The sequence below is a fragment of the Variovorax sp. DAIF25 genome, assembly GCF_050711835.1.
In the GTDB taxonomy this organism is placed as follows: Bacteria; Pseudomonadota; Gammaproteobacteria; order Burkholderiales; family Burkholderiaceae_C; genus Variovorax.
Window position 1 is genome coordinate 1746415 of the sequence record NZ_CP136637.1, and the last position, 222862, is coordinate 1969276.

The following is a 222862-nucleotide window of genomic DNA, read 5'->3' on the forward strand; positions in this document are numbered from 1 at the left end:
GTGTTTGTTGGTCATCTTAGCGAGACGCCGAGCGTCGGAGACGCCCACAACCTCGAGTCGCAAATGGCTGCCTTCCCAGGCAACCCGCAACGCACCTTCAAGCTGGCGCAGCCGGAAGTGAGGGCAGAACTCGATCGCATCCGCCAGTTCTACGTGGCGTATTCGCGCGCGCAGTACGCACTCATTCTGGTGGGTACAAAGGCGCATGTCGCCAACGCCAAGGGCAACGCTGTTCCTTGTGGTCCAAAGAAGGGCTGGCTCTCGCAGCGCTTGATCAATCTCTAGGAGCTTCTGTGTTTGCGAAGATCTATCAGAACGTCAACGTCCCAGTGCTGTCGCACTCGGGTGCTCGACCTCGCCTAAGCCTGACTAGCGACATTCTCTCGTTTCGTCACTGCAGCTATCAGTATGGGCACTTCGCACATGACGGATTTGTGCCAGCTCAATCAGCACAAGCGTTCTTTGGCACGATGGTGCACCAAGTGCTTGACCGATGCCATCGTCATTTCGCCGGCCTGAGCCCTCGCGTGAAGAAGGGCACACTACCGACGGACGCCGACATCGAGGGGTTCTTCAACGAAGTCAGGACGGCTTTGAAATCTCACGGTATCCGTGCAGTGAGCGAGAACATTGCCGTACGCGCGCTGGAGATCATCAGGTTCTTCAACGCGGTGGAAGGCCCGACACTCTATCCCCTCATCCATGACACTGAGTTCAGATTGGAGCAGGATCGCGCCGACTATGTTCTGCGTGGCGTGGTTGACGTCCTTGTTGACCGGCCTGGTGTTACCGGCACCGCGTCGACGCGTGAAATTTGGGACTACAAGGGCTCCCGGCGGCCGGCGGCTACTGACAAGGAAATGCAGGAGTACGAATGGCAAATGTGTGTGTATGCTGAGCTTTACAAGGCTCGCTCCGGTGCGTATCCCTCCAAGGCGGTCTTGTATTTCCTGAATGAACTCTCTGAAGACAATGTCAAGACTGGTAAGCGGCCAGCGCGTGCCGTGCACGAGGTCGTTTTCACGCCACAACGGGTGCAGGACGCGCTGAATCGCTTCCATCAGACCGCGATGGAGATCATCCAGTGCGCGTCGACGTCGACTTGGCCATTGCCGGGTACCAAACCGAAGGAGGAGACTTGCAATATCTGCGACTTACGCTGGAGATGTCCGAAGGCAAGCGTCCCCCGTCGTCTGCCGTTCGCCTGATTTTCCCCCCGGGAGTGCAACCTGAGCGATGCCTTAGCCGCAGCGCTGGGTCTTAGAACCTGCGCGGCACTACGGTCAGAGCTTGCGGGTCATGCGACGGTGGAGGGCCGATCGAGTGGGGCTGGCTTGCCGTTCCCTTCATCCTTGCACACCGTTCTCGCCGTCAAGGTCTGCACGCACTGTGTGCGCTGGCGTCTTTCGAACTCTGACTGCTGCGCTGCGGCGTGCCGGTTCCGGTCTCGGGCAATCCCGCCCGATCACTGGAGTTCGCCATGTCGCACGATCTGTTCTCTTCCCTCGATTCCTTCGTTTGTAAGCACGCAGTGAAGTCATCTTGATAGCCTGAGAGTCGGCAGGCATCGTGTCCGCGATGAATGATGTGGACGCAATAGATGGGGTGGTTAAGCGGGCCACCCGTCGCAAGCACAGCGCGAGATTCAAGGCGGAGGTTCTGGAGGCATGCCGCCAACCGGATGCGTCTGCTGCGGCGATCGCGAGGCTGTACAACCTGAACGCGAACGTGGTGCACAGGTGGCGCGCCGACGATCGCAAGGCAGCGGCGCCGAAGGCGCTTGAGGTTCCCAAGTTGCCGGCGCCAGCCTTTGTCGCGCTCGATGTGCAGCCCGAAGCCGAGAGGCCGATTCGCGACATCCGCATCGAGCTTAAGAGAGGCAGCGCCACTGCGGTGGTGCACTGGCCAGTGGAGTCGGCCTCGTCGTGCGCAGCCTGGCTGCGCGAGTGGCTGCGTTGATCCGCATCGATGCGGTGTGGCTGGCCACCGAGCCGATCGACATGCGTGCTGGCACCGAGACGGCGCTGGCGCGTGTCGTGAAGGTGTTCGGTGCCGCACATCCGAACCATGCGTACCTGTTCGCCAATCGGCGGGCCAACCGCATGAAGGTCCTCGTCCACGACGGCATCGGCATCTGGCTGTGTGCCCGTCGGCTGCACCACGGCCGCTTCCTCTGGGCTAACGCAAGTCTGGGCACGCAGATGGCTATGACGCGTGAGCAGCTTGACGCACTCGTGCTTGGACTGCCCTGGCAGCGTGTCGGTGCAGCGGGCGTCATCACCGTGGTGTGATCGCAGGCGGCGGTGCAATTGCTGCAAACGCCGATGACATTCGTGCGCTCGGTCAGCACCATACGTGCTCATGGTGGATGCCGAACAACTGAAGGGCCTCAACGCAGAGCAACTGCGCGAGGTGACCCTCCGGCTCATCAAGGACCGCACAAAGCAGCAAAGCCAGCTTGAGGCCAAGGACCGCTCGATCGAGACGCTCACGCGCGAGGTCACGTTCAAGACCGCCAAGGTCGATCAGCTGACCCACGAACTCGCGCAGTACAAGCGCCTGCGCTTCGGCAAGAGCAGCGAGAAGCTCGACGCGGCGCAGGCCAGCCTTCTGGATGAGACGCTCGATGCCGACCTGGCCGCCATTGAAGAGGAGCTGAAGCAGCTCCGCCCGCCACCCAAGACTGAGGACAAGCAGCAGCCGCGTCGCACGGCGCTGCCGGCAGACCTGCCGCGCGTCGACATTCACCACGAACCCGAGTCGACTACTTGTGCATGCGGCTGCGCCCTCAAGCGCTTCGGTGAGGACGTGGCCGAGAAGCTCGACTACGTTCCCGGCGTGTTCACCGTCGAGCGGCATGTTCGAGGTAAGTGGGCCTGCGCGAAGTGCCAGACGCTGATCCAGGCGCCGGTGCCCGCACAGGTGATCGACAAGGGCATCCCGACAGCCGGCCTCCTGGCACAGGTGATGGTCGCCAAGTACGCTGACCATCTGCCGCTGTACAGGCAGGAAGCGATCTTCGGGCGCGCTGGCCTGGCCATCCCTCGCTCAACGCTCGGAGCCTGGGTCGGCGCCTGTGGTGTGCGCCTGCAACCGCTGGTGGACGCACTCAAGGAAGCGATCCTCGCTCACCGCGTTCTGCATTCCGACGAGACACCGGTAGCGATGCTCAAGCCCGGCACCGGCAAGACTCACCGTGCGTATCTGTGGGCCTACACGCCCGGCGCCTTCGAAGACATGAAGGCGGTGGTTTACGACTTCGCCGACAGCCGGGCTGGCCAGCATGCGCAGAACTTCCTGGGCGGCTGGCGCGGCGCGCTGGTCTGTGATGACTACTCCGGCTACAAGGCCCTGCTGGCCAAGGGCGTTGTCGAAGCTGGCTGCCTGGCCCATGCGCGGCGCAAGTTCGTCGAGCTGCACACAGCCAACAAGAGCCAGATCGCCGAGGCCGGAATCCAGTACTTCACTCGGCTCTACGAGATCGAGCGTGAGGTGAAACACTTGGACCCCGATGAGCGGCGTCGGATACGCCAAGCGCGGGGTCGACCGATCGCCGAGGCGCTGCATGCCTGGATGATCGCGCAGCGGCTCAAGGTTCCAGAAGGTTCAGGGACAGCCAAAGCACTGAACTACAGCCTGAAGCGCTGGGCCGCGCTGACGCGCTACCTGGACGACGGCAACTTGCCTGCAGACAACAACTGGGTGGAGAACCAGATCCGGCCGATCGCCGTAGGCCGCAACAACTGGCTGTTCGCCGGAAGCCTTCGTGCCGGGCAGCGGTCCGCCGCCATCATGAGCCTCATCCAGACCGCCAAACTCAACGGCCACGACCCCTACGCCTACCTCAAGGACGTCATGACGCGATTGCCAACGCATCGGGCGCGCGACATAGCGGAACTCCTGCCACATCGCTGGGACGCGGCTTAGTCACGGCAAGGCGTAGTTGTGGTGACGGAGGCAACTCTCCGTCATGTTTGGGTTCGGAAGATCGTCCAGTCGTGAACGCAGTAACCGACGACCGGTGTAGAGGCGTGCTGTGACACGTCGGCCTCCACAGCGACTATCGCGATTCCTGGGATGTACTCGCCCTCGCCATCGAGGCGGTAATACATCTCGTCTCCGCCGTCGAAGTCGAGCTCCATAGTCGGTGACAGCAGCGACAGCATGTCACCGACCCGCACTCCTTCGTAGGCGCCAAGATAGCCCTCGAAGACGTAAATGCACCTGAGCACCCCACCGGGAGAGAACACTAGCCGGACGACGTCTGAACCAAAGAATATGGCGGTTTCCCCAGGGTCGCCAAAGTTCCGAAGAACAAGAGCTCCCTTGTTCTCTGCCAGCGCGGCCACGAGGTGAAAGCCCGGTACATGGTCCTTCCTGCTTGCACCATGCAGCAAGGATTCAACACTTGACAGCGATTGCCCAATCTCGAATCCCGCGGCAGATGTTCCGGGTACAAGTGGGGCGTGGAGATCAAGCATTTGCACGTATCAGACCGTTTGAGAGCGACCATTGTGCGACCGCTACCCACCCACGGCAGAAGACGTCAACATGACTTCTCGGGACGCTTACCTTCGTTTCGGCTTCTTCGTCTTCGCTGCTGATTCGCGATGTTGCGGGCGAGTACAGGCCCGCCGGTGCCGATGAGGTGTTGGCGGTTGCGCAGCGGTTCCTGGCGAGCCGGGTGCGCGGCGTCAACGTGCTGACGTCGCCGGCGATGGTCAAGGACTTTCTGCGGACAAGGCTCGGAGCCTTGCCCCATGAGGTCTTCGTGGTCCATCTGGATGCACACCATGCGGTCCTGGACTACGTCGAGATGTTCCGGGGCACGGTGACGCAGACTTCGGTCTATCCGCGCGAGGTGGTCAAGGATGCGCTGGCGCTCAACAGTTCCGCGCTGTTGCTGGTGCATTGCCATCCCAGCGGCTGTGCCGAACCCTCGCGGGCCGACGAGCAACTGACGCAGACGCTCAAGCAGGCGGCGGCGCTGTTGGACGTGCGGGGGCTGGATCACCGATCGTCGCGGGCGGCACGATCCTGTCGATGGCTGAGCGAGGCCTTCTGTGATGCGGGGCCTTCGGGCCTTCTCTCCATTTGCCGATGCGAGCCCTATGCGCGCGGCGCGTCGGCTTCTGCCGCGCCCTCGGGCTTGGGCAGCAGGCTCACCGACCAGTGGCCGCCTTGCTCCTGCAGGGGCGCCAGCAGGTCGTAGGTCTTGACCATGTTCAGCAGCCCTGAGTGGCCGTACGTCTGGGGCGAGAAGGCGGGGTCGGTGCGCTTGAGGTATTGGCCGAGGACGCCCAGGCCGACCTTGCCTTCGGACGTGTCGCTGGCCAGCAGCGCCACGGCCTCTACGAGGAAGCGTGGCCGGCGCTTCGGGGCTGGCTTGGGAGGCTCCTGCTTCGGCGGCTCGGCCTTGGCCGGGTCCGCTTTCGCGGAGATCTTCGGTGCGGCCTCGACGGTCGCTTCGGCTGGAGGCTCGGGACGCACCCATTCGAAGAACTGGTCGCTGGCGTTGCGCAGCGCGTCGGGCGTCTTGGGCTCGCCGACGATGCACACGGTGGCGCCGCGCTCGCGCAGTTTGCGGCACAGATAGGCGAAGTCGGAATCGCTGGTGACCAGGCAGAAGGTGTCGGCGCGCTTGTCAAAGAGCGCTTCCAGCGCATCCAGCGCCAGGGCGATGTCGGCGGTGTTCTTGCCGGCGGCGTACTGGTACTGCAGACAGGCCGTGAAGGCCAGGCGAACCAGGGCCTCCTGCCATTTGTTCGCCAGCGTGCCCTGGTTGCCGTAGCCGCGCCGCAGCACGACGCGGCCGAACTGCGCCACCATGCGCAGCGCGTGCTCGAGGATGTCGGGCGGCACGTTGTCGCAGTCGACCAGGACGGCCACGCGTGTCTCTGTTGTCGTTGGGATGGTGCTCATCCGGGGTTCCGTGCTGCTGGGTTGGACTGGTAACGGTAACCGATTCAGGGCGTCTCCGGCCAAGGGGGTGATAACCGGCCGCGCTGTCGTGCTTGCGCATCGAGCCACCCTTGGCGCCTCGCCCCATCCGGGCTTCCATCGGTCCCTCGCGCCGCTCGGCTGACGCCTTCGGCCCGGCTCGTTGCGCAAGGCCTGCGCGCTGCACTTGCCTCCAGGGGGGCGGCTGTGCAGCCCATCCCCGCCGCACTGCGCTTGGCGCCCCTTCATTCCGCCGAACCGGCTGCGCCGGATCGGCCTTCGCGCCTGCGGCGCTGCGCGCTTCGCTTGCGTGGTGTCGGCGCAGAAGGTGGGCGTTGCCTGTCCAGCCATCTTTCCTTACCTCATCACCTTGTCCGCGACCGTAGCCCGCGCCGGGGCGCCGTCAAGGCGCGCCAGGCCGTGTCCTCGCCTCCAATTGCGGGCTGCACCTACCTGGCGCTTGCTTCCTTGACGGTGCCCCGACGCGCGTCCTGTTAGCCGCGGGCGATGAAGTCAGTAAAGACGGTGGCAACGAGGCCAACCGGGTTCTTCGTGCCGACCCCGCCGGAAGCCCGAAGAGGGCTCTGAATCTAGGAATTTGGTGAGGCTTTTTCAACAGCCAACTTCATCAGGAGAAAGACCATGCAACTTGCATCTCGCTTCGCCAACCATTCGCCGGTGCGGCGCTCGGAGCATCCCTTGTCGGATGATCAGATCAGGAGCGTGCTCCGTCCATCTTCGTGCAGGCCCCGCACGGCAGTCGCTCGGAGCGCTACAGCTACATGTTGGCGCCGACCGGAAACTGAGCCAGTTTGTCGGTGGCTCAACTCTCTTCGGCGCCGACACTTTGCTCCACCTAATACCGGGTGAGCCTTGGACTTGCGGCATACGCCAGTCCAAGTCCTTGATCGCAGCCCAACTTAACAACCTGTCCGGTGTAGAAATCGTCAACGCAGCTGCGAACGCCTATTGCCAGTGGCAGGTTTGGGCTCGTGCGACGCCTGATTAACTCGACGCTTTCTGCTGTGCTCACCCATGGATGGCTGAACGACGTGCGTGTTGCCTAAAAGCAAATCCGAAACTGTTGTTTTCAACGCAAATGCCACTGTGCCAAGAGTCCACAGCGATGGATTGGCTAATCCTCGCTCGATTAGAGATATGTAAGTGCGATCGAGTTCACAGTCGAAAGCGAGCTCGGCTTGGGATCTATCAGCCTCTATTCGAAGCTCTTTGAGCCGCTTCCCCAGTGCAATTGAGATGGGCTCTCTGTGCGCGAGCGCCTGCACGTTCGATCTCTTGACGGGTATTGGCATACCCGATGACCTTCCCTCTTTGAAGCATTAGAATCGACGGCATATACACTGCATGGAAGAGTTGCCGTGAGCCCGACTCGAGCGTCACCTTTGCCAACTGCGGAGCCAGTACGAGTTCCCGACACTGCTTTGCCGGCGCAAGGATGCCGACCAGCACATGAAGCACGTAGCCTGTCAGCAACGCGCATAGGAGCGCAAGTAAGAGCGCTTCGCGTGGCGACTGACGTATCCGGCGGAGCGTTGGCGCAGGCCTCAGGAATTTCTGCCTCGCTGCTCTCGCGCATTGAACGGGGCTTGGTGTCCCCGTCAGTAGACACCTTAGATCGTCTTGCCGAAAGCCTGCGGGTGCCGGTGTCTCGTCTTTTCGCAGAGAGAGAGATTCGGGCTGATTTTTGCCATGTGCCCGCTGGGTGTGGGCTAGTGGTCGACCCAAGCGGCGCGGCGTTGGACTATCGCCATGAACTGCTGGGTCACCTACTTTCGGGCCACATCCTAGTGGAACCGCATCTGGTCACACTTTTGCCTAGTGCCGAGCCCTTCGTGACTTCCCTGTACCCCGGTGTGAAATTTCTGTACTTCCTCTCTGGCGAGGTCACATATCGCTATGGCAGCAAGGCGGTTTCGGTAAGGGCTGGAGACTCGCTCCTGTTCGATGCCAACGTGCAGCACGGGATCGAGGCGTTCCAGCATCAACCGGTCTCGTACCTGTCTGTGGTGCTGGCGCAGCGCGACTGAATTCAAGCTCACTTGCCGCCTTGCGCCAAAACCTCTGAGGAGAAGAGGCGGGTCGACACTGTTGAGACGCGTCAAGGCAGCAGATCGTTAATTTAACTGGCGAATGTGCGGGGAGATAAGCCACGGCGCTCGCCTGGATCAAGGCCGACTGCGAATGAAACTAAGCGCAGTCGCCCCGGATCGGCGCAGTTCACCTGTAGGAGGAGGTAACCGGGGCTCGGCATGCTGCCAATGAAACAGTCACGTCACAGCTCTGTTCGCCGCCACATGTCACCGTGTTTGTTCGCCAGTCTTGACGTCGTCTGACTGCCGAGCATCATCCGAAAAATCCGAAATCCCGCAGGGGCCGCGGGTGTTTTAATGTCGTAGCAGTTCGGCATGCCGAACGGCCGGGGTTTGGAGTGTTAGTGAGCACGCGGCGTTCAGCTGCGCTTAATAGGCGGTGAGGGATGTGGCGTTTTCGGTTCGCCTGGAAGTCCTGCTCAAGCTTGGGATCTAAATGATCGAGGGACCTGGCGTCGTGGAGAACGCCCTTCTAGCGATCGACCCGCTTGTCCTCTCACATGTGACGCTCAGGTGCTCCTGCGCGCGCTCAGCGCCCTCTCGATCTTCCGATCCGTTTTGTATTGACTCAGCGCATACACAGCCCAAATCGCGGCCGGGAGCCAGCCAATCAAGGTGACCTGCAAGATCAAACAGATGATGCCTGCGATCGGGCGGCCGATCGTGAAGAAGGCGACGAAGGGAAGAAGTATGGCCAGGATGAGACGCAAGATGTTTTCTCCGTGGTTGGTCTAGCCACGATCCTGCCAAAGGACGGGCCGGCGGACCATAGCTTTTCCGCACGATCCATCCGCCCACTAAGTTGCCAGCGGTCGGCATCTTTGGCGTGGATGGTGAGAGGGCCTTAGCACGGCTGGGACGCGGGCCCGTAGGTTCCAGGCATTCGCAAGCCGAAAGCTGCATGAGGCAGGCCATAGCATCACACCAAGTCCGACGCCAGCGTGGCTTGACTGCTCAGCGCTCACGTTCCCCGATGACCGCCTAGATCGTCGATCCGACGATCCCACCTGCTTAAGCCTCTCGGACGAACGAGCCTCGTGCCGATTTCCGTCGCCGTTCACTTCAGCTCTGCGCGCTCCTGTGATCAGCCCGCAGACAGCCAAGCCTGCTCCAAAAGCTTGAACCGGCCGGTACTGGAAAGGTTCCGGTGGTTTGACTCACCCGAGCCGCGCATCGCGTCTTTCTCGCCCTCACCTGATGATCAGACCCGCGAGGGTGCCGCGGGCATCCCTCATCGATGTCCGTGAACCCGTACTCTTGCGCCAGTTCTGCAACCAGATGCAGTCGACCGCTCTTTTCCATGATCGCCGGATCGGCCGCCAAGCCGACCACAGCCCGCCCCGCGAACTCGGACGACTCGCCGCTTTCCATGATCCGCTTGGCCAGTGGTGCAGGACCCGGTCCGGCTGAGCGAGGAACTTCTCGCTCTTGATAAAGCTTGGCCAGATCACGACCGCGGCTACGCTGAAGGGCTTGAGGTCGTGAGCCATGTCCTTGGCTATCTTGTCGACGCCGGCCTTCTGGACACCAAATGGCACGTTGAAGGTGTAGCGCACAGCGCCGCCCGAGGAGGTATTGACGATCAGTCCCTTGCGGCGGGCAACCATCTTCGGCGCCGTGCAGCGGCTGGCGGTGTAGTCCGAGCGCAGCCCCACGCGCAGCAGGTCTTCCCAAAGGCCGTCTTCGAGCTCCCAGAAGGGCACGTTGACCGGCATGTGAGACGGGGCCGCAAACACGTTGTTCACCAGGATGTCGATCGCTGCGTTCCGTTCATCGTGCACACGCTCGAAGACGCGCTTCACGCTGGCGTCGTCGCCATGGTCGCAGACGATCGGGATGCATTGGCCGCCGCGCTGGGCGAATTCATCGGCGGTTTCCTGAAGGGACCCCGGCCAGCTCGACGCGCCGGCCTCGAGCGTGCGCCCGGTCGCATAGACCAACGCCCCGGCTTCACCGAGCGCCAGCGCGACGCCCTTGCCAACGCCTCGCGTTGCGCCCGTCACCACGGCCACCTGACCCTCAAGCGGCCTGTTGCGCCCAGCGAGATTTGGCTGGGTAAGAGAACTCCGGGAGTTTGGAGACGAGTCCTGTTCCGCAACTCATATCCGACTCCATCCAGTTCGCGCGGTATGGTGGATCGCCGCAAGGTGAGCCAGACCCGATATCCAACTTGTCTATCATCGCGCCCGGTGGCGTAAGTCCTACGTCGCCACCGCCGCGGATTGCTATCTTGCGCCACTTCGCTCATGGCACGGCTCGCGGCTCGCGGCCCTCGACGCGCCGCGGCCGAACTGGTGCCGCTAGCCCGAAGAACCGCATGCGCCCGAGAAGATGCGCAAGAGCCATCTGAGCCACGTCCGGTTGCGGCCGCAACCCGTCGTCGCTTCGGGCTCCGCGTACGAGCGAATCTAGCGCTGTCCCCCGACGTTCGAAGCCGCGAGCGCTCCGTTCGAGGCAGGCATCCGGCTCAGCAGTCGAGACTCGCCACGACGCCGCCGACTTTTTCCAAAGCCCGCTTCAGGTCGGCATGCGACACCGAGCCCAGCGCCAGCCGGATGGCGTGCGGCGGCTGAGAGCCCACGGCATACGGCGCGGCGGTGGAGACCAGCACGTTGTCCTCTTTCAGCCGCATGGCGACCGCGTCCGACCGCACCCCGGCAGGCAAGGGCAGCCAGACGAAGTACGACGCCGGGTGGCGAACCATCTCGAACCGCGCCAGCACCGTGGACACGATGCGCTGGCGCGCGAGGGCATCGCGCCGCTTCTCCTGCTCCAGCCGCGCGACCGTGCCGTCCTGCAGCCAGCCGCAGCACAGGGAGGTCACCAGGGTCGGCGTGTTCCAGACCGTGGCGCGGATCGCACGATGGATCTTGGGAATGAGAGCGGCAGGCGCGCATGCAAAGCCGAAGCGCAGGCCTGCCGCCACGCTTTTCGAGAGGCTGGAGACATAGACGGTGATGTCGGGCGCGAGCGCCGCCAGCGGCGCGGGCGCCTTTTTCTCGAGAAAGGCGTAGGTGCCATCCTCCAGCAGCAGCAGGCCGCGGCGGCGCGCCACCGCGATCAGGGCCTCGCGCTGGGCCAGCGGCATCACCCAGCCGAGCGGGTTGTGCAGCGTGGGCATGCAATAGACGGCGCGGATCTTTCGCCGGCGGCACAGGGCGTCGAGCGCGTCCGGATCGAGCCCCGGGCCGGCCGCGGGCAGCGCCACCAGCTCCAGGCCGCACAGCTCGGCCACCACCTGGATGCCCGGATAGCTCAGGGCATCCACCGCCACCGCGTCGCCCGGCCGCAGCGAGGACATGGCGGCACAAGCGAGCCCATGGATCGCGCCGCTGGTGATCAGCACCTCGTCGGTGGCGACCGACAGGCCCCGGCTCTTCAGGTGCGCCGCCACGATGGCTTTCTCGTGCGGACGGCCGCCATGCGGCTGGTAGCGCAGCACGGATTCGAGCTCGCCCGCCGAGGCCAGTTGCCGGAGCGCAGTGCGCAGCAGGTCCGTCTGCATCGGCAGCGCCGGATAGTTGAAGCTCAGGTCCAGCAGATCGCCGCTGGCCACGTGCATCTCCACGCCATCGCCGAAGGGGATGGGCTCGCGCACGAAGGTGCCGCGGCCGACCTCGCCGGAGACCAGCCCCATGGCCTGCAGCTCCGCGTAGGTGCGCGTGGCCGTGGCCAGCGAGATGCCCTCGCGCGTGGCCAGCCGGCGATGCGTGGGCAGCGCCGTTCCGGGTTTCAGGCGGCCCTGGCGGATGTCCTCCGAGAGCCGGTCGACCAACTGTTTGTAGCGAGCCTGGGGCATTGCGCGATTGTATTCATGACAATGATTTGATTGTCTTGCATCGGGGAACTACGATCCGGGCCTTCCACCGATCCACCCGCTTCCGCCGCATGGACCTGACGCTCACGACCATCCTCGTCACCTTCGCCGGTGTGTTCCTGATCTGCTTCATGAAGGGCGCCTTCGGCGGCGGCTTCGCGATCATCGGCATTCCGCTGCTGTCGCTGGTGATGGATCCGGTGACGGCCGGCGGCCTGCTCGCGCCGCTGTTCATCGCGATGGACCTGTTCAGCCTGCGCTACTGGAAGCCCTCCACATGGTCCAGGCCCGACCTGCTGCTGCTGGTGCCCGGGCTCGTGGTCGGCATCGGAGCGGGCTATGTGCTGTTCCGCGTGCTCGACCACCGTGCGATCGCCATCGTGATGGCGGCGATCACGCTGGTCTTCGTCGGGCTGTGGTTCGTGCGCGGTGGCGAGGTGGTGGTGCGGCCACGCTCGTCGCCCAAGGCGATCGCCGCCGGCCTGACATCGGGCATCACCACGATGGTGGCGCACTCGGGCGGGCCGCCGCTGGCCATGTACCTGCTGCCGCTCGGCCTCAGCAAGCAGGTCTATGCCGGAACCACGAGCATGTTCTTCACGGTCGGCAACATCCTCAAGGCCGTACCGTGGCTGGCCCTGGCTAGGCCTGCGGGCAGCGTGTGGACGCTGATGGCCATCTGTCTTTTCGCCATTCCCTCGGGCGTCTGGCTGGGCTGGCGCCTGCATGCCCGGCTCGACCAGCGGCAGATGTACCGGGTCTGCTATGGCCTGCTCGTGATCACGGCCATCAAGCTGCTATGGGACGGCGTGTCGGGCTACATGCACTGAATCACCGAAGCGCCGGCGCACGAAAGCCCGCGGCGGCGAACTGCACCAACTGCTCGATCAGCTTGTTGGAGTCCTGCGGCGTGGCGTTGCCATGGAATATTCACTTGAAGCTGCGTCCGTGCGGCCGCGTGGCGGTCAGGATCGCCCCCATTGGGAAGAAGAGCCGCCAAACCAGCTGCGGGATGCCAGTGAACCTTAGTGCCAAATACGCGGTGGCCATTCTCACCCCGGATGACAGGTTATGGCCGACGTATCCGGGCGCACAGCGGTCGCCAAAGCGTCCCAAGCAGTCACTCGTCGGCCGAGTACCCCACGACACGACCGTCCCGCAAGAGCGCCCAACCGTAAAAGCCGGAGGCCTCCACCTTGGCCTCTTCTCTGTAGTCAAATTCCCAGAGTTCATCTCCTGGCAGCATACGGGTTCGCATGCCGTGAAGCAGATTTCGCGTACGCTTTCCAGAGCCAAGGAACGTCTTAGCCCCACTTTTCCATCGAACGCTGACCCGCTTCTGCGCACCGATGCGCAGAACCACAGGCGTGCGCGTTGGAATACAGGCGGTTCAAGCGTCAGCGAAAATGTGGGTCCACGCGTCGATGGCCGCACCGATGCCGCTAGATGCGCCGGTCACCAGTGCGCGCTTGCCGATGCGGGCGGTTGTGTATGAACTCAAGGTCGATCTCCTGGTCATGCAGAGCGGGGACAGAGCGCCAAGGCCACCGGAGGCGTGCGCGTCGGCCGTGCGATGGCCTGAGTCGGCGGGGCAAGGGCCTGATCAAAGACGCTAGCGCAGGCAGGCGGCAGCTACACCACTTGCACCACGACCTTGCCCTTGGCGCGCCCACTGTCGACGTATGCCAGTGCTTTGTGTGTGTCCTGAAATGGGAACACTTTGTCGACGACCGGGCGGATGGCGCCTGACTCGATGAGGGCGGTGATCTCTCGCAACTGCGCCCCATCGGCCCGCATGAAGACGAAGGTGTAGTGGCCCCCGTTCTTCTTTGCCTTGTTCCTGATGCCGAAACTCAACAGGCGCAGCACTTGCCTGAGCGGCCAGGCCAGTCCTCGCGCGATGGCGAACGCCGGGGTGGGCGGCCCCGAGATGGAGATGAGATGCCCGCCCGGCTTGAGAACCTGGAGGGATTTGTTCAGCTCGCCGTTGCCGAGGCTGTTCAACACCACGTCGTAGTCGCGGAGCACCGTGGCGAAATCCTGCTGCTTGTAATCGATGACGACGTCCGCGCCCAAGGCCTTCACCCAGGCGATGTTGGCCGTGCTAGTGGTCGTGGCCACGAATGCCCCGAGATGCTTGGCAAGCTGGATGGCAATGGTGCCGACGCCGCCGGAGCCGGCATGGATCAGAACCTTCTGTCCTTTTTTCAGCTTGGCGGTTTCGACCAGCACCTGCCAGGCGGTCAGGGCCACCAGAGGAACGGATGCGGCCTCGACCATGCTGAGATGGTTGGGCTTCAGCGCCAACGACGATTCCTTGACGGCGATGAACTCGGCGAAGGTGCCGATGCGATTGTCGTCGGGGCGCGCATAGACCTCGTCGCCAGGTTTGAAGCTGCGAACGCGAGCGCCGACCCGCTTAACCGTTCCGGCCAGGTCGTTGCCCAGGATCAGGGGAAAGTGGTACGGAAGAATCAATTTGAATTCGCCGTTCTTGATCTTCGAGTCCAGGGCATTGATGCTCGCCGCGTGGATCTGGATCAGGACGTCATCGTCCCGCACCTCGGGTTCGGGCGTTTCGCCGATGCGGCCAACCTCATTCTTTCCGTAACGATCGATGATGAACGCTTTCATGGGCGACTTTTTTCCAGAGTGTTTGGTTGAATTCGCTTCGGGCAGCCCCGCCCCACAGGGGGCGGTCGGGAAAGTCGGCCTGAAGCCGGTTGCAAAAGATGCCGTCGTTCAGTCATTGAGAAAGGCCAGCGCCTTGGGCACGAATTCGCCGTGGTACTGGAAAATCCCGCCATGCCCAGCGTCTTTGTAGATGACCAGTTGCGAGCCTGGGATGCGACGCGCCATGTCATGGCTGTTCACAGTGGGCACCATGATGTCGTTGTCGCCATTCGCAATCAGCACAGGGATGCGGATGCCGCCCAGATCCTGGGGCACCTGCCGGCCCCAGGCCTTGATGGCCTTCAGCTGTCGCAGGAAGGTAGGGGGCGTCGGCCCCTTGTCCCGATCCGCCTTGCGCTCCTTCAGTCGCTCCAGGAAGGCTTTCGCGGCTCGACGACCGTTGCCCGTGGAGGTGAAGAACAGAAAGGTCTTCGGATCCCGCAGCGTCAGCAGGCCTTTGACTATCAGCGGCCAGGAGACCGCTCCGACCCGTTCGATGCCTGTGCCGCCTGCCGGCCCTGTGCCGGTCAGGATGAGTCGGCGCACCAGGCCGGGGGCTTTCAGCACGATGTCCTGCGCCACGAATCCTCCGAGGGAGAAGCCAAGCAGATCAATCTTCTCGAAGCCCAGTGCGTGGACCAGCGCGATCGCATCCCGCGCCATCGCATCGATGGTCACAGGCGCTGTTCCGCCTGAAGCGCCGATCCCTCGGTAGTCGAGGGCGATGATGCGATGCCTGCGGGCAAGTCCATCGACGATCCGCGGGTCGAAATTGTCGAGGACCGCGCCCCAGTGGTTGAGCAGGACCAGAGGCACGCCATCGCGCGGCCCCAGGTCGCGGTACGCGAATGCAGTCCCGTCGACATCGATCGAGAGGTTGGGAGCATCGATGTAGGGCATGCGCGATCCGGTCAGGCGTTCACATCCACGATGGTGCGCCCCTGGACCTTCCCTGCGAGTACCTGGCTGGCAACGTCAGGAACCTCTGCCAATCCGATCACCTTGGTGGTCCGTGCCAGCTTGTCCAGGTCCAGGTCGCTGGCCAGACGCGACCACGCCTGCAGCCGCGCAGGCTGCGGCGCATTGACCGAGTCGATACCGGCGAGGGTGATGTTGCGCAGGATGAAGGGCAGGACGGATGCCGGCAGGTCCGCGCCCTGTGCGAGCCCGAAGGCCGCGACCACGCCGCGATACCGGGTCTGCGCCAGGACGTTTGCCAAGGTATGGCTGCCGACCGAATCGATGGCCCCGGCCCATCGCTCCTTGGCGATCGGTGCGCCCGCTTCGGACAGGGTGTGACGGTCGATGATGTCCGCCGCGCCCAGCGCACGCAGGTATTCGGATTCCTCGAGACGCCCGGTCGACGCGATCACGCGATAGCCTAGGCTCGACAGCAGCGCGATCGCCACGGAGCCGGCGCCGCCATTGGCGCCCGTCACCAGGATGTCGCCGTGCTCGGGCGTCAGGCCACCATGCTCGAGCGCGAGCACCGACAGCATGGCGGTGTACCCGGCGGTGCCGATGGCCATGGCATCCCGGGTCGAAAACACCTCGGGAACCTTGACCAGCCAATCACCACTCACCCGCGCCTTCTGCGCAAAGCCGCCGTGGTGCGTCTGGCTCAGTCCCCAGCCGTTGGCCAGCACACGGTCGCCGGCTGCGATGCCGGGATAAGTCGATGCCTCGACGACGCCGGCAAAGTCGATGCCCGGAATCAGCGGAAACTGGCGAATGACCGGTGACCGGCCACTGAGCGCCATCGCGTCCTTGTAGTTCACCGTCGAGTACTCGACCGCGACGGTGACGTCGCCCGGCATCAGGTCCTCTTCCTTGAAGTCGACCAGGCTGCTTGATATGGTGTCGCCGGTCTTGCTGGCGAGCAGTGCCTTGAATGTCATGTGATGTTCCTTCCGTTCTGGCGCTTCTTTCCGTATCAGGCGGCGTTTCGATAGCGCTCTGCCACATGCGCCTGCCGGATGTCCGCGACCAGGGCCTGACGTGCCGTGTTCAGCGTTTCCCAGCGCGCGGCATCGTGCAACGGCGGGATGGTCACGAGTTCACGGCGGTCGAATCCGGCCAGCGCGGCATCCACCAGCTCTTCTACTCCCATCAGGTCAGGCATCGCACGGCTATCGATGCCCGCGCGCTCCCAGATCTCGGTACGGGTTCCGGCCGGCAACACCGCCTGCACGTAGATACCCTGGGGCGCGAGCTCCAGGTTCAGCCCCTGGGACAGGAACAGAACGAAGGCCTTGGTCGCGCCGTAGACCGACATGCCGAACTCGGGCGCTAGGCCGACCACCGAGCCGATGTTGACGATCGCACCTTTGCCGGCCTGCACCAGGCGCGGGGCGATGGCACTGGCCAGCCTGACCAGCGCGGTGGTGTTGAGGCTGACCAGGCGAGCGATGTCGTCTGTCGGTTGATCGATGAATTGGCCGGACAGCGCGGCCCCGGCGTTGTTGATCAGGGTTTCGATCCTGGCGTCCTCGCGCAGGCGCGCCTCGATTGCGGCCAGATCGCCGGGTTGGGTCAGGTCGGCCGCAAGGATATCGACGGCAGCGCCGGTTTCCTCACGCAAGCGCGCCGCGAGCTCTTCCAGCCGCGCCTTGTCGCGCGCCACCAGCACGAGGTCGTGGCCGCGGCGTGCGAAGCGGTCGGCATAGATGGCGCCAATGCCGGTCGAGGCGCCCGTGATGAGAACAGTGGAATGAGAGGTCATGTGTTTTGCTGGTGATCGAAAGGGTGAGTCCATGCCGCGATATGCAGCGTGGAAAAACGACTACCGGACGCTGGAATCAGCGAGGGTCGGATAGTCGATGTAGCCTTTGGCGCCACCGCCATACAGCGTGGTGGGGTCCAGCGCGGCGAGGGGTGCGCCGATCTCCAGCCTTTCGACCAGATCGGGGTTGCTGATGAAGGGGCGGCCGAAGACGAACAGGTCGGCCTTGTCCTCGATCAGGCGGGCGTTGGCCAGTTCGAGGTCATACCCGTTGTTGGCCAGGTAGGTGTTCTTGAAGCGAGTGCGCAAGGCGTCGAAATCGAACGGTGCGGCATCGCGCGGCCCCCCGGTGGCGCCTTCGACCACATGCAGGTAGACGATGCCCATCGCATTGAGTTGCTCGGCGATGTAGTCGTACTGCGGCTGCGGATCGCTGGACGAAATGGCGCCGGCCGACGACACCGGCGAGAGGCGCACACCGGTGCGTTCGGCACCGATTTCCTTCGCCACGGCGGCCGTGACTTCGAGCAACAGCCGCGCGCGGTTCTCGATGGAGCCGCCGTACGCGTCCGTCCGGGTGTTGGCACCGTCCTTGATGAACTGCTCCAGCAGGTAGCCGTTGGCACCGTGGACCTCGACGCCGTCGAACCCCGCAGTGATCGCATGGGCCGCAGCCTGGCGGAAATCCTCGACGATGCCTGGAATCTCATCCAGGGTCAGGGCACGTGGCTCGGAGACGTCATGAAAACCGTTGTTGACGAAGGTCTTGGTCGCGGCGCGAATAGGGGAGGGGGCCACCGGCGCGGTGCCACCAGGGCGCAGGTCCACGTGGGAGATACGGCCCACGTGCCACAACTGCACGAAGATCCGCCCGCCCTTGGCGTGAACGGCGTCGGTCACCTTGCGCCAGCCGTCGATCTGCTGCGGCGTGTACAGGCCCGGGGTGTCCTGGTAGCCCTGGGCATCGGCCGAGATCTGGGTGGCCTCGGTGATGATCAGGCCCGCCGAGGCGCGCTGACCGTAGTAAGTGGCGGCGTACTCGCTGGGCACCAGACCAGCGCCTGCCCGATTGCGCGTCAGCGGCGCCATCACGATGCGGTTGGACAGTTGGAGTGAGCCAAGTGTGTAGGGCTCGAAGAGCGTCTTGTCAGTCATGCTTGTTTGCTGTGTCGTCGTTGATCGGGCGGGGACGGGATGCGCTACGGCATCACTCCTCGAGGAACTGGATCGCGTGTTGCAGGAAGCGCTCGGGATACTGGAACTGCGCGCCGTGTCCGGCGTCGGGATAGATCAACAGCTGCGCGTTGGGAATGTTCTGCGACAGATGCCAGGAGTTGATCGTGGGAATCATGATGTCGTCGACGCCGTTGAGCACCAGGGTCGGCTGCGTGACGGCGTTCAGGAAGGCATAGGGGTTCGCACCCGGCAACGGCTGCAGGTAGGCGGCGTGCGCCTCGGCTTGGGCTTGAGCGACGGCCATCGAGCTGGGCGGGTCCTGGTCGACGCGCTGGTGGCGGCGCTCCCAGAAGGCCAGACCCGCCTGCTTGGCAGCTTCCGAGCGGCCGAAGAACAGGTAGAGAAAGTCATCCGCGGTCGGCACGGGGTTCGGCGCGACCTCCAGCACCCTGGGCTCCATCTTCGGATCGCCGCCGCGCAGTCCGGTGCCGAGCAGGAAGAGCTTTCGAACCAGTTGCGGGTGACGCAGCACGACCTCCTGCACCTGGAAGCCCCCGATCGAGAAACCAAGTAGATCGACCTGGGACAGACCCAGCGCCCGGATCACCAGGGCGATGTCGTCCGCCATGTCTTCGATCCGGTTGCGGGGCGTGCCGGTCGAGGAGGCAATGCCGCGACCGTTGTAAAGGATGACCTCGCGGCCTGCGGCCAGACCATCGGTCAACAGGGGATCCCAGTGGTCCAGGCCGCCGCGGAAATGTTGGACGAAGAACAGAGTGGGCTGTCCGCTGGAGGTGTTGCCCCAGCGGCGATAGGCGAATTTGTCGCCATCCACTTCGACGAAGCGGGTGGGTGCGGTCAGGTGGGTATCGCTCATTTTCGGGAGCCTTCCAAGGTAAGTTGGCTTAATGATGTCGATCATCATCTTTGATGTCAATGACTTTGATGATGATCGACATCAATGTATATTCATGGCTTCACCGATGGCACATCTAGAGAGGTCCTGGACATGAAGGTCACCAAGGCGCAGGCACAGGCGAACCGGGCGCACATCGTCGAGACGGCCTCCACGCTGTTTCGCGAGCGTGGTTACGACGGGGTGGGGATTGCGGACTTGATGGCGTTCGCAGGCTTTACCCACGGCGGGTTCTATAAGCACTTCGAATCCAAAGCCGACCTGATGGCGCAAGCCGCGACTTGTGGTTTTGCGCAGACGGCCGCCAAGGCCGAAGGCGTCGATGCGATGGCATTTGTCCATCACTATCTGTCCCGTGAACACCGAGATGCACCGGGTGACGGTTGCACGATGGCCGCCCTGTGCGCAGATGCTGCGCGCCAACCGGAGTCGATCAAGACGGCGTTTGCGACCGGCATTGAAAACCTGCTGGTGACCCTGGGAAACCAGTTCGACGCGCCAGAGGAGGACGATCAGGGCGGCGACGCACGCGCCAGGCGGATCGACCTCATTGCGCAGGCAGTCGGTGCCATCGTGCTGTCGCGGGCGTGTCCTGACGACTCGCCACTGGCCGATGAAATTCTGGATGTCTGCCGCAGCGCCGTCCTGTCGAGGCTTTCGTCGACGGCACCTGGCGCTTCCGATTCCCAGATCAGCTAGTCGCACAACTTCCGCGACAGCCCACGACAGAGGTCGGCGGCATCTCATTGATGCAGACGCTGCGGGTCCCCTGAGGTCGCATCCTGCACAGCGCGAAACGCGCTTATAAAGAGCTCGCCCCACCACTGATTCTTGAGCGAGTGCGTATGAAGTCTGCAGGCTTGAAGGGAACCGTGTCCATTGAACTGGTGCACGAGGCGATCCACGCCGCGGCGCTGAGGAACATGGACATCAGCAGCGTCCTCGAAAGCGCCAAGATTGATCGCGAGTTGTTGAACGCGCCGCGTGCGCGCATCTCGGCGGCGGCGTATTCGCAGATGTGGGTGGCGCTGGCCGACCTGATGGACGACGAGTTCTTCGGCCTCGACAGCCACGGGCTTCGCCGCGGCAGCTATGCGCTGATGACGCGCGCCGCCGTCAACGCCGACAACCTGGCGCATGCGCTGCGCCGCATCTTGCGGTTCCTCCACGCCACGTTGGACGACTTCCGCGGCGAGCTGGTCTGCGACGGCGACGAGGCGCGCGTGATCCTGCATGACGGCGGCGTGCTGCGCCGGTTGTTTGGCTACGGCACCTGGTTCATCTTGGTCCATGGCCTGGCCTGCTGGCTCGTGCACCGGCGCATTCCCCTGCGCGAGATGCAGTTCCGGTGCCCGCCGCCCGGTGACGACAGCCACTACCGCACGCGCTTTTGCGAGAGCGTGAAATTCAATGGCGAGACCACGCACATCAGTTTCGCCAGCGATCTGCTGGACCTGAAGATTGCGGAGTCGCCCGCAACGGTCGACAACTTCCTGAGGGAAGCGCCGGCCAACCTGCTGGTCAAGTACCGCAACGACGCCAGCACCAGCGCCCAGGTGCGCAACAGGTTGCGAAGCCAGATGCCCGAGGCGTGGCCCGAACTCGAAAAGCTCGCACAGGAACTCTGCGTTTCTGGCACCACGCTGCAACGCCGCTTGCAGCAGGAGGGCGTGAGCTACCAGCGCGTGAAGGACGACCTGCGGCGGGACATCGCCATCGACCTCTTGTCGAGCGCGTCGCTGACGGTGGCCGAAGTCGCCGCGCGCACCGGCTTCCAGGAAACCAGCGCCTTCCATCGCGCCTTCAAGAAATGGACAGGCGTCAGCCCGGGCGCCTATCGCTCGTCCGCGCCCGCGCCGGAATAAGCCGAACCTTCGGCGCTCGCCGGGGACGCCGACATGTCCGAACGCCCCATCCAGATCGAGACGCGCGGGCATGGAAGCGCGCCGCCTGCAGAACTAACCTCCCGTCGACATCGCATCCCGCGACAGATCAAACGACAGGAGACAAAAACATGCAGCAGGCCGGCAAGCAGGTCGATATTCACGCGTTGGCGGGGCACTCCCGGTTCAACGGCTTTCACGGGCTCGTGCTCTGGTGGTGCGTGTTGATCCTGGTCATCGATGGCTATGACCTGGCGGTCGTGGGCGCCGCGCTGCCATCGATCATGAAAGACATGGGCGTCGACGCCACGAGCGCCGGCGTCATGGCCGGGTCGGCGTTGTTCGGAACCATGCTGGGCGCGATCTTTCTGGGCACCCTGGCCGACCGCATCGGCCGCCCTCGCATGATCGCGGTGTGCGTGGCGCTCTTCAGTGTCTTCACGGCGCTGACTGGGCTGGCCACCGAACCCATCGGCTTTAGCGTCGCCCGCTTCATCGCGGGCCTCGGCATCGGCGGGGTGTTGCCCATCGTGACCGCGCAGATGGGCGAGTTCGCACCGGCGAAGCTGCGTACGCGCCTGGTGACGATGGTTTTCGCGGGCTACTCCGTTGGCGGCATTCTGGTCGCGCTCACCGCCAAGCAGCTCATCGAGAGCCATGGATGGCAATGGGTGTTCTATGTGGCCGGCTTGCCCGTGCTGCTGATTCCACTCATTCTGAAAACGATGCCCGAATCGCTGTCGTTTCTCCTCAAGAAGGGTGACCAGCGGCAGCTCGGCGAGATCGCGGCCAAGCTCGCGCCGGAGCAGCCGAACGCAGCCGGCACCGTGTATGTCGGCGCGTCCAGCGACCGCCTGCACGACGCGCCGGTGCGCACCCTGTTCGACGCCGGGCGCGCGTTCAGCACCGTGATGATCTGGGTGGCCTTCATGACGGGGCTGTTCATGGTCTACGCGCTGAACTCCTGGCTGACCAAGCTCATGGCCATGGCGGGATACAGCCTGGGCTCGGCCCTGAACTTCGTGATCGTCTTCAACGTCGGTGCGATCGTGGGCGCAATCGGCGGCGGCCTGCTGAGCGACAAGTTCAACATCAAACATGTACTGGTGGCGTTCTACGTGGTCGGGGCTGCGTCGCTGGCCGCGCTCGCATACACGAAATCGACCGAGCTGCTGTTCGTTGCCGTGTTCGTGGTGGGTGCGTCCACGCTCGGAACGCAACTGCTGGCCTATGCCTACGCCGGCGATTTCTATCCACCGGCCGTGCGTTCGACGGGTGTCGGCTTTGCCTCAGGTGTCGGCCGCATCGGCGCCATTGCCGCGCCGATCCTGATCGGCTGGCTCGTGTCGCTGAGCCTGCCCATCGAGCAGAACTTCATGGCGATCGCCCTGGCCGGCGTCATCGGCGCGGCAGCGGTGTCGTTCGTGAACCAGTCGCGCGCCGCGTCGACCCAGGCCAAGGCCGCGCGCGCGGCCCCCGGCGAAGTGGGCCGTGTGGGCGGGGCGATTCGCCCGGCTTCGAAATAGCAAGGAAACCTTAATGAACCGAATGATGGCGCCACCGCTGGAGGCACACGCGCTGCAAGGAGCGGTCGACTGGGCCATTGCCACCCGGCGCAGCGTCAGGGCGTTCTTGCCCCGGCCGGTGCCCCGGGAAGAGGTTGAGGCGATCCTCTCGACGGCGCGCTACAGCGCCTCCGGCATGAACATGCAGCCCTGGCATGTGCATGTGCTGACGGGGCCTGCCAAGGCCCGTCTGTCGGCGGCGATTGCCGCGCTCGACGACGATCCCGGCCGGTCGGGCGAGCTGCTCGAGCCCTACGACTACTACCCGCGCGAATGGTGTTCTCCCTACCTGGAACGGCGCCGCAAGGTCGGCTGGGACCTCTACGGATTGCTCGGCATCGCCAAGGGCGACAAGCAGCGCATGCACCTGCAGCACGGTCGCAACTACCGCTTCTTCGATGCGCCCGTGGGCCTGTTCTTCACGGTGGACCGCGAACTCGAGGAGGGCAGCCTGCTGGACTACGGCATGTTCCTGCAGAGCGTGATGGTGGCCGCGCGCGGCCGCAACCTCCACACCTGCCCGCAGGCCGCGTTCCTGAAATTCCATCGCCAGATCGCGGACCTGCTGGACATTCCCTCCGGCCAGATGCTGGTCTGCGGCATGAGCCTGGGCTACGCCGACACCTCGTCGGTCGAGAACTCGCTCGTTACCGAGCGCGAGCCAGTCTCCGCGTTTACGACCTTCCACGACACCTCCAAGGAGACCTCCGCATGAGCGCGCCATCCTATGCACGGGGCCTCGAACGCTGCGCGGCAAATCATGTGCCGCTCACGCCGCTGGGCTTTCTCGACCGCGCGGCGCTCGCGCATCCGAACCGCGTGGCGGTGGTGCACGGCGAGTTGAGGCGGACCTGGGCGCAGACGCGCGAGCGCTGCCATCGCCTGGCGTCCGCGCTGGCGATGCGAGGCATCGAACCGGGCGACACCGTCTCGGTGCTCGCGCCCAACACGCCGGCCATGCTGGAGGCCCACTTCGGCATTCCGCTGGCCGGCGCGGTGCTCAACGCAATCAACCATCGCCTGGATGCCGAAGGCATCGCGTTCATCCTGCGCCACGGCGAGTGCAAATTGCTGATGGTCGATCGCGAGTTCGCCGCCACGGTGGCCGCAGCGCTAGAGCTGCTCGACCGTGCGCCTGCGGTCATCGACATCAACGACCACCTCGCACCACCCGGCGAACCCATCGGCGAGACCGACTACGAATCGCTGCTGGCGAACGGAGACCCGGACTTTGCCGGTCGTTGGCCCAGCGACGAGTGGCAACCCATCGCCCTGAACTACACCTCCGGCACGACCGGAGACCCCAAGGGCGTGGTCGCCAGCCATCGCGGCACCTACCTCATGAGCCTGCTGCAGATCACGAACTGGGCAATGCCACGGGCGCCGAAGTACCTGTGGACCTTGCCCATGTTCCACGCGAACGGATGGTGCTTCACTTGGGCCGTGACTGCGGCGGCGGGCACCCATGTCTGCCTGCGCCGGGTGTCTGCCGACGTCGTGCTGGAGGCCATCGAGCGCCATCAGATCGATCACCTCTGCGCAGCGCCAGTCGTGATGGCGATGCTCGCGGACGCGGCGAAAGACACCCGGCTGCCGCGCCCCGTGCGCGTGCTCACGGCCGGCTCGCCACCGCCGCTCGCCGTGCTGAATGCGGTGCTGGCGATGGGCTTCGACGTGGAGCACGTCTTCGGCATCACGGAGGTTTCGGGTACGCCGGTGAGTTGCGTGTGGCAGGACGGCTGGGACGATCTGGCGCCCGCCGAGCAGGGTGCGCTGCGCGTGCGCCAGGGCGTGCGCGCCGCCATGTTCGAAGGCCTCATGGTCGGCGACGCCGACACCCTCGAGCCCGTCGTGCCCGACGGCATGTCGGCTGGGGAACTCATGCTGCGCGGCAACACCGTGATGATGGGCTACTTCAAGAACGAGGCGGCAACGCGCAAGGCGCTCGCCGATGGCTGGTTCCGCACCGGCGACGTCGCGGTCCTGCATGCCAACGGGTATGCGCAGATCACCGATCGGTCGAAGGACGTGATCATCTCGGGCGGCGAGAACATCTCGTCGGTCGAAATCGAAGACGTCATCCATGGACACCCGGCGGTGCTGCATGCCGCCGTGGTGGCGCAGCCCGACCCCAAGTGGGGCGAGGTGCCGTGCGTGTTCATGGAGCTGAAGGCCGGTGTCGCCGCGCCCACCGAGCAGGAGATCATTGCGTTCTGCCGCGAGCGGCTGGCGCACTTCAAGTGTCCGCGCCGCGTGATCTTCATCCCCTTGCCGAAGACGGCCACGGGAAAGATCCAGAAGTTCCGCTTGCGCCAGCAGGCCGGAAGCCAGGACGCCATCACCCGGCTCGCGAGCCATGGTTGAGTGCGAAGCGGCCGCGGCCCTGGGGCCTGTCGGGCCCGGCTATCGCTTCTCGCGACCCCACACCTTCGACGAAGCGCAAGTGCGTGCCTTCGCGCTGGCCGCGGGAGACGAGAACCCGCTGCACCACGATGCCGCGTTTGCACAGGGCACGCGCTTCGGCGGCTTGATCGCTAGTGCGACCCACACCACCTCGCTGCTGATGGGGCTGACCGCCAGTCACTTCGCCACGAGGGGCAAGGTGCTGGGCATGAACTTCTCGGTCGACCTGCTGCGTCCCGTACGGGCGAACGAGACGGTACTCATCGAGTGGCGCGTGACGTCGATGGCCGCGCATTCGAAGGGCGGCTGCGTTCTCGAATTGCAAGGTGCGATCAAGAGCGCAGACGACAGGACCAGCGTGCTCGCGCAGGGCACGGTGCTTTTCACGCCCGCCGCATGAGTGCCTTCCGCGCCAGCGTGCGCGTTCACGGGGGCATTGCCCCAACAAGGAGACAAAGAATGAAGATGGCCCCTCTCACATGCCGACGCGACACCCACCGGCGCATCACCTCGTGGTCCGTGGTGGCTGCTGCGGCGCTGCTTGCTTCCTGCGGCGGCAGCGGCAGCGGTGGTGGCAACTCGCCACCCGCGCTGTTCCCGTCCGGTGCCGGAAGCGCGCAGGCTGTGTGCAACAGCTTCCTGAGCCGGGCCTTCGAAGGCGCCACGATCACGCAGGCGACGCTGACGCCCCAGACAGACACCACGCCGGAGACCTGCACCGTGCGCGGCGAGATGCCGCCGGAACTCGCTTTCGAAGTCAAGCTGCCCAGCAGCTGGAACCAGCGTGTCCTGTTTATCGGCGGCGGCGGCTTCGACGGCGCCATCTACCCCAGCGCCTACAGCCCTGGCGTCGCGGAAAGCGGCTACGCGACCATCGCGACGAACCATGGACACGATGCGGCCAAGCATCCCAATGGCTCCTTCGCTATGGACCCCCAGTTGCTTCAGGACTACGCAGACGGTGCCGTGCCCAAGGTGCTTGCATCGGCGAAGGCCGTGCTCCGCTCGCGCTATGGCGAATCGGTCGGCCGCTCGAAGTTTGTCTACGAGGGCTGTTCGGGCGGTGGGCGTCAGGCGTTGATCCAGGCGCAACGGCATCCCGATCTGTTCGACGGCGTGATCGCGCGCGCCCCGGCCAATGCCTACACGGGCCAGTTCCTCTGGTATCAAAAAATACTCAAGCAGCTGGCCCAGCCCGAGGCGGGCCTGAGCATCCCGAAGGTCAAGACCCTCGCGAACTTCATGCAGTCCCAATGCGATGCACTCGACGGCCTGAAGGACGGCATCATCAGCCACCCCGAGGCCTGCAAGCCCGATCTGGCCAAGCTCCGATGCACGGGCGCCGACGCAGACTCTTGCCTGACCGATGCGCAGCTGGCGTCCGCCAAGGTCCTGTACGAGCCCACCGACGTGGCGGGTGGTCGCTACACATGGCCGGCCTTTCCCTATGTCGGCGGCGAGACCGCCGACGACGCATCGTGGCAGGCCATCGGAGGCACCACGCTTCAGATTCTCGGCGGCGACTACATGAAGTACTTCGTGGCGCAAGACCCGTCCGCAGACCCGCTGAACGTCGACCCGCTGCAGTACACGAACCGACTCGACCACCTCGCCCGATTGATCGATGCAGTCAACCCCGACCTGAGCGGGTTCCGGGCCCGCAACGGCAAGATGCTGCTCATGCACGGCACCACCGACTGGCTGATCACGCACAACAACACCACGGACTACTACCGCAAGGTCGTCGCCGCAGCGGGCGGGCAGGCCGCGGCCGACCGGTTCGTCGAGTACTACGTGCTGGCAGGCAACGACCACTGCGCCGCCACGCCGGCAGGCGGCAAGGGCCCGGACAGCGTCGACCTCATCACCCCGATGTTCGACTGGATCGAAACTGGCACCCATCCCAGCGCCCACGAGATCGTGGCCACGCGCAGCGTCGAGCCGGGCAAGGGCATGCAGCGGCCGATGTGCAGGCACCCGCAGTTTCCAAAATACAACGGCACCGGCGATCCCGACGCGGCGTCCAGCTTCACCTGCACGTCACCTAGCTAGGCTTAGTGGCGCTGTGTACGCAGCAGTGTTGGCATAGGCTGATCTGTGAAGGCATTCGCGAAGAGAACGCGCGTCGCCCGTTCTGGGTGGCGCGGGAAGGATTCGACACGCGCTGTGCATTCAATGGATACGGTGTCCTCCTGCTGATTTCTCGCACCCTCTGGCCGCCGAAGTGCGCAACTTCGGCGGAAGGCATCACCTGCAGCATGAGCCGCGCGGGGCGAGGTCTGGGACAACTCGGCCATGGAGAGCTTCTTCAGTTCATTGAAGACCGAGCGCACAGCCAGAAAGGTGTCTCGGTCCAGGGAACAGGCCTGCGCCGATGTGTTCGACTACATCGAGCGGCTCTACAACCCGACGCGTCGTCATTCGACGCTCGGCTACGTCAGCCCGATACAGTTCGAGAAAGCTCAAAAAGCTTAGGTCGGTGTCTATGAGACCGGCAGCAGCCCATTCCATGTTCTATCGAGAAGCCATCCTGCGCCGCATCGTCCGGGCCCTTTGCATGGACTGCCACAGGTGACTCGATCCTTAAGGAACCGCATCGACTTTGCTGGCCTACCAGAGGGAGAGCACACTAGCCGTGGTTGGACGTTCGCAAGGTGGCTACATCCTCAGCATCTTCCCCGGGTTCATGATGCCGAGCGGATCGAGTGCGCGCTTGATGTCGCGCATGAGATCGATGGCTTCGCCATGCTCGATCTCGATTTGCCCGATGCGGTGCAGGCCGACGCCGTGCTCGCCGGTGCAGGTGCCGCCGAGGCGGATCGCGCGCAGCGCCACGTCCTCGGCCAGGGCCTCCGCCTTGCCCCGTGCCGCAGGATCGTTGTCGTCGTAGATGATGCCCAGATGGAAGTTGCCATCGCCCACGTGGCCGACGATGGGCGCGTACAGGCCGCTTTCACGGATGGCGGCCTCGGTTTCGGTGATGCATTCCACCAGCGCAGAGATGGGTACGCATGCGTCCGTACCCATGGAGCTCCAGCCGGGGTGCATCGCGAGGTTGGCATGGTAACAGGAGTGCCGCGCCTTCCACAGCCTGGAGCGGTCTTCGGGTCGGTGGGCGTAACGAAACCCGCTGCCGCCATTGTCGAGCGCAAGTGATTCCACTGTCGCGACCTGTTCCGCCACGGCGCTTTCGCTGCCGTGGAACTCGATAAACAGGGTGGGGCGGGGCTCGAATTCGTCGAGCTTCGAGTAGCGGATGCAGGCGTCCATCTGTACTTCGTTGAGAAGCTCGATGCGCGCGACCGGCACGCCCAGCTGCAGCGTGGCGATCACGGTGTCCATGGCGGCGCGCAGGCTGTCGAACTGGCACACGGCCGCTGTGACGTGCTCCGGCAGGCCGAAAAGGCGCAGCTGCACCTCGGTGATGATTCCCAGCAAGCCTTCGCTTCCGACGTACAGCCGTGTCAGGTCGAGGCCCGATGCCGACTTGCGCGCGCGCGTGCCGGTACGCACGATGCGTCCGTCGGGTGTGACTACCGTCAGGCCCATGACGGTTTCACGCATGGTGCCGTAGCGCACCGCGGCAGTGCCGGAGGCCCGCGTCGAGGCCATGCCGCCCAGCGATGCGTTGGCGCCGGGGTCCACCGCGAAGAAAAGTCCGCTGGCGCGCAGGTGCTCGTTGAGCTGCTCGCGCGTTACGCCCGCCTGCACGCGGCAGTCCATCGATTCGGTGGAGACTTCGAGCACGCGGTCCATGCGCGAGACGTCGATGCAGACGCCGCCGTGGATCGCCGCGACATGGCCTTCCATCGATGTGCCGCTGCCGAAGGCGATGACCGGGACCGCCTCACGGTGGCACAGCTTCAGGGCGGCCGCCACTTCCTCGTTGTTCAGGGGGAACAGGACCACGTCGGGCTGGCCGGGGTCCGGTAGGCCCTCACCATGGCTGTGGTGTGCGCGTACCGCCGCGGACGTGACGGCGCGATTTTCAAAGATCGCCCGGAACTCGGGCATGAGGGATTCGACCGCGGCAGCGGTCTGGGCAAGTGTCTGGTGGAAGGACATGGTCTGTTGTGGGGGGCGCATCAGGCCCCGAGGTAAGCGTCCCGCACATGGTCGTCGTGCAGCAGCTGCGCGGCGGAGCCTTCGAGTGCGATTCGCCCGCCTTCGAGCACATAGCCGTGGTCGGCAACGCTCAGCGCAGCGAATGCGTTCTGCTCGACGATCACGACAGTGCGCCCGGCGCGCGCGATGCGGCGGATGTCGAGGAACATCTCGGTCGTGAGCTTGGGCGACAGGCCCATCGACGGTTCGTCCAGCAGCAGGATGCGGGGACCGGCCATCAGGCCGCGTGCGATCGCCAGCATCTGCTGTTCGCCGCCGGACAGCACGCCGCCCATTTCCCCAGCCTTGTGCTTGAGCACCGGGAAAAGCTCGTAGATCTCGTCCAGCGTGGCGCTGACCGCGCCCTTGTCGCGCCGACGCACATAAGCGCCGACCTCCAAGTTCTCCTTGACGCTCAGTGTCGAGAAGATCCGCCGCCGCTGGGGCACGCAGGCAATGCCCGATGCGACGATCTGCTCCACGGAAAGCGCGCCGATGTCACGGCCTCCAAACTCCACGCGCCCCGCGCCGGCCTTCAGCCGGCCCACGATCAGGTTCAGGGTGGTCGACTTGCCCGCGCCGTTCGCGCCGATGACCGCGACGATCTGGCCCGCATAGGCGCTGATCGACAGGTCGAACAGGATCTGCACCTTGCCGTAGAACACGTCGACGTGCGAGAGCTCGAGTTCGGGCCGCTCGGTGACCATGGCACGCGGCAGGTCTGCTTGCATCATGGGGTTCCTCGCTGCGCCGGGGCTCAGAACTTCACCGCCGAGCGAACGACCGGCTGACCGCCTTTGATCTCCACGATGTTGACCTGTCGGTTGCAGTCGCCGGCCTTGTCGCACTTGTAGTCCGCGAGCAGGCCGCTGTAGCTCACCCTGGAGAACGCCTCGCGGATCTTCTCCACGTCGGGGGACCGTGCTTCGTTGATGGCCCTGGCGGCGAGGATGGTCGCGTCGAAGTAGGTGGCGGACCACACGTCGGGCGCCATCCTGTACTTCGCCTCGTACTTCTTCACGAAGGCCTGTACGGCGGGGTTGGGATCCGTCGGCACGAAGTAGGAGGCGCTCATCGAGCCTTCCGCGGCACTGCCGGCCAGTTTGAGGAACGCTTCCTCGGACAGCACGGCGCCCGCGAACTTGAAGGGCAGGCCGAACTGCTTGGCCTGGCGCAGGATCAGCGCCGCATCCGTGTCGTGCGCCCACAGGATGACCAGCTCCGCACCGGCCTTCTGCAGCTTGGCGAGCTGCGCCGAGTAGTCCTTGTCGCTGGGGTTGTGGCTTTCCACGGCGACGGGCTTCAGCCCCAGCGAAGCCATCTGGGCGACCACGCGCGCCTGCCCCGACTTTCCGAAGTCGTCGTTGGCATAGAAGATGGCCGTCTTCTCCCCGGCCTTGAGTTCCTTCTGGGCATAGGCGATCAGCGCCTTGGCCTGCACGTCGTCGTCGGAGCGCGTGCGGATCACGTAGTTGCAGCCGCTGTGCGTGATGGCCACCGAGGTACCGCCGGTGAGCGACACCACCTTGCCGTTGCAGTAGGTCTTCTGCGTGGCCATCTGGGTGACCGAGTAGTGCGGGCCGATCATCACCGGCACCTTGCTGACCTGCATCAGCTTGTTCACCGCGTTGATCGCGCCGTTCGGGTTGTCGCCCTGGTCATCCTCGAACACGACCTCCAGCGGCTTGCCCAGCACGCCGCCCGCGGCGTTGATCTCCGTGACCGCGAGCTCCACGCCCTGCTTGAAGTTGCGTCCGACGAGCGCTTTGGGGCCCGTCTGCGGCAGCGAGACGCCGATGAGCGCATCGGCCATCGCGGGCAGTGAGAGCGCGAGCGACGCTGCGGCGATCCATGCGCGGCGTGACGAGGGAACGGTAGTCTTCTTCATGCTTTTATCTCCAGTGGATGGCGCGGTGCGCATTGATCTAAGAGGGAACGAAAACGGGGAGGGCGCATAGCCGGCGGCTCAGCCCGCCACCGGCTGGGCGGTGAGGGGGGGCGCGGCCTCTTCGGGCACGCGTTCGCCCAGGTAGGCCTCGATCACCGCCGGCGTGTTCATGACCTCGGCCGGCGCGCCATCCGCGATCTTGTGGCCCAGGTTGAGCACCACGACGCGATCGCACATGTTCATGACCAGCTTGATGCGGTGCTCCACCACGAGGATCGACATGCCCTGCGCGCGCAGGTGCTGCAGGATCTGCGCGAGTTCCAGGATCAGCCCGCCGCGCAGTCCCGCCGCAGGCTCGTCGAGCAGCAGCAGGCGGGGCCTGTTGACGATCGCGCGCGCCATCTCCACCAGCCGGCTCTGGCCGAAGGACAGGTCGCCGCCGCGCCGGTATGCGAGGTGCGCGACGCCCATGCTGTTCAGGGCCTCGAGCGCCGCCGTGCGGCAGAGCGCTTCGCGTTGGCCGGACGCGCCCTCGGGCGGCCGCCACGCGACCATGACGTTCTCCAGCACCGTCATCGATTCCCAGAGCCGCACGTTCTGAAAGATGCGGGCCACGCCCTTCGCGTGGATCGACCATGGCGCATGGTTGTCGATGCGCTCGCCTGCCAGTTCGATGCCACCTTCCACGCTCACGGTGCCCGAGCAGGCGTTGATCATGGTCGACTTGCCCGACCCGTTCGGGCCGATCAGCCCGAGGATCTCTCCGCGGCGCACGTCGAACGCGACGTCGTCGAGGGCTTTGACGCCGCCGAAGCTGCGCGACACGCGGCGCACTTGGAGCAGGGGCTCGCCGCTCACGGGAACCGGCGTGCGGCCGGCCAAGGCTGCGCTCGCGGCGCAGGCGGCCGCACCGAGGTTCAGCGGCGCGGCGGGTGCTTCGCCCACCGGATCGCGCCGGCCCGTCAGGAACGCGCCGAGCAACCAGTCGCCGACCACGCCGAGGCCGCGCGGCGCAAGCAGCAGGATCGCCACCACGCCGATGCCGAACGCGGCCAGGTAATAGGTCTGGAGGCCGCGCAGTGCCTCGGGCAGCACGGTGATCACCACCGCGCCAAGGAAGGTGCCGGCGATCGAGCCCAGGCCGCCGAGCACCACCATCAACATCATCTTGATGCTCTCGAAGACCGTGAAGTTGTTTGGTGCCGCGAACCCGACCAGCAGGACGTAGAGGCCGCCAGCCAGCGAGGCCCAGACGCTGCACACCGCGAAGGCGATGGTCTTCACGCGGCGCGAATCGACGCCCATGGCCTCGGCGGCGATCTCGTCGTCGCGCACCGCACGCATGTCGCGTCCGATGCGCGAGCGCTGGAGCCAGACCATCGCGGCGTAGGCCGCCAGGCTCAGCAAGAGCAGCGGAAAGTAGAGCTGCTTGTCGATGTGATCGCCCAGCGCGGGGATGTTCAACGTCGGGATGTCGCGCATGCCCATCGGCCCGCCGGTGAGGGCTTCTTCGTTGAGCGCGACCATGCGGAAGATCTCGTTGAGCGCGAGCGTCACGATGGCGAGGTAATGGCCCTTGATGCGCGTGCTCACCGCGCCCAGCAACACGCCCACGGCGGCGCTCAGCAGCATGGCGGCGGGAAGCGCCACGAACCAGGGCAGCGACACGCTCATCATGAGCAGCGCCGTGGCATACGCGCCGAAGCCCACGAGCGCGGCCTGCCCGAGCACGATCTGCCCGGTGATGCCGGTTGCCACTTGCAGGCCCAGCGCGGCGATCGCGAAGATCCACGCCAGGTTGAGCACGTGCAGGTAGTAGATGTTGAGATCGAGTGCGATCGGCAGCGCCAGCGCGGCGAGCACGGCGACCCACGCCAGGGAGCGCATCCAGGTGTTGTTGTGCATGATGGACTCCTCAGGCGCGGTCGGCGTTGCGTTCCGGAAGGATCCCCTGCGGGCGCAGCAGCAGGAAGATCAGCAGCACGCCGAACGCGATCGCGTCCTTGTAGGTGGAGGAGATGGTGAACGCGCCGACGTTCTCGATCACCCCGAGCAGGACGCCGCCGAGGATGGCACCCGGCACGCTGCCGAAGCCGCCGATGATCATCGCGACGAATCCCTTCAGCCCCACGAGCGTGCCCATCTCGGTCGTCACGTAGAACAGCGGCGCAAGCAGGATGCCCGCGAGCGCGGCCAGCACCGAGGAGAACGCGAACGTGCCGGCCAGCACGCGGTTGACTGGAATGCCCATGAGCTGGGCGGTCTCGCGATCCAGCGCGGTGGCGCGCATGACCTTGCCGATGGTGGTGTAGCGCAGGGCCAGGTATTGCAGCACCATCACCAGCACCACGACGACCATGATCACGAGCTGCTGCACCGGAATGCGCAGGCCGCCCACGTCGATCACGCCGTCGCCGAACGGGCTGGCGTACAGCAGCGGCTCGGGCCCGTAGATGATGCGGGCCATCTCCTTGAGAAAGATGCCGAAGCCCACGGTCGCGATGATGGCCACCAGCGCCTTTTGGCGCTGCAGCCGGGCGAACACGAGCCGCGAGAACAGTGCCCCCAGCAACGCCATCACCGCGGCAGTCAGCAGTGCGGCGAGCCAGAAGGGCAGGTGCATGCTCGTCGTGAAGGTGGCGACGAAGACGAACGCGGAAAAGGTCAGGAACTCGCCGGCCGCGAAGTTCACGATCGCCATCGTGTTCCAGACGTAGGCGTAGCCGAGCGCGATCAGCGCGTAGATGCAACCCATGGCGAGGCCGCTGACGATCACTTGTCCGAGCATTTCGTTCTGTCTCCGTGTTCGTTTTTCTTTGGTGAGGGGCGCGGGTGGGTGCCGTCAGAGCGTGTCGACCATGCGCTGCAGCGCGACCATGCCGGGGTCGTCCAGGCCGATGGTCTTGTCCGCGAACATGCGGGCACGGCCCATGCGGTTGGGCTTGTCGCGGAATGCATCGAGCGATTCGCGCACCGCCGCGCCGGCGAGCGCGAGGGCGGGAGCGTCGGCCGCGGCACCGGACAGGGCGCGCTGGATCGCATCCAGCCCGTCGAGCACGGTCTTGTCGCCGAGGGCGGCGCCGCCGCGCGCGGACAGCATCGCGATCACTTCGGACAGCAGCGCCGCGACGTCCTGCGTCGAGAGCGACTCTCTGCCGGCACAGTGCTTGCCGGCCGTCATGAGCGCGACGGTCAGCAGCGTGCCGAAGCTCGAGCCGGAGGCCTTCGCCGAGGCCTGCGCGCAGCGCTTGAAGATGCCTTCGAGCGAGTCGGGCAGCCCGGGCAGCGCCTGCTCCATCAGCGTGGCGCACTTGTCGAGCGTGGCGCCCAGGTCGGCGTCGCCGAGGCGGCCGTCGAGGGCGTTGAGTTCCGGGGCGGCGGCATGCATGGCGGCGCACCAGCGCGGCACCGCGCGGGCCAGGACGATGGCATCGAGCATCAGCGCACGCTCCAGAACGGGCAGGTTGCGGGCGCCGCCAGCAGCGCCTCGAGGTCGGCGTCCAGCTTCATCACGCTGAGGGAGGCACCGGCCATTTCCATCGACGTGGCGTAGCGGCCGACAAGCGAGAAGGCGATGTCGACGCCGCGCCCGGCGAGCACGGTCGCGATGCGGCGATAGAGGATGTAGAGCTCCTCGGACGGCGTGGCGCCCAGGCTGTTGACCAGCAGTGCCAGATGGTCGCCGCGCGAGACCGCCAGTTCGGGCAGCACCCGCGCGAGCATCTCGTCGGCCAGGGCGTCGGCGGTCTTGAGCGGACCGCGCCAGATGCCCGGCTCGCCGTGGATGCCCATGCCGAACTCCACTTCGTCGTCGGCGATCTCGAACGAGGGCTTGCCGGACTCCGGCACCACGCAAGGCGTGAGCGCGACGCCGATCGTGCGGCAGGCGGCGTCGGCCTTGCGCGCCGTGGCGGCCACCTCATCGAGCGTCGCGCCCGCGGCCGCCCTGGCGCCGGCGGCTTTGTAGACCAGCACGAGGCCTGCCACCCCGCGGCGCTTCTCGCGCAGCTCGGGCGGTGCGCTCGCGACGTCGTCTGACACGCGTACCGATGCCGTCTTCATGCCCTCAAGTTCGAGCATCTCGGCGGCCATCTCGAAGTTCATGCGGTCGCCGCCATAGTTCCCGTACAGCTGCAGCACGCCGGCACCGCCGTCGGCCGCGCGCATCGCCTCGATGCAGTCGTCCATGCGTGGTCCGGCGAACACATTGCCGACGGCGCAGCTGTCCAGCAGGCCTTCGCCCACGTAGCCGAGGAAGACGGGCAGGTGGCCCGAACCGCCGCCGGTGACAATGCCGACCTTGCCAGCGACGGCGCCGCCGCGCCTGACCACCACGCGGCCGCCTTCGCCGCGTCGCGCCAGCTCCGGATGCGCCAGACAAAGTCCGTCGAGCATTTCGTCGACGTAGGCCTGAGGGTCGTTGAGGATCTTCTTCACGTTGCTGTCTGCCTTGCTCTGTGGAGCGCCCCTGCGTGCGGGCGCGTCCGTGCGCCGGTGGCGGCCAGGCCGCACCGTGCGAATGGATGAATCTGCGAGGGCTTCCGGCGCATTGGCGGGCACCCGGCCCGCGATGCGCAGGAAGCGCGGTCTTCAGTCGACCTTGAGGCGGCCGTCCCGCGTGGCCTGCGTGGCCAGCGCGTATTCGGCATCGAGGATCCGCGCGAACTCCTGCGGCGTGCTCGAGAGCGCGACGCTGCCGAGTTCGCGTGCGCTCGCCACGGTCTGCGGGTCCTTCACGGCCTGCGCGAGCGCCGCGGCCAGCTTGTCCTGGATGTCCTTCGGTGTTCCCGCCGGTGCGAGCACGGCCACGTAGGTGGTGCCGTCGATGTCGCCGAACCCGAGCTCCGCGACCGTCTGAACCCCGGGCAGGGAAGGGTCCTGCACCGGTCCCAGCACCGCCAGCGCCTGCAGCGCGCCGCCCTTGATGTGCTGCAGCGAGCTGGTGACCTGGTCGAAATGCACGTCGACCTGGCCACCGATGACGTCCACCAGCGCGGGTCCGGAGCCCTTGTAGCTGACCGTCGTGAACTTCGCCTTCAGCAGGCTCTCGAGTTGGAGCAGCGCCAGGTGGTTGGGCGTGCCGGGCCCGGAGTGCGCCGCCGTGACCTTGCCGTCGCCGGAGCGCGCATAGGCGGCGAACTCCTTGAAGTTCTTGAAGCGGGTCTCGTTTTTGCGCGCGAGCAGCACCATGGAACTCTTGTTGACCAGCCCCAGCGGCGCGAAGCTTGCACGGCTGTAGCTGGTCTTGACCATCTCCGGCACCGTGACGATGACGCCGGCCCCGCACAGCAGCAGCGTGTAGCCGTCGGCCGGCGAGCGCGAGACCTGCATCGCGCCGATCGAGCCGCCTGCGCCTGCGCGGTTGTCCACGATCACCGATTGGCCCAGCACCTTGCCAAGGGCGACGGCGACCGTGCGCGCCACGATGTCCGTGTTGCCGCCCGGCGCGAAGGGCACCACGAGCGTGATCGGCTTGGCCGGAAAGCCCTGTGCCCACGCGGCCGGCAGCAGCGTGGTTCCCAAGGCTGCAGCGGCGCCCATGCCGAGGATCTGCCGACGCTGGATTCTCATGTTCATGTCTCCTGTCTTTCTTGTTTGCGGGGCCCGCTTCAGGCGTCGAAGCGCAGGACGTCTTCCATCGCGGCCTCGATCTTCCTGCGCTGCTCCTCGCCGGTGGCCGGCATCGGCGCGCGCGGCAGGCCGGCTTCGCAGCCCTGCAGCGTGATCGAGGTCTTGATGTTGGCAGGCAGGTTGTCGCCGACCAGCGCGTTCCAGAATGCCAGCATCGACTTGTGCATTTCCAGCGCCTTGACGTGGTCGCCGGCCTGGACCGTGTTCCACAGGTTCACGCAGACGCCGGGCAGGGCCGCGGGTGTGGCGGCGATGGTGCCGTGGGCGCCGAGCGCGAACGACGAGTACAGCAGGGCATCGACGGCGGAGAACACCTTGCAGCCTTCGGGAACGCCGAGCAGCAGGTCGGCCATGAGCTTGAGGTCGCCCTGGCTTTGCTTGATGCCCTGCACGCCGGGCAGCTCCTTCATCAGGCGGATCATCTGGGCCGGGTTCAGGTAGTTCCAAGGCACCACGTTGTAGATCACCACCGGCGTGTCGACCGCCTCAGTCAGGGCCTTGAAGTGGTTGTGGGTGGCCTGCTCGTCCGGCTTGAAGAGATAGTGCACGGGCGTGACCTGCAGGGCGGCGACCGGCAGATGCGCGATCGCCTTGGCGCGGTTGATCGCGTCGCGGGTGCTGTTGGAGATGATGCCGGCCACGATCGGCACCTGGCCTGCCACTTCGGCGGCGGTGATTTCCATGACGCGCTTGAACTCGTCGACGGTGAAGGTGTGGCCTTCGCCGGTGCTGCCGCCGGGGCATACGCCGTGGACCTTCTTGTCGAGATTGAAGCGGATGACCTTGCGGTAGGCCGCCTCGTCGATGCTGCCGTCGGCGGTGAAAGGAGTGACGAGAGGAGGGATGACGCCGGTGAGATCGAGACCCATGGAACTGCTCCGTTCGGAATGCTGTGATTGAAGACGCGACTGCTGTCGCGCTGGTATCTAACTATACGCTGACTAACATGTTAGAAGAATGTTAGTGTTAACCCTAGATCGTTGACAATGTGCTCGACGGCATGCAAGCCGCTTACGATGACCCCATGAACATTCCCGCCGCAGCCTCGTCCGAGCCCACCACGAAGCCCTCGCCCCCAGGTGGCGAGGGCGAGCCGGTGAATCAGCGCAGCCGCGCCTACGAGGGGTTCCGCCAGCAGATCATTGATGCGCGGATCCGGCCCGGGCAGTTCGTTTCCCAGCGCGAGCTGATGGAGCTGTTGGAGATGCCGCTGGCGGCCGTTCGCGAGCTGGTACCGCGGCTGGAGGCTGCCGGTCTGATCAAGACGGTGCCCAAGCGCGGATTGCAGATCGCCTCAGTCGACATGAAGCTGATCCGCAACGCATGGCAGGTGCGCGCCATGGTCGAGCGCGAGGCGGTGATCAACTTCGCCCGCGTGGCCAGCCCCGAAACGCTGGCCAAGCTGATCGAGAGCCATGAAGCCATCCTCGAGCGCGCCTTGCAGCCCCAGCCCGACGCGACGCTGGAGCGCGACGCGCAGGCCGTCGACTGGGGCCTGCACGATCTCATGGTCGACACGATCGGCAACGAGATCCTCTCGGAGATCTACCGCGTCAACAGCCTGCACGTCCGGCTGATCCGTTACGACGCTGATTCGATGAGGCCCGTTCAGGTCGTGCCCGCGATGCGCGAGCACCTGGAGTTCCTGCATGCGCTTGCGTCGCGGGACCTCGACGCAGCGCTCGCCCAAATGATTTCGCACATCGAACAGTCCAAGCACAGGGTGCTTGCGGGCATGCTGCTCGCAGGGCAGGAGCCGTCGTACCGTTTCCAGACCTTGGGGGCAAACGGCCTGCGTCCTTAAGTCGCCGGTACCCATGCATCGGCACGCAAGGCAGTTTGGACAAATACCGACGGCGCCAGGGGGCGGATGAAAACTTGGACTGGTTTATGCCGCAAATCCAAGACTCACCCGGAATTCGATGGGGCTGAGAGAGCCAAGAGAGATCTTGATCCGCTTCTCGTTGTACCAGCGGACGTACAAGTCGCGCGCCTCAATGAATTGCTCAATGGTGGCGTTCTTCCGGTCTTGAGGATAGAACAACTCGTTCTTGAGCCTACCGTAGAAGCCCTCGCAACCTGCGTTGTCAGGTGAGCATGCTTTGCGAGACATCGAGCGGGAGAACTTCGCGTCGCTCATTCTTGATAGCCAGCCCGGCTAGCGGTAGTGGCCTCCTCGGCTGGAATGGATTACGGGCCGATCGGCTGTGTCCGCCATTGTCTCGATGGCTGCATCCAGCATTGTGTCGACCAACTCGGCGTCCGGACTGGTCCCAATGGTCCAGCTGACGACCATTCCATCGAAGCAGTCGATGATGGGCGCGAGGTACACCTTCCCATCCGGGATCTGGAACTCCGTGATGTCCGTCAGCCGTTTCTCATTGGGGCCCCCGGCCTGGAAGTCGCGGTCGATGAGGTTCTCAGGCACTAGACCGATCTCGCCAAGCTAAGACGCATGCCTTCGCTTCCTCGGGTTTGCAACAATCAGGCTTTCCTGCTTCATCAACCGCTGCACGGACCTTCTCGGAGATCGCGACGGCCTGCCTGGTCAGCGATGCCTTCAGCCTGCGGTAGCCATAGCAGCGGAGGTTCGACATCAAAGATGTCGGTGATTGATTGCCGCACCTCCAGTACTTGTCCCCACCGCTGCACGGGCCCGATGGTAGAAGGACAAGCTGCGCGCAAGACCCAACTGCACAAGGAGCTCTGGCAAGCCGCAGCCCCCAGAGCAACCGCATTGCCGAGAGCTTCGTGAACACGCTCAAGCGCGGCTACATCAGCCGCATGGACCTTGCCGATTCGAGAACGGTGATGGCGCAGATGGCCACCGCCTTCGAGCACTACAACGAGGTGCACCCGCACTCGGCATTGAAGATGAAATCACACAGGGAGTTCAGGCAGCATCGCGCTGCCGCTCAGCGCCTTGCTCAGATCGAGCAGGCGCCACATTGCGAATAGCCCGGGTCCTGAAATACGGGGGCAAGATCATGGCGTCGGCGACATCCACCTCTGGTGGAACGCTTCTTGACCGACGCGCTGGGCTGGGACTACCAACCTGTGGAGCAAGAGGCCACCCCGAGTGCCATGGCCGCGATACTGTTTGAGTACCCGCGCTCCCGTGCGCAGCCGTCCGGGTAGTTCTGTTGCAAGTCGATCGAGCGAATCCACGCGCACCACGTCGCTGCCAAGGGGCAAGTCGCGCACGTCCAGCAGCACGTCCTTGGTGCCCAGTCGCAGGATGGCATCCTGGTACGTGCTCACCAAGACGCCTTGCTGTGCGACCTCCCTGAGCATCGCATCGAGTTGGTCACGTCTGCGCCCATTCTCGACGGGGTTGTGCCAGACAAGCAGCCCGTCGACGCGGTGTCGGTACAAGCTCAGTGCGGCAGCAGCGTGACCGCCAGCCCCACCACCGCGCAGGCGGCCAGCAGCGGCATGACGCCGACCTTGAACCGGAACAGGGCGACGGCTGCTGCTACGGCGATGGCGGCGGCCACCGCGTCTAAGCGCTCCGTGAAGCCCTGCGGCCACACGACGTGGTAGACGAAGAAAAGCGCTAGGTTCAGGATCACGCCCACCACTGCGGCCGTGATCGCCGCCAGCGGCGCGGTGAAGCCCAGCCGGCCGTGCGTGGCCTCGATCAGAGGGCCGCCGGCAAGGATGAACACGAAGGACGGCAGAAACGTGAAGAAGGTTACGACCGTGGCCGCGGCCACCCCGCCCGCGAACGGTCCCCAAGTCCCCAGCGCCTGCTGCAGCCAGCCGCCTACGAAGCCGACGAAGGCCACCACCATGATGAGCGGTCCGGGCGTCGTCTCGCCCAGAGCAAGGCCGTCTATCATCTGCGGCCCGGTAAGCCAGTGGTACTGCTCCACGGCGCCCTGGTACACGTAAGGCAGCACGGCATAGGCGCCGCCGAAGGTCAGCAGCGCGGCCTTGGTGAAGAACAGACCCATCTGCGTCAAGGTCTGATCCCATCCCAGGAACATTACCAGCCCGGCAACAGCGGCCCCCCAAAGGCCCACACCGCCCGCGAGCACCTTTGCCATGAAAGCTGAAGACCAGCGCGCATGGGCTGGCGTGGGCGTGTCGTCATCTATCAGCGCCGCGCCATAGCGCTTCTCGGCGGCCCCATGTCCTCCTCCCAGGGTAAATACACCCGGTACCCAGCGAGAACCGAGCCAGCCGATCAGCGCCGCCACTGCCACGATGGCGGGGAATGGGGTATCGAAAGCGAAGATGGCGATGAATGCAGCAGCGGCGATGCCCCACATCCAACGGTTCTTCAGCGCTCGGCTGCCGATGCGATGGGCCGCGTGCAGCACCAGTGCCGCCACCGCGGGCTTGATGCCATAGAAGATGCCCGCCACCGCCGGCACATGGCCAAAGCGCATGTACACCCACGACAGCGCGATGAGGATGAAAAGCGATGGCAGCACGAACAAGACGCCGGCAATGATGCCGCCCGCAGTTCGGTGCATGAGCCAGCCTATATAAGTCGCTAGTTGCTGCGCCTCAGGGCCTGGAAGCAGCATGCAGTAGTTGAGGGCGTGGAGGAAGCGCTTCTCGCTGATCCAGCGACGCTGCTCGACGAGCTCGGTGTGCATGATGGCGATCTGCCCGGCTGGGCCGCCGAAGCTGATGAAGCCCAGCTTGAGCCAGAAGCGAAAGGCTTCGGCGAAGGTAACAGGCGCAGGGGCCTGGGAAGACGGTTCGGGCAAGGCGGTGTCCACGGACGAAGCTCCGGCAAGGTCGCCAGCGCTTGGACGGACACCGTCTACCCCGAGAGGCCGGGAGGCTGTGTTCCCGATGCGGCGATCGTAACAGCCTCGACGACTCTGGCAGCTTTAGCCATGCGCCCCCTTGCAATCAAGCGGACAAATCCTGCCGAGTGTCAAGGTGAGTTCGCCAGACGCTACGAAGCACGTTCCATAGCTGCGAAGTTCCCTCATCCAAAGCGAATGCTGGTTGCCAGAGCAACCGGCGCTTGTAAGCGATGTCGTTTACTTTGGGTTGCGCTGTAAACGAGTTCGTTTACTTTTTCAGCGGAGTCTGCTATAACGACCGCATGAAAAATTCAGCGAGCGATGTGAAAGACCAAGACATCGAGGTCTCGGGCAAAAAGCTTGAGATCGTGAAGTTTGCTTTCCAGCGTTTCTACGAAGACGGCTTCCACGCGACGGGAATGGAAGCTGCGCTGGCCGGGAGCGGCATATCCAAGCGCACCCTCTACAAGTACTTTCCTTGCAAGGAAGTCCTGATCGAAGCCGTGCTTCACCTCTACAGCGAAGTGGTGATCCAAGAGCTGTTCGATCCCGTCGCGGACATCAGCGATCCGCGCGAGCAGATCGTCGAGTTCTTCGACGTGCGCAAGGTCACAGGTCGAATGCTCACTCGCGGTTGCCTCGGGATGAAGGCAGCACAGGAATTTGCCGGCAAGCATGACGGCATCGTGAAGCTCGGCATACTCGCCAGCTCGCGTGGCGAGACTCGCTTCCTTGAGCTATGCAAGCGCGCGGGCTTCGCTAAGCCGCAGATCCTTGCGAAGCAGCTCAACCTGATTCTCCAGGGTGCACTGGCGCTTTCACATGCCGTGGACGACCCCTCCCCTTTCATGCTGGCAAAGGAAACCGCAGCAGCGGTGCTCAAGAGTGCCGCACTGGCTCCACGTACGGACAGCAAAGGGAAGCACTAGAACCGGGCAACGCTCGCTCACGAGAGAAGCCTCGCCTGTCCAAACTTGACGGCTGACTTTTTAAGACCAGCTCACTTGAAAAATGCGTCAGGGTTGATCAGCTGCCCCCTTTCGCTGTGAAAAGGGGATGCAGCAATCGCGTCTCGCGTTAGAGGACGCGCCCCAAGAAGGTATGCGCCTTGCTGGCAATCTCTTCGCTCTTGTCAGCCAGCGCGCAGTGGCCGCTGTCGAGCAAATGGAGTTCGGCCTTGGGCAGCAAGGTCAGATACTTCTGCTGGTTTTCTCCGCTGAACAGAATGTCGTTTTTCCCGGTCACGATGAGGGTCGGCGGCTGCTGTGCCTTCAGATAGCTTTGAGCATTCTGGAGGACAGGTCCGTTTGTGCGGACATCGTAGAGCAGGTCCAGCGAGGCGTCTGCGGCACCGGGGCGGAGCAGCATCGCGTATTCCGATTGGTATTGCTCGGGGTCGATGGCGGACGGATCGCTGACGCCATTGACGTAGAGCCCGCGAACCACGTCGAGGGTGTGGTAGTGCTCGGCGGCCTTCTGGCGGCTGTCGGCAGAACCAGTCTGCCAGTACGGAACTATTGGGCCAAACCAGGGGCTTTCGGCGAAGAACAGCGGATTGTTCTGGGCAATCAGTGCCTTCATGCGATTCGGCGACTTCATCGCCACGCGGTATCCGACCAGCCCTCCGAAGTCAGTCGCATAAAGGGCGTACTCTTTGATGCCGACCTTGTCGATGAACTTTCCAATCACGTCGCCAAGGCTGTCGAATGTGTACTTGAAATTCGCGTGATCGGGAATGGCGCTGTTTCCAAAACCAGGATAGTCAGGCGCAAAGACGTGATACTTGGCGGAGAGTTCGTCAATGAGACCACGGAACATCGCCGATGACGATGGCCAGCCATGCAGCATGAGAACAACAGGAGCACCCGGCTTTCCGGCTTCGCGATAGAAGACAGAAACACCGTCAATATCTACCGTCCGATAGCGCGTCGAGAACGCCGAGGTTTTGTTCGCGGTGACGGCCCTGGCCTTGGCCGACGTTGTGTTGTTGACAAGCATGGCCGCGGAACCAGCGAGGAGGGTCGCTGCGAAGGAACGACGCGTTGGCATAAATTTTTTCCTATGAAAAGTTGATGGAGTTCGCGTTCTGGTGCATCGAAGTGCGCGTCGTGTCGCTGAGTTCGCAAATCCTCGACGCGAAACAGGGATGGCACCGCAAGCCCTCCGTAAAAGGCCTGCGAGCAAGGTAAACGTATTCGTTTACCCATGACGTTGTAAACGATGTCGTTTACACGGTCAACGGAAACGTGCGAATCTGCCCGTTTTGGAGGGCAGTGCATTGCAGATGTTGCGCCTCTTGCTCCAAAACCTTCGCCAAGGGCGCGCCCTCCTTCGGTCTCGCCTGTCCAATACCATGCCCGTGCGTCCGACCGATCGTCCACGTCGCGCCGCCACCCCAGAACGTTACAGAAAGGCGCTGACCCAAGCGCTGTTCGAACACCGGTTTCCACGGCACCAGCGAGAATCCAGCTCCATCATCAAGCATCGCGTAGCGCCCACTGGCGAGCATGACGCTGCGCCGGAAGATGCCGGCCACACGCTGCCCCTCCGCCACGGGCCGATGCTCCAGGCCGGTTTCTGCGGCAATGTCCTTCGCGGCCTGCGCCAGCTCGCGCCCGCGCAGCGTCGCCAGCAGATTGCGCGCGAGGACAACGCGCTGCCTGCAATGCTCGCCCAGTCTTTGCTCGGCCAGGAAGTCGGCGCGCTGTCGCAGCCCGTCCTTGATCTCAGCCCCAATGCCCAGTCGCCTAACCCCTTACCGCGTCCGACCAACTGCTGGTCGAGCCAAGTAGCACCGATCACGCGGGTCTGTCGTTCGATCGGAAATTGCGATTTCAGCTTTACCGCCACATCGCCACCAAACCGCTGCGCGTCGTACTGGCGGCCTCGCTCGGCCAGGTCAGCAGGCACGCGCCAGACGCCTTCGACCTCACGCCCCACGATGCGCGAACGGCGCCGCGTGAGCGACCGACTGCTCTATCTTCGGCCGGTGCCTCGCTTCCGAGCGCGGAGGTCATTTGCTCGTTTCGTAAACACCTTGTCGTTCACGATGGTCTTGATTGGAACGATGTCCTTGATCTGCTCATCCGCCACGCTGAGGTAGTCGGCAGACTTCACCACCATGTCCGCAAAGCGTCCGACCTCGTTCGAGCCCTTCTTGCTCTCAGCGAAGGTGTAGTAGGGCCCCGAGTTGGTGTACAGGCGCAGGGCCTGCTCACGCGTGATGGCCTGGTCCGCACCATAGACACGCCCGCGCTGTCCTTGCGGGTGACCGGCATGTACATCCCCACGAAGGGATTGAGCATGTTGACCGGGTTGTCTGTGCCCGCGGCCGTGGCTTCGAAGCCGAGCGTGTCCAGCAGCACCTTGGTGGGCACAGCGCGATTGGTCAGCGCGGGCCCCATAAAGCGCTCGACCGTGGCCGCCTTGTCCCACATGAAGATGTTCTGCGCGTCGATGCGCGTGCCCAGCTTCTTGGCGCGCCGCACCTGTTCCGATGTGATCAGGCTCGCATGGATCAGTATGAAGCGCTTGTCCTTGAGGCTCTTGTCCTTGTCCGCCGCTTCGTAGGCGTCGAGCGCCAGGTCGACGGCCGCGTCGCCCACCACGTGCGTTCCCACACGCCAGCCATAGCGGTTGGCCAAGCGGACGTTCTCCTTGTAGACCGCAGGATCGGTGGCGAGCATGCCGTAGTTGTGCGGATCGTCGGCGTAGACCTCCCTGATGCAGGCCGACTTGAGCGTCATTTCACCGTCAGCAAACATCTTGATGCCGGCAGTGCTGCTGGTGGTCTCCGGCGCGCTTGCCGCCGGCGGGAGTATCTTCGAAGCCTCGACCTGGGGGCGGCTACCGGCAGGAGCGGTGCTGCGAGGGATGGTGAGCGCGCAGGGTTTGCGGCTCTGGTAGAGAGAGGGTGTTCCATGCCTCGCCCACGAGACAGCGGACCGACATCTCTGAAGGCCCGAAACCTCTTCGAGCAGCCAGTCACGAAATGCGGCGATCTGCGGCATCGCCTCGGCTTCCGGCCGGTAGACCGCGTAGTAGGCCAGCGCGGGTACGCTGCCTTTCTCGCCGAAGAGGCGTAGTAGGCGCCCGGCCGCGAGCTCGTCCCGCACCATCACGCTTCGGCCCAGCGCCACGCCCATTCCATCAATCGCCGCTTGCAGCACCGCGGCCGAGTTGTTGATGCGCAGGCCATGCGTTGTCTTTACCCCATCGAGCGACATGCCGTCGAGCCAGCTTCGCCAAGTGGGAAAGCCGGATCGCGCGGACATCGATATCGTGAATCAGGGTGCATTTCGCCCGGTCCGCGGCCCAAGACGGGCACTTCCGGCATATCGGCCATGCGAATGAAAAAGCCCTCCGTAGAGGGTCAACTCTTTGACGGACAGGGGGAAGTAAGGAGCGCATCGGTCGATCAGGCGCGCTGTTTCGCCGTATTGGCGGCCTGGAGAGCCCTGTGAATCGCCTCGCGGCCAGGACCAAAGAGCCAACCAATCGGCTCCACCTCTTCAATGTGGCCAGCTTGGAAGCCAATGATGGTGGTGTACGGAAAAATGAAAATCTGGTGGAGGGCAAAGGTGCCCACCGAGCCCGTGTAAACGAAGTTCGAAAGTCCGTGGCCTACGGTGATTTTGCCCAGGCGAAACACTTCCGTGTCGGTCCTGAAGCGCACCCATTCGTAGACGATCGTACCGTCGCTCAGTGCGCGCATGGCGCCAAGCGAATCAATGCTCCCGCGAACGACGTACATACTGTCTCCTTGTCTTTCACCTGGCCGTCAGGTCGTAGGCTTGGACTTCTTCGTCCTGCCAAGCTTGATTTGGCTTCTTGCCCATGAGCTGCTGTTGAACCCCGCCAGTCCCATCCTTCTTCACCACGAGTCGAATGCGCTCACAGTTGCCGAAGAGGGGTTCGGGGGTGATCGTGAGGGCAGAATCCGTCTCCTCCACTTGGGCCGTCTTGAAGCTCTTGTAGCAGGCAGGCGCCGTGTTGCCGCGAATACGGAACTCGTAGCTGCCATCCTTCTGCTGCGCCAGCTCTGCCACATTCTTGCCGCTGGTGGGGCGCTGGGTGCCACTCGCAGGACTGGTGCCGCCGCGGCCCATCTCGTAATTCCATTCCCAATCTTTTGCAAACGAATTGTTTGCAGCAGCGACGAGGATCAGGGAGAGCGCAAGGATTCGAAGTTTCATTTTCCTTCTTTCTAGTGGATCGGACTTCTTGGTTCGGGGTTTCGATCAATTCATTCAAATGACGGCAGCTTCTAACGCCGACAATACGTGCTCAACACACCTGTCCTGTGAAGTATGAATAAGAAACGAAAGATCGGACTTATTTCGTATCTCCAGCTTCTTGTAGACGGCTTCTATGTGGCGTCGTACCGTAGAGCCAGAGATCCTTAACTCGTCTGCTATTTCTGCATGTGTAAGTCCGGTTCCGAAGAATTTTGCTATCTCTTTCTCTCGAATAGAGAGCTTGTGGAGGCTAGACGTCAAGGTTGCAGTGATGAATCGGAGATTTGCGACGCTCTTGCAGGTAAAGAGCATTCGGCCATCTTCTAGGATTTGCTTTTTTTCGTGCAAGAGAGATTTCGCAAGAATCTCGGGTAGTCGATAGGTGCTTGAGTCTCGAAACATGATTTGTCTCAAGCGCTCAAAGGAGTTGTCCTGAAAAACTATCGTCCCCTTGTCGTCAGATACGCAAAGTCCTCGAACGGGCTCCGAACCAAGGCCTTGAACCTTGCCGGCCATGATCGTTCGATTGATCCTGATGGCTTCCCAAATGTGGGGGGAGAGCAACTGCACGAGCGAGTTTTCCCCGTCGGAGAACTTCCAGGTGGTATCGGCGCGACGGATGGAAAACGCTCCGCAAAGCCCGTTAGCGCCATAGCTGTTCGCCACGGCGGCAAGATTGATGTGACGGGTTCTGAGGGCGAAATCCAGAATCTTGGCATCTTCCCTTTTGCTGAAAACTGTGGGAACGTGATAAGAGCGAACACGGCCGAGTTCCTTCTTCATGTTCTGAAGAACGTGGTCTTCGGAGCAGAGGGTCAGCCACTCTTCCACCATGTTGGTTGGCTCGCGGTGGATGTGCGTCCATGAGCAATGCACGCCGGCAGGGATTGCGGGCGCTGGGCGAATGAGGCCGAAGAGCGCCATGTCAAAATCTACAAAGCGCTTGAGCTCCTCGATGGCGAACTCGGGGAAGAGGGCAACGCTTTTCCCTTGCGCTGAGCTATAAAGCTTCAGAAGGAATTCCGCGATTGAGGCAGCGTTGTCTTGACTCATGGCTCTCCCGATTTTTTAATGCGTGCCCTGCGCCGCTGTTTGTCTGTTACGCCAGGTCTTCGCAACTATGCGTCATGGCGTTGCTGATCGATATAGGGCAGATGCCCTATGCCCGAAAAACTTGTTAATTGAGTTGAAGATATTTAATTTCTCTTTCGCTCTCTTTGATTGTTGAGCAGTTTTGTTTTGAATTTCCTAGGTTGAATGTTCTGGAGATTCAGAGCGCAAGCAGCCAGGATCTCCACCCAGACTCGGAAGCGAACTCACAAGCCGATCGCGGTACTGGGTGCCATCGACCATCGACCATCGACCATCGACCATCGACCATCGACCATCGACCATCGACCATCGACCATCGACCATCGGTGCCGAGAAGCGGGCATGCCGATGGTCGAGCTGGCCTTCATGTCGGACATCTAGGCTGGTCAATCAGCTCTCGCCGGGATTGTTCTGAGAGAGGTTTATCGGCACAAGCGAGTTGGCGGATTTGCAGTATTGAAAAACGAGATAGTGGAGGGTGGTCTGCTCTGAGCGAGGAGCTTCGTGGTGGCGTGATTGGCCGTCGTCGCCCGCCATTAGGAGGTTGCGTGCCGCGAGCCAATGTGGCAGATCACCTTGAAAGCACTTGCGCGCTGAATCTGAAACGCGATGGACTGCCCAACACAGGAACTGGCTGGGCACTCGTTCGTATGGCCGAGCTAACGACGTTCGCGCACAAGAGCGACGTGCCTCTCCAGGTATCGCAGATGCTGATCACCCAGAGCGGGTTGTAGAGATGACTCTCGGGTCTAGGGGGCGCCTAGCCGTCCCTCGGAGACCGAAACCGTCATCTCCGCGGTCTCAGGGAAGCTTGAATTGAAGCGGCGTCAAGCGCAACGATCGAGGACAGATAGCCAATGAGATAGTTGGGTCGCAGGTTCGGGCTGAACATGGAAAGCTCGAAGTCCCCACGAGGCGTTTTTTTGGACTGAATGACGGAGCCCAGGACGAAGTCGCGCGCGCCACTGGAGCCGTTTAGCGGCGCCTTCAGAATGTAGAGTTCAACCTCGGCGGCGGAAATGCTGCCACTCACCCTCAAAAGCTGTGGCGTGTAGTCGAAGACGAGGCTGACAAGGAACGGCTTCCAGCCTTCTTGTTGCCAACCGTACGTACGATCAATCCTGCTTGCATCGGGGTGGCAGTAGTCGCAAAAAAAGTGTTGCGCACGCCATGCGTTGTCTGTGCCCCATCGAGCGACGTGCCGTCAAGCCAGCTGCGCCAGGTGGGAAATCTCGAGCGTGCGGGCATCAAGAGATCGTGGATCAACGGCATTTCGCCAGATCCGCGGGCTTGCGCGAGCCCTTCAATGCCGGCGAGCAGACGGGGTAGACGCGCTCGTCCATGAGCTTGATGGCCGCAAGTCCCCCCCAGCGTCCCCCTCCCTAGCGCACGCCGATGTCGATGCGCTCGGCGAGGAAATCGATGGTCCGCGTGTTGGCGTCCAGCAGTCGATCCGTCTCCGGATACCGGCCCTGGAACCGATCGACGCGGCAGCAGCCACTTCGCTGCGAATGCCGGACTGACCGTCACGGTGAGCGTGGGATTCGGCGACGCGTCTTTCAGCTGCGCACTGCCCAGGCCCAGGCCCAGGCGGTCGAAGCCCTTGCGAATGTCGGGCAGCGCGCGGCGGACTGCATCGGTGAGCACCAGGCGGGCGGTGCCGCTGGTCGCCCGGATGAAGAGCGGCCTCCCAGCCACGACTCGAGGCTGCGCACCAGCTGGCCGACCGCCGCCGGCGTGATGCTGAGTTCTTCGGCTGCCGCCGAAAAGCTCTGGTGGCGCGCCGCGGCCTCGAAGGCCTTGAGTGCGTTCAGATAGCCAGCCGTGAACCTAGGGCGCGGGCTGCCGCCCCTTCGCACGGGAGCACCATCCATCCTTCGGCGCCGGCGCGAGCGTGTGGCAGCAATCGATCTTCAGGGAGAAAGCCGGGTGGCAGCGGCCAACTTCTTCCACGGAAGATCGGCCGGATCGATGGGGAACATGCCCGGTGCGATCGCGAAAAGAATGTCTTCTTCGGGACTCTCCACGACACACTCGAAATCCGCGCGGAAGTGATGCGAGCTCTTGACGACGATGATCTTCATGGTCTCCGGGTCGATACCAACCATTCGGAACAGCTCGCGATCCTGAGCGCCGATCCTGGCACTGGAGACGACGACCAGGACGCCATCGACCTCGAGGCATGCGGTGGGACCGAGACGGGTCCGGAAGCCCGTCATCTTCGGGCCCTTGAAGGTGGTGATGCCGTCGGACAGGGCAACAACCTTGAAGTCGCCAACCACGGGTGGCTCGCTGGGACCCGTGGGCGTGTGCACCGACTCGCCGAGGGTGGATCGGATGGTTGCCCCGATGCCGGCGCGGTGCGCGGATGCCGCGGCCTCCGGGTCATAGAGCACGCCCAACGCCACCCGTCCGGGAAACGCGCGCCCCGCGCCGGCCTTGAGCAAGGCGTGCAGCACGCCGGTCGTGGAACTCGTTCCACCGACGCCGGGGTTGTCTTGCGTGTCCGCGATGACGATGGCCCGTTGGCTCGACGTCGCCCGGGTCAATGCCGTGTCCACCGTCTCGCGCGCCGATCTGGCGGACAGCCGCCACTGCGAAGGTTCGGCGATCGAATCGACGAGGAGCGAGACGGCCTCCCGCGCGCGCGCTCCATGAGACCACACGACCGGTCCGCATTCCTCGAAGTCCGAGGCCGGAAATCCCATGCAGAAGCTGGAGACCGTGCCAAGACGCGCATCGATTTCTTCGATCAGCCGGTAGCAGCCCCTGGCCGGCTCGCTTGCCGTGCCCTGAACATTGATCGAGATGAGGAACGGCAGGCGGTTCGAAGCCTGTGACTCCCTTCCTCCACCCAGCAGCAATCGCTCGAGCAGGACCGCGGCGCGTTCGCCGGTCTTGACGTAGTCGATGTGCGGATAGGTCCTAAAGGCGACCAATGCATCCGCATGGGCCAGCATGGCGCGCGTGACGTTGGCATGGAGATCGAGGCTCGCGACGATCGGCATCGACGGTCCGACGATCGTGCGCAGCCGCGCGAGCAGTTCGCCTTCCGCGTCGTCGCAGCTCTCGGACATGGCCGCCCCGTGCAGTTCGAGATAGATCGCGTCGAAATCGAGCTTGCGCGCATCGGCGGTGATGGCTTCGCAGATCTTCTCGAAGGCGTCGTCCGTCACGTACGACGACGGAACCGCCCCGCACCACAGGCTTGGAACGAGTTCCCACCCCTTCTTTCTGGCGTAGCTCGCGAAACCGGTGGCGGACACGTCCACCGAGGAAATCATGTCCAGCATCGCCTTGCCACGAACGGCCTTCGGGAACGCGTCACCGCGCTCGAACGCCGGCCAGTCGGCGCGGTGAGAGGCGAAGCTGTTGGTTTCGTGCTTGAACCCTGCTGACAGTACGCGCATGGCTTTCTTTCAAGTTCCCGATGAGGACGGATGGACCGGGTGGTCCGAAGAGAGGATGAATCCGAGGCCCATGAGGGTCCTTATCGCTGGCCCAGATGGCGATAGAGCTCGGTGTGGTCCGCGGTCGGCCCCAGGCTCCGGGCCGCGGCCCGGGTGATCTCGTCGACCTGTTCCGCCAGGCGCATTGGCATCTCCAGCCGGCGCCCGAGCGATGCCGCGATGGCCACGTCCTTGGCCTGCAAGGCCAGCGAGAACCCCGAGTCGAAGGCACCGTTCAGCATGAACTGGCGCGCCTTGTTCTGCGTGGTGTTGTTCCTGCCTGTCGATGCGTCGAGGACTTCGACCAGGACTTCGCGATCGATGCCGAATGCGGCGGCGACATGGATGGCCTCCGCGGTGGCAATGAGCGCGGCGGCCGACACGTAGTTGTTCAGCGCCTTGGCGGCATGTCCGGCGCCGATCGGGCCCACGTGCGTGATGGCTTCGCCCATCGCCTTCAGCAAGGGCTTCACGCGCGCCAGCACATCGGCTGCTCCTCCGACCATGATCGCGAGCTTGCCGACCGCGGCCTTCTTCACGCCTCCGGAGACCGGTGCGTCGAGCAGATCGATGTGCGCGTTTTTCAGCCTTTCGCCGAGAAGCCGTGTTCGGGCTGGATCGGCGGAACTCATGTCGACCACCGTCGACCCCGGTGCGAGGTGCGGCAGCAACGCCAGGACGACCCGATCGACGATCTCCGAATCGGGGAGCATCGTGAAGATGCAGGAGCATCCGGAGAAATCGCCAGGACCGGCCGCGCGTCGAACGGCGGGCTGCAGCGCGAGCAAGGCCTCTTCTCGTGCCGGGTTCGCATCCTGGATCGTCAACGAGCAGCCGGCGGCGAGCAGGCGCTGGGCCATCGGTGTGCCCATCATGCCGAGGCCGATGAATCCGACGCGCGTCATGGCTGCTGCCCCGAGCTTTCCATCTCCTTGAAGACATCGGCGGCGACGCGGAAGGAATCGATCGCAGCCGGAACGCCGCAATAGATGGCCGCTTGCAGGAAGACCTCCTTGATCTCGCTCCTGCTCAAGCCGTTGTGGATCGCGCCTCGCACATGGAGCCGCAACTCGTGCGGCCTGTTGAGCGCCGTGATCATCGCGAGGTTGAGAAGCGAACGCGTACGGCGGTCCAGCCCGGGCCGGTTCCAGACATCGCCCCAGCAGTACTGGGTGACCAGCTCCTGCATGTCGATGTTGAAGTCGGTGGCGTTCTGCAGGGCCGTGTCGACATAGTCGGCCCCGAGGACGGCGCGGCGCGTGGCGAGCCCTTGGTCGAAGAGTTCGGGATTTCTGGGTGCGTAGGGACGGGTCATGGTTGGGTTCGAGTCGAGGTGGAGATGTGGGGCGACAGCGTCGGCCTGTCAGCGCATGCCGATTCGAGCGCCCCGAAAGAGGGCCTTGTAGCGCGATGGCTGGGAGCGCCAGTACTGGGGCGGCGCGTCGACCTGGGCACCGAGGACGGCGGCCGCATGCCACGGCCAGTGGGGGTTGTAGAGCACGCCGCGGCCCAGTGCCACCGCATCGGCCTGTCCCTGGGCCACGATGGTCTCGGCCTGTTCCGGTTCGGTGATCAGGCCGACGGCAATGGTCGGCAAGCCAGACTCGGCCCGGATCCTCTCGGCGAACCCGACCTGGTAGCCCGGGGCGGGCGCGATCTTCTGCAAGGGCGACACGCCTCCCGTGGAAACATGAATGGCGGCGCAACCGCGTGCCTTCAGGGCCTGGGCAAATCGAATCGTGGATTCGATGTTCCAGCCGCCATCGACCCAGTCCGTTGCAGAAACGCGGACCCAGACCGGCCGCTCCTCGGGGAACGCGGCACGCACGGCATCGAAGACTTCGAGCGGAAAGCGCATTCGATTCTCCAGGCTGGCCCCGTACGCATCGGTGCGGTGGTTCGAGAGCGGGGACAGGTACTCATGCAGCAGGTAGCCATGCGCCGCGTGAATCTCGATGCCATCGATGCCGAGGCGAGCCGCGCGCCGGGCCGCCGCGATGAAGCCGTCGATCACACGGGCCATGCCCTGGCTGTCCAGCTCGATCGGGGCTTCTTCTTCAGGCCCGTGCGGCAAGGGCGATGGCGCCACGCCGCGCCAGCCCTCGGGCTCGTTCGACCGAATCTGTTGGCCGCCCTGCCAGGGCACCTGGCTCGATGCCTTGCGCCCGCCATGTCCCAGCTGGATCGCAACCTTGACCGGCGAATAGGCGCGCGCCATCTTGAGCACGCGGCCCAGCGACTCTTCGTTGTCGTCGCAGTAGAGGCCAAGGTCCGCCGGGGTGACGCGGCCCTCCGGCAGCACCGCGGTGGCTTCCAGTATCAGCAGGCCCGCGCCCGCCAGCGCGAGCTGGCCCAGATGAAGGGCATGCCAGTCGCCGGCGCTGCCATCCTTGGCCGCGTACTGGGCCATGGGCGCGATGACGACCCGGTTGTCCAGATCGAGCTGTCCGATCTGCCAAGGAGAAAAAAGATGACTCACGAGAGGGTTCCGTAGGGAAGGGGGAAAAGGGAAAGAAGGCGAAGCACCCGCCCGTCGCCGCGAGAGGACGCTAGAGAGCGGCGATCCAGTCGGTGATTGCGGCGTTCAAGGCGTCCGGGCGGTCCTGCATGACCCAGTGCCCGACTTCCGGCCAGGTCTCGACCCTGGACTTGGTGTTCGAGAACCACGAGCTCATGCGCGATCCTTGCTCGGGGTCCCGGCAGATGTGAAAGAAAGGCTGTCGGATACCGCGCAGAAAGATCTCGCTCGCATCGCCCGCGCCGACCTGGCCCGCGCCGAAGAAGAGCAGCGCGAACGACTCGCGGATGACGTGCGCGGCCATGCCTTGCACCCGCCTGGCGTGCCATCGCCTGAACGCGGGCGCGGTCGACGGTTGGTAGGCTGCTTCGAAGAGAGCAGGCACGACAGTCGCGGGATCTCCAGACTCCAGTGCTTCGGCGGTCTTCAGGAAGAAAGCAGCCGCTTCCGGGGAGAAGCCGAGCGCGCCATCGACCGACACCACGGCGGTGACCAGGTCGGGCCTCTTCGCGGCAAGCCGCGCCGCGATCTGCGCGCCCATCGAGTGGCCGATCACCACGAAGGTCTCGCCGGCATGGCGCGTGGCGAGCAAGGATTCCAGGTCGCTCAGGTAGTGGTCGGGGCTGTAGCCGCCGGAGGCCGGTACCTCGGACCGTCCATGTCCCCGCAGGTCCACGGCGATGACCCGATGCCGGGCTTCGAGCGCGGGCAACTGCCAGCTCCAGTCGTGGGAGTCGCAAGTCCATCCATGCAGGAGCAGGACATTCGAGCCTTTGCCGGACTCGGTGCAGAAGAGTCGGGCCACGCCGCGCCGTTCAGGATCGGATTCAGTCGTTGTCATTCGACCTCCGTGCTGGTGTGTTCCAAAGCGAAGCGCGCGATCTCGTCATGCCGGGCGAACCACACGCCGCCGGGAAGCGTCCTGGCATGCTTGATGATCTCTTCCACGATCCATAGCCGGGAACGATTGGTGATCACGTGCGGGTGCATGGTGAGTTCGAAGAGGCCGCCTTCGGCGTGCGCTCCCTCGAGTTCACGCCTGAAGATGTCGAAGACATCCGAGGGCGGGGTGTACGGGCGCAGGCCCTGGAAGCGATGCATCAGAAAGTAGACGGCGTCGTCGCGCACCCAATCGAACGGCAGCTCGACCAGGCCGGTCGGTTCGCCGTCCATCATGAGTTCGTAGCAATCGTCGTCCGCGGCCATCGACGAGTCGTAGGCGAACCCGAGCTCGCGCAGCAACTGCAGCGTGTTCGGGGAGAAGTCTCCCGACGGCGAGCGGTAGCCCGTGGGCCGAACGCCCGTGATGCGCTCGAGGGCATCGAGCGAGCGCTGAATCAGATCGCGCTCGTCCGGCAAGGCAAGGCCGGAATTGAGCTCGTGGATCCAGCCGTGCACGCCGATCTCGTGTCCCGCTTTCACGATGGTTCGCTGCTCGTCCGGATAGAGGAGCGCGCTGACGGCCGGCACATAGAAGCTCGCGGGGACGCCATGCCGCTCGAGCATCGAGAGTATGCGCGGCACGCCGATACGATTGCCATACTGGCCCCACGCCAAGCGGTTGACCGACTTGGCGCCGTCGCGCAGTTCGTTGGTCTCGTGATCGGAATCGAATGCCAGCGCCACGGCGAACCTGGCACCGTCCTTCCATGAGCGGGGGCGAAGGCGCCGACCGGCGCGCACGCGATAAACGCGGCGGCGCCATTCCTCTTCCGGCCATTGCCATGGCTGCATCTTTTCTTGATCGATCGGCATGTCTGCTTCCTTTGTGTGTGACGCTGCTGGGGGTACACGGAAGGTAGCCAGTCGCACCGGCGATGCTTGGCCATTTGAGGCGGCGAATGTGCGCTTTGGGGCATGGCGCTCCTTCTTCGCCAACAACGAGCCGATCTCGCTGGGGATGGCGGTGGATGCGGCATCCGATCGCACGGCGCCGCGGATCGAAGGTTCCCCGAACATGCCCCATTCAGCAAAATCGACGCCCCAAAAGGTCAATCGAAAGCTGGCAAAGCGAGCAATCTCGCTGCTGTCGATCGGCCGATCGGCCGCTTCGATGTCGAGACAAGAGACGGCGACCGCCTTGCAAGAGGCGCTCGTCCCGACCCACCACAAGCATGACCAGATTCAATCTGGCGGAAAGACAAAATGTCCACGCCCCCCTTCATTGCAGTTGCCGCGCCAGGGCATTCGCTTCCCGCAAAAGGGCCCCGCTCCAGGCTGGCGAGGTTCAGAGCAGTGGCCGCGCCGCTGATGGGAAACGTTCTGGAGTGGTATGACTTCGCCGTCTACGCTTTCATCGCGGCATACATCGCCAAGAACTTCTTTCCGACCTCGGCGCCCGCAACGGCGCTGTTGAGTTCGTTCGCGGTGTTTGGCGTCGGCTTTCTGGCACGTCCCCTCGGCAGCCTCGTGATCGGCCGCATCGGCGATGTGCGTGGCCGAAGGAGCGCATTGCTGCTCACGATGTACCTGATGACGGCAGGCACGCTGCTGCTCGCGATCCTGCCGACCTACGCGACGGCGGGGGTCATTGCCCCGGCCCTGCTCGTGGTCGCGCGCCTGCTGCAAGGCTTCTCGGCCGGCGGAGAGTGGGGTGGATCGGTCAGCTACATCGTCGAATGGTCGCCGGAGCGCCGGCGGGGGCTGTTCGGCAGCCTGCATGTGTTCGGCGTGATCGGCGGGTTCCTGCTGGGGTCGGGCGTGGCTGCGCTCGTCAACTCGGTACTGAGCGCGCAGGAGATGGCGGATTGGGGCTGGAGAGTGCCCTTCGTCATCGGTTGCCTGATCGGGCCCGTCGCTCTGTGGATGCGGCGCGCGGTGGCCGAAACACCGGCGTTCGAGAAGGCCGTGGCTGAACGCGTGGCGCCCATTCCCATGCTCGAGGACAAGGAAGGTTGCAAGCTGGCGATCAAGGCCGGTGGTGTCTCCGTGCTCTCCAACATCAGCTTCTATGTGATGTTGCTGTACATGCCGACATGGGTCACGACGAACCTGAAGCTGTCCATGGCCGATGCGCTGTGGGCCAACACCGTCGGCCTTGTCTGCGTTTTCGTGCTCACCCCCTGCTTCGGTCTTCTCTCCGACCTGATTGGCAGGAAGAAGGTGCTGCTGTTCTCGTGCGCGGCCGTTCTTCTGGTGGCCTACCCGGCCTTTGGTCATCTTCTCGCACTCGAATCGGCGACCTTGAAAGACGTCGTCCTGGTCCAGTGCATCTTTGCGATCATCCTCGCTTCGATCTACGGGGTGCAGCCCACGACCATCGTGGAGATGTTTCCCACGCGCAACCGGACGACCTGGATGAGCATAGGCTACGGGTTGACCGCTTCGGTGTTCGGCGGCTTCGCGCCATTCATCGCGGTGTGGTTGATCCAGACGTTCCAGAACCCGATCGCACCGGTCTACTACCTCATCTTCGGCGCGATCCTTTCGGCCTTCTTCACGTTTGCGATCAAGGAAACCGCATTCGAGACGCTGAAGTAGGCACACACCAGCCTTCAGGCCATGTCCATTGGAGATCGCAGCCCATGAGAGGGAAGCCAGCACCCAGATCGATCCGGAGCGCGACACTCATCGGGTACTTCGAGGCGGCTCGCGCGGCGGGGCTCGATCCCGAACGGATGCTGTGCCGTGTGGGATTGGACCCTTCCTGCATGGACGATCTCGAGACGCAGATCTCGCTGGACGCCTTCTGGCGCCTGCTGTCCGAGTCGGCTCGACTGGGGAATTGTCCCGACTTCGGCATGCGGGCCGCCATCGAGCGTGGCGTGCCCAACCTGGGGGCGGTCAGCCTGCTGATGCGCGAGGCGGAAACGGTGGAGGAGGCCATCAACTTCTACACCACGCATCTTGCCTTGCATGCCGATGGAACTCTGATCCAGTTGGACCAGCGATTCCAGTCGCCGCTGATCGTCACGGAGCTCCAGGCCCGGACCAGGGAGGAGTCCTTTCAGGCGACCCAGTTCTGCCTGGTGGGAATCACCATGCAGGTTCGATGGCTGATCGGGGAGGCCTTTCAGCCGGACGTGGTCTCCTTTTCGTTCGCCAAGCCTCCAAGGATGCCGACGGTCGAGCGCTTCTTCAAATGCCCGGTCCAGTTCAAGCAGCTGATATCCGGATTGGTACTCAACCGAAGCGTGTTGCAACGGCGGCCCGTCACATCGGCGCCTTTCCTGCGAAAGCTCGCGCGGCAGCAGCTCGAGCCTCTGATCAAGCGCTCGCCGGGCGGATTCTCGACGAGGGTCGAGCGCCTGCTGCGAACCCTGCTCGACGATGGGAACTGCGATTCGCAGTCCGTGGCCGACTACTTCCAGATCGATCGCCGGACCTTGAGCCGCAGGCTGGCGAACGATGGGGAGACGTTCTCCGGCATCCTGCAACGCATCCGGGTGGAGGTCGCCTGCCGCGCCCTGGCCGGCTCCGACTCACCGATGTCGATGATCGCGGACGAGACCGGCTTCGAGAGCCTCAGCACTTTCAGCCGCTGGTTCCAGCAGTCCTTCGGCTGTACCGCATCCCGGTGGCGGGCGTGCAACGCCGCGGGCGATGCCTAGGAGTCTGCGGGGCAGGAGCCGCATCGGCTGCAACGCGCGAGAAAACGGTCCATCGCGGCGCTCGGCCGTCGGCAGCAGGGCGCGGTCGGCGCTGCCCATGAATTCGAAGAGCGAGAAACTGCGCAGGTTCACCAGCAGCACGCCGAACAGCGCAAAGCCACGCAGGGCATCGATGAGTTCGAGCCGATGAGTGGCGGCGGGGATCAACATTGCCCTCGGCGCGATCGACCATGTTTGCGACGGTGAGAGAGGTGGCATGACAAGTCCAGGGGGTATCGATGGGTGGCGGAGTCTGCGAAGCGACGGAGAGGACACGGCGTGGCGCGACAACCCGTGAGGTGCAGAACTCCAAGGCCTGCAGAGATACGCGTCGGCCTCATGCTAGGCAGGCGCATTGACTCAACATTACGCAGGCTGCCGGAGCCCGTTGCGTCGGCAGCCGCTGCAGAACATCGCACAGGTAGACCCAAGGCTCGCGGCTGTACATGCTTGCTGACTGCACCAAGCTGATTTTCACAACCGTGCGTTGCTCGGCCAATTCGCCAACCACGAACATCCCGGCTCTGCGTACTAGTGCCAAGCCTCGATCATCGTGCTCATCGATGGTGAGCCAATCGGATGTTGCTGTCTTAGGCAACCGACCGGCAGTGGAGGTCAGCTGTTGATTTGCCATTCATCAGGCACACACTGAGCGGGGACTGAGATCGCCCGTCATGGACTGGCTGATCAAGCGCACCATGAAGGGCATCCGGCGCACCTTCGATGTGGTACCGCGTCGCGTGAAGGCGCTAGTGAAGGCAGACCTTCTGGAGATGTTGGTTCTGGTCAACCGACAGAAGCCCCTTGAACGCGGCGCGCGACCGGGCGTTGTTGTTGATCGGTGTTGCAGGGGCCTTGCGATGACATCCAGCCGCCGCATCTTCATCCTGACCCTCGCCGCGACGGGCGCTGCCGCCTGCGCCTCCGATGCGTTCGCGCAAGCCCAGCTCGACGAGAGAGAGCTGCAAGCCGTGGCGCTCGGCTATGTCGCAGATTCGGCCAGGGCCGATACGAAGAAATCCCCGAAGCAAGACAACGCCCAGCTGTGCAACGGCTGCGCACTGTGGCAATCGAAGCCGACCGACCCGCAGGGCAACTGCGCGCTGTTCTTCGGCAAGCAGGTTAACGCCAGGGGGTGGTGCAGCGCCTGGGCGAAGAAGGCCTGAGTGCCGGGCTGCCGGCAGCCCGGCACTCAAAGACCCAGTGCGACCCCATCACCGCGAGGGTCGTGCGCGCCCGCCAGGCTGCCGTCGGCTTCGAAGCGGATCACGCCGGGCAGCCCTGCCAGTGGGCTGTGCGCGGCGATGGGCGCGACCTCGTGGCCGCGCGCGGTCAACGATGCAATCACCTCGGGCCCCACGTCCTGCTCCAGCTTCAGGCTGTCGCGGCTGTCGGAGAAGGTCCGTCCGAGCAGGAAGCGCGGCCTTGCCAGTGCCTGCGCGGGGTCCAGGCCGAAGTCGATCAGGCGGGTGAGCAGCGCCACCAGGGTCTGCGGCTGCCCGTCCGCGCCCTGCGTGCCCAGCAGCAGCTCGGGCCGACCGTCGCGCATGAAGGCGACGGGGTTCAGCGTATGGAAGGGCCGCTTGCCGCCGCGCAGCCCGTTGGGATGGCTCGCATCGTGGTGGAAGGCCGCGCCGCGGTTGTGCCACAGCACACCGGTGTCGCCAGCCACGACACCGCTGCCCCAGTCGTAGTAGATGCTCTGGAGCACGCCCGCACCACGGCCCGAGGCGTCCGCGGCCGCGAAGAACACGGTGTCGCCGTGGCGGAATCGTTGGGGCCAGGGCATCGCCCGTGCGCCGGCTTGCGCCCGCGCCGCCTGCTGGTGGATGTAGGCGGCGTCGAGCAGCCGCTGCACGGGCACCTCGGTGAAATCGGGGTCGGCCAGGAAGCGGTCGCGGTCGACGAAGGCCAGCTTGATCGCCTCGACCATCCGGTGGAAGTGCTCGGCGCTGCCTTCGGCGATACCGGAGAAATCCTGCTCGCCGAGGATGCCCATGGCTTCCAGCGTGGCGAAGCCCTGCGTCGGCGGCGGCAGGCTCAGCAGCGTGCCGCCGCGGTAGGGCACGGCCAGCGGCGTCACTTCCCGAGCGCGGGTGCTGCGCATGTCGTCCAGCGTGAGCGGCGAACCCGCGGCCTGCAGGCCGGCCGCGAGGCGGTGCGCGACTTCGCCTTCGTAGAACTCGCGCGGGCCCTGCGCCGCGAGCCGCGACAGCGTGTGCGCCAGCCCGGGCTGGTGCTGGTGCGAAGGCCCGACGGGAAACGCCGCGTCGAAGCCGTGCCAGTGCTGCGCCTCCGCGGCCCGCATCTCGTGCCAGAAGCGCTGCGAGGCCGACACAGCGAAGCCCTCCTGCGCATGCTCGATCGCGCGAGACAGCAGCGACGCCCAGCGCTGGCGGCCCTGCCAGTCGCGCGCCGAGATGTCGAAGGCCCGGGCCCAACTGTCCACCGCCGCGGCCGTGGTCAATGCCGACGCGCCGCCGCGCAGCGGGACTGGCCCCGACAGCGGCGGGAGCGCTGCGGCGGCCTGCCCGACGCCGGAGATGCCGCGCACCGGCGCACCGGGCTGCGCGATGAGCCAGAAACCGTCGCCTCCGAGCCCGGTGAAGTGCGGGCACACGACGCACAGCACGGCCGCCATGGCGATGGCGGCCTCGATGGCATTGCCGCCATCGGCCAGCACCTCCAGGCCCGCCGCACTGGCCAGCGGATGGGGGCTCGTCACCATGCCTCGCCGGGAGGTGGCCGAAGCAGGTGCGGCGGGCTGGTGTGTGGGCTCAGCGGACATGGAAGCAGTCATGCGGACGTTCGTTCATGGCGCCTGCGTCAGGAAGGCCGCCACCATCTGGCGGGTCATCTTCTGGTGCGCCTTCTGCCAGGCCGCGGCCTGCAGGTCCTTGTTGAAGATGCGTGACAGCGTGAACGCATGGGCGCGGCCGTAGTACGACAGGCTCACCATCGCCACGTACAGGTGCAGCGCATCGATGCCACTGCGCACGACGCCTGCCGCCACCCCGCGCACCAGCAGGCGGCGGATCAGCGCGATCACCGGCGATGACATCTCTGGGATCCGGTTCGAGCGCGCGAGATGCCGCGCCTCGTTGAGGTTCTCGAAGGCCAGCAGCTTGCGCAGCCGCGGGTGCGTCGCGAAGTGGTGGTCCACGAAATCGGCGATGTGCAGCAGGCCGGTCAGCGGCTCCTCGGCCTCCGGGTCCAGCCGGAGTTCTTCGTGCCGCAGGTCGGCCATCACCGCCTCGAGCACGGCGACGTACAGGTCGTCCTTGCTCCCGAAGTAGTGGTACAGCATGCGGATGTTCGTGCCGGCGAGCCGTGCGATGCGTTCGGTGCGCGCGCCGCTGTAGCCCTCGTTCGAGAACTCGTCGATCGCCGCTTCCAGGAGCTTCGCGCGCGTGAGTGCGGCGTCGCGCCGCGCGATCGTCTCCTGGGCCGGCGCCTGCCGTGGGGAAAGTTTGCTCATCGTGTGGATGGGAATGCAGGCGCTAGTGTCGCGGCAAGTTCGAGCAGCCGTTCGTCATTGCCCCTGGCCGAGATGAAGGATGCGTAAGGCGGCAGGCCCTCGGCAGCCGGCAGCGGAAACACCACCTGCGGCAGCCCCGCATGGCCGGCCACCGCGCCGAGCGCCAGTGCGCGCTCGTAGAAGGCGCCGCGCTGAGCCGCATCGGCGCGGCGCGACAGCGCGAAGCAGGGTGCGACGGGAATCAGCCACGCCTCGTCGGGGCCCATCCTCTGCGTCAGCCGCGCGGCGGCCTGCGCGCGCCATTCGCTCCAGCGCGTTCCCTGTGCGGCATCGAGCGCCAGCGCCGCCTCGAAGCGCGGCGCGATGGCGGCACCGAAGCGCGGCCGCTGTCGCCGGATCCACGGGCCGACGTGAGCCTGGATCTCCAGGCCCTGGAGCACGGCATAGGCTTCGAACCAGTCGCGCCAGTCGCTGCCGCCATAGGCGCTGCGCTCGCTGTCGATGCGCATCAGGCGGGCCCACGCGGCCAGCGGCTCGCGCACCGCGGGCTCCGCCAGCGCCAGCGCGTCCGTGGCCACGCACAGGCGCAGGGGCGGCGCGGGCCGGTCGCTGCCGATGCGGGCTTCGGTGCCGAGCAGCGCATGCCCGGCGCGGCGCAGCAGGTCGGCATCGCGCGCGAACCACCCCACCGTGTCGTAGCTCGGTGCGAAGGGCAGGACCCCGTCGAGCGGGATCCGGCCGTGCGTGGGCCGCATCGCGGCTACCCCGCAGAACGCCGCCGGTACGCGCACCGAGCCGCCCGTGTCGGTGCCCAGCGCCAGGTCGACCTCCGCCCATGCGACCGCGGCGGCGCTGCCGCTGGACGACCCACCGGGCAGCCGATCGGGGTCGCGCGGATGGCGCGGCGCGCCGTAGTGGGCGTTCTCGCCCTCCAGGCTGAAGGCGAGTTCGTCGCTGATCGTCTTGCCGACGACCCGCGCGCCTGCGTCACGCAGCGCGGCCACGCAGGGCGCGTCGTGCACGGCCGGCGCGTGGCTGGCGGCCCAGTCCGGGTTACCGCCGCCGGTAACGGCGCCTGCGATGTCGATGAGGTCCTTCACGCCCAGGCGCACCCCGTTCAGCGCGCCGACGCCGGTGGCGGGCCGCTCGCAGCGGGGGCCGGGCATCCAGCCGCCCGATCCGTGCGCTGTCTCCGTGTGCATCAGGCGGGCAGCGCCGCGAGCACGGCGGCCGAGTCGGTCACGAAGCCGAAGCACTTCTTGACGTTCCAGATCGTCGCCTCGGTGCAGAAGTCCGGCGAGCTCGTGGCGCAGCAGTCGCTTAGCATCACGCAGCCGTAGCCCAGGAAGTTGGCGTCGGTGAGCGTGTGCAGCACGCACTGGTCGGTGTTGCAGCCCGCGAAGAGGATGCTGCGCACCCCGAGGTTGCGCAGGATGCTGTCCAGCGGCGTGTCCCAGAAGCCGCTGATGCGGTGCTTGTCGACCAGAAAGTCGCCTTCGTGCGGTGCGAGCTCGTCCACGATGGCCGCGGCCCACGAGTCCTTCTGCAGCACGTGGCCCTTGCCGCCGGGCAGCGGGTCGCCCAGGCCGACGCCCGTGCCGCTGTTCTTGTACAGATGGATCTGGTTGGGTGGCATGTTGGCCAGGTCCGGGCGGTTGCCCCAGTTGACCCAGACGACCGGCACGCCGGCGCGGCGCAGCCCGGGCAGCAGCTTCTGCAGCGGGGCGATCGGCGTGCGGTCCGCCGCATAGTTGCCGCCGATGTGGTCGACCCATCCGCCCTCGGTGCAGAAGTCGTTCTGCAGGTCGATGATGACGATGGCCGTGCGGCGCAGGTCGAGCACCACGTTCTGCGGCTGCGCCTGCACCCGAGCGCGCAGCGGCGCGGGCGGCTCCACGGACATATCGACCTCGCGCTCGCTGGCGACCCAGTAGTACTGCTGGCCCAGGCCCAGGGCGCCGTCGGGCCGGGCATCGGGAAGATAGGGGTGGCGTTTCATCAAAGGCTCCGGTGGTGTGCGGGCGAAGGGCGCATCGCCGCAGGCTGGTGCATTCGTTGCGGTAGCCGCACCGATATGCGGCAAAAAGTCGGCGAATTCACTGGCACTGTTATTGCGATGCGTTGTCGGTAAGTAATTGATTAGTTACTTAACCCTCCAACTAGCGAAAGGCATGCCATGCAGATTCCGTCTCCCTCCCGCCGCGCCGCCGTCCTCGCAGGCGTCAGCGCCTTCACCGCCCTCGTGCTGAGCCTGCCGGCCTCGGCCGCGGATCCGCTCGCGGTCGGCATCCTCATTCCCGGGTCCAAGTCGGACAAGGGATGGATGGAGTCCGGCTACGACGGACTCGTGGCCGCACAGAAGGAGTACGGCGCCAGGATCAAGGTGCAGATGATCGAGAACATCAACTACGCCGACATGGAGCAGGCGCTGACCAACCTGGCCAGCAAGAACGCGCTCGTGATCGGCGTCGGCGGCCAGACCCAGGCCGCCGTGCTCAAGGTGGCCAAGCGCTTCCCCAAGACGCACTTCTCGATCGTCGGCGGCAACAAGGCCGAGGAGACGGCCAACGTGGCCGGCTACGACGTGAAGCAGGCCGAGATCGCCTTCGTCGCGGGCGCCGCCGCCGCGATGCTCTCGAAGAACGGGGCCGTGAGCTACGTGGGCGGCATGGAGATCCCTTCCATCGTCAACGCCGGCAAGGAGTTCGGCAACGGCGCCAAGTACATCAAGCCCGGCATCAAGTACTTCGAGAACTACACCGGCGACTTCGACAACGTGGCCAAGGCCAAGGAAGCCACGCTGGCGGCCATCGCGCAGGGCGCCGACGTGCACTATCACATCCTGAACCTCGGCCTGCGCGGCATGGAGCAGGCGGCCAAGGAGAAGGGCACGAAGATCATCGGCAGCTACACCAACCGCTGCGGCACCGATCCGCTCTATCCCGCCTACAGCATCACCGGCGTCGGCTATCAGGTGCAGTACGCCATCAAGGAGGCCGTCGGCGGTACCTGGAAGGCCGGCTACAAGCCCTTCGGACTGGCCATGGGGCCGAACGCATCGGACATGGTCATCTGCGGGGCGACCGACGAACAGAAGGCCAAGCTCGAGCAGATCAAGAAGGACATCCTGTCCGGCAAGATCAAGGTGCTGGAGGGCTGATGCGCGAGCGCCACGCCATCGGCCTCGGTGAGGGCATCGGCGACGGCGGCCCGGGGTTCGCCGCAACGCCGGCCGCCGCGCCGCTGCTGAAGCTGGAGGGGCTGTCCAAGCGCTTCGGCGCGCTGCAGGCGCTGCAGGACGTCTCGCTGGCGCTCCATCCCGGCGAGGTCCACTGCCTGCTGGGCGAGAACGGCGCCGGCAAGTCCACGCTGTGCAATCTCGTCTTCGGCGTGCACGTCGCGGACGCGGGCCAGATGACGCTGGCCGGCGAGGCGTTTCGCCCGCGCTCGCCGGCGGATGCCCTTTCTCACGGCATCGCGATGGTCCACCAGCATTTCAGCCTCGTGCCCGACATGACGGTGCTCGACAACCTGCTGCTCGGCCAGATGCGCGGCGTGCTAGACCGCAAGGCCGGCGCGGCGCGTATCGCCGCGATGCGGGAGCGCTACGGGCTCGCGCTCGATCCGCATGCGAAGGTGCAGGACCTGTCGGTGGGCGAGCGCCAGCGCGTGGAAATCGTGAAGTGCCTGGTGCGCGAGCCGCGCCTGCTGGTGCTCGACGAACCCACCGCCGTGTTGCTGCCGCAGGAGATCGAGGCATTGCTCTCGGTGTGTACGCGCGTGGCGCAGCAGGGCTGCGGCGTGGTGCTGGTCACCCACAAGCTGGCCGAGATCCAGCGCGTTGCGCGGCGTGCGACCGTCCTGCGCGGCGGCCGAGTGGTGGCGCGCTCGGACGCGCCCGCACAGGATATCGACGCGCTGGTGCGCGCGATGATCCAGCGCGACCTGCAGGCGCCTGCCGCTGCGCCGGTACGGGCGTCTCGTGCGTCCCGGCCGGCACCGGGCAGCCCGACGCGCGAGGCAGCGCTGCTGGCCGACGGCCTCACCGTGCGCGACGTCGATGGCGTGGTGCGCCTGGACAACTTCACCCTGGTGGTGGAGCCGGGCGAGATCGTGGCCATCGCCGGCGTCGAGGGCAATGGCCAGAGCGAGCTGGGCGCGGTGCTTTCGGGAATGCTGCGTCCCACCGAGGGGCGCTATTTCGTCTGCGGCGAGGACATGACGCGCGCCACGCCGCGCCAGCTCAGCGCCGCGGGCTGCGGCGTGGTGCCCGAAGACCGGCATGCGCTGGCCTGCGTGACAGGCATGAACGTCGCAGAGAACATCATGCTCGACCGCCTGGACCGGTTCCGGCGCTTCGGCCTCCTCGACCGCGCGGCCATGCGCCGCGAGGCACTCGACCTCATGCAGCGCTATGACGTGCGCGCCGCCAGCCCCGACGTGCCGTTCGGAGGCCTTTCGGGCGGCAACCAGCAGAAGGCGGTGCTCGCGCGCGAGCTCACGCTCGAGGGTCTGCGCTTCCTGCTGGCGGCGCAGCCCACGCGCGGCCTGGATGTCGGCGCGGTCGAGGCCGTCTACGGCCACATCCGGGCCGCCGCGGACCGCGGGGTCGGCGTGCTGCTCATCTCGTCGGAGCTCGACGAACTGCTGAGCGTCGCCGACCGCGTGCTGGTGCTCTACCGGGGCCGGGTGATGGGCACATGCCCCACGGCGGGCGCGGACCGCGCGCGCATCGGTGCCTGGATGGCCGGGCACCGTGACAAGGAAGATGTTGCAAAGGAGGTCGCCCCATGAGCGGTCCTGTACTTGCCTGGTCGCGGCTTAGGCCGACCCCTGCGCTGCAGGTCTCGGCAGCCGCGGTGCTGCTGGCCTTTGGCGTCGGTGCCTTGCTGATCGCCGCGCTCGGCGTGCCCGTGGGCGATGCGGTCGCCGCGTTCGCGGACGGCGCCTGGGGCTCGTCCTATGCGCTGGCTGCCTCGATCAACCGTGCGCTGGTGCTCATGCTGGTCGGCCTGGGTTTCATCCTGGCCGAGCGCGCGAACCTCACGAACGTGGGCGGAGAAGGGCAGATTGCCGTCGGCGGCATCACGGCTACGGCGCTCGCGCTGTGGCCACCAGTGGCGCAACTGCCTTGGGGGCTGGCCTTCATCGTTCCGATGCTGGGCGCCTGCGCGGCGGGCGCTTTCTGGGGCGGCATCGCCGGCGTCCTTCGCGTCAAAATGGGCACCAACGAGGTCATCGCGACATTGCTGCTTTCCTTCATCGCCATTTGGATGGTGTATGGCAGCGTGCAGTCCGAGCACCTGCTGCGCCGGCCGATGACGAGCAGCGCGACGCTGCCCGAGTCGCTGGAGATTCCGGTGGCGACCCAGCTGCCGCTACTCACCGGCGATGCGGGTACGCCGCTGCACGTCGGTCTCCTGATCGGGGTGGTGCTGGCCGTGGCGGTGGCGCTGCTGCTCAACCGCACGGTGACGGGACTGCAGCTGCGCGCAACCGGCCTGAACCCGCGCGCGGCTCGCCGCGCCGGCATGCCCATCGACCGCCTCGCCATCGGCGCGCTCTGCGCAGCCGGCGCCTTCGGCGGACTTGCAGGCGCCTTCATGCTGCAGGGCGAGCAGTACACGCTCAAGGCCGGTTTCTCGTCGGGCTACGGCTTCGACGGCCTGGTGGTGGGCCTGCTCGCACGCGGCAGCGCGACCGGCGTGGTTGCGGGCTCGCTGCTCTTCGGCTTCCTGCGTTCGGGCGGGATCAACATGGAAATGGTGGCGCAAGTGCCTACCGCCCTGGTCGTGGTGATCCAGGGGCTCATCATCGTGACGCTCGCCGGGGCAGCCATCGGCATCCAGCGCATGGAGGCGCGACGCAAATGATCGATCCCGAACTGGCCGCCGTCTTCGTCGGCTCGAGCATCCGGCTCGCTGCACCGTTGCTGCTCGCCGCCACCGGCGAGCTCGTGAGCGAACGGGCCGGCGTGCTCAACATGAGCGTGGAGGGCCTCATGCTGGCCGGCGCCTTTGCAGGCGCCACCGCATCATGGGCCACCGGCTCGCCGTTGCTCGGCCTGCTCTGCGGCGTGCTGTGCGTGCTGCCCATCGCGTGGCTGCAAGCCTTTCTAAGCATCACGCTGCGCGCCAACCAGATCGTCACCGGCATCGGCATCAACATCCTGGTGCTCGGCGCGACCACCCTGGGTTACCGGGCGATCTTCGGCAGCCGCTCGCGCGCCGAGATCCCGGGCCTGGACAAGTGGGCGCCACCCGGCCTGTCGGAGATTCCGCACCTGGGCGAGCAGGTCTTCCGGCAGGCATGGCTGCTCTATGCCGCCATCGTGCTGATCGTGTTGGTGGGCTGGGTGATGCGCGCCACTGCGCTCGGCCTGGCGATCCATGCCGCGGGCACGTCGCCGCAGGCGGCGAGCCATTCGGGGTTGAAGGTGAGCCGCATCCGGTACGGCGCTGTGCTGTTCACCGGCTTCATGTCCGCGCTGGCGGGCTGCTTCCTGTCGATCGGTGACATCCACACCTTCACGGAAGGCATGACCGGCGGCGCCGGCTACCTGGCGATCGCGGCGGTGATCTTCGGCAACTGGCGCCTCGGCCGGACCGTGATGGCCTGCTGTCTCTTCGGAGCCGCCACTGCGCTGCAGTTCCAGCTTCCTGCGATGGGCATCGAGGTGCCCAGCGCCCTGCTGATCGCCTTGCCCTACGTGCTCGCGCTGCTGGCGGTGGGCGGGCTGGTCGGTCGACAGGTCGCGCCCGCAGCGCTCACGAAGCCATTGCCCGCGCAGGGCTGAAGCGCAGGTGCGGAGGAGGCGGCCCTGCACGCGAGGCCGCCGACCTCAGTCGCGATTCTCGTAGTAGCGGTGGTACTGCTCGCGCTCCCACTGGCGGCGGCGCCATTCGCGACGCTCGGCACGGCGCTCTTCCCAGCGTTCGGCGCGACGTTCCTCCCAGCGCGCGGCCGGCTCGTAGTAGACGGGCGGCGGAACGGAGTAGACCGGGCGCGGAGCCTGGTAGTAGGTCGGCGCCGGATAGGTGTAGACGGGGGCCGGCTCGTTCACGACCACGCCGGGGACGTTGATGCCGACGGACCAGCTGGTGTCGGCGTTGGCCGTTGCGGCGACGGTCAGGGCGCCAGCGGCAACGAGGCCTGCGGCGGCAAGCTTGAAGACGGTTCGCGAGAGAATCATTTGTTTCAACTCCAGAGGGCGGGAATCGCCGTGATGCGCTTCCAACGGACGGCGATCCGATACTGCGCACATCGCGACGGTGAAGAACGTTCCCAAATGTCACTGCGCCGCGAGGCCCTGCTGCGGTGTTTGCGATCCTTCGCGCATTTCTGGGCAACCATTGCCGTTCACCTCCCACTCACTTGTGAGCAAACGAAAAGGACTTACGGATGAAAGAACATGCAGTTCAAAGGTGCTGTAGGGCAGCGCGCAGCCCTGCACCTCGCCGGCCTTCAGCGCGGTGAGGGCTTGTGCCGCGCCGTTGGTAGGGAAAGTGAATCACGTTGAGCGCGGTCCCGGTCTTCATCTTGACCACCAGGCTCTTGAACATCTCGAGCTGGAGGTGGTTCAGCCCGCTGACGCCCGTCGTGCAGAAGCTCAGGCTGTAGGGCCTTTCGTGCGACAGCTTCGCCAGTTCGGGCAGGTCTTGGCCTGAGCGACGTAGCGCGCTCCCACGGCGCTGCTGGCGCCGGGGCGGTTCACCACGACCGCTTTTGGCGTATGCGCGAGTCCTGAGGGAATCTAAGGCTCGCGCTTCGGTTTACGTGTGCCTCCGAGTACAGCACAAGGGGTCTCCTGTTCAAGATCCGGGCTGCGCCTGTCGGCATCCTTTCCGACATCCGTGGCGAAGGCCGCCGACTAAGCTTGTCCATCGGGTTGGAAAGCTTGACTTGGAATTTTGATCCTGTGAAGTATCAAGAGGTTCTTTCAAGACATCGAGAGACGTGAGACGGGCACGGCGAGGTTGATGCCGTGGTGCGGCCGGTGCCAGTTATAGAAGTGGTTCCACACAGGCAGAGCCTCACAGCGCTGGTCTGAGTTCGCGTAGGCGTGCCCGTAGGCCCACTCGCGCAGGGCCGACTGGATGAAGCGCTCGGCCTTGCCGTTGGTCTGCGGGCGATACGCCCCGGTGAACTTCTGCCCGATGCCCAACTCGAGGCACGCTTCGGCGAACAGCCCAGAGCGAAACGACATGCCGTTGTCGTCAACACCCGCTGGATCTGCACACCCATGCTTGCGAAGTAGCCTACCGCGGCCCGCAGGAACGCTTCGGCGCTGAACTTGGTCTCGTCGGGATGCACCTGCGTAAAGGCCAAGCGGCTGTGGTCGTCCACGGCAACGAAGACGAAGTCCCAGCCAACGCTGCGCGCACGCTGAGTGCGGTTACCGGTGATGCGGTGGCCGACCTTGTCGAAGCGCCCCAGCTTCTTGATGTCGATGTGCAGCAGCTCACAAGGGTTGTCTCGCTCGTAGCGTTGCACAGGCTCGTCCGGGCGCAGGTCACTCAATCTCGACAGTCCGGCACGACGCAGCACGCGACTGACGGTGGCTCGGGATACGCCCATTTAGGAAGCGATGCGTGCCTGCAAGAAGAACTTGCGCCGCAACTCGACAATGGCCAGAGCGACATGAGGTTCGATGGAGCGGGGCGAATTCTCGGGGCGCGAAGACTTGTCCAGCAGGCCTGCCGCACCATCGACCAGGTAGCGCGCCAGCCATTTACGGGCCGTGACGGCGCTGACGCCGTGCGAGGCGGCAGCATCTGATGCGCTGACGCCACGTTCAGTGATGTCTTGAACCATCTCCAGGCGCCGCAGGTACGTCAATCGGGCATTCTTATGGGTGTTCATCCGGGTCGGGGTCTTGAGTGGATTGGGGGTTTGGCGATTTCCAGTCTCTCAAAACTTCTCCGGGTGAACACCCGAAACACCTATGGGGCCTTCGCAACTAGAGCACGAGAGATCTCTTCTCGCTCCGCCAGGGTCAGCGCCTTCGCGCTGCGCCGCCGGTCCAGTGGTCGAATGCCACCGGTCTTCGACAGGATGGTGTGGATCGAGGTGTGAGGTCGGTCGAACAGATGGCCGATCTGATGCAGAGTCCAGCCTTCCTTCCAGCGCTCCCACATCAATGCCTTCTGGGCGTCCGTGTAGTGGGTTCGCGTCCAATACTTCATCTGCAACACTCCTTCTGCCTCAGCCGTGGTTATTGTGTTGCGTTGACCGGTTGAATCCGCCGCCGCCTGCAGACGGTCAAGGCGTCTTGGGCAAGTTTCCCCGCATGGTCGCGTTGAAGACGGCGCTTGCTGCTTGTCGGTCGGGTTTGGTCACCATCAAGGCGCTCTGAATCTTTCGCGGCGTGACGTGGCCGACGTACAGGAACATGGCTCACCTTGGACCTCGACGAAGTAAGAAGTCACCAGTGAGTTACCTGCCGAGTGTATTTTGGACCGTCCAACGCAGCGTCTCGACGCGACTAAGGTGGTCGTTAGTGCATGCGCAGGGTGTCAGGACGGTCATGCTGTGTGGCTCGGAAGCTAGTGGTTAACCCCACTGATGCTGGTGGGTTTTTGACTTTCGTCTCCACACTGTTAAATCCTGGTCGTACAGTCTGTTTCGAAACTTTGAAGTCACATTCTGGACTTCGAGACTTCGCGCTGTGCAACTCGGGAGTAACAAAGAATGCCGATAGATTTGCTTCGTCGTATCGAGCGTGCCTCCCTCCCGCTTGTCATCCAAGACGAGAAAGACGTTCGGAATGCGATCGTGTTGGAGGCAGCAGCCATGATCAAGGCGCACCTGCCGACGGTAGATGCTATGGGTACGCGACCCGTAGTGATCTTCCGAATCACCGACGCAGGAAGACGAGCGTTAAGTGAATCTGGCTCGTCGGAGAACCAACGAGAGACGGTGTGAAAAATCTTTCGTCGCCCTTCGGGCGGCCGCAGCTCTTGGGGAACATATCCCGTCAGTTCGACCTGGCGGTTCAAACCGGAGATACCGGCCGCGTGAAGCGCCCCGTCCAAGCGGCATTTCGCCCAGCGTATCGCCGCGAGGTGGAGAACTGGCTGCTTGCCCCAGGTGAGAGCGTCAAGACAGACAAAGAATTGGTCCTGCACTACTTGGTCGAACTCCGCGACCTCTCATATGACGACCAGCCGCAAATGTGCGTCGCCGATGTGCTGAAAGACAGGCGAGCGGCCGCGATGATCGCCGCAGTTTTTTTGCAAAATTTGGTGGAATAGTTCTCAGTCACCTCCCGTCGGCGTTGCGGAAGGTTCAGCCTAAATGCTTGCGTGTCGGCCAAGGTGTCGAGGTGGCTGCGTAGATAATGGTTCCAGCCACAACGTGTTTGCTATGGCTGGCACATGTTGAGGTTTGGCCGATGCGCGTGCCACCACACCGCCGGCCGCCTAGATTTCTGGGGCCTGCCATGCGGTCCCAGCGCTCCCCGGGCCACGGCCGCGAGAGGGGCTTCCTCGTGCCAGCGCCGGGATTCTGTTAGTCGTCCTCCGCGTTTCTCTTCGTTATGTTTCCAGGGGCTCCCCCAAAAGGGCGGGAGGGTATGCCCGCTCGCACAAGTCTTTCGCTCCATGCAGGATATGTCGGCGCATTCCAGCGCGGAGGGCATCACGTGGACGCAGAAGAATTTGAGCGACGCTACGAAGCGTGGGCAGTTGCAGAAGCCGCCGTTCACGCCGCGATGACGCGCACTGGACTCCCTCAAGTCCGAGACATCGAGGCACTGCGCAAACGAGCGGACGGACTGCTGTTCGAATTGTGGGGCGACGGCGACCCAGTGCGAGGGTTTATCAAGCTCGACCAGCCGCCCGCACGTTAGTCGAGCGGTGACTTCATCGCTACGTCGGGGGGAAGCGCTAACTCGGCAACGGCGTGATGCGAAGGACATTACCGGGCCGTTCCACACCTCCATCCTCTGGCGGCGTCAGGTCGGCCCCAATCAACTCTGCCGCTACCGGCACTGCAGCACTCCGAAGATCAGCAGGTCGCGAACCTCCATCGGGAATGGACTGCTTCGATGCGCCTGAGGGAATCCACCGGCTTACAGGAGCCCATTGAGGACGTCGGCGCTGAGCCATGCGCAGAGCCAACATCGCGCTTTGTCAAATTTTGACTACAAAAGCTGTCGTCTCAGGGCGGTAAAACAATGTGCATGCCCACCCCGCAAGCGAAGATCGCAAGGGTCCAGCGTTTATCCGCTGAGGAGCGGTTGCGTCAGCCAACGCCCGAGGAGTGGCTCAGGCGTGTCGATGAGACACAGATGGGACAGATCGAGATGGTTCGGCCGAGTGATTTCGACCTTCCGTCAGGAGGAGGGGATTGCCGAACCGGGTTGGGCGATGTCGAGCTCTGTCCTGCAGGGCCCCCTCCCGCTCAGGATCCGCGCGCGAGTTCGGCGGGGTTGCTCTACCGTGAAGGTCTATCCCGGCGGTTGGGGCACGGCGGCGAGCCTCCATCAAGCGCCGGCGTCTGACGGACCCAGCCACAGCCGCCTTCGATTTGCTCGTCGACCTGTTCAGTGGGAGTGAAGCGGCTCTTGTCGAGTTGGGCGCTTCGCTGACGCCGCATACACGGCGGGCATCGCCGCGAGCGAGCCGGCTGCGCCGTAGACAGGGATTAGGTGGGCCGTGGGCGCGCGCGTCGGCACAGCACGGATCTGCGTGCGGCATATTCTGCCTTCGCCTTGTTGACTGCCTCCTCAGGCAGAAGTTGGAGCTTCTGGCAGTTCACGCATTGGTACAGCCGACGATCAGGAAACAAGCGCATCCACCCACGCCCCTCGACACGACCGAGATAGTCTATGGTGTAATTTAAGTCTGAAGAATGGTCATTTCCGCGGCAGTAGCGCGAACGTTACATCAATTGTTTCGCGACAAACATGACGAAGATCAATTTTATCAAGTTGTGACCTATCTGCCATAACAGGCCTCGTCCGTCCGCGAGGCCCCTCTACGTCTAGCCCCGGCTGCGCGTAGAAGCTCTATCGCCTGTTCTCACGGTTCAGGGCGTTCAAGCGCGCTAGGGCCGCATGCGCTTCGTCAAGGTCGCGTCTCAGCGTCTGCACTTCGGACCAACCGTTTAGGCTGTCTAACAGGCGAACGTAGCCCTCGTCTTCAAGGGAGCGGCCGGTCTCCCGGGCTGCGGCTTTAAGCATCTCGAGGATCTCGGGGGGGAGGGGAAGACCGTAAGTGCCGTCAAGCGTAGCCTGAAGGCGATGTATCAGTTCGGCGTTGAGGGTTCGCCCAGACAGGGTCGCGGAACGCTTGAACCGCTCACGCATGCCGTCCGGCAACTTGAGGTCATGCCTGTCGCCCGTCCGGACGGGGCGTCTTTCGCTCATTGGCCGAAATCTTCTGTGAGCGCGCCGCGCGGGCTACTTGTCGGCCGGCTTCGGTCGCACCCAGGCCGGGATCTCGAACAAGTCCAGCCCGCTCCCTGGGTCGTTAGCAACCCTCTCGATGAAGGCCTTGCGGAGGGCGGTGTTCGCGAGCGCCTGCCAGCCCGGACCGGTGGCCTCCAGCGCGGCCAGCACGTCGGGATCGAGGCGCAGGGTAGGGCTCTGATCGTCTTCCGTCATATCGTCTTTCTGTTGCGTGTCAGTCTTTAAGGTCGTACTGCCCCTGCAGCCTGCGGATGATTTGCGCGATATCGCCGCGATGGTTGCCGCGGTCGGTGATAACTCGAACCGTCCAGTTTGGGCCGCCATCCTCCGACGGGACGCTGATCACTCCGTCGCGGTAGACGTCGGTTTGCCGGCCGCGAAGGCCAGGCTGAGCCTCGATTCGTTGAATCAGCATCTGTTGCAGTTGCTTGGCGGTGCGCGTGGCCTTGGGCATGTACAAGGCATGTTACTGCCGCCGCGGCTGACAACAGTAAAGGAGGCCAAGGGCGAGATCGCCAGGCGCTCAAGTCCGCGGGCGGTATCCGGGACGCGCGCGACGAGCGCTGATGTTCGGCAGTTGACCCACTCTCGAGGCGGGGCTGCCCCCGATCGTAGAGCGCCAGGAGCAGGCGGCTCGTTCTAGGGTTGGCGCGGACGAAGCGCGGCGCGCACGTCAATCGGGCACTTCCGCTCCGTAGCGAGCGGCCACGACGGCGCGGCCAACGGCAGCCCGCGGCGTCACGCCCTCAAGCCAGGGGCCTCGGCCCTCGGGCAGCCGCCCACCAGGCTTTCCGACCACGATCGCGCACCACTGCCAGTTCCTTCCAGGCATGGGTGCGACGTGGATGGCCTCGCGTTCGAGCAAGCGCTCGAAGGCCGGCCACTCGTTGACGTAGTCGGTGCCGGCTATCTCGCCCAGGGCTTCGGCGATCCAAGCATTGAGGGCTACGCCGGCGAGCTCATCAGTCTTCATGTGTCGGAGGTGCCGAGTAGCGAAACCTCGTCGCCGTCGGCTGCCACCATTACGCCGGGCGTGCCCTCGGCAAGCTCGATTGGCACACCCATGTGCACCATGCTGTCGGTCGGCGGAAAGCTGCCGATGACGCGCAGCCGCTCGTACTCCTTGTGCTGTGCCGGCGTGAGGATGAATTTCTTCGGGTAGGTGTTGCTCTTAGCCCTCCAGTGCGCCACGAGTTTCTCGGTCATCGAGAGGTACAGGGACGCCATGCCGCTCACCTCGCGCTGCGGCGGATCTCCACCGGGCCGATGCCTTCGTAGACGATGGCGGCGTCCTTGAGCGAAGTCACAGTCCAGCGCGGGCCGGGCGTCACCTTGTAGTCGCCGGGCGCCAGCGGCAGCTCGGTTTCGTCGTGGGCTTCGGTGCTGTACCAGATCGGCGTGCGGAGGATGGTGGTCTCGGAGGAAAAGAATTCAGCTTGCATGGTTCGATTCTCGAGGGTCGCACTATCCGAGCTTTTCGCTCTTCATGCCGATGCGGGAGACGAGCCATGCTTGCAACTTCCCTTCTTCAGGTGTCTTTGTCCTGCCCTTGTGCCTTAGCTGGTTGCGCTCCATCTCTTCCGCAGTCTCGGGTAGGCGGCGCACCTCGCGGGTTTCGAGCATGGGCGTAGCGCCAGGGTAGTACCGCGGGCCTTCTTCCAAGGTCATCTTTCGATCCGACGGCCGCGACTTTCTCCGCCAGATGTCCGGCGGCAGCATGAAGGTGAAGTATTCGACGTCTTTCATGGTTAGAACGGCACATCTTCTTCGAAGGCTAGCCAAGTCTGCGGTGCCGGCGTGTGAGGCAGCTCAGGCTTCGGGCTGCTCGTAGTGCTCCCGCGCGACTTCTTGGGGAGATCGTGCCTTGAGGACCGGGTAGAGGGCTTCTGGCCAGGTGGGCGTTGACCTGCTTGAAGATGTCTTCGGCCAGATCGCTGGCTTCCAGCCGGTGGCAGAAGCTCAGGATGGTCGTCTCATCGGGGATCGCCTCCAGGCCGAGTCCGGCGAGCGTGCGCAGCGAGGCGATCTCATATAGCGCTTCTTCCATCGCCGGGTCGCTCAGGGGCGAACCAGTTCTGCATCAGGTGCACGCGCAGCATGGCTTGCAACGGGTAGGGCCGACGGCCTCGGCCTGCCACTGGAAAGTGGGCACGATGACTTTGAGCAGCGCTTTCCATGGCACCACCAGTTCCATTTCGGCAAGGAAGACTTCGCGCCTTGTCTTCTTCCTCTTGCCCGCATGCTCCGCATCCGCAAAACTGATCTGGCTCATCGCTCGTGCTCCTTTGCAGGGTTCAGTCCCTCATGCAAGAAACGTGCTCTTGTTCAGACCTTCCCTAGGTGAATCTGCAGCTCAGCTGGCGAGAAATCTGTCCAAAGTATCCCCGGGCTTAACTCCGCAGACGGAGCACCAGCGCGAAAACAACAATACATCCACAAAATTTTCGCCACGCTCAATCTTCGAAATATATGACTGTCCAGTGCGCAAAGAAGCTGCCAATTGCTCTTGCGTAAGGCCAGCATCTACGCGCAAGGCGCGCATGAGAACTCGAAGCTTTTCATATTTGGCATCGTAGAGAGAAACCGACATTCATCAATCGTTAAGTCCTTTTCGGAATAGTCGTAAACAGACTAGACTGACGGCTTGATGCAATGAAGTTTTCCAAGACGAATACGTAACATGAAAAGCCGGGCGATGAACTCTCCTTTTCCTAGCGAACGAGCCGTGCGGCTTCCTGCTTCGGTGACGAGCGTCACCAAGCGAGAGTCCGTACCCGCTGAGCGCAGCCTGTCCGCATCGCGTATAGGGGCCCACGTGAAGACGCTGCGCATGGCATCAGGCACGCCCGCGAGCAGTCTGGCGAAGCTGGCGGGAATCTCAGCTTCGTTGCTCTCGCGCGTGGAACGTGGTTTGGTTTCGCCTTCGGTAGAGACCTTAGATCGGATTGCCGAGGGCTTGCGCGTGCCGGTGTCACGCTTGCTGAGTGACCAAGGTCGCCGCATGGACTTCTGCCACGTGCCAGCTGGGCGCGGCCTTGCGGTTGAACGGATTGGTGCCGATTCAAACTATAGGTATGAGCTGCTTGGTCACCTCTTGTCGGGTAATCTGTTCGCCGAGCCCTACCTTGTCACTCTCTTACCCGATGCCGAGCCCTGCATTACGCTTCAGCATCCAGGTGTGAAGTTCCTGTTTTTCCTCTCTGGTCGGATTGCGTATCGTTGTGGCAATAAAACGGTGTCGGTGGGAGCTGGAGACTCCCTGCTGTTCGACGCAACTTCGCCGCATGGTATCGAAGCAGTCGACAGCGGCCCGGTGTCATACCTGTCTGTGCTGCTAGCTCTGCGCGACTGAAATTAAGTCATTGATCGCGCAGTCCGACGCTCAAGGTACGTCTCGTCAGAAAATCGCTGCGGCTTCTGAGGCGTCCGTGGTCAAGAGCTCCTGCACTCCGCTCGACAACCGCCTGCCCGCGGCTCTTTGCTCGCTGACGATCGCTAGTGCAGGCGCAGCGGAACTCTTTCAAGCCTGTGGGCGTGGTCCTTATCCAGTCTTCGCATCGCTTGTGACAGTTCGGCATGCCGAACTGTAGGTCCCGTGCCGGCGACAGCGTTACTGAAGTCATGCGAAGCGCAAAACAAAAAGTCCGCCGCCTGTAGACCAGCGCGCGAAGTCGGGTTGTTGTAGCTCAGGCGTCTGGTGGGCAAGAGCGGCCTCGCTTTGAGGCGCGCCTAGCAGTCGCTTCTCAGAAGTTCCGGCGCGTGCTCAGAGCCTTCTCAATCTTGCGATCCGTTTTGTACTGACTCAGCGCATACACCGCCCAGATCGCAGCCGGAAGCCAGCCGATCAGGGTGATCTGCAAGATCAAACAGATGATGCCGGCGATCGGACGGCCGATCGTGAAGAAGGCGACGAAGGGAAGAAGGATGGCCAGGATGAGACGCAAGATGTTTCTCCGTGGTTGGTCTAGACATGATCCTGCCAAAGGACTGGCCGGCCGACCATAGCTTCTCCTCACGATCTATCCACCCACCGGGGTGCCAGTGGTCGGCATCTCCGGCGTAGATCGCGAGAGGGCCTTAGCACGGCTTGAATGCGGCCCACAGGTTCCAGGCAGTCGCGCGCTGAAAGCCGCATGAGGCGGGCCATAGCATCACACCAAAATCGCGACGCCAGCGTGGCTTGACTGCGCATCGCTCACGCTCCCATGACCGGCTGATCGTCGATCCGATGGAACCCACCCGCTTGAGCCTCTCGGACGAGCGAGCCTCGTGCCGATTTCCGCCGCCGTCCACCTCAGCTCTGCGCGATCCAGCGATCAGCTGATAGACAGCCAAGCCTGCCCTAAAATCTGGCCTGACTGGCTCTCGAAGGCGTTCTGCGGTTTGGCCCAGCCCGAGCCGTCCATCACGCCTCCCCCGATGATCAGACCCGCGAGGGCGCGGAGGGCATCCTGCCGTCGGTGTCCGTGAACCCGTACTCCTGCGCCAGTTCTGCAACCAATTGCAGTCGACCGCTCTTTTCCATGATCGCTGGATCGGCCGCCAGGCCGACCACTGCCCGCCTCGCGAACTCGGACGACTTGACGCTTTCCATGATCCGCTTGGCCAGTGGTGCTGGGACCCGATCCGGCTGAGCGAGGAACTTCTCGCTATTGACAAAGCCGGGCCAGATCACGACCGCGGCGACGTTGAAGGGCTTGAGGTCGTGAGCCATGTCCTTGGCCATCTTGTCGACGCCGGCCTTCTGGACACCAAAGGGCACGCCGAACGTGTAGCGCACAGCGCCGCCCGAAGAGGTATTGACGATCAGTCCCTTGCGGCTGGCAATGTAGTGCGAGCGCTGTCCCACGCGCAGCAGGTCTTCCCAAAGGCCGTCTTCGAGTTCGCAGAAGGGGACGTTGGCATATGAGACGGGGCCGCAAACACGTTGTTCACCAGGATGCCGATCGCTGCGTTTTGCTCATCGTGCACACGCTCGAAGACGCGCTTCACACTGCCGTCGTCGCCATGGTCGCAGACGATCGGGGCTGTCACGGCTTTGAAGCAGCCACTGGCACTGTCGGCGGCGCAGGTGTTGCCGTCGCACCGGCCATGGGAGCCGGATGCGTTGATACCTCGTGGCGCACCAAGCGATGCTGGGCGATCTCGCGCGCCGATTCGGCGATCGCGTCCGCATTGTTCCGCTATCCGGCGATGCAATCTCGGGACTTATGAGTTGCCCGTGGCGTTCTCTTGCGTCAAGAGCTTCTCGGCCCTTGATAGGCAGAAAGTGGCCGTCGGATCGGCGCTGCGCAGCCGCACGCGCCTGCGACGCTGGCGAGCCTGCGCGAAAGAACATGCTCTTGTTGGTTACCAATCGTCGCGCTTCTTCCCAGACGTCGGCGGCACACGGCGCATCGAATTCGCTGCGCCGTGGCTTACCCTGAACGGACTTAGAGGTCCATGCCACCGGGAGGCGCAGCGGACGCCTTTTGCGGCTTGGGCATTTCCGCGACCGTTGCGTCGGTCGTGAGAATCAACCCAGCGATCGACGCCGCGTTCTGCAGCGCTGTTCGCGTGACTTTGGTCGGATCGACCACGCCGAGTTCAACCAAGTCGCCGTATTCGCCGGTCGCGGCGTCGTACCCGTGATTTCCCTTGCCTTCGAGCACCTTGGCCACCACCACCGAGGGTTCCACACCTGCATTCGCGACGATGGCACGCAGCGGTGCTTCAAGCGCGCGCAGCGCGATGCGGATACCGGCGTCCTGGTCGCTGTTGGCGCCCTTGAGCCCGGAGATCGCGGCGCGCGCGCGCAGCAGCGCGACGCCGCCCCCAGGCACGATCCCCTCGGCCACCGCCGCTCGCGTGGCGTGCAGCGCGTCGTCGACGCGGTCTTTCTTCTCCTTCATCTCGACCTCGGTGGCCGCGCCCACGCGAATTACCGCCACGCCGCCCGCGAGCTTGGCAACACGCTCCTGCAGTTTCTCGCGGTCGTAGTCGCTCGTGGCCTGCTCGATCTGGGCCTGAATCGACTTCACGCGCGCATCGATGCGCTGCTGATCGCCGCCGCCGTCGATGATGATGGTGTTCTCCTTTTGCACCTCGATGCGCTTGGCACGACCGAGGTCTTCTAGCGTAGCTTTGTCGAGTTGCTTGCCGGTTTCCTCGGATATCACCGTGGCACCGGTGAGCACCGCGATATCCTCGAGCATTGCCTTGCGGCGATCGCCAAAACCTGGCGCCTTCACGGCCGCCACCTTCAGCACGCCGCGCATCGAGTTGACCACCAGCGTCGCGAGCGCCTCTCCCTCAACCTCCTCGGCGATGATCATCAGCGGCTTGCTAGCCTTGGCGGCGGCTTCGAGCACCGGCAACAGCTCGCGGATGTTGGAGATTTTCTTGTCGTGCAGCAGCACGAACGGATCTTCGAGGTGCGCGACCTGCTTCTCGGGATCGTTGATGAAGTAAGGGCTCAGGTATCCGCGGTCGAACTGCATGCCCTCGACCACGTCGAGTTCGTTGTCGAGCGACTTGCCGTCTTCCACGGTGATCACGCCTTCCTTGCCGACCTTCTCCATCGCGTCGGCAATGATCTTGCCGATGGCTTCGTCCGAATTGGCGGACAGTGCTGCCACTTGCGCGATTTCCTTGCCGGTAGAGATGGGCTTGGAGAGGTTGTGCAGCTCGTCGAGCACTGCGGCCGTGGCCTTGTCGATGCCGCGCTTCAGGTCCATCGGGTTCATGCCCGAGGCCACGTGCTTCATGCCCTCCTGGACGATGGCTTGCGCTAGCACCGTAGCAGTAGTGGTGCCGTCGCCCGCCACGTCGGCGGTCTTGGAGGCGACCTGCTTGACGATCTGCGCGCCCATGTTCTCGAACTTGTCGGCAAGCTCGATTTCCTTGGCGACCGACACCCCGTCTTTCGTGATGACCGGCGCGCCGTAGCTGCGCTCGAGCAGCACGTTGCGGCCCTTCGGCCCCAACGTGACTTTCACGGCGTCGGCAAGGATGTTCACGCCCGCGACGATGCGCTGGCGGGCATTGTCGTGAAACTGAACGTCTTTGGCAGTCATTTTTCGATTGCTCCTTCTTGACTCAACTGTTCATGAAATAGACTCGCACTCGCGGCTTTTTCAGGCCACGCGTTTGAGGCTGCTGCGTTCCGGCGCCTCAACGACGGCAAGGACATCGTCCTCCCGCAGCACCAGCAGTTCCTCGTCGTCGATCTTGACGGTCTGGCCTGAGTACTTGCCAAAAAGCACTCGATCGCCGGCCTTCAGATGCAACGGACGAAGCGTGCCGTCAGCAAGCAGCCTCCCCTGGCCCACGCCGACCACTTCGCCTTGCTCGGGCTTCTCGGCGGCCGAATCCGGGATCACGATGCCGGAGGCTGTCTGCCGCTGCTGCTCGATTCGTTTGACGATCACTCGGTCGTAAAGAGGATGAAGTTTCATGTTCGATCTCCTAAGCGATAAAGGTCATCAATGGAACACACGCCACCCGGGGGCGGCGCGATGATTCCGCTTCTCTCGCCGGCGTGCAGGCGCCGGCGTGCGAGAGCTATGGGCTTCGGCGCGCGTGTTCAAGAGGTCGCGGCCGCGGTTTTTTTGTGACTATTGTTTTCAGCCGGACCCCAGGACCGGTCCGTTCGCGTGCCCGAGGCGGTACACGATTCGCTGCGGCCCCGGGCCGCTTGCGAGGCCGGGGACCACAGGGCACGGCAGCGTGCGCCCGCCCGAGCTGTCGAGCGTGTCGTCGGCGTCTTCCGGAATGGCGGACCAGATGCCGCCCTTACGCGGTCTGAACAGCCAGCGCACATAGCCGCGGCGGCTGGCCTCGCGCAGCATCTGGTCGCGGTCGGACGCCTGCGCCACCGCGTGCTCGCCCGCGCCACCGTTGCCCGCTGCGGCATCCTCCTCGTCGGCATAGCCGAAGGCACGCAGGGCCTCGCTGACTTCGGTTGCCGGCGCGCCCAGCCGCCACCAGGGCGGCCGTACTATGCGCTCCAGGTCCCATGCGCCGAGTTGCCAGGCGGCTTCGAGCAGCGCCTGCTCAAGCGTGTCGGGGCGCTCGCCGGATATATCGAGCCTGGCGATCGACAGGGGCACCGGCCGCCGCGGCAGTTCCACACCTGGCATCTTCAGCGGCGTTTGCCGCAGGAAGCCATGCCAGTGCAGCGACAGCAAGGCTGCGTCAGGGTGCCGCGCGACGCTCGTGACCGTCACCGCATAAAGCGGCAGGCGCATTGCAGCCGAATGCGCTGTGACGGTTTCGAAAAGGTTCATCCGTACCTCCACAAAAACAACAACGAATCCAACAACCGGACCGCTTTTGAATGTCCGGCAGCGCCGAGGTTTCCACAACACGGGGCTCTTGAAAAGTGCGGCTCCTGCGGCCATATTCCGCTCCGGAAGCGTGCCTTCCATCTTCGCCCTCATCCTTGTTTATTCATTCCCTTTCGAGGAGATTGTCTTGACGATGAAGATCGCGCAGATCGCGCCTCTCTACGAAGCCGTGCCTCCGCGGCTCTATGGCGGGACCGAACGTGTCGTCTGCCACCTGGTCAACGCCTTGGTGGACCTCGGCCACGAGGTCACCCTCTTTGCTTCCGCCGACACTTGCACACGCGCCGAACTCGCGCCGATGCGTGCGCAGGCACTGCGCCTCGATCCGGCCCCGCTGAAGTCGGATCTCGCAAGCCATCTGCACATGCTGGGCGAACTGCGGCAGCGCGCACGCGAGTTCGATGTGTTGCACTTCCATGTCGACCTGCTGCACTTTCCCTTCTTCGAGGACATGGCACAGCGCACGATCACTACGTTGCACGGGCGCCTCGACATCGTCGACCTGCCGGTGGTCTATCGTCGCTGGAACCGCTATCCGCTGGTATCAATCTCGCGACACCAGCGCAAGCCGCTGCCGTTCGCCAACTGGCTGGCCACCGTGCCCCACGGACTTGATGCGTCGACCTACCGCTTCGAGCCCCGAAGCGGTGACTACCTGGCGTTCCTTGGCCGCATCTCGCCGGAAAAGCGGCCCGACCGCGCCATCGAGATTGCCCGCAGGGCAGGGCTGCCGTTGAAGATTGCGGCCAAGGTGGATGCGGCCGATGCGACCTATTTCGAGCAAGTCATCCTGCCGCTGCTGCGCGACAACCCCTGGGTCGAGTTCGTGGGCGAGATTGGCGATGCCGAGAAGTCGGCGTTTCTCGGCGGCGCCCGCGCGCTGCTGTTCCCCATCGACTGGCCTGAACCCTTCGGGCTGGTGATGATCGAGGCCATGGCCTGCGGCACCCCGGTGATCGGCTGGCGCTGCGGGTCGGTGCCCGAGGTCATCGATGACGGCACCAGCGGCCTCATTGTGGAGGACCTGGACCAGGCCGTGGCCGCGGTGCATGCGGTCGACCGGCTCGACCGGCGCCTCGTGCGCGAAGCCTTCGACGTTCGCTTCTCGGCCCGCGCGATGGCCAGCGCCTATGTGGCGCAGTACCGCCGCCTCACGGACCAGAAACACAGCAGCGGCGGCGCCATCGCGCAAGAGACCGCGCTTTGCAGCGAGTTCGCATGATCCATGAGCAGTGAGACATTCGCCAACGATCAGGTCGAGGCCGCGCCCGAGCGCGCGGTGCAGCATGCCTTTGTCCTGAAGGAAGCTGACACCTACCTCGTGATGGACGCCCATGGCGATATAGGTGGCGGCGTCGACGGCCTGTTCCATCACGACACCCGGATGCTATCGGCTTTCGCGCTAAGGCTGGACGGAACTCGCCCGTCGCTGCTGTCCAGTGGCGTGAGCAGCGACAACGTTTACTTCACCGCCAACCTCACCAATCGGCCGCTGCCCGTGCTCGGGTCCACCTCGACGCCGCAAGGTGTGATCCACTTGGAGCGCAAGCGCTTTCTGTGGGGAGCGAGGATGTTCGAGCGCCTGCGCCTCGTCAACTACAGCGACCAGCCCGCGCGCGTGCCGCTGGCCTTGCGCATTGCGGCAGATTTCCGGGACATGTTCGAGGTGCGCGGGCAGGTGCGTGCACAGCGCGGCGAATTCGGCCCGCCTGAGATCGGCGCCCGGGGCATCATGCTTGAGTACCGCGGCCTGGACGCGGTGCTGCGCCGCGCGTGCATCGATTTCTCAGAACCGGCGCAGCATCTGGACGCACAGTCTGCGATGTTCGAGGCCAACCTGTCTGCGCGCGGCGCGTGGACGCTGTATATCGAAGTGGGTACCGAACCGGCGCTGGTGAGCGCCGACCGTTTCCGGAAGGCCGGGGTGCAGGCTCGCTGGCGGATGCGTGCGCGCCAGCGCCGTGGATCACGCCTGCACGCGTCCGGGCGTCTTTTCCAGAGTTGGCTCGACAGGTCGCGTGCAGACCTCGCTCTGCTCACGACCGACATGGCGACGGGGCCCTATCCCTATGCAGGCATCCCATGGTTCTCCACGCCGTTTGGGCGCGACGCCATCGTCACAGCCTTTCAGACACTATGGATCGATCCTGCACTGGCGCTAGGAGTACTAAGGTTTCTTGCCGCGCGTCAGGCACAACAGACCTCCAGTTTTCGCGACGCTGAGCCAGGAAAAATAATGCACGAGACGCGCAGGGGCGAAATGGCGGCGGTCGAAGAGCTGCCTTTCGGCCAATACTACGGCGGCGTCGATACCACCCCGCTCTTTGTTGCATTGGCGGGTGCTTACATGCAGCGCACCGGCGACGCACAAGCCATTGATGGGATATGGCCTGCGTTGATAGCGGCCAGCGAATGGATGGAGCGCAGCATGGCGCGGCACCCCGCAGGATTGCTCGCCTACCAGCGCGGCGAAAGCAGCGGCTTGTCGAATCAAGGCTGGAAGGACAGCCATGATTCGATCTTCCATGCGGATGGCAGCTCGCCAGAAGGCCCCATCGCTCTGGTGGAGGTGCAGGGCTACGCCTATGCCGCTTTCCTCGCGATGGCTACCCTGGCGGAACTGCGCGCAGATCCGCGCGCCAGCCATTGGCGTCAACGATCGGTCCAGATCGCGTCGGCCATCGAGCGCGAATTCTGGCTGCCGACTCAGCAGTTCTACGCGCTGGCGATCGACAGTGGCAATCGGCCATGCGCAGTGCGATCGTCGAACGTTGGGCACCTGCTGTTTGCCGGCGTGCCGACGCCCGATCGGGCTGCTGCAATCACGCGAGGCTTGCTGTCGCCGGCGTTCGAGTGCGGTTGGGGCATTCGAACCCTGCCGCTGGAAGCCGTGCGCTTCAATCCGATGTCGTATCACAACGGCTCGGTGTGGCCACACGACCTGGCTCTATGCGCGGCGGGCATGGCGCGCTACGGCGAGCGCGTGGGTGTGGCTCGCATTGTGGACAACCTGTTCGAAGCGGCCTCGCATTTCGGAATGCGGCTGCCTGAGTTGTTCTGCGGGTTCGAGAGGCAACCGGGGCAAGCGCCCGTGGCTTATCCGGTTGCCTGTTTGCCGCAGGCCTGGGCTGCGGGCGCGGTCTTCATGTTGCTGCAAGCTTGCCTCGGTTTGAGAGTGGACGCAATCCGCAACACGTTGGAAATCGTTCATCCACGCCTTCCGACCGACATCGATCAGTTGCACCTGCTGGAGCTGAAAGTCGGCGAGAGCTGCATAGACCTGCACTTCGAGCGCATTGGAAAAGAGGGTGTCGTTGTCAATGCGGAGAACCGCTCAGAGGCTTCGAAACTTGAAATAAACCTGCGAATCTAAGACAAGTACCGGCGCTCACGAGCGCAGCTCAAGGGCGCCCGTGATGCGCTGGGATCTGAACGTACCGCAGCGCTGGACGATCGAGACGAGTGGTCGACGGGTGGGCCCGCTATGATCGGCGCAAGGAAGCCATGGATACCTTAAATCGGGGTGCCAGCGATGCGCAAACTCTTGACGATTAAAGATTCTTTTCAGATTTCTGGCGCGGGTTGGTTGTCGTTCCTTGTCCGAGAATCGACGAGTACGCAGGGCCGGAGGCGCCTCAGGTCGAGCTGCGTTTGCCCAACGGGGAAGTCTCGATCGCAACGCTCAGAATCGAACGTGCCTTTTTCTCTCCAGCGCCTTTGGAGCCTCGGTGGACCTGCGTCCTTCCAAGCGCATCAAGTGCGGAGGTTCCGATCGGAACCGAGATCTGGGTTCCGAAGAGATGTCTCCCGGACACCGACCGCTTCTAGGTACACATTGATCTATGAGCCGCATCGTGCACGCTGAGAACGGCCTGCAACGCTGCGGCGACTTCGACGCGCTCCAAAGCACCGCAAGGGCCCTTGTCGCAACGTCTGGAGCCTCTTTCGAGGCTGTTGTCGCTTTCAAGACACACCTCGGGTATGCAAGGCCAGCAATCGTCTCTTTGCGATGACCGGGTTGGTCAGCCCGAACAGGCTGATGAGATGCGCCTCGTTCTTTGCCAGACCCTTGTATCGCACCTTCTGTGCCGGAACAAGTTCTTCACGACATGGAACGGAGGCTCGGCCTTCGCACGCCCGCTGGCCTTCAACTGCTCGGCCTGCTCCGGCATCCGTGCCACTTGCGCGTGAGGTCCAACCTTCGCCGCTTGCCCGGCTGCATCGCCACATGCCAGCGCGGGCCTCGGGCTTCTTCGCGCCCGTCCTCGCCGCGGTAGCCCGCATCGCCGAGAGCATGCTGCTCGTCGTCGCGCAGCAGCGCGCCGGCCTGGCTAGCGTCGGCCGCGTTGGCAGCCGTGCCGATCACCGAACGCACCAGCCCCGAGTCGGCGTCCACGCCGATATCGCTCTTCATGCCAAACTGCCAGGCGTTTGGCCTTCTTGGCCTGCTGCATCTCCGGGTCGCGCGTCTTGCCCTCATTCTTCGTCGAGCTGGGCGCAGTGAAGATGGTCGCGGCCACGATCGTGCGGGCGCGCATCAGCACCCTTGCTCGGCGAGGTGCGCATTGATTTCCTCGAACTAGGCTGCTGCCGTTTCAAAGACACCTTGTTAAGGTGGAAGATGAAACCGGAGGTGGCTCATGGGAATGAGAAGGCAATCAGCCGAGAGTTCAAGCTTGAGGCAGTCAAGCTGGTGAAGGAGCGAGGCGAGTCGGTGGCGCAGGCTGCACCCGACCTCGATGTGCATGAGAACGTGCTGCGCAAATGGGTACGTGAGGCGACAGCGGACCCGCAGCAGGCGTTTCCTGGTCAGGGCGCGATGAAACCCGAACAGGCTGAGCTGGAGCATTTGAGGAAGGAGAACGTCAAGCTGCGCATGGAGCGTGACCTGTCGAAAAAAGCGGTGGCCTACTTCGCCAAGGAGTCGATGTGAAGTTCGGCTTCGTTGCGAAACACCGAGGGACGTGGCCGTTGGCAATGATGTGTGAGGCGCTCGGTGTCTCGCGAAGCGGCTTCTATGCGTGGCTCAGCAGGCCCCGAGGCCAACGCAGTCTGGAAGACGAGGTGCTCGGCAGCCTGGTGCGTCAGAGCTTCCTGAGCAGCGACCGCACCTATGGTCTCGGCGCGTGTGGCATGACGTGCTGGCACTGGGTCAGCGATGCGGATTGCACCGCATTGAGCGGCTCATGCGTGAGCAGGCCCTGCGCGCGAGGCCGCGACGTCGAGGCTTGCCGCAGGACCGAGGCCAGCGCAGCGCTATCGCCGACAACGTGTTGGACCGCCAGTCCAGGCTGGTGCGCCCAACCAGAAGTGGGTGGCCGACTTCACGTACATCCGGACGGCCGAGGGCTGGCTATATGCCGCTGCGGTACTCGACCTGTACTCGCGTCGCATCGTCGACTGGTCGATGCAGGACAGCATGACCACGCAGCTCGTTGCCGATGCGCTGATGATGGCAGTGTGGCGCCGGGGCAAGCCGGTCGCGTTGCTGCATCACTCTGACCAGGGAAGCCAATGCACCAGCGAGCACTTCCATGAGCTGCTCAAGGAACAAGGTATCACTTGCAGCATGAGCCGAGCGGGTGAGGGCTAGGACAACTCGGCCATGGAGAGCTTCTTCAGTTCATTGAAGACCGAGCGCACAGCCAGAAAGGTGTACCGGTCCAGGGAACAGGCCCGCGCCGATGTGTTCGACTACATCGAGCGGTTCTACAACCCGACGCGCCGTCACTCGACGCTCGGCTATGTCAGCCCTATACAGTTCGAGAAAGCTCAAAATGGACTGCCCCTGGTCCGGTAGACAAACCCCGCCTATCCTTTGAGCATAGGAGGGAGTGCCATGAGCACCCAGAGGTTTACGCCGGAATTCAAGGAAGAGGCGGTCAAGCAGGTCATCGAGCGCGGGTACTCAGTGCCAGATGTCGCAGCGCGCTTGGGTGTGTCGGCCCATAGCCTGTACAAGTGGGTCAAGGCGGTTGCGCCGGATAAATCCGAACAACAGTCCAAGGAACTGCTGGAAGCCAAGAGCGAGATCCTTCGGCTACGCGCGCAAATGCGTCGAGTCGAAGAGGAGCGTGACCTGTTAAAAAAAGCCGCGCGGTACTTTGCCAGGGAGCCCGAGTGAAGTGCCGCTTCATGAACGAGCACCGTCATGAATACCCGCTGGCCATGATGTGCCGGGTTCTGCAGGTGGCACGGGCTGGTTTTTATGCGTGGTTGCAATGCCCCGTGTCTGACCGGGCCAAGGACGATACGCGGCTGCTGGAACTCATCCGCCACTCATACGCCGCCAGCCATGGTGTCTATGGTGCTCGTCGCGTCTTTGGCGACCTCCGCGAAGCCGGCGAGAGCTGTGGCCTGCATCGTGTGGAGCGGCTCATGCAGAGCCACAAAATCAAAGCCATACGAGGCTACAAAAAGCCCCGTGCCATTGCCGGTCGCCCGTCCATCATCGCGCCCAACCATCTGCAGCGCGAGTTCACGGTCGATGTGCCCAACAAGGTGTGGGTCACCGACATCACCTACATCCGGACCTGGCAAGGCTGGCTGTATCTGGCGGTGGTGCTGGACCTCTACGCCCGAAAGGTCGTGGGATGGTCCATGAAGCCGACGCTGGGCAGGGAGCTGGCACTGGACGCATTGCTGATGGCTGTGTGGCGCCGCAAACCGCAGCAACGGGTCCTGGTGCATAGCGACCAGGGCAGCCAATATGGAAGCGACGACTTCAAGCGCTTCTGCGCAGCCCACAACCTCGAGCCGAGCATGAGCCGACGGGGCAACTGCTGGGACAATGCCGTCGCCGAGTCCTTCTTCAGCAGCCTGAAAAAGGAGCACATCCAGAAGCGCATCTACAAGACCCGGGATCAAGCGCGCGCCGATGTCTTCGATTACATCGAGGCGTTCTACAACCGAACCCGCCGCCACAGCCATCTGGGCGGCATCAGCCCCGGGGCGTTCGAACGCGCCTCGGCTTGAGGCAGGGGTTTGTCTACCGGATCGGGAGCAGTCGAAACCTCAGCGCGGCCGCGCGCCGGGCTCTTTTTTAGGTCAGCGCTCGATTGAGACGCGCTGTGCAGGTGGGTCTTGAAAGTTTCCGCAGCCGCTCCTGGATTGATCACCGTCAAAGTTCTGGACAGCCGAAAAGGAGGCTTCTATGACCATGAACTTGCTGCGGCAGAGCGCGAGTTCCCGTCTGCCGGTCCCGTCCTATCGAACCGTAGACATCGATCAAGTACGGATCCTCAGGGCGGCCGGACTCGTCGTGGCGCTGATCCCTTCGCCCTCCAATCTGCTCACGCTTTCGGGTGACGGTCTGGCTGCCCAGGTACTGGCGGTCACGCAAAAGGGGCGGGAAGAACTGGCTAGGTTCGACTACCCGGAAGCTTGGCCACCCCTGTGGCAGAAACGCATGCCGCGGATTTTCACGAAGCATCGTTGGCCCCCGCGGCTACCCAGTAAGCCGGCCGTGCCACCTGGATGCACTAGGCCAGCGGTCGTCAACAAGCCGCGGCGCGCGCGGTTAGACACGCTGGTGTTCAAAAGCTTGTCAGGGATCGCACTGGTCGCCAGAACCTAAGCGCCAAGGGCGCGCTGGCGGGCGTCGCTTGCCCGCCAGTGTCTGTCGATCGGCAGTCGAGCGCATGGAGGAGCCGCCACTACGTGGCCGGCCTCCTCCGCCTGCGAGCCCATGACTCGCCCATGTGGGGTCGCCACCACCTCTCACCCGGGTTTCGCTTGACGAGAGGAGTTATTCTGGAGCGACCGTGACGCGAACTCAACCTGGGCACGAGTGACCTCATCCTCGGATCGGAGCTGCAGCTTTTTGCAGTTTGCGCATTGGTACAGTCGCCGCCAAGGGAGCAGACGCATCCAGGGACGACGTTCGACACGGTAGAGGTGGTTGGGAGTACAGCTGCACGATTGAAAAACGGACATGTCTACCACTAGTTCGAAAGTTGCACTCATTATTCCGAGGCAACCGTGACAAAGGTCACCGTTTTCCGTGGGAAGTTGTGATCGAGCTAACAGGTTGGACCGCAAGTTGACGAAGAGCCGCTCTTACAGGCCCTAGCGAGCTGGTCGGGCGAAGTTGACCGGGTGGTCCGACGTCTGCGAAGGTGCGGATGAACGCTGCCCGCTCCGCTGCCCTCACGGGGCAGTAGTCGACCGAGGCTGGTGGAGAAACATGATCTTCGTCTCCACATTGTTAGTACCTAGTCCTACAGTCTGTTTCGAGACTTCCAAGTCACATCGCAGCTTGTGTGTGCAACTTGGTGGAACAGCATGCCGACGGATTTGGGTAGTCGAATTGAGCGCGCCGCGCTGCCGCTCGTCGGGATGAGAGAGACGTGCGGAGCGCGGTCGTGCTCCAGGCAGCGGCGATGATCAAAGCCCACCTCCCGGCGAATGAGCGCATGAGCACGCGCCCGGTAGTGGGGTTTCGGATCACCGATACAGGGCGGCAGGCTTTGAGTGAACTTCGCCCCTCGGACGCTGGTGAGCCAAAGCGTGGGCGGTCTCAAACTCCAAGTGCAACACCCTCCGGAAACTGCGCATTGTGGTCGAGGCAGTCCTGGAAGAAGGCCTCCGCAGGCGTCTTCCAATCGAGCGTGTTGCGCGGGCGGGTGTTGAGCTCCCAGGCGATCGCATCGAGCTGGCGTTGGCTGTAGACGCTCAGATCGGTGCCTTTAGGCAGGTACTGCCTGATCAGCCCATTGATGTTCTCGTTTCGCCCTCGTTGCCAGGGACTGTGAGGATCAGCGAAGTAGATCGTCAACCCCGTGCTCTCGGCCAGCCGCTTGTGCAGCGCCATCTCCTTGCCTTGGTCATACGTCAGGCTCTTGCGAAGCGCTTCGTCCAGCGGGCCAAATGCGGCCTCGAAGCCTCTGAAGACATCCAGCGCCGTCGCACCATCGACCTTCACGATCATCACGAAACAGGTTCTGCGACACACCAAGGTGCCCACGCACGACTGATTGCGTGCCCCTTTGATCAGGTCGCCTTCCCAATGTCCTGGTACCAGTCGGTCGTTCACTTCGGGCGGACGTACGTGGATGCTGAGCATGTCCGCCAACTTGCCGCGTTGCTCCGCATTGCGGCCGTGAGGCCGGCGCGCACCACGGGCTTGGCGCAGCAATGACGTCAACTCTTTGCGCAGCTCCCCCTTGGGGCGAGCGTAAATGGCGGTGTAGATCGTTTCGTGCGAGGCTTGCATATCGGCGCGTGCGGGCTGTTCGCGCTTGAGGATAGTGGCGATCTGTTGGGGCGACCAGCGCCTTCCCAGCAGTTCCATCGTGCGTGACCACAACGCCGTGTGCGGGCGAAGCTTGCGCACTCGGCGGGCACGCCGCCTCATCCGCAGCGCACGCTTGCCAGCAGACACCGCGTCGTAACCAGGCGCAAGACGCGGACGTCCCCACACCACTTCACCCTCTGCATGGTGGCCGTTGCGTCGCAACTCTCGGGTGATAGTGCTTGGTGCTCGGTTCAGCATCCGCCCAATCGATCTGGCACTACTGCCTTGCAGGCTCCTAGCCATGATCACCCCTCGCTCTTCTGCTCTCAACTGCTTGTAACCGCTCGACATACATCACTCTCCTGAGGGCTGAAGAGTGTTGCACTTGATATTTGAGACCGCCGTGGATAACTTCCCTCTCCCGTCAGCCAATGAACCCTCCAGCAGACCCGAGCTCCTGGGAAACTTATCCTGCAGGTTTGAACTTGCCATCCAAGCCGGAGATACCGGCCGCGTGAAGCGGCCCGTGCGGGCGGTCTTCCGGGCGGCGTATCGCAGTGAGGTGGAGGATTGGTTGCTTACTCCAGGTGAGCGGTCCAGAACAGACAAGGATCTGGCGCGGCAGTATTTGCTCGAGCTGCGCGACCTGTCTTATGAGGACGAGCCGCTGATGTGCATCGCCGATATGGTGGAGGACAGACGAGCGGCCGCGATGATCGCCGCAGTTTTCCTGAAGGACTTGGTTGAGTAGCGGGAGGGTGCGATGGGGCCGTAGGCACGACGTCCGAGCGCTACGTGGACTTGCTAACGTCCACAGGGCTCGAATCGCAGCGATGCGCTTCCGCCGCGCTCGGCGATGTAGGCGAGGACCTCTGCCTCCAACCGCGTGCGCACTTCCGCCTCGCTTTCATACATGAACGAAGCAAACACGCTGACCAATCGACGCCCACACCACACTTCTGCGCGCCCGCCCCAAGCGCTCCCGGAAAGCGGGTGAGCGTGAAGTGCCACAGTGGTGGAGTATCGAGAGGCATGGGTCGTGAGTAAATTTCCTCTCGCGGTGCCATGCGTTGCGACGTGTCTGATCCAAACGTCGGACGAAAACTCAGGACGGGTGCTGCTCACCCCTGCGCGACAGCAACGCCGGCCGAAAGATGAGTGCGATCGGGCGCTGCCGCTCGGCAGTTGCCTACGTAAAGTGACTTTGGTGAGGCTCACCGAGCATTAATAGATTTCCTGCCCTTCGGAGGGGCCGGCATGCCAATGGATTTTGCGTCGTATCAAGGACGCTGGGTTTCCGCTTGCGCTTCACGACGAAGCCGATATTCGAAATGCGGGCGTTCTCGAGGCTGCCGAAGAATCTCTGCTCGTCCGGAAAGGTTGCCGTTAGGAGCGGCGCGAGTCACAGCGCAACGCACTTCCCAGCCGTCGCGAAAAAACTGGGCGAGAAAGTCTGGTGTGCTGATGATCATCTCGTGGCTGTGGTGAGGGGGAACAGGCTAGGGCTCGAAAAGCGTCGTCGGCGTCTGCGTGCGGAGGGAGGATGCGTAATCCAACCTTCACGCATCGCTGTGCCAGTCCGCACCGGGGGCTGTTGTCGCGATACCGGAGAGCTTCGGTATCAGAGCGCCGTCGATGAGGGTCCACAGCGTCAAATCGCTGCTCCGTTGGACAGCTATGCGCGCAAGGCGCACCAGACGGTGTCAACACACACAGGCACTCTGGCCTGTCCTACGTGAAACTCACCGCAAGCCTGACGTGCTCTGTGGCGAGGTGGCTTGACCTTCCCTTCCATCACAAGCGCGAGGCCGTCATGCCAAATTCCCCGCATCCTTCGTTCGACTTTGCACCGTCCGCTGATATGAGCCTGGGCGTCGAACTTGAACTGCAGCTCATCGATGCAGATTCGGGCGATCTCGCTCAGCGGAGTCCGCAGATCCTTGAGGCTGCGCGTCTTCTCGGGCCTTTGGCACGAGGGGCAATCGTTCCCGAGGTGAGCGCCGGCATGATCGAGATCTCCACCGGTGTCTGTGCGAATGCCTGCGAGGCGGCTGCTGACCTCGAAACCCTACGCAGCAGGGTCTCGTGCGCGGCCGCCGAACACGGCGCCCGCATATCCGGCGGCGGGCTGCATCCTTCCAAGCACTGGTGGGAACAGCAGATCTTCGACAGCCCACGCTATCGCGCCTTGACTTCGCTGTATGGGGAGGTACTCAAGCAGACAACTGTATTCGGGCAGCATATTCATCTTGGGTGCGCTGACGTTGAGCGCGTCCCGCTATTGATGCACCAGCTCGCCAGATACGTGCCGCACTTTATTGCACTCTCTGCGTCCAGTCCCTTCATGGAAGGGAGAGACACCGGATTCGACTCCACCCGGACGTACTGCCCGAACCCGTTTCCCACAGGACCCCGTGCGCCATTTACGAACTCCTGGCATGAACTCACCGAATGTCTGTCCAAATGGCTTGCGTGCGGGGTCATCAAGTCAATCAAGGACTTGCATTGGGACATCCGACCGAAGCCTGAGTATGGAACGGTCGAGATTCGCGTCCTCGATAGCCCGTTGTCTATCGAGCGAGCCGCCGAACTCGCCAGCTTCGCGCAACTTCTCGGAACGTGGCTGCTGGAGTCACAACCGTTTATCCCCCGGGACGAAGACTACCTCGTGTACGAGTACAACAAGTATCAAGCCGCGAAGTTCGGCCTGAAAGCAATCTACGTCGATCCGATGACACGGAAACAATTGCTTCTGAGAGACCACCTCGGGAACCTGCTGTCGACTTTGGCGCGCCACGCGTCGGCGCCGAGAGATGAAGAACGACTCGCAACCCTGCGCAAGGTGGTGAGCACCATCCAGAACGACGCAACCGTGCTGCGCAGCTTGAGAGGCCGCTGCCGCAGCGTCAAAGAAATGGCGCTCCTTGCAGCGGGGATGATGGAAACATCTCAAAATCCGGACGATACTGTGCGCGCCTCGATGCCTCTCTTGCCTGCCAAACCCCGCGAGCCTCTTAGCGTATCTCGTAGTCAATGGGCTTGAAAGAGCCATTGTTCGAATTTTCGGCCGAACACGCTGTCAATCCGCAGATGAGGTCCATCTCAGCGCGTAGTTCAATAAAGTCGCCGGCGCGAGACGTGGGTGGCTTGACTTGAACCTCGCCGGTCTCGGTGACGCCGACATTCATGAAAACATTGAACGTTGTTCCAATCTGGTCCGGACGAATTCCGTACGGTTCAAAAGCTCGGTACAGATTCTCAAAGCAGCTGGGGTGATGCCCGTGGTGCTGATAGAGAATTTCGAACATCTCCTGGCTGCACGGGGTTAACAGGAAGTCGTGTCGACCGACCGTGTCATCGACAATGCGAAACATTGGACGGCTGTTGTTTGCGTAGAGTAGATCGCCCTTGGTCAGGTAGATCTTTGAAGCATAGTCGATGGACCGCCCGGAGGACAGGCTACAACTGTGGTCGTCCTGTGCGAAGGCGTACAGGTCGGCAACTTGTTCGCCGAATGGATCGTTGATGCGCAGGATCTGGCCGCTTCGCAAAGTGAAGGCGACGCCCGACTGCGGCGGGATACGGCAGCAGCCGGCCGCGTGGGTCAGCGTTTTCTCCTCAATCATTCGATTCCTTTCAAGAGTGATGATGAAACGGACACTTCCAGTTAGATTCCACGGCCCGTCCGGAGTACTGGCGCGCTTCAGAAGCTTCACCAAAGCGGGCGAGCACAGGATTGATTGATCCCTGCAGGTCAATGTCGCGCTGCCGGATAGCCTCCTGCATCGACTGGTACTTCCCAGACGCTTTCATTGCTTCGAACTGATCGTGGAAGTTGAAGACCAAGCAAGGCACGGCCGACCGGCGCGCATGGCGTGAAGCCTGTGGATGCATGCCCACGACGAAGAAGGCGCGACCTCCCACGCTAAATGAGAAGTCGCAGCGCTCTGAATCGTGGCTGACTTCACAGTTCCACTGATAGCCGCGTTCTCGATCGAGGTCATGCAACGATTGAAGTTGGGTCCATAGGGCTTTTTCGAACTCGATCTCGTTGGTGGGAGATCCGTCGAACAGGGCCACAAAGCTCACCGGCACGACGCCAGGGTCAGGAAAGGCCGCAGAGTAGGCTATAAGGGCGTCGAAAAGCTCTGGAGTCTGAGATGGATCTCCAAGCGTCCGCAGCTCGATGAACTGTATGCGTTTCTTGTTGAGCGCGGATTTCGCGCCTACGCACGGAAATCCCTCGGACGAGATAAACGCGCGCATTCCCTCGATGCGAGATCTGTTGGACGAAGGCTCCGTTTCGGCGGGGGAGAGGAGTTGATCTGTCATGCATCAACGGTCGGCAAGCGTCCCGGCCCTCGTCGAAGGCAAATCCGCCATTCGTGTGTGCGAAAAAAAATCTTGCGTGTAGGCCGCGCGGAGCGAGAGGCAGGACAGCTCCGACGAGCTTCTGCCGCGGTCGCGCTTTCTGCGGCTCTCGCCGCCACGGCTGTTGCAATCAGAAGGGTCTCTGTGAGAACCTACAGCTGCGAGAACCCCACGTGTGCAAACAGCGCCAATGACGAGGAAGATCGCATCACGAGCCAGAGGCCCAACGCCATCGTGCTGACTAGCACTCCCACTGCCGTTGGCCTTCTAGCCGCTCGTGTCAGGAACGCAGGCGGGTCCAGAGAAAGGCCAGGGTCGCCAGCGCCATGACCGCGGTCGCGGCCCAGCCCAGCACCCGCCAGTGCAGCGGCAGCACCAGCTCGCCCATGAGGCGGCGGCTGCCGGCGGCCCACATGACGCCGACCATGATCGGCACCGACATCAGCGAATTGAGCACCGCCGCCCACACCAGCGCTTTCATCGGATCGACGCCGCACAGGCTGATGCCGATGCCGCAGGCCATGGCGGCCGCGAGGATGCCGTAGAAGGCCGGCGCCGCGCCCACCGGCTGCTCGAGCCCGCGGCGCACGCGCAGGAACTCGGCGCAGGCATAGGCGGCGGAACCGCCGAGCACCGGCAGCGCCAGCAGGCCCGTGCCGATGATCCCCAACGCGAACAGCGCGAACGCCGCGCTGCCGGCCACCGGGCGCAGGGCCTCGGCCGCCTGCGCGGTCGAGCCCACGTCGGTCTGGCCATGGGCATGCAGGGTGGCGGCCGAGGCCACGATCATCGAGAAGGCGATCGCGTTGGAGAAGCCCATGCCGACCCAGGTGTCGAAGCGCAGCCGGCGCAGTTGCGTGCGCGCCTGCGCGGGATGCGTCCTGAGCGCATGGTCCTGCGGAACGCGCTCGATCTCCTCCACCTCCTGCGCCGCCTGCCAGAAGAACAGGTAGGGGCTGATCGTGGTGCCGAGGATCGCCACCACCATCTGGATGCTCTCCGCATCCCAGTGCAGGCGCGGCAGCAGCGCGCCCGCGAGCGCGGCCTTCCAGTCGACATGCGCCACCAGCGCCACGCCCACGTAGGCCAGCAGCGAGAGCGTGAGCCACTTGAGCACGCGCACGTAGCGGTGGTACGGCAGCCAGGCCTGCAGCGCCAGCGACAGCAGGCCGAAGCCCAGCGCGTAGAGCGCCTCGGGTCCGCCCAGGCCCAGCCGCGCGACCTCGGCCATGGCGCCGATGTCGGCCGCGAGGTTCACGACATTGGCGACCAGCAGCAGCACGACCGCGAGCAGCACGACCGGGCGCGGCCACAAGGTGGCGAAGGCCGAGGTCAGCCCGCGGCCCGTGGTGCGGCCGATGCGCGCGCTCGCGAGCTGGATGCCCACCATCAGCGGATAGGTCAGCAGCAGGGTCCAGCCCATGCCGTAGCCGAACTGCGCGCCGGCCTGGGTGTAGGTGGCGATGCCGCTGGGGTCGTCGTCGGCAGCGCCGGTGATGAGGCCGGGGCCGAGGCGGTTCAGGAAGCCGCGCTTCGCGGGAGGCTCGGCGCCTGCGCCAGCACTGGCGTTGTTCTCGTCCTGCTCGCTCGGCCTCGGCATGCTCGCCTCGTCGGTGACCACGGGAACCCGAAAGTAGTGCGCGATCACAGTTCCATCTGTAGGACGCTGCTGCAACCTGGATGCACTTTGAAGGCAAGACCACGCCCCCATGCCGATCAGACGCATTTTTCGAACAGAACTATACATTGGTTCGCCTCTCGCCTACATATGCGCATGGCATGCCGGAAAACGCTGGAGGCTACAGATTCCACCACACGTCATCAGCCATCATTTGCGCGAGGCACTTCATGTCCAGTACTTCTTACCAACTTCCCCGCGGGTGCTTCGCCGTGGTCACCGGAGCGTCTTCCGGTATCGGCCTGGAACTTGCACGCTGTTGTGCGCCGCCGGCCTCGATCTCTTGATCGCGCTCGACGAGCCGGAAATCGAGGCGGCCGCGATCGCATTGCGCCATGCGTGTGTCTCAGTGATTGCTTCGCAGGTAGATTTTTCTACGCTCGATGGCGTTGATCGATTAGTGGCCGCCGTCGGTAATCGTCCTGTGGATTGCTTGCTCGCCATCGCGGGCCGTGGCCTTGGTCATGCGTTTGTCGACGAAGCCTTCTCGCAGGCAAAGCTTGTCCTCGACACCAACGTTACCGGCACCATCTACCTGATTCACCGGTTGGCCGGCCCGATGCGCGCACGGGAGTCGGGGCGTATCCTAGTTACGGGGTCCATCGCGGGCTTCATGCCTGGGCTCCTACCAGGCGGTCTACACCGGCACAAAGGCTTTCCTCGATTCGTTCTCGCTCGCCTTGCGCAACGAGTTGAAGGATTTCGGCGTAACCGTGAGTTGCCTCATGCCCGGACCGACGGACACCCGGTTCTTCGAGCGTGCGGACATGCTCGATACGAAAGTGGGACAGGACGGCAAGATAGCCGACCCAGCAGAAGTGCCGCGCGTCGGCTTCGAGGCGATGCTGAATGGAGAGGCGGACGTGGCGGCGGGCTGTAAGAACAAGTTGCAGGTCGCGATGGCCAGGGTCATGCCGGCGCAAGTACTGGCTGAGCAGCACCGCAAGATGCCGAACCCGGAAGCGGCGACCGCTGAGCGGGGCACTATGGAGTTTATGAGAAGCATCGAATGATCCCGATGAGCTTGCCCGACTGCACGAGACTCATCACCACTGCTGCGCGCTGGCCGGCCAACTCGCTGCCCGCGAACAGCCACTTCTTCGCGCCCTACTGGCGCAGTTCGGCAGTGAACCGTCGACAGCCATGCCGACCCTTGTGACCTTGAAGATCTCGCGGATCTTCACTCAGCTCGCTGTGCTTGTCAGCTGCGCCGAGCGCCTTCAGCTCGTAGCAGAAGCTGCTGCGCGCCAGCTCTGCCGCGCAGCAAATCGGCAAGAAGGATGTTTAATCGATCACGATCAACGTCCTTTCACGGGCGCAGAGCGCGACTTGGTTCGACCCAAGGCCTGCACTTTTTCAGGTAAGCATTCTCCGCCTGCAGCTGCTGAAGATCGCGTAGCAGCTCGCCGCGACTGCGTTAGTCACTTGCCGCCGCCTCACGGTCATCGCGCCTCCTCGGCGGCTTGCTTATCCTCGTCTGTTCCTATTTCCATCCAGGCTGCAAGGCGGGCGCGCCGTGAGCGGCATACGCCCGATTCCACTCCGCTGTCAGGCTGAGGGGCCGGATGTTGAAGAGGGCCGCAGCCAGCCAGCCCGACAGGCCCTCATCCTGCATCCGGTGCAGGACCTCGAGCTTGGAGTCGACATCGGAGTTGGCGCGCTCCCGCGCCAGCAGACCCAGCTTTCCCACTGGCCTTGTAAGCGTGCTGGCGGTAGCGCGCAATTCGCCAGCGCCCTTTCTGTAGGCCATGACAGCAGCAAGCTTCTGTTTCTCTCTGTACTCGGCCATTTCGATTCCTCGAGTTCGTCCAGGTTTCGGGGGCCAGATAGATTTGGTTGGACGCCATCCTCGGGAGCCGCAGCGACTGGCGCAAGGTGGGACCGCTGGGCGCCCACATGGCAACCGCCGATTCGGTGAAGCTTCTGTGATAACCGGGTGGCGCAAGAAGACCTCGGGCCCCCGGGCGTCAACGTAGCACCACGGGGGCGAAAATGACATAGAGTAGGGCCGCCTGCTCAGCGGTGCGGTTCGACCGCCCCGAGCTAGTGGCGCTCTCGACGATGCGCCGCAATGTGGCCTGCGTATAAGGTGACACGGGGTATCTCCAGGTCGACGCTCATGCCCTCAACTATCTGCGTGACGAGCGGGCCCGAACGCGCAACAGCTTCGAGCAACGTTTCGCTGCCCAGCTTCAGGTACTCACACGCACAACCGGTCAACTGGACCAGCACTCTGCCATGCGAGGAGCGCACTGAAATCTCGTAGCCATTGCTCTCAGTCGGCGAGGGTGCCTGGACCGCGAGCGGGGGGCGCGGCGATCCAGGCCGCCCAATCACGGCTTGGCCTTTTCTAGCTGAGCGGACAGTTCATCCAGCACCGCGTCTTCCCCCATACCGAGTTCAGCGCCGGTCTGCGGATCGCTGGTCGGATCGGAAGCAGTGCGCACCGCCAGCGCGTCCACGGCAGCTTCTTCTTCCGCAGTCAGATTGACCGAAGCGTCACCACTGCCTCCGTCGACGGGGCACTGCGGCAGTGGGTCCTCGACGAAATCCCATTGCTCTCCCTGATTCCACGGCCCGCGCACATCGCTTCCCTTCGACATGTTGAAGTACACCTTCGTGAACTCCGGCATGCCGGGAAGCTTGCCGGGTGGGAAGTTCGGCGTGATCGCATAGAGCGCCTTCTCGAACGACTTCTGGTGCGCGATCTCGCGTGTCATCAGGAAGCCCAAGGCTTCTTTCACCCCCGGATCGTCGGTCAGGTTGATCAGTCGCTCATAAACGATCTTGGCCCGTGCTTCGGCCGCGATGTTCGAGCGCAGGTCGGCCGTGGGTTCGCCGATGCTGTCGACGTAAGCCGCGGTCCAGGGAACGCCCGCTGAGTTGACCAGCGCAGGTCCACCGCCATACAACACCTGCGTGAGGTGGCTGTCGTTGCCAGCGCCCGTGATGGTTCGATAGGCCTCTGCTTCCGAGTCGACGCCTTCGGCCAGCCTTCCTTTCGCGCCGCGGTTGAGCATGGCAACCATCGTACCGATCACTTCGAGGTGACTGAGCTCTTCGGTGGCGATGTCGAAGAGCATGTCCTTGCGGCCCGAGTCCTCCTCTGCGATGGCCTGTGTGAAGTAGCGGCAAGCGGCGGCGAGCTCACCCTGGGCGCCGCCGAACTGCTCTAGCATCAAGTTGGCCAAGCCTGGATTTGTTTCACTGACGCGCAAGGTGTACTGAAGACGTTTGTTGTGAGAGAACATGATGAAGCTCCATGGTGGGGGTGGATGGGTCCAGCTCAACTGAACTGGAAAATTAATCCTGGGCTTCATCCACGAGTCGATGCACGGCGGATGCGGACGGCATGCGTAGGAATCCACCCCGCAGGCCCCTGGGTTCTCCAACCAACGCCCGCCGTCGCTAAAACCGCAGGCGCGGGGATGCGGTAGTAGGAATGTTGTGGATCTGTTCCAACTGCCGCAGAACGAGGCGATTGCGCTGCGCCGTCTGAGAAGCCACGCAGTCCTTCGGCACGACCACTTCGAGGTCGCGCATCACCGCTTCGGAGGCAGTCACCAGAATGCACTGGTCGCTCGCCACGCCGGTGAGGATCAGCTGGGAAGCTTTGAGATGTTGAAGCAACAGCTCAAGAGGTGTGCCAAAGAAGGCGGACTGCTTGGGCTTGAGGACAAAGTAGTCCTCTTTGCTCGGCATGAGGAGTTCTGTAATCTTGGCGCCTCGGCCGCCGCCGCGATACGCATCGTCGATCAGCGTGCGGAGGTCGGACCGCCAGCGACCAGCGTTGTCATTCGCGTAGATGACCGGCACGCCGGCGTGGACCGCCCTCGCTTTGAGGCGAGCGATGTGAGGAGCGATTTGCGCGGCATAGCGCACCAGCTTTTCTCCATCTTCGAAATCCCAGCAACTGATCATGTCGATCACGAGCATGGCGAGGCCCCCGCTGGCTCTCTCCGTCGCCAGCCTTCCCGGCACCTTTGAACGAGCCCCTTCGGCGCGTTTATTGTCCGGGCGGGCCATCATGCCCCGAGGGAGGCTTGACATCGCCTCCATCCCTTCTGAAGACGCTCAACTGGCCGTCTGCTTCGAGGCGCGCGATGCGGACCTGCCGCAGCGACTCCACCCCCTGCTGCCGCAGCTTGCCCATCAGCTCGTCCGTCGAAATCATCTCCCGGCGCAGCGCGCGCTGATTCAGCTGCCCATGTCGCACCAGCACCGCAGGCAAAGGCTCGAGCAAGCGGGAGATTGGTTCGAATCTGTAGCTGAGCCAGTCGAGGACGAAGTTCCAGGCGATCAGCGTCCCCAGCAGCACCAAGCCGTCATTGATGGACTTGTATTCGCCTTGCATCGCATTGCTGGATGCGTCGGCAACCAACACCACGAAGAGCAGATCCGCCACGCCCATGGACCCGATGTCGCGACGCAGGACAAAGCGAAACACCAGAAGCAGGAACCAGTAGACCACGGTTCCCCGCACCACCATGTGCCAGACAGGAAAGTCTCGACCGAAAAGCGAAAGAAGCTCGTCCATTTCTTTACCCTAGTGCCGTGTCAAGAACCATCATCACGACGAAGCCGAGCATGAGCCCGCCTGTGGCGAAGGTCTCGTGGCCCTGCCTGTGCGATTCCGGAATGATCTCGTGACTGATCACGAACAGCATCGCTCCCGCGGCGAGGGCAAGGCCCCAGGGCAGCAGCGAGGGCGAAATGCTGGTCAGCGCGGCGCCGGCCACCGCTGCGACCGGCTCGACCAGCCCGGAGAGCACCCCCACGCCCGCCGCCTGCCATCGGCTGTAGCCCACGCTGCGAAGGGCGAGCGCCACGACCAGGCCCTCCGGCGCATCCTGGATCGAAATGCCGGTCGTCAGCGCACTGGCTCCCACGGGGTCGGTTCCTGCGAAGGCCACGCCGATCGCAAGGCCCTCCGGGAGGTTGTGCAGGATGATGGCGAACACGAAGAGCCAGATCCGCTTCATCGTTCGAGACCCTGGGCCCTCGGCCCCCTTGACGAAGTGTTCATGGGGAATGGTGCGATCGAGCGTCAACACCGCAAGGGCGCCCAGCAGGATGCCCGCTCCCACCATGGCGCCAGCCCCCCAATGCGAAGCTCCTTGTCCCTTGGCGGCTTGCAGCGCGGGGATGATCAGCGAGAACGAGCTTGCGGCGAGCATCACTCCGGCACCGAAGCCGAGCATGGTGTCGTAGACGCGCTGCGAAAACTGCTGCGAAAGCAGGACTGGGATGGTGCCCAAGGCCGTCGCGAGCGCCGCGATCCCTCCCCCGGCAAGCGCCAAGCGGATGGCAGGTGCATCGTCCATCGCCACCACGGCTTCGTAGCCCATCACGAGCATGCCGAACCCGACGATGCCGATGCCACTCCAGCGCCTCAGGCGCTTGCCCTTCGAGCCACGGTGTGAGATGGATAGAGGATTCAAGTGAAGAGGCCCGGCATCGCGAACAAGAAAAAAAATGAGCCCGGCCGAAGCCGGACTCCAATCTTCGGCACCCGCCGAAGACCCCAATTCATGCGGCTGCTTCCAGCGCAGGCATCCGGATCGATCACCTCCCAGGAAAAGGAAAGACGGGGACACCGGTCAAACATGAAATTCACGTAAACCGTGTCGAGACCGTGTAGGTCGAACGCTACCTATGAATAGCGAATGCTGGCAATCGCCGCGCTGCTCGCTAACGCACAGCGTCGTAGCCTCTGCGACTACACGCCGAGCTCTGCGTCGGCCCCTCACTGCTTGCTGCTGTTTCGTGCTCCTACGGATAGCAGCCTTGCATACCAAAGGATCAATATGCCAATCAAGACCCCTTCCGAACTATTCATCCACGATCTTTCGGATACCTATAGCGCAGAGAAGCAGATGACCCGCTCGCTTCCCAGGCTCGCCCGTGCGGCCACGGACCCTCAGCTGGCTCAGGCCTTCGAGGATCACCTCGAGGAAACGCGCGCGCAAGTCGAGCGGATTGAAGAAATCGCCGAGGCCCTTGGCCTGAAACTCAAGCGCATCAAGTGCGAGGGCATGGCCGGCCTGGTGGAGGAGACCCTGTCCATGGTCGATCAAGTTCAAGAAGGACCGGTGCTGGATGCAGCGTTGATCGGATCGGCCCAAAAGGCCGAGCACTACGAGATCGCGAGCTACACCTCGTTGATCCTCATGGCGATGAAGCTGGGCTATGCCCCGGCGGTGCCGCTGCTGCAAGCCACGCTAGCCGAGGAGCAAGCGACCGACAAGCGCCTCGGCGCCATGGCGGAGGCCAGCGCCATCGAACAAGCTGAAGCGACGAGCTGACCCGTTTCAAAGGATCAAGATGAAAACCCTATTTCGTACCGCCACGGTCGCAGCCGTCTTCGCCGTCACCTACGGTCTGAGCTCTGCGGTGTTGGCTCAGGCTAAGCTCGAGGCCGCTGACGCATCCATGCTCAAGGACATCGCGCAAGCGAGCATCGCGGAGGTAGAGACCGGGAAGGTCGCCGTCGAGAAAACGAACAGTGCGGACATCAAGAAGTTCGCCCAGATGATGGTCGAAGACCACACCAAAGGCCTGAGCGACGTGGGGTCCCTGGCCAAGAACAAGGGTGTAGAACTGCCCGACGGACCTGACGCGAAACACAGAGCAGCGATGCTGAAGTTCAAGGCGCTTCAGGGCGATGCTTTCGACCGTCAGTACGTGAAACAGGCTGGCGTCGATGACCACGAAGCGACCGAGAAGCTGCTCAAGAAAACCCAGGCCGAGGCAAAGGACCCTGAAGTAAAGGCGCTCGCAACAAAGATGCTGCCTGTGGTCCAGGGCCACTTGGCACATTCGCAGCGGCTTGCAGGTTCAGTGAAATGATAGTCGTCGCTGTCGAACGGTGGTGATGTTCGACGCCGGAGGGAGCGCTGACCAGAGCGATCTCGGCCCTCCGCGCGTTCGCTGGTCATTTTCCGAGGAGGGGGGCCGGATAAACCTCGGGTGGGGAGCCCTCATTCGAACGAGCTCTCTTTCGTAGGGATTCGATGTCCAGCGAGCATGCATTTGTTTACCGGGGCCACGCATTTCGGATTGAGCTTCGACCGAACGACGTGGCCAGTACCGGGCGAGTGTGGAGGTGGTTTCTCCTGCGCCATCCCTTGCGCCTCCCGCAAGGCATTGATCTTCATGCAACAGCAGCTCAGGCACTGCGGCATGGACGACAGCAGGCCATGCGTTGGGTGGAGGAGCGTCCTGTGGACTCACGCGCGCAGTCCTAGTGCACGGCTGGTCCAGAAGCGCTGAATGCGCCTAAGGGAGTACTGACGCCCAGTAATCGGGCTGGTCGCTAGCTCAAAAAATCGCAGAGCTGCGCGCTGACGCGCACAGGCTGTTCGTGGTGAAGCCAGTGGGTGCCGTCCTCCAGGCGCGAAAGAATGCCTTTCGCGCAATACTTCAGCGCTTCATCACCCAGGCCAGGCTCCAGCGCCGTATCCTGGTCTCCCCAGAGGATCAAGGTGGGAGCTTCAATTGGGGTTGAAATAGGGCGCCCGATGGCCATGGCGCGCTACCAATTCAGCATACTCGCAACCGCGTGCGGCTGGCTCCAAGCCTCGCAGTACGCCTCCAGCAACTCAGGGTCGAACGCATCGGGCTTGCTTGTGCGAGTCAGTGAAGCACGCAAGAGCGCGCACCGATTCGCGCCGAGCATTGTTTCGGGTAAAAAGGGGAGGTGGAAGAAGCCGACGTATGCGCTGCGAGCGAGTTGAAATGGATGCGACAGGGCGTAGCCGAGAAGACTCGCCGGGTGCGGTGCGTTCAGAATCGCTAGGCGCTGTACCCGTTGGGGGTCTCGCGCGGCAACGTGCCATGCAACGATCCCTCCCCAGTCATGGCCCACGAGCGCAAACTCCTGCGCATCCAATGCGTCTGCAAGCGCGCATATGTCGTCAGCCAAGACATCCAGTGCATAGGAACTGACACCGCTGGGCTTGTCGGACTGCCCATAGCCTCTTTGATCCGGAATTGCCACCCGCCAACCAATCGCGAGGAAAGGTTCTACGTATCGCTGCCAAGCCTGCCAAGTTTCTGGGAATCCATGCAGCAGGATCACGAGAGGGGGCGGTTTGGGGGCCGGCGGTGACGACATGCAGCGTGATGCCGTTTACCGATATCTGGGAGTGTTCCATGCCTGGTTCCAATCTAGAGCATAAAAGGAAGCGCCTGCATGCCTAAAGGGCCCGAGCGTCGAATGCCAACTTCCATTTCCGAATGCAGGCTCATGGGCCGATCTTAGGAGGGCCGCCATGGATGACATGCGCCGAGCGGATTCGAGAAGCTATGCCGGTGGCGGGATGCAGATTCCAATTTGGCCGTTTTTCACCACGCCAGCGTAGGATGTGGAAGCGTTCATGCGTGGGCTTGCGGCAAGGGTACGCACGCGCTTCCCGTCGATCTCAGCGAGGCGACAACCAAAGTTTGTCCTTCAGCAGATCGTTCAATTTGCTTACGCGAGCGCGCTCGCGCCACGGCGACAACCGGCTTCTTGAATCAGAAGGAGCCTTTCATGACCGACGACACCAAGAAGACTGCGTTGGACCGCAAGCTGATCTCGCTGGAAGAAAAGCACGAGGTGAGGTCCTGGACCGAAAGCCTTGGCTGCAGCGAGATGCAGCTGCGCGATGCGGTCAAGGCTGTTGGCAATTCCGCGCAGGAGGTGCGCGGGTACCTTGCTGAACGTAAGTAGGTAGTCGCCAAGAGCAGGGCCGGATAACCTGATTTTGTTGGAGCCGGCTCATGGCCGCAACCAAGAAGCTCGCGTCCTATCGGCAGAAGCGCGACTTCAAGATCACCGCGGAGCCCGCCGAAGGCGGGACGCCCTCGGCGGGCGCGCTCGGCTTCGTCATTCAGAAGCATGCCGCCAGCCGCCTTCATTACGACTTTAGGCTCGAGTTGGATGGCGTGCTTGTGTCGTGGGCGGTCCCCAAGGGCCCAAGCTTCGACCCCAAAGAAAAGCGCCTCGCCGTCCATGTGGAAGACCACCCTCTGTCCTACGCATCGTTCGAGGGCACCATTCCTCCAAAGCAATATGGCGCTGGAACCGTCATCGTCTGGGACAACGGGACCTGGGAGCCGATCGGGGATCCCCGCAAAGGCCTCAAGGCGGGCAAGCTCGTTTTTCGGCTTGATGGCCACAAGCTCAGGGGCCTCTGGGAGCTGGTGAACATCGCCAAAGGCGGCGAGCGCCAGGAACCGTGGATCCTGTTTAAGAAGAAGGACGAATTCGCGCGGTCGCACGCGGAGTTCGACGTCGTCAGCGCGCTGCCCGACAGCGTGTTTGCCAAGCCGCTACGCAAGCCAGCAGCACCCGAGACAACAAAGATCGCAGTGGAAAAAGCCGCGCTAACGAAGCCTGGCCGTGCCAAACAAGGGGCGACGGCGAAAGCGCCTCTCAGCGCTGGCAAGGCGCAGGTGCAGAAGACAGGTTCGCGCCTGAAGAGCAGCCGGAAGGCACTGCTGCCGGAAAAAATCGGCCCCCAACTTGCCACACTCGCCAGCGGCGTGCCGAGTGCCGGGGAATGGATCTACGAGATCAAGTTCGATGGCTACCGGCTGATGGCGCGGCTGGACAAGGGCAAAGTGCAGCTGATCACTCGCGGTGGTCACGACTGGGCCGCCAAGATGCCGCAACTGGTGTCCGAGCTGAGCGGGCTCGGTCTGCGCGGCTCATTTCTCGATGGAGAGATTGTGGTGCTCGGCGAGAACGGTGCGCCGGACTTCAACGCTTTGCAGAACGCCTTCGACCGGCGTCGTGGGGAAGATCGAATCGTTTTCTTCGTGTTTGATACGCCGTTCTTCGAAGGCGAGGACCTGAGGGAGCTGCCGCTCAAAAAACGCCGAGATCTGCTGGAAGCATTCCTCGCACACAAGGCTTCCGAGCACGTGCGGTTCAGCCAGGACTTTCCGGCCGAGCCGCATGCGATCCTCAGGTCCGCATGCAGCATGCAGCTCGAGGGAGTGATCGCTAAAAGAGCGGATGCACCCTATGTCTCCCGTCGTACGGAAACCTGGCTCAAGCTCAAGTGCAAGCTGCGGCAGGAGTTTGTAGTGTGCGGTTTTGTCGATCGCTCGGACAACGCTGCCCAAGTGGGCAGCCTGCTGCTGGGCGTGCACGACGAGAGCGGCCAGCTCGTATCCGCGGGAAGTGTCGGAACCGGTTGGAGCGTGGAAGAGTCGGCCGACATTCGTCGGCGCCTGGCTCGTCTTCAGGTTGAGGCACCGCCTTTCGATGTCGCACGAGCAGCTCCTGGACGCTGGTCCAAGCGCAAGGCAGGTTCCGAGCGATGGGTCCGGCCGACGCAAATCGCGGAGGTCAGCTTTGCCGAGTGGACGCCCGATGGGCAGGTGCGGCATGCTTCTTTCGTCGGCATGCGCTCTGACAAATCGGCCACCTCGATCACGCGCGAGACGGCCAAGGCGGTAGATGCGGCGCCAGCAAAAGCCAGCGGTAAGGCGCCAGGGGCCTCTGCCGGCGGCGTCACGGTCAGCCACGCGGAACGGATCATCGACGAATCCACAGGCGTCACCAAGCTGGACCTGGTCCGTTACTATGAGTCAGTGGCCGAGTTCATCCTGCCGCACCTCAAGGGCCGGCCCTGTTCTTTGGTGCGAGGCCCTGCCGGTGTAAAGGGACAGCTCTTTTTTCAAAAGCATGGAGAAAAGATCGGAGTCCCTGGCATCACGGAACTGCCCGAGTCGTTGTGGCCCGGGCACGCTGCCTTGCTGGAGATCTCAAACGAGAAAGCGTTGCTCGGTGCCGCTCAGATGAATGTCATCGAGTTTCATACCTGGAACTCGGTCGCCCGAACGATCAACAAGCCTGATCGCATGATCCTCGATCTGGATCCCGGCGAAGGAACGGCTTGGCAGCACGTGCAAGAGGCCGCGATCCTCGTGCGCGCGCTGCTAGGCGAGCTCGGCCTTCAGGCATGGTTGAAGACATCCGGGGGCAAAGGATTGCACGTTGTGGTGCCCCTAGCGCCTCGCTACGAGTACGAAGTGGTGAAGAGCTTCTCGCAGGCGGCAGTTCAGCACCTGGCCAAGACGATCCCATCGCGATTCGTCGCAAAAAGCGGACCCTCCAACCGTGTCGGGAAGCTGTTCGTCGACTACCTCCGCAACGGGCATGGCGCAACGACGGCTTCGGCTTTTTCTGTGCGCGCGCGTCCGGGGCTGGGCGTCTCTATGCCGATTGCCTGGGAGGACCTGGAAGGCCTGAAAAGCGGTGCGCAATGGGACGTCCGCACCGCGCGCGAGCATCTGTCGTTTCAACGGACTGACCCCTGGGCCGGCTACTGGAAGGCTAGACAAGCGCTCAGTCCCGCCATGAAGGCCTTGGGCTTTCGCTGACGTGTACTTTCACGGTGCTTTCTGCGGGTGCTCCGTTCGCAGAATGGCCTCACCTTTCAGCTAAGCTTGCCGCATGGCGGAGATGTCGCATTTCGAGATGGAGCAGGCCTTACGGCAGGCGGGTTTTGCGGTGCGCCCGTACCCGACCCCAGAGCGAGGTGTTCGATCCGCAGGATTTGCTCGCGGCGGACCAACTGCTCATCGCGGCCGGAACTGCTTGGGAGCACGAGATCGAGAGGCTCTATGCGCTGCTGCTACAGCAGAAGCATGCTCACGCCTACGAGGAATTCGCACGCGACTTTGATGAGCGGTGCACGATAGAGGGACTAAGCGCGGCGCTCGCTTTGCTCAACAGCGGTGTGTCTCACCGCTATACGGCTGTGTATCGAGCGGTCAACGATGCGATGGTCAATGTCGAGCTTGCTGACAAGCTCGGCGAGCCGCGTCCCGATTTTCTTGCGCAGGTTCCCGTCGCTTCGAGCTTCTGTCAATATGTCCTGCGAGACGCGAGTTTCCTGACCGCAAATTCGGATTCGGACTTGCGACTGAATGGACATCCTTACCAGGGGGTGATGCTCGCCTACTTCGGCGTGCCGACTTCAACGCTCAAGGCGAGGCAACTGGTACTGTGTGCCATTTCGATGTCATTAGCGAGGAGCTCCCCGTCAACCAAGTTGAGCGACTTCACGCCGCGGCCCGAGTGCTTTCCAAGTTCATACCGGACTAAGCCGGCGCTGCTCACGCAGTTGATCGGTCAAGGTCGAGCCGTTCCCCCTCATCGCCCCTCCCGAGCCAGCATTGGCCGAGCGTCCTACGTCCGCTCAGGCGAACCTCGCGCGTCGCCGGCCCCACCCGCCTCCTCGCTTGCCGAGGCGATCACTCACGGGGCCTCCTCATGCACGCAGCTTCTCTCTTTCGCACAGTCCTCGCTCTGGGCACCTTCATGCTGCGGACGCATCGGCGCAGCTGCCACCGGGCGACGGCCCCAACACGGTGTCCACCGTGATGCTCGAACCTTCGCCGGTCAAGTTTGATGAATTGCTGCTCTTGCAGCTGAAGCTGCCTCCTGGCTTCAAGGTCAATGTGTACGCCAAGGACATGCAGCATGTGCGCTGGCTGCAGGTGGCGCCCAACGGCGACGTCTATGCGAGCCGCCCCAGGCAGGCCGATGTGCTGCTGCTGCGCGACACCGATCGCGACGGAAAGATCGACGCGCAGCAGATCGTGGCGCAGAACATCAAGAACGTGCATGGGCTGCTGCTCAAGGACGGCAAGCTGTTCATGGCCAGCGACAAGAAGGTGCTGGTCGCCGATGTGCAGCCTGACGGCTCGCTGGCCCTGCCGCGGGTTCTTCTCGATGACCTGCCCCGACGGATCGCAGCATCCCTACCGCACGCTGGCTTCCGGTCCCGACGGCTTCCTGTACGTGACCGTGGGCTCGCAGTGCAACAACTGCGTGGAGACCAATCCCGAGGCCGCGACCGTGCTGCGCGTGCGGCCCGACGGCAGCGCGCGCAGCGTATACGCGCGCGGGCTTCGCAACACGCTGGGCTTCGCCTTCAGTCCGGTCGATGGCACGCTCTACGGCTTCGACCACGGCTCGGACGACCGTGGCGACGACGTGCCGCCCGAGGAACTCAACGCGATCCGGCCGAACCGGCACTACGGGTGGCCGTTCTGCTGGGGTGACAGGCAGGTCGACATGAAGCAGCAGAACGACCCGGAAGGATCTACGCGCGCCGACTTCTGCCCGACCACCGAGGCGCCGGCGCTCATGACCACGGCGCACTCCGCGCCCGTCGGGATGGTCTTCTACGGCGGCAGCCAGTTTCCCGCAGAGTACCGCCACAGCGCCTTCGTCGCGATGCGCGGATCGTGGAACCGGGGACAGCCCAGCGGCTACAAGGTGGTGCGGGTGTGCTTCGACGCGGCGGGCAAGCCGCAGTCGATCGAGGACTTCGTTACCGGATGGCTGATGCCCGCCGCGCCGGCCCACCTGCGCCAACCGGGCGCCGGACCGGCCGCCGAACAGGCGAAGGCGGCCCGGCCGGCACAGTTCGGACGGCTCTCCGGCCTGGCCGTGGCGGCCGACGGTTCCCTGCTGATCGCCGAGGACTAGAACGGCGTGATCTATCGCGCGAGCTACGCCCGCTGAGGAGCCGACCATGAACACCCGACACCTTCTCTGCCCGATCGCCGTGTGCGCTGTGGCCCTGCACGGCGCGTGCGGCGGTCCTCCCAACCCTTCGCACGACCATGCCATGCCGCGATGCCCGGCGCCAGCACACCGGGTTCGCTGCAGGGCGGTGCCGGCGCATCACAGCCCGATGCGGCGCCGCTGGCATCGGCGCGGCTTCTCACGCCATCGGGCAAACAGGCCGGCATCGTGCGCTTGCGCCGGCTGGCGGAGGCACCGCGGTGGTCCTCAACGCCAGCGTCGAAGGGCTCGCGCACGGCGTGCACGGCTTCCATGTGCACGCGCATGGCGAGTGCGCACCCGGGCCCGACGCAGCGACCGGCCTGGGTCGTCGATTTCGGCGCCGCCGGCGGCCACTTCGATCCCGGCAACTCGCGCAACCATGGGCGACCGGGCGACGACAAGGCCCATGCGCATGCCGGCGAGCTGCCGGCCCTCCAAGCGGACGCCGGCGGTCGCGCGGTGCTGCGCTACCTCAACACGAACCTCTCGCTGGACCGAGCGCCGACGTCGGTGATCGGCCGCAGTGTCGTCGTCCATGCGGATCCCGACGACTACACCAGCGACCCCGCGGGCAACTCCGGCGCGCGGGTGCTGTGCGGCGTGATCGAGGCCACGGCGCCGACCGCCGTTCACGCGCGTGCCACCCTCGAAGGCGCGTAGGTCTTCCCGGAAGGCATCGCGATCGATCCGCGCACCGGCGACGCCTTCGTTGGATCGAGTACCAATGGCGACCTGTTCCGCATCAGGCAAAGCGGCGCGAAGGCCGAGCTGGTGCAGGCCGGTGGTGCCGTGGGGCGGCAGGGCGCATTCGGCATGAAGTTCGATGGCAGCGGACGCCTGTGGATCGCGGGCGGACCCGGCGGCACGCTGGCCGCGGTCAACGTGACCGACGGGAGCACGCTGGCCGTGGCCAAGGCACCGCAGGACATGCCGAGCTTCCTCAACGACCTCGTCATCGCACGCGATGGCTCGGCCTACATCACCGACTCGTTCCGCCCGGTGATCTACCGGGTGCGCACCGGCGCCGGTGCGCGCGCGACGCTGGAGCCGTGGCTCGATCTGTCGTCCACGCCGCTGCGCTACCTGCCGAACAAGATCAACATCAACGGCATCGTCGCGTCGCCCGATGGTCGCTACCTGCTGTCGATCCAGCTCGCGACCGGCCAGCTCTGGCGCATCGATACCCGCTCGCGCGCGGTCTCGCAGCTGCGCGTGGACGGCGGCGAACTCACGGACGGCGATGGGCTCGTGCTCGCCGGTGGCAACGATCTCTACGTGGTCCGCAATGCGCACCATGAGCTCGTGCGCGTGGAACTTGCGCCCGACTGGAGTGCGGGTCGCGTCACGCAACGCATCACCGACACGCGCCTGCGCTATCCGACCACGGCGGCCGTGGTCCCGTCCGGCCTGATGGTGGTCAACGGGCAGCTCGATCGCCAGAAAAGCCCGCCGGCCGTGCTTCCCTTCGACGTGGTGACCGTCGCGATGCCGCGGTAGCACGGCTGCAAGTCCCGACTTCCTGGAGATCCGAATGACCAACGAACATGCTTTTGTCTACAGCGGCCACGCGTTCCGGCTGGTGCTCGAGCCGGACCCGCGCGGGCAATACCAGGTCGCGGTGGACTGGATGGCGCAGCCCGACCAGGCAACGCGGCTGCCCCAGGACGCCGATCCCTACGCGACCCCCGAAGAAGCGCTACGGCACGGCCAGCAGTAAGCCATGCGGTGGGTTCATGACCGCACGGGCGACGGTCAGGGACAGGCCTAGAAGGCTGCTCGGCAGGACTTTTCATCCATCTTTACCCACAGGAGACACCATGCCATCAACGAATCCGCAATCCCAGACCACCAACCCGAAGAGCGCCTCGGACATCGATCAACTGGCCCGCAAGCTCGACGCCACGCACGGGCAGGTCGAGGAAGCCATCCGCGCCGTCGGCTCGAACGCCTCGGACATCGAACTCCATCTCAAGGGATCGCGCGGCACCACCAATGCCGAGCGGACGGACGAGGCCGGCAAGGGCTGAACTCGTGAAGCTGGCGATGCGAGACTGAATATATTGCCGTGCATCGAGGTCCCCTCGGCTTTCTTGGCTTTCTTATTCGCGAGCAGGAACGCGCTTGTCCTACGTCCATGCCATCGCAAGCTTCAAGAATCGATCTCTTTCTGGAGGCCCGCCATGTACATTCGAAAGCCGCTTGCGCTTCTTTCACTCTCGCTGGTTCTTGTGACTCCTTTCGCAGGAGCACAGCAATCGTCCACCGGAAATCCCAAGGGATCGGTCGCTCCTGCCGCGGGAAATTCCACGCCCAAGGCCCAGGGCGCCTCGGGCCCGCGCGTCGACACGGGACGCGGCACCGAGCCATTGAGCAGCGAGCACGGTCCCGCCGAGGCGCGCACCGGCCAGAACCGTCCACCCGGCGGCGGTCCGAACGGCGGGTTGACGCGCACCAATCCTCAGGACACCGCTCTTTCGGACAATGGGCGCAGCGCCCAGGGATCGTCGGCGCGGCCGGTGCCGTCCTCGGAATCGAAGGAACGCGAGCGCAATCGGTAAGGGGACCGGGCGGGCCACGCAACTGCATGCGGTGCGGCCGCATCGTGCAGGCCCGGCTTGATCGTTGTGCCCACGGAGCGCCGCTTGACCCATGCCTTGCTGCTCTTGCAGCAGCTAAGCTATGCGCACACCCTTTGCGAATTCCAGCGCCTGCGCGAGCGCTGCGGTCGCGCGTCGCCATCGAGCAGCGAACTCGCGGGAATCTGTCGGCGAGTGAAGGAGTGCGAGCGGCGCTGGGCTCGATGCCGCGAGGGCCTGGCCGCCGCCGACATGGCGGCATTGCGTGTTTCAAGAGCGCTCGATCTGCAAATGCTCCTGGAGAGCGCTGATGCGAGGCTGAGTTCGTGGAGCGATGCGTCGAGCATGGACCGAATGCCGGCGTCGCATCTTTTCGAATGGGTCTCGCACGATTGCGAAAAACTCGAACTCGCCCAGCTCGAGGATGCGATGAGTCCCGCGGAGGCGGCGATCTACGTGCAGTCGCTCGATCGGCTTCAGGGGTGAACGGGCGAATCGTTCGGCGTCGTCGAAAGGATGCGCAGCGTGTGCAACAGCTCGGCCGCGTTCGTGCTATCGCTTGAGGATCGAGAAAGCTCGCTCGAACCGTTGCGCGGACGGATCTCAGCAGCTCAGGCGGTCACGCGCAGGCGATTGACCGCTGCTTGCCCAGTCATCGTGATGGGGGGAAAGGTGGCAGTGCGCCCTGCGCAGTCGCTGCCGCGCGAAGGCAGGGAAACTCATCGTGGCTTTCCGCTTGGCGCCTGCGAATTTCCTGGATCGGGATTGGGTTGCTGCTCCAGGTGCTCATGCAGTCCGAAGGGCGCCGAGTCATCGTGCTTTGTACTCTCGACATCCTTGCGCTTACTTCGCATGCGCGCCTGGGGCAGCGGCGACGAACCCTCGCCGCCGGCGGCGGTGCGTTTGCTCGAGAGGCGCTCGAGCTTGCGGCCTACTGGCGTGGAAGCCGGATGTCGTGCATGAAGTACCCGGCGCTTAGCGTGTTGACGGCATCGCCAGCAAAGTCCATGAGGATCCGGCTGCGCTCGGGCGTCATGCTGACGGTGATGAACTGAATCGGCCGGCCCTTAGGGTCGTGGATCACGCGCACTACCTTTAGCAGCGGCACGCCCACTTCGGTCTGCAGCAGCCTGCTTCGCGTGGGGTCGCTGATGTCGGCCGAGATTTCTTGGATCACCCGGCCGAACTTCACACCTTGCGCCAGCAGGATCTCGTAGAGCGCATGTTTGCGCAGTGACGCCATCGTGACCTGTTTGCCCAGTTGCGCGGGCACCCAGGCGTCGCTCAGCATGACGGGCATGCCGCTGACGCTGCGCAACCGCAGGGCATGCACGGCCTTCTCGCCCGCGGCCAGCTGCAGCATGGCGGCGACATCGGCCGGCGCCTCAGCGCGTTCCACCAGCAGAACCTGGACGTCGGTACCGCTGGCCGTCTGGCGCAGGCTGTCGATCAGCCCCAGGCTGGGGTTGGGGCGTGCCACCGGCACGCGGTCCTGACGCACGAAAGTGCCGCGCCCATGGCGGCGCTCCACCAGCCCGAGCGCGGCCAGGTCGGCGAGCGCACGCCGCACAGTGATGCGCGACACGCCGAAGCGTTCGCACAGTGCCTCTTCCTTGGGCAGGGCGCCGGTGTCACCGAAAACGCCCCGCGAAATTTCCTCCCTCAGTACGAGGAAGAGTTGCCTGTGCAGCGAAGTCCCCTTGGAGAACGGGGCGGGCGTGGCGTTGTGCTCGAGTGGGGAAGGGGTCATGGCCGGTGCTGTTGAAAGAAACAGCATAAGGCATGTGCTTCGCCCCTTGACTCAAGTTTATGTTGTAATAACAATATGACAACAACAGATTCGGGCGGGCGAATTCACCGCCCGTCGTCGGAGACAAGGAGCAGTAGATGGAAAGGTCGTTCACAAGCGTCATGCTGCTGGCAGCGGCGGCCCTCGTTGGCGGCTGCGCCACGACGGGCGGCTTTCAGGTCAGCGAAGTCGGCAGCTTCCATGCCGGCGGGACGCAGGTCGCGCTGTCGGGCCTCGCCGAGCGCGAGCTCCGCCTGACGCCCAGCGCGCCGGTGATGAAGGTCAACCCCAACGGCGAGTTCGAAACCGGCCAGCTCTACGTGCAGTACGTGAGGCTGGCCGCGCCGCGCGCCCGCTATCCGCTGCTGATGTGGCATGGCGGCGGCCTCACGGGCGTGACCTGGGAGACCAAGCCGGACGGCGCACCCGGCTGGCAGCAGTACTTCCTCCAGGCGGGGCACGACGTCTACGTGTCCGACGCGGTCGAGCGCGGGCGCGCATCCTGGTCACGCTACCCCGAGATCTACACCAGCGAACCGTTTTTCCGGCCCAAGCAGGAAGCCTGGGAAGGCTTCCGCATCGGCGCCGGCTACAGCAAGGATCCGGCGCAGCGGGTGGCGTACCCAGGTGGGCAGTTCCCGGTGGAGGCCTTCGACCAGTTTGCCAAGCAGGCCGTGCCGCGCTGGGCCACCAACAACGCCGCGACCCAAGCCGCCTACGACGCGCTGGTGGCCAAGGTCTGCCCATGCGTGATCGTTGTGCACAGCCAGGGCTCGGCCTTTGCCATGCAGGCTTCGCTGAACGCGCCGGGCAAGGTCAAGGGCATCGTCGCGGTGGAGCCGGGTGGCGCGCCCGACCCGGCCGCCGTGAACCTCACCACCGTCAAGGGTGTACCGCACCTGTTCGTGTGGGGAGACAACCTGGCCGGCAACGAGGGCTGGGCCAGGCTGCGCGCCGCGCCCGATCGCTACCGCGCCGCATTGCTGGCCCAGGGCGGCGTGGCCGACCTGCTGGACCTGCCGGCCAACGGCATCAAGGGCAACTCGCACATGGTGATGATGGACCGCAACTCCGACCAGGTCGCCGCCCGCATCCAGGCGTGGATGAGCGCCAACCGCCTGATGAAGTAACCGACCGCACAAGGAGCATGACATGTCGAAGAACCTGACCCAACGCCCCGCATCGGCGGGCCGCCGTGACTTCCTGGCCCAGGCGGCGCTGTCAGCGCTGGCCCTGCCGGCCTTCGCACAACCGGCCGCCTGGCCCAGCAGGCCCATCAAGCTGTTGATCGGCTACGGCCCCGGCGGCGCCGGCGACACCACGGCGCGGCTGCTGGCCGAGGGCATGCAGAAACTGCTCAAGCAGCCGGTGATCATGGACTACAGGCCCGGCGCCAGCGGCATGCTCGCGGCCGACTTGGTGGCGAAGTCGCCTGCCGACGGGTACACCCTCCACCTGACCGACGACGGTGCGTTGTCCATCGGGCCGGCCACCCGCAAGATCAACTACGACCCGCAGGCATTCACTTTCATCGGAAGCCCGGGCGGCCTGCCGCTGGTGCTGTGCACGCCGCCCAGCCTTCCAATCAACACGGTCGCCGAACTGGTCAGCCACATCAAGGCCCATCCGGGCACGGTGAGCTATGCCACCAGCGGCGTGGGCAGCCTGCCCCACCTGCTCGGCGAGCAGTTCAAGAGCCTCATCGCCGCGGACCTGACCGACGTTCCGTACAAGGGCACCGGCGCGCTGCTGCCCGACCTCATGTCGGGCCGCGTGGCCTTCGCTTTCCCCGCGACCACGGGCGTGCTGAGCCACGTCAAGGCCGGCAGTGTCCGCGCGCTGGCGATCACGTCGCCCAAGCGGATCGCGCTGATGCCCAACGTGCCCACCATGGCGGAAGCGGGCTACCCGCAGATCAACTCGATCTACCGCTCGGCCATTGTCGCGCCGCCCGGCCTGCCGGCTGCCATCGAGGCGCAGCTGACCGCCGCCCTGCAGCAGGTCACGCAGGACCCCGCAACCATCACGCTGCTGGAGACCGGCGGCTTCAACGTGGCGTACCAGCCGCCCGCCGCGACGAAGTTGGTCTTCAAAAACGAGCTGCAGAAGTGGAAGGCGCTGATCGTGGCCAATGGCCTGCACCTGAGCGAATAACCGGCGTACCGCCAAACGGAGAAAACCTTTGAAGACCAACCCAACATTGCGCCAGCAGCTTGCCGCGCCCGGCCTCGTCATCGCCCCCGGCGCCTACGACGGCATCGGCGCGCGGCAGATCGAACAGGCCGGCTTCGGCGCCGTCTACATGACCGGCGCCGGCACGTCTGCGGCCCGCGGTTACCCTGATTTCGGCCTGCTCACGATGAGCGAGATGGTGGAGAACGCGGCCGTGATGGCTCGCTCGATCAACATCCCGCTGATCGCCGATGCCGACACCGGCTACGGCAACGAGCTGAACGTGACCCGCACGGTGCGCGAGTACGAGTCGCGCGGCGTGGCGGCGATCCACATCGAGGACCAGGTCAGCCCCAAGCGCTGCGGCCACCTGGACGGCAAGCAGGTCATTTCGCGCGAGGAATTCGTCTCCAAGATTCGCGCCGCGGTCGAGGCGCGGCACACGCCCGACTTCGTGATCATTGCCCGCACCGACGCACGCGCCATGATGGATCTGGACGAGGCGATCTGGCGGGCCAATGCCGCGCTGCAGGCCGGCGCCGACATCGCCTTCGTCGAAGCCACGCAGTCGCTGGAGGAAATGGCCGAGGTGCCCAGGCGGGTGCAGGGGCCCTGTCTGCTGAATGTGGTGCCGGGCGGCCGCACGCCCAACATCGACCTGCGCGAGGCCGGGGCCATGGGCTACAAGCTGGCCATCCTGCCGGGGCTGGTGCTCGTCGCGGCCATGGAAGCGGCCGACGCCGCGCTCGCCCAGCTCAAGGCGACCCAGATGCCGCCCACCATCACCCGCGGCGTCGCCGAGACGTTCCGGCGGTTCGGTGCCGACGAGTGGGACGCGCTGCGCACCCGCTTCAACGCCGGCGAAACGATGGGGCGCTGAGATGACACGCAGAACCCTCCGGACTTCGGCAGCACTGGCGCTCCTGTGCATGTCCCTGGCCGCAGTGGCGGCGACGCCCACGCCCTGGAAGCCAACTCGCCCCGTCACCCTGGTCGTGCCCTACACGCCGGGCGGCGGCACCGACAGCGTGGCGCGTGCCGTCTCCAAACAGCTTTCGGTGATCTGGGGCCAGCCGGTGGTCATCGAGAACTTGCCGGGCGCGGACGGCCTCATCGGCACCCGCAAGGTCATCGACGCGAAGCCCGATGGCACCACGCTGCTGATGCAGGTGCCGGCCATCGTGCTGACCCGGTACACGCCGGGCCTGAAGGGCGTCGACCCTGTCAGCCAGCTGCAGCCCATCACGGCGGTGGCGCAGGCTTCCAATGCGGTGGTGATCAGCGGCAAGCTGCCGGCGAAATCGCTCGCTGAATTCGTCGAGTACTGCCGCCGACCCGGCCAGCGCTGCTCGGTCGCCACGACCGACAACCAGTCGCGCATCATGTCGCGCCAGTTCGTCTCGGAAGAGAAGCTGGACAGCACGGTCATCGTCAACTACCGGGGCACGGCCGCCATCGTGACCGACATGATCGCCAACAACGTCGACATGGCGTTCACCGGCATTACCGCGGCGCTGCCCCACCACAAGACGGGTGCCTTGCGCTTCATCGCCACGACAGGGGACAGGCGCGCGAGTGCTTTGCCCGACGTCGCCACCACGGCTGAGGCGGGCTTTGCCCAGTACCGGTCCGTCAACTGGTTCGGCCTGTTCGCGCCGCGGGGCCTGCCGCCCGACGCGGCGCAGGGCCTGGTGGCGGCCCTTCGCGAGGCGGTAAAGGCGCCGGACGTGCGCACCGCCATCGTTGCCGCGGGCGCCGAGCCGCTGGTCAGCACGTCCGACGAATTCGCCGCCCAAGTCAAGGCCGAGGGCGACCGCCTCGGCGCGCTCGTCAAACGCCACCCCCTCGAATAACCCAAGGAATCACCATGACCAGACTTGACATCAAGGGCGATGCCCGTCGCATCTTCGACACCCTCAGGAGTGGCGGCATCGCCATCATCCCCAACGACGCGGGCTATGCGCTGATGGGCGGAACGTATGACGCCGTGCACCGCATCTTCCTTGCTAAGAAGCGCGGCGGGCATAAGCGCAACGCGATGCTGGCTTCCATGGCAACGCAGCGCGAACTGCACGTGCTCGACCAGCGCTCGCAGGACATGGTCGAGATGCTGACGCAGGACTACAACCTGACCGTCGGCGTGGCCGCGCCTTACCGCAAGGACCATCCGCTCATGGCCAAGGTCGATCCGCGCCTCATCGAGGCCAGCACCGGCCACGGCACGGTGGGCCTGCTGCTCAATGCCGGGCCGCTGTTCGAGGAAGTCTGCCGGCTCTGCCGCGAAGCCGAGCTGCCCGTGTTCGGCTCGTCGGCCAATCTGACCGGCACCGGCCCGAAGTTCCGGGTGGAAGACATCCAGCCCGAGTTGCGCGCGATTGCCGACGTCATCATCGACTACGGCCTGCGCAAGTACCACCACTACCAGCGCTCGGCCACCACGCTCAGCTTTGCGACCGGCGAGGTCGAGTGCCTGCGCATCGGCTCCTGCTACGAGCTGATCTGCGACGTGCTGCAGCGGCATTTCAACGTCACCCTGGCAAAGGACCCGGGGCGCGAGGTCAATGCGTCGGGCCACCTGCAGGAGTTCGCATTCAAGGAAGTCAGCTACAGCTGAAAGGGCAGGCGACATGAACAGCATCGATATCGCCGGAGACGCCCGGCGCACCATGGACATCATCAAGGCCGGCGGCATCGCCATTGTGCCGAACGACACCGGCTATGCCTGCTGCGGCTCGTCGATGGACCCGCTGCAGAGGATCTACGACACCAAGCAGCGCGGCAGCCACAAGCGCAATGCCATGGGCGCGGACCTCGAGACCCAGCGTGAGCTGCAGCGGCTGAGCCCGCGCGCGCAGCAGATGGTCGAGGCGCTGGTGGCCGACCACGACCTGCCCGTGGGCGTGATCGGCAGCTTCCGCGCCGGCCATCCGCTGCTGCAGAAGCTCGGCGACGAAGGCATGCGCGCCAGCTCGGCCGTCGGCACCATCGGCATCCTGCTGAATGCGGGCCCGTTCCACAAGGAACTGTCGCGCCTGAGCCGCGAGGAGGTGGTGCCGTTGTTCGGCTCGTCCGCCAACCTGACCGGCACCGGGCCGCGCTTTTCGGTCGACGAAATTCCGCCGGAGATCAAGGCCATTGCCGACATCACGATCGACTACGGCCTGCGCCGCTACCACACCTACCGGCGCGCCGGGACGCTGATCAACTTCGACACCCTGCAGGTCGTGCGCATCGGCGCCTGCTACGAGCTGATCTCCGGCGTGCTCAGGCGCTGGTTCGGCCTCGAGCTGCCACCTGATCCTGGCTTCGAGCAGCTGCCCTCGGGGCACCTGAACGAGTTTGGCCTGAAAGGCGTGGAATGAGCGGGCCGGCGCTTCTTGGGCTGATGCAGGAACAGCCCCTGCTGATATCAAGCCTGATCGTGTTTGCCGAGCGGCATCACGGAGACGGCGAGATCGTCTCGCGACGGGTGGAGGGCGACATCCACAGGACCAGCTGGGCCGAAATCGCCCGCCGCTCGCGGCAGGTCGCCAACGCGCTGGACGCGGCCGGTGTCGCGCCCTCCGGCCGCGTCGGCACCATCGCCTGGAACGGCTACCGCCACCTGGAGCTGTATTACGGCGTCAGCGGCGCGGGCCGGGTGCTGCACACGCTCAACCCAAGGCTGCATCCCGACCAGGTGGCCTGGATCATCAACCATGCCGAAGACGACGTGCTGTGCTTCGATCTGAGCTTCCTGCCGCTGGTACAGGCGGTGCATGCGCGTTGCCCCTCGGTGCGGCAGTGGATCGCTCTGTGCGATGCGGACAGGCTGCCCCAGGACAGCGGCATACCCGGCCTCCTCAGCTATGAAGCCTGGATCGACGCATGCAGCGACCGCTATGACTGGCCCGTGTTCGACGAGAACACGGCGTCGAGCATGTGTTACACCAGCGGCACCACCGGCAACCCGAAGGCGGCGCTGTACAGCCACCGCTCCACCGTGCTGCACGCGTACGCCGCGGCGCTGCCTGACGCCATGGGCATCTCGTCGTGCGACTCGGTCCTGCCGGTCGTTCCGATGTTCCATGTCAACGCCTGGGGCATTCCCTATGCGGGCGCGCTGACCGGCTGCAAGCTCGTGTTTCCGGGCCCGGCGCTGGACGGCAAGTCCGTCCATGACCTGATCGAGGGCGAAGGCGTTACCTTTGCCGCCGGCGTGCCGACCGTGTGGCAGATGCTGCTGGCCCACATGGAGGCCGGCGGACTGCGCTTCACCGCGCTGAACCGCACCGTGATCGGCGGCGCGGCCTGCCCGCCGAGCATGCTGCGCGCCTTCAGGGAGCGCTACGGCGTCGAGGTGTTGCACGGCTGGGGGATGACCGAGATGAGCCCGCTGGGCACGGTGTGCACGCTGAAGAAGAAGCACCTCGCGTGGCCGGCCGAGCAACAACTGGCGGTCCTGCAAAAGCAGGGGCGTGCGCTGTTCGGCGTGCAGATGAAGATCGTCGGCGAACAGGGCGAGGACTTGCCCTGGGACGGCAAGGCCTGCGGCGACCTGCTGGTGCGCGGCCCGTGGATCGTGCGCGAATACTTCAAGGGTGAGGGCGGTAACCCGCTGGTCAGGGACGCGGACGGCGCCGGCTGGTTTCCCACGGGTGACGTGGCCGCCATCGACGCCGACGGCTACCTTCAGATCACCGATCGCAGCAAGGACGTGATCAAGTCCGGCGGCGAATGGATCAGCTCCATCGACATCGAGAACATCGCCGTGGCGCACCCTGCCGTGGCCATGGCCGCCTGCATCGGCGTGTCCCACCCCAAGTGGGACGAGCGGCCGATCATCGCGGTCGTGGTGCGCCCCGGCGCGCAGCTCGCAAAGGAGGAACTGCTGGACTTCTACCGCGGCAAGACGGTGGCGAAGTGGCAGGTGCCCGACGACGTGGTGTTCGTCGAGTCGATCCCGCTCGGCGCGACCGGGAAGATGCTCAAGACGAGGCTGCGCGAGCAGCTCAGGGACTACCGGTTGCCGGATGTGACGGCGGCCACCACAACCAATGGATAGCCACATGCCATCCACCACACTGGACAAGATTTGGAACGCGCACAGAATCAAGTCCTCGGCCGATGGCCTGGACCTGCTCTTCGTGGACCGCCACTATCTGACAGACCTGAGCGGCACGCTCGGCCTGGAGGACCTGCAGGCGGCGCGCCGCCCCATCCGGCGACCCGACCTGAGCGTGGCCATTCCCGATCACATGATTGAGACCGAGCCCAACGGCGAGGCGGCAACGCTGCCGGCCAACCGCCGGTTCGTGGAACCGCTGAAGCAGCTGTCCGCGCAGGCCTCGATCCAGCATCTCGGCCGCGAGTCGGGACGGCAGGGCATCGTCCATGTCACCGCGCTGGAAGACGGCCTGACCTTGCCCGGGCTGCTGGTGGTCTGCGGTGACAGCCACACGACGACCCACGGCGCGGTCGGCGCGCTGGCGTTGGGCATCGGCTCCACCGAGGTGGCGCACGTGCTGGCCACGCAGGCGATCTGGGTGAAAAAGCCGCACCAGGCCAGGGTCCGCCTGATCGGGCGAACCGGCGCGGGCGTATTTGCAAAGGACATCGCGCTGGCTCTGATCGCCAGCCTACAGGCAGACTTCGGCCGCGAGCATGCGCTGGCCTTCGAGGGCGAGGCTGTGGACCGCATGTCCATCGAGGAGCGCGCGACGCTTTGCAACATGGCGGTTGAACTTGGCGCCCGCATCGGCTACGTCGTGCCCGACGAGACCACCTTCAGCTACCTCGCGGGGGCGAGGTCGGCGCCAGTGGGCGACATGTGGGACGCCGCCGTCGAGGCATGGCGCGCGCTGCGGCCCGACGAGGGCGCGGTCTACAACAAGGAAGTCGAGTTCGACGTGTCCGGCCTGCTGCCGCAGATCACGTGGGGAACCAGCGTCCAGCATGGGATGGCGATCGACGCAGCCGTCCCCGGCGGCAGCGAACTGGAGGCGTCGCGCGCTTACATGGACGTCAAGCCGGGCCAGAAGCTGGAGGCCACGCCGATCCAGCACGTCTTCATCGGCTCATGCACGAACAGCCGCATCGAGGACCTGCGCATCGCCGCCGGCATTGCCCGCAAGGGCAAGGTGGCCAGCGGTGTGAGGGCCTGGGTGGTGCCGGGATCGCAGGCGGTGCAGCGGCAGGCCGAGGCGGAGGGGCTCGACGCGATCTTTCGCGAGGCCGGGTTCCAGTGGCGCAAGCCCGGCTGTTCCATGTGCGTGGGCACCAACGGCGACACCGTGCCTGCGGGCGAGCGCTGCGTGTCCACCTCCAACCGCAACTTCGTGGGCCGACAGGGCCCCGGCGCGCGGACCCACTTGGCCAGCCCGGCGACGGCCGCCGCCTCGGCGCTGGCCGGGAAGATCGCCGATCCCCGACCCCTGATGGATGCACTGCCATGACCGTCCCATTCCTTCGCCATTTCGGCCGCGCGGCCAGCCTGCCGCTGGACAACATCGACACCGACGTGATCATCCCGATGCAGCAGTTGCTCAGCGTGCCGCGCAGCGAGCTCGGGCGCTGCGCCTTCAATGCGCTGCGCTACGACGAACAAGGCAATCAGCGCGGGGATTTCCCGCTGAACACCACCAAAGGGCGCGGCGCCAGCGTGATCGTGGCCGGCCGCAACTTCGGCTGCGGCAGCTCGCGCGAAGGTGCGGTCTATGCGCTGGCCGGCCTCGGTGTGCGCGTCATGGTCGCAAGTTCATATGGCGACATCTTCTACAGCAACTGTTTGAAGAACGGCATCCTGCCCATCATGCTTTCCCAAGCCGACCTGGACAGTGTCCACGAGGCCATCGCAGGCTCTCAGGAGCCGGTTGACGCCGCCATCGACCTGCAGGCGCAGCGGATTGCCCTCAGCACGGGCCTGTGGTTTCCCTTCGAGATCGACCCGGCGCACAGGCAGCGGCTGATCGACGGGACGGACGAGGTGGCGCTCACACTACAGGCCGAAGATGACATCCGCCGCTTCGAGCAGGGTGACCGGATGGCCCGCCCTTGGGCGCAACGGGCGGACGCATGACGGACGGCCCGCAGCAGACCCCGGGGCTGGTTTGCCTCGTTGCCGTCGGCGATGTCTTCCTGAACCGCGACAACCCGGCGGAGTCGTTCGTCCACGTCGGCGAGCTCCTGAAGGCAGGAGACATCACCTTCGGCAATTCGGAAGGCACCTACGCGGTCAACGAGACACCTGACGCGCACATGATGGCCGCGATCATCGCGTCGCCCGACAACATCAACGCGCTGGCGCAGACCGGGTTCGACGTCATGTCGGTAGCTAACAACCACATCAACGACTGGGGCCGCGCGGGCATGCAGTCCAGCGTCGAAAGGCTGCGCCGCGAGGGCATCCAGCCCGTCGGTTATGGACGCAACCTGGACAAAGCCTTTGCCCCGGTCCATGTGACATCCGACGGCAAGCGGGTGGCGTTCGTCGCCGCATCAATGATCGGTTCGTGGAACGCCGCGGCCACGGCCGATGGCGACGGCGTTGCCATGCTGGAGATCGCGACGGAGTACCACGACCTGCACCGGCAACCCGGCAGCCCGCCGCATGTGCGGTCACGGCCGACCGAAGCGGCCGCTGCGCGTGTAGCCCGCAGCTTCGAGGCCGCGAAGATGGACGCGGACTTCGTTGTGGCAAGTTTTCACTGGGGCGTGCACTGCTTTCCCGCCAGCTTGGCGGAGTACGAAGGGATTCTGGCGCGGCTCGCCATCGACCATGGGGCGGACGTCGTGTTGGGGCACCACCAGCACATTCTCAAGGGCGTGGACTTCCACAAGGGCAAGCCCATCCTGCACGGGCTCGGCAACTTCGCATTCGACCTCGTAGACATCGAGAAGATCGCGTCGCCCGCCGCGGTGCGCGAGACCATCGAGATTTACGGCGAGTACGGCATTTTCTCGCGCGAGGGTTACCCGACCGTGCCCTTCCATGAGGAGTCGCGGATGACGGTGGTGGCCCATGTCGGGCTTCGGGCGGGTCACGACCCGGTCGTCGAACTGACGCCGTGCATGATCAACACGAAGGGCCAGCCGGTGCCGATTCCCGCGTCAGATGAAGCTGCGTTTGCCCGCTTCCTGGCCTATGTGAAGCGGATTCACTGGCTGGCGGATCTGGACAGCGACATCCGGCAGAACGGTGACCTCATTTCGATTCGACCCGGCCCCGGCCATGCAGGACGGTGACGCAGGGCCAGCGGCCGTCATCCGGTGCGCATCTTGCGGCGCCGGCAGTGATGTCGACGGGCGCGACGACGCTGGGGGGCGGTGCGACGTTGCGCACGTGCAGCAGTGACCAGGTGACCGTCAGGTCCTGCACCTTGCGCACGTCGATCGTTCCGGCGTCAATCATTTTCGACGGCGCCGAACACGGCAGTACGCTGTGGCCCACGCCATCCGCGGCGGCCTGAGTGCGGATGCGCACGGCATCGGCCTTCAGTACGATCTGAGTCGCGTGCCGGCATCGATCATGGCGGTGTCGAGCAGCCCCCGCCGTCTATGCGCAGAACTGTCCCGGAAAGTTCAGGAATGTGTTCCCGACTTCACGTGAGCTCAAGCTGATGGGCGAAAAGCTGTTCTAAATTGTTGATTTGCTGAAGGATTTCCAGTGGAAACCATTTTCAGCCGCCGACTTCGCGGCTCGTCTCCAGATTGAAAGATCGAGCGCGTCCAAGCTGCTGTTGCGATAAGACGACTTATCGAAACAGCTGCGCTCCTTAAAGGGTCATGTCCGGCTGCCTGTGCGGAACGCCATGGAACATTCGAGAACGCGGCCACGCAGAATGCGCAGCTTGCGATCGATCGTCGAACTAAACGCAAGGATCCCCGCCGACGCGGCCGTGGCCTCTCTCGCCTGCTTCGCCGCTAGAGCGGCAAAATACAGCCACAAGCCACTTTCGGCCACAAGAGGACATCGAAGGAATTCGGCGAATGCCTTCAGAAGTTCTTCACCACACCAATCACCCACATGCCGTGCTATTCCCCTTGGAACGAGTACCTAGAGCTAGGTACCCCACAGTTTGAACAGGCGAAGGCTGTCGTCGTGGCCAAGCTCAGGGCGGTGACGCACATCATCGACTACTACTACCAATCACACGGCTTGCAACTGCCGGCACTTGCCGAAGGCACGGTGATCGATTCGCACCGCCAGCCTCGATCGCTGCGTGAGTTCGCCTTGCGCGAGATGATCTGCCACCACTTCTCCTGCGATGGGGTCGACTTCTGCTCCCTCTACGATGTTGCATCGTTGCTGAGTCCGCAGGTTGAAAAGGAGAGAGCCTATCTGGCGGTAGTGCTACCCTGTGCGACGCTTATGCGAACGCACAAGGAGCGCTTTGCGCCCTCAAGGAGGGCCGAGGATCGCCTTGACTTCTGAATCAATTTTCGCGGATCGGATTTGGGCCTGCCGGGGCCTGCCGGGGCCTGCCGGGGCCTGTCGGGGCCTGTCGGCGTGAGTCTGAATCCGGCCAGAACCGGACATTCACACTCACGGCTTGAAGGAAATCGATGGCTTGGATTCGAGACATCAACGGTCTCTACAACTTCATCGGCTATGTCGTGCTTTGCGCACCGGACAATTTTCCGGTCAGGGACTACCTTACGGCCGATCAGCAAATGACGCTGGATCGGGCGTTTGCTGAACTGCGCCACGGAGTCAAGTTGGTCATGGCTGACGCTCCCGACTTGCCGCGCATCAACGATTTGGAGAGCGTGCTCGACGAGGCGCTCGGCCTGTATCGAAACGGAGAGATAGTTCGGGCGGCCCAAAGACTTCACGACTTTGAAGCGATGATCTTCAAGTCTTGAATCGGCCAAGAGCAGAAGTTTGGAGGGGCAATTTGTCATCCTTGATGTATCTCGAAGATGGGCGGGCACTGAACCGTTCCAATCTAGGCTACTGCGGCATGCTGGTCCTAATCGCTCGCGAAATTCCCGAACAGCACAAGAGGCTACGCACATGGTTGGAGGACCTCTCCGACCGAACTGCACCCTTCTGTGAGTTCGACATACGCGGGCTGTCGGACGAACATCGACAGATGTTTTGGACTGCCGCCGCTCGTGCTGGCGTGATCATCCGAGCGAAATACGGTGGCGACGCGATGCCGAATAACGCGTGGGCGGCGGAAAACCTCCTGCATTTGTTGCGAATGCATAGCAGCATCGTGGCTGGCGAGCCGCCGTCGGCTCTTAACGATCTGGATATGACAACGCCGTATTCAGGTATGCCTGAAGATCTTCAACTGCTCTGGCGTGATGCGACAGCCTGACAGGTCTCGGCCCAATCGCCGCTTCGGGCCCCACTGCGGCGGCCGCGCGACCGGCTACAGTCGGCCAAGACCAGTCATTCGGGCCCTCAAATTTGCTCCAAGGCGGTCGTTCCTCCCATGCATCTACCTCATGCCAATTGACGTTCTGCTCTCGGTTCCCGCCGGCGGAAAGACCGCGCAGTATCTCTTGCTTTGCGCATCGCTTCGCGACGCCTTGAGCGTTGCGAAGGTGAGTGAGCAACTTCTGCTCATCGACGCGAAGTCCGCCTTGTTGCTCGAAGACGTCTACGGGCATACACATAAACCACCGGATTCTGATGAACTACTTTGGCGTACGGAGAACGCTCGTCCTGTATTGCACGAAGCCGACCTCCGCGATGACGAAAAGGAGGGCTACCTCGGAAAGTGGAATCTGGATTTCCTTACATGGCTTCGACAAATTGCCGTCGCAGTTTCCGAACCGGTCGCGATCGAATACGAGCACGAACGTGGCGACACGCCCTATGAGTCGGCTTGGTGGACCTGCGACCCACTTTCGGAAACTGGCGAAGTCGAGACCTTTGGTATCCAGAGCAACGATGGAATAGACAAGCCCGAATGGCGTGCTGAGGTAGTACGTTGTGCAGATGGCCGCATCGAAATTCGCTGAACGAGGCGGCATACGGCCAGGACCGGTCACTTGGCGTCGGAGCCAGACACCCTCGGAAGCGGTCTAGTCATCTAAATCCGCGTTACGCAGCTCAGTGGCAGCATAGAAACATAGGAGGAATGCAATGGGATTACTTTCCGACTTCTTCGTCGCGAATGAAGGAGAAGCCGCGCGCTACGCGGACCGGATGAGCGAAGATGACCAGGGCAAGGCCATTGCATTGCAATTGCGCCCGGCTGAGTACAAAGGCTTCACCGACCTTGAAGTAGGCACTTTGTGGGCAATCCTAGAAGGGAAGGAATGGGATGCTGACCTGCACGCGTTGGAAAGTGACGAGGGCGGCGATGAAGGGGACTCCTGGCTCTTCCGGTTCCCAGATCGGCTAGTCCAACTTCTTGCTCACGTCGAACACTCGGCGCTTGATGCTGCACTCCCCCGATGGGCCGACACCGAGGAGCTTCAAGTGGATGTGGCGGAACTGCGACCTGTGGTGCTGGATCTTCAAAGACTCGCTAAACAGGCGATTGCTGAACAGAAGTCGCTGTATCTATGGGGTAGCTTATGAACGCCTCTCGGATCATCTGACCGACGACGACTTTGCGGGGTATTGAACTTCGGCTTTGTACCGATGGAGCCTCAGATACGTTGACGGCATTCGGCCAGGAGCAGACTCCCGGCAACGGCCGCTTCAGGGCAGTGAAATTTGGCGCCTCGATCCAAAATCAATGGTTCTAGAGCTCGGAGGCCACATGTGTGAGTGCTTGATCGCCGCGCACGCGACCACGGCCGGGCGCTAGCGTCCGAGATCCGCCGGCGTCTGGCGCACTTCCAAGATGCCCTGATCTTGCAGGACGGCGACGGCGCCGTCCATCTCGTGCTGCGCCTACGGGACGCCGTGCGGTGGCACGCGTTCCAAGCGGCGCCGGCCAGCCACGGCGTGACGTTCGAGACAATCGATTGCGCCGCTGTCGGCCACCGGCCACGTTGAACATCCTCTGGCCCCCGGGCATACGGACGCGGTGAGCCGGGCGATCGCGCTCGACGCGTTAGAGGCCACCCCGCGCGCGCTGCGTGACTGACGTCGAACAGCGATCGAGTCGCCAAGCTTCCGGCCGCGCCGTGGGTTGACCCAGTCATTGGGCTGTAGCGCTTACGACCGGAAGTCGACTGTCGAGCGCTTTTCAGACGCGTTCCGCTAGGCCGGCCGCGAAGTAGTCGGTCACCTGGCGCACGCGTGCCGGAATGAACTTTCGGTTGGGCCAGATGAGGCTGACATCTCGGGTTTCGCCGATGAACTGATCTAGCACTGTCACGACGCCCGCCGCGCGCAGCTCGTCGGTCAACGAAGCCCGGTAGAACATCCCGATGCCCACGCCGGCCTGCACCGCCGACAGGATCGTGTCGACGGTGTTGGAGGCGAGGTTTCCGCCTACGCGCACGCTGAACGGCCCCTCGGGCCGGCTGAACGTCCACTGGTCGATGCCGTTATAGACGATGCAGTTGTGGTGCACGAGGTCCTCGGGCGTCCTCGGCACCCCGTGCCGCTCGAAGTAGTGGCGCGACCCCACACAGACCAGCGACGTGGTGGCCACGCGCTTGACCACGGCGTCAGGGCTGCGCAGCGGGCTGATGCGGATGGCTAGGTCGATGCCCTCGGTCAGCAGGTCCTGCACGCCATCCGTGAGCTTGAGCTCCAAGCGGAGCTTCGGATGCAGCGCCAGCAGTCGCGGCACGATGGGCAGCACGTGGAGGCGGCCGAAGGTGGTCGACGCCGCGATCCGCACCAGTCCCGAAAGCTCCCCCATGCTGCTCATGAGCTCGCCGTCCACCTGCGACATCTCGTCCAGCAGCGGCTTGATGCGCTCGTGGTACCGCCTCCCGGCCTCCGTCGGGGTCACGCTGCGCGTGGTGCGGTTGAGCAGCTGCGCGCCCAGCCGCCGCTCCAGCGCGCCGACGGACTTGCTGACCGCCGACTGGGATTCGCCGATGCGGCGGGCGGCGGCCGAGAAACCGCCGGCCTCGACAACCGCCGCGAAGGCGGTCAGCTCCTGGAATCGATCCATGGGGTGTGCTCTGTTGCGTGCGGCCGGGAGGTGGCAGCCGTGACCGACGCTGCGCGACGGATTTATTCCGAACCGGACTAAGTGTAATCACGACGAGCCAGATTATCACCGACTTGGAAGCTAATTAGCATGACTGCAATGCCTCTGGATGGCATTGCAACCGTAAAGGCCGACGCCGCAGCGCCGGCTTACCCCGTGATCAGCGAACCAAGGAATCCAACATGACTTCAACAACCCACCCGCAAGCCGCGGCACCCGCCGCATCCACCTCCCTGGCAGGTAAGACGGTCGTCGTCGTCGGCGGCAAGTCCGGCATCGGCTTCGGCGTGGCGCAGGCCGCGCGGGCAGCGGGCGCGACGGCAGTCGTCGCCAGCCGCCGCCTCTCGTCGCCGCAGGAGCGTCCGGATCTCGCCGGCTTCCAGCAGGTGATCCTGGATATCCGCGACGAGTCGAGCGTGCGAGCGGCGTTCGACGCCATCGGCGTGTTCGACCACCTGGTCGTCACCGCCGCGCCCGATCTCGGCACCTGGGGCGCGTTCATGGACGCGGAAATGAGCGGCGCGCGCAGCTACATGGAGGGCAAGTACCTGGGCAGCTGGGCCTGCGCCCGCCATGGCTCGCCGCACCTGAATGCCGGCGGCACGATCACATTCCTGACCGGCGGCATGGCCGTGCGGCCGAAGGTCGGCTTCACCGCCGTCACATCGGCGTTCGCCGCGGTGGAGGCGCTGTCGGGCTCGCTCGCGATCGAGCTCGCACCCACCCGCGTGAACACGATTCGCCCCGGCTTCATCGACACCGACATGTGGGCCTTCCTGCCGGCCGAACATCGCGACGGCCTGCGCAAGAAGGTGGAAGAGACCTTCCCCGCGCGGCGCGCGGGAAAGCCTGAGGACGTGGGCCATGCCGCAGTCTTCCTCATGACCAATCCGTATGTGACCGGCACCGTGCTCGAGGTGGCCGGCGGGGAGAACTTGGTCGCCAGCGTTTCCTGAATCTCACCGACGAGAGGCACGACATGACTGAATTCGATCTTTCCTTACGCGGCGCCGACGGGTGGCGAACGGGCCGCCGCTCCTTCCTGGCCCAGGCCGGCGGCGCCGTGGCCGGCGCGATCGCCACGGGCGCGCTGTTGGGCGATGCGCACGCGCAGTCCGCCGGCACGCCCACGGGCCGCGCGCCCGACGGCGCGACACCGGCCGCCTCCCGCGGCGGTAAGGGCCTCTGGCCGAACGGTGCTCGCCTGGCGGTGAGCGTCTCGATGATGTTCGAGGGCGGCGGCCAGCCCATCTCGGGTGCCGCGGGGCCGATCCCGATTCCGATCGACAAAGGCGTGCCCGACCTGCCAACCAACGCCTTCTTCGCCTATGGCCGCTATGAAGGCATCCCGCGCGCGCTGGACCTGTTCGACAAGCACCGCATCAAGGTGTCGTCGTTCATGATCGGCGAGGCCATAAAGAACGCCCCCGACTTGGCCCAGGAGATCGTGCGCCGCGGCCACGAGGCGGCCGCTCACGGGCCCACCTGGAGCAATTCGTACAACCTTTCGCGCAGCGACGAGAGGCGCTTCATCGCGGAATCGGCCGAGATCATCCACAAGGTCACGGGCCAGCAGCCGGTAGGCTGGAACGCGTTCTTCTTGCGCAACTCGGTGCACATCCTCGAGACGCTGCAGGAACTCGGCTTCGTGTATCACATCGACGAGCCGAGCCGTGATGAGCCGTTCATCATTCCGGTCAACGGCAAGGACTTCGTGACGGTGCCGTATACGTTCCACCTGAACGACATCTCGGCCTACCCGTTCGAGGGCTACAACCCGATCGCTTACGAGCAGGCGTTAAAGGACGAATTCGACCAGCTCTACGAAGAAGGCGCGAATGGGCGGCGCATGATGCTTGTGGGATTCCACGACCGCATTAACGGACACGCCAACCGCATCCGAGTGCTGGATCGGTTCTTCACCTACGCGCGTTCCAAGCCGGACGTGTGGTTCGCGCGCAAGGACGAGATCGCCCGCTGGGTGCTGGCGCATCGCGAGAACACGCCTATCGTGCAGCGCGGCCCGGCCGCCATCTCGGGCCTGCCCGGGCCAGATTGATGCACGCGCCAATTCCAAACGCAACACTGCGGAGTTCTTGAGCGGTATCCTCAGTCGGCAGCAGCTGACTGTCACGAGTGTCCGGCTTCGGGCATTACGATCGGTGGCTCGAGTGTCGCATACGGGCCCAAAGCCGTCGTATGCGAAACTCGAAAGCAGTCGCTCAGGAGTCGAGCTTCGACGCGTCCTGTGGGGCCTTCGGGGCGACTTGCTTTTGACTTGTCCCGATGCGATACAGCCCGAGTACGACCTCAGAGAACGAATTTCGCCCCCGGCTCATCTAAGCGGGGAAGCGGCATTCACTGTAGTGGAAGCGAGTTCGGGGCGTAGCCGCACCAAGATCTTTCTGTCCTGTTCAATCTCGTTGAGGATGCGAACGCGCGCTGCAACAGGCACTGAATCACTCAGCGCCGCGATCCCTAGAGCTGATGCAGCATTTGGCCGAGTGGTCACGCTCGCCTCAAATGTTCCGAGGTAGAGGACCTCGCCGGCCACCACGTCGAAGCGATAGACGAAAGGCAAACGCACACCACCGTGATAGATACCAAACTTTCCCCGAAACAGAACGCCGATCTGCGACACCTCGTAGGTGCCTGGCTTTAATGCATAGCCCACCAGCACCCGCTGGCCGGTTTCGGAGGACCTTACTGCCTTTTCGACCTGCCAAGCGCCGAAGTCCTGCATATGGGCAAGGGTTGTGAATCGGCGTTGCTGTCGTGTCCCGCCATTGATTGGCAATGCTTCAAAGTCCATGGCCGGCACCCCTTGTACCGAAGAGTCGGAACCAAAAGAGGCAATTACTAGGCCGGTGCTCTCATTTACCAGCGGGCCATCCTTAGCCACCAAGTCTGAGTGCGAAGTTGCGCAACCAGCTAGAAGCAATACTGAGGCTAGAAGGGCAAATCGAGTGAAGAATCGTCGAGTAGTACTTGATGTCATTCTTGGCGGATGTTGTTTGTCTTCCACTCCGCCGATTGTTCATGATTCTGCGTTTGTGTGCACCCGCTTCAGGACGATCGCATCGCCGTTCTCGCAGAAGTGGAGTCGGCCCACTGGGTGCACGGTGTGCTCTCGCTGCACCTCAGACGCGGCCGTGTCCGGCTCCGAAGGCGTCAGCAGGTGCAGGTACTCAGGCAACAGGCCCATGGCGATCGTGAGGTCCACGGCATCGTGGTTGTCGAGGCGGAGGACGGGGCGCCTCGGCAGCTTCTGCGCGAGCTCCACGAGTGTCTCGAAGAAGGAGATCGTGCCGTCAACAAGCCAGTGATGGAGCTCGATCACTACGCCGCCTACGTGCAGATGAACGACCGCTTCCACTCCGTCATCATGCGAGGCTGCTCGAACATCGCGTTGCAGCGCGTGATGGAGATGCTGGACCGTCAACCCTTTGCATCTCCTAGTGCGATGCTCCCCATGCAATCTTCGATGGAGGAGGGCCATCAATGGATGAGGATCGCCCATCTGTCGCACCATGCGATGGTGCAAGCCATCGAGCGAGGACAGGGTTCTCGAGCGCAGGCCTTGGGAGAGGAACACGTGGAAATCGCGCGAATGAACCTGGACTACGCCCTGGCTAGACCCGAACTGGCGGCGGAGCTCATGCCCGGAATGCGTCTGGTGGCTGGCAAGCGGGGTGTGTAGATAGAGGTCCCAGTACCGGACGCTTAGTGTCGAAATCGACCTTTTCTGCTACGCAACAGGTCTTCAAGCCGGTGTTTGTTTCTTGTTACGTATGAGCCTCTAAGCTGCCGCGCGCGGCGAGCCTGGGCACGTTGATTTCAGGCAACGCACCTCTGGCGAGCATGGGCGTGCATTCCCGGGATATGACTAGCTGTCGAAATGAAAGCTTTCGACGCCTTCCGCTCATTGGTACGTCACTTCAGACTAGATGTTCGAGCTGACGGTCGCCGTGCGTCTCTTTTTTGCCAATCTCGCAGCAATTTCCTCCGATCGCTGACGAACGAGACCGGTGAAAAGCTTCGCTGCTGGTGAAAGCGGGACGCCAGCCAGTGTGATCACGCCGAACTGAAGAGGTCGTATAGGGTCCTCAATCGGCAGAGCGACCACGCCGTCGCCCAAGGGTGCAAACAGCGGGGCAGGTAGCAAGCCCAGAAGGTCGGTCTGGAGCAAGCAAGCTTGGACCACCGTTATCGCGTCGCTGTGCAGCTCGATCGTCGGACGCGGCAATCCATGCGACGCGTACACCTCTTCGATCGTGGAGCGGCGCGCGCTCGTCGCGGCGCCAACCACCCACGCGGCATCAAAGAGATCGGCCAGCCGGCGGCAATCCGCCAACGGGTGACCAGCACGCGCAACTACATGCATGGGATAGGTCACAAGCTGCTCGAAACGGAACGCCTTGGAGTCCTTCGCGCCCGGAGGGATCGGCGCCAGGATCATTTCCAGGCCACCTTCACGCAGCTCGGTGGCCAGATCGTGGAACTGTCCTTCCTTGATCCTCAAAAGGGCACCGGCGGCCTTCGATTGAAATGCGTGGAATAGCGGGGCGATCAGCTCTCGTGCGGCCACGGGAGAGGCACCCAATGCAACCGTCGGTGCGCCACTGTTCGTGATTTGAGCGATATCGGCCTGCGCCTTGTCCATCTGATTGAAGATGATTCGTGCATGACCCAGCAAGGCGTGCCCGACGTTCGTCAATGTGGTGCCGCGCGCGTTGCGTTGCACAAGCGAAGCACCGACCACCCGCTCGAGTTCGGCGATGCGAGCGCCGAGTGCTGGTTGAGTGACGCCCAGCTCCCGCGCTGCGCCGCGAAGGCTGCCCGCGTCGACGAGCGCAATGAGAGCAGAAAGCTGCTGCAGTTTCATTCTTAAGCGGCAGGTGAGTGAAAGGAAAAACTAATCGATCAAGAAAAGTATTGTCTACCAGAAAACTAGGGCTAGCCGTACGCTTCACTGCCATTTAAGACAGAGACACGGAAACAACATGCAAGCTGTACGTGAGCAATCAAGGCCGACGATCGTCAATCCGGTCGGTGCCTCCTGGTTCGAGGACCTTTCTGCCGATTTCCTCGATGAAGCCGTTGCCATGGGCGCGGGCCTAGTGGGTTGCACCAGCAACGACACTTGGGACGACACGCTCGAGTCGATGGAGCACTTGCAGACGGTGAAGCGGGTGGTCGAGTCGCACGGCAAGGCTTTCATCGTCACGTGCCGCGGGGACTTACAGCGCTGTGGGAACGGCGAGGTTGGCGTGTTCCTAGGCTTACAAAACCCCAAGCCCTTGAGCGACAGCCTGAACTTCCTGGAAGCATTCATCGACATGGGGCTGCGCTGCTGTTCGCTCGCGTTCCGCGACAACAGCTATTACGGATGCGGCTTCTCATCGCCGAACGATTCAGGATTGAGTGCAATTGGCGCATTGGCGGTGCGGACCCTCGATCGTCGCGGCGTGGTGATCGACCTCTCCCACGCCGGCGACCGGACGGCGGCGGACGCCATTGCGGCGTCGGATCACCCGGTCATCTTTTCGCACTCCATGTCGCGGGAGCTCATGAAGCGCGGACCCAAAGTCGAATGGGCGGGCATCAAGAACAATGCCGTGCTGCGCGCAGCGCCGAACGAACTGATTGAGGCGGCGGCCAGAAAGGGCGGCGTGATCTGCCCCGATGCACGTATCGCCGGCAGCGTCGAGAACCTGCTCGCGCATATCGAGTACATGGTGGAACTCGTTGGCATCGATCACGTGGCGGTCTGTGCACAGGACGACTGGCACCGTTCCAGCAAAGATGTGCACCGCATCCAACCTTACCTGCCGGGCTACGATTCGGTCGCCGGAAAGAACAAGCGCGAGCTGGGCAACGATTACCGGATCTATCGCATGGAGGACCAGCTGGGTCCCAAGGTGCTAGCTCCCGGCAACCTCGACGTCGCTTTGCGCGCGCGCTTTGACGAAGTCGCAACGGCGAAGCTGCTTGGCGGCAACCTGCAGCGCGTGTTCGACGCTGTACTGCCATGACCGGCGTTGACTTCCAATCTGCGCAGTTGAGTGACACCACGGTGCGCTACCGCCAGGCGGGGCATGGCGAGCCGTTAGTCCTTCTTCACCCGTCGAGCGGTGTGCGGGTGACCCGCGCCGTGAGGGCACTCGAGGCGAGCTTCGAAGTGTTCCAGCCAACGTTTCCCGGCTTCGATGACACCCCACTTCCACCGAACGAGATTGGCGTCGTGGATCTTGCGCGGTGGATGGCGGAGTTCATCGATACGGTGGTGGGCGCACCAGCGATGGTGGCTGGCCACTCTTTCGGAGGATGGGTGGCTTGTTGGCTGGCGGTGGAACACCCGGAGTTGGTGCGGCACCTTGTCCTCCAATGTCCCCTGGGCTTCGGGCCGCTGCTCGCGCCCGCGCCGAACGCTACGCCCGCCGAGCTTCTGGCCCGCACGTACACCCATCCGGAGAAATGCGTGAAGGAAACGAAATCGGAAGCGCTGTTGTCGCGCAACCGCGCGCTGGCCGCGCGCGTTGGGCGTGCTGTCACCGAGGATGCGGAACTGATGCAAAGAATGACTGCGGTCGAGTTGCCGGTTCTCGTGGTGTATGGCGGCAATGATGGTTTGGTCCGACGTTCCGGCATGGAGTGGATTGAAGGCTCGGTGCAATCAGCGCGGCTTGAGACGGTCGACGATGCAGCGCATCACGTCGAATCGGACCAGCCAGAGCGCTATGTCGAATTGGTCGCGGGCTTCGCTCGTGCACATGTGAGCGGTACGCACGCATGACGCAAGAACTCGATGCAGTCACGGCGACGCTGGCTCCTGGCGGAGCGATCACTGCGGCGCTGAATCTCAGCAACAGCCTCTTGAATAGAGGCCAGGACAACGCGGGGGAGTGGCAAGGAGTGGCGCCTGATCTCGCACGTGCGATCGCCAATGCGTTGGGCGTTCGCGTGAACTTCGCTCCCTACCCAACGCCTTCAATGGTGGTGGACGCATTCGGGCGAGGTGAATGGACTATTGCCTTGATCGCGTCAGACCCGGCACGCAGCGGCCGCATCGCGTTCAGCCCGCCTTATGCACAGATCGAGGCGGCGTACATGGTCGCACCCGGCTCGCCCATACAGCGAATGGAGGATGTCGACCAACCGGGGCATCGCGTCGCGGCCTTTCAGGGCAGCGCCTATGGCATCTGGCTGGAGCGCAACCTGCTTCACGCCGACTTTATCGGCTGCGCGAGCTTCGATGAAGCCTTCATGCGGTTGAGATCTGCGGAGGTTGATGTGCTTGCCAGTCTGGTGCCGAAGCTGCAGGAAGATCTCCTGGCCTGGCCCGGGTGCCATGTGCTGGATGGCCCGTTCATGACGGTACAGCAAGCCGTCGCATGCACGGCCGCCAGCCTCGAGTCGGTCGCGTTCCTTTCCGGGTTCATCGACGACGCAAGGAGCAAAGGCATGGTGGCGGAATGGGTCCGAAGGCACCGGGCCAAGGGACTGCGTGCATTGGACGGGTCCACGAAGACTCGCGACGGTGAGCCGATCGGTCAAGTCTAATAAATCAATGGAGACATTCATGAAACGGCCAATCCTTAGAGCATTGATATGCGCGCTGTTGGGCAGCGTGCAGCTCGCCAGCGCCAGCGCGCAGACGTTCCCTACCCAGACCATCAAGCTGGTGGTTCCGTATCCGCCGGGCGTCACTCCGGACATCACTGCTCGTGTGCTTGCGGCAAAGCTGGGCGACGTGCTGGGTCAGGCAGTGATCGTTGACAACCGCCTGGGCGCTGGCGGAACGATCGGCGCGGCCGTCGTGGCGAAGGCCCCGGCGGATGGCTACACGATGCTCTATGCGCCCAGTGCGTTGTTGACGATGACGCCGCTCATGTACAAGAAGCTGCCGTACAGCAATGCTGATCTGCAGCCGGTCTCATTCATCGGCTACCTGGGCTACTTGCTCGTGGTGAACAACGATTTTCCGGCCGCCAACCTCAAGGAGTTCGTCGACTACGTGCGTGCCCATCCCAAGGGTGTGCGCTACGCATCCTATGGGATCGGATCCGGCACGCATCTTTCGATGGAGCTGTTCGCCAAACAGGCAGGCTTGCAGATGGAGCACATCCCCTACAAGTCCACGCCCACGACAGATGTGATGTCCGCACAGGTCCAACTGATGCTCGAGCCGTACGGAGGGCAGGCGCTAGAGGTCGTCAAGGCTGGCAAGCTCAAGGCGCTGGGCGTCACCCCCCGGCAACGCTCCCCCGAATGGCCGAACGTACCTTCGATGTCCGAGGTGGCGCCTGGCTACGACGTGCTCGGCGCCTTAGGGATCTGGCTTCCCGCCAAGACACCGACAGCGATCCGGCAAAGATACCTGGAAGCGCTCGGCAAGGTCATGGCAATGCCCGAAGTCAAGGACAGGTTTCGCAGCCTCAGCATAGAGCCAGTCAACACAGGGCCGGCCCCGATGCTCAAGACCATCGAAAAGGAGACTGCGCTTTGGTCTTCGCTGGTCAAGGAACTCGACATCTCGCTCGATTGACGCTGGCACGTCGACGTTAGAGACGTCGATCCTTCGCGGTGGTCCGATACGCGCCGCCGCACGCCAGAACCAACGTTGGCAGCCAAGACCCGAAAGCCCTGAATGCCCTTGCTGAAGAACGATCTCTGCGACATCAATTACGTACGCATCGGCGGTGGCGGCTCCCCGGTTTTGCTGCTCCACGGCGTGTCCCTGGATCTGACGTGGTGGAGTGATCAATTCGCCGCCCTTGGTGCCGACTACGACCTTATCGCCATGGACCTGCCTGGTCATGGTCTGTCCGCCAATCTCGACCGTCCGTTGTCGTTTGAGGTCCTCGCCGATGTGGTCGAGCGTCTGGTTGTCCATCTCGGCGTCGGTCCGGTCCATCTGGTCGGGATTTCGTTCGGGGGGCATGATCGCCCAGACCTTCGCGGTGCGACGTCCCGACCTCCTGCGCTGGCTGACCCTCGTCGCGACCCTGTGTACCTTCGCGGGCCCGGTTCGCCAATTGCTGCTGGAGCGGGCACGCGTCGCACGCGAGGACGGCATGAGCACCATCGCGCGTCTTTCGAACGAACGATGGTTTCCAACGGCTTTTCGCCAGGCACGACCCGACGTGATGGACCGCACAACCCAGACCTTGCAGCGGCAGGACCCTGAGTTCTACGCCTCCATCTGGGAAATCATCGCTGGTCTGGATTTGGAGAACGCGATCACTGTCATCGACCGGCCGACCCACGTCATCGTGGGGGCCGAAGACGCGAATGCACCGCTGGCAGCGGGCCAGCTGATCTCGTCGCGCATTTCAGGCTCGGCCCTGACCGTGATCCCAGGCGCGGGTCACTTCCCGCCGCTGGAGACCCCTGCATTGTTCAACGATGCATTGCTCCGGTTCATCGAAAAGGCCGACTTTGCTGTTGGCCGTGATGTGCAAGCATCGCCCCGACCCCCCTTCGGCAGCCTGACCGAGCGCGAGCACACCTGCCCATGAAACTCGAAGAGTACGACTACATTGTCGTCGGCTCCGGCTCGGCCGGCTGCACGGTGGCTGCCCGCCTGGCCGAAGATGGGCACGCGTCGGTGCTGGTCGTCGAAGCCGGAGGATCGGACAGAAACCCACTGATTTCCATCCCGCTCGCATGGGGCCTGGTGTTTCGACACCGTCTATTCGATTGGGACTACTGGACCGAGCCCGAACAGGCTTTGAACGGACGACGCATCGAGTGTGCGCGAGGCCGAGTGATCGGCGGCAGCTCATCGGTCAACGGCATGGTCTATGCGCGTGGCATCGCGCAGGACTACGACGGGTGGCGGGAGCGATGGGGGCTGGAAGGCTGGGACTTCAATGGCGTGCTGCCGTACTTCCAGAAATCCGAAAGCTGGCCGAAGGCCGGACATGGCGGGCGGGGCAACCACGGTCCCTTGCACCTTACGGAGCTACAGCCTACCGATCCGCTCGTTCCATCCTTCCTCGAGGCCGTGCGTGAAGCCGGGTTCGGTCGTACGGATGACTACAACGGCAGCGACGCCGTGGGATTTGGGGCCATCCAAGCCACCATCTATCAAGGGCGGCGCTGGAGCACTGCAGCGGCCTATTTGAGACCGGCGCTGGGCCGACCCAATTTGCGTCTGAGGACCCGCGCGCTTGCGATGCGAGTCGTCATCGAAAGAGGACGTGCGGTGGGCGTCGAGTGCATTGTTCGGGGAAAGCGTCAATTGCTGCGGGCGCGCAAGGAAGTGATCCTCAGTGCGGGTGTTTTCAATTCGCCTCAACTGCTCATGCTGTCCGGCGTCGGCCCGGCCGACGAGTTGGCACGGCATAGCATCCCCGTCCACGCCGCTCTCTCGGGTGTGGGCCAGAACCTTCACGATCATCTGGCGCTCGAGGTGCGATGGGAGCGACGCGATGAGAGCCCGTTGCGGCGCGCGCTGCGTATCGACCGCGCCGCCCGCGCCGTGTTGCAGGCCTACTTCTTTGGCAACGGCATCGCAAGCACCATGCCTCTTGGGGCGATCGGGCTGGTGCGCAGCCGCCCCGAACTGGAGCACCCCGATGCACAACTGCTACTGGGGACGGCACCGTTGACTGCGAAGCCCTACCTAAACCCGTTCGTGCGACCTTACGTAAATGCCTTCACTGTGAAAGGCATGCTCGTGAAGCCCGAAAGCCGCGGCCGCGTACGGCTGCGCAGCGCCGATCCAACGCAGGCGCCCATGATCGAGCAGCGTCTGCTCAGCGCCGCGCCGGATCTGCGGAGCTCCCGGGTTTTGCTCGAAATGATTCGCGCACTGGGATCGCAACCTGCACTGCAGCGTCACATCGCGAGAGAACTCGCACCAGGTCCGAGCGTGATCTCAGCCGACTCAATGGAGGCCTATCTCCGATCGACCGTCTCGACTTTGCACCACCCCGTGGGCACCTGTCGCATGGGAAGCGAGGGCGATGAAGGCGCAGTGCTGGACGCACGAATGCGCGTGCGCGGCATCGACGGACTGCGCGTGATCGACGCATCGGGCATGCCAGAGATTACGCGTGGGCCTATCAACGGACCCGTGATCATGATGGCTGAGAAGGCCGCAGCTGACATCCTGTCCGGCTGAAGCGCACCGCGCGAGCGGCTGCGTACCAAGAAACACATATCCCCTGTTTGAAAGAAATGCAATGGAACACTGCCTCAAGTTCTATATTGATGGTGAATGGGTCGCGCCGGCGGTCCCGCGCGTGATGGACCTTTTGGATCCGGCGACGGAAAAGCTTAAGGGCCGAGTAGCTCTCGGGTCGGCCCAGGATGTGGATCGTGCGGTCGATGCTGCCACGGCAGCGTTTGAGTCCTTTCAGAACACTTCGCGCGAAGAGCGCTTGGCCCTGTTCGATCGCATCATCACGGCGTTTCGCGCCAGACAGGAAGATGTAGGCCGGGCGGTAACGCGCGACCTTGGAACGCCCACCTGGTTTGCCAGTGGCTACCAGACAAGCATGTCGCTGGACCATTTCATCGAAGCACGTCGACTGCTTGAGACCTACCCCTTTGAGTTCCATCTCGACGGTAACGTCATCCGTCGCGAAGCCTTCGGCGTGTGCGGGCTTATCACGGCCTGGAACTGGCCTGGCCAGCTCATCACGTCCAAGGTCGCGCCAGCCCTTGCCGCTGGCTGCTGCATCGTGCTCAAACCGAGCGAGTTCGCTCCGAACACAGCCGTGTTGCTGGCCGAAATTCTGCATGCGGCAGGTGTGCCGAGGGGCGTGTTCAATCTGGTGCTTGGCGACGGGCCCGGCGTCGGCGCGGCAATTTCCGCGCATCCGCGCATTGACCTGATCTCTTTCACGGGTTCAAAACCGGCAGGAGTGGCGATTACGCGTGCGGCCGCTGAGACCGTCAAAGCCGTGCATCTGGAGCTTGGTGGCAAGTCGGCCAACATCATCTTGCCAGATGCGGATCTTGCGGCGGCCGTTGCAGATGGCGTCCACCGATCCTTCATCAATTCAGGTCAAAGCTGTATCGCTCCGACGCGTATGCTCGTGCATGAGAGCAGAATGGCCGACGCGGTTGGGATCGCGCGTGAAACGGCCATGAACGTGACGGTGGGTGACCCATTCGACCCCAAGACGCGCTTGGGACCGGTAGCGAACGCAGCTCAGTACGAACGCGTCCAGACAATGATCCAAGCCGGTATCGATGACGGCGCGACGCTCGTGTGCGGTGGACTTGGTCGGCCGCAGGGTATTGAACGCGGTTACTTCGTGCGGCCTACTGTCTTCAGCGATGTCACGCCTCGCATGCGCATCGCACAGCAGGAAATTTTCGGACCGGTTCTCTCCATAATGAGCTATCGCGACGAAGATGACGCGATCTGCATTGCCAATGGAACGACCTACGGTTTGGCGGGCTATGTTTTCTCGGCGGATCTACGCTCTGCCGCGCGGGTAGCAACGCGGCTTAAAGCCGGGCGCATTTTCTTGAACGGGTCGCCGACGAACCCCAGGGCGCCCTTCGGCGGATACAAGCAGTCCGGAAACGGGCGTGAATGGGGAGTGTTCGGCTTAGAGACCTTTTTGGAGGTGAAGGCGGTACTTGGTCAGTTGACCGTGTGACGAGGAGGCTGGCGAGTGACATAGCGCGTGATGTCAATGCGAAAGCCCGCTGATCATGACGTCGAGTTGCCTGCCAATGAGATTGCGGCCTTGCCGGGGGAGATCTAGCCTGATGCACTGCTGTTTCTCGTGTCTTCCCCTTGTGTCTCCCGAACTTGTATGACGGGACGATCATGGTCGCCGGAGGCGAAGACCAAAGGACTGCTCCCAAACATTCAACCACCTGCTGCGCACAATGTCCATGCTGGCAGCGGGCAGTCAAAACTCGCACCCGAAAGCGTTGTTGGATGCATAGGTGAACGCCGAAATCGCCGCGTTTGAGGCCGGAGGCAAAACGCTTAAGAAACCGCTCCTACCGACAACAAGTCCGTCGTCCCAAGCCTCCTACGCTACCCGACAACTTGGGTGGATTTCAATCGGGGTATCGCGCTGACGCAGCGAAGATACGCTGATGGGTGTGCATGACATTTCAGTCCAGCGCGTCCTTAATCCGGGCGGACGTTCTGCCACCGGATCGCTCTACGAAGAGTGGTTTCGCGATGCAAGCATCAGCTCCACCAACCGCATCGTGAGCAACAGCCTGACACCCGTTGTTGGAAGTACGGTCTCTGGCCTCGGCGTCGCGTATCTTCCGCAAGCCTGCCTGCAGTCAATGCTCGATCTACGGATGCTGGAGGGTCTGCAGGTCTTGCCACCTGTGCCTGATGCAGGGTTCGCGGCGGCTCGCAAGGCTGATTGCCACGCTACCGTCATCCACATGCTCGTTGAAACAGCCCGCGAATCTTGCGACTTTGGACAAGCTTTTCAGGCTAGCGAGCAGCCTTCTTAAGCAAGCTCCTGGTCACCAGCCTCCCTCGACGAAGCATCAGGGGCCCTCCGCCTACCCAACTCAGAACGGCACTGCTGGTGGACACCTTCAAACAACACGCTGGCTTGCCAGCACTCCTTGTGCCGCGGGATCCTGCGCGTAGTTCGTACTTTTGCCATCCGGCCGCGACGCCGCTTGCGTGCGGCAATGCAGTTCGCGGAACAGCAGCGGTGTCATGCCGAAGCGCCGCTCGAAGGCTTTGGACAGCTGTGCGCCCGTGAGGTAGCCTGTGCGCGCCGCGATCTCTTTCAGTGACATGCCGGCCGCGAGCAGGTTGCGTGTCTGGTCCAGCCGCAGCGTCTCGACGAAATGCGCGGGCGTCTCGCCCGTACTTTTGGTGAAGCGGCGTAAAAAGGTCCGCTCGGACATCGCCACTCTCTCGGCCAGGCGCGGCACGTCGAGCTGCTGCGTGAGGTTCTCGCGCATCCAGTCGATCAGAGCTGCGAAGGGTGCATCGGCATGCGACTGCGCTGTCAGCACCGGACTGAACTGCGATTGGTAGCCGGGCCGGCGCGCATAAAGCACCAAGCGCTTGGCGATCACGTGGGCGACGGCATTGCCCAGGTCTGCGGCCACCATTTCCAGGCTCATGTCGATGCCCGTGGTAACGCCAGCGGAGGTCCACAGGCGCCCATCGTTGACGAACAGCGCGTTGGTGTCAACGGATACCCCAGGGCAGCGCTCGGCAAGGTTGCCACAGGCCGACCAATGGGTGGCCACGCGCTTTCCCTCTAGCAGGCCGAAATGTGCCAGCGCGAAAGTGCCGGTGCAGATGGAACCGTAGCGGCGCGCGCTCCTGCTTGCCTTGACGGCCCATCTGCGCACGGCATCGATGGCCACTAACTGCTGCAGGCCCGAATCATCGCCGCCGGCGATCAGCAAGGTGTCGACCTCACTGGCGGGCAGCTCCTGGACCGGCCGGGTCACCATGGCCACGGCGCTGCTGGTCTGCACGGTTCCGCCGTCGGCCGAAAGGATGTGCACCTTGTAGTGGGCCTTGCCCAGCGCGTCGTTGCCCGCCTCGAACACCATCGCCGGACCCGTCACGTCCAGCACTTGGCAGCCCGGAAAGGTCAGGATCGCAACGTTCAGCGGGTCAGACATTTGGCGGATATTAGCCTGCGTTTGTCATTTACGCCAAAGCTGACGGCTCCAACAATTCGCCATCAACACGACGCCTACAACAGATTCATGACAAACCCTCTGCAAATTGGATTTCTGGTCTTCCCCGATGTCACGCAGCTCGACCTCACCGGCCCTGCGCAGGTGCTCAGCCGCGTGCCGGGTGCCCGGGTCCACCTGGCGTGGAAGACGCTCGAACCCCTGAAGACAGACGTGGGCTTCAGCCTCAACCCGACCACCAGCTTTGCGGATTGCCCGCCCCTGGACGTGCTGTGCGTGCCTGGTGGTATGGGCGTTGTCGGGCAGATCAATGATGCAGAGACGCTGGCCTTCCTGCGCCAGCAGGGCGCCAGCGCGCGCTACGTCACATCTGTCTGCAACGGCTCACTGCTGCTGGGCGCGGCGGGGCTGCTGCAGGGTTACCGGTCAACCTGCCACTGGATGTGGCGGCATTACCTGACGCAGTTCGGCGCCGAGCCTGTGGCTGCGCGCGTGGTGCGTGACCGTAACCGCCTTTCAGGCGCCGGGGTGACCTCTGGCATCGATTTCGCTTTTACCTTGGCCACCGAACTGGCCGGGGAAGAAGCAGCGCGAATGATTCAGTTGGGCCTCGAGTACGACCCTCAGCCACCGCTGGACAGCGGCTCACCGGAAAAGGCCGGGGCCGATCGCGTCGCACGGGCGCGTGCGGTGCCGGCGGCATGGCTGCGGGACGTGGCTGAACCGCAGATTGCACAGGCCGCGCGCCGGCTCGCCACTATTCCCTGATCTCGAACCCACATCTCGAAGGAAGCCCCATGACACTCCGTACCTGCACCCTCGCGGCCGCATTGCTCACAGCGCTGCCATCCTTTGCACAGATCTCGGACGGCGTCGTCCGCTTGGGGGTCATCAACGACCAGTCCGGTCCCTACGCCGCGCTGACTGGCCCGGGTTCCGCGCTTGCGGTGCGCATGGCCGTGGAGGACATGAAGGCACAGCTTGGCGACACGAAGGTCGAAGTGCTGGTCGCCGACCACCAAAACAAGCCCGACGTAGGGCTGACCATCGTCAAGCGCTGGTTTGACGTGGACAAGGTGGATGCCGTGCTCGACATCGCCAATTCTGCAGTGGCGCTGGGCGTACAGTCCGTCATCAAGGAAAAGAACAAGATTGCGCTGTACGGCATCGTTGGCACGACCGAACTGACCGGCAAGCAGTGTGCCAAGACAGGCTTCTCATGGGTGCACGACTCCTACGCGCTGGTTTCCGGTCCCGCCCGCACCCTGACCAAGGCCGGGCACGACAGCTGGTACTTCGTGGCGGCCGATTTCGCATTCGGCAAGAACATGGTGCAGGAAGCCAAGAATTTCGTTAACGCCAGCGGCGGTAAGGTCGTGGGCGAGGTCTTCCATCCCATGGGCACCTCGGACTACAGCTCCTTTCTACTGCAGGCCCAGGCATCCAGTGCGAAGGTCGTCGCCTTTGCCAATGCCGGCGCGCAGTTGGTGAACTCGATGAAGCAATGGAAGGAGTTCGGCATGCAGGACGGCAAGCAGCGCCCCGTCTCGCTGTTGCTGTCGATCACCGATGTTCACGCGGCCGGTATCGATGTGATGCAGGGCCTGTCCGGCACCTCCGCTTGGTACTGGGATCGCAACGACGACACGCGCGCGTTCGCGCGCCGATTCTTCGAGCGGCACAAGGCCATGCCCACCGAGTCGCAAGCTGGCATGTACTCCGCCACTACGCACTACCTCAAGTCCGTGCTCGCCATCAAGACCGATGCGACCGATGCGGTGGCCGCGCAGATGCGCAAGACGCCGGTGAACGACATGTACGCGAAAAACGCCACATTGCGTGACGATGGCAAATTGGCGCACGACTTCCTCCTGGTCACGGTGAAGTCCAAGACTGAATCCAAAGCCGCATGGGACTACTACAAGATCTCCGCCGTCATTCCTGCGAGCGAGGCCTACATCCCTCTGGCCCAGAGCGACTGCCCGCTGGTCGTGGCCGCCAAGGCGAAGTGATGCAGTCCGCCATCGGTGGATCGACCGTTCTCGTTGCGCGCGGCCTCACGCGTAGCTTTTCGGGCTTCACGGCTGTCAAGAACGTGGACCTTACCGTGAAGCACAACACTGTGCATTCCGTGATCGGCCCCAACGGCGCTGGCAAGAGTACGCTGTTCAATCTGCTCACACGCTTCCTGGAGCCAGATGCGGGCAGCATCGTCTACCGCGGCGCGGACGTCACGCGAATGCCGCCCGCGATGTTGGCGCGCCTCGGCGTGGTGCGCTCGTTCCAGATTTCCGCGGTGTTTCCGCATCTCACGGTGGCGCAGAACGTCTGCGTGCCGCTGCAGCGGCTATCGGGCTTGCAAAAGGTGTTCTGGCGCTCTACCTCATGCCTGAGCGCCTTGGACGACAAAGTCCATGGGCTGCTGCACCAGTTCGGCCTCAGCGATTGGGCCGATACCCTCGCGGGCGAACTGCCGTACGGCCGCAAGCGCGCGCTTGAGCTGGCGACGACCTTCGCGCTGGAGCCGGAGCTCGCGCTGTTGGACGAACCGATGGCCGGCCTGGGCACGGAAGACGTGGCGCGCGTCACTGACCTCATCGCCGCGCAAGCCGGCGCGCGGACCATCGTGATGGTGGAGCACAACCTCAAGGTGGTCGAGCGGCTGTCCGATACCGTCACCGTGTTATGTCGCGGAGAGGTGCTGGCAGAGGGAAGCTATGCGGAGGTGGCTGCCGACCCGCGCGTGCTCGAGGCCTACATCGGACACTGAATATGCACGACATCCACGACACACAGGCCCTCCTCGACGTGCGCAAGCTCAGCGCAGGCTACGCGGGCAACCAAGTGCTCGACGACGTGCAGTTCCATTTACTGCGCGGCGAGGTCGTGACGCTGTTGGGCCGCAACGGCGCAGGCAAATCGACCACGCTCAAGTGCCTGATGGGTTTCATCGCCGAGAAGACAGGCAGCATCACTTTCGAAGGCCAGCCCATCGTGCGTTGCCCTCCCGAGCAGATCGCCAAACTCGGCATGGCTTACTGCCCCGAGGAGCGCGGCATCTTTTCGCAGCTGAGCGTGCGCGAAAACCTCCTGCTGCCGCCCGTGCTGCGCGATGGCGGGCTCTCGCTGGACGAGGTGTACGCGCTTTTCCCCAACCTTCGCGAGCGCAGCGCCAGTCAGGGCACCAAGCTCTCGGGCGGCGAGCAGCAAATGCTGGCTATAGGCCGCATTCTGCGGACCGGGGCGAAGACCCTTCTTTTGGATGAACCTAGCGAGGGCTTGGCACCCGTAATCGTCAAACTCATAGCGCGCACCGTGCTGGAACTCAAGCGCCGCGGCTTCACCATCTTGCTGGTGGAGCAGAACCTGCGCTTCGCCGCAGAACTGGCCGACCGGCACTACGTCATGGAAACCGGCCGCGTGGTCGACATGCTGACGCGTGAAGACATGCAGCGCGACACTGGCCGCGTCGAGGCTTATTTGGGGATGGGACATGCTTGAATCGTTGGGACTGCTTTCTCCCGCGCTGTTCGGTCAGCTGTTGCTGGGCCTGATCAACGGCTCCTTCTATGCCATGATGAGCCTGGGCCTTGCCATCATCTTCGGCTTGCTCAACGTGGTGAACTTTGCGCATGGCGCGCAGTACATGATGGGCGCGTTCACGGCCTGGATGCTGCTGCAGTGGGCAGGTATTCCGTACGGGTGGGCGCTATTGCTTGCGCCTTTGATCGTGGGCCTTTCGGGTGTCGTGTTGGAGCGCTTGTTCGTGCGCCGGCTCTACCACCTGGACCATGTCTATGGGCTGCTGCTGACCTTTGGCATCACGCTCATCGTGGAGGGTCTGTATCGCAAGGCTTTCGGGTCCGCCGGGCTGCCTTACGCCAACCCCATGCCGGGTGGCTTGCGCACAGGTCTGGGCTACCTGCCCTACTACCGGCTCTGGGCGCTGTTTGCTTCGCTGTTGATCTGTCTGGCCACCTGGTATCTCATCGAGAAGACCCGGCTCGGGGCTTACCTGCGCGCCGCCATTGAGCGGCCCGATCTTGTGCGCAGCTTCGGCATCAACGTGCCGCGCATGGTCACGCTGGTTTACGGGTTCGGCGTGGGCTTGGCGGGGCTGGCCGGCGTGTTTGCCGCGCCTATCTACAACGTCAGCCCGACCATGGGCTCCAACCTCATCGTAGTTATCTTTGCAGTGGTAGTAATCGGCGGCATGGGCTCGATCAAGGGTGCCATTGTCACTGGTTACTTGCTGGGCCTGACAGAGGGCTTGGTGCGCTACTACTACCCACCGCTTTCGGACACCGTGGTTTTCATCATCATGGCGGCGGTGCTGCTCATCAAGCCGGCGGGTCTGTTCGGCAAGGGCGCTATCGCGCAGCACGCCAGCACCGCGCTCGACAGCAAGCCGCGCCGGATGCCTCAATGGAGAGCCCCGTTCCGCTGGGCGTTCCTGGCATTGGCGCTGGCGGCGCTGGCCACGGTGCCGTTCGTGCTGTACCCAGTGTTTCTGGTCAAGGTGCTGTGCTTCGCGGTGGCCGCCAGTGCAGTCAACCTGCTGCTGGGTTACATGGGCGTGCTGTCGTTCGGCCACGCCATGTTCTTCGGCTTCGCGGCTTACGTGGCCGGATACCTGGCCAAGGTCTGGGGCGTTACGCCAGAACTGGCCATCCTAGGGGCCACACTGGTGGCCACGGCTCTGGGGGCCGTGGTGGGGCTGCTTGCCATTCGTCTGCAGGGCATTTACTTCGCGATGTCGACGCTGGCCCTGGCGCAAATGGTCTACTTTTTTTGCTTGCAGGCGCCTTTCACGCATGGCGAAGATGGCATCCAAGATATCCCGCGCGGCATGGCTTTCGGCGTCTGGGACTTGAAGAGCGATCTGTCGGTCTATTTCTTCGTGCTGCTGGTATGCGGTGCGGCCTTGCTCATGGTCGCGCGACTGGTGCATTCACCTTACGGCCGCATCGTGGCCGCCGTGCGCGACAGCGAACCGCGCGCTGTCTCGCTGGGCTACAACGCCAACCGCATCAAGCTCTCGGTATTTGTGTTCTCCGCTGCCATCACCGGTTTGGCCGGCGCCACTAAGGCCATTGCGGTACAGATCGCCACGTTGACCGACGTGGGCTGGCATATGTCGGGCGAATTGCTGTTGATGACTCTCGTAGGTGGCCTCGGGACCATCGTTGGCCCCATCGTTGGCGCGCTTGCGCTCATCAGTATGCAGACCTATATGTCTGAGCTACAGGATTGGGTGACCGTTGCGCAGGGCCTGGTGTTCTGCGTGGTGGTGCTGGCTTTCCGCGGCGGTATCGTGGGCAGCCTGGCGGGATCGTGGCGTCGGCCTTCGCAGCCGTCTGCACGTCAGGTGCTGACGCCTGCGGCGGAACCGACGATCCGATAAACACCAACAACAACGGCCACCATGTCTGGCCATGTAGAGCGCGGTAGGGGTTTCACGTGCACAGTGGGCATACCGCAACGACTTCTCACCAACGCCTGAGTGCAGGCTCCATGCTATGAACTCCAAAACTTCCCTACAGATCGGCGTGCTCGTGTTCGAGGGCATGACCTCGCTGGATGCGCTCGGACCCTTTGAGGTGCTGGCGCGTACGCCCGACAGCGTCTGCCACTTGGTCTGGAAAAGCCGCCAGCCAGTGAAATGCGACACCGGCCTGCTCGTCACGCCAACCATGTCGTTCTCCGAGGCGCCGCAGTTGGACGTGATCGTTGTGCCTGGGGGGCCAGGTCAAAACGATCTGATGGGCGACGACGAACTTCTGGACTTCTTGCGCCGGCAGGCACCTGGCGCGCAATGGGTCACCTCGGTCTGCACTGGCTCGTTGCTCCTGGCGGCGGCCGGGTTGCTCGATGGCTACAAGGCCACCTGCCATTGGCTGTCGCTCGACTTCCTGCGGATGTTTCCTGTGCTTGTCACGCCGCAACGCGTGGTGATTGATCGCAATCGCGTCACCGGCGCCGGCGTGACCTCGGGGCTTGACTTTGCTTTCGTATTGCTGGATCTGCTGCGCGGTGAGGATGTGGCCAAGAGGCTGCAACTGATGTTGGAATACGACCCGGCGCCGCCCTTCAACAGTGGGCACCCGAGCGTAGCGGATGCGGACACGCAGGCCGCGGTGAAGGTGATGGCAGGGGCGATGCTGGCACGACGGGAAGCCGCGTGTGTAGAGGCCGTGCAGCGCAAAGCCGACTAGCAGATTCGACAGGTCTGCAAATTACGAACTTGTCTCGCGAGAGGTCGGTATGACACTGGCCGAATCTGAAGACAACGGCAGCAAACTGGCATACGTCGAAACCCTGAGGTTTTTCCGCGGCCGCTGAGCACTGTATCCAGTGCCCGCGTTGCCGCAGGCACACGCGCCTGGCCCTGGCAGTCCGCGACCCCGCGCGCGATTCGGCTACGGGCCTTCGACCGTTGCCGATGCTCGGCACAGCACTGCGCCGCGTCGTGCGCCGGTGTGAGCTCCCGCGCTCCAGGTCAGCGACCCATTGACGACGACGTGCGCGATGCCCTCCGCCGCCAGAGTCGGGTTTTCATAAGTCGCGCGGTCCTTGACCGTGTCGGCGTCGAAAACGACCAAGTCGGCATGGTGACCCTGCTTGATCTCGCCCCGATCGAGGAGCCCGAAGTTGCGAGCTGTCAGACCGGTCATCTTCCAGACTGCCGTCTCCAGGGGGAAGAGGGACAGATCGCGCGAGTAACGTCCCAGCACCCTTGGAAAGGTACCCCACAACCGAGGATGGGGTTTGTTGCCGACGGGGATGCCGTCCGAGCCGATCATGGTTTCATCAAAAGCCATGATCTTCTGCATTTCGGTCTCGTCGATGAAGTGGTAGATCGCTGTACCGGGTCGCAGGCGTTCTGCAGCCTGGACGACGGACACACCCCATTCCTGCGCGATGTTGTCGAGGTCACGCCCGGCACACTCTGGATGCGGCTCGCTAGAAGCGATGGTGACCCGGTTCTTCAGCATGTCCGGGTCAGTCAGGATCATGGTGGAACCGGCGGTGTAGGGATAGCAATCCAGGCAGACCGGCTGCTTCTTCATGGTCTCGAGGATGAAGGGCAGCGTTTCGCGCGTCAGGCCGAAGTTGGCGCTGTGCATGACCTTGTGGTGCGAGACAAGGACTGTCACGCCCAGCGTGCGGCCGATGTGGAACGTCTCCTCCAGCGCGTCCATGACGCGATGGTCCTCATGTCGCATGTGGGTCACATACATGGCGCCGTGGCTGGCAAGCGGAGCGCAAACGCCGAGCACCTCCTCGGTGGTTGCATGCCGGGCTGGTGGATACCAGGTTCCGGTTGAAATTCCCAACGCGCCGGCTGCAAGTGCCTCCTCCAGCAGCAGCCGCATCTGGGCCACCTCGTCCGGCGTGGCGGCACGGTCCAGCGAATCCATCACGACGGCGCGCAAGGTGGTATGGCCGACCAACGGGACCACGTTCACGGACGATGGCGTGGCGCGCAATGCTGCCAGATAGGCTGCGAAGGTGCTGTAACGCTGGCTCGGCGGAGTCTGCAGGATGTCGATGGGCGAGGGCAAATGCATGTCGGTCTTCAGCGGCGCCGCGCTGAGTCCGCAATTCCCGGTGACGACCGTGGTAACGCCTTGCGAAACCTTAAAAATCATCTCCGCCTGGGACAGCACCGCTTGGTCATCGTGCGTGTGCGAGTCGATGAAGCCGGGAGCCACGATCATGCCCGTCGCGTCCAGGACCTCGTCGGCCGTGTGTGATCGCAGATCGCCCACCGCAGCGATACGGCCCTGTCGCACCCCCACGTCGCTGACGAAGCGAGGCGCTTTTGATCCGTCAATGACGGTGCCTCCGCGCACCAAAAGGTCGTAGTGTGGATATTTCGGCATAGATTCTCTCGAGGACTGGTGAACCGACCGTCAGCGCGCGAAGCGCTGCGGGACGAAGGGCTGGTGGTCGATATAGGTCGCGCCGCCTTCTATCTGCTCAGCCAGAAGTCGCGCAGTGGCGGGCCCTAGCGTCAGTCCCTGGTGCGCATGACCAAAATTGAACCACAGGCCCTGGTGTAGATGGCCTTTGCCAATGACAGGCAACATGTCTGGCGTACATGGGCGGGCGCCCATCCACGGTTGCGACTCCACCGTCTCCCCAAGGTCCAAAAGCTCGCGCACGATGCTGTTCGAACGATGCATCTGCACTGGTGTGGGGGACGCCCCGAGCCGCGCGAACTCGGCGCCTGTGGCCACGCGTAAGCCCTGTGACATGGGCGACAGCATGATGCCGTTCTCGGTGTCGAGCATTGGCTTCGCTAAAGTGGTCTTGATCCGGTAATGAAGGTGATAGCCGCGCTTGACGAACATTGGGAAGCGGTACCCCAAGCGCCGTACCAGCGCGTCCGACCAAGCGCCCATGGCCACGACCACCTGAGCAGAGGTCAACGACGATCCCACGTCCGTCGCACCCACGGCCCATCCGGCGCCATCGCTGCGCAGCGAATTCGCGTCCTCGCGGAGGATGGTCCCGCCGCGACGCTCGAACAGACGGGCGTAGCGCCGCACCAATTCACCGGGGTTGGACACGCTCCATGCGTCCTCCCAGAGGACGGCGCCGGCCATCCTTTGTTTGAGCGCAGGCGCTGCGGCCGCCAATTCTTCGCCGTCCATTACCTGGCAGTTCAATCCGTAGTTCGCGCGTATTCGCTGGACATCGGCAACCGCCTTGGCAAGGCGGTTGACACTGCGAAAGGCTTGGTGCCAGCCTTGCTTGCCGATCAGCGCGTCGGCGCCGGCCGCTGCGATCAGGGGTGCATGTGCCTCAGTGGAGTGGGCAATGAGGCTGCTGTGAGCCGCCACTGCGCGTGCATAGGGACCAGGTCGCGAATGGCGCCAGTAGCGCAGCAGTGGTGCCACCAGGCTTGGCAAGGCTTTGAAGTGATAGTAGATGGCGTTGGAGCGGCCAACCGCCGCGAGCAGCAGCGTGGCGAGGTCTTGCGGAAAACCATAGGGCTCTACCGCCTCTCGCTGGATCAGTCCCGCATTGCCGTACGAAGCTCGGGTGCCGGGCCCATGGGGATCCACCAGCACGACCGCATGGCCGCGTTCCTGCAGGGCAAGGGCGGTGCTGACACCAACGATACCCGCGCCAAGCACCATGAACTCCGATTTGTGCATTGGATATGAACACGTCCCAGCGTGCTTCGATACAGAGAGGGTCGCCCGGCGGCTGCTGGGCGGTGCGCGAATGCTAAGGCTCTTTTTTCATATATGCAAATTTTTATAGCCAGCGATCCGATTTAAACTTGACGCTGCCCAGCCCCCTCGAGCACTACTTGAAACCGCATCTCGAAACGCGTCCATCGGCGGCGCCCACGACGGTCACGCTGGACCGCGTGACATTCGGCAAGCGTCTGCGCTTGGCGCGCCAGCAGTTCGGGTGGACCCTGCAAAAGGTGTCTGATCTGTCTGGCGTCTCCATCCCCACTATCTCGCGCGCTGAACGCGGTCAACTGGCCTTGGGTTACGACAACATCTCGGCGTTGGCGCAGGCGCTGAACATAGACATGGGCACGCTCTTCGCGGAGGACGGCAAACAGCAGGGCCCGCTGGCCGAACCGGTGCTCACGCGTGCAAGCGAAGGCGTGAGCTACAAAGGTCTAAACGTGTCCTACGAGTTTCTGGGTGCCACAGCACTAGGGAAGACTATGCGACCAGTTTTGGCCACCATCCATGCCCGCAGCATCGACGGGCCGGACGATTTCGCTCGACACGATGGCGAAGAATTCGTCTATGCACTGCGCGGAGAGGTCGACGTTCATTTCGAAAACGGTCGTTGCATCCAACTCGCCCGAGGTGATTCGCTCTACTTTGACAGTCGAATCGGGCATACCTATGTCAGTACGGGCCGTCACTTGGCTCGGTTGATCGTGGTCATGACCGAAAACTACCCAGCCATTGAGCGCTGAGCCCGTCTCGCGCCGGCGAACAGCGGCGCCGGCGGCGCAGTGCCATAGCAAAGCGGATGGTGGGGTGGGTGACATGCCACCACAAGCCTCGATACAGCCCCATACAGCGCCGTCTTCATAGACGCTGCCTCGAACGAAGCTGTCTGCAAGTCATCAGTAGGCCTCGAGCGCCAGCGCGTTCACGCTCTCGGCCCCGTCGACGATGCTGTCGCGCAGGCCCGGCGCCTTCGCGAGGATGTGCTCGGCATAGAACCGCGCCGTGGTGATCTTGGCCTGCATGAAGTCGACGTCGACGTTGTGCGAGGCCTGGTCCTGCGCCACGATCAGCGAACGCGCGAGCTGCCAGCCGGCCACCAGGTTGCCCGCGAGCATCAGGTAGGGCACGCTGCCCGCGAACACCGCATTGGGCGAGGCCTTGGTCTGGCCCGCGACGAAATCCACCACCTCGACGAAAGCCTCGCGCGCGGCCTTCAGGCGCTTGAGCACGGCCTTGGCGGCGGCGCTGTCGCTCTTCGCGAGCTCGGCCTCGGTCTTCTCGATCTGCGCGGCGATGGCCTTGGCGGTCTGGCCGCCGTCGCGCGCGGTCTTGCGGCCCACGAGGTCGTTGGCCTGGATCGCGGTCGTGCCTTCGTAGATCGTGAGGATCTTCGCGTCGCGGTAGTACTGCGCCGCGCCGGTCTCTTCGATGAAGCCCATGCCGCCATGAACCTGCACGCCCAGCGAGGTCACCTCGAGGCTCATCTCGGTGCTGTAGCCCTTGACCAGCGGCACCATGAATTCGTAGAAGGCCTGGTTCTGCTTGCGCGCGTCGGCATCGGGATGGTGGTGCGCGGCGTCGTAGGCCGCGGCGGCCACGCTGGCCATCGCGCGGCAGCCTTCGGTGTAGGCACGCATGGTCATCAGCATGCGCTTCACGTCGGGGTGATGGATGATCGCCGCGCTCGCATTGATCGAGCCGTCGACCGGGCGGCTCTGCACGCGCTCCCGGGCATAGGCCACGGCATGCTGGTAGGCGCGCTCGGCGATCGCGATGCCCTGCATGCCCACCGCGTAGCGGGCCGAATTCATCATGATGAACATGTACTCGAGGCCGCGGTTCTCCTGGCCCACGAGATAGCCGACGGCACCGCCGTGGTCGCCGTACTGCAGCACCGCGGTCGGCGAGGCCTTGATGCCCATCTTGTGCTCGATGCTCACGCAGTGCACGTCGTTGCGCGCGCCCGGCGAACCGTCGGCGTTCAGCAGGAACTTCGGCACCACGAACAGGCTGATGCCCTTCACGCCCTCGGGCGCGCCGCTCACGCGCGCGAGCACGAGGTGCACGATGTTCTCGGCCATGTCGTGCTCACCGTAGGTGATGAAGATCTTGGTGCCGAAGACCTTGTAGGTACCGTCGGGCTGCGGCTCGGCGCGGCTGCGCACCAGCGCGAGGTCGCTGCCGGCCTGCGGCTCGGTGAGGTTCATCGTGCCGGTCCACTGGCCGCTCACGAGCTTCTCGAGGTAGGTGGCCTTGAGCTCGTCGGAGCCCGCGGTCAGCAGCGCCTCGATGGCGCCGTCGCTGAGCAGCGGGCACAGCGCGAAGCTCATGTTGGCCGAATTGAGCATCTCGCCGCAGGCCGCGCCGATGGTCTTGGGCAGGCCCTGGCCGCCGAAGTCGGCCGGATGCTGCAGGCCCTGCCAGCCGCCCGACACGTACTGCGCGAAGGCGTCCTTGAAGCCGGCCGTGGTCGTGACCTCGCCGTCCTTGAACGACGAGGGATTGCGGTCGCCCGCGACGTTGAGCGGCGCGATCACGTCCTGGTTGAAGCGCGCGCATTCCTCGAGCACGGCCTGCGCGGTCTCGAGGCCGGCGTCCTCGAAGCCGGGCAGCCTGGCAATCTCGCCGATGTTGGCCAGGTGCTCGATGTCGAACAGCATGTCCTTGAAGGGGGCGGTGTAGCTCATCTCGATCTTGCTTCTTGCAGCAATTCCAAAGTAGTCGGGAAATACGGCTGGGCCCAACAGAAGGCACCGGCCGGGCGGCAGGAGGCCACTCGGTATGAACCTGAAGGACTAGCCTTGCTTGTCCATCTTTTCGTGTGCATCCACGAGTTGGACCAGCAGTTTCATGAAGACAGCGCGATCTTCTGGGGACAGCGGCTGGATCAACAGCTCCTGAGATCGGTGGATGCTTTCCTGTAGGTCGTTGATCAGTTTCAGGCCGTCCTTGGTGATCACCGAAAGCCTCGAGCGCCGGTCGTCGGGGTTGACGCGCGTTTCGACGAGTCCCTTGTCGCCCAGGCGTTTGAGCACTTCCGCCGTCGTCGTCCGGTCCAGGGAAAGCTCCCTGCCGATGGCCTTCTGATCAAGCCAGGGATTCATCGACAGCGCCGTCAACATGCCGACCTGCAGCGGCGTGATGCTTTCTGACTTGCACAGGTCGAAGAAGAGTGCTTGGCCGATCTGGGTCAAGCGACGAATCAGGAAGCCCGGACGCCGCCACATCACTTCGCGCAGCGGATTGAAAGGCTCGGGGCCAGGGGGCTTGGCCGCTTGCACCTCCGTCACGCTGCCTGTGTTCTTCTTTCGGGCCGGAGAACGCTTCGTCATCATCTCGAGATCGCCAATAGTGTCAGCCGACGAGTGTATCGGCTCCTCCCTGTGCGAATAGAATGCCAATCTGCCTCCGGGCCCGCTACAGCAGGTCGACCTTCAGAAACTCGCCCAGCTGGCGATGAAAGTCTGCCTCGTCTTCCCAGGGGATCATGTGGCCGGCGCCAGGCACCGTGCAATGGGACAAGCCAGGCGCGAGTGCTTCAAGCTCTGCCAAGTCTTCCGCAAGTACCACACCACCTCGACCTGCCGTCATGAGAAGTCCGGGCGTCCGCAACTTGGCAAGGTCGGTGTGGATGTCGTCGCTATGAAAACCGGCATGCGCCTGCACGATGGCTTCCTCGCTGCAGGTATGCAGCCACTCAGCTCGCAGTTGCAGCTGTTCGTCCGTCCAGGTCGGCGCATAGGGCCGAAGTTCTTCTGCCGTGACGCCCTTGATGGCCATCCGAATCGATTCCAGATACCAAGGCAGTGGCACGGGATACGGGCGGCGGCCGGGACCGGAGACTGGGGGGTCCACCAGCAGCAGCCTGTCGATACGTCGGGCGTCGCGCGCAGCCGCCCGAATCGCAACGCGCGCGCCCATCGAATGGCCCAGCAGCGTCACGGAAGACCATGCTTGAACCCCCAACAGCTCGAGCACGTCGGTCACCATGGCATCGAGACTCGCGTCCATGCCGGGCGCGCTCGAGGACAAGCCGCGTCCCCGAAAGTCCAGGACATGGACGTCGAAGTGGCGAGCCAGTCGCTCGGCGACGAAGCCCCAGGTGATCGCGGGGCTCGTGATGCCCGGCAGCAGGAGCATGCGCGGGCCCTGCCCACCATAGCGCAGCAGGTGCAGCCGCACCCCGTTCGCACGTACGTGATAGCCATGAAGAAGGGAACTCATTGCGACTCCGAGCTGTTCCATACACAGTCGCTCTCGCTCCCGGCTGGTGTTGAAGATTGCATCGATGAAAAAAACCTGTCCGTTGCGCCGGGCTTGTGAAACCCGGCGTGGCGCGTATCAAGGCCGCGGCGGTTTTCCCAACCAGCCGCGGATGCGGTTCCAGAGCACGCTCCACATCATTGCCGCCATGGACACGGTGGGCTGCGGCTCGTTGGTCGACACCGCCTGCCCGCCCAGTCTGCGGGTGATCTGTTTTCCAAAGTCCGCCACCATGCGGCGCACGAAATCCTTCACAAGGCCAGAGCGGGAAAATTGCGCGAGCGGCCCCTGCAGCGCGTAGATCATGTCCACGTGCACCCGGGTGTTGTCGACCGACAGCGCCTCGAGCCGATAGCTGATGTCGCCCTGGGTACGCGATTTGCTCAAGCTGTCCTGGCCCGCGCCCCGGAGGACGGCACGCTTGGCTGCGTCGTCACGCTCCAGCCGAGCAGCACCCGCGAAAGCCGCCGACATCGGGCCGAACTTGATGGCGATGGTGCCCTTGACTCTTTCGCCCTCATGCGAGTCGATGGTTGCGCCCGGCAGGCATGAAGCCACGGCGGGCAAGTCGCCCATGAATTCCCACACCCGATCGACCGGATACGGCACGTCGAAATGGACGTCAATCGCGTTGCCCTTCGCCTTGGCCTTGGCCATCGCCACCGGATCGACTTCCGCCATATCCGCAGCAGCGCTCGATGCGGACGCGGCCGACTTGCTGCTCGATGGAGCGGAGTTCGAAGTGGACGGGGAGGCCGATCCGACTGGCGCCACCGCGGCGACACGCGTCATCGCGACCGATCGCGGGGCGGTCAATCGTTGCCGCAGTTGCTCGAACTGTGCGTCGGGGCTGGCCCGCTGCTGCTGCAAGACGTCCAGGATGGCGTCCACAATGCCTTGGTAGCCCGTGCAACGGCACAGGTTCCCGGAGAGCTCAAGACGCACGCACGCCTCATCGGCCTCGGGCAGGCGAAGCACGATGTCGCGCGCCGTGGTAAGCATTCCCGGCGTGCAAAAGCCGCACTGCAGTGCGTGGTGGTGCGTGAACGCCTGCCGCAGCCGTCGCATGACCGCGTCATCTTCATAGCCTTCGATGGTGGTGATTTCACGGCCTTCGCAGGCCACGGCGAAGGTGATGCACGAGCGCGTGGGCTGGCCGTCAACGAGCACCGTGCAGGCGCCGCAGACGCCGTGTTCGCAGCCGAGGTGCGTTCCTGTCAGGTGTAGTTCGTCACGCAGGAAGTCGCCAAGGTGCATTCTCGGCTCGGCCTGCCGGCTGAAGCTGCGGCCGTTCACTTGAATGGAAATGGGGTCCAAGTCTCTTACTCCGCTTGTTTTGGGCCGGCAAAGATGCCGGACTGATCGAGTGCGCGCTCCAGGCAGGCCGTGAAGAGTTTCCGGTCGATGGCGTCGCGTTCGGGGAGTGCCGCATGCACGGCCGCGCGCAATGCCTCGCGTCCCGCCACGACCGTGCCCTTGAGCGCGATCTCCGCGGCCAACGTGTGCAGCAGCAGGGGAGGGCCATCGACGGCTCCCAGCACGATCCGGGCACGCTTTCGCGAGGCATCGAAATAGACCGCCGCACTGGCCTCTGCGAACTCGCCCGGCTTGCGGCAGACCTTGTGGTATCCCCAATGCGTGGTTGGGGTCTGCGAGGGCACCGCGACGGAGACGATGAGTTCATCGGGCTCGAGCACGGTCGTGTAGGCGCCGAGCATGAACGCGTCGGCCTCGGCTGTGCGCCCGCCTCGCGGCGATCTGATTGCTACGCGCGCGCCGAGTGCCGCGAGGGTCACGACCCAGTCGGCCGCAGGATCGGCATGCGCCAGACTGCCGCCGACGGTACCTCGAGTGCGGATCGCGCGATAGGCGATTCCGCGCGCGACCTGGCGCATGGGATGTTCAGCCAGCGGCGCGTGCACGCCGTCCTCGATCTCGGCATGGGTGACGGCAGCACCGATCTCGACCCAGTCGGCTTTGCGGGTTACCGCGCGCAAGCCGGGAATGTGTGCGACGTCGACCACCTGTGCGGGCCGCGCCAGCCTCAGGTTGAGCATCGGTCCGAGCGACTGGCTTCCGCTCATTGCCTTTGCGGCGCCGGCGCCGGCGGCCAGCGTCGCGATTGCCTCATCCACCTCGAGGACGCGCGCGTACGCGAATTTCGGCGCCTTCATCGTGCGTGCTCCTGCTCGCGCCTCGCACCTTCGAGTGCCGTGAGCAGGCGGCGTGGTGTCAACGGCGTCATCAGCACCTCGGCGGCACCTGTGCCCCGCAGGGCATCGTTCACGGCATTGAAGATCACGGCCGGCGGTGCGATCGCGCCGCCTTCGCCCACGCCCTTGGCACCGAATTCGGTGTGCGGTGAAGGTGTCTCGAAGTGTTCTATCCGGATGCGCGGCACTTCCGTGGCGCCCGGCAGGATGTAGTCAGCCAAGGTGGAAGCAAGCGGCTGGCCTTGGTCGTCGTACGGGCTCTCCTCGTACATGGCGGTGCCGATGCCCTGCGCGATGCCGCCGATGGTCTGCCCTTCCACGATCATCGGATTGACCATGGTTCCGCAGTCTTCGACGACGACGTAGTCGAGGATCTCGACTTCGCCGGTTTCGGTGTCGACGGCCACCACCACTGCGTGCGTCGCATAGGTGAAGGTGCCGGTATCAACGTTGGGTTTGTACGCCCGCGACACCTCCAGACCACCGAGATGAACGTTGGCAGGCAGATCCTGCGGCGTGAGGTACCACGCGCCACCGACGTCCGACAGCGGGATCGACTTGTCGCCGGCCACGGCGCGACCTTCGATCAATGCGACGGTCGGCGCATCCACCCCCATGAGGTAGCCCGCGATCGACTGGATGCGGGGCAGGAGTTCCTTGCACGCGACCGAGATGGCCCCTCCTGACATGACCGTGGCGCGCGAGGCGTAGGTGCCCGAGGAGAACGGGGTCAGCGCGGTGTCTCCATGCACCACCCGGATTCTGGCCACCGGGATGCCGAGCACGTCGTTGGCGATCTGCGCGAAGCTGGTCTCCATGCCCTGGCCATGCGAGTGCACGCCGACACGCACTTCGAGTCCGCCGTCAGCGGTCATTCTGACGACTGCCTGGTCGAAGCCGGGTACCACTGGCAGCCCCCAGTTGGCGAACACCGTCGTGCCGTGGGCAGACTGCTCGGTATAGGTGGCCGTGCCGAAGCCGATGAGACGGCCGTCCGGCTCACCGCGCGCCTGGCGCTCGCGTACCGCGTCCAGTCCGATCATCTCCACGGCGCGGCGCAGGCTTGCAGGGAAGTCGCCGCTGTCGAAGTGCTTGTTGGCGACGTTGACATAGGGCATGGCAGCGGCCGGCACGAGATTCTCCATCCGCACTTCCCATGGCTCGCGCCCCACTTCACGCGCCACCGCATCCATGAGGAGTTCGATGGCAAAGCAGACACCCGTGCGCGCGACGCCGCGATAGGCCATGAACCCGGGCTTGTTGGTCGCGACGCAGAGGGTCTCGCATCGATAGCCTCGAAAGGTGTAGGGGCCGGGCAGGTTGCCGATCGCCTGCCCTGGTTCCAGGCCGACGAAGAAGGGATAGTAGGAATATGCGCCGCCGTCGATGGTGATGACTGCGTCCAGCGCCAGGAGCTTGCCGGTGCGGTCCGCATAGGCGGTGAGCTGATAGTGATGCTGCCGCGTGTTGGCGCCGACGATCAGGTGCTCGCGTCGATCTTCGAGGTAGCGAAACGGTGTGCGGTACGTCTTGGCGAGCCAGGCAACGCACAGGTCTTCGGGGTAGAGCTGACCCTTGTAGCCGAAGGCGCCCCCGACGTCCGGTGACACGACGCGTACGGCCTCTTCGTTCATCGAGAGGTGCTGGGCGATCCCCACACGCAGCAGATGCGGAACCTGGGTCGCACTGACGACCACGAGTTGATCAGTCTGGAAGTCCCAGTAGGCGAGCACCGACTTGCCCTCCAGCGGGACGATGCACTGACGCGACAACTCGACCGTGCGGCTGACCTTCACCTCGGCCTTCGCGGCAAGCTCCTCGAAGTCGCGATTGGCCCGCAGCGTGAGAAACACGTTGTCCTTCCATTCGGGATGCATGAACTCTTTCGTGGCGGCGAGGGCGGACTCAGCGCTGTGGTAGACGGGCAGTTCGTCATACGAGACCTCCACCTCCTCCAGCAGGTCTTCCGCCATGGCGCGCGTCGGGGCAACCGCCATCGCGATGGCCTCGCCGACATGGCGAACCTTGCCGGAGGCCAGTGGCGGCAATGCCGAGTACTGGTAGGTGGGCAGCGAAGACGGCGAGCCTATGTCTGCCGCGTCGGACATCATTTCCCGCAGGAACACCTTCCCGGCCAGCGTCTCGGGAATCTCGACGCCGGTGACGACGGCATGGGCCAGTGAGCTCCGCAGGAAGGCAACCTCCTGTAGGCCCGGCAGCACGAAGTCGCCGACGAAGTTGCCCTTGCCCACCAGATGACGCGCGTCTTCCTTGCGCGGCACTCTGGCACCGATGCCTTCGCGCTTTAACAGACGCGCGGGAATGTCTGCGTGGTCCATCAGTTTTCTTCTCCTTCCGATTTCCATGTGCCGAGCTGCACCGGATGTGCAGCGTCTGACACGCGAGATACGAACCAGCCAAATCGATCGCGCCCATGCCTCCCAGCCACGTTCCCCGTAAAGGGACGGCATCGAAGCTTCTTCGCACCCGGTTCAGCGCTTGGACCGAGACGCCGGCTCGCACGCGTAGCACCTCGATCCAAAGTGTTGGTCAGCCCGCTGGCGTTCCGATTAAGTCAGTTAACTGTCATAAGTGTATGCGGCATTGGATCGCGTGGAAAGATGTTTCGTTGAAGCGCGGAAGACAGTGAGGAGATCTTCCATAAATGGTGCATCTTTCCTATGAAAACGCGCCATATCGATGCGAAAGCCTAGGTTGTGCAAGTCCATCTTGGGGCGTCGGAATTCCGTAGAAACCCGAACAAAAAACTTGGGACAAATCGCCATTTATGTCAGTACACTGACTACTTTTGATGCTCAAGATCGACAGGATCGAACGATGGAATGGATCAAGGTTGCTTCAGCGCAGGAGCTGAGTAACGACGAAGCGAAGACCGTCAACGTCGCGGGCCAAGGCGTCGCGCTTTTTCGTATCGATGACGAGTTCTTTGCCACGGACGGCATGTGCACGCATGCCACGGCGCTGCTCTCGGAAGGCTATGTGGAGGATGGTTGCGTCGAATGTCCGCTGCACCAGGGCCGCTTCGACATTCGCACAGGCAAGGCGATGTGTGCGCCGGTCACCGTGGATCTGCGCACCCATCCCGTCAAGCGGGTAGGCGACGACATCTATGTGTTGTCGCCCCAGGCCCAATGACGTCGCCAGGTGTTCTCATCGTCGGCGCGGGCCAGGCGGCGGCAGTTGCGGCCCGTGCGTTGCGCGAGGCGGGCTTTCGCGGCGGCATCACGATGGTGGGGCGGGAACGCCACAAGCCGTATGAGCGTCCGCCGTTGTCGAAGGCTGTTCTGGTGGCGGCGGAAGAGCCGCGTCTCGACGTTCTATCGCAGGAGGTCTGGGCACTCGGCGACATCAACTTGCTGAGCGGCAGCGATGCAGTTGACCTGGATGTCTCAAAGCGACAGGTCCGCCTTGCCACAGGCCAGGTGCTCGCATACGAGATGTGCCTTCTTGCTACGGGCGGGGAGCCGAACGCGCTGGCATGGGCTCCAGCTGGTCATCCGCATGTGCACTACATGCGCACCCTCGACGATGCACGCAGGCTGCGCGTTGCCCTTCATGGCAAACCGCAGGTCGCTATTCTGGGAGGCGGTTTCCTCGGCCTCGAAATCGCTCACGCCGCGATGTCCACGGGCGCATCGGTGACCGTGTTTGAGCGAGCGAGGTCCCTGCTTGATCGCTTCCTGCCTCCGGAGGCGTCGATGTGGCTCGAATCCGGGATGCGCGAGGCCGGCACACGGTTGCTGCTCGGAGCCTCCGTTGGCGGCATCCACTCACTGCCCGATGGTCGAATCCGCCTCGCCACGGATACGGGCGAGCTGGAAGTCGATGAGGTCGTCGTCGCCATCGGCCTCTCGCCCAACGATTCGCTAGCCCGCGACGCAGGGCTGGCGACTGCGGCTGGAGGTGGCGTCTTGGTCGACGCGCTGTGCCGCACCAGCGACGAGCGAGTCTTCGCATGCGGCGATTGCACAAGCCAGCAACGGCCCGGACAGGGGGCGCCCATGCGACTGGAATCTTGGCAGAACGCCAACGACCAGGCACGCACCGCCGCAGCCGCCATGCTTGGCCTGTCCATTCCCGTGCCGGCAGTGCCCTGGTTCTGGACCGACCAGGGAAAACACAACATCCAGATGCTTGGATTGCCGGCTCTGGGTCTCGACTACCTGCGCCGAGGCGATCCGGCCTCCGGCAAGGCGCTATGGATCGGCCATCGGGGCGGCGTTCCGCTCCATGGCGTCGCCCTGAATGCGGGCGCCGATCTGCGCGCCATTCGTCCCCTCTTCGAAAAAGGGCTGTCCGTGCAGTTCGACGACTTCCTGCTGGACGCCACCAACCTGCGCGCCTGGGCCAGGCAGATCCAGGCCGGCGCCGCTGCCATCGTTTAACCACCTCTCAGAGTCAAGGAGCTTTCATGTATCAATCGCAGGCGGTCATCGGCATCACCAATGCCAGAAAGAACCCGCCCCTGGAGCAGTGCGTCTGGCCCGCCGACGCGCTCAACAACATCCCCGACTGGGTGTACACCAGCCAGGCCATCTATGACCAGGAGATCGAGCGCATCTTCCGTGGGGACACCTGGAACTTCGTGGCCCTGGAAGCGGAAATTCCAAACCCTGGCGATTACAAGCGCGGTTATGTAGGCGCCACGGCCGTAGTGATCGTTCGCGCGGAAGACAACACGATCTCCGTCTTTGAGAACCGCTGCGCTCACCGCGGCGCCGAATTCTGCCGCTCCAGCCACGGCAACGCCAAGGAGTTCGTCTGCCCCTACCACCAGTGGTCCTACGACCTCAAGGGCAATCTGCAAGGCGTTCCGTTCAAGCGCGGAATCAACAAGATCGGCGGCATGCCACCGGACTTCAAGAACGCGGAGCACGGTACTCGCCAGCTGCGCGTGGCGACGCGCAACGGCGTGGTGTTCGCCACCTACTCCGACAAGACTCCGCCGCTGGAGGAGTACATGACCAAGGAGATCGTCGATGAATTCGACGTTCCGTTTTCGGGCAAGAAGCTCAGGATCCTGGGTTACTGCCGCAACGAGCTTCCGTGCAACTGGAAGATGTATCACGAGAACCTCAAGGATCCCTATCACGCGACGTTGCTGCACTCGTTCCTCGTCGTGTTCGGCCTTCTCGTGCCGGGTATCAAGTCGATCGTCTTCGCAGACAAGGAACATGGCCGTCACGGCTACATGGCATCGTCCAAGCCCGACCAGGTCTATGCCACCGTCGCCGCCGACGACAAGGCGGAGATGCGTTCGTTCAGCGACAACCTTCGGCTGCGCGACGAGCGGTTTTTGGACTATGTGCGCGAGTTCGACTCGCCCTGGTCCGCCAACATGATGACCATGTGGCCGAACCTGATCGTGCAGCGCCAGATGAACACGATGGGTGTGCGCCAGATCATCCCGAACGGCCCCAACAGCATGGTGATGCAGTGGACGATGTTCGGCTACGAAGACGACACGCCGGAGATGACGCGGCACCGCCTCCGCCAAGGCAACCTGATGGGGCCGTCGGGCTTTCTCGGCCTTGAGGACAACGAGGCGTTGAAGTTCGTGCAGGAGGGCATCCGCAATTCGTCCACAGACAACAACGTCGTCAAGCTCGATGCTGGCCACCAGGGCACGGCACGCAACCTGATCTCGGAGTCGTGCATCCGCTCGCTCTACGAGTACTACCGAGGCGTCATGGGCATCCGTGTCGCGGAGATGGCAGCATGAAGGAGCAACTCGCCTACGCCCGCTCTGTAATGTCGCCCCGTCGCGCCGCCGAACTGCGCGCGGAGATCGACTCCTTCCATGTCGAGTACTGCGCCGTCCTCGATGCTAACGATGTCGAGCGCTGGCCCGAGTTCTTCAGCAAGGAAGCGAAGTACCGGATCACCTCGCGTCAGAACGCGCTGCTGAACATGCCCGTTGGCCTCGTCTATTGCGAGGGCCTGGACATGATCACTGATCGCGCGCTCGCCGTGGCGCACTCGCAGATGTTTGCGCCCCGCCACATGCTGCATGTCCTGGGCATCACACGGGTGCTGCAAGAGACGAGCGACACGATCAGCTCGCAGACACCCTTCATCCTGATGCAGACCCTCGTCGAGGGACCTTCCACCGTGCATCTCGCCGGCATCTATCACGACCGTTTTGTGCGCGAAGGCGAACGGCTGCTTATCGCCAGCCGCGAAGTGGTGCACGACACCGAGATTCTTGACACAGCCCTGGCCTACCCGGTCTGAACCCGATGAAGACAATGATGAATCGAACTCCCAAGATCGCGCTCGAGGAGCACTTCTCCGCCCCCGGCTTCGATGCGTACTCCGCCAAGTACACACGCGCATTGCCAGCCGACTTCGTGGCCCGGCTCGACGCCAGGCTGAGCGACTTCGACGACCAGCGCCTGGCCGAGATGGACGCCGGAAACATCGAGTTCGCCGTGCTGTCGCAGACGATGCCCGGCGTGCAGGCCGAGACGGATGTTGCTTCCGCCGTCCGGCGCGCACGCGAGAACAACGAGTTCCTCGCCGAGCGCGTAGCGCGCCATCCGAAACGATTCGGCGCCTTTGCCCACGTGGCATTGCAGGACCCGAACGAGGCTGCGCGAGAGCTGGAGCGCACGGTCGTAGAGCACGGTTTCAAGGGTGCGCTGATCAATGGCCACACCCTGGGCCGCTACTACGAGGGCAGCGAATTCGATGTGTTCTGGGAGCGCGCGCAGGCGCTCGGCGTGCCCATCTACCTGCACCCCAACGCGTTCAGCCAGCCACCGGCGCTGCTGGAAGGCATGCCGGTGCTCCAGGGAGCCGCCTGGGGATGGGGCGTGGAAACGGCGGGGCATGCCTTGCGCCTGCTGTTCGGCGGGGTGTTCGACCGCTTCCCGCGATTGAATCTGCTGCTGGGTCACATGGGCGAGGCCCTGCCGTATCAACGCTGGCGCATCGACAGCCGCTTCGCTGCTTATCCCTCGGGCATCAAGTTGGCACGTAAGCCCAGCGAGTACATCGGCAGCAACATCCTGATCACGACGTCCGGCGTGTGCTCCGCGCCAGCACTGCTTGGCGCTATCGGCGAGCTCGGTGCGCAAGCCGTGCTCTTCTCCGTGGACTATCCCTACGAGTCCACCGCCGAGGCCTGCACCTTCATCGAAGGGGCGCCGCTCGATGAGCGAACTCGTGCGCTGGTCTGCTACGGCAATGCCCGCCGGCTCTTCAAGCTGGGCAGCCCGCAGGATCTGGCGCTCCTACAGATCTGACACTTTCAAACAAAGGAAAAAAAATGCCAGTCAGCGACTATCAAATGGTCAAGGCCTGGGACCAGGTTCTGAAGCTCAGCAAGGTGGAGCGCGGACAGAAGGTCTCGATCCTGTGCGGTCCCCACACCCATCCGCAAACGCTTCAAACCGCCACCATTGCAGCTCAAGCCGCGGGCGCAGTCGTGACCAGGATCGAGCTGCAGCCTATCAACGCGGAGAAGGCCCCGAGCCGCGACCTCATGAACTACCTGGGGGAAACGCCGCTCACCAACAACCCCGTCGCTCTCGCGGCCATGAAGAACAGCGACATCGTCCTGGACTTGATGCTGCTGCTGTTCTCGCCAGAGCAGATGGAGATCCTCGAATCGGGAACGAAGATCCTTCTTGCCGTCGAGCCGCCCGAGGTGCTGGTTCGGGCGGTGCCAACCGAGGCCGACCGCGAACGCGTGCTCGCCGCGTCGAAGCTGCTCAAGGCCGCTAAAAAGATGCACGTGACCTCGCCGGCCGGCACGGACGTGACTTTCAAGCTCGGCGACTTCCCGACCATCTCCGAATACGGTTTCTGCGAAGAGCCCGGGCGCTGGGACCACTGGCCGAGCGGTTTCCTCTTCACCTTCGCCAACGAAGGCGGCAGCGACGGCACCATCGTGATCGACCGCGGTGACATCTTGCTACCGCAGAAAAACTACGTCTCCGACAAGATCACGATGCGTCTGCGCGAAGGCTTCGTGCGCAGCATCGAAGGTGACATCGATGCAGCCTTGCTGCGCGAGTTCATGGAGGCCTACAAGGACCCCGAGGCCTACGCCATCGCGCACATCGGATGGGGGATGCAGCCGCGCTGCTTCTGGCACACGCTGTCCCTGGTGGACCGCGAGGCAACTTCCGGGCAGGACGCGCGTGCGTTCGAAGGCAATTTCCTGTTCTCGCTGGGCCCGAACAACGAGGCCGGGGGAACTCGCACCACGCCTTGCCACCTTGACATCCCATTGCGCAACTGCACGGTGGAGCTCGACGACGTCGTCGTGGTTCGCAACGGCAAGGTCATCGACGAGGCTTTCCAATGAGCACCGCTCCGGACATCTACAAGCAGCAGGGCTTCGGCCATGTCGTCACGCCGAAGGCGCCGTATGGCGTGCTGATCATCGACTTCGTCAACGGATTCGCCGACCCGCTCACGTTCGGCGGCGGCAACATCGAGCCAGCCATCGAATGCACGCGGGGCCTGCTGGATGTGGCACGCGCGCGTCGATGGCCGATCGCCCACACGCGCGTCGTGTACCAGGACGATGGAGCCGACGCCAACATCTTCGCGCTCAAGGTGCCGCCCATCCTCGCCCTGCGGGAGGACGCGCCGCAAAGCCAGATCGTTCCGCAACTGCAGCCCTGCAACGGTGAACTCGTGCTGCGCAAGATCCACCCGTCGGCGTTCTTCGGGACTTCACTGGCTTCCTGGTTTTCCCAGCGCGGGGTGCAGACTTTGCTGATCGCGGGATGCACAACCAGCGGGTGTGTCCGTGCCAGCGTGGTCGATGCCATGTGCCACGGCTTTCGTCCTCTCGTCGTCACAGACTGCGTGGGCGACCGGTCACTGCGGGCGCACGAAGCCAATCTGTTCGACATGCAACAGAAGTACGCAACGTTGATGTCCCGCGACGACGCCCTGCAGGCGACTGAAGCAGCGCAGCCGCACGGCGTGCCGCGCTGAAGCCGGCCCGCGCCCCACGATTCCCGTCCCCACCTCTTGTCAATACCCGGGCGCATGGCTCGCCAGCGACCCGCACCACCCTGGAGAAGAACATGACCCTCAAACTCATGGCCGCGATGGCGGTCTCACTCGCGACGTTCGCCTTCCAAAGCCGCGCCGATGTCATCAAGGTGGGTGTGATCGCCCCCATGTCCGGACCGTTCTCAGCGGTCGGGCAGACCTGGGAGGGAGCCACCAAGGCCTACCAAAAGCTCAACGGCACCACTGCGGGCGGACACACGATCGAGGTGATCTACCGCGACCTGCCGGAGATCAATCCCGCGCAGGCCAAGGCACTGGCGCAGGAGCTCATCATCAAGGAAGGCGCGCAGTACATCGCGGGCTTGTATTTCACGCCCGATACGCTGGCTGTCGCCGCGCTTGCGCAGGAGGCGAAGGTGCCCGTCGTGATCTTCAATGCGTCGACCTCGTCGCTTCTCGAAAAGTCCGACTACCTCTTGCGCACCTCGTACACGCTGCCGCAGATGGCCGTGCCGGTGGCCAAGTACGCGCTCGAGAAGAACGTCAAGAACGTCGTATCCCTGGTCAGCGACTTCGGTCCGGGCCTCGACGCCGAGAAAGCCTTTAACACCGCTTTCGTCGCCGGCGGGGGCAAGATGCTTGAAGCAATCCGTGCGCCGCTGAAGACGACGGACTTCGGCCCCCTGATGCAGCGCGTGAAAGCGCTCAAGCCTGATGCGCTCTATGTCTTCGGTCCGGGTGGGCCGGCCACCTACGCGATGGTCAAGGCCTACAACGAAGCGGGGTTGAGAGCTGCGGGCGTGCGCTTCCTGGGCACGGGCGAGACGGATGAGGACCAGCTGCGCGCGATCGGCCCCGAGCTGCTGGGAATCGAGACCGGTATGTTCTATTCGGCGACGCACAACTCGCCGCTGAACAAGGCCGCCGTCAATGCCATGGCCGAGGTTACGCCCAAGGCCATTCCGACCGTCCAGCTCGCGAACGCGTTCGACGGCCTGCATGTGATCTATCACATGGTCAAAGCGACGGACGGCAAGCGCGACGGGCCCAAGGCCATGGCCGCCGCCAAGGGATTTTCGTGGGAGAGCCCACGTGGCCCGGTGAAGATCGATCCGGCCTCCCGCGAGTTTGTGCAGAACGTCTACATGCGAGTGGTGGAAAAGGATGCGGCCGGACGCTTCGTCAATCGCGAGTTCCGCACGTTCGAGATGCAGCCCGACTACGGCCGCATCCAGAATGCGACCAAGTAGTGCGGAGGCTGCAGCATGTCTGTTGCGCTTCTTAGCAGCATCCTGGTCGACGGGATCACGTACGCCATGATCCTGTTCATGATCACGGTGGGCCTGTCGATGACCATGGGTCTGATGCGGGTGGTGAATCTGGCTCATGGCGCCTTCGCGATGCTCGGCGGGTTTCTGGCGGCCAGCATTCCCCAACGCCTGGGTGTGCCAATCGGGCTGGGTTTCGTACTGGCGATCGCGATCGTGGCGCTTGTGGCGGTGCTTTTCGAGCGCATCCTGCTGCGCCGCTTCTACCGGCGCGACGATCTCGACCAGATGCTGGTAACCATCGGCCTGATGTTCGTCGCGACGGCTGCGGTCAACCTGATGTTCGGATCGTCGGTGACATCCGTCGCGCTTCCTGAGGCATTCGGCGGGTCGGTGGACCTGGGGTTCCGCTCCATTCCCCGCCATCGGCTCATCGTCGTTGCCTGTGGGCTCGCGGTCGTCGGTGTCCTGTGGTTGAGCGTGGACCGGTCATCCTTTGGCATCCGGGTGCGCGCTGCGGTCGACAACGCGCCGATTGCCCGGGCCATCGGCATCGACACGACCAGGATCTATGCGGCGACTTTCGCGATCGGTGCCGCGCTCGCGGCTCTGGGCGGCATCGCCGGGGCAGAGATGCTGCCAATGGAGCCGACTTACGCCTCCAAATATCTCGTGATCCTTCTGGCGGTTGTCGCCGTGGGAGGCAACGGAAATCTGTTTGGCTCTTTCTTCGCAGCGTTGCTGCTCGGCATCGTGGAGACCTCGATGAAATACATGGTTCCGCAGCTCGCATCGGCTGCCTTTTTCCTGACGATGATTATCGTCTTGCTGGTTCGCCCACAGGGGCTGTTCGGGAGGCAGGCATGAGCGCAGTGATTCCGCCCATGGCAATGGCGACGCCAGCGCGCGTGCGCCCGTGGAGGCAATTGCGCGCCGAGATCGTCCTGACGCTCGCGGGGTTGCTGGCTTTCGTGGTGTTCCCGCAGGACCTTGGACTGCTGACTAACATGGCGACGATGTCGATCTTTGCGCTGTCGCTGAGCCTCGTGCTCGGACAGGCGGGCATCGCGACCCTGGGCCAGGCCGCGTTGTACGGCGTAGGTGCCTACGTCGCGGGCTGGACCGCGTTGTATCTGACGTCCGATCCCATCATCGGGCTGCTGCTCGGCGGGCTGGGCGGAGGACTGATAGCGCTGCTGAGCGGTGCAGTCATGCTGCGCTCGACCAAGCTCACGCTCGTCATGCTCACCATCGCGGTGGCGCAGTTGCTGCTCGAGCTCGCCAATTGGGCCAGATGGCTCACAGGTGGCGACGACGGACTTGCCGGCTTCGAGGTCGCTCCGCTGTTCGGTATCTGGGAGTTCAACTTCATGGGTCACACCGGCTATTTCTACGCGCTGGGCGCGCTGGTGTTGATGTTTTTCCTCGTGCGCAACCTGGTTGAATCACCTTTTGGCTTGACGGCCAAAGCCATACGACAGGATCCGGGACGCGTCCAGGCGCTGGGCGGGCGCGTGTATCTGCACCTGCTGGCCGTCTACACCGTCGGCGGCGTCGTGGCAGGGCTGGCAGGAGCCCTGACGGCACAGACCAGCAAGGTGGCTAATCTCTTCATGCTTGACTTCACGACGTCCGCAGGTGTGGTGGTCATGATCGTCCTCGGCGGCACGCGCCGCCTGGCGGGTGCGGTGCTCGGCACCGTCGCGTACATGACGATCCATCACATCGCGTCGACCTTGAATCCGTATCACTGGCTGTTCGTCATCGGGTCGATGCTGATTGTCGTGCTCATTGTCCTGCCGGAAGGCCTGATCGGACTTCTGGACCGGGCCGTAGCGTACGCCAAGCGGTTGGGCGGCAGCGGAGGAACGCGATGACCCATCGGCTGCAAACCCAGAACCTTTGCCATTCCTTCGGGGGCCTGGCCGTCACGCAGAACGTCACGCTCTCGCTGCCGCAGGGTGCGCGCACGGCGCTGATCGGTCCCAATGGGGCAGGCAAGACGACGCTGGTCAACCTGCTGAGTGGGGCGATGCGCCCGCAGTCTGGGGACATCCAACTGGACGGCCGCTCGATCGTCCAGCTACCGCAGTACGCACGCGTGCGCAGCGGCATCGTTCGCACGTTCCAGATCAGCCGACTGTTCAAGGACCTGACCGTGGCGGAGAACGTGCGGGTCGCAGTGCTGCAGCGGCTGCGCGCCTCGATGCAGTGGTGGCCCTCGTCGGCGCGTTCCGCGCGCGTTCGCGACGAGGTCCACGAGACGCTCGGCATGCTCGGCCTACATCCCTACGCTAACCGGGTCGTAGGACACCTCGCGCTCGGCGAACAGCGGCTTGCTGAAATCGCTCTGGCGCTCGCAATGAAGCCGCAGGTTCTGCTGCTGGACGAGCCCGGCGCGGGTGTGCCGCAAGGCGAAGGCGGTCGCATCATGGACGCCATCGAGGGCCTGCCGAAGGAACTGTCGGTGCTGCTCATCGAACACGACATGGACCTGGTGTTCCGGTTCGCCTCGCACATCATCGTGCTCGTTGCCGGTGCGGTGATGGTCGAAGGCACGCCGCAAGAAGTCGCCGCCAACGAACAAGTCAAGCAAATCTATTTCGGACGAGACGGCCATGCCCAAGCAACCCATTGAACTCCGGTTCGACGATGTCACGACCGGCTATGGCGGTGTGCCGGTCGTCGAGCATCTCAGCTTCAGCGTGCGCGAAGGCGAACGTCTGGGCCTCATCGGGCGAAACGGCGCCGGCAAGACCACTACGCTGGCAACCGCGATCGGCTTGGCCGACCTGATGCAGGGCCGGATCCACTTCGGCGGCAACGACATCGGCAGCGCCACGACGCATGCGCGCGCACGGGCTGGGCTCGGCTACGTGCCGCAGAGCCGCGACATCTTTCCTTCGCTGACGGTGGAGGAGAACCTGCTGTCGGGCCTGCAGGGGCGGTCGGCCGGCGTGGCTCTGCCACCGATCTACGCCCTGTTTCCGCGACTCAAGGAGCGCCGGCGCAACGGTGGCACGCAACTGTCAGGCGGTGAACAGCAGATGCTGTCCGTGGCACGGGCACTTGTCGGCCAGCCGCGCATCCTTCTGCTCGACGAGCCGCTGGAGGGCCTTGCTCCCATGGTGCGCGAGGAACTGATGGATGCCATCGTCCGGATGAGCGACCGGCTCGGAGTTGGCTGCGTGCTCGTGGAGCAGCACGTCGACGTCGTTCTCGACTTCTCCACGAACGTCATCGTGCTGGAGCGGGGCGTTGCCGCTTATTCCGGCTCCGCAGCGGCCCTGCGCGAAGAAGAGGATCTTTTGAACCGCACCATCGGTATCCAGAAGTGCTGAAGCCAATCCCTGCGAGTGCGGTGGCAGGCAGCTGCCACCTCGGCGCACATTGAGTGCGCCGGCAGTCTCATCCTGTCATGCAGAACCTTCGCGCACTCCTGAGCCCCCTGCGGGCGTTCGATGCGGTGTATCGGGCCAAAGGCGTGTCGCGAGCCGCGCAGTTGCTCCACGTCACGCCAGGAGCCGTTAGCCAGCAGATCAAGCAGCTTGAAACGGGGCTGGGCGTGCAACTTTTCCAGAAGGCCGGCCGCGAGATCGAACTCACCGCGGTGGGCGAGCGACTCGCCACCCGCGTCTGCGACGCGTTCGATCGACTGCACGAAGCATTGGGCGACCTGGCGGACAGCCAGCGGGAGCAACGGCTGCGCCTCAAGGTGCCTCCGAGCATCGCCATTCGCTGGCTGGTTCCCCGCCTGCACGGCTTCCATGCGCTTCACCCCGACATCGCGCTGGAGATCGCAACGATTGCACTGGCGGAAGATGTCCGGCTTGAAGGCGCGGACTGCGCGATTCGCCACGGGATGGGCGAGTGGGCCGATGTCGAGCTGGACCACCTTTTCGACGATGAGTTCGTCCCGGTCTGTACACCCGGCCTGGCGGAACAGTTCCAGGAGCCTAGCGATCTGCTGCGAGCCGACCTGCTGCACTCCATGCTGCGCCCTCAAGCCTGGCCGCTGTGGCTCGGTTCGGCCGGCCTTGTCGACACTCCAAGTCTGCCGGGCATCGCGTTGGCGAATGCCGCGTTGTGCTATCAGGCTGCAGCGGACGGCCTGGGCGTGGCGATGGCGCAGCGGGCCTACGTGCAAGACGACCTGCGCACCGGGCGCCTCGTGGTTGCGGTGGACCATGTCGCGAAGACAGAGCTCGGCTACTACCTGGTCTGCGACCCGTTGAAAGCGGCCACGGCGCCGGTTCGGCTCTTTCGGGACTGGATCCGCTCGGTGCGCTAGGCGCGCCGCGAGCAGCGCGCCATCGCCTAGTCGGCTTTGAATCCCGAGGCCTTGACGATCGGTTCCCAGAACCCGCGCATTTCGGCGAACCGGGCGCGCGCTTCGTCGGGCGAGCTTCCCGTGTTCATGAAGCCGAGCTTGCGAACCTTGCTCGAGAACTGTCCGGTGGCAGCCGCCGTACGCACGGCGGCGCTCCACTCGGAGACCACCCCGGCGGGCGTGCCAGGTGCCAAGCATATGGCAAGCACCCCGACCGCGGTGAGTTCCTTGCGGCCGAGTTCGCCGAAGGTCGGCACGTTTGGCAGCAGCGGCGAGCGCTCTGCGGAGGTGACGGCCAGCACGCGAAGCTTGCCAGCGTCGTGGTGCTGCGCAAAGTCTCCGACCGTGGACGTGCCCGCCGCGAGATTGGCGCCAGTCAGGTTCACGATCATGGGCGCCGCGCCAGGGAAAGGGATGTCCTGCAGCGGTGTCTCGATGATCCTGGCGATCTGAAGTCCCAGGAAATGCGTCGGGCCGCCCGATGCGGCGTGGCCGAAGTTGGCTTCGTCCGGGTGCGCACGTACCCATGGGGCATATTCGCCGAAGGTCTTGACGGGCGAAGAGGAGGGCACGGCCAGCGCCATTGGGAACTCGACCACCGTCGATACCGGCAGGATGTCCCTCTGCGGGTTGTAGTTGAGCTTGTTGAAGACGAAGGGGTAGATCGATGTGAAGAAGTCGGGGCACAGCATCGCCACGCTCCCGTCGGTGGCTGCGGCCCGCATCGCATCGATCGCGATCTTACCGCCCGCGCCCGGCTTGTTTTCCACCACCACGGTGCGACCAAGCGGGCCATGCAATTGATCTGCAAGCGCGCGCGTCACCACGTCGAGCGTGCCGCCGGGCGAGAAGCCAACCAGGATCCTGGCGGGTGGACGGTCGGCTTGCTGCCCGAGGGCCGGTGATGCGCCGACGAACGCGGCAACGATAAGTGCGAGGTTGTTGAGCCAAGCGGTGCGCGGTGTCTTCAAGAGCTGCTCCAGGAGAACGCTCACATCGGTTGTTCGAGTGTCGAATCGTGCGTGCGAGCAAATCGAAGGCTTGCCCAGAGGCGCATTCGTCTTCCGGGCAAGGAGTTTCAACGGCCGCGAAACACGGGGTGGCGCTTCTCGGCAAAGGCGCGACGCCCTTCCAGCCGGTCCTCGCTATCCCTGAGCAGCCCGAAGGCCTGGCGCTCCAGGGTCAGCCCGCCTGCCAACGGTAGCTCGCGTCCATTCATCGCGAGGCGCTTCGCAGCGGTCATCGCGAGCGGGGCATTGGCTGCCATCGCGCCTGCGAGTTGCATGGCTGCGTGCTGCAATTCAGACAAGGGCACCACCTTGCTGACCAACCCGATGCGCAGCGCTTCCGCTGCATCGATGCGTTCGCCGGTGAGCAGCATCCACATCGCGTCTGACTGGCCAATTGCGCGGATAAGACGCTGCGTGCCGCCGGCGCCCGGGATGCTGCCGACCCGCACTTCCGGCAAGCCGAACTGGGCGTTGTCAGAGCAGATGCGTATGTCCGCCAGCAAGGCCAACTCCAGCCCGCCGCCCAAGGCGTAGCCATTGATGGCGGCGATGACGGGCTTGTCTGTCTGCAGCGTGCCGAAGTTGAAATGCCCGGTGCCGCAGCGAAAGACCTGCCGGGCTGCGCTGTCGGCGGGCGGCATGGTCTTCTTGAGGTCCGCGCCTGTGCAGAAGGCGCGCTCGCCCGCACCCGTGAGGACCAGCACGCGGATGTCCTCGTTGTTCGACACCTCGTCCCAGATCTCGAGCAATTGCTCGTTCGATTCCGGGTCGATGGAGTTCATGGCTTCGGGCCGATTCAGGGTGACGACGGCGACGCCGTTCTGGACGGTCTTCACGATGGGCATAGCTGTGCTCAATTCTGGGAAGGGCTGAGGGGGATCACCGCATCGACGGTTGCGGCTTGCATGCCGAGTTCGGCCAGCACCTCACGGGTGTGCTGGCCCAGGGTGGGGGCTGGACGTCTCGCCCGGGGCCGCTCGCCGACGGCGCTGATGACGCTGCGAGGCAGCGTCATCGGCCCGGCGGTCGGGTGCTGCAGCTGCTCGGCGAGGGCCGCTTCGAGGAAAGGCGCTGACTGCGCCACCTCCGCGTAGTTGTTGATGGGGCCGCAGATGATGTCGACGGCTGCGAACCTCTCCAGCCAGAAGGCGCGGGGCTGCGCGAGCATGCGCCCTTCGAGCAGGCGCAGCAGTGTTTCGCGATGCTGGAGTCGGCTCTTGTTGTCGGCGAACCGTGGATCGCAGGCCAGTTCCGGTGCCCCGATGGCTGAACACAAAGCCTGCCACCGTGCGGGGTGATAGGCGGCCACCATGATCCATCCGTCAGCGCAGCGCAGGGCCTCATTCGGAGTCGAATATGGCGCTGCATGCCCTTGCGGTCCGGGCACAAGGCCGTCCGCGAAGTAGGACGCGAAACTCACGTGCTGAAGCGCGATGGCGCTGGCGAACATGCTGGCTTCGACGTGCTGCCCGTGTCCTGTGCGTTGCCGGTCCGCGAGGGCGGCCAGGACTGCGATGGCCGCCAGTGACCCTGTGACCAAGTCGACCACCGGCACCGGCACCTTGCACGGCTCCCCATCGCGTGCGCCGGTGACGCTCATCAGGCCGCTCACGGCCTGAAGCACACCGTCGACCCCGGGAAGATCCTTGCTGGCGCCGTGCTGGCCATACGCTGAGACCGAGCAGTAGATGAGGCGCGGGTTGTCCGCCGACACCGCAGCATAGTCCAGCCCCAAGCGCGCCATGACGCCCGGGCGAAAGCTCTCCACCAGCACATCCGCCTGCGCGACCAGCGCCTGCGCCGCCTGCAAGTGCGTTGGGTGCTTGAGATCGAGGACCACACTGCGCTTGTTGCGATTGAGTGCCATGAAGGCAACTCCCTCGCCATGGACCCAGGGCGAAAGGGCTCGCGAAAGATCGCCGCCAGGCGCTTCGATCTTTACGACGTCGGCGCCCAGGTCGGCCATGCACAGCGTGCAGGTCGGGCCAGCCATCACCTGCGTGAAGTCGATCACTTTCAAACCGCTCAATGCATTGGCAAGCATGCGACCTTCCGTTTTGTCGGATTGCTCATGTCGTGATGTCGACGCGCTATACGGAGGGACTGCCGAGGCTGCGCCCGCCGCAGACGTACAGGAGCTGGCCGGTGACGTAGCTCGAGCCGGGTTCCGCGAAGAACCGGACGGCGCGGCCGATGTCCTCGGGCTGGCCAATGCGTTCCATCGGTACGGTCTTGTGAAGGCTCTGTCGGACTTCCTCGGCCAGCGTTTCGAACAGCGGCGTCTCCACGATGCCGGGAGCGATGGCGTTCACGGTGATGCCCTTGCGCGCATATTCGAGCGCTAGCGAGCGTGTCAGGCTTACCACCGCTCCCTTGGAGGCGGAGTAGGCCGCCTGGCCGCGGTTGCCCAGCCATGCGCGCGAGCCGATGTTGATGATGCGGCCGAACCGGTTCTCCGCCATTTGCGCCAGTACCGCCTTGGAGCAGATGAACTGCGAATGAAGGTTGACCTCGATCACGCGGGTCCAGAATGCGAGATCCATCTTGGAGACGAGCTTGTCGCCACCGATGCCTGCGTTGTTGACCAAGATGTCGATGCGGCCATGAGACGCGAGAAGCCGGGCCACGGCCGCCTCTACCTGCTCCACCGAGCTGACGTCGACCTTGAAGGTCCGCACATTGAAGCCTTCGCCCGAAAGGGCTTGTTCTGCTCCCTCCAGCGCCTTCTCATCAAAGTCCCAGAGCGCGATGCGGCATCCGGCCTGTGCGAGCTCGCGGGCGATGCCGAGGCCGATGCCCTTGGCGCCACCGGTCACGACGGCAACGAGGCCGTGCAGCGATGCAGGCGCGCTTGTGCTTGTAAGGTTCATGGTACTTGCGATCAAAGCGAAAGAATGTTGATGGAGCAGGCGGCGTGGTCCACGCCCCAGATGCCTCCGCCTGTCACCTGCGTGAGGCCGATGCGTGCTGCGTGGACCTGCCTTGCGCCGGCACGGCCTTGCAGTTGCTCGCAGACTTCGACGACCTGTGCGACACCTGTCGCCCCGGGCGGATGCCCCTTGGCGATCAGTCCGCCGCTGGGGTTGACCGGCACGCGTCCGCCAAGCGTGGTCGCACCGCTTTGCAGGAGGCTCGCCGCATCGCCTCGGCTGCAAAGTCCGAGGGCCTCGTAGTAGAGCAGTTCGGAGATGGTGAACGCGTCGTGCACCTCCAGCAGGCTGAGATCCTGCGGTCCGATGCCGGCTTGTTCATAGGCTAGCCTGGCGGCGCGCGCGGTGATCTCGGCCTCAGTCATGTCGACCGGTGAGGTTTCGAACAAGCCAGACTGCACCACCGACGCCAGCACTCGGACCGGCGTTGCGACGCCCTTGGAAGGCTTGGTGCTGAGCACCAGCGCCGCCGCCCCATCGACCACTGCGGGGCAGCACTGGAGCAGAGTGAGCGGCTCGGCCACAGGGCGGGACGCCAAGATTTCCTCGCGGCTCGCCAGCTTGGCGAACGTGGCGATGGGATTCAGGACGCCGTGCTTTCGATTCTTGACGGAGATGTCCGCCAGTGTCTCCAATGTGAGGCCGTGGTCGTGCATGTATCGCCTGGCGCGCATGGCGTACAGGGCCGGCATGATCATTCCGCGCCGGTTGTTCCAGTCCTTCTGGCTGAGCTGCAGCGGCCCGCCGCCGAGGCTGCTCAGATGGTCCATGCCGAACACCACCACGGTGTCGTACTGGCCGACCTTGAGCGCCTGCAGCGCGAGATTCAATGCAGTGGCGCCGCTGGAGCAAGCGTTGTCTACGTTGTAGACAGCGCCGCCGTCGACGTGCAGCTCGCGCAATGTACGCTGGCCGGGCAGCATGGCTCCAAGCGCGTTACCGCAATAGAACGCCTGCACCTCCGAAAGCTGCGTGCCGGCATCGGCCAGGGCATCGAGAATTGCTGCCTGGGCCATGGCCTCTTCGGTCAATTCAGGAAAGCGCCCGAAGTCCGTGATACCGACCCCGGTGATCAGTGGTTGCTTCATCTCGCATTACTCCTGGAAGGCATAGTCGGGGGTGCCGTCCGGCAACGTGAAGGGCACCACCCGCAGGCGGCTGGCGATGGCGGGTGGCTGGTTGCCGAACAGCAGTCGCCCGAACGCACGAACGCCGGGCGCGAAGTCGACCATGGCCAGGCCATAGGGCTGCTTCTCCTTGCCGGGGTGGACGATCGTGAAGCTGTAGAGGGAGCCTGTGGGGCCGAGTTCGATCTCTTCGACCTTCTGGTCGTCGTGAACGAATTCGATCGGCGGGAACTGGGGTGGCTGGCTCGCCACGCGTGTGGCGACAAGCACCATGCCGCCGGGGGTGTCTCGGAAAGGGGATTCCGTTCGCTTGATGATCTTCAAAAGGTGTCTCCTGTTCGTGTGGAACTGGCCACAGCGACAGTAAGTATCGAGACGAAAACCGTCGTGGTCATTGGATTTCTGCTCGGCATTCTTTAGCGGCGCTAAAGCATTTGAAGTAATCAGCCCGGCTAAACAATGGCCAGCCAAACTGAAAGGACGGCGGGCCGAATGCAACTGCATACTGGGCCGATGAAAGAACAAATCAACGTACCGGTCACCTTGATGCGCGGTGGCACGAGCAAGGCTGTTTTTCTCTCGCAGCAAGATGTGCCCGCCGATGCGGATGCGCGCCTTCGATTCCTGCTGGCTTTGTTCGGTAGCCCGGATGTGCGTCAGATCGATGGGCTCGGCGGCGCCGACATCCTGACGAGCAAGTGCGCCATCATCGGGCCGCCGTCGCGCCCCGATGCAGACATCGACTACACCTTCGTGCAGATCGGCATCGACCAGCCAACCGTCAGTTTCGAGATCGTCTGCGGCAACATTTCATCGGCCACAGGAGTCTATGCGCTGCAGGAGCAGCTGGTTCCTGTGCAAGAACCCGTCACCACTGTTCGGGTGCACAACACGAACACCGGAAAGATCCTTCGGATGTCCGTGCAATGCGCCGACGGCGAGCCGCGTGTGGAGGGCGATAGCGAAGTGGATGGTGTGCCGGGAACAGGCGCAGAGGTGGCACTGGATTACTCCGACACAAGCGGCTCTACGACCGGAAAGCTCCTGCCCACGGGGCAGGCGCGCGATTGGGTACATGTATCGAAGCTCGGCCGCGAAATTCCTGTGTCGGTGGTCGATGTAGGCACGGCATGCGTGTTCATTCGCGCGGCGGACCTGGGAATCAGTGGCACGGAACTGCCGGGGCAGCTCGGTTCCGAGATCTACGAGATGGCCGAGGAGGTGAGGCGCTGGGTCGTCGAACGTTGCAATCTTCCGTCGTCGGGGATCCTCACGCCATACCAGATCTTGATTAGCGAAGCGCAGGATTACCGGACCATTGCCGGAAACCGCGTCGTGCAGGCTGCAGAGATCGACTTCGTCGCGCGCATGGTGCTCAACGGTGGTGCCATGCACAAGGCGTTCCCTGGCGGCGGCTCTGTTTGCCTCTCTGTTGCGGCGCAGATCGCTGGAACAATACCAGCCGACGCGCGAGGCACGCATGCCGGACCGACGCGCATTCGCATTGGCCATCCGAGTGGGGTGCTCAAAATCTTCGCAAATGTCGAGCATGCGGGCGAGGACGAATGGTCGGTGCGCGAAGTGCATTTCACGCGCACGGCGCGGCGCCTGTTCGACGGAATCGCCTATGTGCGGCGATCGCGCCTTGAGGCCTCCGCAGAAAAAAGCACGTCTACGGGTGTCGGTGCGGTAGCGACATCGCCATGAGCGTCCAGAATCTTTTCTCGCTGCAGGGCCGCACGGCGCTCATTACCGGTGGCTCACGAGGCATAGGCCGCATGATCGCTGAGGGGTTCCTTGCGCATGGCGCACGCGTCTACATCAGTGCGCGAAAGGCCGAAGCCTGCGACCTGGCCGCGCGAGAGCTCTCGAGCACGGGCCACTGCATTTCGCTACCGCATGACGTGTCCACGGTGGGGGGCTGCCAGGCCATGGCCGATGCCTATGCCCGTCATGAATCGACGTTGGACATCCTGGTCAACAACGCCGGCGCAGCATGGGGTGAAGATTTCGATGCTTTTCCAGAGAGCGGCTGGGACAAGGTGGTCGACCTGAACCTTAAATCGCCTTTCTTCCTGACGAAGGCGCTCATCGCACCGCTGCGCGCCGCGGCAAAGGCGCGGGTCGGGAAGATCATTCACATCGCTTCTACCGACGGCATCGGGCTCAACCCGCAGGAGAACTACTCCTACGTTGCAAGCAAGGCGGGATTGATTCACCTGACGCGGCGCATGGCCATGCGCCTGGCGCAGGACAACATCGCAGTCAGCGCCATTGCGCCCGGGGCATTTCCCTCCGAGATGAACCGCAATGCCCGTGACCATGGGGAGGCGCTGTCGGGGCACATTCCTGCCCGGCGCATCGGCACGCCGGACGACATTGCCGGCGCAGCCATATTCCTGGCCTCGCGTGCAGGAGACTACGTGATGGGTGCCACCCTGGTGGTGGACGGCGGCGTGACCCACGCGCGCCCCTACCGGTGAAGACGGTGGATTCAACCGTTCAATGCTCTACGCTATGAACTGCGTAGGCAGACGGAATGTTGTAGATGGAGTTCCGGGTACGAACCTGCTGCTCGGACAGCTAGATGGCATTGATGCGGGAGTGCCGGAGAACTGGCTGAACCCTTCATCAGATCGCTCACCTGTTTGATCGCTCGCACGGGGTCCATGCGAAACATCCTCCCTCAGCCCAGTGGAGCTCGCCTGCTCGAGCGACATTGCTCCAGGCCGGCTCCGACGCTTTGCTGAGAGAGAATTTGGCTGATAACCGAGCCTTGGCGTGTGTCGTTCACGTTGGCGCCGGCATGTGTCTCGCTAGCGAATGAAGAACAGCCCGGTCATCGTGAGGCCTGTGGCCACGATGCCGCGCCGCAGCCATACGACCGGCAAGCGCCGTGCCAGCCCCGCCCCTGCATAACCACCAAGCATCGCCGCACCCATCATGACCAAGGCCTCCCGCCATGCGATGAGGCCGCCCCAGGCATAAAGCGATACCGCGATCAGCGTGAGCAGCGCCGACACCTGGTTCTTCAGACCATTCATCGCATGCAGGTTCTTCTGGCCAAGCAAACCGAACAGGGCTAGCAGCAAGATGCCCAGTCCTCCATTGATATAGCCCCCATAGGCCGTGACAGCGAACACACCGAGCATCGCAGGAGCGGGCCGCGCAGCTTGTGGCTTTTCCGCCGCCGGAACGCGCGGACTTGCCATGAACAAAAAGGTCGCCAGCAGCAGCAGCCATGGCGCCACGCGGCGGAAGGTGGCGTCGGGGGTCAGCAATAGCAGCACGGCACCCGTGCTGCCGCCCAACAGGCAGAGCAGCCCGAGCCGCACTGCCGAGAGCCCGGGCGGAGGCTGGGTGTCGGCACGAAAACCCCATGCGCCCGCGATGTAGCCGGGCAGCAGCGCCAGCGTGCCCGTCGCGTTGGCGCTGACCGCCGGTATGCCGGTGAACACCAGCGCCGGCAAGGTCAGGAAGCTGCCGCCACCAGCCACCGCGTTCAGCGCACCGGCGACGAAGGCTGCAACGATCAGCAGCGTCGTGTCGAAGAGCATGAAGCGGCCTTCAGGCGAAACCGCAGGCTTCGTTGAACGACAGGCGCGGGTGACGCTCGAACAGCTTTGCAGGGTCGCCGTGGCCCAGGTTGCACAGAAAGTTGGTCTTCACCGTCGTTCCGGCCCAGAAGGCCTGGTCGAGTGCCTCGGCATCGAAGCCCGACATCGGCCCACAGTCGAGCCCGATCGCCCGCGCGGCCAGGATGAAGTAACTGGCCTGCAGGCTCGCATTGCGAAACGCGGTGACCGCCGCATGGGCTTCCTTGCCGGGCCCGCGGAAATTGTCCTGCATGGAACGGTTGTGCGGAAACAGGCGGGGCAGTTCGCGATGGAATGCCGTGTCGAAGCCGATGATGGCCGTGACAGGCGCCGTCATCGTCTTGTCGACATTGCCGGGCGACAACAGCGGCCGCAGTCGCTCGCGCCCTTCGTCGGTTTGCACGAACAGCACACGCATCGGGGAGCAGTTGGCCGAGGTCGGGCCCCACTTCACGAGCTCGTAGATCTGGCGCAGCTGGTCTTTGTTCACGGCGTGCGGCAGCCAGCCGTTGTGGGACCGGGCTTGCCGGAAGAGGCAGTCGAGAGCGCTTTCGGAAATCATGAGGCAGCAGGCGGAATGGGAGTGGGGATGGAAGTGGCCATGGCGTTCATCGCTCGAACGACTGCATCAGGCGCAGCGCGGCCACGGCGATGGCACCGTCGGGCTGCGTCAGCGCCTCGAGGATGGTGAAGTGGTCGAGGCCAGGACAGGCGACGTGGCCCGCATGCACATGACGCCAGCTGGCGCGGATGGCGTCGAACTGCGCATGAAAGCCTGGGTTTTCGTCGCTGCCAAGCGCGGTGAGCAGCGGCGCTGCAGTGAGCGGTTGGCGCAGGGCGGGGGCTCAGCGCCGGCACGTTGAGCGACGTAAAGCGCGTGGCCTCCATCACCGACGGCACCTGCAGCAAAGGGCGCAGGTCGTACAGCGCGCTCACGCACACCGCGGCGGCAACGCAGCGCTCGGTGGCCAGCAGCATCGCCGCCAGATGGCCGCCGGCCGAATGCCCGCAGGCGAAGAGTCGCCCGGCCGGCGCCTCCCACTCGGCGTGGCGCGCTGCCAGCCACCTCGCTGCGCGCCGCACCTGCGCGACGATGGTTTCCACGTCCACCGCGGGGCACAGCGCGTAGTCGACCACCGCCACCGCGTAGCCGGCCGCGGTGAAGGCCGGCGCGACATGCGATGCATCGGACTTGCCGAGCGAGCGCCTGTAGCCGCCATGGATGTACATCAGCGTGCCGCGCGGACGCCCCGCAGGCAGGAACAGGTCGAGCCGTTCTATCGGGTGCGGGCCGTAGGCCATGTCCAGCCGGCAGGGCGCGCTGTCGCGCACCGCGGCCGATGCGCGCGCCCAGCCCTCGAAGATGCGCGGGTAGTGCGGAACAGCCAGGCGCGCGTTGTACAGCCGCTCGCTTTCCGGCAGCGGCGTGGCGTGGGTGGTCATCGAGTAACGGCTAGGCGGCCGCCGCGATGCGCGTCACCACGGCCGCGAGGTCGGCGCGCACCTTGTCGGACAACGCCGCAATGGGCGGACGCGTCGGTCCGGCGGGCGCGAACAGCGCGACCCAGGTCTCGAGCTCGTAGCCCTTCAGGCCCGCTTCCGCGGTGGTCGGCACGTCGGGCAGCTCGGGACGGCGCTGCTTCGCGGTCACGGCCAGCGCGCGCAGCTTGCCGGTCTTGATGTGGCCGATCACCGAGGGCGGCGTCGTGATGAAGATCTGCACCTGGTTCGCGAGCACGTCCTGCAACGCGGGTCCCGAGCCCCGGTAGGGAACGTGCAGGATCTGCGTGCCCGTCTGCTGCTTGAAGATCTCGGTGCCGATGTGCGAGACCGATCCGTTGCCCTGCGACGCGTAGCTCAGCGCGCCCGGATGGGCCTTCAGGTAGGCGATCAGTTCGGCCAGCGTGCGCGCCGGCACGGACGAATGGACCGTGATGACGTTGGCCGCGGTCGCGATCAGCGCAACGGGTTCTAGCTCCTTCTGCGACCAGGGCAGCCGGGGCGTGAGCAAGGGGTTGCCGATGTGATAGCCCGAGTACGAGGCCAGCAGCAGGTAGCCATCGGCCGGCGATCGCGCCACCTGGGCGTAGGCGACGTTGCCGCTGCCCTTGTTCTCGATGACGAAGGGCTGTGCCAGCGCGCGTGCGAGTTGCGTGCCGATCAACCGCGCCGACGCATCGATGATGCCGCCGGGCGGCGCAGGCACGACGACCGTGACCGCCTTCGCGGGATAGTCGGCGGCCGATGCCGCGCCGGGGTGCCATGCCATCGGCCACACCAACAGCGCGAGGCACGCGCGCAGGATGGCGGGCCGCAGCGCCGCCGGTTGCCGCTCGTGGTCGCGGCTCCATTCGAAAACCATGCTGTCTCCTTGTTGCTGGAGGGCGCATGCTGATCACAGGGGGACGCGGCGGCAATCGAGTTTTGCGGCGGGTGCCGTTGAGATCCGGTCAAGCGTGGGCCGCGAGCGCGCCCAGGCGCCCGTCGGTGTAGATCAGCGGCGCGATCTCCTCGGCCGCGCGCGCTTCGACCACGCGCGCGAGGATGACCGAGTGCGTGCCCACGGCGGTCACCGATTCGATGTCGCAGAACAGGTTGCTCTGCGCGTCCTCCAGGAACGGCGTGCCGCCCGCATCGCTGCGATGCCAGGCACCGACCGTGAATCGGTCCTCGCCGGCCTTGTGCCCGCTGAACGCAGCGACCAGGTCGCCATGGCCGGTCGTCAGCACGTTGACGCAGAAGCGCCGCGCCTCCAGCAGCGGTGCGTGGATGCTCGCGCCGTGGTTGACGCAGATCAGCAGCGTCGGCGGGTCCATCGTCACCGGGTTGACCGCCGTGGCGGTCATCCCGTGGCGGCGCCCGCTCGCATCCGCGGTGGTGACGATGGTGACCGTCGCCGCCAGCCGTCTCAGCGCATGGCGAAAGTCCCGCGCCACATCGGATGCCGTTGCCATCGTTGCCGTCGTCATGTCGTCTCCTTGTCGTTCGGGGCGACTGTACGAACGATCCGGCCCGCCTGAAAGACGCGTTTGGCGAACGCGCCATCGCGCCAGGCGAGGGCCAGGAGCGTCAGCGCTTGCGCACGATGACCATGTAGTAGGCGCAGGCCGCGCGGCCATCGTCGTTGGCGAAGCGGTACGGCGACTTGACCTCGAAGTACATCGAGTCGCCGGCCTTGAGCACGTAGGGCTTGCCGTCGACGTAGACCGTCAGCTGCCCTTCGGTCACGACCACGTACTTCTCGGTCGGCACCGCGTACGCGGGCAGCATGCCGGTCGTGCGGCCCGGAGGCAGGCGGTGCAGCACGAACTCGAGCCCGTTGTCCAGGTGGGCGGGCGAGAGCACCCAGCGTTCGAAGCCCGTCGCGGGATCGCGATAGGCCAAGCGCTCCGAGGAGCGGATCACCGAGACGCTGGCGAGGTCGGGCGCCGCGCCCAGCAGGCCTGACAGCGAGAGGCCGAAGCCGCCGGCGATGCGCACGATGATCGGCAGCGTCGGGCTCTTCTCGCCCCGCTCGATGCTCGAGAGCATCGCGCGGCTCACGCCGGCGCGCTGCGACAGCTGCTCGAGGCTCAGTGCCGATTCCGCGCGCAGCGCCTTGATGCGCAGCCCGAGTTCCACGCTGATCGCTTCGTCGGAGCTTCGTGGCGCCGGCGCCTTGGCGGTGCGGCCGGCGGACTTGGCGGCCGGCTTCCGGGGCACCGCCTGGGTGGCGGGCCGTTGGAGTTTGCTCATTCGCAGATTTCTTCTTTAGAAGATGGCCAGTTTAGCGGCCTGCCCCGATGTTGCACAAATGCCCAGGGGCAACCCTAGGGAAAACACCCTCCGTGCAGCCCGTCGAGCCGGCTTGACATCGATTGCGACAGCAGCGAGGCTTGTACACCATCGTGGAAATTAATCTTCTTTAGAGGATTGAACGAGCCCTGCAACTGTTCCGGACGACGAAGAATGGCCGCGAGAATCGACCCAGTAACCCTGCGCCTCGTCGTGGCCGTGATGGACACGGGCACGATCGCGGAGGCGGCCGAGCGCGAGCACATCGCGCCTTCTGCGGTGAGCAAGCGGCTCAGTGATCTCGAGGACAGCCTCAACACGGTCCTGGTGCAGCGGACCAACCGTGGCATCGAACCGACCGCGGCCGGGCTCGAGCTACTGGGACTGGCGCGCAACGTCCTCAACGACCTCGACAACATCCATCTGCGCCTGCGCGACTACGCCTCGGGCGCGCGGGGCCTCGTCAGGGTGCTGAGCAACCTCTCGGCGATCACCGAATTCCTGCCGCAGTGTCTGCACTCGTTCAGCACGCACTATCCCAACGTCCAGGTGCAGTTGCAGGAGCGCATCAGCAGCGCGGTGCAGCAGGGCGTGGCATCGAATGCCGCGGACGTGGGGATCTATGCGCACGGCATCGGCGGCGTGGAGGGCCTGGTGACGATGCCGTTCCGCTGCGACGAGCTCGTCGTCGTGGTGCCCGTCGATCATGCGCTGGCGGCGCGCGATGCGGTGCGGATCGTCGACACGATCGCGTACGACTACGTCGGTCTCCACACCGGCAGCTATATCAACCAGCAGATCCTGAAGGCGGCGAGCGAATGCGAGAAGCCCTTCCGCTGCCGGGTGCAAGTGACGAGCTTCGACGCGCTGAGCCTGATGGTCGAGGCCGGCATGGGCATCGCGGTCATGCCGAAGGCGATCGGCCTGCGCTACAGCGCATTGGCGCGGATCAAGGTGCTCGCGCTCGACGAGGCATGGGCGCGCCGCGAGCTGCGCATCTGCGTGCGTTCGTTCGACAGCCTCTCGGTGGCCGCGAAGCTTTTCGTGAGCCACCTGAGCGCCAGGCAGCCGCAATGAGAACGCGCGCGCATCGTTGCGAGCCTGCCATCGCCGACGGTGATGGCGTCGTCTCGAACGAGCGCTTTACGCCCCGTGGCCGCATCGCAATCATTCGCGCCGGGGAGTGGCAACGACTCCCGTCGAAGTCCTGGACCGCAGATGCATCGACACGATGCGCCGCATCGGGCGGGTCCTTTCAAACCAACCTTTCGGAGACAACATGAACGCCGCAATCAAGCCCGAGAACCTGAGCATCGCCGCCAATCCGATGCGCTCTTCGCCCAACAAGATGAAGCTCGGCGTCTTCGCCATCAATGCGCATGGAGGATGCGCGATCTCGACGGCCCCGGAGGTCCATCGCGCCGACGACTGGAAGACGAACCTGGAGACGATCCAGCTCGCCGACCGCGCCGGGTTCGAGGCCGCCATCCCGATCGGACGCTGGCGCGGTTTCGGCGGCGACAGCAATTTCGGCGGCACCAGCCTGGAGACCTACACCTGGGCCGCGGCCATCGCCGCGTCCACCAGCCAGATCGCCTGCATCACGACCTCGCACGTGCCCACGGTGCATCCGCTGTTCGCGGCGAAGCAGGCGACGACGATCGACCATGTGAGCGGCGGCCGCTTCGGCCTCAACATCATCTGCGGCTGGTTCGGGCCCGAGATGCGCATGTTCGGCGGCTCGATGATGGAGCACGATAAGCGCTACGAGTTCGCCGACGAATGGATCGAGATCGCGCAGAAGGCCTGGACCCAGAACGGCTACTTCGATCACCAGTCGAGCCACTTCAACCTGGTGAATGCCTTCGCGGAACCTAAGCCCCTGAACCGGCCCTTCCTGATCAACGCGGGCGGATCGCCGCGCGGCATGCGCTACTGCGCGCAGCATTGCGACGCGGCGTTCGTGATCCTCGGTTCGCACGATCTCGAGGGCGTGCGCAAGCAGGTGCAGAGCTACAAGAAGCTTGCCCGCGAGGAGTTCGGGCGCGACCTCAAGGTCTGGTGCTATTCCTACGTGTCGGTGGCCGAGACGCTCGCCGAGGCGCAGCGCTACGTGGACCGCTATGCGGTGCAGTACGGCGACGACGTCGCGTGCGAGAACATCGTCAAGGAACTCGGCATCCAGACGGGCATCTTCACGCCCGAGCAGGCCGACCGCTTCCGCTATCACTTCAAGGCCGGATGGGCCGGGTTCCCGCTGGTCGGAACGCCCGAGATGATGGTCGAGCACATGGACCTGCTCGCGGAAGCAGGCGTCGACGGCGTGTGCCTGAGCTGGCTCGACTACAACGCGGGCATCAAGCAGTGGAACGCCGAGGTGATGCCGCTGCTCGAGCGCGCGGGCCTGCGCGAGCAGGCGCATCGGCCGCAGATCGTCACCGCCTGAACGCCGTGCCCACGCAGACGACCATGCCCGACGTGCGAGCGAACGACGGCGAAGCCACCGGCATCGTCGGCATCAGCGGCCATGTCTCCATGCCCTCGCGCACGCTCTGGCTCGCGGAGCACCTGGTGGCACGGCTGGCCGCCGCGACGGGCGTGCGCGGTCGGGTGCACGCGGTGATCGACGATCCGGCGGGCCTGGGCGCCACCCTGGCGCGCGAGCACGCATCGGCGCGGCTGGAGGGCGTGCTGCACGACATCGAGGCCAGCACGGCCCTGGTGGTCGTGACGCCCGTCTACAAGGGCAGCTACGCGGGGCTCTTCAAGCACCTGATCGACCTCGTCGACATGAAGGCGCTGGCCGGCCGCCCGGTGATCGTGGCGGCCACGGGCTACAGCGAGCGGCATGCGGGCGTGATCGACCACGCCCTGCGCCCGCTGTTCGCCTTCTTCGGCGCCGTTGTCATGCCGACGGGCGTCTACGCCGGCAAGGCCGACATCGACGAGCAACACCGGCCCGGGCCCGCGCTCGAGGCCGCCATCGGCGGCGCGATCGCGCAGGCCGCCCATGCCGTGGCCGCCGCGCGGCCGAACCTGAATTGAACTGAAAGGAAGAATCTTGGAACGCTTTCGCATGTACATCGGTGGCGAATGGTGCGCTGCCGTCGGTGGCGAGACCTTCGCCAGCATGAACCCGGCCACCGGGGAGAACTGGGCCGACATCCCGAAGGGCGACAGCCGCGATGTCGACATCGCGGTGCGCGCGGCGCACCGTGCCTTCACCGAGGGGCCATGGCCCGCGATGACGGCCAGCGCGCGCGGCATGCTGCTGCACCGCCTCGGCGACCTGATCGCGCAGAACGCCGAGCGCCTCGCCGATCTCGAGGTGCGCGACAACGGCAAGCTGCGCGCCGAGATGCTCGGGCAGATGAAGTACCTGCCGCAGTGGTTCTACTACTTCGGCGGCATGGCCGACAAGATCGAGGGAGCCGTCACGCCGATCGACAAGCCCGGCATGTTCCATTACGTCTCGTACGAGCCGCTGGGCGTGGTCGCCGCGATCGCGCCATGGAACTCGCCGCTGCTGCTCGCCACCTGGAAGATCGCGCCCGCGCTGGCCGCGGGCAACACGATCGTGGTGAAGCCGTCGGAGTTCTCCTCGGCATCGACGCTGCTGCTGGCGGAACTGGTCGAGCAGGCCGGCGTGCCGGCTGGCGTCTTCAACGTGGTGACCGGCTTCGGCCTCGACGTGGGCGAACCCCTGGTCAAGCATCCGCTGGTGGCGCGGGTCGCGTTCACCGGCAGCGATGCCGGCGGGCGGCGGGTCTACCAAAATGCGGCTGCCGATTTCAAGCGCGTGTCGCTGGAACTCGGTGGCAAGTCGGCCAATGTCGTGTTCGAGGATGCGGATCTCGAGGAGGCCGCGAAGGGCGTGCTCTCCGGCGTCTTCGCGGCGACCGGGCAGACCTGCATGGCGGGCTCCCGGCTGCTGGTGCAGCGCTCGGTGCACGACCGCCTGGTCCAGCGGCTCCTCGAACTCATGGGCGATGCGCGGCTCGGCGATCCGCTGGACCCGTCGACCCATGTGGGCCCGGTCTCGACGCCGCCTCAGCTGGAGAAGGTGCTGCAGTACATCGACATCGCCCGGCGCGAGGGCGCGCGCTGCGTGCTGGGCGGAGGCCGCTCCACGCGGCCCGGTTGCGAGAAGGGGTTGTTCGTGGAGCCGACCATCTTCACCGGCGTGAACAACCGCATGCGGATCGCGCAGGAAGAGGTGTTCGGACCGCTGCTCGTGGTGATTCCGTTCGACACCGAGGACGAAGCCGTGGCGCTGGCGAACGACACGCAGTACGGCCTCGCCGCGGGCGTGTGGACCGGCGACATGGAACGCGCGCTGACGCTTCCGAAGCGCATCCAGGCCGGGACCGTCTGGGTCAATGCCTACCGCGTCGTCAGCTACATGGCGCCGTTCGGCGGCTTCAAGTCCTCGGGCATCGGGCGCGAGAACGGGCAGCGCGCGATCTACGAGTACCTCGAGGCCAAGAGCGTCTACATCAATCCGAAGCCGCGGATCGCGAATCCGTTCGTGCTCGGCTGATGGCCTCGAACGCAAGGAACACCGCGATGAAACCGCATCCGATCGAAGACGCGCTCGAGGCGCTCGCGCGCGGCGCGATGGTGGTCGTCGTGGACGACGAGGACCGCGAGAACGAGGGCGACCTCATCATGGCGGCGGAGTTCGCGACGCCCGAAGCCATTGCCTTCGTGGTGCGCCACACCAGCGGGGTGCTGTGCGTCGGGCTGCCGGCGCAGCGTCTCGCCGAGCTCTCGCTGCCGCTGATGGTGGCCGAGAACACCGATTCGATGCGCACCGCCTTCACCGTGTCCACCGATCTTCGGCAGGGCATCTCCACGGGCATCTCGGCCGCGGACCGGGCTGCCACGATCCGCGCGCTGGTCGACCCGGCGCTCGGGGCGGACGCGTTCACCCGGCCCGGCCATGTCTTTCCCCTGCGCGCAGTGGAGGGCGGGGTGCTGCGGCGCGCAGGCCACACCGAGGCCGCGGTCGACCTGACGCGCCTCGCGGGATTGCGCCCCGGTGGCGTGCTCGCCGAGGTCGTCGACGACGACGGCTCGATGGCGCGCCGGCCGCGGCTGCAGGAATTCGCGAACGAGCACGGCCTGTGCCTGATCACGATCAAGGACCTGATCGCGTACCGGCGCCGCAAGGAACGCATCGTCCAGCGCCAATCGACCGCGCGCCTTCCGACCAAGTACGGCCTGTTCACGGTGCACGGCTACCTCGACACGGTGTCGAAGCAGGAGCATGTGGCGCTGACCATGGGCGATGTCGATGGTGCGCCAGGCGTGCTGGTGCGGGTGCACTCGGAGTGCCTGACCGGCGAGGTGCTGGGGTCGCTGCGCTGCGACTGCCGGCCGCAACTTGACATCGCGCTAGAGCGGATCGCGGCCGAGGGGCGCGGTGTGGTGGTCTACATGCGTGGCCATGAGGGACGCGGCATCGGCCTGCTGCACAAGATTCGGGCCTATGCGCTGCAGGATGTGGGCGCGGACACCGCGCAGGCCAACACGCAGCTCGGGTTGCCGGTAGACGCGCGCGACTATTCGACGGGCGCTCAGATCCTCGCGGACCTCGGCGTCACGAGCATGCGGCTCATGACCAACAATCCACGCAAGTACGACGGTCTCAGCGACTTCGGTCTGGAGATCGTGGAGCGGGTGGCGATCGTCACGCAGCCCCAGCCCGAGAACCTCGAGTACCTTCGAACCAAGCAACGGTTGTTCGGGCATCTGCTCACGCACGACGAAGCGCGCTGATGGGTAAGGAGAGGCAGGGTGCTTCCACGACGTTCGGTCCGCCCCTGGCCGATAGGATGCGATGGTTCGCTTTCGAGCAACTCCGGGAGCAGCATCCGATCGTGACGCCCACTTGTACGCCTTGGGCCGTATCGGCGGCGGAAAGAGGATTGCCTCGTTCATCGCCACGGCCACGCGCTCTTGAATGCCTGATTCCGCGCCCCGGTTGCGTCTGCCCTATCCGGGCGTCCTGTGGCGAGCGGGCGGCGCGCTGAAGTGCCCGCGGAACATCGCGGCGAAATTGCCGCAGCGCACGACCTGATCATCGCTGGCCGGCCAGCACCTGCTGAAACTGACCACGAACCACTTGATTCAGAACCTGGCCAATGCGCAGTTGCGCAACATCAAACACTCTCCGAGTCGTAGCGGGGCATTCCAGAATAGCCGGGCAATCATCGGGATGGAGGAGGCCGGCCATAGCGTGGCCATCGTGCCTGCATTTGTCGCTCCCGATTGTGAGAGTTTCGATGTCGCGCCACAGACGTTGGCCGATCCGTCGTGCCGATCGAATTCTTCGTTGTCAGCAAGAAGGCGCGCCAGAAGACATTTTTCTGCCATATCGGCTGTCTGAGAGGCCGATGTGCACCTCGGTCTTACCCGGTCGCTGGCTATCCATGCTGGCGGCGATGGCCATGGCAGGCTTGCCGAACAACTTCGATCGGCGGGCGGGGTGGGTCTGTAGCGACGCAGGGATCGCCGCACGCTGAAAGCCGCGTGCCGCGCCGGAGCATCACATCCAATCCCAGAGCCTGCGCGGCTTGACTGCTCACCGCTCACGTCCACTGATGACAGGCTGCTCGCCGATCCGGGGGAACTCGCCTCATTGCGCTTCTCGGATAAGCGAGGCGCGTGTCAATCTGCGCCGGCCTTCGCCTCAACCCTGCACGGACTCGCCCCTAACCAACAGGCAGCCATACTCGGGCCTGCGTCAAAAGCCCGGGCGTCGCCCTCATGCTTCGGCCCAGCGCATGTACAACTGCCGCAGCAGTCCATGCATGGCATCGGTTTGCGACTGCAGGTCAAGCCCAACCTCTTCTAACGGACTGCACGCCGGGTTGTCCAACGAGTTCTGACGCACAAGTTGATGGCCGTCGCGCTGCACCGAAAGATCCACCAGCTCTGGCGTCATCTCATGCGACTGCACCGGCAGGTGGCGATCGTGGACGATGACCAGCTGGTTCGTGCAGTGCTCGCCACTCGCGATCTGAACAGAGTTCGACGGCTGCGTGAGTGCGTCGCCATGCCACTGCAAGGTGGCCAGGCGGCGACCCGCATGGGGCCCCCACCAGGCTGCGCCTCTGCGAGCTCGCCGAATCGATCTCACACCAGCCGATCTCGGGACGGTGGTTCGGCCTCACTTCACCGCCAAGGGCCAGGGCCAGCAGCTGGCTTCCCAGGCAGTGGCCTGCCATCGGAATGCCCACCGCGTCAGCCATGCGCATCAGCGCCAGTTCTTCCGCGATCCAAGGCAAAGGAACTTGGGCGGACATTTAGCCCCGCATGAACACCGGCGCCCCGTAGGCGATGGGGTCAGTCGGGACGGGGTCGCCGTCCACGACCCGTATCACGACCATCTTGCGACCGAGCGCGCGCAAGATCGCACGACCGCTCCCGGCGTCCCCACCCCCGTATGCTGAAAAATGGCAATGGAGCGCTGGCCGTGGCTTCCGGGCGCGAAGTTCATTCGCGCGTTTCGCAGACCACCTTGTCGTTCACGATGGTTTCGAGTGGAACGATGTCCTTGATTTGTTCATCCGTCACGGTGAGGTAGTCTGCAGACAACACCACCATGTCCGCAAAGCGTCCGACCTCGATCGAGCTCTTCTTGTTCTCCTCGAAGGTGTAGTAGGGCCCCGAGTTGGTGTAGAGGCTCAGGGCCCGCTCACGCGTGATGGCCTGGTCCGCACCACAGACAAGTCTGCGCGGGTCCTTGCGGGTGACCATCACCGGTAGCCTGTAGCCCCCAGCTCTCGTGTTCCAAAGCGCCGGTGGTCGAAAACTGACCATGCTTGGGGCAGTGCGGCGAAAGCTCCTGAGGCGCCAGGGCAGGCCGGCGGGCAAGCATCACGCGCCAGTGTCTGACGATCGTCGGCTGATGACCGACTGAAGATGCGTACATGCAGCCCCTCCGCCCCCTCGCCATTACCGTCTTTCAGTCAGCCGAAAACGCCTATCGCTGGCGCTTGGTGGAGCTCGCCCCTGATGGCCAGTGGGCTGCGATCGACGAGCAGCTTCAACCGGAGAAGACCTACAGCGCCGCTATGGCCTCCGGCCTAGTGCAACTGCAACGGCTGATTGAAGCCCTTGCAATCGGACCACGCGAGGAAGATCCGGAGGCGCCGCCGGCCAAGCGGAAGGGCGGGCTGTTCGGCTTTGGGTTCGGCGTGCCGAGGACGTAAAAACGCCCGCACAGCGCGGCCTAAGGTAGTCCTGACAGTTTGGTGGCTCAGCAGTTGTCTCGTCGGGCGTCGGCCTCAAGGTGGCCGCGCAGGACGGCGTGGGTCGCAGCGGCAAGCCAGGGTCGTCAATTGCCATGTCGATGCAATCACGCAGTGCGCCAGCGGTTCGTTGACAAGGGAGGCGGCGATGGTGCTGCAGGTTTGCGTAGCAATCGGATCGGAGTCCCTGATAGTTTTTTTGTCTCTTGAATCTCTCCGCTGAATCGCTATGTCACTCACCGGAAGCGCTGGAGACGCCTCCGGCGCTCTGTTCAACGCTTGAATGGAGGTTTTCGCCATGTACCGATCCCTGTTTCCTCGCGACGTTTTCGCGGAGATGGATCGCCTGCAGCGCGACGTGCAGCAGGCCTTCGATCTGTCACCCACTATCCGCGGCTTCGCCCGCAACGGATTTCCCGCCCTCAACGTCGGCGGTACGCCCAAGACCATCGAGATCTATGCCTTCGCGCCAGGCGTCGATCCTGCCACGCTCGAGGTCAACCTGGAGCGTGGTCTGTTGACCGTCGCTGGCGAGCGCAAGAGCCCGCTGCCCGATGCGCAGGCCAAGGCGGCCGTGCACATCAACGAGCGCTTCGACGGACGCTTCCGCCGGGTGCTGACGTTGCCCGATGATGCTGATCCAGAGGCAGTCGACGCGAAATTGCGTGACGGCGTGCTGCACATCACTGTCCAGCGCCGGGCGTCTGCGCAGCCGCGTCGTATCACCATCCAGTGACCCCAGACATTGCCAACTTAGAAAGGAGTAAACGCCATGCGTAACGATGTTCGCACTACCACCAGCAACTCTCCTCATAGCGGCACTGCCTCGCAGGATCGTTCGCGTTACAGCGACGCGGCGTTGACGCCGCCTGTGGACGTGATCGAGGATGCCAATGGCATCACGCTCTACGCCGACCTGCCGGGCGTGAGTCGGGACAAGTTGACTCTGCAAGTCGAATCAGACACCTTGACCATCGAGGCCGAGAGCGATCTCACTGTCCCTGATGGGTTGACTTCCCATCACACCGAAGTGGGCTTGGCACGGTTCCGGCGCGTCTTCACGCTGAGCAAGGAGTTGGACACCGAAAAGGTGTCGGCGGAACTAGCGCAGGGCGTGCTGAAGCTTCGCATTCCGAAGGCCGAGCACGCGCAGCCGCGGCGCATCGAGGTGCAGGTCGCATAACTGGCGCTCGCTGAGCATCCGGCCGGAGGCAGTCATCGTGCCGCGTCCGGCCGATCCAGCCTGCATCATCCGATTCGAATCCGCTGAGTGGCGTTGTCCGTGGGCGTTAAGGGTAAACCCTTAATGAAATGGCGAAGTCTTCTGACGGCCGACCACTGAGAACAGTAGCGACACTTTGGTGGTCAAGGAGCCACATGAATGTCCCGCTTGTCCGACCATGGCAGCGGGGCCACTGGTTCGACTATCTGTGAGGTCCCTATGAAGTACATGAAGCTCATTTCCGCAACGGCCTGGTGCGCGTTCACGATGTCTGCGGCACTTGCGCAAAACCCGGCACCTCCAACTACCCCTGGCCCGTCTGGAGGTAACGCCGCAACTGCCAATGCGCAAGGCGGGTTGACGTCAGAGCAATGGCTTGCAGCAGGAGCGGGTGTCGCCATGTTCGCTGCGGCGATTAGTGGGAGCAATGGCAACTCTGGTGGCGGTTTTGGTCTGCTTCCAGGCACAGGCACCACCGGCACGACCGGAACACGTTAACTGCGATGTGAGCCGGCTCCGGCTCCCTTCCCATAAGGACAGGTGATTTAGACGCGGGAGCCACTACCGCACATTTTGCCTATCTCTGAAATGACGCCTCTCGACTACCTTCGTCTTCTGAGTACCGTCTCCTTCCCGACAACGATCGCAGATCAGGCCCAGTTGCAGCTTGTGTCCAAGTTGGCGTATCTTGGGCTCATTAATGCCGAGGTATCGGACGCCAAGTATGTTCGGCGCACATACCAAGAAGCTGGCTTTGCGAGGATCTTTGGGCTTACGACTGAGGGGATCTTGATGCTCCAAGAGGAAGCCTCAGAATCGGACCTTGCAAAAGCCAGAGAACCCCCTCAAGCGCAGAGCGGCCTGCATGCCTGAGCCCCAAAACTCATAGGGAACATGCTGCCCGGCAATATTTTTTAACAGACACGAAGACGTGAATGTTAGGGAGATTGAGCATGCAGCTTCCCTTGGCGCTTCGGCCTCTAGCTACCGGGCTCCTAGCGGCTATCAACGTTGTCGCCTACGCTACGTGATCAAGACGATCGCAAGTACACACACTCCGACAGTGAACATCGTCACCGTGACCGCGCAGGCAAAGAGTTCGTCCGCGCAGCGGTCGACAAGCCTGTTCTTAGACGGCTTGTTCTTTCTGCTCTCGTTCGGTCGCATCCTGGGTCCTTCAAGCCCAATGGTCGTTACCCGGCTTACTGCCCTCAACAAGCCGGGCGCTTGCTGAGAGCCATATTGTTCCGCAAGGGCGCCATCTTGGTCGAGCGATTCAGGCGAACATCGGCCCATGGAAGACAGCTACAACGATTGGAGCCGGATTAAGGAGGGTGCGACCCTCTCAAGGTCAGCGACGTCACGGTGTAAGCACGCAGTGAAGTCATCTTGATAGCCTGAGAGTCGGCAGGCATCGTGTCCGCGATGAATGATGTGGACGCAATAGATGGGGTGGTTAAGCGGGCCACCCGTCGCAAGCACAGCGCGAGATTCAAGGCGGAGGTTCTGGAGGCATGCCGCCAACCGGATGCGTCTGCTGCGGCGATCGCGAGGCTGTACAACCTGAACGCGAACGTGGTGCACAGGTGGCGCGCCGACGATCGCAAGGCAGCGGCGCCGAAGGCGCTTGAGGTTCCCAAGTTGCCGGCGCCAGCCTTTGTCGCGCTCGATGTGCAGCCCGAAGCCGAGAGGCCGATTCGCGACATCCGCATCGAGCTTAAGAGAGGCAGCGCCACTGCGGTGGTGCACTGGCCAGTGGAGTCGGCCTCGTCGTGCGCAGCCTGGCTGCGCGAGTGGCTGCGTTGATCCGCATCGATGCGGTGTGGCTGGCCACCGAGCCGATCGACATGCGTGCTGGCACCGAGACGGCGCTGGCGCGTGTCGTGAAGGTGTTCGGTGCCGCACATCCGAACCATGCGTACCTGTTCGCCAATCGGCGGGCCAACCGCATGAAGGTCCTCGTCCACGACGGCATCGGCATCTGGCTGTGTGCCCGTCGGCTGCACCACGGCCGCTTCCTCTGGGCTAACGCAAGTCTGGGCACGCAGATGGCTATGACGCGTGAGCAGCTTGACGCACTCGTGCTTGGACTGCCCTGGCAGCGTGTCGGTGCAGCGGGCGTCATCACCGTGGTGTGATCGCAGGCGGCGGTGCAATTGCTGCAAACGCCGATGACATTCGTGCGCTCGGTCAGCACCATACGTGCTCATGGTGGATGCCGAACAACTGAAGGGCCTCAACGCAGAGCAACTGCGCGAGGTGACCCTCCGGCTCATCAAGGACCGCACAAAGCAGCAAAGCCAGCTTGAGGCCAAGGACCGCTCGATCGAGACGCTCACGCGCGAGGTCACGTTCAAGACCGCCAAGGTCGATCAGCTGACCCACGAACTCGCGCAGTACAAGCGCCTGCGCTTCGGCAAGAGCAGCGAGAAGCTCGACGCGGCGCAGGCCAGCCTTCTGGATGAGACGCTCGATGCCGACCTGGCCGCCATTGAAGAGGAGCTGAAGCAGCTCCGCCCGCCACCCAAGACTGAGGACAAGCAGCAGCCGCGTCGCACGGCGCTGCCGGCAGACCTGCCGCGCGTCGACATTCACCACGAACCCGAGTCGACTACTTGTGCATGCGGCTGCGCCCTCAAGCGCTTCGGTGAGGACGTGGCCGAGAAGCTCGACTACGTTCCCGGCGTGTTCACCGTCGAGCGGCATGTTCGAGGTAAGTGGGCCTGCGCGAAGTGCCAGACGCTGATCCAGGCGCCGGTGCCCGCACAGGTGATCGACAAGGGCATCCCGACAGCCGGCCTCCTGGCACAGGTGATGGTCGCCAAGTACGCTGACCATCTGCCGCTGTACAGGCAGGAAGCGATCTTCGGGCGCGCTGGCCTGGCCATCCCTCGCTCAACGCTCGGAGCCTGGGTCGGCGCCTGTGGTGTGCGCCTGCAACCGCTGGTGGACGCACTCAAGGAAGCGATCCTCGCTCACCGCGTTCTGCATTCCGACGAGACACCGGTAGCGATGCTCAAGCCCGGCACCGGCAAGACTCACCGTGCGTATCTGTGGGCCTACACGCCCGGCGCCTTCGAAGACATGAAGGCGGTGGTTTACGACTTCGCCGACAGCCGGGCTGGCCAGCATGCGCAGAACTTCCTGGGCGGCTGGCGCGGCGCGCTGGTCTGTGATGACTACTCCGGCTACAAGGCCCTGCTGGCCAAGGGCGTTGTCGAAGCTGGCTGCCTGGCCCATGCGCGGCGCAAGTTCGTCGAGCTGCACACAGCCAACAAGAGCCAGATCGCCGAGGCCGGAATCCAGTACTTCACTCGGCTCTACGAGATCGAGCGTGAGGTGAAACACTTGGACCCCGATGAGCGGCGTCGGATACGCCAAGCGCGGGGTCGACCGATCGCCGAGGCGCTGCATGCCTGGATGATCGCGCAGCGGCTCAAGGTTCCAGAAGGTTCAGGGACAGCCAAAGCACTGAACTACAGCCTGAAGCGCTGGGCCGCGCTGACGCGCTACCTGGACGACGGCAACTTGCCTGCAGACAACAACTGGGTGGAGAACCAGATCCGGCCGATCGCCGTAGGCCGCAACAACTGGCTGTTCGCCGGAAGCCTTCGTGCCGGGCAGCGGTCCGCCGCCATCATGAGCCTCATCCAGACCGCCAAACTCAACGGCCACGACCCCTACGCCTACCTCAAGGACGTCATGACGCGATTGCCAACGCATCGGGCGCGCGACATAGCGGAACTCCTGCCACATCGCTGGGACGCGGCTTAGTCACGGCAAGGCGTAGTTGTGGTGACGGAGGCAACTCTCCGTCATGTTTGGGTTCGGAAGATCGTCCAGTCGTGAACGCAGTAACCGACGACCGGTGTAGAGGCGTGCTGTGACACGTCGGCCTCCACAGCGACTATCGCGATTCCTGGGATGTACTCGCCCTCGCCATCGAGGCGGTAATACATCTCGTCTCCGCCGTCGAAGTCGAGCTCCATAGTCGGTGACAGCAGCGACAGCATGTCACCGACCCGCACTCCTTCGTAGGCGCCAAGATAGCCCTCGAAGACGTAAATGCACCTGAGCACCCCACCGGGAGAGAACACTAGCCGGACGACGTCTGAACCAAAGAATATGGCGGTTTCCCCAGGGTCGCCAAAGTTCCGAAGAACAAGAGCTCCCTTGTTCTCTGCCAGCGCGGCCACGAGGTGAAAGCCCGGTACATGGTCCTTCCTGCTTGCACCATGCAGCAAGGATTCAACACTTGACAGCGATTGCCCAATCTCGAATCCCGCGGCAGATGTTCCGGGTACAAGTGGGGCGTGGAGATCAAGCATTTGCACGTATCAGACCGTTTGAGAGCGACCATTGTGCGACCGCTACCCACCCACGGCAGAAGACGTCAACATGACTTCTCGGGACGCTTACGTCACGGTGTCAGCCATGGAAGCGGACCGCTCGGGTGCTGGCAGGATCGACGGTCCATGGACTGGAGCGTGATCGGCGAGCACCGCATCCAACTGCGCCTGCAGATCCTCGGATACCTCTGGTGTGAGTTCGGCCGGCGGGTGCGGGTCGAAGCTGGAATGAGTCGCTTGGAGGAGGCCCCTCATCTGCGAGGTATCGGCTCTCGCTCACAGGTCCGGTAGAGCTTGAGGGGCCCTTCGACTCAATGCGAACGCTGCTTCTTTCCGTGGAAGCTGCGATGCGCGGTTCGCGCCGCATAGGCTGCCTTCGCTTGATCTACCGCAACTTGCGAAAGCAACTGGACCTTGCCGCAGTTATCGCACAGGTAGGCGCGCATCCACCAGAACACCTTCATCCATCTGCGCCGCTCGATGCGGCCGAGGTGGTCGACGCTGCACGTGCAAGGGGTGAAAACGGTCATGGGAGGACTGCGTGTAGTGGTTAACCCCACTGATTCTGGTGGGTTTCCGTGACGTTTGTCTCCACTTCGTTAAAACCTAGTCCTACAGTCTGTTTCGAAACCCCGAAGTCACATTGTGAGCTTCGGGTCTTATGGGCTGTGCGACTCGGAGGAAATCGTTCCGATGGATCTGCTTCGTCGGATCGAACGCGCCACTCGACGAGAGGCTGTTCTGCCTCAGTGCCCGGTCGGATATACGAAATCAAGTTCGATGGGTACCGGCTGCTGGGAAAGGTTGATGGCCACGCGCCTTCGCACGGATGCGACGAAGCGGTTTCGGTAGGTCGTAGCCAAGTTGGCAAGCTGCTCGGCAAGCATGAATCTTGAAAGGGACGTCTGTGCGCTGGACAAGCGAAGCAGGAACGACTTCGACTGCCCAAAGGATTGGGCGACGCGCGGGCGTTGAGACGCCCGCTTTGAACTGATCGTATTCGGTGCATTCGACCTTCTGGTCGAACGTCGGATCGGCAGCGCCGGCAGCCACTGGTTGAGCGCAAGATGGCGCTCGCAGCACTTCTCAAGAAGGCCCCCGAGTACTCTACGTTGGGCATTTTCCAGCCCACCCAGGCCAGCTGGTCCTCCCAAAGGCGGTAATTCTCTGGACGTTAGAGGGCCTCATGGCGAGCTCGAGTCCAGCATCCACCAGCCTAGCATGTGGTTGCAAGCTTGGGGAAGTTGAAACGCCAGGGCGCTTTGCGCGTGGAACGGTTTAATCGCTGAAATTGCGCTCTTGACCGGAGATCCACCTAAAGGCATCTTTCTTCAGGGCTTCGGCGAGCTGAAGCCGGGTCCTGTAGACGCCAGAGGAATTGATGGTGGACTTGACGTGATCGCCTCGCAGAATCTCTGCTCGAATCTCGCCATCAGCTTGCGGTCGCCCTTCATGTCCTCGGTCATCGGCGTGAAGGTCAGGCTCGGGCAGACGGCGTTGAAGCGCACGCCGTCCTTGCCGTGGTCCAGCGCGAGGGCCTTGGTGAAGTTGACGATCGCGCCCTTCGAGGCGTTGTAGAACCCGAGCGCTCAATCGCCGCCGAGCCCCGAGATCGAGCCGGTGTTGACGATGCAGCCGCGGCTCGCGATCAGGTGCGGCATCGCCGCGCGGCAGCCATGGAACACGCCGCCGATGTTCGTCGCCATGGTCCTGCCCCAGCCACCCAGTGGCGCCTCGGTCACGCTGCCCTCGACCGCAATGCCTGCGTTGTTGAACAGCACGTGCAGCGCGCCGAAGCGCTTGATTGTGGCGGCCACCAGAGCTTGCACCTGCTTGTACTTCGAGACGTCGGCGACCTTGACCAGCGTGCGCTCGGGCGGCAGGTCGGCAGCGACGCGCTCGAGCTTGGCCTTGGTGCCGCCGGCGAGCACGACGCTGGCGCCCTCCTGCGAGAAACGGCGGGCAGTGGCTTCGCCGATACCGGAACCGGCGCCCGTGACGATGACAACGCGATCGGTGAAACGTTGCATGCTGCTGCTCCTAGATGTTGAGGTGCAGGAGCTTGTGGCGGGCATAAGGCCAGGATGTCGGCCTACGGCGATTGCGCTGTCGGACGCTTGCCTGTCGGTTCTCAGTCCCGATATCTGCGTACGCTGAGTTCGCCGTCACTTTCTAACCGCGCAATGCGTACCTCAGACAGATCCGAGATCCCTTTTTCGCGCAGCTTGGACAGCAACTCCTCCACGGTGATCAATTCGCGGCGCAGCGTGCGCTGAAGGATCCTGCCGTGTTTGACCAGTGGCTCGGCCGGGGGTTCTAGAAGCCGAGAAACCGTCGGGGAATGGTAGCTGGCCCAGTCCAATGCGTAGTTCCATGCGATCAGCGTCGAGATGAGTACGAGCCCATCCCCAATCGTCTTGTAATCACCCTGCATGGCGTTGCTAGACGCGTCGGCGATCAAGACGACAAATAGTAGGTCCGCCACGCCCAGTGATCCAACTCCCCGTCGCAGCAAGAAGCGGAAAACGATCAAAAGAAACCAGTAAACAGCCGTTCCTCGCAACACCATTTCCGAGAGAGGTGTCTCGATTCGCAGCAGATCCAGAAGTGATTGCATGAGTTCAGCCAAGCGGACACAGCACTCTGATGGTCCGAACGACGGTGCGTTGTCCCGCCGCCGTCTTGTGTAGGCCGGCGTGACGGCAGTGAGCCGGAAGATGGAACTTCCATCGTGCCGGGGCACCGGTGTCAGACGAGGCCGCAAATGACGCCACGTCGCATTCTCGGGAGTTCCTTCACGATGAAGAATAGCGAGGCGTCCATCAAGCAATGAGTTCGCTCCATGCCTTCACGAACCTCGGGCCTTCTCGCATCCGAAAGCGCGGCAGGCCATACCGCGTTGTTGATCATCGACATGATCAACTGCTGGGACTTTCCCGACGCTGACAAGCTGCTTCCTGGCGCTGCATCGATCGCGCCACGCATCGCGGCACTGAAGGCTCGCTGTCGTCGCGACGGTGTGCCGGTGATCTATGCGAACGACAACCGCGGCCGCTGGCGATCTGATTTTCCGGCACTGGTGGAGGAGGCGCTGCGCCAGGGCGGCCTTGGCTCAAAGATCGCTGCCGCTCTGAAGCCCGAGGCGGACGACTACTTTGTGCTGAAGCCCAAGCAGTCAGCATTCTTTGGCACTCCGCTGGAATTGCTGCTGCAGCATTTGAAGGCGCACCGTCTGATCCTGACGGGCGTCGCGAGCGATCAGTGCGTGCTCGTCACTGCGACCGAGGCTGGCATGCGCGATCTCGCAGTGGTGGTCCCCCGCGACTGCGTGGCGTCCCAATCGAGGATGCGAAACATGCTGGTGCTCCGCCAACTTGAAGAGTTTCAGAAGTTACCAACCACACCCAGCACGCGGCTGCGCTTGATCTCTGGTCCGCGCCGCGCTTGACGACACAGGCGCGACTGAGGCGGCCTGCACTACGGTCGCATGAAATGGCGATTTTCAGGAGGCAGCGAGGCTGCCCGTCACATTGCAGCGCTGCCATCCGGCGATCGTTGTTCGCTGCGCGTGCCAGGATTAGTCCATGCTGCGGCGTCGCCACCTTGCCGTCACCGTCGTTCAACCTGCTGCGGGCGCTTTCGGCCGGAGACTGGTGGAGTTCCTGTCAGGGGCCAGTGGAGCCCAATGAACGGACAACTCCATCCGGAAAAGGACTGCAGTGCTGCCATGGCGGCCGGCTTGCTCCGTTTGTAAGGAATGGTCGAAGAATCGAACGTCGGGCCGCGCGAGGACGAGATGGTTGTGCCTGCCGCAAAGAGGACATCGGCATGTTCGGATTCGGCTTCGGTTTAGCGAAGTAGCAGGGGGGCCAAGGCGCCGCGGCCCTCTAGAGTGCCTGCATCGGTACGCGCCGCCGTCCGACAGGCCGGTCCTGCGCGAGATCGCAACTTTGGCGCGTTCCCGTTATCGTTAAAAAGGAAGTGGCCATGAGACTCGAACAAGCCAGAAACGATGAGCGCGACAACCGGCGGATCTTTCGCTGGGGCGTTGGCGCGGTGATCGTGGTGGTACTGCTGGTGGTGGCCTACAACGTCATGTCGCACCGCCGCAATGACGCCCCACCAACGGGCGCACAGGGCATGACCCAGCCTGCGCCGCAATCGGCGCCGACGAGTCCGAGTGGCGGCGGTGCGGCGGGTGTCGGTGGCGTGACCGGCAATGGCGGTGGCGGCGGGCAGGGACAGACCAGTACGCAATGAATCCCGCCCTATCCCGGCCGACGCCTGCCTCCGGACCCTGTGTGAGACCATCACTCCAGACGATTGGGTAGAGCCGCATCGTGCTGGGATCACGCCGCGAGCAGCGGCATCCACTGCATCGCCGCCGCGCCGATCGCGGCCTGCGCGCTCACGCAATGCCACAGCGGCTGCGTGTTGTCGATCGTCGCGCGCGCATCGGTGCGCAGCCGTCCGCGCCACGAGCGCGCGAGCACATAGCCCCCCATCAGCAGCAGCACCGCGAGGTGGAAGCCCTGGTAGCCCAGCAGCATCGCCACGCTCGCGCTCCAGGCCTGCGCGCGCGGATCGAGGCCGGCGCCCGCATGGCTCCAGAGGTCGACCCCGTAGCCCGCGGCCGCGCAGGCCATCGCGAGCGCGACCAGCCAGCGCAGGCCGCGCTGCCGCGCCGCGTCGTCGTGGCGCAGGCCGCGCGCCGCGAAGGCCAGTGCAAGCGAGCCCGCGAGCATCAGCAGCACGGCCGCGGCGGGCCAGCGCAGTGCCGGCAGCGCGGCACCGGGTGGCGGGCAGACCTCGGCCGCCATCGACACATGCACGTGCGCCCACAACAGCGAGGCGAAGATGCTCATGTCGACCGCGACCAGCACCACCATGCCCCACCATGAATGCGAGGCCCGGCCGATCGCGCCGACCGGCAGCCGTCGGCCATGCCCCACGTCGGCCGTGGACACGGGCGGCGGGCTGTCCGATCCCCAGAGCCAGAACACGATGGCGGCCACCGCGAGCACGCCGCACAGCCCGGCGAGCAGCACCTGCTCGACCGTCAGCAGCAGGAAGAAGCCGGCCGTGCCCGCGGCCGCCACCAGCGGCGACCAGCCGTCGGTGGGCAGGCGCAGCAGGTGCAGCGGCCGTGCGTCGCGCGGGCTCGTGACCAGCGTCTCGCGGCCGCCGAAGACCGTGCCCGGCAGCCAGTGGCGGCCTTCCTCGACCTCGCGCGCCAGCGTGGGACGGCGCCACAGCGGATAGCGCGAGGCGATCTCGGGAATGCTGCGCACCGCGTACTCGCGCGCGGGCAGCCATTCGAGCGTGCCGGCGTTCCAGGGGTTGCCGTGTTCGCGCTCGGGCTTGCGCAGCGTGCGCGCCACGTCGACGACGAACAGCAGCACGCCCGCGGCGAACACGAAGGCGCCGATGGTCGACAGCAGGTTGAGCCCGTTCCAGCCGAGGTCGCCCGGGTAGGTGTAGACGCGCCGCGGCATGCCCATCAGCCCCGCGATGTGCATCGGGAAGAAGGCGAGGTTGAAGCCGCCGAACATCAGGCCGAAGACCCAGCGCCCGCAGCGTTCCGAGAGCCGGTGGCCGTTGAACAGCGGTGCCCAGTGATAGAGGCCCGCGAACACCGGGAACACCATGCCGCCGATCAGCACGTAGTGCAGGTGCGCGACGATGAAGTAGCTGTCGTGTGCCTGCCAGTCGAAGGGCAGCACCGCCACCATCACGCCGGTGAGCCCGCCCAGCACGAAGATGAAGTGGAAGCCCAGCAGGAACAGGGTGGGCGTGTCGAGCCGGATGCGGCCGCTCCAGAAGGTGGCGATCCACGAGAACACCTGCAGCCCGCTGGGCAGCGCCACCGCGAAGCTCGCGGCCGACACCAGCCGCAGCGACCAGGTGCCCAGGCCGGCCGTGAACATGTGGTGCACCCACAGCAGGAAGCTCAGGGCGCCCACGGCCATCAGCGCGATCACCACCGCGCGGTGGCCCACCAGCGGCGTGCCCGCGAGCGTGGCGGCCATCATCGAGACCAGGCCGGCGGCCGGCAGGAAGATGATGTAGACCTCGGGGTGGCCGAAGAACCAGAACAGGTGCTGCCACAGCACGGGATCGCCGCCGCGCGCGGCGATGAAGAAGGGCCAGTCGAAGGCGCGCTCCATCTCGAGCAGCAGCGTGGCCGCGATGACGGCCGGGAACGCGAACACGATCATCAGCGCGCTGACCAGCATCGCCCACGCGAAGATCGGCATGCGCGCGAGCGTCATGCCCGGCGCGCGCGTGAACAGGATGCCGATGATCAGCTCGATCGCGCCCGCGATCGCCGAGATCTCGATGAAGCCGATGCCTAGCAGCCACCAGTCCGCGCCGCGCCCCGGCGAGAACTCCTTGCCCGTGAGCGGCGGGTACATGAACCAGCCGCCGTCGGGCGCCTCGCCGAAGAAAAGCGTGCCGAAGAACACCAGGCCGCCGATCGCATAGGCCCAGAAGGCATAGGCCGACAGGCGCGGAAAGGGCAGGTCGCGCGCGCCCAGCATGCCCGGCAGCAGGTAGACCGCGATCGCCTCGACGATCGGCACCGCGAACAGGAACATCATCACCGTGCCGTGCATGGTGAAGAGCTGGTTGTAGGTCCTGGGGTCGACCAGGTCGTTGTCGGGCACGGCGAGCTGCGCGCGCATCACCAGCGCGAGCACGCCGGCGAGCACGAAGAACAGCATCGCGGTCGCGATGTAGAACACGCCGATCTGCGTGTTGTTGACGGCCGAGAGCCGGCGCCAGCCCGAGGGCGGGCGCCAGGCGCGCTCGAGGGCGTCGCGCCCGGCATCGGGTTGCGGCGCGTTGGCCGCCGGGTCCAGGGGGGTGTTCATGGCGGTGCTCATCGCAGCTGCGCGAGCCAGCGCGCGATCGATTGCAGCGTGGGCTCGTCGAGCCGTTCGTGCGAGGAGGGCATGCGCGCGCCGGGTTTGGCCTGCTGCGTGTGCGCGACCCAGGCCGCGAGCTGGTGGGGCGTGTTGGGCATGGTGCCGGCGCCGAGGTAGAGCCGGCTGCCGACGTGCGTGAGGTCGGGGCCGAGCCGGCTCTCCTCGCTCACGCCGCGCACCGTGTGGCAGGCGTTGCAGCGGTTCGCGAGGAAGGCGTCGCGCCCGCGCGCCAGATCGGGCGCGAGGGTGGCGCTCGCGGGCCGCGCCTGCGCCGCGAGCCAGGCATCGAAGGCCGCGGGTTCCTCGGCCACCACGTGCAGCGCCATGCGCGCATGCTGATCGCCGCAGTACTCGGCGCACTGGCCGCGCCAGGCGCCGGGCCGGTCGGCCTGCAGCAGCAGGTGCTGCACGCGGCCCGGCAGCATGTCCATCTTGCCGCCGAGCGCGGGCACCCAGAAGCTGTGGATCACGTCGGCGCTCGTGAGGCCGAAGTACACCGGCCGGCCCGCGGGAATGCGCACCTCGTTCGCGGTGCGGATCTCGGCGCCGCTGGCCGGGTCGCGGTAGCGCACCTCCCACCACCACATGTGGCCTGTGATGCCGATCACCAGCGCATCGGCCGGCGGCACCGGGCGCCACGCGGGGCGATGGCGCTCGCCATAGAAGAACAATGCGACCAGCACCACGGCCGGAAACGCGAGGCCGCCGCCATAGAGCCACCAGCGGGCCTGCGCGCGCGGCATCGCGCGCGGCGTGTTCCGGTGCGCGCGCCGCACCGCGAGCGCGAGCAGCGCCATCACGAGCACGAAGATCGCGGCGGCGCCGCCGATCAGCACCCAGCTGACCTCGAGCAGCATGTCGGCCATCGGTCCCGCGGCATCGAAGGCCGAAGGCGAGGGTGGCGTGGCGGCGGGCCGGCTCATTCGAGCGCCAGCAGGTAGGCCGCCATGTCGCGCGCGTCGCGCGGCGACACGCCCATCGACGGCATCGCGGTGCCGGGCACCAGCGCGGCCGGTGCCTCGATCCAGCGCGCGAGCGTCTCGGGCCGGTTCGGCAGGTGGCCCGCGATATAGCTGCGGCGGCCGAAGGCATCGAGCGGCGGCGCGAGGCTGGCGCGCGCCGCCGGCACCTTCGGGATCGCATGGCAGCTGCCGCACTGGTATTGCGCGAGCAGTTCGCGCCCACGCGCCAGTTGCGCCGCGGGCGCATCGCCGTACGGAAGCGGCGCGGGCCCGAACGCGGGCAGGCCGCGAGCCGAGAGTTCGCAGCCGCCCGCGAGCCCGATGGCCGCCACCGAAAGCGCGGCCAACGCGGCGCGGCCGTGGCGTGCGCGAAGCGGCGGGCGAGCGTGCGGCGCGAGGGGCATGGCCGATTCTTGCGGTGTCGGACGCGGTTTGCGCCGACAGGGCGGCCCGCACCCGCGTCGGACAATGCCGCCACATGAATGCGCCCAAGACCGTCGCGCTGACCCTGGCCGCGCTGGCCGGCGGCGCCGCCATCGGCGCGGCGGTGATGGTGTGGGGCGGCGTCTACGACGTGGCCTCGAACGTGCAGCACACCCAGCCCGTGTATTCGCTGCTCGAGACCGCGATGCGCCAGTCGGTGCGCTGGCGCGCGCGCGGCATCGAGGCGCCGCCGCTGGGCGACGCGCGGCAGCTCGCGCAGGGCGCCGCCTGCTATCGCGCGCGCTGCGTGCAGTGCCACGGCGCGCCGGGCGTGGCGCAGGACGACATCGGCAAGAGCATGCAGCCGCTGCCCGGCCCGCTGGTCGATGCGCGCCAGCGCTGGAGTGCGCGCGAGCTCTACTGGCTCACGCGCAACGGCATCAAGATGAGCGGCATGCCGGCGTGGGAATACCGGCTCTCGGACCAGGAGTTGTGGGCCGTGGTGGCCTTCGTCGAGCGGCTGCCCGACATGACGCCGCAGGCCTATGCGCAGGCCACGGCCTTCGAGCCCGTGCCCGGCACGCCGCGCACCGGGGCGACTGGCGCCGCGATCGGCTGCAACGCGCTGGCCGCGCAGCCCGCCACGCGGCCCGGCGATGCATTGCGCGGCCGCACCGCGCTGACGCAGTACGCCTGCAACGCCTGCCATGCGATCCCCGGCGTGACCAGCTCGCATCCCAACGTCGGCACGCCGCTGGCCGGCATCGGCGGGCGCGGCCTGATCGCGGGCCGGCTCGCCAACACGCCCGAGAACATGGTGCGATGGCTGCGTCACACGCGCGAAGTCGATCCGCTCACGGCCATGCCCGAGATGGGCGTGACCGAGCAGGACGCGCGCGACATCGCGGCCTACCTGGGTACATTGAAGTGAGTCTGCTACGCCAACGAATTCTGACGTCGGGGAATGTGTCGGAATCCGGGCCTGAGTAGCGCGCTCCGCAAGGTGTCTTAGCGGCTAAGGCAGGAATTCCCTCTCGCCTCGGTTGTCGCGAGGTCGCTTGGCAGGCTGACTATGCTCGGACTTGCGAGCCTTTGGTCCGGCCGCTTCCAACCCCATATGGTTCGGATCGGCCCTCCGATCCCTGCCGAGTCTTTGCCACGGCTCTTCCAATCCATGGTTCTTGGCAACCTTAGTGGCGCCGCGCGCAGTGTCGGCCCCGGTCTCTACATCGTGAGCAAAATTGCAGAGGCTCACGGCGGACGTGTCACCGTAACGTCGGACAGCGAAGCAAGGAAGGCGTTCACTTTAATCTTTCCCATAGAGGGACTTGGTCATTGCACCTGAACGGCACAGGATACCCTGCCAGGGTGACGCCTGATGGACGGAGAAGAACGTCGCGCATGCACTCTTTACTCCAAAAGACCCGGCTTGGCATTAATGTCACTCGACCCAGTTCGAGCAGGACTGGCTTGCCAATCAGCCAAGGCAAGCCAACTCATGAACTCGGCGATGGGGTACGGATTCCAAGGGCAAGGTCACTCGAGTGAAGTCTCTGCTCCTCAACACGGGTCCCGAAAGGGATGGGCATCATGACCAAACCGGAAGAGGCATCGGCTTCAGCAGACAATTTTCTTAGAACGGAAATGGCGCTGACTGTAGCTTTAAAGGCAATTATTAAGACCCAACCCCAGCCCGCTCTGTTGGCGCAAGAGTTGGAGCAGCAGCGGCAGTTTTCACAGGCACATTTGAGGCAACCCCCGTTTCAGATAAGGCCTTGGTGGGCTTTGAGCTCACCTGGGCCCTGATCCTTCATCAGGACCCGGCTCAGGAGGTAAGGCTCGTCACGACGGCCTGAACTTAGGGATGTTCTGAGAGCGCGCTAACCACGAGGCCGGCGGCATGTCTCTGTTGGGTGCCCGGCACAGGAGTCGGACTCCCCTGCGCATGTAGTCGTTGTGTTTAGAACAAGAAGTTGTAGATGTCCTACGAAGCGGCCCGAGAGCACGAGCTTCAGTTTCAGTTTGAATAATCATCGACCTTTTAATGCGATAAGGTGATATAATATTCCCCATGGCCACGGCAGCTTGCGCTGACTCGTCATTTCAAAGGTTGTATCGGGGCGGCGACATCCCGTAACTGCCAAGGTTGCGACCTTCGTCGCCCGGTTGGTCTGTTGAGCTGCAGCCAGCATCCCCCGACGCTCAGCGCAGGTGTCTTCTTACCTGCGATCACGATTGAAATAGATTCCTTCTCTCGCCATTTCCATTGGTAGGCTCGTCGTCTCGCCCGCGACACACACCAACGACTGCGGCCGCTTTCGCGCTTCTTTCTCGATCCATCGTTTCAAAGGAAACGGTAACTCGCACCGGGTGTTCCACTTTGATAAGGCTTTCGCTTCGCGCGAAGCTGCCCAAATTTTTGCGGTCACACAAGGCTGGCTGCGCGCGTGCATACAACCTGTTCTTGCGTGTTGATGGTCTGCTGTCGCAGATTGCCTTCGCGTTTGCCAGTTAGGCGTCTACTCGGCAGAAGCCGTGTCGGCTGCAGCGCGCGAGACAACGGTCCGTCGCGGCAGCCTCGCCTGCGCCGAGAACGAAGCGACGTGCTTGTCGGTGTCGCCACGCTTTTCTCGTCTTTCGCGCGTTTCGCGTCGATGACTTTTGCCGGGCAGGCTCGTAGCGCGATCGCGCCATCCACACGCTTTTGTTCCACCGGTGCGCCATTCGGTGCGTACCTTTATCCAGAAAGGCTTATTCAATGAGCAAAAAAATCTTCGTAGGCAACCTGCCTTTTTCCGTCACCAATTCCAGCCTTGAAAGCAACTTTGCTGAATTTGGCAGCGTCTTGTCGGCCAAGGTAATGATGGACCGTGAGACCGGCCGTTCCAAGGGCTTTGGCTTTGTGGAAATGACGTCGGCGGAATTCGCCCAGGCCGCCATCACTGGCTTGAACGGTATGTCCGTTGATGGACGCTCCATTGTCGTGAGCCTGGCGCGCCCGCGCGAAGCGGGTAATGGCGCGGGTAGTTACAGTGCGGCAGGCAACAGCGCGAGCAACCGGGCCGACATTGGGTACGGCAATGGCGGCTTCGGTGGCGGTCGTTACTGAGCACAGGACATCTCCCTGAAAAAGACCGGCTCTGATAGCCGGTTTTTTTGTGCCTAGATACCTTATGAAGACCATCGAGCGGAACGCGATTCTCTGAGTCGATCTTCGTTTTCGATGCTTCGCTTGATAGGGCCCCGCCGTGAACGTGCGCGACGATTTCTGGATGAGCGTCGACAGTGAAGCGCCATTGGAAACCGGGACTGGCTGTTTCTCCGTGGAGGTAGCGGCGAACGGGTTGGTTTGACTGACAGGGACAGGGTGGGGTGCATGGCGGCACCCTAGTAGCCTTCTTCATGACGATCGAGATGAGCGTGGCGCTGCGGAATGCCGGCAGTACCCAAATCGAGACGAGTATGGGTACGACGCCGAAAATGCAAATCCGCACCGGCGCACTGCCGGCCAACTATGCGCGACTGACACCGTTACGCTCCTCGCAGAATTTACCCCGGCGTCCGGTCGGGCGAGCCAGGCCGCCGGTGTCCCAATGTTCAGCGACGGGCGAGAGCGTGGGCGGGGTAGCGCGCAAATTTTGCTACTTCGACGACCCTTGACGGTGGGTTGTATGGTCACGCTCGGCGAGCCGCGGCACGGGAGTACGGCAACTCGGAGCTCGGCCGTGCCCACGACGTCGATCTTTAGCCGCACCGATCGCATCAGTGGCTTGATGATCGCGCATGAAGGCGAGCGATGCCTCGATTTGCGAAAGTACTGAGGTCCATGGAGTTCCTCAGCCATGCGCAGAAAACCGCCTCGTCCGAGTTTTCTGAGAGCCCTTACCGCGTTGCACAACTGGTCTCAGTGCAACCTAGGCTCTCGGTCCAGGACTGCAGTGCATGGGGATTGTGCAAGGCAATGAGCCTGCGATCGAACGCCGTCTTCTTTGAATCGTCTGCCATAAGGATCGCTTGGAGGTTGTTCGGTCACCGCCTCAGCCATCGGCGAAGGGGGCAACGAGAACGCGGATTGGTGCGCTGCCGTACAGACACCGGCCATCCTGGCGCAGAATGATGCGAACTTTGGAAGCGCTCCGCCATGGCATCGTCGCCGCGTTCGTCTTCACTGGAGGCGGCTGTCCCCCGCAACGGCCTGCTCGAGGCCATTCCCGCCGAGGTCATGGCCCGGATGGAACCCTTTCTCGAACGCGTGCCGTTGCGGCTTGGAGAGGTGCTCTACGAATCCGGTGTCGTGCAGCAGCATGTCTTCTTCCCGATCGACTGCATCATCTCGCTGCTCTACGTGCTGGAGAACGGGCAGTCGGCCGAGATCGCCGTCGTCGGCCTCGAAGGCATGGTGGGCGTGTCGCTGCTGATGGGCGGCGGCAGCACGCCCAACCGCGCGGTGGTGCAGAGCGCGGGCCACGCCCTGCGGCTGGGCGCGAGCCACGTCCGGGCGCTGACGGAGCAGGGCGGTCCGCTGCTTCACCTGCTGCTGCGCTACACGCAGTCGCTGATCACGCAGATGTCGCAAACGGCGGTGTGCAACCGTCACCATTCGCTCGAGCAGCAACTGTGCCGCTGGCTGCTGCTGAGCCTCGACCGCCTGCCCGGCAACGAGCTGGTGATGACCCAGGAGCTGATCGCCAACATGCTCGGCGTGCGGCGCGAGGGCGTCACCGAAGCGGCCGGCAAGCTGCAGCGCCGTATGCGTCCGGCCAAGTCATCTTGAACTGAAGAGAAACGGCGGCAACGATCGCGTCCACGTAACTTAGGTGGACGCGATGACAAGCGAGAAGACACAGTCCCGGCGACACTACAGCGCTGCGGCAAAGGCCCAGGTGGTAGCCGAATGCAATGAACCCGGCGCGTCGGTGGCCAAGGTAGCGATGGCGCACGGCATCAACGCCAACGTCGTGCACCGCTGGCGGCAATTGGCCCGCGAAGGCCAAGTGAGACCCGTCAAGGCTGGCGAGTTCATCGCACTGCCGCTGATGGCGTCACCCGAGGCTGCTGCCTCGTCGGCAGACATCCGCGTCGAACTGCGCCGCGGCCCGATCACGATGATCATCACATGGCCGGCCAGTGCCGCAACGAACTTCGCGATCTGGACACGCGAGTTGCTGCGGTGATCCGTGTGGAGGCGGTGTGGCTGGCCTGCGAGCCGCTGGATATGCGCTCTGGCACCGAGTCGGCGTTGGCCCGCGTGGTCAAGGTCTTCGGCGAGGCCAGGCCCCACCACGCCTACCTGTTTGCCAACCGACGGGCCAACCGCATGAAGCTGCTGGTACACGACGGCATCGGTGTGTGGCTGGCAGCGCGGCGGCTGAACAGCGGCCGCTTTGTCTGGCCCAGGGATGGCAGCACGCTGTCGCTGACCCACTCGCAGCTGAACGCCTTGGTGCTCGGACTGCCCTGGCAGCGTGTTGGCGAGGCCGGCGTGATCAAGGTGGTGTGAGCCCGTCCATTGCGGAATGTGCCGATGGCGGCCGGCTAAGCCTGCTGGCACCATCACCGCCCTGATGGACAGCAGCAGCGCCAACGCCCTTGATGCAATCCCTGATCCGGCGTTCTCGGGCATGAGCTTCGCACAGGTGTGCGCCTTGGCCAGCCGGCTGCAGAGCGAGGTACGGCACGCTCAGGCGCTGAACGCCAAGATGGCCCATGAGATGGCCGTGCTCAAGCGGCTGAAGTTCGCCGCCAGCGCCGAACGCTTCAGTCCCGAGCAGAGGAGCCTGCTGCAAGAGGTCATCGACGAGGACCTGCAAGCCCTGGAACGCGAGGTAGGGAAGCTGCAGTCGCCAGCCAAGGCCGCAGGGGAGAAGCAGACCCCGAAGCGCCAGGCGCTGCCGGCCCACCTGCCGCGCCACGACATCCACCACGAACCCGACGACACCATCTGCACCACACCGGGCTGCGGCTGCCAGATGAAGCGCATCGGCCAGGACGTGGCCGAGAAGCTCGACTATGAGCCTGGACGCTTCAGCGTGCAGCGCCATGTGCGTGGCAAGTGGGCCTGCACCCAATGCCAGACGCTGATCCAGGCACCGGTGCCTGCCTGCGTGATCGACAAGGGCATCGCCACCGCCGGCCTGATGGCGCATGTGGCGGTGGCCAAGTACATCGACCACCAACCGCTGTACCGCCAGGAGGCTAGCCTGGGCCGCGCAGGCTTCGCAGTGCCGCGCTCCACCCAGGCCGAATGGATCGGCGCCATCGGCGTGGAACTGGCGCCGTTGGTGCAGGCCATGCGCGAGGACCTGCTTGGGCGCCACGTGCTGCACGCCAACGAGACCCCGGTGGCGATGCTCAAGCCAGGTCATGGCAAGACGCACAGAGCCTACTTGTGGAGCTACTGCACCACGGTCTGGGACGAGGTCAACGCCGTGGTCTTCGACTTCGCCGAAAGCCGTGCCGGGCACAACGCACGGCGCTTCCTGGGCATCGCCGAAGACGGCAGCGGCGGCTGGCGAGGTACGCTGATCTGCGACGACTACGCGGGCTACAAGCAGGTGATGAGCGCCGGCGTGACCGAGGCCGGCTGCCTGGCGCACGCACGGCGCAAGTTCCATGAGCTGTGGGCCAACCACAGCAGCATGCTTGCCGAGGGCGCGCTCAAGCTGTTCGCCAACCTCTACGACATCGAACGCGAGGCCAAGGACCTCGGGCCGAGCGAGCGATTGCACTTGCGGCAAGCCAAGTCCAGGCCGGCGGCCGACTTGCTGCACGCCTGGTTGATGGCCAACCGTCAGAAAGTGCCAGACGGCAGTGCGACGGCCAAGGCCATCGACTACAGCCTCAAGCGCTGGGCTGCGCTGACGCGCTTCATCGACGACGCCGACCTTACCGCGGACAACAACCGCATCGAGAACCTGATCCGTCCCATCGCGTTGGGCAGGAAGAACTGGCTGTTCGCCGGTAGCCTGCGCGCGGGCCAGCGCGCCGCCGCCATCATGAGCCTGCTGCACACCGCCAGGCTCAATGGCCATGAGCCCTACGCTTACCTCAAGGACGTACTGCAGCGGCTGCCGACCCAGCCAGCATCTGCACTGCGCGATCTCCTGCCGTACCGCTGGACGCCGCTGACCTGAGCTGCGGCATCTCCGGCGTCAAGATGACTTCGCCTGGCGCATACGTCGCAGTAGCCGGCCAGCAAGATCGGGAAGTTGATGCCGCACTACTGAATTGAACCCACGAGCTCAGCCAATAGAGCGGCGCGCCGCAGCCGTTAAGCTTTCGCCCGCGGCTTCATGCGGAAGCTGATGCCCATGCGGTTAATGGCGTTCATCGCGGCGATGGTGAGGGTCAGGTTGACCAAGTCCTTCTCGCCGAACACTGCCAACGCCGCCTCGTAGGCTTCATCGGAAGCGTGTGTTTCGCTGACGCGGGTGACTTCCTCGGACCAGGCGAGGGCCGCACGCTCTTGCTCCGAGAACAGGTACTCCGCTTCGTGCCACACCGGCACGAGGACTACTTTCTCAACCGACATTCCGCCAGTCATCAGGTCACGGGTATGGATGTCGATGCAGTGGGCACAGCCATTGATCTGCGAGACTCGCAGGAACACCAGATGGATAAGCTGGCTGGGCAAGGACGTGCCAGAGGTGACGAAGTGATGCAGGCCACCGATGGCCTTGGCGCCCTCCGGGGATACTTGGAACCAAACTGCGCGGGTCATGAAACGCTTTCTTCAAGTTGAGACTGGATGCGGCTGCAGGAGCAACCTGGTCTCAAGACGTTTGACGTGATCGCGTTGTGACAGTCGCAGGGGAAAGAAATGTCGCCCCAGGCCTCAGGTTCCTGGTGGCAGCGGGTTTGGCCGGGAGCTCAGGAGACGAGTGGCTTATCCTTCAACGTTGCCAACTTCACCGGATTCCGCTGGATGCGAACCCGAGAGACCTGGACATTGGTGAACTCAAATGTCTGTACGGAGTCAAGCGCACCATCGATGTAGCGCAGGAGGGACCATTCGCCATTCAGTATGGCCAGCTCAAGTCGCATAGCGTCACCGTGGCGAAGGTGCATCGCGTAGTAAAGCTGAGCGATGCGTTGAGCGCCAAACAAAGGCCTCGCCAAGCTTGGCCTGACGTCGCCAAAGTCGCCCAGCATCTCCGCTTCCTCTGCGAGCAGCCTCTTAATGCCCTCAAGGTGACCGCTCGAAATTGCTTGAACGAGTCGTCGCAACAGTTCCAGCTGAGCCACTGCTGGCATTGGCGGCGCCTTCATGCCCGCTGATTCGCGTGCGTTCTCCAGCCTTCGCTTGGCTCTATGGACAATCTGCCGGGCGGAGGCTTTGCTTCGGCCAATGGCCTCGGCTACTTGCTCGTACTCAGCGTCAAACACCTCACGCAGCAAAAACGCGGCCCGCGCTTCCGGCGACAGGCAGTCCAGAAGTAGCAAGAAGGCGATGGACACATTGTCGGCGGTCTCACACGCTTGCTCAGGCGTGGTCGGCGCCTGTTCCAGTAGCGGCTCGGGGAACCACGCGCCCGCGTACGTCGCTCTCCGCAGTTTGGCCGCCCGAAGACGGTCAATCGCCATCCGCGTGGTCACGGTCACGAGCCAAGCTTCAGCATTCAAGACTTGGGCCTGGGACGACTTCGTCTCCTCATGCCAGCGCAACCATGCGTCCTGCACCAAGTCCTCCGCCTCCTGTACGGAGGAAAGCATGCGATAGCCAATAGCCATCAACCTGGGACGCACGTTCGAGAACAGTTCGGTAGACGCGGACGACATGGCGAGCAAGTCTAGTACGAAGGTCAAGCTCCTTGGTGGGCGTGGCCATCTCTTCGGCGCGGGCTAGTTTCGGCCATCGGTCTACGACGTAGGGGGTGATGCCATACTTCATCGCTACCCTGCTCCTGTAATCAAGTCCACCTAAGTTGGGTGGACGCGATCCTTTCTGCCGTCAGCCCCGATTTCAAGATGACTTGGCCGGACGGATACGCAGCGCCTGAAGCTGATCCGATACGCGCGGGGTCGCATCACGGTGCTCGACCGCCCGGGCCTCGAGCAGCAGGTGTGCGAGTGCTACGAGGTCGTGAAGCGCGAGACCGATCGCCTGTTGCCGCGCCACCTGGCGACCTGAGCGCGCGGACGCGCACCGTTCCCATGTACGCCTTCGCACAGACGCGGTGGCCCCCCTCGGACAGAATGCGCTCGCTCGCGCATTCCCGCGCGGCGCTTCGCTACAGGCGGCTCAGTGACATCAGACCCGACCCGCCCCGTGCTCAATCGCCTGCTCGAGGCGCTCCCGCCGAGCGACAGGGCGCACCTGCTCGAGCGCTGCGACAGCGTGCCGCTCGCGCCGGCCCAGGTCCTCTACGAGCCGGGCGACGTCATCGATCACATCCATTTCCCCACCAGTGCCTTCGTCTCGCTGGTGTCCACCGCCGACGGCCACGATGGCCTGCAGGCGGGCATGGTGGGCAACGAGGGCGCGCTGGGCTGGGAGCTGTCGCTGGGCGTGCAGCGCGCGCCGCTGCGTGCGCTGGTGCAGGGCCCGGGCATGGCGTGGCGCCTGACGGCGCATGCCTTCGCGAGGGAGCTGTCGCGCAGCCCGCCGCTCGCGCGCGTGCTGCATCGCTACGTGTGCGTGCTGCTGACCGAGTTCGGCCGCTCGGGCCTGTGCCACCGCTTCCATGCGATCGAGGAGCGGCTCGCGCGCTGGCTGCTGACCACGCAGGATTGCGCGCATTCCACGCAACTCGCGCTGACCCATGAAGTGCTGGGCCACATGCTGGGCGTGCGCAGGGTCGGCATCACCAATGCCGCCACCGCGCTGCATGCGCGGCACCTGATCGACTACCGGCGCGGCGTCATCACGATCACGAACCGCGCGGGCCTGGAGCAGGCCGCGTGCGATTGCTACCGGGCCAACCGGCGCAGCTATGCGGAACTGATCCCCTGAAGGCTCGCGCCGCTAGCCCGTGCTGCGCAGATCGTGCTCCCGCAGCATCACGGGCGGCGTCGATCCCTGCGCCAGCCGGCGCCGCACGGCGGCATCGATCTCCTCGGCATGCGATGCATAGGTCTCGAGCGGATCGGCGTTGTCCCCGGTGCGGAAGTGGTAGTGCAGGGTCGTCTTGCCGATGCTGGCGCCCACGGAGTGGCCGTCGACCGTCACGAAGAAGCGGACCGCGTTCGAGGCATCGTGGAAGAAAGGGGCGTCAGGCATCGCGCCGGCTCCCATGGGAAGCGGGCGCGACCCGCGCAATGTGAGAAGAGGACGGGACAGCTGTGTCATGGCGAGCCTTCGAGGTGACGGGGAACGAGCGCATCCGGGCCGCGCGCCGTGCCGTCACCGGACGAACCCCGAGGGGCCACAGGCCCGCTCTTTTTCGGCCGCGATCGCCGACAGCCCCGCCGCCGTGATCTGGTGCACGCGCACGGCATACATGTCCGGTATCCGCTTCTCGGACCGGAGCTGGCCCGTGATCTCGATCATTCCGGCCCCGACCAGTCGCTTGGCCGCGGCGATATCGGCCGACAGGGCCAGTGTTCGGGGCGGCATCATGCGGCCGAGGCGAACCAGCAGCTGGATGTCCATCTCGTCGCCTTTGGACAGCTTCTCTCGCGCCGGCGGCCGCGGCTGCGGCCACCCGTGGGTCTGGGTCGTCGACATGCTCATTCCTTGTGGTCGCCGGTCTGCAGCAGCTTGCGTTCGAGTTGCAGTTCCAGCGCCTCGACCATGCCGTAGGCCTCCATGTACTTCTCGCTGGCGCCCACGGCGCGCCAGGCGTCGCGCTTTTCTTCCTCCTGCGCGATGCGCAGTTCGAGTGCGGCGATGTCGTGGGCCAATGTCATGGAGGTTTCCGGGCAGGTGGGACTCCAGCGTGCGCCGGCGATGCGCGCCTGTCCGTTCGCTGGCGCACCGAACTGCCGGTGGGCGCATGTTTTTTCCTGCAGCCCCCGACGCAGGCCTTCCGTGCGCAGGTAGCGGTGCAGCGCTTCAAGATCGACAGAGCACTCCAGCACCACCTGTTGAAGGCGATAGACGCTGGCCGCCGACGCCTCAACCGATCCTGTGCGAACGGCAGAACGCAACCGGACACTTAGTGCTTGCAGCAGGTCCATGCTGTTCTGGAATGCTTCGCCGCCTGAGGATGCGGGAGCCCTTGAGGAGGCTCGCGAGAATGCGCCGAACGAGGGAATGGGGGCGGTATGGATCATGGGATGCCGGGCCGAAGTGCTACGCGCGCGATATCCGCTTTTAGGCCGATGGGCATGCAGTGTCAGTGCGCTGGAGCGCATAACGTATCCGGGCCCTTATAAATGTGCCTCGATCACCCAGAGCGCGACCAGCACGGCGGTGTAAAGGACAACCGCAAGGACTAGCGCCGCGGAAAGCGAACTCATCTCGGCTTCGATCGGCGTGAGAACTGACGGGGATGGGGGATGGCGGGGAGGGGAGGGAGGGGAGGGAGGGGAGGGAGGGGATTCTCATGGAATTGCTTCTGTGTGAAGCCATCGCACCGGACGACGTGCATAGATCAAGTCGGCGATTTCGCATGGAGCGGAAGCCGGACCGAGAACTCGCTGCCACGTCCCTTGCCGTCGCAGCGAACCTCGACGAATCCGCCATGGGCGTGGACCAAGTCGCGACCCAAGGACAATCCCACGCCGAAGCCGCCTCCCGACCGGCTGTGATTCTCCTGCGTGAAGAGTTCGAAGATCACTGGCAGCAGCGCGGGATCAATGCCGATTCCCGTGTCCTGCACCTTCACCACGGCATGGTCGATCTCGACCGTGCACTGAATCCAGATCTGACCCGCTTCGGGCGTGCACTTGATGGCGTCGTGGAGCAGGTTGAAGAGGATTTGGTGAATCCGTTGCCGATCCGCGACGATCGCGACCGACGCGGGTATCAACCTTGTCTGACTAGCCAAATTTGACTACCCGGAAGCCCAGCCGCCTCTATGGCGAAAGCGCATGCCGCGAGTTTTCACCAAGCATCGTTGGCCCCCTCGGCCGCCGGGCGAGCAGGCAGCCCCGACGAGGATGCAGTAGGTATGGAAAAAGCCCGCGCAAGGCGGGCTTTTGAATGTGGTCGTGAACTCTTACGCGGTCCACGCTACGGCAAATTCTTTTGCATGAAGTCATTTTTGTTTTTCTCGTCGTGATGACTTCGACGCGCTGGTATGAGATTCAGCTTGCCTGGCTAGGCGAGCGCTCAGGAGATCTGAGTGCTAT

At 64.1% G+C, this 222862-nt stretch carries 220 protein-coding genes and 16 pseudogenes (1 of these 236 cut by a window edge); 122 read left to right on the forward strand and 114 right to left on the reverse strand.

Going from position 1 to position 222862, the window contains the following annotated elements; translation table 11 throughout:
• The 5 genes from R0232_RS42385 to tnpC (R0232_RS42405) form a co-directional block, all read left to right on the forward strand.
• On the forward strand, positions 1-285 hold the end of the coding sequence (locus tag R0232_RS42385; RefSeq protein ID WP_431513359.1) for a UvrD-helicase domain-containing protein. The gene continues 1959 nt to the left of window position 1, outside the view; only the last 285 of its 2244 coding nucleotides appear in the window; its start codon lies beyond the left edge, outside the window; its stop codon occupies positions 283-285.
• Between the two features lie 8 nt (positions 286-293).
• The gene (locus tag R0232_RS42390; RefSeq protein WP_431513360.1) at positions 294-1208 is read left to right on the forward strand and encodes a PD-(D/E)XK nuclease family protein; all 915 of its coding nucleotides are present in this window, start codon (positions 294-296) and stop codon (positions 1206-1208) included.
• A gap of 370 nt (positions 1209-1578) precedes the next feature.
• On the forward strand, positions 1579-1959 hold the full coding sequence (locus R0232_RS42395) for a transposase (RefSeq protein WP_431512397.1): 381 nt from the start codon (positions 1579-1581) through the stop codon (positions 1957-1959).
• The gene (gene tnpB, locus R0232_RS42400) at positions 1956-2291 is read left to right on the forward strand and encodes an IS66 family insertion sequence element accessory protein TnpB (RefSeq protein ID WP_431512396.1); all 336 of its coding nucleotides are present in this window, start codon (positions 1956-1958) and stop codon (positions 2289-2291) included. The genes R0232_RS42395 and tnpB (R0232_RS42400) overlap by 4 nt, the downstream gene beginning before the upstream one ends.
• Positions 2292-2361: 70 nt before the next feature.
• The gene (tnpC, locus tag R0232_RS42405) at positions 2362-3927 is read left to right on the forward strand and encodes an IS66 family transposase (RefSeq protein WP_431512395.1); all 1566 of its coding nucleotides are present in this window, start codon (positions 2362-2364) and stop codon (positions 3925-3927) included.
• A gap of 41 nt (positions 3928-3968) precedes the next feature.
• On the opposite strand, the gene R0232_RS42410 is transcribed toward tnpC (R0232_RS42405), so the two are convergent.
• The gene (locus tag R0232_RS42410; protein ID WP_296779176.1) at positions 3969-4481 is read right to left on the reverse strand and encodes a hypothetical protein; all 513 of its coding nucleotides are present in this window, start codon (positions 4479-4481) and stop codon (positions 3969-3971) included.
• Positions 4482-4651: 170 nt separating this feature from the next.
• Here R0232_RS42410 and R0232_RS42415 point away from each other — a divergent pair, with 170 nt between their 5' ends.
• Complete coding sequence (locus R0232_RS42415) at positions 4652-5212, forward strand: JAB domain-containing protein (RefSeq protein ID WP_431513361.1); 561 nt, start codon at positions 4652-4654, stop codon at positions 5210-5212.
• Here R0232_RS42415 and R0232_RS42420 read toward each other — a convergent pair.
• Positions 5110-5922, reverse strand: a complete 813-nt coding sequence (locus R0232_RS42420; protein ID WP_431513362.1) for an NYN domain-containing protein — start codon at positions 5920-5922, stop codon at positions 5110-5112. The two genes, R0232_RS42415 and R0232_RS42420, sit on opposite strands and share 103 nt — an antisense overlap.
• Before the next feature lie 965 nt (positions 5923-6887).
• Entirely contained in the window at positions 6888-7253 is a 366-nt protein-coding gene (locus tag R0232_RS42425; RefSeq protein WP_431513363.1) for a helix-turn-helix domain-containing protein, read from the reverse strand.
• Between the two features lie 213 nt (positions 7254-7466).
• On the opposite strand from R0232_RS42425, the gene R0232_RS42430 reads away from it, so the two are divergent.
• Positions 7467-7988, forward strand: a complete 522-nt coding sequence (locus tag R0232_RS42430; protein WP_431513364.1) for a helix-turn-helix domain-containing protein — start codon at positions 7467-7469, stop codon at positions 7986-7988.
• Between the two features lie 572 nt (positions 7989-8560).
• Here the strand turns inward: R0232_RS42430 and R0232_RS42435 are convergent.
• The 3 genes from R0232_RS42435 to R0232_RS42445 all read right to left on the reverse strand — a co-directional run bounded on the left by R0232_RS42435 (position 8561) and on the right by R0232_RS42445 (position 11850).
• On the reverse strand, positions 8561-8761 hold the full coding sequence (locus R0232_RS42435; protein ID WP_431513365.1) for a YqaE/Pmp3 family membrane protein: 201 nt from the start codon (positions 8759-8761) through the stop codon (positions 8561-8563).
• A gap of 480 nt (positions 8762-9241) precedes the next feature.
• Positions 9242-10063: an SDR family NAD(P)-dependent oxidoreductase gene (locus tag R0232_RS42440; protein ID WP_431513366.1), complete on the reverse strand. Its 822-nt coding sequence runs from the start codon at positions 10061-10063 to the stop codon at positions 9242-9244.
• Between the two features lie 455 nt (positions 10064-10518).
• A complete protein-coding gene (locus R0232_RS42445; RefSeq protein WP_431513367.1) occupies positions 10519-11850 on the reverse strand; it encodes a PLP-dependent aminotransferase family protein in 1332 nt (443 codons plus the stop codon).
• Positions 11851-11939: 89 nt separating this feature from the next.
• On the opposite strand from R0232_RS42445, the gene R0232_RS42450 reads away from it, so the two are divergent.
• Complete coding sequence (locus tag R0232_RS42450) at positions 11940-12698, forward strand: sulfite exporter TauE/SafE family protein (protein WP_431513368.1); 759 nt, start codon at positions 11940-11942, stop codon at positions 12696-12698.
• 802 nt (positions 12699-13500) lie between these two features.
• Here the strand turns inward: R0232_RS42450 and R0232_RS42455 are convergent.
• From R0232_RS42455 to R0232_RS42480, 6 genes are all read right to left on the reverse strand, one after another.
• Positions 13501-14502, reverse strand: a complete 1002-nt coding sequence (locus R0232_RS42455) for an NADP-dependent oxidoreductase (RefSeq protein ID WP_431513369.1) — start codon at positions 14500-14502, stop codon at positions 13501-13503.
• Between the two features lie 108 nt (positions 14503-14610).
• Positions 14611-15441 (reverse strand): alpha/beta fold hydrolase, encoded by an 831-nt coding sequence (locus tag R0232_RS42460; protein WP_208509536.1) that lies wholly within the window; start codon positions 15439-15441, stop codon positions 14611-14613.
• Positions 15442-15452: 11 nt separating this feature from the next.
• On the reverse strand, positions 15453-16439 hold the full coding sequence (locus R0232_RS42465) for an MDR family oxidoreductase (protein WP_431513370.1): 987 nt from the start codon (positions 16437-16439) through the stop codon (positions 15453-15455).
• A 35-nt stretch (positions 16440-16474) separates the two neighbouring features.
• Complete coding sequence (locus tag R0232_RS42470) at positions 16475-17263, reverse strand: SDR family NAD(P)-dependent oxidoreductase (protein WP_413765008.1); 789 nt, start codon at positions 17261-17263, stop codon at positions 16475-16477.
• 60 nt (positions 17264-17323) lie between these two features.
• Positions 17324-18418 carry an alkene reductase gene (locus tag R0232_RS42475; protein ID WP_431513371.1) on the reverse strand — a complete coding sequence of 365 codons (1095 nt, stop codon included), beginning with the start codon at positions 18416-18418 and terminating at the stop codon, positions 17324-17326.
• Between the two features lie 52 nt (positions 18419-18470).
• The gene (locus R0232_RS42480; protein WP_431513372.1) at positions 18471-19316 is read right to left on the reverse strand and encodes an alpha/beta fold hydrolase; all 846 of its coding nucleotides are present in this window, start codon (positions 19314-19316) and stop codon (positions 18471-18473) included.
• Between the two features lie 132 nt (positions 19317-19448).
• Between R0232_RS42480 and R0232_RS42485 the strand changes: the two genes are divergently transcribed.
• The 8 genes and pseudogenes from R0232_RS42485 to R0232_RS42520 all read left to right on the forward strand — a co-directional run.
• A complete protein-coding gene (locus R0232_RS42485; protein WP_431513373.1) occupies positions 19449-20054 on the forward strand; it encodes a TetR/AcrR family transcriptional regulator in 606 nt (201 codons plus the stop codon).
• Between the two features lie 146 nt (positions 20055-20200).
• Positions 20201-21220, forward strand: coding sequence for an AraC family transcriptional regulator (locus R0232_RS42490; protein ID WP_208509530.1), 1020 nt, complete (start codon positions 20201-20203; stop codon positions 21218-21220).
• A 149-nt stretch (positions 21221-21369) separates the two neighbouring features.
• A complete protein-coding gene (locus R0232_RS42495; protein WP_431513374.1) occupies positions 21370-22764 on the forward strand; it encodes an MFS transporter in 1395 nt (464 codons plus the stop codon).
• 13 nt (positions 22765-22777) lie between these two features.
• Complete coding sequence (locus R0232_RS42500) at positions 22778-23518, forward strand: nitroreductase (RefSeq protein ID WP_431513375.1); 741 nt, start codon at positions 22778-22780, stop codon at positions 23516-23518.
• Positions 23515-25167: an AMP-binding protein gene (locus R0232_RS42505; protein ID WP_431513376.1), complete on the forward strand. Its 1653-nt coding sequence runs from the start codon at positions 23515-23517 to the stop codon at positions 25165-25167. Before R0232_RS42500 ends, R0232_RS42505 begins: the two co-directional genes overlap by 4 nt.
• Positions 25160-25606 (forward strand): MaoC family dehydratase, encoded by a 447-nt coding sequence (locus R0232_RS42510; protein ID WP_431513377.1) that lies wholly within the window; start codon positions 25160-25162, stop codon positions 25604-25606. The genes R0232_RS42505 and R0232_RS42510 overlap by 8 nt, the downstream gene beginning before the upstream one ends.
• A gap of 59 nt (positions 25607-25665) precedes the next feature.
• The gene (locus tag R0232_RS42515) at positions 25666-27258 is read left to right on the forward strand and encodes a tannase/feruloyl esterase family alpha/beta hydrolase (RefSeq protein ID WP_431513378.1); all 1593 of its coding nucleotides are present in this window, start codon (positions 25666-25668) and stop codon (positions 27256-27258) included.
• Between the two features lie 191 nt (positions 27259-27449).
• Positions 27450-27681: pseudogene (locus tag R0232_RS42520) on the forward strand (IS3 family transposase); the annotation flags it as partial.
• Between the two features lie 183 nt (positions 27682-27864).
• Here R0232_RS42520 and R0232_RS42525 read toward each other — a convergent pair.
• The 9 genes from R0232_RS42525 to R0232_RS42565 all read right to left on the reverse strand — a co-directional run bounded on the left by R0232_RS42525 (position 27865) and on the right by R0232_RS42565 (position 37698).
• Positions 27865-29271, reverse strand: a complete 1407-nt coding sequence (locus tag R0232_RS42525) for an FAD-binding oxidoreductase (protein ID WP_431513379.1) — start codon at positions 29269-29271, stop codon at positions 27865-27867.
• A gap of 20 nt (positions 29272-29291) precedes the next feature.
• Positions 29292-30041: an ABC transporter ATP-binding protein gene (locus R0232_RS42530; protein ID WP_431513380.1), complete on the reverse strand. Its 750-nt coding sequence runs from the start codon at positions 30039-30041 to the stop codon at positions 29292-29294.
• Between the two features lie 26 nt (positions 30042-30067).
• Positions 30068-31198 carry an ABC transporter substrate-binding protein gene (locus tag R0232_RS42535; RefSeq protein ID WP_431513381.1) on the reverse strand — a complete coding sequence of 377 codons (1131 nt, stop codon included), beginning with the start codon at positions 31196-31198 and terminating at the stop codon, positions 30068-30070.
• A gap of 78 nt (positions 31199-31276) precedes the next feature.
• A complete protein-coding gene (locus tag R0232_RS42540) occupies positions 31277-33103 on the reverse strand; it encodes a branched-chain amino acid ABC transporter ATP-binding protein/permease (RefSeq protein WP_431513382.1) in 1827 nt (608 codons plus the stop codon).
• A gap of 10 nt (positions 33104-33113) precedes the next feature.
• Positions 33114-33986 carry a branched-chain amino acid ABC transporter permease gene (locus tag R0232_RS42545; protein ID WP_208509521.1) on the reverse strand — a complete coding sequence of 291 codons (873 nt, stop codon included), beginning with the start codon at positions 33984-33986 and terminating at the stop codon, positions 33114-33116.
• A 54-nt stretch (positions 33987-34040) separates the two neighbouring features.
• Positions 34041-34637 carry a DAK2 domain-containing protein gene (locus R0232_RS42550; RefSeq protein WP_431513383.1) on the reverse strand — a complete coding sequence of 199 codons (597 nt, stop codon included), beginning with the start codon at positions 34635-34637 and terminating at the stop codon, positions 34041-34043.
• Positions 34637-35635, reverse strand: coding sequence for a dihydroxyacetone kinase subunit DhaK (locus R0232_RS42555; RefSeq protein ID WP_431513384.1), 999 nt, complete (start codon positions 35633-35635; stop codon positions 34637-34639). The genes R0232_RS42550 and R0232_RS42555 overlap by 1 nt, the downstream gene beginning before the upstream one ends.
• 153 nt (positions 35636-35788) lie before the next feature.
• The gene (locus R0232_RS42560) at positions 35789-36769 is read right to left on the reverse strand and encodes a Bug family tripartite tricarboxylate transporter substrate binding protein (RefSeq protein ID WP_431513385.1); all 981 of its coding nucleotides are present in this window, start codon (positions 36767-36769) and stop codon (positions 35789-35791) included.
• 38 nt (positions 36770-36807) lie between these two features.
• Entirely contained in the window at positions 36808-37698 is an 891-nt protein-coding gene (locus tag R0232_RS42565) for a dihydrodipicolinate synthase family protein (RefSeq protein WP_296739092.1), read from the reverse strand.
• Positions 37699-37853: 155 nt separating this feature from the next.
• Between R0232_RS42565 and R0232_RS42570 the strand changes: the two genes are divergently transcribed.
• Positions 37854-38633, forward strand: coding sequence for a GntR family transcriptional regulator (locus tag R0232_RS42570; RefSeq protein WP_431513386.1), 780 nt, complete (start codon positions 37854-37856; stop codon positions 38631-38633).
• An 84-nt stretch (positions 38634-38717) separates the two neighbouring features.
• Here R0232_RS42570 and R0232_RS42575 read toward each other — a convergent pair.
• Positions 38718-39542: pseudogene (locus R0232_RS42575) on the reverse strand (IS3 family transposase); the annotation flags it as partial.
• A gap of 5 nt (positions 39543-39547) precedes the next feature.
• Between R0232_RS42575 and R0232_RS42580 the strand changes: the two are divergent.
• A pseudogene (locus R0232_RS42580) lies at positions 39548-39787 on the forward strand (integrase core domain-containing protein); the annotation flags it as partial.
• A gap of 419 nt (positions 39788-40206) precedes the next feature.
• Here R0232_RS42580 and chrA read toward each other — a convergent pair.
• Positions 40207-41562 (reverse strand): chromate efflux transporter, encoded by a 1356-nt coding sequence (gene chrA, locus R0232_RS42585; RefSeq protein WP_431513387.1) that lies wholly within the window; start codon positions 41560-41562, stop codon positions 40207-40209.
• Between the two features lie 335 nt (positions 41563-41897).
• On the opposite strand from chrA, the gene R0232_RS42590 reads away from it, so the two are divergent.
• Positions 41898-42524, forward strand: coding sequence for a TetR/AcrR family transcriptional regulator (locus R0232_RS42590; protein WP_431513388.1), 627 nt, complete (start codon positions 41898-41900; stop codon positions 42522-42524).
• A 148-nt stretch (positions 42525-42672) separates the two neighbouring features.
• On the opposite strand, the gene R0232_RS42595 is transcribed toward R0232_RS42590, so the two are convergent.
• From R0232_RS42595 to R0232_RS42655, 13 genes and pseudogenes are all read right to left on the reverse strand, one after another.
• Positions 42673-43593 (reverse strand): alpha/beta fold hydrolase, encoded by a 921-nt coding sequence (locus tag R0232_RS42595; protein ID WP_431513389.1) that lies wholly within the window; start codon positions 43591-43593, stop codon positions 42673-42675.
• Positions 43594-43942: 349 nt separating this feature from the next.
• Positions 43943-44550 (reverse strand): annotated as a pseudogene (locus tag R0232_RS42600) (DUF3363 domain-containing protein); the annotation flags it as partial.
• 21 nt (positions 44551-44571) lie between these two features.
• Positions 44572-45869: pseudogene (locus R0232_RS42605) on the reverse strand (amidohydrolase family protein).
• A 143-nt stretch (positions 45870-46012) separates the two neighbouring features.
• Positions 46013-46348 (reverse strand): hypothetical protein, encoded by a 336-nt coding sequence (locus R0232_RS42610; RefSeq protein WP_431513390.1) that lies wholly within the window; start codon positions 46346-46348, stop codon positions 46013-46015.
• 16 nt (positions 46349-46364) lie between these two features.
• Entirely contained in the window at positions 46365-46790 is a 426-nt protein-coding gene (locus R0232_RS42615) for a hypothetical protein (RefSeq protein WP_431513391.1), read from the reverse strand.
• Positions 46791-46844: 54 nt separating this feature from the next.
• Positions 46845-47885 carry a response regulator transcription factor gene (locus R0232_RS42620; protein WP_431513392.1) on the reverse strand — a complete coding sequence of 347 codons (1041 nt, stop codon included), beginning with the start codon at positions 47883-47885 and terminating at the stop codon, positions 46845-46847.
• Positions 47886-49085: 1200 nt separating this feature from the next.
• Positions 49086-49798 (reverse strand): annotated as a pseudogene (locus R0232_RS42625) (LysR family transcriptional regulator); the annotation flags it as partial.
• A gap of 39 nt (positions 49799-49837) precedes the next feature.
• A complete protein-coding gene (locus R0232_RS42630; protein WP_431513393.1) occupies positions 49838-51334 on the reverse strand; it encodes a M81 family metallopeptidase in 1497 nt (498 codons plus the stop codon).
• 80 nt (positions 51335-51414) lie between these two features.
• Positions 51415-52278 (reverse strand): NAD(P)-dependent oxidoreductase, encoded by an 864-nt coding sequence (locus R0232_RS42635; RefSeq protein WP_431513394.1) that lies wholly within the window; start codon positions 52276-52278, stop codon positions 51415-51417.
• Positions 52275-52688, reverse strand: a complete 414-nt coding sequence (locus R0232_RS42640; protein ID WP_431513395.1) for a carboxymuconolactone decarboxylase family protein — start codon at positions 52686-52688, stop codon at positions 52275-52277. The genes R0232_RS42635 and R0232_RS42640 overlap by 4 nt, the downstream gene beginning before the upstream one ends.
• A gap of 48 nt (positions 52689-52736) precedes the next feature.
• Positions 52737-53852 carry an NADH:flavin oxidoreductase/NADH oxidase gene (locus R0232_RS42645; protein ID WP_431513396.1) on the reverse strand — a complete coding sequence of 372 codons (1116 nt, stop codon included), beginning with the start codon at positions 53850-53852 and terminating at the stop codon, positions 52737-52739.
• Positions 53853-53922: 70 nt separating this feature from the next.
• Complete coding sequence (locus R0232_RS42650; protein ID WP_431513397.1) at positions 53923-54732, reverse strand: alpha/beta fold hydrolase; 810 nt, start codon at positions 54730-54732, stop codon at positions 53923-53925.
• A complete protein-coding gene (locus R0232_RS42655; RefSeq protein WP_431513398.1) occupies positions 54729-55646 on the reverse strand; it encodes a polysaccharide deacetylase family protein in 918 nt (305 codons plus the stop codon). Before R0232_RS42655 ends, R0232_RS42650 begins: the two co-directional genes overlap by 4 nt.
• On the opposite strand from R0232_RS42655, the gene R0232_RS42660 reads away from it, so the two are divergent.
• The 4 genes from R0232_RS42660 to R0232_RS42675 all read left to right on the forward strand — a co-directional run bounded on the left by R0232_RS42660 (position 55645) and on the right by R0232_RS42675 (position 59646).
• Positions 55645-56142: a hypothetical protein gene (locus tag R0232_RS42660; protein WP_431513399.1), complete on the forward strand. Its 498-nt coding sequence runs from the start codon at positions 55645-55647 to the stop codon at positions 56140-56142. The genes R0232_RS42655 and R0232_RS42660 overlap by 2 nt on opposite strands.
• Entirely contained in the window at positions 56127-57371 is a 1245-nt protein-coding gene (locus tag R0232_RS42665; RefSeq protein WP_431513400.1) for an MFS transporter, read from the forward strand. Before R0232_RS42660 ends, R0232_RS42665 begins: the two co-directional genes overlap by 16 nt.
• A gap of 170 nt (positions 57372-57541) precedes the next feature.
• Positions 57542-58441 carry an AraC family transcriptional regulator ligand-binding domain-containing protein gene (locus R0232_RS42670; RefSeq protein WP_431513401.1) on the forward strand — a complete coding sequence of 300 codons (900 nt, stop codon included), beginning with the start codon at positions 57542-57544 and terminating at the stop codon, positions 58439-58441.
• 713 nt (positions 58442-59154) lie between these two features.
• Positions 59155-59646: a high-potential iron-sulfur protein gene (locus R0232_RS42675; protein WP_431513402.1), complete on the forward strand. Its 492-nt coding sequence runs from the start codon at positions 59155-59157 to the stop codon at positions 59644-59646.
• Between the two features lie 26 nt (positions 59647-59672).
• Here the strand turns inward: R0232_RS42675 and R0232_RS42680 are convergent, their stop codons facing one another.
• The 4 genes from R0232_RS42680 to R0232_RS42695 form a co-directional block, all read right to left on the reverse strand.
• A complete protein-coding gene (locus R0232_RS42680) occupies positions 59673-61208 on the reverse strand; it encodes a gamma-glutamyltransferase family protein (protein ID WP_431513403.1) in 1536 nt (511 codons plus the stop codon).
• Positions 61209-61292: 84 nt separating this feature from the next.
• Positions 61293-61958 (reverse strand): TetR/AcrR family transcriptional regulator, encoded by a 666-nt coding sequence (locus tag R0232_RS42685; protein WP_019657324.1) that lies wholly within the window; start codon positions 61956-61958, stop codon positions 61293-61295.
• The gene (locus tag R0232_RS42690) at positions 61955-63124 is read right to left on the reverse strand and encodes an amidase (protein ID WP_431513404.1); all 1170 of its coding nucleotides are present in this window, start codon (positions 63122-63124) and stop codon (positions 61955-61957) included. The genes R0232_RS42685 and R0232_RS42690 overlap by 4 nt, the downstream gene beginning before the upstream one ends.
• Positions 63125-63159: 35 nt before the next feature.
• Positions 63160-63957 carry a cysteine hydrolase gene (locus tag R0232_RS42695; protein ID WP_019657322.1) on the reverse strand — a complete coding sequence of 266 codons (798 nt, stop codon included), beginning with the start codon at positions 63955-63957 and terminating at the stop codon, positions 63160-63162.
• Positions 63958-64134: 177 nt separating this feature from the next.
• Here R0232_RS42695 and R0232_RS42700 point away from each other — a divergent pair, with 177 nt between their 5' ends.
• The 4 genes from R0232_RS42700 to R0232_RS42715 are packed head-to-tail and all read left to right on the forward strand — an operon-like array spanning position 64135 to position 68754.
• A complete protein-coding gene (locus R0232_RS42700) occupies positions 64135-65118 on the forward strand; it encodes a BMP family protein (RefSeq protein WP_431513405.1) in 984 nt (327 codons plus the stop codon).
• The gene (locus R0232_RS42705; RefSeq protein WP_431513406.1) at positions 65118-66752 is read left to right on the forward strand and encodes an ABC transporter ATP-binding protein; all 1635 of its coding nucleotides are present in this window, start codon (positions 65118-65120) and stop codon (positions 66750-66752) included. Before R0232_RS42700 ends, R0232_RS42705 begins: the two co-directional genes overlap by 1 nt.
• Positions 66749-67831 (forward strand): ABC transporter permease, encoded by a 1083-nt coding sequence (locus R0232_RS42710; protein ID WP_203208104.1) that lies wholly within the window; start codon positions 66749-66751, stop codon positions 67829-67831. Before R0232_RS42705 ends, R0232_RS42710 begins: the two co-directional genes overlap by 4 nt.
• A complete protein-coding gene (locus R0232_RS42715) occupies positions 67828-68754 on the forward strand; it encodes an ABC transporter permease (protein WP_186475809.1) in 927 nt (308 codons plus the stop codon). Before R0232_RS42710 ends, R0232_RS42715 begins: the two co-directional genes overlap by 4 nt.
• Positions 68755-68799: 45 nt before the next feature.
• Here R0232_RS42715 and R0232_RS42720 read toward each other — a convergent pair whose 3' ends face one another.
• The 4 genes and pseudogenes from R0232_RS42720 to R0232_RS42735 form a co-directional block, all read right to left on the reverse strand.
• Positions 68800-69150 carry a hypothetical protein gene (locus R0232_RS42720; protein WP_203208102.1) on the reverse strand — a complete coding sequence of 117 codons (351 nt, stop codon included), beginning with the start codon at positions 69148-69150 and terminating at the stop codon, positions 68800-68802.
• Positions 69151-69897: 747 nt separating this feature from the next.
• Positions 69898-70820: pseudogene (locus tag R0232_RS42725) on the reverse strand (IS481 family transposase).
• Positions 70821-70912: 92 nt separating this feature from the next.
• Positions 70913-71143, reverse strand: a pseudogene (locus R0232_RS42730) (IS30 family transposase); the annotation flags it as partial.
• 76 nt (positions 71144-71219) lie between these two features.
• Positions 71220-71351: a hypothetical protein gene (locus R0232_RS42735; RefSeq protein WP_431513407.1), complete on the reverse strand. Its 132-nt coding sequence runs from the start codon at positions 71349-71351 to the stop codon at positions 71220-71222.
• Positions 71352-71878: 527 nt separating this feature from the next.
• Between R0232_RS42735 and R0232_RS42740 the strand changes: the two genes are divergently transcribed.
• Positions 71879-72211, forward strand: a complete 333-nt coding sequence (locus tag R0232_RS42740; RefSeq protein WP_395345049.1) for a hypothetical protein — start codon at positions 71879-71881, stop codon at positions 72209-72211.
• Positions 72212-73968: 1757 nt separating this feature from the next.
• Here R0232_RS42740 and R0232_RS42745 read toward each other — a convergent pair.
• From R0232_RS42745 to R0232_RS42785, 9 genes and pseudogenes are all read right to left on the reverse strand, one after another.
• Positions 73969-74328 (reverse strand): Arc family DNA-binding protein, encoded by a 360-nt coding sequence (locus tag R0232_RS42745; RefSeq protein ID WP_395345053.1) that lies wholly within the window; start codon positions 74326-74328, stop codon positions 73969-73971.
• Positions 74329-74361: 33 nt separating this feature from the next.
• A complete protein-coding gene (locus tag R0232_RS42750; RefSeq protein WP_395345055.1) occupies positions 74362-74565 on the reverse strand; it encodes a BrnA antitoxin family protein in 204 nt (67 codons plus the stop codon).
• Positions 74566-74584: 19 nt separating this feature from the next.
• The gene (locus tag R0232_RS42755; RefSeq protein WP_431513408.1) at positions 74585-74824 is read right to left on the reverse strand and encodes a hypothetical protein; all 240 of its coding nucleotides are present in this window, start codon (positions 74822-74824) and stop codon (positions 74585-74587) included.
• Between the two features lie 219 nt (positions 74825-75043).
• Positions 75044-75343, reverse strand: coding sequence for a hypothetical protein (locus tag R0232_RS42760; RefSeq protein WP_395345059.1), 300 nt, complete (start codon positions 75341-75343; stop codon positions 75044-75046).
• Positions 75340-75576, reverse strand: a complete 237-nt coding sequence (locus R0232_RS42765; protein WP_395345061.1) for a hypothetical protein — start codon at positions 75574-75576, stop codon at positions 75340-75342. Before R0232_RS42765 ends, R0232_RS42760 begins: the two co-directional genes overlap by 4 nt.
• 26 nt (positions 75577-75602) lie before the next feature.
• Complete coding sequence (locus R0232_RS42770) at positions 75603-75812, reverse strand: hypothetical protein (RefSeq protein ID WP_395345063.1); 210 nt, start codon at positions 75810-75812, stop codon at positions 75603-75605.
• 22 nt (positions 75813-75834) lie between these two features.
• Positions 75835-76116, reverse strand: coding sequence for a hypothetical protein (locus tag R0232_RS42775; RefSeq protein WP_395345065.1), 282 nt, complete (start codon positions 76114-76116; stop codon positions 75835-75837).
• Between the two features lie 109 nt (positions 76117-76225).
• Positions 76226-76642: pseudogene (locus R0232_RS42780) on the reverse strand (transposase); the annotation flags it as partial.
• 81 nt (positions 76643-76723) lie between these two features.
• Complete coding sequence (locus tag R0232_RS42785; RefSeq protein WP_395345067.1) at positions 76724-76960, reverse strand: helix-turn-helix domain-containing protein; 237 nt, start codon at positions 76958-76960, stop codon at positions 76724-76726.
• A gap of 240 nt (positions 76961-77200) precedes the next feature.
• Between R0232_RS42785 and R0232_RS42790 the strand changes: the two genes are divergently transcribed.
• Entirely contained in the window at positions 77201-77722 is a 522-nt protein-coding gene (locus R0232_RS42790) for a helix-turn-helix domain-containing protein (protein ID WP_395347452.1), read from the forward strand.
• Positions 77723-78113: 391 nt separating this feature from the next.
• Here R0232_RS42790 and R0232_RS42795 read toward each other — a convergent pair whose 3' ends face one another.
• From R0232_RS42795 to R0232_RS42815, 5 genes are all read right to left on the reverse strand, one after another.
• A complete protein-coding gene (locus R0232_RS42795) occupies positions 78114-78314 on the reverse strand; it encodes a YqaE/Pmp3 family membrane protein (protein ID WP_395345069.1) in 201 nt (66 codons plus the stop codon).
• Between the two features lie 479 nt (positions 78315-78793).
• The gene (locus R0232_RS42800; RefSeq protein WP_431513409.1) at positions 78794-79219 is read right to left on the reverse strand and encodes an SDR family NAD(P)-dependent oxidoreductase; all 426 of its coding nucleotides are present in this window, start codon (positions 79217-79219) and stop codon (positions 78794-78796) included.
• A gap of 583 nt (positions 79220-79802) precedes the next feature.
• On the reverse strand, positions 79803-81425 hold the full coding sequence (groL, locus tag R0232_RS42805) for a chaperonin GroEL (RefSeq protein WP_395345073.1): 1623 nt from the start codon (positions 81423-81425) through the stop codon (positions 79803-79805).
• 60 nt (positions 81426-81485) lie between these two features.
• Complete coding sequence (locus R0232_RS42810) at positions 81486-81806, reverse strand: co-chaperone GroES (protein ID WP_395345075.1); 321 nt, start codon at positions 81804-81806, stop codon at positions 81486-81488.
• Positions 81807-81974: 168 nt separating this feature from the next.
• Positions 81975-82778 carry a diguanylate cyclase gene (locus tag R0232_RS42815; RefSeq protein WP_395345077.1) on the reverse strand — a complete coding sequence of 268 codons (804 nt, stop codon included), beginning with the start codon at positions 82776-82778 and terminating at the stop codon, positions 81975-81977.
• A gap of 52 nt (positions 82779-82830) precedes the next feature.
• Here R0232_RS42815 and R0232_RS42820 point away from each other — a divergent pair, with 52 nt between their 5' ends.
• Both R0232_RS42820 and R0232_RS42825 read left to right on the forward strand, forming a co-directional pair.
• Entirely contained in the window at positions 82831-83919 is a 1089-nt protein-coding gene (locus R0232_RS42820; protein WP_431514662.1) for a glycosyltransferase family 4 protein, read from the forward strand.
• A gap of 3 nt (positions 83920-83922) precedes the next feature.
• Positions 83923-86070: an amylo-alpha-1,6-glucosidase gene (locus R0232_RS42825; RefSeq protein ID WP_431513410.1), complete on the forward strand. Its 2148-nt coding sequence runs from the start codon at positions 83923-83925 to the stop codon at positions 86068-86070.
• Positions 86071-86660: 590 nt separating this feature from the next.
• Here the strand turns inward: R0232_RS42825 and R0232_RS42830 are convergent.
• Positions 86661-87276, reverse strand: a pseudogene (locus tag R0232_RS42830) (IS5 family transposase); the annotation flags it as partial.
• Positions 87277-87318: 42 nt separating this feature from the next.
• Here R0232_RS42830 and R0232_RS42835 point away from each other — a divergent pair.
• Both R0232_RS42835 and R0232_RS42840 read left to right on the forward strand, forming a co-directional pair.
• Positions 87319-88497, forward strand: a pseudogene (locus tag R0232_RS42835) (IS3 family transposase).
• 39 nt (positions 88498-88536) lie between these two features.
• Positions 88537-89672 (forward strand): IS3 family transposase gene (locus R0232_RS42840; protein WP_431513411.1). Its coding sequence is split into 2 segments (ribosomal slippage): positions 88537-88789 and positions 88789-89672, totalling 1137 coding nucleotides; the frame shifts between segments, so codons are not numbered across the junction.
• A 1543-nt stretch (positions 89673-91215) separates the two neighbouring features.
• Here R0232_RS42840 and R0232_RS42845 read toward each other — a convergent pair.
• A complete protein-coding gene (locus R0232_RS42845; RefSeq protein ID WP_431513412.1) occupies positions 91216-92283 on the reverse strand; it encodes an IS30 family transposase in 1068 nt (355 codons plus the stop codon).
• 163 nt (positions 92284-92446) lie between these two features.
• Here R0232_RS42845 and R0232_RS42850 point away from each other — a divergent pair, with 163 nt between their 5' ends.
• A complete protein-coding gene (locus tag R0232_RS42850) occupies positions 92447-92683 on the forward strand; it encodes a hypothetical protein (protein WP_395345084.1) in 237 nt (78 codons plus the stop codon).
• A 529-nt stretch (positions 92684-93212) separates the two neighbouring features.
• On the opposite strand, the gene R0232_RS42855 is transcribed toward R0232_RS42850, so the two are convergent.
• Positions 93213-93404: a hypothetical protein gene (locus tag R0232_RS42855; protein WP_431513413.1), complete on the reverse strand. Its 192-nt coding sequence runs from the start codon at positions 93402-93404 to the stop codon at positions 93213-93215.
• Positions 93405-93667: 263 nt separating this feature from the next.
• On the opposite strand from R0232_RS42855, the gene R0232_RS42860 reads away from it, so the two are divergent.
• The gene (locus R0232_RS42860) at positions 93668-94975 is read left to right on the forward strand and encodes a YbdK family carboxylate-amine ligase (protein ID WP_395345088.1); all 1308 of its coding nucleotides are present in this window, start codon (positions 93668-93670) and stop codon (positions 94973-94975) included.
• Here R0232_RS42860 and R0232_RS42865 read toward each other — a convergent pair.
• From R0232_RS42865 to R0232_RS42875, 3 genes are all read right to left on the reverse strand, one after another.
• On the reverse strand, positions 94947-95558 hold the full coding sequence (locus tag R0232_RS42865; protein WP_395345090.1) for a DUF1989 domain-containing protein: 612 nt from the start codon (positions 95556-95558) through the stop codon (positions 94947-94949). The two genes, R0232_RS42860 and R0232_RS42865, sit on opposite strands and share 29 nt — an antisense overlap.
• Before the next feature lie 10 nt (positions 95559-95568).
• Positions 95569-96264 carry a guanitoxin biosynthesis heme-dependent pre-guanitoxin N-hydroxylase GntA gene (gene gntA, locus R0232_RS42870; protein WP_431513414.1) on the reverse strand — a complete coding sequence of 232 codons (696 nt, stop codon included), beginning with the start codon at positions 96262-96264 and terminating at the stop codon, positions 95569-95571.
• A gap of 319 nt (positions 96265-96583) precedes the next feature.
• Positions 96584-97903, reverse strand: coding sequence for an Nramp family divalent metal transporter (locus R0232_RS42875; RefSeq protein ID WP_395345094.1), 1320 nt, complete (start codon positions 97901-97903; stop codon positions 96584-96586).
• Between the two features lie 109 nt (positions 97904-98012).
• Here R0232_RS42875 and R0232_RS42880 point away from each other — a divergent pair.
• A pseudogene (locus R0232_RS42880) lies at positions 98013-98543 on the forward strand (hypothetical protein); the annotation flags it as partial.
• 55 nt (positions 98544-98598) lie between these two features.
• A complete protein-coding gene (locus R0232_RS42885; RefSeq protein ID WP_431514663.1) occupies positions 98599-98994 on the forward strand; it encodes an SDR family NAD(P)-dependent oxidoreductase in 396 nt (131 codons plus the stop codon).
• A 470-nt stretch (positions 98995-99464) separates the two neighbouring features.
• Here the strand turns inward: R0232_RS42885 and R0232_RS42890 are convergent, their stop codons facing one another.
• The 5 genes from R0232_RS42890 to R0232_RS42910 form a co-directional block, all read right to left on the reverse strand.
• Positions 99465-99770, reverse strand: coding sequence for a hypothetical protein (locus R0232_RS42890; protein WP_395345098.1), 306 nt, complete (start codon positions 99768-99770; stop codon positions 99465-99467).
• A gap of 544 nt (positions 99771-100314) precedes the next feature.
• On the reverse strand, positions 100315-101232 hold the full coding sequence (locus R0232_RS42895; RefSeq protein WP_395345100.1) for a manganese catalase family protein: 918 nt from the start codon (positions 101230-101232) through the stop codon (positions 100315-100317).
• Positions 101233-101389: 157 nt separating this feature from the next.
• A complete protein-coding gene (locus R0232_RS42900) occupies positions 101390-101917 on the reverse strand; it encodes a cysteine hydrolase family protein (protein ID WP_395345102.1) in 528 nt (175 codons plus the stop codon).
• 70 nt (positions 101918-101987) lie between these two features.
• Entirely contained in the window at positions 101988-102518 is a 531-nt protein-coding gene (locus R0232_RS42905; protein ID WP_395345104.1) for a DUF421 domain-containing protein, read from the reverse strand.
• Positions 102519-102522: 4 nt separating this feature from the next.
• The gene (locus tag R0232_RS42910) at positions 102523-103338 is read right to left on the reverse strand and encodes a ZIP family metal transporter (protein WP_395347455.1); all 816 of its coding nucleotides are present in this window, start codon (positions 103336-103338) and stop codon (positions 102523-102525) included.
• 450 nt (positions 103339-103788) lie between these two features.
• Between R0232_RS42910 and R0232_RS42915 the strand changes: the two genes are divergently transcribed.
• Complete coding sequence (locus R0232_RS42915; RefSeq protein ID WP_431514664.1) at positions 103789-104286, forward strand: ferritin-like domain-containing protein; 498 nt, start codon at positions 103789-103791, stop codon at positions 104284-104286.
• A 19-nt stretch (positions 104287-104305) separates the two neighbouring features.
• The gene (locus tag R0232_RS42920; protein WP_431513415.1) at positions 104306-104830 is read left to right on the forward strand and encodes a DUF4142 domain-containing protein; all 525 of its coding nucleotides are present in this window, start codon (positions 104306-104308) and stop codon (positions 104828-104830) included.
• A 466-nt stretch (positions 104831-105296) separates the two neighbouring features.
• Here the strand turns inward: R0232_RS42920 and R0232_RS42925 are convergent, their stop codons facing one another.
• Both R0232_RS42925 and R0232_RS42930 read right to left on the reverse strand, forming a co-directional pair.
• On the reverse strand, positions 105297-105509 hold the full coding sequence (locus R0232_RS42925; RefSeq protein WP_431513416.1) for an alpha/beta fold hydrolase: 213 nt from the start codon (positions 105507-105509) through the stop codon (positions 105297-105299).
• Positions 105510-105515: 6 nt separating this feature from the next.
• The gene (locus R0232_RS42930) at positions 105516-106061 is read right to left on the reverse strand and encodes an alpha/beta fold hydrolase (protein WP_431513417.1); all 546 of its coding nucleotides are present in this window, start codon (positions 106059-106061) and stop codon (positions 105516-105518) included.
• Positions 106062-106514: 453 nt separating this feature from the next.
• On the opposite strand from R0232_RS42930, the gene R0232_RS42935 reads away from it, so the two are divergent.
• The 10 genes from R0232_RS42935 (at position 106515) to R0232_RS42980 (ending at position 114619) form a co-directional block, all read left to right on the forward strand.
• Positions 106515-106694 (forward strand): DUF3606 domain-containing protein, encoded by a 180-nt coding sequence (locus R0232_RS42935; RefSeq protein WP_395345112.1) that lies wholly within the window; start codon positions 106515-106517, stop codon positions 106692-106694.
• Positions 106695-106744: 50 nt separating this feature from the next.
• Positions 106745-109357, forward strand: a complete 2613-nt coding sequence (ligD, locus tag R0232_RS42940; protein WP_431513418.1) for a DNA ligase D — start codon at positions 106745-106747, stop codon at positions 109355-109357.
• A gap of 158 nt (positions 109358-109515) precedes the next feature.
• Positions 109516-110391: a hypothetical protein gene (locus tag R0232_RS42945; RefSeq protein WP_431513419.1), complete on the forward strand. Its 876-nt coding sequence runs from the start codon at positions 109516-109518 to the stop codon at positions 110389-110391.
• Between the two features lie 323 nt (positions 110392-110714).
• A complete protein-coding gene (locus tag R0232_RS42950; protein ID WP_431513420.1) occupies positions 110715-111476 on the forward strand; it encodes a PQQ-dependent sugar dehydrogenase in 762 nt (253 codons plus the stop codon).
• 363 nt (positions 111477-111839) lie between these two features.
• Positions 111840-112217, forward strand: a complete 378-nt coding sequence (locus tag R0232_RS42955; RefSeq protein WP_431513421.1) for a superoxide dismutase family protein — start codon at positions 111840-111842, stop codon at positions 112215-112217.
• A 153-nt stretch (positions 112218-112370) separates the two neighbouring features.
• A complete protein-coding gene (locus tag R0232_RS42960) occupies positions 112371-113054 on the forward strand; it encodes an SMP-30/gluconolactonase/LRE family protein (RefSeq protein ID WP_431513422.1) in 684 nt (227 codons plus the stop codon).
• A 34-nt stretch (positions 113055-113088) separates the two neighbouring features.
• On the forward strand, positions 113089-113274 hold the full coding sequence (locus R0232_RS42965) for a hypothetical protein (RefSeq protein ID WP_431513423.1): 186 nt from the start codon (positions 113089-113091) through the stop codon (positions 113272-113274).
• Positions 113275-113374: 100 nt separating this feature from the next.
• Positions 113375-113584: a DUF3606 domain-containing protein gene (locus R0232_RS42970; RefSeq protein ID WP_395345130.1), complete on the forward strand. Its 210-nt coding sequence runs from the start codon at positions 113375-113377 to the stop codon at positions 113582-113584.
• A gap of 153 nt (positions 113585-113737) precedes the next feature.
• A complete protein-coding gene (locus R0232_RS42975) occupies positions 113738-114115 on the forward strand; it encodes a hypothetical protein (protein WP_431513424.1) in 378 nt (125 codons plus the stop codon).
• Positions 114116-114199: 84 nt separating this feature from the next.
• The gene (locus R0232_RS42980; RefSeq protein WP_431513425.1) at positions 114200-114619 is read left to right on the forward strand and encodes a hypothetical protein; all 420 of its coding nucleotides are present in this window, start codon (positions 114200-114202) and stop codon (positions 114617-114619) included.
• A 445-nt stretch (positions 114620-115064) separates the two neighbouring features.
• Here the strand turns inward: R0232_RS42980 and R0232_RS42985 are convergent, their stop codons facing one another.
• The gene (locus tag R0232_RS42985) at positions 115065-115883 is read right to left on the reverse strand and encodes a GntR family transcriptional regulator (RefSeq protein ID WP_431513426.1); all 819 of its coding nucleotides are present in this window, start codon (positions 115881-115883) and stop codon (positions 115065-115067) included.
• 137 nt (positions 115884-116020) lie between these two features.
• On the opposite strand from R0232_RS42985, the gene R0232_RS42990 reads away from it, so the two are divergent.
• The 10 genes from R0232_RS42990 to R0232_RS43035 are packed head-to-tail and all read left to right on the forward strand — an operon-like array spanning position 116021 to position 126317.
• Positions 116021-117052, forward strand: coding sequence for an esterase (locus tag R0232_RS42990; protein WP_431513427.1), 1032 nt, complete (start codon positions 116021-116023; stop codon positions 117050-117052).
• 22 nt (positions 117053-117074) lie between these two features.
• Entirely contained in the window at positions 117075-118076 is a 1002-nt protein-coding gene (locus R0232_RS42995) for a Bug family tripartite tricarboxylate transporter substrate binding protein (RefSeq protein ID WP_431513428.1), read from the forward strand.
• A 28-nt stretch (positions 118077-118104) separates the two neighbouring features.
• A complete protein-coding gene (locus R0232_RS43000) occupies positions 118105-118974 on the forward strand; it encodes an isocitrate lyase/PEP mutase family protein (protein WP_431513429.1) in 870 nt (289 codons plus the stop codon).
• A 49-nt stretch (positions 118975-119023) separates the two neighbouring features.
• On the forward strand, positions 119024-119947 hold the full coding sequence (locus R0232_RS43005; RefSeq protein ID WP_431513430.1) for a Bug family tripartite tricarboxylate transporter substrate binding protein: 924 nt from the start codon (positions 119024-119026) through the stop codon (positions 119945-119947).
• 14 nt (positions 119948-119961) lie between these two features.
• Positions 119962-120708, forward strand: a complete 747-nt coding sequence (locus tag R0232_RS43010; protein WP_203208085.1) for a Sua5/YciO/YrdC/YwlC family protein — start codon at positions 119962-119964, stop codon at positions 120706-120708.
• 13 nt (positions 120709-120721) lie between these two features.
• Positions 120722-121456: a Sua5/YciO/YrdC/YwlC family protein gene (locus R0232_RS43015; RefSeq protein WP_203208084.1), complete on the forward strand. Its 735-nt coding sequence runs from the start codon at positions 120722-120724 to the stop codon at positions 121454-121456.
• A complete protein-coding gene (locus R0232_RS43020) occupies positions 121453-123138 on the forward strand; it encodes a 3-(methylthio)propionyl-CoA ligase (protein WP_431513431.1) in 1686 nt (561 codons plus the stop codon). The genes R0232_RS43015 and R0232_RS43020 overlap by 4 nt, the downstream gene beginning before the upstream one ends.
• 4 nt (positions 123139-123142) lie before the next feature.
• Positions 123143-124528 carry a 3-isopropylmalate dehydratase large subunit gene (locus R0232_RS43025; protein WP_431513432.1) on the forward strand — a complete coding sequence of 462 codons (1386 nt, stop codon included), beginning with the start codon at positions 123143-123145 and terminating at the stop codon, positions 124526-124528.
• Entirely contained in the window at positions 124525-125151 is a 627-nt protein-coding gene (leuD, locus tag R0232_RS43030) for a 3-isopropylmalate dehydratase small subunit (protein WP_431513433.1), read from the forward strand. Before R0232_RS43025 ends, leuD begins: the two co-directional genes overlap by 4 nt.
• Positions 125148-126317: a CapA family protein gene (locus R0232_RS43035; RefSeq protein WP_431513434.1), complete on the forward strand. Its 1170-nt coding sequence runs from the start codon at positions 125148-125150 to the stop codon at positions 126315-126317. The genes leuD and R0232_RS43035 overlap by 4 nt, the downstream gene beginning before the upstream one ends.
• Here R0232_RS43035 and R0232_RS43040 read toward each other — a convergent pair.
• Positions 126277-126555 (reverse strand): hypothetical protein, encoded by a 279-nt coding sequence (locus tag R0232_RS43040; protein ID WP_431513435.1) that lies wholly within the window; start codon positions 126553-126555, stop codon positions 126277-126279. The two genes, R0232_RS43035 and R0232_RS43040, sit on opposite strands and share 41 nt — an antisense overlap.
• Positions 126556-127173: 618 nt before the next feature.
• Between R0232_RS43040 and R0232_RS43045 the strand changes: the two genes are divergently transcribed.
• The 5 genes from R0232_RS43045 to R0232_RS43065 all read left to right on the forward strand — a co-directional run bounded on the left by R0232_RS43045 (position 127174) and on the right by R0232_RS43065 (position 129612).
• Positions 127174-127506 (forward strand): hypothetical protein, encoded by a 333-nt coding sequence (locus R0232_RS43045; protein ID WP_281081750.1) that lies wholly within the window; start codon positions 127174-127176, stop codon positions 127504-127506.
• 131 nt (positions 127507-127637) lie between these two features.
• A complete protein-coding gene (locus tag R0232_RS43050) occupies positions 127638-127937 on the forward strand; it encodes a hypothetical protein (RefSeq protein ID WP_431513436.1) in 300 nt (99 codons plus the stop codon).
• Positions 127938-128035: 98 nt separating this feature from the next.
• On the forward strand, positions 128036-128398 hold the full coding sequence (locus R0232_RS43055) for a hypothetical protein (protein WP_431513437.1): 363 nt from the start codon (positions 128036-128038) through the stop codon (positions 128396-128398).
• Positions 128399-128528: 130 nt separating this feature from the next.
• A complete protein-coding gene (locus R0232_RS43060; RefSeq protein ID WP_431513438.1) occupies positions 128529-129047 on the forward strand; it encodes a hypothetical protein in 519 nt (172 codons plus the stop codon).
• A 124-nt stretch (positions 129048-129171) separates the two neighbouring features.
• Positions 129172-129612: a hypothetical protein gene (locus tag R0232_RS43065; protein ID WP_431513439.1), complete on the forward strand. Its 441-nt coding sequence runs from the start codon at positions 129172-129174 to the stop codon at positions 129610-129612.
• A gap of 616 nt (positions 129613-130228) precedes the next feature.
• On the opposite strand, the gene R0232_RS43070 is transcribed toward R0232_RS43065, so the two are convergent.
• Complete coding sequence (locus tag R0232_RS43070) at positions 130229-131110, reverse strand: LysR family transcriptional regulator (protein ID WP_431513440.1); 882 nt, start codon at positions 131108-131110, stop codon at positions 130229-130231.
• A gap of 221 nt (positions 131111-131331) precedes the next feature.
• Here R0232_RS43070 and R0232_RS43075 point away from each other — a divergent pair, with 221 nt between their 5' ends.
• The gene (locus R0232_RS43075; protein ID WP_431513441.1) at positions 131332-132105 is read left to right on the forward strand and encodes an SDR family oxidoreductase; all 774 of its coding nucleotides are present in this window, start codon (positions 131332-131334) and stop codon (positions 132103-132105) included.
• A gap of 23 nt (positions 132106-132128) precedes the next feature.
• On the forward strand, positions 132129-133208 hold the full coding sequence (locus tag R0232_RS43080) for a polysaccharide deacetylase family protein (RefSeq protein ID WP_431513442.1): 1080 nt from the start codon (positions 132129-132131) through the stop codon (positions 133206-133208).
• A 276-nt stretch (positions 133209-133484) separates the two neighbouring features.
• Here R0232_RS43080 and R0232_RS43085 read toward each other — a convergent pair whose 3' ends face one another.
• Both R0232_RS43085 and R0232_RS43090 read right to left on the reverse strand, forming a co-directional pair.
• On the reverse strand, positions 133485-133961 hold the full coding sequence (locus R0232_RS43085) for a hypothetical protein (RefSeq protein ID WP_431513443.1): 477 nt from the start codon (positions 133959-133961) through the stop codon (positions 133485-133487).
• A gap of 225 nt (positions 133962-134186) precedes the next feature.
• Positions 134187-134489, reverse strand: a complete 303-nt coding sequence (locus R0232_RS43090) for a hypothetical protein (RefSeq protein WP_431514678.1) — start codon at positions 134487-134489, stop codon at positions 134187-134189.
• Here R0232_RS43090 and R0232_RS43095 point away from each other — a divergent pair.
• A complete protein-coding gene (locus R0232_RS43095; RefSeq protein WP_431514665.1) occupies positions 134379-134849 on the forward strand; it encodes an FCD domain-containing protein in 471 nt (156 codons plus the stop codon). The two genes, R0232_RS43090 and R0232_RS43095, sit on opposite strands and share 111 nt — an antisense overlap.
• Positions 134850-135092: 243 nt before the next feature.
• On the opposite strand, the gene R0232_RS43100 is transcribed toward R0232_RS43095, so the two are convergent.
• On the reverse strand, positions 135093-136034 hold the full coding sequence (locus R0232_RS43100; RefSeq protein WP_431513444.1) for a LysR family transcriptional regulator: 942 nt from the start codon (positions 136032-136034) through the stop codon (positions 135093-135095).
• 118 nt (positions 136035-136152) lie between these two features.
• Between R0232_RS43100 and R0232_RS43105 the strand changes: the two genes are divergently transcribed.
• The 8 genes and pseudogenes from R0232_RS43105 to R0232_RS43140 all read left to right on the forward strand — a co-directional run bounded on the left by R0232_RS43105 (position 136153) and on the right by R0232_RS43140 (position 144601).
• Complete coding sequence (locus R0232_RS43105) at positions 136153-137184, forward strand: dipeptidase (RefSeq protein WP_431513445.1); 1032 nt, start codon at positions 136153-136155, stop codon at positions 137182-137184.
• Complete coding sequence (locus tag R0232_RS43110; protein WP_431513446.1) at positions 137181-137945, forward strand: alpha/beta fold hydrolase; 765 nt, start codon at positions 137181-137183, stop codon at positions 137943-137945. Before R0232_RS43105 ends, R0232_RS43110 begins: the two co-directional genes overlap by 4 nt.
• Positions 137942-138712 carry a transporter substrate-binding domain-containing protein gene (locus tag R0232_RS43115; RefSeq protein WP_431513447.1) on the forward strand — a complete coding sequence of 257 codons (771 nt, stop codon included), beginning with the start codon at positions 137942-137944 and terminating at the stop codon, positions 138710-138712. The genes R0232_RS43110 and R0232_RS43115 overlap by 4 nt, the downstream gene beginning before the upstream one ends.
• 19 nt (positions 138713-138731) lie before the next feature.
• Positions 138732-139697, forward strand: a complete 966-nt coding sequence (locus R0232_RS43120) for a Bug family tripartite tricarboxylate transporter substrate binding protein (RefSeq protein ID WP_431513448.1) — start codon at positions 138732-138734, stop codon at positions 139695-139697.
• 102 nt (positions 139698-139799) lie between these two features.
• A pseudogene (locus R0232_RS43125) lies at positions 139800-140670 on the forward strand (alpha/beta fold hydrolase).
• A complete protein-coding gene (locus R0232_RS43130) occupies positions 140667-142280 on the forward strand; it encodes a GMC family oxidoreductase (RefSeq protein WP_431513449.1) in 1614 nt (537 codons plus the stop codon). The pseudogene R0232_RS43125 and the gene R0232_RS43130 overlap by 4 nt, the downstream one beginning before the upstream one ends.
• Before the next feature lie 61 nt (positions 142281-142341).
• A complete protein-coding gene (locus R0232_RS43135) occupies positions 142342-143772 on the forward strand; it encodes an aldehyde dehydrogenase family protein (protein ID WP_431513450.1) in 1431 nt (476 codons plus the stop codon).
• A 451-nt stretch (positions 143773-144223) separates the two neighbouring features.
• On the forward strand, positions 144224-144601 hold the full coding sequence (locus R0232_RS43140; protein WP_431513451.1) for a hypothetical protein: 378 nt from the start codon (positions 144224-144226) through the stop codon (positions 144599-144601).
• An 87-nt stretch (positions 144602-144688) separates the two neighbouring features.
• On the opposite strand, the gene R0232_RS43145 is transcribed toward R0232_RS43140, so the two are convergent.
• Entirely contained in the window at positions 144689-145744 is a 1056-nt protein-coding gene (locus R0232_RS43145; RefSeq protein ID WP_203208067.1) for a GlxA family transcriptional regulator, read from the reverse strand.
• An 87-nt stretch (positions 145745-145831) separates the two neighbouring features.
• Between R0232_RS43145 and R0232_RS43150 the strand changes: the two genes are divergently transcribed.
• The 6 genes from R0232_RS43150 (at position 145832) to R0232_RS43175 (ending at position 151977) form a co-directional block, all read left to right on the forward strand.
• Positions 145832-146530 (forward strand): DJ-1/PfpI family protein, encoded by a 699-nt coding sequence (locus R0232_RS43150; protein WP_203208066.1) that lies wholly within the window; start codon positions 145832-145834, stop codon positions 146528-146530.
• A 29-nt stretch (positions 146531-146559) separates the two neighbouring features.
• Complete coding sequence (locus R0232_RS43155; protein WP_431513452.1) at positions 146560-147774, forward strand: ABC transporter substrate-binding protein; 1215 nt, start codon at positions 146560-146562, stop codon at positions 147772-147774.
• On the forward strand, positions 147774-148532 hold the full coding sequence (locus tag R0232_RS43160) for an ABC transporter ATP-binding protein (RefSeq protein ID WP_209547520.1): 759 nt from the start codon (positions 147774-147776) through the stop codon (positions 148530-148532). The genes R0232_RS43155 and R0232_RS43160 overlap by 1 nt, the downstream gene beginning before the upstream one ends.
• A 2-nt stretch (positions 148533-148534) precedes the next feature.
• Positions 148535-149263, forward strand: a complete 729-nt coding sequence (locus tag R0232_RS43165) for an ABC transporter ATP-binding protein (protein WP_203208063.1) — start codon at positions 148535-148537, stop codon at positions 149261-149263.
• Positions 149256-151166: an ABC transporter permease gene (locus R0232_RS43170; protein ID WP_209547521.1), complete on the forward strand. Its 1911-nt coding sequence runs from the start codon at positions 149256-149258 to the stop codon at positions 151164-151166. Before R0232_RS43165 ends, R0232_RS43170 begins: the two co-directional genes overlap by 8 nt.
• A gap of 115 nt (positions 151167-151281) precedes the next feature.
• Positions 151282-151977 (forward strand): DJ-1/PfpI family protein, encoded by a 696-nt coding sequence (locus tag R0232_RS43175; RefSeq protein ID WP_203208061.1) that lies wholly within the window; start codon positions 151282-151284, stop codon positions 151975-151977.
• Positions 151978-152181: 204 nt separating this feature from the next.
• Here the strand turns inward: R0232_RS43175 and R0232_RS43180 are convergent, their stop codons facing one another.
• Both R0232_RS43180 and R0232_RS43185 read right to left on the reverse strand, forming a co-directional pair.
• A complete protein-coding gene (locus tag R0232_RS43180) occupies positions 152182-153648 on the reverse strand; it encodes an N-acyl-D-amino-acid deacylase family protein (RefSeq protein ID WP_203208060.1) in 1467 nt (488 codons plus the stop codon).
• 30 nt (positions 153649-153678) lie between these two features.
• Positions 153679-154929 (reverse strand): NAD(P)/FAD-dependent oxidoreductase, encoded by a 1251-nt coding sequence (locus R0232_RS43185; RefSeq protein WP_203208059.1) that lies wholly within the window; start codon positions 154927-154929, stop codon positions 153679-153681.
• A 128-nt stretch (positions 154930-155057) separates the two neighbouring features.
• Here R0232_RS43185 and R0232_RS43190 point away from each other — a divergent pair, with 128 nt between their 5' ends.
• Positions 155058-155720, forward strand: a complete 663-nt coding sequence (locus tag R0232_RS43190) for a helix-turn-helix domain-containing protein (protein ID WP_431513453.1) — start codon at positions 155058-155060, stop codon at positions 155718-155720.
• Positions 155721-155873: 153 nt separating this feature from the next.
• Here the strand turns inward: R0232_RS43190 and R0232_RS43195 are convergent, their stop codons facing one another.
• The 6 genes from R0232_RS43195 to R0232_RS43220 all read right to left on the reverse strand — a co-directional run bounded on the left by R0232_RS43195 (position 155874) and on the right by R0232_RS43220 (position 163792).
• On the reverse strand, positions 155874-157664 hold the full coding sequence (locus R0232_RS43195) for an acyl-CoA dehydrogenase (RefSeq protein ID WP_431513454.1): 1791 nt from the start codon (positions 157662-157664) through the stop codon (positions 155874-155876).
• Positions 157665-157772: 108 nt separating this feature from the next.
• Positions 157773-158312, reverse strand: a complete 540-nt coding sequence (locus tag R0232_RS43200; RefSeq protein WP_203208423.1) for a MarR family winged helix-turn-helix transcriptional regulator — start codon at positions 158310-158312, stop codon at positions 157773-157775.
• 82 nt (positions 158313-158394) lie between these two features.
• Positions 158395-159201: an alpha/beta fold hydrolase gene (locus tag R0232_RS43205; RefSeq protein ID WP_431513455.1), complete on the reverse strand. Its 807-nt coding sequence runs from the start codon at positions 159199-159201 to the stop codon at positions 158395-158397.
• A gap of 117 nt (positions 159202-159318) precedes the next feature.
• On the reverse strand, positions 159319-160497 hold the full coding sequence (locus tag R0232_RS43210) for a xanthine dehydrogenase family Fe-S subunit (protein WP_431514666.1): 1179 nt from the start codon (positions 160495-160497) through the stop codon (positions 159319-159321).
• Between the two features lie 65 nt (positions 160498-160562).
• Entirely contained in the window at positions 160563-161414 is an 852-nt protein-coding gene (locus R0232_RS43215; RefSeq protein WP_431513456.1) for an FAD binding domain-containing protein, read from the reverse strand.
• Positions 161411-163792, reverse strand: coding sequence for a xanthine dehydrogenase family protein molybdopterin-binding subunit (locus R0232_RS43220; RefSeq protein WP_431513457.1), 2382 nt, complete (start codon positions 163790-163792; stop codon positions 161411-161413). The genes R0232_RS43215 and R0232_RS43220 overlap by 4 nt, the downstream gene beginning before the upstream one ends.
• 499 nt (positions 163793-164291) lie before the next feature.
• Between R0232_RS43220 and R0232_RS43225 the strand changes: the two genes are divergently transcribed.
• The 13 genes from R0232_RS43225 to R0232_RS43285 all read left to right on the forward strand — a co-directional run bounded on the left by R0232_RS43225 (position 164292) and on the right by R0232_RS43285 (position 176009).
• On the forward strand, positions 164292-164609 hold the full coding sequence (locus R0232_RS43225) for a non-heme iron oxygenase ferredoxin subunit (RefSeq protein ID WP_431513458.1): 318 nt from the start codon (positions 164292-164294) through the stop codon (positions 164607-164609).
• The gene (locus R0232_RS43230; protein WP_431513459.1) at positions 164606-165859 is read left to right on the forward strand and encodes an NAD(P)/FAD-dependent oxidoreductase; all 1254 of its coding nucleotides are present in this window, start codon (positions 164606-164608) and stop codon (positions 165857-165859) included. The genes R0232_RS43225 and R0232_RS43230 overlap by 4 nt, the downstream gene beginning before the upstream one ends.
• 26 nt (positions 165860-165885) lie before the next feature.
• The gene (locus R0232_RS43235; protein ID WP_431513460.1) at positions 165886-167196 is read left to right on the forward strand and encodes an aromatic ring-hydroxylating oxygenase subunit alpha; all 1311 of its coding nucleotides are present in this window, start codon (positions 165886-165888) and stop codon (positions 167194-167196) included.
• A complete protein-coding gene (locus tag R0232_RS43240; protein ID WP_431513461.1) occupies positions 167193-167708 on the forward strand; it encodes an aromatic-ring-hydroxylating dioxygenase subunit beta in 516 nt (171 codons plus the stop codon). The genes R0232_RS43235 and R0232_RS43240 overlap by 4 nt, the downstream gene beginning before the upstream one ends.
• A 17-nt stretch (positions 167709-167725) precedes the next feature.
• Positions 167726-168721 carry an amidohydrolase family protein gene (locus R0232_RS43245; RefSeq protein ID WP_431513462.1) on the forward strand — a complete coding sequence of 332 codons (996 nt, stop codon included), beginning with the start codon at positions 167726-167728 and terminating at the stop codon, positions 168719-168721.
• 23 nt (positions 168722-168744) lie between these two features.
• Complete coding sequence (locus R0232_RS43250) at positions 168745-169788, forward strand: 2,5-dihydroxypyridine 5,6-dioxygenase (RefSeq protein WP_203208049.1); 1044 nt, start codon at positions 168745-168747, stop codon at positions 169786-169788.
• On the forward strand, positions 169785-170429 hold the full coding sequence (locus R0232_RS43255) for an isochorismatase family protein (RefSeq protein WP_431513463.1): 645 nt from the start codon (positions 169785-169787) through the stop codon (positions 170427-170429). The genes R0232_RS43250 and R0232_RS43255 overlap by 4 nt, the downstream gene beginning before the upstream one ends.
• Before the next feature lie 92 nt (positions 170430-170521).
• Positions 170522-171700 carry an ABC transporter substrate-binding protein gene (locus tag R0232_RS43260; RefSeq protein ID WP_431513464.1) on the forward strand — a complete coding sequence of 393 codons (1179 nt, stop codon included), beginning with the start codon at positions 170522-170524 and terminating at the stop codon, positions 171698-171700.
• Positions 171701-171715: 15 nt separating this feature from the next.
• Complete coding sequence (locus R0232_RS43265; protein WP_203208046.1) at positions 171716-172585, forward strand: branched-chain amino acid ABC transporter permease; 870 nt, start codon at positions 171716-171718, stop codon at positions 172583-172585.
• Positions 172582-173595 carry a branched-chain amino acid ABC transporter permease gene (locus R0232_RS43270; RefSeq protein ID WP_431513465.1) on the forward strand — a complete coding sequence of 338 codons (1014 nt, stop codon included), beginning with the start codon at positions 172582-172584 and terminating at the stop codon, positions 173593-173595. The genes R0232_RS43265 and R0232_RS43270 overlap by 4 nt, the downstream gene beginning before the upstream one ends.
• Positions 173592-174356, forward strand: a complete 765-nt coding sequence (locus R0232_RS43275; RefSeq protein WP_431513466.1) for an ABC transporter ATP-binding protein — start codon at positions 173592-173594, stop codon at positions 174354-174356. The genes R0232_RS43270 and R0232_RS43275 overlap by 4 nt, the downstream gene beginning before the upstream one ends.
• Positions 174337-175059 (forward strand): ABC transporter ATP-binding protein, encoded by a 723-nt coding sequence (locus R0232_RS43280; protein ID WP_284454321.1) that lies wholly within the window; start codon positions 174337-174339, stop codon positions 175057-175059. Before R0232_RS43275 ends, R0232_RS43280 begins: the two co-directional genes overlap by 20 nt.
• Before the next feature lie 77 nt (positions 175060-175136).
• Complete coding sequence (locus tag R0232_RS43285; RefSeq protein ID WP_431513467.1) at positions 175137-176009, forward strand: LysR substrate-binding domain-containing protein; 873 nt, start codon at positions 175137-175139, stop codon at positions 176007-176009.
• Between the two features lie 26 nt (positions 176010-176035).
• On the opposite strand, the gene R0232_RS43290 is transcribed toward R0232_RS43285, so the two are convergent.
• The 6 genes from R0232_RS43290 to R0232_RS43315 form a co-directional block, all read right to left on the reverse strand.
• Positions 176036-177019 carry a Bug family tripartite tricarboxylate transporter substrate binding protein gene (locus tag R0232_RS43290; protein ID WP_431513468.1) on the reverse strand — a complete coding sequence of 328 codons (984 nt, stop codon included), beginning with the start codon at positions 177017-177019 and terminating at the stop codon, positions 176036-176038.
• Positions 177020-177126: 107 nt separating this feature from the next.
• Complete coding sequence (locus R0232_RS43295; RefSeq protein ID WP_431513469.1) at positions 177127-177903, reverse strand: enoyl-CoA hydratase/isomerase family protein; 777 nt, start codon at positions 177901-177903, stop codon at positions 177127-177129.
• Positions 177904-177911: 8 nt separating this feature from the next.
• Positions 177912-179102: a CaiB/BaiF CoA transferase family protein gene (locus tag R0232_RS43300; RefSeq protein ID WP_431513470.1), complete on the reverse strand. Its 1191-nt coding sequence runs from the start codon at positions 179100-179102 to the stop codon at positions 177912-177914.
• Positions 179103-179148: 46 nt separating this feature from the next.
• A complete protein-coding gene (locus R0232_RS43305; protein ID WP_431513471.1) occupies positions 179149-179928 on the reverse strand; it encodes an SDR family NAD(P)-dependent oxidoreductase in 780 nt (259 codons plus the stop codon).
• Positions 179929-179939: 11 nt separating this feature from the next.
• Positions 179940-181076, reverse strand: a complete 1137-nt coding sequence (locus R0232_RS43310; RefSeq protein WP_431513472.1) for a thiolase family protein — start codon at positions 181074-181076, stop codon at positions 179940-179942.
• A gap of 6 nt (positions 181077-181082) precedes the next feature.
• The gene (locus R0232_RS43315; RefSeq protein WP_431513473.1) at positions 181083-181439 is read right to left on the reverse strand and encodes a Zn-ribbon domain-containing OB-fold protein; all 357 of its coding nucleotides are present in this window, start codon (positions 181437-181439) and stop codon (positions 181083-181085) included.
• 168 nt (positions 181440-181607) lie between these two features.
• On the opposite strand from R0232_RS43315, the gene R0232_RS43320 reads away from it, so the two are divergent.
• Entirely contained in the window at positions 181608-182822 is a 1215-nt protein-coding gene (locus R0232_RS43320) for a 2-methylaconitate cis-trans isomerase PrpF family protein (RefSeq protein ID WP_431513474.1), read from the forward strand.
• The gene (locus tag R0232_RS43325; protein ID WP_431513475.1) at positions 182819-183598 is read left to right on the forward strand and encodes an SDR family oxidoreductase; all 780 of its coding nucleotides are present in this window, start codon (positions 182819-182821) and stop codon (positions 183596-183598) included. Before R0232_RS43320 ends, R0232_RS43325 begins: the two co-directional genes overlap by 4 nt.
• Before the next feature lie 333 nt (positions 183599-183931).
• Here R0232_RS43325 and R0232_RS43330 read toward each other — a convergent pair whose 3' ends face one another.
• The 6 genes from R0232_RS43330 to R0232_RS43355 form a co-directional block, all read right to left on the reverse strand.
• Positions 183932-184672, reverse strand: a complete 741-nt coding sequence (locus R0232_RS43330; protein WP_431513476.1) for a sulfite exporter TauE/SafE family protein — start codon at positions 184670-184672, stop codon at positions 183932-183934.
• Positions 184673-184682: 10 nt separating this feature from the next.
• Positions 184683-185273: a malonic semialdehyde reductase gene (locus R0232_RS43335; RefSeq protein ID WP_431513477.1), complete on the reverse strand. Its 591-nt coding sequence runs from the start codon at positions 185271-185273 to the stop codon at positions 184683-184685.
• Complete coding sequence (locus R0232_RS43340) at positions 185270-186154, reverse strand: alpha/beta hydrolase (protein ID WP_431513478.1); 885 nt, start codon at positions 186152-186154, stop codon at positions 185270-185272. Before R0232_RS43340 ends, R0232_RS43335 begins: the two co-directional genes overlap by 4 nt.
• 10 nt (positions 186155-186164) lie before the next feature.
• The gene (locus R0232_RS43345; protein WP_431514667.1) at positions 186165-186980 is read right to left on the reverse strand and encodes a Bug family tripartite tricarboxylate transporter substrate binding protein; all 816 of its coding nucleotides are present in this window, start codon (positions 186978-186980) and stop codon (positions 186165-186167) included.
• A gap of 181 nt (positions 186981-187161) precedes the next feature.
• On the reverse strand, positions 187162-187680 hold the full coding sequence (locus tag R0232_RS43350) for a flavin reductase family protein (protein WP_431513479.1): 519 nt from the start codon (positions 187678-187680) through the stop codon (positions 187162-187164).
• Between the two features lie 100 nt (positions 187681-187780).
• Positions 187781-188446 carry a helix-turn-helix domain-containing protein gene (locus R0232_RS43355; RefSeq protein WP_208509456.1) on the reverse strand — a complete coding sequence of 222 codons (666 nt, stop codon included), beginning with the start codon at positions 188444-188446 and terminating at the stop codon, positions 187781-187783.
• A 213-nt stretch (positions 188447-188659) separates the two neighbouring features.
• On the opposite strand from R0232_RS43355, the gene R0232_RS43360 reads away from it, so the two are divergent.
• From R0232_RS43360 to R0232_RS43380, 5 genes are all read left to right on the forward strand, one after another.
• Positions 188660-189562, forward strand: a complete 903-nt coding sequence (locus R0232_RS43360) for a LysR substrate-binding domain-containing protein (RefSeq protein ID WP_208509455.1) — start codon at positions 188660-188662, stop codon at positions 189560-189562.
• 202 nt (positions 189563-189764) lie between these two features.
• Complete coding sequence (locus R0232_RS43365) at positions 189765-190931, forward strand: LLM class flavin-dependent oxidoreductase (RefSeq protein ID WP_431513480.1); 1167 nt, start codon at positions 189765-189767, stop codon at positions 190929-190931.
• A 5-nt stretch (positions 190932-190936) separates the two neighbouring features.
• On the forward strand, positions 190937-191530 hold the full coding sequence (locus R0232_RS43370; RefSeq protein ID WP_431513481.1) for an NAD(P)H-dependent oxidoreductase: 594 nt from the start codon (positions 190937-190939) through the stop codon (positions 191528-191530).
• Between the two features lie 16 nt (positions 191531-191546).
• Positions 191547-193025 carry an aldehyde dehydrogenase gene (locus R0232_RS43375; protein WP_431513482.1) on the forward strand — a complete coding sequence of 493 codons (1479 nt, stop codon included), beginning with the start codon at positions 191547-191549 and terminating at the stop codon, positions 193023-193025.
• A 26-nt stretch (positions 193026-193051) separates the two neighbouring features.
• Positions 193052-194266 (forward strand): bifunctional 3,4-dihydroxy-2-butanone-4-phosphate synthase/GTP cyclohydrolase II, encoded by a 1215-nt coding sequence (locus R0232_RS43380; RefSeq protein WP_431513483.1) that lies wholly within the window; start codon positions 193052-193054, stop codon positions 194264-194266.
• A gap of 988 nt (positions 194267-195254) precedes the next feature.
• Here R0232_RS43380 and R0232_RS43385 read toward each other — a convergent pair.
• The 3 genes and pseudogenes from R0232_RS43385 to R0232_RS43395 all read right to left on the reverse strand — a co-directional run bounded on the left by R0232_RS43385 (position 195255) and on the right by R0232_RS43395 (position 196249).
• On the reverse strand, positions 195255-195557 hold the full coding sequence (locus tag R0232_RS43385; RefSeq protein ID WP_431514679.1) for a hypothetical protein: 303 nt from the start codon (positions 195555-195557) through the stop codon (positions 195255-195257).
• 133 nt (positions 195558-195690) lie between these two features.
• Positions 195691-195795 (reverse strand): annotated as a pseudogene (locus R0232_RS43390) (type 1 glutamine amidotransferase); the annotation flags it as partial.
• Between the two features lie 190 nt (positions 195796-195985).
• Positions 195986-196249 (reverse strand): amidohydrolase family protein, encoded by a 264-nt coding sequence (locus R0232_RS43395; RefSeq protein WP_431513484.1) that lies wholly within the window; start codon positions 196247-196249, stop codon positions 195986-195988.
• Between the two features lie 173 nt (positions 196250-196422).
• Between R0232_RS43395 and R0232_RS43400 the strand changes: the two genes are divergently transcribed.
• The 7 genes from R0232_RS43400 (at position 196423) to tnpC (R0232_RS43430) (ending at position 201739) form a co-directional block, all read left to right on the forward strand.
• Complete coding sequence (locus R0232_RS43400) at positions 196423-196704, forward strand: hypothetical protein (protein ID WP_431513485.1); 282 nt, start codon at positions 196423-196425, stop codon at positions 196702-196704.
• A gap of 337 nt (positions 196705-197041) precedes the next feature.
• Positions 197042-197479, forward strand: a complete 438-nt coding sequence (locus R0232_RS43405; protein WP_208512598.1) for an Hsp20/alpha crystallin family protein — start codon at positions 197042-197044, stop codon at positions 197477-197479.
• Positions 197480-197515: 36 nt separating this feature from the next.
• Positions 197516-197926: an Hsp20/alpha crystallin family protein gene (locus R0232_RS43410; protein WP_208512599.1), complete on the forward strand. Its 411-nt coding sequence runs from the start codon at positions 197516-197518 to the stop codon at positions 197924-197926.
• A gap of 1102 nt (positions 197927-199028) precedes the next feature.
• Entirely contained in the window at positions 199029-199199 is a 171-nt protein-coding gene (locus tag R0232_RS43415) for a hypothetical protein (RefSeq protein ID WP_431513486.1), read from the forward strand.
• Positions 199200-199390: 191 nt separating this feature from the next.
• A complete protein-coding gene (locus R0232_RS43420) occupies positions 199391-199771 on the forward strand; it encodes a transposase (protein WP_431512397.1) in 381 nt (126 codons plus the stop codon).
• The gene (tnpB, locus tag R0232_RS43425) at positions 199768-200103 is read left to right on the forward strand and encodes an IS66 family insertion sequence element accessory protein TnpB (protein WP_431512396.1); all 336 of its coding nucleotides are present in this window, start codon (positions 199768-199770) and stop codon (positions 200101-200103) included. The genes R0232_RS43420 and tnpB (R0232_RS43425) overlap by 4 nt, the downstream gene beginning before the upstream one ends.
• Before the next feature lie 70 nt (positions 200104-200173).
• The gene (tnpC, locus tag R0232_RS43430; RefSeq protein ID WP_431512395.1) at positions 200174-201739 is read left to right on the forward strand and encodes an IS66 family transposase; all 1566 of its coding nucleotides are present in this window, start codon (positions 200174-200176) and stop codon (positions 201737-201739) included.
• Positions 201740-201780: 41 nt separating this feature from the next.
• On the opposite strand, the gene R0232_RS43435 is transcribed toward tnpC (R0232_RS43430), so the two are convergent.
• The 4 genes and pseudogenes from R0232_RS43435 to R0232_RS43450 all read right to left on the reverse strand — a co-directional run bounded on the left by R0232_RS43435 (position 201781) and on the right by R0232_RS43450 (position 204931).
• Positions 201781-202293, reverse strand: a complete 513-nt coding sequence (locus R0232_RS43435; protein WP_296779176.1) for a hypothetical protein — start codon at positions 202291-202293, stop codon at positions 201781-201783.
• 332 nt (positions 202294-202625) lie between these two features.
• A complete protein-coding gene (locus R0232_RS43440; protein ID WP_296779178.1) occupies positions 202626-202844 on the reverse strand; it encodes a hypothetical protein in 219 nt (72 codons plus the stop codon).
• An 801-nt stretch (positions 202845-203645) separates the two neighbouring features.
• Positions 203646-204389, reverse strand: a pseudogene (locus tag R0232_RS43445) (SDR family NAD(P)-dependent oxidoreductase).
• Positions 204390-204445: 56 nt separating this feature from the next.
• Positions 204446-204931 carry a DUF421 domain-containing protein gene (locus R0232_RS43450; RefSeq protein ID WP_208512602.1) on the reverse strand — a complete coding sequence of 162 codons (486 nt, stop codon included), beginning with the start codon at positions 204929-204931 and terminating at the stop codon, positions 204446-204448.
• A gap of 225 nt (positions 204932-205156) precedes the next feature.
• Between R0232_RS43450 and R0232_RS43455 the strand changes: the two genes are divergently transcribed.
• The gene (locus tag R0232_RS43455; RefSeq protein ID WP_296779183.1) at positions 205157-205762 is read left to right on the forward strand and encodes an isochorismatase family cysteine hydrolase; all 606 of its coding nucleotides are present in this window, start codon (positions 205157-205159) and stop codon (positions 205760-205762) included.
• A 539-nt stretch (positions 205763-206301) separates the two neighbouring features.
• The gene (locus tag R0232_RS43460; RefSeq protein ID WP_296779185.1) at positions 206302-206574 is read left to right on the forward strand and encodes a hypothetical protein; all 273 of its coding nucleotides are present in this window, start codon (positions 206302-206304) and stop codon (positions 206572-206574) included.
• 89 nt (positions 206575-206663) lie between these two features.
• On the opposite strand, the gene ctaD is transcribed toward R0232_RS43460, so the two are convergent.
• From ctaD to R0232_RS43475, 3 genes are read right to left on the reverse strand one after another with little or no spacing between them, the layout of a single operon-like run.
• On the reverse strand, positions 206664-209189 hold the full coding sequence (gene ctaD / locus R0232_RS43465; protein ID WP_431513487.1) for a cytochrome c oxidase subunit I: 2526 nt from the start codon (positions 209187-209189) through the stop codon (positions 206664-206666).
• Between the two features lie 8 nt (positions 209190-209197).
• Positions 209198-210166, reverse strand: coding sequence for a cytochrome c oxidase subunit II (coxB, locus tag R0232_RS43470; RefSeq protein WP_296779190.1), 969 nt, complete (start codon positions 210164-210166; stop codon positions 209198-209200).
• Complete coding sequence (locus R0232_RS43475) at positions 210163-210609, reverse strand: c-type cytochrome (RefSeq protein WP_296779192.1); 447 nt, start codon at positions 210607-210609, stop codon at positions 210163-210165. The genes coxB and R0232_RS43475 overlap by 4 nt, the downstream gene beginning before the upstream one ends.
• A 74-nt stretch (positions 210610-210683) precedes the next feature.
• Here R0232_RS43475 and R0232_RS43480 point away from each other — a divergent pair, with 74 nt between their 5' ends.
• The 4 genes from R0232_RS43480 to R0232_RS43495 all read left to right on the forward strand — a co-directional run bounded on the left by R0232_RS43480 (position 210684) and on the right by R0232_RS43495 (position 213737).
• Positions 210684-211559, forward strand: coding sequence for a c-type cytochrome (locus R0232_RS43480; protein ID WP_296779194.1), 876 nt, complete (start codon positions 210684-210686; stop codon positions 211557-211559).
• Between the two features lie 243 nt (positions 211560-211802).
• Positions 211803-211973, forward strand: a complete 171-nt coding sequence (locus R0232_RS43485) for a hypothetical protein (protein ID WP_431513488.1) — start codon at positions 211803-211805, stop codon at positions 211971-211973.
• 920 nt (positions 211974-212893) lie between these two features.
• Positions 212894-213103 (forward strand): hypothetical protein, encoded by a 210-nt coding sequence (locus tag R0232_RS43490; protein ID WP_296779598.1) that lies wholly within the window; start codon positions 212894-212896, stop codon positions 213101-213103.
• A 283-nt stretch (positions 213104-213386) separates the two neighbouring features.
• Positions 213387-213737: an RNA recognition motif domain-containing protein gene (locus R0232_RS43495; RefSeq protein WP_296779195.1), complete on the forward strand. Its 351-nt coding sequence runs from the start codon at positions 213387-213389 to the stop codon at positions 213735-213737.
• 773 nt (positions 213738-214510) lie between these two features.
• Here the strand turns inward: R0232_RS43495 and R0232_RS43500 are convergent.
• Positions 214511-214633, reverse strand: coding sequence for a DUF3606 domain-containing protein (locus R0232_RS43500; RefSeq protein WP_296779197.1), 123 nt, complete (start codon positions 214631-214633; stop codon positions 214511-214513).
• A 136-nt stretch (positions 214634-214769) separates the two neighbouring features.
• On the opposite strand from R0232_RS43500, the gene R0232_RS43505 reads away from it, so the two are divergent.
• The 4 genes from R0232_RS43505 (at position 214770) to tnpC (R0232_RS43520) (ending at position 217761) form a co-directional block, all read left to right on the forward strand.
• Positions 214770-215402, forward strand: coding sequence for a Crp/Fnr family transcriptional regulator (locus R0232_RS43505; RefSeq protein ID WP_431513489.1), 633 nt, complete (start codon positions 214770-214772; stop codon positions 215400-215402).
• Between the two features lie 52 nt (positions 215403-215454).
• Positions 215455-215802: an IS66-like element accessory protein TnpA gene (tnpA, locus tag R0232_RS43510; protein WP_125966278.1), complete on the forward strand. Its 348-nt coding sequence runs from the start codon at positions 215455-215457 to the stop codon at positions 215800-215802.
• Positions 215745-216128: an IS66 family insertion sequence element accessory protein TnpB gene (tnpB, locus tag R0232_RS43515; RefSeq protein ID WP_132756102.1), complete on the forward strand. Its 384-nt coding sequence runs from the start codon at positions 215745-215747 to the stop codon at positions 216126-216128. The genes tnpA and tnpB (R0232_RS43515) overlap by 58 nt, the downstream gene beginning before the upstream one ends.
• A gap of 64 nt (positions 216129-216192) precedes the next feature.
• Positions 216193-217761 (forward strand): IS66 family transposase, encoded by a 1569-nt coding sequence (tnpC, locus tag R0232_RS43520; protein WP_431513490.1) that lies wholly within the window; start codon positions 216193-216195, stop codon positions 217759-217761.
• Positions 217762-217898: 137 nt separating this feature from the next.
• On the opposite strand, the gene R0232_RS43525 is transcribed toward tnpC (R0232_RS43520), so the two are convergent.
• The gene (locus tag R0232_RS43525) at positions 217899-218348 is read right to left on the reverse strand and encodes a carboxymuconolactone decarboxylase family protein (RefSeq protein ID WP_125966279.1); all 450 of its coding nucleotides are present in this window, start codon (positions 218346-218348) and stop codon (positions 217899-217901) included.
• A 149-nt stretch (positions 218349-218497) separates the two neighbouring features.
• A complete protein-coding gene (locus R0232_RS43530; RefSeq protein WP_307651175.1) occupies positions 218498-219433 on the reverse strand; it encodes a sigma-70 family RNA polymerase sigma factor in 936 nt (311 codons plus the stop codon).
• Positions 219434-219617: 184 nt separating this feature from the next.
• On the opposite strand from R0232_RS43530, the pseudogene R0232_RS43535 reads away from it, so the two are divergent.
• Both R0232_RS43535 and R0232_RS43540 read left to right on the forward strand, forming a co-directional pair.
• Positions 219618-219758, forward strand: a pseudogene (locus R0232_RS43535) (Crp/Fnr family transcriptional regulator); the annotation flags it as partial.
• Between the two features lie 138 nt (positions 219759-219896).
• Positions 219897-220580, forward strand: coding sequence for a Crp/Fnr family transcriptional regulator (locus tag R0232_RS43540; RefSeq protein WP_296779202.1), 684 nt, complete (start codon positions 219897-219899; stop codon positions 220578-220580).
• Positions 220581-220592: 12 nt separating this feature from the next.
• On the opposite strand, the gene R0232_RS43545 is transcribed toward R0232_RS43540, so the two are convergent.
• The 3 genes from R0232_RS43545 to R0232_RS43555 all read right to left on the reverse strand — a co-directional run bounded on the left by R0232_RS43545 (position 220593) and on the right by R0232_RS43555 (position 221746).
• Positions 220593-220847: a DUF1488 family protein gene (locus R0232_RS43545; RefSeq protein ID WP_296779204.1), complete on the reverse strand. Its 255-nt coding sequence runs from the start codon at positions 220845-220847 to the stop codon at positions 220593-220595.
• Between the two features lie 123 nt (positions 220848-220970).
• A complete protein-coding gene (locus R0232_RS43550) occupies positions 220971-221294 on the reverse strand; it encodes a hypothetical protein (protein WP_296779206.1) in 324 nt (107 codons plus the stop codon).
• A 2-nt stretch (positions 221295-221296) separates the two neighbouring features.
• Positions 221297-221746, reverse strand: a complete 450-nt coding sequence (locus R0232_RS43555) for a hypothetical protein (protein WP_296779208.1) — start codon at positions 221744-221746, stop codon at positions 221297-221299.
• A gap of 368 nt (positions 221747-222114) precedes the next feature.
• Between R0232_RS43555 and R0232_RS43560 the strand changes: the two genes are divergently transcribed.
• Positions 222115-222564, forward strand: coding sequence for a hypothetical protein (locus R0232_RS43560; protein ID WP_296779212.1), 450 nt, complete (start codon positions 222115-222117; stop codon positions 222562-222564).
• Positions 222565-222862 lie beyond the last annotated feature (298 nt).

What these genes read in the sequence shown, in the direction of transcription:
- R0232_RS42395 (WP_431512397.1), top strand. Translation starts at nt 1,579, where the DNA reads ATGAATGATGTGGACGCAATAGATGGGGTGGTTAAGCGGGCCACCCGT.
- tnpC (WP_431512395.1), top strand. Translation starts at nt 2,362, where the DNA reads ATGGTGGATGCCGAACAACTGAAGGGCCTCAACGCAGAGCAACTGCGC.
- R0232_RS42410 (WP_296779176.1), bottom strand. Translation starts at nt 4,481, where the DNA reads ATGCTTGATCTCCACGCCCCACTTGTACCCGGAACATCTGCCGCGGGA.
- R0232_RS42420 (WP_431513362.1), bottom strand. Translation starts at nt 5,922, where the DNA reads ATGAGCACCATCCCAACGACAACAGAGACACGCGTGGCCGTCCTGGTC.
- R0232_RS42425 (WP_431513363.1), bottom strand. Translation starts at nt 7,253, where the DNA reads ATGCCAATACCCGTCAAGAGATCGAACGTGCAGGCGCTCGCGCACAGA.
- R0232_RS42445 (WP_431513367.1), bottom strand. Translation starts at nt 11,850, where the DNA reads ATGCCCCAGGCTCGCTACAAACAGTTGGTCGACCGGCTCTCGGAGGAC.
- R0232_RS42450 (WP_431513368.1), top strand. Translation starts at nt 11,940, where the DNA reads ATGGACCTGACGCTCACGACCATCCTCGTCACCTTCGCCGGTGTGTTC.
- R0232_RS42455 (WP_431513369.1), bottom strand. Translation starts at nt 14,502, where the DNA reads ATGAAAGCGTTCATCATCGATCGTTACGGAAAGAATGAGGTTGGCCGC.
- R0232_RS42460 (WP_208509536.1), bottom strand. Translation starts at nt 15,441, where the DNA reads ATGCCCTACATCGATGCTCCCAACCTCTCGATCGATGTCGACGGGACT.
- R0232_RS42465 (WP_431513370.1), bottom strand. Translation starts at nt 16,439, where the DNA reads ATGACATTCAAGGCACTGCTCGCCAGCAAGACCGGCGACACCATATCA.
- R0232_RS42470 (WP_413765008.1), bottom strand. Translation starts at nt 17,263, where the DNA reads ATGACCTCTCATTCCACTGTTCTCATCACGGGCGCCTCGACCGGCATT.
- R0232_RS42475 (WP_431513371.1), bottom strand. Translation starts at nt 18,418, where the DNA reads ATGACTGACAAGACGCTCTTCGAGCCCTACACACTTGGCTCACTCCAA.
- R0232_RS42480 (WP_431513372.1), bottom strand. Translation starts at nt 19,316, where the DNA reads ATGAGCGATACCCACCTGACCGCACCCACCCGCTTCGTCGAAGTGGAT.
- R0232_RS42485 (WP_431513373.1), top strand. Translation starts at nt 19,449, where the DNA reads ATGAAGGTCACCAAGGCGCAGGCACAGGCGAACCGGGCGCACATCGTC.
- R0232_RS42490 (WP_208509530.1), top strand. Translation starts at nt 20,201, where the DNA reads ATGAAGTCTGCAGGCTTGAAGGGAACCGTGTCCATTGAACTGGTGCAC.
- R0232_RS42495 (WP_431513374.1), top strand. Translation starts at nt 21,370, where the DNA reads ATGCAGCAGGCCGGCAAGCAGGTCGATATTCACGCGTTGGCGGGGCAC.
- R0232_RS42500 (WP_431513375.1), top strand. Translation starts at nt 22,778, where the DNA reads ATGAACCGAATGATGGCGCCACCGCTGGAGGCACACGCGCTGCAAGGA.
- R0232_RS42505 (WP_431513376.1), top strand. Translation starts at nt 23,515, where the DNA reads ATGAGCGCGCCATCCTATGCACGGGGCCTCGAACGCTGCGCGGCAAAT.
- R0232_RS42510 (WP_431513377.1), top strand. Translation starts at nt 25,160, where the DNA reads ATGGTTGAGTGCGAAGCGGCCGCGGCCCTGGGGCCTGTCGGGCCCGGC.
- R0232_RS42515 (WP_431513378.1), top strand. Translation starts at nt 25,666, where the DNA reads ATGAAGATGGCCCCTCTCACATGCCGACGCGACACCCACCGGCGCATC.
- R0232_RS42525 (WP_431513379.1), bottom strand. Translation starts at nt 29,271, where the DNA reads ATGTCCTTCCACCAGACACTTGCCCAGACCGCTGCCGCGGTCGAATCC.
- R0232_RS42530 (WP_431513380.1), bottom strand. Translation starts at nt 30,041, where the DNA reads ATGCAAGCAGACCTGCCGCGTGCCATGGTCACCGAGCGGCCCGAACTC.
- R0232_RS42535 (WP_431513381.1), bottom strand. Translation starts at nt 31,198, where the DNA reads ATGAAGAAGACTACCGTTCCCTCGTCACGCCGCGCATGGATCGCCGCA.
- R0232_RS42540 (WP_431513382.1), bottom strand. Translation starts at nt 33,103, where the DNA reads ATGCACAACAACACCTGGATGCGCTCCCTGGCGTGGGTCGCCGTGCTC.
- R0232_RS42545 (WP_208509521.1), bottom strand. Translation starts at nt 33,986, where the DNA reads ATGCTCGGACAAGTGATCGTCAGCGGCCTCGCCATGGGTTGCATCTAC.
- R0232_RS42550 (WP_431513383.1), bottom strand. Translation starts at nt 34,637, where the DNA reads ATGCTCGATGCCATCGTCCTGGCCCGCGCGGTGCCGCGCTGGTGCGCC.
- R0232_RS42560 (WP_431513385.1), bottom strand. Translation starts at nt 36,769, where the DNA reads ATGAGAATCCAGCGTCGGCAGATCCTCGGCATGGGCGCCGCTGCAGCC.
- R0232_RS42565 (WP_296739092.1), bottom strand. Translation starts at nt 37,698, where the DNA reads ATGGGTCTCGATCTCACCGGCGTCATCCCTCCTCTCGTCACTCCTTTC.
- R0232_RS42570 (WP_431513386.1), top strand. Translation starts at nt 37,854, where the DNA reads ATGAACATTCCCGCCGCAGCCTCGTCCGAGCCCACCACGAAGCCCTCG.
- R0232_RS42590 (WP_431513388.1), top strand. Translation starts at nt 41,898, where the DNA reads ATGAAAAATTCAGCGAGCGATGTGAAAGACCAAGACATCGAGGTCTCG.
- R0232_RS42595 (WP_431513389.1), bottom strand. Translation starts at nt 43,593, where the DNA reads ATGCTTGTCAACAACACAACGTCGGCCAAGGCCAGGGCCGTCACCGCG.
- R0232_RS42610 (WP_431513390.1), bottom strand. Translation starts at nt 46,348, where the DNA reads ATGTACGTCGTTCGCGGGAGCATTGATTCGCTTGGCGCCATGCGCGCA.
- R0232_RS42615 (WP_431513391.1), bottom strand. Translation starts at nt 46,790, where the DNA reads ATGAAACTTCGAATCCTTGCGCTCTCCCTGATCCTCGTCGCTGCTGCA.
- R0232_RS42620 (WP_431513392.1), bottom strand. Translation starts at nt 47,885, where the DNA reads ATGAGTCAAGACAACGCTGCCTCAATCGCGGAATTCCTTCTGAAGCTT.
- R0232_RS42630 (WP_431513393.1), bottom strand. Translation starts at nt 51,334, where the DNA reads ATGCGCGTACTGTCAGCAGGGTTCAAGCACGAAACCAACAGCTTCGCC.
- R0232_RS42635 (WP_431513394.1), bottom strand. Translation starts at nt 52,278, where the DNA reads ATGACGCGCGTCGGATTCATCGGCCTCGGCATGATGGGCACACCGATG.
- R0232_RS42640 (WP_431513395.1), bottom strand. Translation starts at nt 52,688, where the DNA reads ATGACCCGTCCCTACGCACCCAGAAATCCCGAACTCTTCGACCAAGGG.
- R0232_RS42650 (WP_431513397.1), bottom strand. Translation starts at nt 54,732, where the DNA reads ATGACAACGACTGAATCCGATCCTGAACGGCGCGGCGTGGCCCGACTC.
- R0232_RS42660 (WP_431513399.1), top strand. Translation starts at nt 55,645, where the DNA reads ATGTCTGCTTCCTTTGTGTGTGACGCTGCTGGGGGTACACGGAAGGTA.
- R0232_RS42655 (WP_431513398.1), bottom strand. Translation starts at nt 55,646, where the DNA reads ATGCCGATCGATCAAGAAAAGATGCAGCCATGGCAATGGCCGGAAGAG.
- R0232_RS42670 (WP_431513401.1), top strand. Translation starts at nt 57,542, where the DNA reads ATGGACGATCTCGAGACGCAGATCTCGCTGGACGCCTTCTGGCGCCTG.
- R0232_RS42675 (WP_431513402.1), top strand. Translation starts at nt 59,155, where the DNA reads ATGGACTGGCTGATCAAGCGCACCATGAAGGGCATCCGGCGCACCTTC.
- R0232_RS42680 (WP_431513403.1), bottom strand. Translation starts at nt 61,208, where the DNA reads ATGGTGACGAGCCCCCATCCGCTGGCCAGTGCGGCGGGCCTGGAGGTG.
- R0232_RS42685 (WP_019657324.1), bottom strand. Translation starts at nt 61,958, where the DNA reads ATGAGCAAACTTTCCCCACGGCAGGCGCCGGCCCAGGAGACGATCGCG.
- R0232_RS42690 (WP_431513404.1), bottom strand. Translation starts at nt 63,124, where the DNA reads ATGCCCGGCCCCCGCTGCGAGCGGCCCGCCACCGGCGTCGGCGCGCTG.
- R0232_RS42695 (WP_019657322.1), bottom strand. Translation starts at nt 63,957, where the DNA reads ATGAAACGCCACCCCTATCTTCCCGATGCCCGGCCCGACGGCGCCCTG.
- R0232_RS42700 (WP_431513405.1), top strand. Translation starts at nt 64,135, where the DNA reads ATGCAGATTCCGTCTCCCTCCCGCCGCGCCGCCGTCCTCGCAGGCGTC.
- R0232_RS42705 (WP_431513406.1), top strand. Translation starts at nt 65,118, where the DNA reads ATGCGCGAGCGCCACGCCATCGGCCTCGGTGAGGGCATCGGCGACGGC.
- R0232_RS42710 (WP_203208104.1), top strand. Translation starts at nt 66,749, where the DNA reads ATGAGCGGTCCTGTACTTGCCTGGTCGCGGCTTAGGCCGACCCCTGCG.
- R0232_RS42715 (WP_186475809.1), top strand. Translation starts at nt 67,828, where the DNA reads ATGATCGATCCCGAACTGGCCGCCGTCTTCGTCGGCTCGAGCATCCGG.
- R0232_RS42720 (WP_203208102.1), bottom strand. Translation starts at nt 69,150, where the DNA reads ATGATTCTCTCGCGAACCGTCTTCAAGCTTGCCGCCGCAGGCCTCGTT.
- R0232_RS42735 (WP_431513407.1), bottom strand. Translation starts at nt 71,351, where the DNA reads ATGTTCCTGTACGTCGGCCACGTCACGCCGCGAAAGATTCAGAGCGCC.
- R0232_RS42745 (WP_395345053.1), bottom strand. Translation starts at nt 74,328, where the DNA reads ATGAGCGAAAGACGCCCCGTCCGGACGGGCGACAGGCATGACCTCAAG.
- R0232_RS42750 (WP_395345055.1), bottom strand. Translation starts at nt 74,565, where the DNA reads ATGACGGAAGACGATCAGAGCCCTACCCTGCGCCTCGATCCCGACGTG.
- R0232_RS42755 (WP_431513408.1), bottom strand. Translation starts at nt 74,824, where the DNA reads ATGCCCAAGGCCACGCGCACCGCCAAGCAACTGCAACAGATGCTGATT.
- R0232_RS42760 (WP_395345059.1), bottom strand. Translation starts at nt 75,343, where the DNA reads ATGAAGACTGATGAGCTCGCCGGCGTAGCCCTCAATGCTTGGATCGCC.
- R0232_RS42765 (WP_395345061.1), bottom strand. Translation starts at nt 75,576, where the DNA reads ATGACCGAGAAACTCGTGGCGCACTGGAGGGCTAAGAGCAACACCTAC.
- R0232_RS42770 (WP_395345063.1), bottom strand. Translation starts at nt 75,812, where the DNA reads ATGCAAGCTGAATTCTTTTCCTCCGAGACCACCATCCTCCGCACGCCG.
- R0232_RS42775 (WP_395345065.1), bottom strand. Translation starts at nt 76,116, where the DNA reads ATGAAAGACGTCGAATACTTCACCTTCATGCTGCCGCCGGACATCTGG.
- R0232_RS42785 (WP_395345067.1), bottom strand. Translation starts at nt 76,960, where the DNA reads ATGTCGGTTTCTCTCTACGATGCCAAATATGAAAAGCTTCGAGTTCTC.
- R0232_RS42790 (WP_395347452.1), top strand. Translation starts at nt 77,201, where the DNA reads ATGGCATCAGGCACGCCCGCGAGCAGTCTGGCGAAGCTGGCGGGAATC.
- groL (WP_395345073.1), bottom strand. Translation starts at nt 81,425, where the DNA reads ATGACTGCCAAAGACGTTCAGTTTCACGACAATGCCCGCCAGCGCATC.
- R0232_RS42810 (WP_395345075.1), bottom strand. Translation starts at nt 81,806, where the DNA reads ATGAAACTTCATCCTCTTTACGACCGAGTGATCGTCAAACGAATCGAG.
- R0232_RS42815 (WP_395345077.1), bottom strand. Translation starts at nt 82,778, where the DNA reads ATGGAAGGCACGCTTCCGGAGCGGAATATGGCCGCAGGAGCCGCACTT.
- R0232_RS42820 (WP_431514662.1), top strand. Translation starts at nt 82,831, where the DNA reads ATGAAGATCGCGCAGATCGCGCCTCTCTACGAAGCCGTGCCTCCGCGG.
- R0232_RS42825 (WP_431513410.1), top strand. Translation starts at nt 83,923, where the DNA reads ATGAGCAGTGAGACATTCGCCAACGATCAGGTCGAGGCCGCGCCCGAG.
- R0232_RS42845 (WP_431513412.1), bottom strand. Translation starts at nt 92,283, where the DNA reads ATGTCGAGCGGTTACAAGCAGTTGAGAGCAGAAGAGCGAGGGGTGATC.
- R0232_RS42855 (WP_431513413.1), bottom strand. Translation starts at nt 93,404, where the DNA reads ATGATCATCAGCACACCAGACTTTCTCGCCCAGTTTTTTCGCGACGGC.
- R0232_RS42865 (WP_395345090.1), bottom strand. Translation starts at nt 95,558, where the DNA reads ATGATTGAGGAGAAAACGCTGACCCACGCGGCCGGCTGCTGCCGTATC.
- gntA (WP_431513414.1), bottom strand. Translation starts at nt 96,264, where the DNA reads ATGACAGATCAACTCCTCTCCCCCGCCGAAACGGAGCCTTCGTCCAAC.
- R0232_RS42875 (WP_395345094.1), bottom strand. Translation starts at nt 97,903, where the DNA reads ATGCCGAGGCCGAGCGAGCAGGACGAGAACAACGCCAGTGCTGGCGCA.
- R0232_RS42890 (WP_395345098.1), bottom strand. Translation starts at nt 99,770, where the DNA reads ATGGCCGAGTACAGAGAGAAACAGAAGCTTGCTGCTGTCATGGCCTAC.
- R0232_RS42895 (WP_395345100.1), bottom strand. Translation starts at nt 101,232, where the DNA reads ATGTTCTCTCACAACAAACGTCTTCAGTACACCTTGCGCGTCAGTGAA.
- R0232_RS42900 (WP_395345102.1), bottom strand. Translation starts at nt 101,917, where the DNA reads ATGCTCGTGATCGACATGATCAGTTGCTGGGATTTCGAAGATGGAGAA.
- R0232_RS42905 (WP_395345104.1), bottom strand. Translation starts at nt 102,518, where the DNA reads ATGGACGAGCTTCTTTCGCTTTTCGGTCGAGACTTTCCTGTCTGGCAC.
- R0232_RS42910 (WP_395347455.1), bottom strand. Translation starts at nt 103,338, where the DNA reads ATGCTCGTGATGGGCTACGAAGCCGTGGTGGCGATGGACGATGCACCT.
- R0232_RS42915 (WP_431514664.1), top strand. Translation starts at nt 103,789, where the DNA reads ATGCCAATCAAGACCCCTTCCGAACTATTCATCCACGATCTTTCGGAT.
- R0232_RS42920 (WP_431513415.1), top strand. Translation starts at nt 104,306, where the DNA reads ATGAAAACCCTATTTCGTACCGCCACGGTCGCAGCCGTCTTCGCCGTC.
- R0232_RS42925 (WP_431513416.1), bottom strand. Translation starts at nt 105,509, where the DNA reads ATGGCCATCGGGCGCCCTATTTCAACCCCAATTGAAGCTCCCACCTTG.
- R0232_RS42935 (WP_395345112.1), top strand. Translation starts at nt 106,515, where the DNA reads ATGACCGACGACACCAAGAAGACTGCGTTGGACCGCAAGCTGATCTCG.
- ligD (WP_431513418.1), top strand. Translation starts at nt 106,745, where the DNA reads ATGGCCGCAACCAAGAAGCTCGCGTCCTATCGGCAGAAGCGCGACTTC.
- R0232_RS42950 (WP_431513420.1), top strand. Translation starts at nt 110,715, where the DNA reads ATGACCTGCCCCGACGGATCGCAGCATCCCTACCGCACGCTGGCTTCC.
- R0232_RS42955 (WP_431513421.1), top strand. Translation starts at nt 111,840, where the DNA reads ATGGCGAGTGCGCACCCGGGCCCGACGCAGCGACCGGCCTGGGTCGTC.
- R0232_RS42960 (WP_431513422.1), top strand. Translation starts at nt 112,371, where the DNA reads ATGAAGTTCGATGGCAGCGGACGCCTGTGGATCGCGGGCGGACCCGGC.
- R0232_RS42965 (WP_431513423.1), top strand. Translation starts at nt 113,089, where the DNA reads ATGACCAACGAACATGCTTTTGTCTACAGCGGCCACGCGTTCCGGCTG.
- R0232_RS42970 (WP_395345130.1), top strand. Translation starts at nt 113,375, where the DNA reads ATGCCATCAACGAATCCGCAATCCCAGACCACCAACCCGAAGAGCGCC.
- R0232_RS42975 (WP_431513424.1), top strand. Translation starts at nt 113,738, where the DNA reads ATGTACATTCGAAAGCCGCTTGCGCTTCTTTCACTCTCGCTGGTTCTT.
- R0232_RS42985 (WP_431513426.1), bottom strand. Translation starts at nt 115,883, where the DNA reads ATGACCCCTTCCCCACTCGAGCACAACGCCACGCCCGCCCCGTTCTCC.
- R0232_RS42990 (WP_431513427.1), top strand. Translation starts at nt 116,021, where the DNA reads ATGGAAAGGTCGTTCACAAGCGTCATGCTGCTGGCAGCGGCGGCCCTC.
- R0232_RS42995 (WP_431513428.1), top strand. Translation starts at nt 117,075, where the DNA reads ATGTCGAAGAACCTGACCCAACGCCCCGCATCGGCGGGCCGCCGTGAC.
- R0232_RS43005 (WP_431513430.1), top strand. Translation starts at nt 119,024, where the DNA reads ATGTCCCTGGCCGCAGTGGCGGCGACGCCCACGCCCTGGAAGCCAACT.
- R0232_RS43010 (WP_203208085.1), top strand. Translation starts at nt 119,962, where the DNA reads ATGACCAGACTTGACATCAAGGGCGATGCCCGTCGCATCTTCGACACC.
- R0232_RS43015 (WP_203208084.1), top strand. Translation starts at nt 120,722, where the DNA reads ATGAACAGCATCGATATCGCCGGAGACGCCCGGCGCACCATGGACATC.
- R0232_RS43020 (WP_431513431.1), top strand. Translation starts at nt 121,453, where the DNA reads ATGAGCGGGCCGGCGCTTCTTGGGCTGATGCAGGAACAGCCCCTGCTG.
- R0232_RS43025 (WP_431513432.1), top strand. Translation starts at nt 123,143, where the DNA reads ATGCCATCCACCACACTGGACAAGATTTGGAACGCGCACAGAATCAAG.
- leuD (WP_431513433.1), top strand. Translation starts at nt 124,525, where the DNA reads ATGACCGTCCCATTCCTTCGCCATTTCGGCCGCGCGGCCAGCCTGCCG.
- R0232_RS43035 (WP_431513434.1), top strand. Translation starts at nt 125,148, where the DNA reads ATGACGGACGGCCCGCAGCAGACCCCGGGGCTGGTTTGCCTCGTTGCC.
- R0232_RS43050 (WP_431513436.1), top strand. Translation starts at nt 127,638, where the DNA reads ATGGCTTGGATTCGAGACATCAACGGTCTCTACAACTTCATCGGCTAT.
- R0232_RS43055 (WP_431513437.1), top strand. Translation starts at nt 128,036, where the DNA reads ATGCTGGTCCTAATCGCTCGCGAAATTCCCGAACAGCACAAGAGGCTA.
- R0232_RS43060 (WP_431513438.1), top strand. Translation starts at nt 128,529, where the DNA reads ATGCCAATTGACGTTCTGCTCTCGGTTCCCGCCGGCGGAAAGACCGCG.
- R0232_RS43065 (WP_431513439.1), top strand. Translation starts at nt 129,172, where the DNA reads ATGGGATTACTTTCCGACTTCTTCGTCGCGAATGAAGGAGAAGCCGCG.
- R0232_RS43070 (WP_431513440.1), bottom strand. Translation starts at nt 131,110, where the DNA reads ATGGATCGATTCCAGGAGCTGACCGCCTTCGCGGCGGTTGTCGAGGCC.
- R0232_RS43075 (WP_431513441.1), top strand. Translation starts at nt 131,332, where the DNA reads ATGACTTCAACAACCCACCCGCAAGCCGCGGCACCCGCCGCATCCACC.
- R0232_RS43080 (WP_431513442.1), top strand. Translation starts at nt 132,129, where the DNA reads ATGACTGAATTCGATCTTTCCTTACGCGGCGCCGACGGGTGGCGAACG.
- R0232_RS43085 (WP_431513443.1), bottom strand. Translation starts at nt 133,961, where the DNA reads ATGGACTTTGAAGCATTGCCAATCAATGGCGGGACACGACAGCAACGC.
- R0232_RS43100 (WP_431513444.1), bottom strand. Translation starts at nt 136,034, where the DNA reads ATGAAACTGCAGCAGCTTTCTGCTCTCATTGCGCTCGTCGACGCGGGC.
- R0232_RS43105 (WP_431513445.1), top strand. Translation starts at nt 136,153, where the DNA reads ATGCAAGCTGTACGTGAGCAATCAAGGCCGACGATCGTCAATCCGGTC.
- R0232_RS43110 (WP_431513446.1), top strand. Translation starts at nt 137,181, where the DNA reads ATGACCGGCGTTGACTTCCAATCTGCGCAGTTGAGTGACACCACGGTG.
- R0232_RS43115 (WP_431513447.1), top strand. Translation starts at nt 137,942, where the DNA reads ATGACGCAAGAACTCGATGCAGTCACGGCGACGCTGGCTCCTGGCGGA.
- R0232_RS43120 (WP_431513448.1), top strand. Translation starts at nt 138,732, where the DNA reads ATGAAACGGCCAATCCTTAGAGCATTGATATGCGCGCTGTTGGGCAGC.
- R0232_RS43130 (WP_431513449.1), top strand. Translation starts at nt 140,667, where the DNA reads ATGAAACTCGAAGAGTACGACTACATTGTCGTCGGCTCCGGCTCGGCC.
- R0232_RS43135 (WP_431513450.1), top strand. Translation starts at nt 142,342, where the DNA reads ATGGAACACTGCCTCAAGTTCTATATTGATGGTGAATGGGTCGCGCCG.
- R0232_RS43140 (WP_431513451.1), top strand. Translation starts at nt 144,224, where the DNA reads ATGGGTGTGCATGACATTTCAGTCCAGCGCGTCCTTAATCCGGGCGGA.
- R0232_RS43145 (WP_203208067.1), bottom strand. Translation starts at nt 145,744, where the DNA reads ATGTCTGACCCGCTGAACGTTGCGATCCTGACCTTTCCGGGCTGCCAA.
- R0232_RS43150 (WP_203208066.1), top strand. Translation starts at nt 145,832, where the DNA reads ATGACAAACCCTCTGCAAATTGGATTTCTGGTCTTCCCCGATGTCACG.
- R0232_RS43155 (WP_431513452.1), top strand. Translation starts at nt 146,560, where the DNA reads ATGACACTCCGTACCTGCACCCTCGCGGCCGCATTGCTCACAGCGCTG.
- R0232_RS43160 (WP_209547520.1), top strand. Translation starts at nt 147,774, where the DNA reads ATGCAGTCCGCCATCGGTGGATCGACCGTTCTCGTTGCGCGCGGCCTC.
- R0232_RS43165 (WP_203208063.1), top strand. Translation starts at nt 148,535, where the DNA reads ATGCACGACATCCACGACACACAGGCCCTCCTCGACGTGCGCAAGCTC.
- R0232_RS43170 (WP_209547521.1), top strand. Translation starts at nt 149,256, where the DNA reads ATGCTTGAATCGTTGGGACTGCTTTCTCCCGCGCTGTTCGGTCAGCTG.
- R0232_RS43175 (WP_203208061.1), top strand. Translation starts at nt 151,282, where the DNA reads ATGAACTCCAAAACTTCCCTACAGATCGGCGTGCTCGTGTTCGAGGGC.
- R0232_RS43180 (WP_203208060.1), bottom strand. Translation starts at nt 153,648, where the DNA reads ATGCCGAAATATCCACACTACGACCTTTTGGTGCGCGGAGGCACCGTC.
- R0232_RS43185 (WP_203208059.1), bottom strand. Translation starts at nt 154,929, where the DNA reads ATGCACAAATCGGAGTTCATGGTGCTTGGCGCGGGTATCGTTGGTGTC.
- R0232_RS43195 (WP_431513454.1), bottom strand. Translation starts at nt 157,664, where the DNA reads ATGAGCTACACCGCCCCCTTCAAGGACATGCTGTTCGACATCGAGCAC.
- R0232_RS43200 (WP_203208423.1), bottom strand. Translation starts at nt 158,312, where the DNA reads ATGATGACGAAGCGTTCTCCGGCCCGAAAGAAGAACACAGGCAGCGTG.
- R0232_RS43205 (WP_431513455.1), bottom strand. Translation starts at nt 159,201, where the DNA reads ATGAGTTCCCTTCTTCATGGCTATCACGTACGTGCGAACGGGGTGCGG.
- R0232_RS43210 (WP_431514666.1), bottom strand. Translation starts at nt 160,497, where the DNA reads ATGCACCTTGGCGACTTCCTGCGTGACGAACTACACCTGACAGGAACG.
- R0232_RS43215 (WP_431513456.1), bottom strand. Translation starts at nt 161,414, where the DNA reads ATGAAGGCGCCGAAATTCGCGTACGCGCGCGTCCTCGAGGTGGATGAG.
- R0232_RS43220 (WP_431513457.1), bottom strand. Translation starts at nt 163,792, where the DNA reads ATGGACCACGCAGACATTCCCGCGCGTCTGTTAAAGCGCGAAGGCATC.
- R0232_RS43225 (WP_431513458.1), top strand. Translation starts at nt 164,292, where the DNA reads ATGGAATGGATCAAGGTTGCTTCAGCGCAGGAGCTGAGTAACGACGAA.
- R0232_RS43230 (WP_431513459.1), top strand. Translation starts at nt 164,606, where the DNA reads ATGACGTCGCCAGGTGTTCTCATCGTCGGCGCGGGCCAGGCGGCGGCA.
- R0232_RS43235 (WP_431513460.1), top strand. Translation starts at nt 165,886, where the DNA reads ATGTATCAATCGCAGGCGGTCATCGGCATCACCAATGCCAGAAAGAAC.
- R0232_RS43240 (WP_431513461.1), top strand. Translation starts at nt 167,193, where the DNA reads ATGAAGGAGCAACTCGCCTACGCCCGCTCTGTAATGTCGCCCCGTCGC.
- R0232_RS43245 (WP_431513462.1), top strand. Translation starts at nt 167,726, where the DNA reads ATGAATCGAACTCCCAAGATCGCGCTCGAGGAGCACTTCTCCGCCCCC.
- R0232_RS43250 (WP_203208049.1), top strand. Translation starts at nt 168,745, where the DNA reads ATGCCAGTCAGCGACTATCAAATGGTCAAGGCCTGGGACCAGGTTCTG.
- R0232_RS43255 (WP_431513463.1), top strand. Translation starts at nt 169,785, where the DNA reads ATGAGCACCGCTCCGGACATCTACAAGCAGCAGGGCTTCGGCCATGTC.
- R0232_RS43260 (WP_431513464.1), top strand. Translation starts at nt 170,522, where the DNA reads ATGACCCTCAAACTCATGGCCGCGATGGCGGTCTCACTCGCGACGTTC.
- R0232_RS43265 (WP_203208046.1), top strand. Translation starts at nt 171,716, where the DNA reads ATGTCTGTTGCGCTTCTTAGCAGCATCCTGGTCGACGGGATCACGTAC.
- R0232_RS43270 (WP_431513465.1), top strand. Translation starts at nt 172,582, where the DNA reads ATGAGCGCAGTGATTCCGCCCATGGCAATGGCGACGCCAGCGCGCGTG.
- R0232_RS43275 (WP_431513466.1), top strand. Translation starts at nt 173,592, where the DNA reads ATGACCCATCGGCTGCAAACCCAGAACCTTTGCCATTCCTTCGGGGGC.
- R0232_RS43280 (WP_284454321.1), top strand. Translation starts at nt 174,337, where the DNA reads ATGCCCAAGCAACCCATTGAACTCCGGTTCGACGATGTCACGACCGGC.
- R0232_RS43285 (WP_431513467.1), top strand. Translation starts at nt 175,137, where the DNA reads ATGCAGAACCTTCGCGCACTCCTGAGCCCCCTGCGGGCGTTCGATGCG.
- R0232_RS43295 (WP_431513469.1), bottom strand. Translation starts at nt 177,903, where the DNA reads ATGCCCATCGTGAAGACCGTCCAGAACGGCGTCGCCGTCGTCACCCTG.
- R0232_RS43300 (WP_431513470.1), bottom strand. Translation starts at nt 179,102, where the DNA reads ATGCTTGCCAATGCATTGAGCGGTTTGAAAGTGATCGACTTCACGCAG.
- R0232_RS43305 (WP_431513471.1), bottom strand. Translation starts at nt 179,928, where the DNA reads ATGAACCTTACAAGCACAAGCGCGCCTGCATCGCTGCACGGCCTCGTT.
- R0232_RS43310 (WP_431513472.1), bottom strand. Translation starts at nt 181,076, where the DNA reads ATGAAGCAACCACTGATCACCGGGGTCGGTATCACGGACTTCGGGCGC.
- R0232_RS43320 (WP_431513474.1), top strand. Translation starts at nt 181,608, where the DNA reads ATGCAACTGCATACTGGGCCGATGAAAGAACAAATCAACGTACCGGTC.
- R0232_RS43325 (WP_431513475.1), top strand. Translation starts at nt 182,819, where the DNA reads ATGAGCGTCCAGAATCTTTTCTCGCTGCAGGGCCGCACGGCGCTCATT.
- R0232_RS43330 (WP_431513476.1), bottom strand. Translation starts at nt 184,672, where the DNA reads ATGCTCTTCGACACGACGCTGCTGATCGTTGCAGCCTTCGTCGCCGGT.
- R0232_RS43335 (WP_431513477.1), bottom strand. Translation starts at nt 185,273, where the DNA reads ATGATTTCCGAAAGCGCTCTCGACTGCCTCTTCCGGCAAGCCCGGTCC.
- R0232_RS43340 (WP_431513478.1), bottom strand. Translation starts at nt 186,154, where the DNA reads ATGACCACCCACGCCACGCCGCTGCCGGAAAGCGAGCGGCTGTACAAC.
- R0232_RS43345 (WP_431514667.1), bottom strand. Translation starts at nt 186,980, where the DNA reads ATGGCATGGCACCCCGGCGCGGCATCGGCCGCCGACTATCCCGCGAAG.
- R0232_RS43350 (WP_431513479.1), bottom strand. Translation starts at nt 187,680, where the DNA reads ATGACGACGGCAACGATGGCAACGGCATCCGATGTGGCGCGGGACTTT.
- R0232_RS43355 (WP_208509456.1), bottom strand. Translation starts at nt 188,446, where the DNA reads ATGAGCAAACTCCAACGGCCCGCCACCCAGGCGGTGCCCCGGAAGCCG.
- R0232_RS43360 (WP_208509455.1), top strand. Translation starts at nt 188,660, where the DNA reads ATGGCCGCGAGAATCGACCCAGTAACCCTGCGCCTCGTCGTGGCCGTG.
- R0232_RS43365 (WP_431513480.1), top strand. Translation starts at nt 189,765, where the DNA reads ATGAACGCCGCAATCAAGCCCGAGAACCTGAGCATCGCCGCCAATCCG.
- R0232_RS43380 (WP_431513483.1), top strand. Translation starts at nt 193,052, where the DNA reads ATGAAACCGCATCCGATCGAAGACGCGCTCGAGGCGCTCGCGCGCGGC.
- R0232_RS43395 (WP_431513484.1), bottom strand. Translation starts at nt 196,249, where the DNA reads ATGGTCACCCGCAAGGACCCGCGCAGACTTGTCTGTGGTGCGGACCAG.
- R0232_RS43400 (WP_431513485.1), top strand. Translation starts at nt 196,423, where the DNA reads ATGCAGCCCCTCCGCCCCCTCGCCATTACCGTCTTTCAGTCAGCCGAA.
- R0232_RS43405 (WP_208512598.1), top strand. Translation starts at nt 197,042, where the DNA reads ATGTACCGATCCCTGTTTCCTCGCGACGTTTTCGCGGAGATGGATCGC.
- R0232_RS43410 (WP_208512599.1), top strand. Translation starts at nt 197,516, where the DNA reads ATGCGTAACGATGTTCGCACTACCACCAGCAACTCTCCTCATAGCGGC.
- R0232_RS43420 (WP_431512397.1), top strand. Translation starts at nt 199,391, where the DNA reads ATGAATGATGTGGACGCAATAGATGGGGTGGTTAAGCGGGCCACCCGT.
- tnpC (WP_431512395.1), top strand. Translation starts at nt 200,174, where the DNA reads ATGGTGGATGCCGAACAACTGAAGGGCCTCAACGCAGAGCAACTGCGC.
- R0232_RS43435 (WP_296779176.1), bottom strand. Translation starts at nt 202,293, where the DNA reads ATGCTTGATCTCCACGCCCCACTTGTACCCGGAACATCTGCCGCGGGA.
- R0232_RS43440 (WP_296779178.1), bottom strand. Translation starts at nt 202,844, where the DNA reads ATGACCGTTTTCACCCCTTGCACGTGCAGCGTCGACCACCTCGGCCGC.
- R0232_RS43450 (WP_208512602.1), bottom strand. Translation starts at nt 204,931, where the DNA reads ATGCAATCACTTCTGGATCTGCTGCGAATCGAGACACCTCTCTCGGAA.
- R0232_RS43455 (WP_296779183.1), top strand. Translation starts at nt 205,157, where the DNA reads ATGCCTTCACGAACCTCGGGCCTTCTCGCATCCGAAAGCGCGGCAGGC.
- R0232_RS43460 (WP_296779185.1), top strand. Translation starts at nt 206,302, where the DNA reads ATGAGACTCGAACAAGCCAGAAACGATGAGCGCGACAACCGGCGGATC.
- ctaD (WP_431513487.1), bottom strand. Translation starts at nt 209,189, where the DNA reads ATGAACACCCCCCTGGACCCGGCGGCCAACGCGCCGCAACCCGATGCC.
- coxB (WP_296779190.1), bottom strand. Translation starts at nt 210,166, where the DNA reads ATGAGCCGGCCCGCCGCCACGCCACCCTCGCCTTCGGCCTTCGATGCC.
- R0232_RS43475 (WP_296779192.1), bottom strand. Translation starts at nt 210,609, where the DNA reads ATGCCCCTCGCGCCGCACGCTCGCCCGCCGCTTCGCGCACGCCACGGC.
- R0232_RS43480 (WP_296779194.1), top strand. Translation starts at nt 210,684, where the DNA reads ATGAATGCGCCCAAGACCGTCGCGCTGACCCTGGCCGCGCTGGCCGGC.
- R0232_RS43485 (WP_431513488.1), top strand. Translation starts at nt 211,803, where the DNA reads ATGGTTCTTGGCAACCTTAGTGGCGCCGCGCGCAGTGTCGGCCCCGGT.
- R0232_RS43495 (WP_296779195.1), top strand. Translation starts at nt 213,387, where the DNA reads ATGAGCAAAAAAATCTTCGTAGGCAACCTGCCTTTTTCCGTCACCAAT.
- R0232_RS43500 (WP_296779197.1), bottom strand. Translation starts at nt 214,633, where the DNA reads ATGGCAGACGATTCAAAGAAGACGGCGTTCGATCGCAGGCTCATTGCC.
- R0232_RS43505 (WP_431513489.1), top strand. Translation starts at nt 214,770, where the DNA reads ATGGCATCGTCGCCGCGTTCGTCTTCACTGGAGGCGGCTGTCCCCCGC.
- tnpA (WP_125966278.1), top strand. Translation starts at nt 215,455, where the DNA reads ATGACAAGCGAGAAGACACAGTCCCGGCGACACTACAGCGCTGCGGCA.
- tnpB (WP_132756102.1), top strand. Translation starts at nt 215,745, where the DNA reads ATGGCCGGCCAGTGCCGCAACGAACTTCGCGATCTGGACACGCGAGTT.
- tnpC (WP_431513490.1), top strand. Translation starts at nt 216,193, where the DNA reads ATGGACAGCAGCAGCGCCAACGCCCTTGATGCAATCCCTGATCCGGCG.
- R0232_RS43525 (WP_125966279.1), bottom strand. Translation starts at nt 218,348, where the DNA reads ATGACCCGCGCAGTTTGGTTCCAAGTATCCCCGGAGGGCGCCAAGGCC.
- R0232_RS43545 (WP_296779204.1), bottom strand. Translation starts at nt 220,847, where the DNA reads ATGCCTGACGCCCCTTTCTTCCACGATGCCTCGAACGCGGTCCGCTTC.
- R0232_RS43550 (WP_296779206.1), bottom strand. Translation starts at nt 221,294, where the DNA reads ATGTCGACGACCCAGACCCACGGGTGGCCGCAGCCGCGGCCGCCGGCG.
- R0232_RS43555 (WP_296779208.1), bottom strand. Translation starts at nt 221,746, where the DNA reads ATGGACCTGCTGCAAGCACTAAGTGTCCGGTTGCGTTCTGCCGTTCGC.
- R0232_RS43560 (WP_296779212.1), top strand. Translation starts at nt 222,115, where the DNA reads ATGGAATTGCTTCTGTGTGAAGCCATCGCACCGGACGACGTGCATAGA.